170 protein-coding genes and 2 tRNA genes (2 of these 172 only partly in view) are annotated in these 230686 nt (G+C 29.9%); 55 read left to right on the top strand and 117 right to left on the bottom strand.

Features of this window, described 5'->3' with window-relative positions:
• The 5 genes in view from rfbB to rnpA are tightly spaced (at most 39 nt apart) and all read right to left on the bottom strand, a layout consistent with a single transcriptional unit that may run on beyond the window.
• Nucleotides 1–537, bottom strand: partial view of a dTDP-glucose 4,6-dehydratase gene (rfbB, locus tag BW723_RS03040; RefSeq protein ID WP_068362465.1) — the 5' portion only. The gene continues 471 nt to the left of window position 1, outside the view; only the first 537 of its 1008 coding nucleotides appear in the window; the start codon lies at nt 535–537; its stop codon lies off the left edge, out of view.
• A gap of 5 nt (nt 538–542) precedes the next feature.
• Nucleotides 543–1583, bottom strand: a complete 1041-nt coding sequence (locus tag BW723_RS03045; protein WP_068362462.1) for a hypothetical protein — start codon at nt 1581–1583, stop codon at nt 543–545.
• Nucleotides 1584–1622: 39 nt separating this feature from the next.
• Nucleotides 1623–3302: a DUF6909 family protein gene (locus BW723_RS03050; protein ID WP_068362458.1), complete on the bottom strand. Its 1680-nt coding sequence runs from the start codon at nt 3300–3302 to the stop codon at nt 1623–1625.
• A 24-nt stretch (nt 3303–3326) separates the two neighbouring features.
• On the bottom strand, nt 3327–4961 hold the full coding sequence (locus BW723_RS03055; RefSeq protein WP_068362456.1) for a S41 family peptidase: 1635 nt from the start codon (nt 4959–4961) through the stop codon (nt 3327–3329).
• The gene (rnpA, locus tag BW723_RS03060) at nt 4948–5340 is read right to left on the bottom strand and encodes a ribonuclease P protein component (protein WP_068362453.1); all 393 of its coding nucleotides are present in this window, start codon (nt 5338–5340) and stop codon (nt 4948–4950) included. The genes BW723_RS03055 and rnpA overlap by 14 nt, the downstream gene beginning before the upstream one ends.
• Before the next feature lie 186 nt (nt 5341–5526).
• On the opposite strand from rnpA, the gene BW723_RS03065 reads away from it, so the two are divergent.
• Nucleotides 5527–6705, top strand: coding sequence for an acyl-CoA dehydrogenase family protein (locus BW723_RS03065; RefSeq protein ID WP_068362451.1), 1179 nt, complete (start codon nt 5527–5529; stop codon nt 6703–6705).
• A gap of 117 nt (nt 6706–6822) precedes the next feature.
• On the top strand, nt 6823–10260 hold the full coding sequence (locus BW723_RS03070) for a PPi-type phosphoenolpyruvate carboxykinase family protein (RefSeq protein WP_068362444.1): 3438 nt from the start codon (nt 6823–6825) through the stop codon (nt 10258–10260).
• A gap of 66 nt (nt 10261–10326) precedes the next feature.
• Here the strand turns inward: BW723_RS03070 and BW723_RS03075 are convergent, their stop codons facing one another.
• Nucleotides 10327–11196 (bottom strand): DUF6252 domain-containing protein, encoded by an 870-nt coding sequence (locus tag BW723_RS03075; protein ID WP_068362442.1) that lies wholly within the window; start codon nt 11194–11196, stop codon nt 10327–10329.
• Between the two features lie 413 nt (nt 11197–11609).
• Here BW723_RS03075 and BW723_RS03080 point away from each other — a divergent pair, with 413 nt between their 5' ends.
• On the top strand, nt 11610–12512 hold the full coding sequence (locus BW723_RS03080) for a YihY/virulence factor BrkB family protein (protein WP_068362439.1): 903 nt from the start codon (nt 11610–11612) through the stop codon (nt 12510–12512).
• 47 nt (nt 12513–12559) lie between these two features.
• Here the strand turns inward: BW723_RS03080 and BW723_RS03085 are convergent, their stop codons facing one another.
• The 11 genes from BW723_RS03085 to BW723_RS03135 all read right to left on the bottom strand — a co-directional run bounded on the left by BW723_RS03085 (nt 12560) and on the right by BW723_RS03135 (nt 24712).
• Nucleotides 12560–12985 carry a VOC family protein gene (locus BW723_RS03085; protein ID WP_226789212.1) on the bottom strand — a complete coding sequence of 142 codons (426 nt, stop codon included), beginning with the start codon at nt 12983–12985 and terminating at the stop codon, nt 12560–12562.
• Between the two features lie 81 nt (nt 12986–13066).
• Entirely contained in the window at nt 13067–13252 is a 186-nt protein-coding gene (locus BW723_RS03090) for a YgaP family membrane protein (RefSeq protein ID WP_068362434.1), read from the bottom strand.
• Between the two features lie 19 nt (nt 13253–13271).
• Nucleotides 13272–13577: a hypothetical protein gene (locus BW723_RS03095; protein WP_068362433.1), complete on the bottom strand. Its 306-nt coding sequence runs from the start codon at nt 13575–13577 to the stop codon at nt 13272–13274.
• Between the two features lie 77 nt (nt 13578–13654).
• Nucleotides 13655–16849 carry an efflux RND transporter permease subunit gene (locus BW723_RS03100; protein ID WP_068362431.1) on the bottom strand — a complete coding sequence of 1065 codons (3195 nt, stop codon included), beginning with the start codon at nt 16847–16849 and terminating at the stop codon, nt 13655–13657.
• A gap of 165 nt (nt 16850–17014) precedes the next feature.
• Nucleotides 17015–18094 carry an efflux RND transporter periplasmic adaptor subunit gene (locus tag BW723_RS03105; protein ID WP_068362428.1) on the bottom strand — a complete coding sequence of 360 codons (1080 nt, stop codon included), beginning with the start codon at nt 18092–18094 and terminating at the stop codon, nt 17015–17017.
• A 79-nt stretch (nt 18095–18173) separates the two neighbouring features.
• On the bottom strand, nt 18174–19484 hold the full coding sequence (locus tag BW723_RS03110) for a TolC family protein (protein ID WP_068362425.1): 1311 nt from the start codon (nt 19482–19484) through the stop codon (nt 18174–18176).
• Between the two features lie 310 nt (nt 19485–19794).
• Nucleotides 19795–21252 carry an NAD(P)/FAD-dependent oxidoreductase gene (locus tag BW723_RS03115; protein WP_068362422.1) on the bottom strand — a complete coding sequence of 486 codons (1458 nt, stop codon included), beginning with the start codon at nt 21250–21252 and terminating at the stop codon, nt 19795–19797.
• 74 nt (nt 21253–21326) lie between these two features.
• Nucleotides 21327–21635, bottom strand: a complete 309-nt coding sequence (locus BW723_RS03120; RefSeq protein WP_068362419.1) for a hypothetical protein — start codon at nt 21633–21635, stop codon at nt 21327–21329.
• 13 nt (nt 21636–21648) lie between these two features.
• Nucleotides 21649–22725, bottom strand: a complete 1077-nt coding sequence (gene cydB, locus BW723_RS03125; protein WP_068362417.1) for a cytochrome d ubiquinol oxidase subunit II — start codon at nt 22723–22725, stop codon at nt 21649–21651.
• Nucleotides 22726–22730: 5 nt separating this feature from the next.
• Nucleotides 22731–24062 carry a cytochrome ubiquinol oxidase subunit I gene (locus BW723_RS03130; RefSeq protein WP_068362414.1) on the bottom strand — a complete coding sequence of 444 codons (1332 nt, stop codon included), beginning with the start codon at nt 24060–24062 and terminating at the stop codon, nt 22731–22733.
• Nucleotides 24063–24127: 65 nt separating this feature from the next.
• Nucleotides 24128–24712, bottom strand: coding sequence for a methyltransferase domain-containing protein (locus BW723_RS03135; protein ID WP_068363590.1), 585 nt, complete (start codon nt 24710–24712; stop codon nt 24128–24130).
• 103 nt (nt 24713–24815) lie between these two features.
• Between BW723_RS03135 and nadA the strand changes: the two genes are divergently transcribed.
• On the top strand, nt 24816–25811 hold the full coding sequence (gene nadA / locus BW723_RS03140) for a quinolinate synthase NadA (protein ID WP_068362412.1): 996 nt from the start codon (nt 24816–24818) through the stop codon (nt 25809–25811).
• 8 nt (nt 25812–25819) lie between these two features.
• Nucleotides 25820–27406 (top strand): L-aspartate oxidase, encoded by a 1587-nt coding sequence (nadB, locus tag BW723_RS03145; protein WP_068362409.1) that lies wholly within the window; start codon nt 25820–25822, stop codon nt 27404–27406.
• Between the two features lie 56 nt (nt 27407–27462).
• On the opposite strand, the gene trxA is transcribed toward nadB, so the two are convergent.
• From trxA to BW723_RS03180, 7 genes are all read right to left on the bottom strand, one after another.
• Nucleotides 27463–27759, bottom strand: coding sequence for a thioredoxin (gene trxA / locus BW723_RS03150; protein ID WP_068362406.1), 297 nt, complete (start codon nt 27757–27759; stop codon nt 27463–27465).
• Nucleotides 27760–27768: 9 nt separating this feature from the next.
• Nucleotides 27769–28764: a Tll0287-like domain-containing protein gene (locus tag BW723_RS03155; RefSeq protein ID WP_068362402.1), complete on the bottom strand. Its 996-nt coding sequence runs from the start codon at nt 28762–28764 to the stop codon at nt 27769–27771.
• Nucleotides 28765–28811: 47 nt separating this feature from the next.
• Nucleotides 28812–29468: a Crp/Fnr family transcriptional regulator gene (locus BW723_RS03160; RefSeq protein ID WP_394372176.1), complete on the bottom strand. Its 657-nt coding sequence runs from the start codon at nt 29466–29468 to the stop codon at nt 28812–28814.
• Between the two features lie 391 nt (nt 29469–29859).
• Entirely contained in the window at nt 29860–31179 is a 1320-nt protein-coding gene (locus tag BW723_RS03165) for a TolC family protein (protein WP_068363585.1), read from the bottom strand.
• Nucleotides 31166–34366 carry an efflux RND transporter permease subunit gene (locus tag BW723_RS03170; protein WP_068362397.1) on the bottom strand — a complete coding sequence of 1067 codons (3201 nt, stop codon included), beginning with the start codon at nt 34364–34366 and terminating at the stop codon, nt 31166–31168. The genes BW723_RS03165 and BW723_RS03170 overlap by 14 nt, the downstream gene beginning before the upstream one ends.
• Nucleotides 34367–34370: 4 nt before the next feature.
• A complete protein-coding gene (locus BW723_RS03175; RefSeq protein ID WP_068362394.1) occupies nt 34371–35483 on the bottom strand; it encodes an efflux RND transporter periplasmic adaptor subunit in 1113 nt (370 codons plus the stop codon).
• A 10-nt stretch (nt 35484–35493) separates the two neighbouring features.
• On the bottom strand, nt 35494–35958 hold the full coding sequence (locus BW723_RS03180) for a MarR family winged helix-turn-helix transcriptional regulator (RefSeq protein ID WP_068362391.1): 465 nt from the start codon (nt 35956–35958) through the stop codon (nt 35494–35496).
• Between the two features lie 197 nt (nt 35959–36155).
• On the opposite strand from BW723_RS03180, the gene BW723_RS03185 reads away from it, so the two are divergent.
• The 5 genes from BW723_RS03185 (at nt 36156) to BW723_RS03205 (ending at nt 42318) form a co-directional block, all read left to right on the top strand.
• The gene (locus BW723_RS03185) at nt 36156–38579 is read left to right on the top strand and encodes a TonB-dependent receptor (RefSeq protein WP_068362388.1); all 2424 of its coding nucleotides are present in this window, start codon (nt 36156–36158) and stop codon (nt 38577–38579) included.
• A gap of 64 nt (nt 38580–38643) precedes the next feature.
• On the top strand, nt 38644–39777 hold the full coding sequence (locus tag BW723_RS03190; RefSeq protein ID WP_068362385.1) for a PepSY-associated TM helix domain-containing protein: 1134 nt from the start codon (nt 38644–38646) through the stop codon (nt 39775–39777).
• Between the two features lie 96 nt (nt 39778–39873).
• Complete coding sequence (locus BW723_RS03195; protein ID WP_226789213.1) at nt 39874–41046, top strand: peptidogalycan biosysnthesis protein; 1173 nt, start codon at nt 39874–39876, stop codon at nt 41044–41046.
• Nucleotides 41046–41909 carry an acyl-CoA thioesterase gene (locus BW723_RS03200; RefSeq protein WP_068362377.1) on the top strand — a complete coding sequence of 288 codons (864 nt, stop codon included), beginning with the start codon at nt 41046–41048 and terminating at the stop codon, nt 41907–41909. The genes BW723_RS03195 and BW723_RS03200 overlap by 1 nt, the downstream gene beginning before the upstream one ends.
• A 61-nt stretch (nt 41910–41970) precedes the next feature.
• Nucleotides 41971–42318, top strand: a complete 348-nt coding sequence (locus BW723_RS03205; protein WP_068362375.1) for an SdpI family protein — start codon at nt 41971–41973, stop codon at nt 42316–42318.
• A 4-nt stretch (nt 42319–42322) separates the two neighbouring features.
• Here the strand turns inward: BW723_RS03205 and BW723_RS03210 are convergent, their stop codons facing one another.
• From BW723_RS03210 to porZ, 3 genes are read right to left on the bottom strand one after another with little or no spacing between them, the layout of a single operon-like run.
• Nucleotides 42323–44815 carry a TonB-dependent receptor gene (locus BW723_RS03210; protein ID WP_227431565.1) on the bottom strand — a complete coding sequence of 831 codons (2493 nt, stop codon included), beginning with the start codon at nt 44813–44815 and terminating at the stop codon, nt 42323–42325.
• Nucleotides 44815–45537 carry a DNA repair protein RecO gene (gene recO, locus BW723_RS03215; RefSeq protein ID WP_068362370.1) on the bottom strand — a complete coding sequence of 241 codons (723 nt, stop codon included), beginning with the start codon at nt 45535–45537 and terminating at the stop codon, nt 44815–44817. Before recO ends, BW723_RS03210 begins: the two co-directional genes overlap by 1 nt.
• A complete protein-coding gene (porZ, locus tag BW723_RS03220) occupies nt 45537–47870 on the bottom strand; it encodes a type IX secretion system anionic LPS delivery protein PorZ (protein ID WP_068362367.1) in 2334 nt (777 codons plus the stop codon). The genes recO and porZ overlap by 1 nt, the downstream gene beginning before the upstream one ends.
• Nucleotides 47871–48002: 132 nt before the next feature.
• Here porZ and BW723_RS03225 point away from each other — a divergent pair, with 132 nt between their 5' ends.
• Both BW723_RS03225 and BW723_RS03230 read left to right on the top strand, forming a co-directional pair.
• On the top strand, nt 48003–48983 hold the full coding sequence (locus tag BW723_RS03225; RefSeq protein ID WP_068362365.1) for a class I SAM-dependent methyltransferase: 981 nt from the start codon (nt 48003–48005) through the stop codon (nt 48981–48983).
• A gap of 8 nt (nt 48984–48991) precedes the next feature.
• On the top strand, nt 48992–49462 hold the full coding sequence (locus tag BW723_RS03230; RefSeq protein ID WP_068362361.1) for a CYTH domain-containing protein: 471 nt from the start codon (nt 48992–48994) through the stop codon (nt 49460–49462).
• Here the strand turns inward: BW723_RS03230 and trhA are convergent, their stop codons facing one another.
• A complete protein-coding gene (trhA, locus tag BW723_RS03235) occupies nt 49463–50101 on the bottom strand; it encodes a PAQR family membrane homeostasis protein TrhA (RefSeq protein ID WP_068362358.1) in 639 nt (212 codons plus the stop codon). It lies immediately after the preceding gene.
• Complete coding sequence (locus tag BW723_RS03240) at nt 50073–50864, bottom strand: lysophospholipid acyltransferase family protein (protein WP_068362355.1); 792 nt, start codon at nt 50862–50864, stop codon at nt 50073–50075. Before BW723_RS03240 ends, trhA begins: the two co-directional genes overlap by 29 nt.
• A gap of 123 nt (nt 50865–50987) precedes the next feature.
• On the opposite strand from BW723_RS03240, the gene trpS reads away from it, so the two are divergent.
• On the top strand, nt 50988–51956 hold the full coding sequence (trpS, locus tag BW723_RS03245; protein WP_068362353.1) for a tryptophan--tRNA ligase: 969 nt from the start codon (nt 50988–50990) through the stop codon (nt 51954–51956).
• A 68-nt stretch (nt 51957–52024) separates the two neighbouring features.
• Here trpS and BW723_RS03250 read toward each other — a convergent pair whose 3' ends face one another.
• The 11 genes from BW723_RS03250 to trhO form a co-directional block, all read right to left on the bottom strand.
• Nucleotides 52025–53005, bottom strand: a complete 981-nt coding sequence (locus BW723_RS03250) for a DUF4837 family protein (RefSeq protein ID WP_083139803.1) — start codon at nt 53003–53005, stop codon at nt 52025–52027.
• A gap of 109 nt (nt 53006–53114) precedes the next feature.
• Nucleotides 53115–54425: a lytic transglycosylase domain-containing protein gene (locus BW723_RS03255; RefSeq protein WP_068362348.1), complete on the bottom strand. Its 1311-nt coding sequence runs from the start codon at nt 54423–54425 to the stop codon at nt 53115–53117.
• 41 nt (nt 54426–54466) lie between these two features.
• Complete coding sequence (locus BW723_RS03260; protein WP_068362346.1) at nt 54467–55228, bottom strand: exodeoxyribonuclease III; 762 nt, start codon at nt 55226–55228, stop codon at nt 54467–54469.
• Nucleotides 55229–55268: 40 nt separating this feature from the next.
• On the bottom strand, nt 55269–56048 hold the full coding sequence (locus tag BW723_RS03265) for a hypothetical protein (protein ID WP_068362341.1): 780 nt from the start codon (nt 56046–56048) through the stop codon (nt 55269–55271).
• 2 nt (nt 56049–56050) lie between these two features.
• Nucleotides 56051–57850 (bottom strand): AMP-binding protein, encoded by a 1800-nt coding sequence (locus tag BW723_RS03270; protein WP_068362338.1) that lies wholly within the window; start codon nt 57848–57850, stop codon nt 56051–56053.
• Nucleotides 57851–57862: 12 nt separating this feature from the next.
• Nucleotides 57863–60145, bottom strand: coding sequence for a transglycosylase domain-containing protein (locus BW723_RS03275; protein WP_068362336.1), 2283 nt, complete (start codon nt 60143–60145; stop codon nt 57863–57865).
• A 1-nt stretch (nt 60146) separates the two neighbouring features.
• On the bottom strand, nt 60147–60647 hold the full coding sequence (locus BW723_RS03280) for a gliding motility lipoprotein GldH (RefSeq protein ID WP_076686328.1): 501 nt from the start codon (nt 60645–60647) through the stop codon (nt 60147–60149).
• Nucleotides 60622–61998 (bottom strand): PSP1 domain-containing protein, encoded by a 1377-nt coding sequence (locus BW723_RS03285; protein ID WP_068362331.1) that lies wholly within the window; start codon nt 61996–61998, stop codon nt 60622–60624. Before BW723_RS03285 ends, BW723_RS03280 begins: the two co-directional genes overlap by 26 nt.
• Before the next feature lie 304 nt (nt 61999–62302).
• A complete protein-coding gene (locus BW723_RS03290) occupies nt 62303–62533 on the bottom strand; it encodes a ferredoxin (protein WP_068362327.1) in 231 nt (76 codons plus the stop codon).
• The gene (locus tag BW723_RS03295) at nt 62533–63780 is read right to left on the bottom strand and encodes a peptidase U32 family protein (RefSeq protein WP_068362325.1); all 1248 of its coding nucleotides are present in this window, start codon (nt 63778–63780) and stop codon (nt 62533–62535) included. The genes BW723_RS03290 and BW723_RS03295 overlap by 1 nt, the downstream gene beginning before the upstream one ends.
• Before the next feature lie 4 nt (nt 63781–63784).
• Complete coding sequence (trhO, locus tag BW723_RS03300; protein WP_068362322.1) at nt 63785–64816, bottom strand: oxygen-dependent tRNA uridine(34) hydroxylase TrhO; 1032 nt, start codon at nt 64814–64816, stop codon at nt 63785–63787.
• A gap of 228 nt (nt 64817–65044) precedes the next feature.
• Between trhO and pflB the strand changes: the two genes are divergently transcribed.
• The 6 genes from pflB to BW723_RS03330 all read left to right on the top strand — a co-directional run bounded on the left by pflB (nt 65045) and on the right by BW723_RS03330 (nt 72764).
• On the top strand, nt 65045–67300 hold the full coding sequence (gene pflB, locus BW723_RS03305) for a formate C-acetyltransferase (RefSeq protein ID WP_068362320.1): 2256 nt from the start codon (nt 65045–65047) through the stop codon (nt 67298–67300).
• 198 nt (nt 67301–67498) lie between these two features.
• Nucleotides 67499–68173: a pyruvate formate-lyase-activating protein gene (gene pflA / locus BW723_RS03310; protein ID WP_237150087.1), complete on the top strand. Its 675-nt coding sequence runs from the start codon at nt 67499–67501 to the stop codon at nt 68171–68173.
• A 67-nt stretch (nt 68174–68240) separates the two neighbouring features.
• Nucleotides 68241–69743: a DUF3360 family protein gene (locus BW723_RS03315; protein WP_068362317.1), complete on the top strand. Its 1503-nt coding sequence runs from the start codon at nt 68241–68243 to the stop codon at nt 69741–69743.
• A 216-nt stretch (nt 69744–69959) separates the two neighbouring features.
• Nucleotides 69960–70949 (top strand): aspartate-semialdehyde dehydrogenase, encoded by a 990-nt coding sequence (locus tag BW723_RS03320; RefSeq protein WP_068362315.1) that lies wholly within the window; start codon nt 69960–69962, stop codon nt 70947–70949.
• Between the two features lie 11 nt (nt 70950–70960).
• Nucleotides 70961–72007, top strand: coding sequence for a ferredoxin--NADP reductase (locus tag BW723_RS03325; protein WP_068362312.1), 1047 nt, complete (start codon nt 70961–70963; stop codon nt 72005–72007).
• Nucleotides 72008–72095: 88 nt separating this feature from the next.
• Nucleotides 72096–72764: a LysE family translocator gene (locus BW723_RS03330; protein ID WP_068362309.1), complete on the top strand. Its 669-nt coding sequence runs from the start codon at nt 72096–72098 to the stop codon at nt 72762–72764.
• A gap of 57 nt (nt 72765–72821) precedes the next feature.
• Here BW723_RS03330 and BW723_RS03335 read toward each other — a convergent pair whose 3' ends face one another.
• The 5 genes from BW723_RS03335 to BW723_RS03355 form a co-directional block, all read right to left on the bottom strand.
• Nucleotides 72822–74672 carry a M1 family metallopeptidase gene (locus tag BW723_RS03335; protein ID WP_068362304.1) on the bottom strand — a complete coding sequence of 617 codons (1851 nt, stop codon included), beginning with the start codon at nt 74670–74672 and terminating at the stop codon, nt 72822–72824.
• Between the two features lie 66 nt (nt 74673–74738).
• On the bottom strand, nt 74739–76451 hold the full coding sequence (locus BW723_RS03340; RefSeq protein WP_068362301.1) for a S8 family serine peptidase: 1713 nt from the start codon (nt 76449–76451) through the stop codon (nt 74739–74741).
• 13 nt (nt 76452–76464) lie between these two features.
• Complete coding sequence (locus BW723_RS03345; protein WP_068362298.1) at nt 76465–77307, bottom strand: MBL fold metallo-hydrolase; 843 nt, start codon at nt 77305–77307, stop codon at nt 76465–76467.
• 72 nt (nt 77308–77379) lie between these two features.
• Nucleotides 77380–79728 (bottom strand): penicillin-binding protein 1C, encoded by a 2349-nt coding sequence (gene pbpC / locus BW723_RS03350; RefSeq protein ID WP_068362296.1) that lies wholly within the window; start codon nt 79726–79728, stop codon nt 77380–77382.
• Between the two features lie 273 nt (nt 79729–80001).
• Nucleotides 80002–85554, bottom strand: a complete 5553-nt coding sequence (locus BW723_RS03355) for an Ig-like domain-containing alpha-2-macroglobulin family protein (protein WP_068362293.1) — start codon at nt 85552–85554, stop codon at nt 80002–80004.
• Between the two features lie 301 nt (nt 85555–85855).
• On the opposite strand from BW723_RS03355, the gene BW723_RS03360 reads away from it, so the two are divergent.
• Both BW723_RS03360 and BW723_RS03365 read left to right on the top strand, forming a co-directional pair.
• Nucleotides 85856–87100 carry a glycosyltransferase family 4 protein gene (locus tag BW723_RS03360; RefSeq protein WP_068362290.1) on the top strand — a complete coding sequence of 415 codons (1245 nt, stop codon included), beginning with the start codon at nt 85856–85858 and terminating at the stop codon, nt 87098–87100.
• A gap of 9 nt (nt 87101–87109) precedes the next feature.
• On the top strand, nt 87110–91300 hold the full coding sequence (locus tag BW723_RS03365) for a phosphodiester glycosidase family protein (protein WP_068362287.1): 4191 nt from the start codon (nt 87110–87112) through the stop codon (nt 91298–91300).
• A gap of 294 nt (nt 91301–91594) precedes the next feature.
• Here BW723_RS03365 and BW723_RS03370 read toward each other — a convergent pair whose 3' ends face one another.
• The 15 genes from BW723_RS03370 to BW723_RS03440 form a co-directional block, all read right to left on the bottom strand.
• Complete coding sequence (locus BW723_RS03370) at nt 91595–92368, bottom strand: rhamnogalacturonan acetylesterase (protein WP_068362284.1); 774 nt, start codon at nt 92366–92368, stop codon at nt 91595–91597.
• Nucleotides 92355–94364 carry a pectate lyase gene (gene pelA / locus BW723_RS03375; RefSeq protein ID WP_068362281.1) on the bottom strand — a complete coding sequence of 670 codons (2010 nt, stop codon included), beginning with the start codon at nt 94362–94364 and terminating at the stop codon, nt 92355–92357. Before pelA ends, BW723_RS03370 begins: the two co-directional genes overlap by 14 nt.
• On the bottom strand, nt 94361–95050 hold the full coding sequence (locus BW723_RS03380) for a LamG domain-containing protein (protein WP_068362279.1): 690 nt from the start codon (nt 95048–95050) through the stop codon (nt 94361–94363). The genes pelA and BW723_RS03380 overlap by 4 nt, the downstream gene beginning before the upstream one ends.
• A 30-nt stretch (nt 95051–95080) precedes the next feature.
• Nucleotides 95081–96493 carry a DUF1593 domain-containing protein gene (locus BW723_RS03385; protein WP_068362276.1) on the bottom strand — a complete coding sequence of 471 codons (1413 nt, stop codon included), beginning with the start codon at nt 96491–96493 and terminating at the stop codon, nt 95081–95083.
• 13 nt (nt 96494–96506) lie between these two features.
• On the bottom strand, nt 96507–98207 hold the full coding sequence (locus tag BW723_RS03390; protein WP_068362272.1) for a glycoside hydrolase family 28 protein: 1701 nt from the start codon (nt 98205–98207) through the stop codon (nt 96507–96509).
• Nucleotides 98208–98210: 3 nt separating this feature from the next.
• Entirely contained in the window at nt 98211–99770 is a 1560-nt protein-coding gene (locus tag BW723_RS03395; protein ID WP_217491458.1) for a DUF5060 domain-containing protein, read from the bottom strand.
• Nucleotides 99771–99852: 82 nt separating this feature from the next.
• Nucleotides 99853–101463 carry a glycoside hydrolase family 43 protein gene (locus BW723_RS03400; protein ID WP_068362268.1) on the bottom strand — a complete coding sequence of 537 codons (1611 nt, stop codon included), beginning with the start codon at nt 101461–101463 and terminating at the stop codon, nt 99853–99855.
• The gene (locus tag BW723_RS03405; protein ID WP_068362266.1) at nt 101460–102503 is read right to left on the bottom strand and encodes a Gfo/Idh/MocA family oxidoreductase; all 1044 of its coding nucleotides are present in this window, start codon (nt 102501–102503) and stop codon (nt 101460–101462) included. Before BW723_RS03405 ends, BW723_RS03400 begins: the two co-directional genes overlap by 4 nt.
• A gap of 10 nt (nt 102504–102513) precedes the next feature.
• Nucleotides 102514–103728 carry a glycoside hydrolase family 88/105 protein gene (locus tag BW723_RS03410; RefSeq protein WP_068362264.1) on the bottom strand — a complete coding sequence of 405 codons (1215 nt, stop codon included), beginning with the start codon at nt 103726–103728 and terminating at the stop codon, nt 102514–102516.
• Between the two features lie 6 nt (nt 103729–103734).
• Complete coding sequence (locus BW723_RS03415) at nt 103735–104169, bottom strand: cupin domain-containing protein (RefSeq protein ID WP_068362263.1); 435 nt, start codon at nt 104167–104169, stop codon at nt 103735–103737.
• A 1-nt stretch (nt 104170) separates the two neighbouring features.
• Nucleotides 104171–105178 carry a DUF4861 family protein gene (locus BW723_RS03420; protein ID WP_068362261.1) on the bottom strand — a complete coding sequence of 336 codons (1008 nt, stop codon included), beginning with the start codon at nt 105176–105178 and terminating at the stop codon, nt 104171–104173.
• A 1-nt stretch (nt 105179) separates the two neighbouring features.
• Nucleotides 105180–106118, bottom strand: a complete 939-nt coding sequence (locus BW723_RS03425) for an alpha/beta hydrolase (protein WP_068362258.1) — start codon at nt 106116–106118, stop codon at nt 105180–105182.
• Between the two features lie 116 nt (nt 106119–106234).
• Nucleotides 106235–107845: a RagB/SusD family nutrient uptake outer membrane protein gene (locus BW723_RS03430; RefSeq protein ID WP_068362256.1), complete on the bottom strand. Its 1611-nt coding sequence runs from the start codon at nt 107843–107845 to the stop codon at nt 106235–106237.
• 10 nt (nt 107846–107855) lie between these two features.
• Nucleotides 107856–110987 (bottom strand): SusC/RagA family TonB-linked outer membrane protein, encoded by a 3132-nt coding sequence (locus tag BW723_RS03435; protein WP_068362254.1) that lies wholly within the window; start codon nt 110985–110987, stop codon nt 107856–107858.
• A 29-nt stretch (nt 110988–111016) separates the two neighbouring features.
• Complete coding sequence (locus BW723_RS03440) at nt 111017–112465, bottom strand: glycoside hydrolase family 28 protein (RefSeq protein WP_068362251.1); 1449 nt, start codon at nt 112463–112465, stop codon at nt 111017–111019.
• 306 nt (nt 112466–112771) lie between these two features.
• Here BW723_RS03440 and BW723_RS03445 point away from each other — a divergent pair, with 306 nt between their 5' ends.
• From BW723_RS03445 to BW723_RS03465, 5 genes are all read left to right on the top strand, one after another.
• Nucleotides 112772–113794: a LacI family DNA-binding transcriptional regulator gene (locus BW723_RS03445; RefSeq protein WP_068362248.1), complete on the top strand. Its 1023-nt coding sequence runs from the start codon at nt 112772–112774 to the stop codon at nt 113792–113794.
• 405 nt (nt 113795–114199) lie between these two features.
• Nucleotides 114200–117427 carry a SusC/RagA family TonB-linked outer membrane protein gene (locus BW723_RS03450; RefSeq protein ID WP_068362245.1) on the top strand — a complete coding sequence of 1076 codons (3228 nt, stop codon included), beginning with the start codon at nt 114200–114202 and terminating at the stop codon, nt 117425–117427.
• A gap of 18 nt (nt 117428–117445) precedes the next feature.
• The gene (locus BW723_RS03455; RefSeq protein ID WP_068362242.1) at nt 117446–119242 is read left to right on the top strand and encodes a RagB/SusD family nutrient uptake outer membrane protein; all 1797 of its coding nucleotides are present in this window, start codon (nt 117446–117448) and stop codon (nt 119240–119242) included.
• Nucleotides 119243–119264: 22 nt separating this feature from the next.
• Nucleotides 119265–120827: a DUF5123 domain-containing protein gene (locus BW723_RS03460; RefSeq protein WP_068362239.1), complete on the top strand. Its 1563-nt coding sequence runs from the start codon at nt 119265–119267 to the stop codon at nt 120825–120827.
• A gap of 83 nt (nt 120828–120910) precedes the next feature.
• Nucleotides 120911–122230 (top strand): pectate lyase family protein, encoded by a 1320-nt coding sequence (locus tag BW723_RS03465; protein WP_068363573.1) that lies wholly within the window; start codon nt 120911–120913, stop codon nt 122228–122230.
• Between the two features lie 79 nt (nt 122231–122309).
• Here BW723_RS03465 and BW723_RS03470 read toward each other — a convergent pair whose 3' ends face one another.
• Nucleotides 122310–124067, bottom strand: coding sequence for an Ig-like domain-containing protein (locus BW723_RS03470; RefSeq protein ID WP_068362237.1), 1758 nt, complete (start codon nt 124065–124067; stop codon nt 122310–122312).
• A gap of 81 nt (nt 124068–124148) precedes the next feature.
• Complete coding sequence (locus BW723_RS03475; protein WP_068362233.1) at nt 124149–124970, bottom strand: T9SS type A sorting domain-containing protein; 822 nt, start codon at nt 124968–124970, stop codon at nt 124149–124151.
• Between the two features lie 588 nt (nt 124971–125558).
• Here BW723_RS03475 and BW723_RS03480 point away from each other — a divergent pair.
• Nucleotides 125559–126596 carry a LacI family DNA-binding transcriptional regulator gene (locus tag BW723_RS03480; RefSeq protein WP_068362231.1) on the top strand — a complete coding sequence of 346 codons (1038 nt, stop codon included), beginning with the start codon at nt 125559–125561 and terminating at the stop codon, nt 126594–126596.
• Between the two features lie 63 nt (nt 126597–126659).
• Here the strand turns inward: BW723_RS03480 and BW723_RS03485 are convergent, their stop codons facing one another.
• The 8 genes from BW723_RS03485 to BW723_RS03520 form a co-directional block, all read right to left on the bottom strand.
• On the bottom strand, nt 126660–128270 hold the full coding sequence (locus BW723_RS03485) for a UxaA family hydrolase (RefSeq protein WP_068362229.1): 1611 nt from the start codon (nt 128268–128270) through the stop codon (nt 126660–126662).
• Nucleotides 128271–128302: 32 nt separating this feature from the next.
• Nucleotides 128303–129748, bottom strand: coding sequence for a tagaturonate reductase (locus BW723_RS03490; protein ID WP_068362226.1), 1446 nt, complete (start codon nt 129746–129748; stop codon nt 128303–128305).
• A gap of 903 nt (nt 129749–130651) precedes the next feature.
• A tRNA-Cys gene (locus BW723_RS03495) sits at nt 130652–130722 on the bottom strand.
• A gap of 54 nt (nt 130723–130776) precedes the next feature.
• Nucleotides 130777–131157, bottom strand: coding sequence for a VOC family protein (locus BW723_RS03500; protein ID WP_068362218.1), 381 nt, complete (start codon nt 131155–131157; stop codon nt 130777–130779).
• A gap of 7 nt (nt 131158–131164) precedes the next feature.
• Nucleotides 131165–131521: a dihydroneopterin aldolase gene (gene folB / locus BW723_RS03505; RefSeq protein WP_068362214.1), complete on the bottom strand. Its 357-nt coding sequence runs from the start codon at nt 131519–131521 to the stop codon at nt 131165–131167.
• 8 nt (nt 131522–131529) lie between these two features.
• Nucleotides 131530–131958 (bottom strand): DUF2452 domain-containing protein, encoded by a 429-nt coding sequence (locus BW723_RS03510; RefSeq protein WP_068362211.1) that lies wholly within the window; start codon nt 131956–131958, stop codon nt 131530–131532.
• Nucleotides 131959–131963: 5 nt separating this feature from the next.
• Nucleotides 131964–132350, bottom strand: coding sequence for a VOC family protein (locus BW723_RS03515; protein WP_068362208.1), 387 nt, complete (start codon nt 132348–132350; stop codon nt 131964–131966).
• Between the two features lie 59 nt (nt 132351–132409).
• On the bottom strand, nt 132410–132625 hold the full coding sequence (locus tag BW723_RS03520) for a zinc ribbon domain-containing protein (protein WP_068362205.1): 216 nt from the start codon (nt 132623–132625) through the stop codon (nt 132410–132412).
• Between the two features lie 111 nt (nt 132626–132736).
• Between BW723_RS03520 and BW723_RS03525 the strand changes: the two genes are divergently transcribed.
• Together BW723_RS03525 and BW723_RS03530 are read left to right on the top strand one after the other, a co-directional pair.
• Nucleotides 132737–134422, top strand: a complete 1686-nt coding sequence (locus BW723_RS03525) for a glutamine--tRNA ligase/YqeY domain fusion protein (RefSeq protein ID WP_068362202.1) — start codon at nt 132737–132739, stop codon at nt 134420–134422.
• 145 nt (nt 134423–134567) lie between these two features.
• A complete protein-coding gene (locus tag BW723_RS03530) occupies nt 134568–134873 on the top strand; it encodes a DUF6370 family protein (protein WP_262904283.1) in 306 nt (101 codons plus the stop codon).
• A 21-nt stretch (nt 134874–134894) separates the two neighbouring features.
• Here BW723_RS03530 and BW723_RS03535 read toward each other — a convergent pair whose 3' ends face one another.
• Nucleotides 134895–137525 carry a DUF5916 domain-containing protein gene (locus BW723_RS03535; protein ID WP_068362199.1) on the bottom strand — a complete coding sequence of 877 codons (2631 nt, stop codon included), beginning with the start codon at nt 137523–137525 and terminating at the stop codon, nt 134895–134897.
• 390 nt (nt 137526–137915) lie between these two features.
• Here BW723_RS03535 and rplM point away from each other — a divergent pair, with 390 nt between their 5' ends.
• The 4 genes from rplM (at nt 137916) to tsf (ending at nt 140688) form a co-directional block, all read left to right on the top strand.
• The gene (gene rplM, locus BW723_RS03540; RefSeq protein ID WP_068362196.1) at nt 137916–138371 is read left to right on the top strand and encodes a 50S ribosomal protein L13; all 456 of its coding nucleotides are present in this window, start codon (nt 137916–137918) and stop codon (nt 138369–138371) included.
• Nucleotides 138371–138757, top strand: a complete 387-nt coding sequence (gene rpsI / locus BW723_RS03545) for a 30S ribosomal protein S9 (RefSeq protein ID WP_068362193.1) — start codon at nt 138371–138373, stop codon at nt 138755–138757. The genes rplM and rpsI overlap by 1 nt, the downstream gene beginning before the upstream one ends.
• 151 nt (nt 138758–138908) lie before the next feature.
• Nucleotides 138909–139691 carry a 30S ribosomal protein S2 gene (gene rpsB / locus BW723_RS03550; RefSeq protein ID WP_068362191.1) on the top strand — a complete coding sequence of 261 codons (783 nt, stop codon included), beginning with the start codon at nt 138909–138911 and terminating at the stop codon, nt 139689–139691.
• 25 nt (nt 139692–139716) lie between these two features.
• Complete coding sequence (gene tsf, locus BW723_RS03555; protein ID WP_068363565.1) at nt 139717–140688, top strand: translation elongation factor Ts; 972 nt, start codon at nt 139717–139719, stop codon at nt 140686–140688.
• 61 nt (nt 140689–140749) lie between these two features.
• On the opposite strand, the gene BW723_RS03560 is transcribed toward tsf, so the two are convergent.
• The 17 genes from BW723_RS03560 to BW723_RS03640 form a co-directional block, all read right to left on the bottom strand.
• Complete coding sequence (locus BW723_RS03560; protein ID WP_068362188.1) at nt 140750–141286, bottom strand: hypothetical protein; 537 nt, start codon at nt 141284–141286, stop codon at nt 140750–140752.
• A 49-nt stretch (nt 141287–141335) separates the two neighbouring features.
• Nucleotides 141336–143300, bottom strand: coding sequence for a DUF3857 domain-containing protein (locus tag BW723_RS03565; RefSeq protein WP_068362185.1), 1965 nt, complete (start codon nt 143298–143300; stop codon nt 141336–141338).
• A 6-nt stretch (nt 143301–143306) separates the two neighbouring features.
• On the bottom strand, nt 143307–145232 hold the full coding sequence (locus BW723_RS03570; protein WP_226789215.1) for a DUF3857 domain-containing protein: 1926 nt from the start codon (nt 145230–145232) through the stop codon (nt 143307–143309).
• A complete protein-coding gene (locus BW723_RS03575) occupies nt 145216–148506 on the bottom strand; it encodes a toxin-antitoxin system YwqK family antitoxin (RefSeq protein ID WP_068362179.1) in 3291 nt (1096 codons plus the stop codon). The genes BW723_RS03570 and BW723_RS03575 overlap by 17 nt, the downstream gene beginning before the upstream one ends.
• A gap of 77 nt (nt 148507–148583) precedes the next feature.
• Complete coding sequence (locus tag BW723_RS03580) at nt 148584–148874, bottom strand: heavy-metal-associated domain-containing protein (RefSeq protein WP_226789254.1); 291 nt, start codon at nt 148872–148874, stop codon at nt 148584–148586.
• The gene (locus BW723_RS03585; protein WP_226789255.1) at nt 148856–149221 is read right to left on the bottom strand and encodes a rhodanese-like domain-containing protein; all 366 of its coding nucleotides are present in this window, start codon (nt 149219–149221) and stop codon (nt 148856–148858) included. Before BW723_RS03585 ends, BW723_RS03580 begins: the two co-directional genes overlap by 19 nt.
• Before the next feature lies 1 nt (nt 149222).
• On the bottom strand, nt 149223–150635 hold the full coding sequence (locus BW723_RS03590) for an MBL fold metallo-hydrolase (protein ID WP_068362176.1): 1413 nt from the start codon (nt 150633–150635) through the stop codon (nt 149223–149225).
• A 73-nt stretch (nt 150636–150708) separates the two neighbouring features.
• On the bottom strand, nt 150709–152436 hold the full coding sequence (locus BW723_RS03595; RefSeq protein WP_068362173.1) for a SulP family inorganic anion transporter: 1728 nt from the start codon (nt 152434–152436) through the stop codon (nt 150709–150711).
• A 114-nt stretch (nt 152437–152550) separates the two neighbouring features.
• Entirely contained in the window at nt 152551–153573 is a 1023-nt protein-coding gene (gene ruvB, locus BW723_RS03600) for a Holliday junction branch migration DNA helicase RuvB (protein ID WP_068362170.1), read from the bottom strand.
• 106 nt (nt 153574–153679) lie between these two features.
• Nucleotides 153680–155461 carry a cytochrome c oxidase subunit I gene (locus BW723_RS03605; RefSeq protein WP_068362167.1) on the bottom strand — a complete coding sequence of 594 codons (1782 nt, stop codon included), beginning with the start codon at nt 155459–155461 and terminating at the stop codon, nt 153680–153682.
• A gap of 33 nt (nt 155462–155494) precedes the next feature.
• On the bottom strand, nt 155495–156499 hold the full coding sequence (locus BW723_RS03610; protein WP_068362164.1) for a cytochrome c oxidase subunit II: 1005 nt from the start codon (nt 156497–156499) through the stop codon (nt 155495–155497).
• A 33-nt stretch (nt 156500–156532) separates the two neighbouring features.
• A complete protein-coding gene (locus BW723_RS03615) occupies nt 156533–157984 on the bottom strand; it encodes a quinol:cytochrome C oxidoreductase (protein WP_068362161.1) in 1452 nt (483 codons plus the stop codon).
• A 31-nt stretch (nt 157985–158015) separates the two neighbouring features.
• Nucleotides 158016–158558 carry a c-type cytochrome gene (locus tag BW723_RS03620; RefSeq protein ID WP_175335418.1) on the bottom strand — a complete coding sequence of 181 codons (543 nt, stop codon included), beginning with the start codon at nt 158556–158558 and terminating at the stop codon, nt 158016–158018.
• Between the two features lie 10 nt (nt 158559–158568).
• Nucleotides 158569–159096: a DUF3341 domain-containing protein gene (locus BW723_RS03625; protein WP_068362158.1), complete on the bottom strand. Its 528-nt coding sequence runs from the start codon at nt 159094–159096 to the stop codon at nt 158569–158571.
• A gap of 2 nt (nt 159097–159098) precedes the next feature.
• Entirely contained in the window at nt 159099–160553 is a 1455-nt protein-coding gene (gene nrfD / locus BW723_RS03630; protein WP_068362156.1) for an NrfD/PsrC family molybdoenzyme membrane anchor subunit, read from the bottom strand.
• Nucleotides 160554–160574: 21 nt separating this feature from the next.
• Nucleotides 160575–163637: a TAT-variant-translocated molybdopterin oxidoreductase gene (locus tag BW723_RS03635; protein WP_068362152.1), complete on the bottom strand. Its 3063-nt coding sequence runs from the start codon at nt 163635–163637 to the stop codon at nt 160575–160577.
• Nucleotides 163638–163710: 73 nt separating this feature from the next.
• Entirely contained in the window at nt 163711–165015 is a 1305-nt protein-coding gene (locus BW723_RS03640; RefSeq protein WP_068362149.1) for a c-type cytochrome, read from the bottom strand.
• Between the two features lie 192 nt (nt 165016–165207).
• On the opposite strand from BW723_RS03640, the gene BW723_RS03645 reads away from it, so the two are divergent.
• Nucleotides 165208–165576, top strand: coding sequence for an SPOR domain-containing protein (locus BW723_RS03645; RefSeq protein WP_068362146.1), 369 nt, complete (start codon nt 165208–165210; stop codon nt 165574–165576).
• A gap of 9 nt (nt 165577–165585) precedes the next feature.
• Here BW723_RS03645 and recJ read toward each other — a convergent pair whose 3' ends face one another.
• Entirely contained in the window at nt 165586–167271 is a 1686-nt protein-coding gene (gene recJ / locus BW723_RS03650) for a single-stranded-DNA-specific exonuclease RecJ (RefSeq protein WP_068362143.1), read from the bottom strand.
• 34 nt (nt 167272–167305) lie between these two features.
• The gene (locus tag BW723_RS03655) at nt 167306–167740 is read right to left on the bottom strand and encodes an OsmC family protein (protein ID WP_068362140.1); all 435 of its coding nucleotides are present in this window, start codon (nt 167738–167740) and stop codon (nt 167306–167308) included.
• Between the two features lie 82 nt (nt 167741–167822).
• On the opposite strand from BW723_RS03655, the gene BW723_RS03660 reads away from it, so the two are divergent.
• Complete coding sequence (locus BW723_RS03660; RefSeq protein WP_068362137.1) at nt 167823–170015, top strand: Ig-like domain-containing protein; 2193 nt, start codon at nt 167823–167825, stop codon at nt 170013–170015.
• A gap of 4 nt (nt 170016–170019) precedes the next feature.
• A complete protein-coding gene (locus BW723_RS03665; RefSeq protein WP_068362134.1) occupies nt 170020–170622 on the top strand; it encodes a carboxymuconolactone decarboxylase family protein in 603 nt (200 codons plus the stop codon).
• A gap of 10 nt (nt 170623–170632) precedes the next feature.
• Here the strand turns inward: BW723_RS03665 and BW723_RS18130 are convergent, their stop codons facing one another.
• From BW723_RS18130 to BW723_RS03685, 4 genes are all read right to left on the bottom strand, one after another.
• The gene (locus BW723_RS18130) at nt 170633–170890 is read right to left on the bottom strand and encodes a type II toxin-antitoxin system RelE/ParE family toxin (protein ID WP_083139797.1); all 258 of its coding nucleotides are present in this window, start codon (nt 170888–170890) and stop codon (nt 170633–170635) included.
• A gap of 38 nt (nt 170891–170928) precedes the next feature.
• Nucleotides 170929–171144 (bottom strand): hypothetical protein, encoded by a 216-nt coding sequence (locus BW723_RS03675; RefSeq protein ID WP_068362131.1) that lies wholly within the window; start codon nt 171142–171144, stop codon nt 170929–170931.
• 244 nt (nt 171145–171388) lie between these two features.
• Complete coding sequence (gene odhB, locus BW723_RS03680; protein WP_068362128.1) at nt 171389–172603, bottom strand: 2-oxoglutarate dehydrogenase complex dihydrolipoyllysine-residue succinyltransferase; 1215 nt, start codon at nt 172601–172603, stop codon at nt 171389–171391.
• A gap of 189 nt (nt 172604–172792) precedes the next feature.
• On the bottom strand, nt 172793–175525 hold the full coding sequence (locus tag BW723_RS03685) for a 2-oxoglutarate dehydrogenase E1 component (RefSeq protein ID WP_068362124.1): 2733 nt from the start codon (nt 175523–175525) through the stop codon (nt 172793–172795).
• A gap of 187 nt (nt 175526–175712) precedes the next feature.
• Here BW723_RS03685 and BW723_RS03690 point away from each other — a divergent pair.
• Nucleotides 175713–175786 (top strand) — tRNA-Asn (locus tag BW723_RS03690).
• A 293-nt stretch (nt 175787–176079) separates the two neighbouring features.
• On the opposite strand, the gene BW723_RS03695 is transcribed toward BW723_RS03690, so the two are convergent.
• From BW723_RS03695 to BW723_RS03735, 9 genes are all read right to left on the bottom strand, one after another.
• Nucleotides 176080–177045: a Gfo/Idh/MocA family protein gene (locus BW723_RS03695; RefSeq protein WP_068362121.1), complete on the bottom strand. Its 966-nt coding sequence runs from the start codon at nt 177043–177045 to the stop codon at nt 176080–176082.
• A gap of 37 nt (nt 177046–177082) precedes the next feature.
• Nucleotides 177083–178990 (bottom strand): acetate--CoA ligase, encoded by a 1908-nt coding sequence (gene acs / locus BW723_RS03700; RefSeq protein WP_068362118.1) that lies wholly within the window; start codon nt 178988–178990, stop codon nt 177083–177085.
• A 28-nt stretch (nt 178991–179018) separates the two neighbouring features.
• On the bottom strand, nt 179019–180704 hold the full coding sequence (locus tag BW723_RS03705) for a sodium:solute symporter family protein (protein ID WP_068362114.1): 1686 nt from the start codon (nt 180702–180704) through the stop codon (nt 179019–179021).
• Between the two features lie 12 nt (nt 180705–180716).
• Nucleotides 180717–180974, bottom strand: coding sequence for a DUF4212 domain-containing protein (locus BW723_RS03710; RefSeq protein WP_068362111.1), 258 nt, complete (start codon nt 180972–180974; stop codon nt 180717–180719).
• A gap of 475 nt (nt 180975–181449) precedes the next feature.
• Nucleotides 181450–182616: a DUF4861 family protein gene (locus BW723_RS03715; protein WP_068362108.1), complete on the bottom strand. Its 1167-nt coding sequence runs from the start codon at nt 182614–182616 to the stop codon at nt 181450–181452.
• Nucleotides 182617–182677: 61 nt separating this feature from the next.
• A complete protein-coding gene (locus BW723_RS03720) occupies nt 182678–183472 on the bottom strand; it encodes a gluconate 5-dehydrogenase (protein ID WP_068362105.1) in 795 nt (264 codons plus the stop codon).
• A 3-nt stretch (nt 183473–183475) separates the two neighbouring features.
• Nucleotides 183476–184318: a 5-dehydro-4-deoxy-D-glucuronate isomerase gene (gene kduI / locus BW723_RS03725; protein WP_068363553.1), complete on the bottom strand. Its 843-nt coding sequence runs from the start codon at nt 184316–184318 to the stop codon at nt 183476–183478.
• A gap of 26 nt (nt 184319–184344) precedes the next feature.
• Complete coding sequence (gene uxuA, locus BW723_RS03730; RefSeq protein WP_068362102.1) at nt 184345–185532, bottom strand: mannonate dehydratase; 1188 nt, start codon at nt 185530–185532, stop codon at nt 184345–184347.
• Nucleotides 185533–185543: 11 nt separating this feature from the next.
• Nucleotides 185544–186371 (bottom strand): SDR family oxidoreductase, encoded by an 828-nt coding sequence (locus BW723_RS03735; RefSeq protein ID WP_068363545.1) that lies wholly within the window; start codon nt 186369–186371, stop codon nt 185544–185546.
• A gap of 128 nt (nt 186372–186499) precedes the next feature.
• On the opposite strand from BW723_RS03735, the gene BW723_RS03740 reads away from it, so the two are divergent.
• Together BW723_RS03740 and BW723_RS03745 are read left to right on the top strand one after the other, a co-directional pair.
• Nucleotides 186500–187534 (top strand): substrate-binding domain-containing protein, encoded by a 1035-nt coding sequence (locus BW723_RS03740; RefSeq protein WP_068362099.1) that lies wholly within the window; start codon nt 186500–186502, stop codon nt 187532–187534.
• 159 nt (nt 187535–187693) lie between these two features.
• On the top strand, nt 187694–188530 hold the full coding sequence (locus BW723_RS03745; RefSeq protein WP_068362096.1) for a universal stress protein: 837 nt from the start codon (nt 187694–187696) through the stop codon (nt 188528–188530).
• 31 nt (nt 188531–188561) lie between these two features.
• On the opposite strand, the gene BW723_RS03750 is transcribed toward BW723_RS03745, so the two are convergent.
• The 4 genes from BW723_RS03750 to BW723_RS03765 form a co-directional block, all read right to left on the bottom strand.
• On the bottom strand, nt 188562–188906 hold the full coding sequence (locus tag BW723_RS03750; RefSeq protein ID WP_068362093.1) for a hypothetical protein: 345 nt from the start codon (nt 188904–188906) through the stop codon (nt 188562–188564).
• A 10-nt stretch (nt 188907–188916) separates the two neighbouring features.
• Nucleotides 188917–189369, bottom strand: coding sequence for a pyridoxamine 5'-phosphate oxidase family protein (locus tag BW723_RS03755; protein ID WP_068363539.1), 453 nt, complete (start codon nt 189367–189369; stop codon nt 188917–188919).
• Between the two features lie 98 nt (nt 189370–189467).
• Complete coding sequence (locus BW723_RS03760; RefSeq protein ID WP_068362090.1) at nt 189468–189761, bottom strand: chaperone modulator CbpM; 294 nt, start codon at nt 189759–189761, stop codon at nt 189468–189470.
• 1 nt (nt 189762) lies between these two features.
• Nucleotides 189763–190644, bottom strand: a complete 882-nt coding sequence (locus tag BW723_RS03765; protein ID WP_068362088.1) for a DnaJ C-terminal domain-containing protein — start codon at nt 190642–190644, stop codon at nt 189763–189765.
• A 125-nt stretch (nt 190645–190769) separates the two neighbouring features.
• On the opposite strand from BW723_RS03765, the gene BW723_RS03770 reads away from it, so the two are divergent.
• The 11 genes from BW723_RS03770 (at nt 190770) to BW723_RS03820 (ending at nt 204253) form a co-directional block, all read left to right on the top strand.
• Nucleotides 190770–192011, top strand: a complete 1242-nt coding sequence (locus BW723_RS03770; protein WP_068362085.1) for a PAS domain-containing sensor histidine kinase — start codon at nt 190770–190772, stop codon at nt 192009–192011.
• A complete protein-coding gene (locus BW723_RS03775) occupies nt 192011–193063 on the top strand; it encodes a response regulator (protein WP_068362082.1) in 1053 nt (350 codons plus the stop codon). The genes BW723_RS03770 and BW723_RS03775 overlap by 1 nt, the downstream gene beginning before the upstream one ends.
• Nucleotides 193064–193149: 86 nt before the next feature.
• Nucleotides 193150–193992 (top strand): universal stress protein, encoded by an 843-nt coding sequence (locus BW723_RS03780; protein ID WP_068362079.1) that lies wholly within the window; start codon nt 193150–193152, stop codon nt 193990–193992.
• 356 nt (nt 193993–194348) lie between these two features.
• Entirely contained in the window at nt 194349–195182 is an 834-nt protein-coding gene (locus BW723_RS03785) for a universal stress protein (RefSeq protein WP_068362076.1), read from the top strand.
• Nucleotides 195183–195246: 64 nt separating this feature from the next.
• Nucleotides 195247–196101: a universal stress protein gene (locus BW723_RS03790; RefSeq protein WP_068362074.1), complete on the top strand. Its 855-nt coding sequence runs from the start codon at nt 195247–195249 to the stop codon at nt 196099–196101.
• A 13-nt stretch (nt 196102–196114) separates the two neighbouring features.
• Entirely contained in the window at nt 196115–196522 is a 408-nt protein-coding gene (locus tag BW723_RS03795; protein ID WP_068362071.1) for a hypothetical protein, read from the top strand.
• Between the two features lie 6 nt (nt 196523–196528).
• Complete coding sequence (locus tag BW723_RS03800) at nt 196529–197380, top strand: restriction endonuclease (protein WP_068362068.1); 852 nt, start codon at nt 196529–196531, stop codon at nt 197378–197380.
• Between the two features lie 341 nt (nt 197381–197721).
• Nucleotides 197722–198174, top strand: coding sequence for a hypothetical protein (locus BW723_RS03805; protein ID WP_068362065.1), 453 nt, complete (start codon nt 197722–197724; stop codon nt 198172–198174).
• A gap of 19 nt (nt 198175–198193) precedes the next feature.
• A complete protein-coding gene (locus tag BW723_RS03810) occupies nt 198194–198850 on the top strand; it encodes a hypothetical protein (protein WP_068362062.1) in 657 nt (218 codons plus the stop codon).
• Nucleotides 198850–199572: a sulfite exporter TauE/SafE family protein gene (locus tag BW723_RS03815; protein ID WP_068362059.1), complete on the top strand. Its 723-nt coding sequence runs from the start codon at nt 198850–198852 to the stop codon at nt 199570–199572. The genes BW723_RS03810 and BW723_RS03815 overlap by 1 nt, the downstream gene beginning before the upstream one ends.
• A 427-nt stretch (nt 199573–199999) precedes the next feature.
• The gene (locus tag BW723_RS03820) at nt 200000–204253 is read left to right on the top strand and encodes a hybrid sensor histidine kinase/response regulator transcription factor (protein ID WP_068362056.1); all 4254 of its coding nucleotides are present in this window, start codon (nt 200000–200002) and stop codon (nt 204251–204253) included.
• Nucleotides 204254–204359: 106 nt separating this feature from the next.
• Here the strand turns inward: BW723_RS03820 and BW723_RS03825 are convergent, their stop codons facing one another.
• On the bottom strand, nt 204360–205883 hold the full coding sequence (locus BW723_RS03825) for an alpha-L-fucosidase (RefSeq protein ID WP_068362053.1): 1524 nt from the start codon (nt 205881–205883) through the stop codon (nt 204360–204362).
• A gap of 416 nt (nt 205884–206299) precedes the next feature.
• On the opposite strand from BW723_RS03825, the gene BW723_RS03830 reads away from it, so the two are divergent.
• Nucleotides 206300–208114, top strand: coding sequence for an arylsulfatase (locus tag BW723_RS03830; protein WP_068363537.1), 1815 nt, complete (start codon nt 206300–206302; stop codon nt 208112–208114).
• Nucleotides 208115–208194: 80 nt separating this feature from the next.
• Here the strand turns inward: BW723_RS03830 and BW723_RS03835 are convergent, their stop codons facing one another.
• Complete coding sequence (locus BW723_RS03835; protein WP_139059122.1) at nt 208195–209061, bottom strand: family 16 glycosylhydrolase; 867 nt, start codon at nt 209059–209061, stop codon at nt 208195–208197.
• 1 nt (nt 209062) lies between these two features.
• Nucleotides 209063–209845, bottom strand: coding sequence for a carbohydrate-binding protein (locus BW723_RS03840; RefSeq protein ID WP_068362047.1), 783 nt, complete (start codon nt 209843–209845; stop codon nt 209063–209065).
• 323 nt (nt 209846–210168) lie between these two features.
• Here BW723_RS03840 and galB point away from each other — a divergent pair, with 323 nt between their 5' ends.
• From galB to BW723_RS03860, 4 genes are read left to right on the top strand one after another with little or no spacing between them, the layout of a single operon-like run.
• Entirely contained in the window at nt 210169–212652 is a 2484-nt protein-coding gene (gene galB / locus BW723_RS03845; RefSeq protein WP_139059131.1) for a beta-galactosidase GalB, read from the top strand.
• Nucleotides 212652–215198: a glycoside hydrolase family 2 TIM barrel-domain containing protein gene (locus BW723_RS03850; protein WP_068362041.1), complete on the top strand. Its 2547-nt coding sequence runs from the start codon at nt 212652–212654 to the stop codon at nt 215196–215198. Before galB ends, BW723_RS03850 begins: the two co-directional genes overlap by 1 nt.
• 13 nt (nt 215199–215211) lie before the next feature.
• A complete protein-coding gene (locus tag BW723_RS03855) occupies nt 215212–216396 on the top strand; it encodes a DUF6786 family protein (protein ID WP_068362038.1) in 1185 nt (394 codons plus the stop codon).
• A gap of 10 nt (nt 216397–216406) precedes the next feature.
• Complete coding sequence (locus tag BW723_RS03860) at nt 216407–218932, top strand: glycoside hydrolase family 2 TIM barrel-domain containing protein (RefSeq protein WP_068362035.1); 2526 nt, start codon at nt 216407–216409, stop codon at nt 218930–218932.
• A 14-nt stretch (nt 218933–218946) separates the two neighbouring features.
• Here the strand turns inward: BW723_RS03860 and BW723_RS03865 are convergent, their stop codons facing one another.
• The 7 genes from BW723_RS03865 to BW723_RS03895 form a co-directional block, all read right to left on the bottom strand.
• Nucleotides 218947–219993: a lactonase family protein gene (locus BW723_RS03865; RefSeq protein ID WP_139059121.1), complete on the bottom strand. Its 1047-nt coding sequence runs from the start codon at nt 219991–219993 to the stop codon at nt 218947–218949.
• A complete protein-coding gene (locus tag BW723_RS03870) occupies nt 219986–221626 on the bottom strand; it encodes a glycoside hydrolase family 43 protein (protein WP_068362029.1) in 1641 nt (546 codons plus the stop codon). Before BW723_RS03870 ends, BW723_RS03865 begins: the two co-directional genes overlap by 8 nt.
• Before the next feature lie 15 nt (nt 221627–221641).
• Complete coding sequence (locus BW723_RS03875) at nt 221642–222940, bottom strand: family 43 glycosylhydrolase (protein ID WP_162274030.1); 1299 nt, start codon at nt 222938–222940, stop codon at nt 221642–221644.
• A 69-nt stretch (nt 222941–223009) separates the two neighbouring features.
• Entirely contained in the window at nt 223010–223708 is a 699-nt protein-coding gene (locus BW723_RS03880; RefSeq protein ID WP_068362027.1) for a hypothetical protein, read from the bottom strand.
• Complete coding sequence (locus BW723_RS03885) at nt 223705–226437, bottom strand: T9SS type A sorting domain-containing protein (protein ID WP_068362023.1); 2733 nt, start codon at nt 226435–226437, stop codon at nt 223705–223707. Before BW723_RS03885 ends, BW723_RS03880 begins: the two co-directional genes overlap by 4 nt.
• A 249-nt stretch (nt 226438–226686) precedes the next feature.
• Complete coding sequence (locus BW723_RS03890; protein WP_083139790.1) at nt 226687–227445, bottom strand: T9SS type A sorting domain-containing protein; 759 nt, start codon at nt 227443–227445, stop codon at nt 226687–226689.
• 97 nt (nt 227446–227542) lie between these two features.
• Nucleotides 227543–230686: the 3' portion of a VCBS repeat-containing protein gene (locus BW723_RS03895; RefSeq protein ID WP_226789256.1), read on the bottom strand. It continues 189 nt past the right edge of the window; 3144 of the gene's 3333 nt are visible here — the last part of the coding sequence; its start codon lies beyond the right edge, outside the window; its stop codon occupies nt 227543–227545.

Here is a 230686-nt window from a genome sequence, read left to right on the forward strand (position 1 = left end):
ATGATAATAACTTCTAACCAAAAAATCTGAAGATGCTTTTGAAGCACTATAAGGACTATTGGGAGCATAAGGAGTCTTTTCTGTAAAAAAACCTGTTTCACCTAAAGAACCGTAAACTTCATCTGTTGAAATATGATGAAATCTAGAATTTTTAAATTCTTTTTTATAGTTATTAGAATCATCCATCCAATGTTTTTTTGCAACATCTAAGACATTGAAAGTACCAAAAACATTAGTTCTTACAAATGCATCAGGTTTATGAATAGAATTGTCAACATGAGATTCTGCAGCAAAATGGATAACACTAGTAAAGTTGTATTGCTTAAACAAGCTTTCTACCAATTTTCTATCGCAAATATCCCCTTTTATAAAAGTGTAGTTTGTATTGCCTTCAACTTCTTTTAAGTTCTCTAAATCTCCTGCATAAGTCAACAAATCTAAATTAACTACACTTAAATTTTTATGTTTCTTTAAAATAAATGGAATAAAGTTTGAGCCAATAAAGCCTGCTCCTCCAGTAATTAAAACTGTTTGCATTTTTATCACTTATAGTTGTCTAAATATTTATTAAGCTTAGCTAAAAGAAGGAAACCAATCATTGTGCCTACCCCTAATAAAAATAATAAAAAGGCATAATTTTTTGTAACTCCTTTAATTTCATATCCAATTTCTTGAAAATTAGAGATTACATTGATCACTTCATATTTTTTAGATTTAGCCTCTGTAATACTTTTCAAATCCGAATTTATTCTTCTATTTGCATCAAATAATTCAAGCTCTTTTGTGGTTCTTTTTTCACCACCTAAATCTATACTAGTTCCTGTAGATTGTTTTTTTGCTTCCTCTATCATAACTCTCATATACACTCTTCTTAAAGAGTCTATTTGTTCTAGGTTTTGGCGATATAAAGAATCTGTTCTATTTAGGTTTTCGTTTGTTAATTTTTTTAATCTGTTAAAATATTTATTATTTACAACTGAAGAAATAATTACATCATCTAACTTATTAAAAACATCGTTTTTAGTAGCAACTACAGATATTTTATGTACTTTATAATCGTAATCTGTAAAAGATTTTTTAAAATCTTCGAACTCATAACTTTTAATAGTTAAAGTATCTACTGATAAAATTAAATCATTGTAAGCATTAATTTTATCAATATCCACTTTTAAAGGTTCTATTGAAAATTCCTTTAAGGATGCAGCATATTCTTTACTTAAGTTAAAGACTTTTGCTAAAGTTGCAGTATCCTTTTGTTTTACAAGATCATTATAAAAATTAACATTATTGTATAGTTGTAAAGCACTATTAAAATTAGGTTCTACCAACAATTCAGAACCATAAGCGTCATCGCTTTTTACTTCTATAAATATTCCTGCTATTAAACCAACTAAACCAGCAATTCCTATTTTAATTACATTATCTTTTATAAAGATTAAAACTTCAATAAAGAAATAAAATATACCTTTAAAAATATTACCAATAAAATTAAAAAGCCTAGAAAAACCTTTTCCTATAATTACAAATAAAGAACCTAAATCAATTTCATCTTCGTTCTTATTATTTTGTGTATTTGTTGACATTTTTTTTAAGTTTGGTTGTAAAATGTAGCTATATTTTATTTAAAAAATTTGTTCTAGTATTTTTTGCGTAATTGCATAAGTAGGCGTTACACCTGTCATCCCTAAACCTCCAGAAGCTAAAGTAGCTCCAGTTTCTAAAGGATTATCTGAAGCGTAATATGCATATCTAACTTTTACATTTTCTGATATATTTCCTCTAATTTTTGAAGCAGATTGTATTGCTTTTTGGTAATGTGCTCCTTCCATTTCTAATCCAATCACATTCCAAGTTGAGTCGTGGAAAAACTTTAAAAGATCTTTATTTTGAAGCGATGTTCCTAAAACCGAAATCATAGATCCATCAAAAACTTGCACACCAAAATCTTCTAAATCTTCTTTGGTTAATTCATTTTTAAATGGGTAATTATCTGCTGTTCCTTCAAAAATATGTGCAGAAGGAATCATAATATCTCCTTTACCTCCTTCTAAAATACCTGCTTTACCCATAATTGATACAGATTCTACATCTAAATGAATCTTCTCATTATTAGAATTATAAGGCTTCAATAATTCATCCATAGTTTCATAGGCTTGCTCTCCAAAAGCGTAATCCATTACAATAATTACAGGATTTTTATCTAAAGAGTTTTCTTTTTGAAACGATGAAACATCAAAGTTTATTTTATCAGTGTCAATTATTTGTACATTTATATTTGTACCAGAAGTATCTTTTACATAAATCAATCCATTTTCAGAAGCGTAGTCTTTTACTTTTTTCTGTAATGGCTTGCTATCTGCATTACTTAATAATTGAAATATTTCAAATCCTTTATGGTTTTCTGCTTCTTTTGGTAAAGCACCTTTGGCATAAATAGAATTTAAAACACTGTGCATATTTGCACTAATAATATGTATTGGTCTACTAAGAAGATTGTATTCTTTTAGTATATGTTTAATATCGTTTGCCCAAATTTCGCCATAAATATGATGACCAATTTCTTCAATTAAAAGAGAACTAAAAGTTACGGTTCTTTTATCGCCTTCAAAAACTTCTTTAATAGCCAATTTACCTAGCCAATAAATTAAATCGAAGAATTTATAAGGTCTTTTTTCTGTTGAAAAAATTCTATATATTTCTGAAACCTCATCAAAAGTTCTACCTAAAATATTACCTAAATGAACAATTAAAACTTCAATTTCTTTTTCTGATATTTTCTTTTGATGTAAAACAACATCTTCTAAATGAAGCCATTCTCTGGTAAAATTCTCGCCTTCATCTAAAGAAACTCGTTCTTGAATTTTATGAGACTCAATGAACAAAAAAGTAAGATGTGTAAGTATATCATAGATTTCAGATCTACCTCTAGTAATCTCAATATTCATTTGATCTTTGTCTATTCTATAACAATTTCTTCTTCTTTTTGGTGGAATAATAGCTTCAAAATGAGAATTTTTATATCCTTCATCTGCTGTTAAGTTGATAAACTGACATTGTTCTATACCTTCAGGCAGTCTTTCTATCACATAAACTAAACCATCTAACTCTATTTTTTCTTCTGCAATAGAGCCATAAATCTCTGGCCTTAATAAAAGTAAAGATTTACGTAAAGTTTCTCCTGAAACTCCCATTGGTTTATAAAACCCTCTACTAAACAGATGACGCATAGAAATATATAATTTTTCTATTGCATTTGTAGATTCTTGGGCTCTTGTTCTCTCTATGTTTTTTGGATCTAGCATTTTATTTATTGAGCAAATATATAATTAATTAATAGACAAAATTTGATTATATCTGTCTTGATTTTTCAGCAAGTTTAAAGCCTCAGAAATAGTATTATCTTGCTTTAAACTATGTTTGTAAACACCTTCTTTATAATAGTATCTTTTTAAAATTTCTTCTTCTATCAAAGCATTAATAACATCTTGATTTTTAGAAACTTCATTTATTTTATCTTCTAAAAGAATGTTTTTAATTTTATGATATTCTTTAGAAATATTATTTTTTTTAGATGATAAAAAAGCTTCTTTAAACAACTTCTCTTGTTCCACAACAAATGTAGTGTCCTTTTTTAAATATTCTGAGAATAGCTTAAAATCTGTATTTTTAAATTCGTAGTTTTCTGCATCTGCAATGCTTGTGTTTTTATAAAAATAATCCGTAGCAAAATTAAAAATAGCTTTAGATCTTAATAAGCTTTTTGTAGCTTCTGTTTTTTTAGATTCTTTTATTTCAATATCTGGCATTACTCCTCCTCCATCAAAAACTGTACGTCCATTTTCTGTTTTAAACTCATTAATTCCACGATCCGAAAATTTTGGAACTTTGCCAGTTTTATCATCTCTATTTGTATAATCTAATTCTTGAATACACCTACCACTTGGTGTATGGTATTTTGATATTGTTACCTTTAATTGCGTACCATAAGTCAATTCTTTTTGACGTTGAACTAATCCTTTACCAAAAGAACGTTGACCCATAATTACAGCTCTATCATAGTCTTGTAAAGAACCACTCACAATTTCTGAAGCAGATGCAGAACTACCGTTTACCAAAACTACAATTGGCATTTCTAAATCTAAAGGTTCATTTGTGCCTTTATAAGTCTGACTCAGTTTTTTAGTTTTCGCTTTAGTAGTTACAATAGTTTTTCCTTTCTCAACAAAAAAGTTTGAAATATTTATAGCCTCCATTAAAGAGCCTCCAGGATTTGATCTAAGGTCAAAAACCAGCTTTTTCATCCCTTCATTTTTTAAAGCACTAAACGCTTTTTTTACTTCGGATGAAGCTTTGTTATTAAAACGTGTTAAGGTAATATAACCAGTTTCGTCATCTATCATACTAAAAAAAGGAACCGGATTTATTTCTACTTTTTCTCTTTTTAATTCCTTTTTAATAATTTTTCCTTGTCGTTCAATTTCTAACAATAACTGTGTATCTGGTGCGCCTTTTAAAAACATAGATTGCTGATCTCTATCCATATTTTTAATCGATTCTCCATTTACAGAAATAACTACATCACCAGCTTTTAACGCTGCTTTATCCGCAGAAAAACCTTTGTAAATCTCTTTTAATTGAATACCATTTTGAGTATAAAATACAGAAACTCCAATACCTGCATATTCACCTTCTCTTCTAATTCTAGCATCTTCTACATCTTGCTCATTGTAAAAATTAGTATACGGATCTAAATCTTTTAAGGTGTTTTTTATAACTTTATCAGTTAAATCTGCAGGATTAATTTCATCTATATAATACATATTCAATTCCTTAAATAAAGAATTGTAAATTTCAATTTGCTTAGCTACTTCAAAAAAATTAGATTTAAAAGAAAACGATATAAAAACCGTTGCAACTAATAAAACTATAATTGTATTTTTTTTGATTTTAAGATTTCTCATTTTCTTTATTTTTCGCCTCTTCTATAAATAAATATAATAATTTATTCATTTTAGAAAAAAGTTCGTCATAAGATTTTTCTTCTTTACCAATATACGAAATCATAAAAACATAGGGTTTCTCTAAATTATCGTAAACAATTTCTTTCTGTAAACGATAGGTTTCTCGCATTAATCTTTTTAAACGATTTCTGTCGGGTGCTTTTTTAAAGTTTCTTTTGGCAACCGAAACTCCCACTTGTGCTGGAAAATCTGACGTATGTTCTGTTTGAAGATAAACCATTCTTAACGGAAAAGCTTTTACAGAATTACCTTCTTTATATAGCTTTTCAATTAATTTTCTACTTTTTAATCTCTCTTGTTTTCCTAGGGTAAACTTCATTACTACAAACTTAATTGAAAAGGATAACTTTTTAAGCCTTTACTACAAAGAAAATCAAAATTTCAGTATTTTTATAAAAGTAAATTAACAATTATTTTTTGAACATTTATTTACAAAATTAAACAATAATCAATATTTTTGTTAAAATTTACACATTTTACGATTTTTTAATATCAAATAATAAAGATGAAACCAGATTTATTCCAAGCTCCTGATTATTATAATTTAGATGATTTATTAACTGATGAACACAAATTAGTTAGAGAAACTGCGAGAAGCTGGGTAAAACGTGATGTATCTCCTATTATAGAAGAATATGCTCAAAAAGCAGAATTCCCAACTCAAATTCTAAATGGCTTAGCAGAAATTGGCGCTTTTGGTCCTTATATACCAGAAGAATATGGTGGAGCTGGATTAGACCAAATTTCTTATGGTTTAATTATGCAAGAAATAGAACGTGGAGATTCTGGTGTGCGTTCTACGGCTTCTGTGCAATCTTCTTTGGTAATGTATCCTATTTATAAGTATGGAAATGAAGCACAACGCAAAAAATATTTACCAAAATTAGCTTCTGGAGAATGGATGGGTTGCTTCGGATTAACAGAGCCTAACCACGGATCTAATCCTGCAGGAATGGAAACCAAATTTAAAGATATGGGCGATCATTATCTCTTAAATGGTGCCAAAATGTGGATTTCTAATGCGCCTTTTGCACAAATTGCTGTGGTTTGGGCAAAAAACGAAGAAGGTAGAATTCACGGTTTAATTGTAGAACGTGGTATGGACGGTTTTTCTACTCCAGAAACGCATAATAAATGGTCTCTACGTGCTTCATCTACAGGAGAATTAATTTTTGATAATGTTAAAGTGCCTAAAGAAAATCTATTACCAAACAAATCTGGTTTAGGTGCTCCTTTAGGTTGTTTAGATTCTGCAAGATTTGGTATTGCTTGGGGTGCAATTGGTGCTGCTATGGATTGTTATGATACTGCCTTACGCTATTGTAAAGAGCGTTTACAATTTGGCAAACCTATTGGGCAGTTTCAATTACAACAGAAAAAATTAGCAGAAATGATTACCGAAATTACCAAAGCTCAATTATTAGCTTGGAGGTTAGGTGTTCTTAGAAACGAAGACAAAGCTACTTCTGCTCAAATTTCTATGGCAAAGCGTAATAATGTAAAAATGGCGATAAATATTGCAAGAGAAGCAAGACAAATGTTAGGCGGAATGGGTATTTCTGGTGAATATTCTATTATGCGTCATTCAATGAATTTAGAAAGTGTTATTACTTACGAAGGTACTCACGATATTCATTTATTAATAACAGGATTAGATATAACAGGTTTAAATGCCTTTAAATAAAATTTCTATAACGTATTCGTTAATTTTTTGGATATATGACATTTGACAGGTTTTTTATCTAAATGATGCCATAGTTTTGCTGTAGAAATTATTCTAATCATTAAAAAGTGAAACACCATGCAAGAAACTAGAAAAGACATTGTGCAGTTTATTAACTTACAATTAGCTTCATTAGGTCAACCAACTTTTAAAGATACTAAAGGCGAGTTTTTAGATCCAAAGTTTGAAGAACTAACAAGTGGCCTAGTAAAAAGTTTACAAGAAAAATCAAGATTACTATCTAATTATCATTCACCAGTAGACACTAGAATTCAAAATTTTATAGATGATTATTTAAAAGATATCAAAATTGATAAACCAACTACTGTACCTAATAATACTTTAATCTTATCGAAAAAAGGACAAGCTAGAGAAGTTAGTTTACCTGTAGATGGTGATTCTTTTAAAAGTGATTTAGTAACATCTAGCAGAATAAAACAAGGTATTTTAAATAATCCTTTACACGATAAAAGAACCACAAAAGGTACATTTCATATTGTTGAAGGAGATTTACCTGTACCATTAGATAAATTCGAAGTACCTAAAATAGTTTTTGCTCACTTTTTAAACGCTGCATTTAATCCTTCTGATGATTTAAAAATATTACCATTTACTGCAGACCAAAAAGACAAAGCAAAAGTAATGGCTTCTATGTTGTTAAGACCAACTGTTTGCCCAGAAGTAAAAGGAGTAATTCCTGAAAAATCTTTAGAAGTTCGCTTTTTTGTGCCTGGTAATTTAGTGAGTAATTTAGATTTTGTAGAATCTATTTTTGGTAATGCTGGCGATCCTAATTTAGCACAAAACGATGCTGCTTTAGATACCGAACATTGGACAGGACATACAGGTTGTATTGTTTTAGCTCCTCAGTTATTAAAACTTAAAAAGAAAGAAGTTGGTTTACCTCATTTTGATGATGCTACAGAACGTCAGAAAAAAGACGGTATGTGCTGGAAAGATGAAAACGAATTGTATAATGATGGTGGTGCTTTTAAAATAACTTGTAGAGATGAAAGAGGTGTAGTAATTACTTTAATTGCAGACAATTATTATGGATACTCTAAAAAAGAAATAAAAACACAAATTAGCTACTCTGCCAATTTATTTGGTTTAGTAGAAGAAGAACATGCAGGTGGTGCAATTGCCTTTGCAAGAAGAGTTATGGGAGATACTTTAGATGGTAAAGACTACTCTGAATTCCATAATTTTAAACATACATTTGAAGGTGTTAAACAACTTTTAGGCGATAGCATAGAGGTTATGCCAGAAAATTATGCAGTAGATAAAAAATACCCTAACATTATTTATATCCCTGAGTTTTCTTATGTTAATATAAATACAAATAGTATAACTTGGATGCATAATAGCAAGAAGCAAAAACTTACATTATCTCCTTTTAAAACATATGTTCATCCAACAGGAAATAAATTTAAACTAGAAAAACATAAATCTGTAAACCTATGGAGAATTGTAGACACTTTTGCAGAAGGAGTTTTTTGTCATAAACCTTGTACAGTTTCTGGTGGTGGAAAATCTGAAATTTCTAAATCGATGCAAAATGCAATTACTTATAGTAATTTCAACATCCAAAATATAGAAGAAGATTTTAAAAAAGCAGATGAAATTATTGAATATGTATATTCTAATCGTTGGAAAATTAAAGATCCAAACAGACCTATTTCTAGATCATTTTTAAGTGAAAAAAGAACTTTAAGTTCTGCTGTAAGATTATTAACACCATCTGAACATAACTCTGATGAATATAATGAATTCTTAAAAAACATACCTGTTCATATTAGATCTTTAGTATTATTTGTAAAACGTTTGTACAGACAAGCCCATGGTTCTTTAAACTGGAAAGAATATATGTCTGTAGAAATAATCAACGGAAAAAAAGGAACAGGTTTATTACATAATAACACACCAGTTGTTGGTAGTTATGTAAGAATTGGTTTTAATCAACAAGGCAACTGGATGTTGAACAAATTGCGCTCTGATTTTTCTCCTTGCGAAAAAATTCAAACCGAAGATGATATTTCTGCCTCAATAACTTTACCTAGAGAATCGCTTAAAAACTTAAACCCTGAATTTACAAATAAAAGTTTAAAAGTAGTTACCAACTGTGAGGCTCACTTATTTCAAAGACCAGATGAGGCTGTAGTTAGAGGTTATGATAAAGGTGCTGAATTAGATTTAGTAACTCCAGGCCGTTTTTTAACTAATTATGAGTTATTAAAGAAAGCAGACGCAATTGTGTTATACGAAGACACTATCAACTTTGATAAATACACAAAACCTGTACAAGATTTTATAGAAAGTATTGCAAAAAGCGATAAAGATGAAGAATATTTTGCTGTACCATCTCATACAAGATTAGTAAATGGAGAGCCAACTAAAAACCCTCGTTATTTAGAACCTAATAAATTTATTAAAGAAACAGAAGCTAGTTATTTAGCTGATATTGGAGTTCGTTTGGTAAGAAGAATTAAATTAAATGAGCCTTTAAATCATGTAGTAAATGCGGTTTTACCTGGTAGAAGAAATAATCCTGTAGATAAAGCAGCTGGTATTAGACCTTTAGCGGTTTACAACCCTATTCATTACCAAGAAACTCCAGAATTATTCATGGACTTTATTTGTAGTTTAACAGGTAAATCGCCTTCTACAACAGGCGCTGGTTCTGAAGGAGCTTTAACAAAAGCACCATTTAATATGCTAACACCAACATCAGATTTAAATAATGCATTGTTATCTCATATCTTAACAGAATCTAATGGTTTTAGTACAGCTGCTGGTTATGTTGGCGCAGAAAATAAAATAGACCATGATGTAAGCTTATTAATTCCTGAAATTTGGGCAAGATTAGAACCAAAAGATAGAGATCCTGAATACTTAATTAAAAAAGGAGCTTTAGAAAAACTAGAAGATTTTGAATATAAAGGCGAACAAATTTTAGCGAGTAGACTAGGTTACAGAATTACCAAAAAATTCTCTTACAGATGTTTAAATAGAATTTTTGATGAGCCAACTGCTGTTTTCAATGAAAGAATGTTAAAACCAGAATTACAAGGTTTAGAAGATTTTGTAGACGGAATAAAAAACATTTGTGAAGCACAACAAAAAGTAGCCCTAAACTATTTTGAAGACGGAAGTGTTTCTGCTGCAATACCACCATTACAAATTTTATTACACATAATGGCTTATGGAAATTATGAAGGTAAAGACATCAGTGATCCTGAATTACGTAAATATTTAGATAGAGATTATGTAATTAACAGCGATTGGTATAAAGAAAGATTAAAATTAAAACAAGAAAAAGATATCGCGTTTTACAAAAGTCAAATCGATTATTTAGAAGCATTTATATCTAATTTAGATAATAAAGATTTAGTAGCTGAAATGGAAATTGACAAGCGTTTAGAAAAGGTTCAAGAACTACATAAACAGTCTAAATCTAAGTTTTATTTAGAAAGCTTAAATGGTACAATTGGGGCAGATCCATTGTATAAAAAATAAATAGTAACCTAAAATTATCTTACAATTTTATCCTGCAAGGTTTTTATAATCTTGTAGGATTTTTATTTAATAGGATAATTTAAACTGACCTTCAGTAATTGAAAAACTATTTGCTGATGTAGATGTAGTTGCACTAAACTCAAAGGTTCCAGATATAGTATTAGTCGTCGTATTATGACTTATAATTCTAATTTTACCATCTGCCTCATAAATTATCCCATTCACTATATATTGCGCTGTTGGGTAAGTTTGTGCTGCAAAAGTTCCAAAATCATACTCGCCAACAGCAACATTGTAAGGCACTGTTAAACTAATGCTTTCTGTAGCACTTTTATTTGCATCAATAGTAATTAGTTTATTATTTCCAATTGTAACTAAGTTGGCAAATAAACTAATATCCTCATATTCAAAACCATCAATTTTTGCAGAAAAATCTGTATTCCCAATTGGGAATTCTCCTTTTGGTATTTCACTAAATGTACCACTTAAAAAAGCTTTAGAACTACCAGAAATACTGTTTCTACCTATAAAATTAAAACTACCAGAAATAGTATTATACACATAATCTATATTCGTAATATCTATGGTACCTCTACTTGCAGTCTCACTAAAAGTGGTCCAAACATCAGAAGAGTTCGACGCATTTTCTGCGTAAGTTGCTACAGTATTTAAGCCTTCGAAACTAAAAACACCTAAATCGTAATTATCAACTCTTAATGTAAAAGACTCATTTGTTGTTACATCTATGGCATTTATAAAAAGATCATCGCCTTCTACTGTAAAATTTGCTTCACTTGTTAAAAAGGTTTCACCATCAAAAGTAGCTTGAAAAATAGCATTGTTTTCATAAACAGGAAAAAAAATCCCATTTTCTTCACAAGAATTGAAAATAAATAGAATTGATAAAAAAAGGAAACAAACCTTTATATGCTTCATTGCTTAAATGTTAAAAAACAAAAGTAAGGATATTAATTATTTAATTAAACCCGAATGCAAAAGTTTAAGAAGCAGTTTCTAATAAAACTTTAGGGCATCTTTTACAATTAACGCCCTTTTTCTTGTATTTATTGCAACATTTATTTTTTGGTTTAATACAATTAGAAGTACAAACACTGTTGCATATTGAAGTATTTTCTATAGAAATAACCGAATTCTTGGATGTATAAAAAACAATCATTAGTAATAATTAGATTGCAAATATAATTCTTTATTTAGAATAAATAAAAATAAAAAATCAATTTTAAATATGCATACATTTATCTTTATTAAAGATAAATTAATTTTGTTTTTACCAAAATACAAAGTGTTTTAAAAGTGTACTCCTTTTTTATTCATTAAATTAGCTTTATATGACAAAAAAAATAGAAAAAGACATAAAATTAAAATTTAAACTAAAACACTTACCCGAATTATTAGTTACAAGTGCTAAATCTTGGTTTAACGATGCTCCTTTTAACAAAGCTGCAATTATTGCTTATTATGCCATATTATCGTTGCCTGCACTTATTATAATTATTTTTAATTTAGTAGGATCTATTTGGGGGAAAGAGATTGTAGAAGGGCAAATTTTAGATGAAATCTCTAAAGCTATTGGTACAGAAACAGCAGAAACAATACAACAAATGATGATTAATGATGGTGATAAAAAAACTTCATTTTTTACTACAATCATTGGTATTTCAACTTTAATTTATGGTTCTTCTGGTGTGTTTTTTCAAATACAAAATATTTTAGATACTATTTGGGATGCAAAACCTAGATTTAAAAATGGTGTTTTAGAAACTGTTTTTGTAAGATTAAAAAGCTTTGGTTTTATTCTAATAATTGTATTTCTCTTATTAATAAGTTTAGTTTTAACATCCTTATTAAGCACTTTTGAAAAAAATTTAAAAAGCTTTCTGTCTAATGATGTCGTTAACTCAATTTTTACTTTAGATATTTTTATTTCTTTAGCTTCTATATATTTTATTTTTGCAGCTATGTTTAAGGTTTTACCTAACGCAAATATACCTTGGCGAGCTGTTAGAATTGGTGCTCTTTTAACTTCCATTCTTTTTGTTGTAGGTAAATATTTATTAGCAATATATTTTAGTGAGTTAGAACCAGGTTCTACTTATGGTGCTGCAGGTTCTATAATTTTAATAATGCTTTGGGTTTCTTATACTAGTTTAATCTTATTTTACGGAGCTCATTTTACAAGAGCTTACTCAAGAAAATACCTTAAAGAACAACCCAAAAAGATTGTAGAATAATAAAAAAAGCTATCTAAAAAAGTTATTTCTAGATAGCCTTATATTTTTTAAGCTTTAAAATTTAGCATCCAATGGATATTGTATTTATCAGTACATCTTCCATATATAGCATTCCAAGAGGTTTCTTGTAATGGTGTATGCACAATACCTGCGCTACTTAATTGATCAAAAACTTGGTTTAATTCTTTTTCTGAATCAAAATCTACTGCTAAATGCATATTACTTCCATTTGTAAGCGGTGTATCTGGAGAAGCATCATACATCATAATATGAAAACCTTTAGATTTTATTTCTAAATGTTGAATTTTTTCTAAATAATGGTCAGGAATATCAATTTTTGCTTCTTTGTAGGTTGTTTTTTCTATTATTTTTCCTCCAAAAATTGAAGTATAAAAGTTGGCTGCCTGTAGACAGTTTCCGTCAAATGATAAATAAGGTCTAATTTTCATAATTCTTTTGTTTATTGTTATCATAACCAAAATTAATATTGTAACCAGACCTAGTTTAGCTCTTATACTTTAAAAGTTAGCTTATTTGATGTTGTACATTTACACCTATTTTTTAATACCCAATTTCATTAAAATAGTTTCTAAAAGACACCATTTTGTAAATGCAGACTGTATCATATTTATACCAATAAATACACCAAACCACAACCAATTTATACTTACATAGTAAGTAAGAAAAACGGTTAACAACACCATAAACCCAACTATAACTCTAAAATATTTATTTAACATTTTCTATTCTTTTTTTTATTTATATAAATCTTTCTATTGGTAAAACAATCGCTTTTAAAGGATTATTTGTTTTTAAATTTTTATTGAATTCTTCTATGAATACAAACAAACCATCAATCTTTTCTTTTTCTGTAAAAGAGAAAAATAATATAGATTCGTTACCACTTTTTTCTGATGAAAACCAACTAGAAGCTTTTAAAATAGTAGGTACATTTTTATAACCATCTATATCTGAACTGCTAAAATTTTCGATATTAGCTTTTTTAAAGATGCTTAAAACATCTTTCTGATATTCTTCTACTGCTGTAACTAAGACTAATTTCATTTTAAATATTTTTATGTTCTCGCAGAATTTTATAAACCTTTTCTAGACCAATCTGCAAAATCTGCGGGAAAAGTTCTTTATTTATAATTCTTCTTTTCTATCATATAATACACCAATGGCACAACCAATAATGTTAAGACAGTAGAAACTATAGTTCCTCCCATTAATGAGATTGCTAATCCTTGAAAAATTGGATCAAACAAAATAACAAATGCTCCAATTACCACTGTCCCTGCAGTTAATAAAATTGGTGTAGTTCTTACAGCTCCAGCTTCAATTGCCGCTTGTTTTAAAGGCACTCCTTCTTCTAATCTTAAGTTGATAAAATCAATTAATAAAACAGAATTTCTTACCATAATTCCTGCTAAAGCAATCATTCCTATAAAAGATGTTGCTGTAAAAAATGCGCCCATAATCCAGTGTCCTAAAATAATCCCTATTAACGATAAAGGAATTGCAACCATCATAACAACTGGTGCTTTAAAATTTTGAAACCAACCTACAATTAAAATGTAAATTAAGATAATAGCGCCTAAAAACGCGATTCCTAAATCTCTAAAAACTTCTAAAGTAATTTGCCATTCTCCATCCCATTTCACGGTATAATTGTCTTCAAAATCTGGCTGACCTAAATACATTTCATTTAATTTGTATCCTTTTGGTAGTTCAATTTTATTTAATTTTTCTTCCATTCCTAAAATTGCGTATGCAGGACTTTCTAATTCTCCAGCCATATCTGCCATTACATAAACTACTCTTTTTTGATTTTTTCTGTAGATACTTTTTGCTGCAATTGTTTCTTTTATTTCAACCAAATCTGCAATCGGAATCATATTCCCCATTTTAGATTTTACTTTTAATTGGGAAATATCTGAAATGGTAGATTTCTCTTTTTCATCTAAACTCAACACCAAACCAACTTGATTTACAGCATTTTCATCATACAAAGTTGTAATTGCTCTGTTAGACAAAGCCATATTCATTGTATATGCAATTTGTTGTGGAGCAACACCATACAACATTGCTTTTTCTTTGTTAATTTCGAATTGATATTCTTTTTGATCTGCTTCAACCATCCAATCAATATCAACAACATCGTCTGTGTTTTTTAAAATTTCTTGAACACTATTCGCAATTTCAATTTGTTTATTATAATCTGGCCCGTAAACTTCAGCAACAATCGTCGATAAAACTGGTGGTCCAGGTGGAACTTCTACTAATTTTACGTTTGCATTGTATTTCTTTGCTATTTTTTGAATTTCTGGTCTTAATAATTTTGCAATTCCGTGACTTTGAATTTCACGTTCGCCTTTATCAACCAAATTCACTTGAATATCTGCCATATTAGAGCCACCACGTAAATCGTAATGACGAACTAATCCATTAAAAGTAATTGGTGCAGAAGTACCCACATAATTTTGATAATTTACTACTTCTGGTCTTGTAGATAAATACTGTGCAATTTCTTGTGTAACCACTCCTGTTCTTTCTAAAGTAGTTCCTTCTGGCATATCAATTACTACTTGAAACTCATTTTTATTATCAAAAGGCAACATTTTTACGGCAACAGAGTTGGTAACAAATAATACCATAGTTGCCATTAATAATAAAAATGTACCCCCTAAAAACAACCATCTTTTAGTTCCGTTTTCTAATAAAGGTCTTTCTAATTTATTATAAATTCTATAAATTAAAGTTTCTTCTAAAGGCTTTTCTTTTTTCTCCTCAGCACCTTTTTTATCTTTTTCTCTTAAGAAAATATATCCTAAATAAGGTGTAATTGTCAACGCCACAAATAATGATAAAATCATTGCAATTGATGCTCCAATTGGCATTGGCGCCATATAAGGACCCATTAAACCAGATACAAAAGCCATTGGTAAAACAGAAGCAATTACTGTAAATGTTGCCAATATTGTTGGGTTTCCAACTTCGTTAATTGCATACAAAGCAGCCTGTTTAAAAGGCAAGCGTTTCATCTTAAAATGCCTGTGCATATTTTCGGCAATAATAATGGAATCATCTACCACAATACCTGTTACAAAAACCAAAGCAAAAAGCGTAATTCTGTTTAAAGTATAATCTAACATGTAGTAACTTAACAGTGTTAAAGCAAACGTAATTGGCACAGATAAAAACACAACCAATCCTCCTCTCCAACCCATAGCTAACATAACTACAAGTGTTACTGCGAAAATTGATCCAATAAGGTGTAATAATAATTCTGATACTTTATGAGATGCAGTTTCACCATAATTTCTAGTAACTTCAACGTGCACATCATCAGGAATTAAAGTTGTGCGTAAATGATCTACTTTATCTAAAATAACTTCTGCAATTTTCATAGCATCTGCTCCTTTTCTCTTAGCAACAGAAATAGTAACTGCTGGATATTCTGATTTATATTCAGCAGATTTTTCACTTGCTTTTCCAAAACCTAAAGACACATAATTTTGTGGAATTTCTGGTCCATCAACAATTTTTGCAATTTGTTTTAAATATATAGGCTGATTTTGTTGTACACCAACTACCAAATTTTCTACATCTGTTACAGAAGCCAAAAACTTACCCGTATTTACTAAAAATTCAGTATCATTTTTATCAAAACTACCCGATGTTAATTGTGTATTATTGGCTTTTATCATTTCTGATACCGACAATAAATCCAATCCGCTTGCAGCTAATTTGTCCTTGTCTAAAACCACTCTTAATTGACGGTTTCTTCCACCAATTTTATGTGTGATTGAAACATCATTTACTTTCTTAATTTCGCTTTCTAATTCTTGCCCCATTTGGCTTAATTGATAATCACTGTAGTTTTCACTCCACAATGTTAATCCCAACATTGGCACATCATCAATAGCACGTGTTTTAACCAACGGAAACGTAACGCCAGCAGGCATTTGATCCATATGTTTGTTTATCTCATTGTATAATTTTACAAAAGAACGCTCTATATCTTCGCCCACATAAAACTGCACAATTACCATTGCTTTTTCATTCATAGCAGTAGCATACACATACTCTACACCTTTAATATTAGAAATTAATTTCTCTAAAGGTTTTACAACTCTATTCTCAACTTCTGTAGGGCTTGCTCCTGGATAACCTACAAAAATATCTGCCATTGGCACATCAATTTGTGGTTCTTCTTCTCTCGGAATTAAAAAAGAACTGTACACACCAATCACCATAAAAACGATCATTAGCAATACTGTCAATTTCGATCCGATAAAGACTTTTGCAATTTTTCCAGCTAAACCTTCTTTCATATCTTTTATATTTTTGGGCGTTTAAACAGGCTATTCATTTCAATCTTTTTTTGCCATAAACGGCAGCAAAAAAAGGATTTCCACTTCTATCCTTAACGCAATAATTCTAACTAATTCTGTAACTTTATTTACACTTATTTACAGTCAACTAAGACTAAAAACTGCTTACTGAATACTAACTTTAGCACCATTATATAATTTTCCTTCAGCAGAAAATATATAAGCTTCATCAGCATTTAAACCAGATAAAACCTCTACTTTATCACCATAAGTTCTTCCTAAACGCAACCAACGTAATAAAGCCGTATTACTTGTACTTACTGTATAAACACCAGATAATTGTCCGTTTTTAACAAGAGCTTCTGTAGGAATTAAAACCATAGAAGAAGCCGATTTTCTTTCCAAAGGAAACTGAACTGTAGCAAACATCCCTGATAAAATGGAATCATCTGTTTTAGCTAAAGTTATTTTCACTAAAAATTGTCCACCCGTATTTTTAGCAGAACTACTTACTTCACTTACTTTACCTTGAACAGTTTTCCCAATTGCTTTCACTAAAACATTTACATTTGTCCCTTTTTTAATTTGAGAAATTTCTGTTTCTGGCACCATTGCAATTACTTCAAAATTATTTGGTGTTTCTAAACTAATTAAAGGCATTCCAGGATTTGCCATATCACCTTCTTCAATATTTTTACTTGTAATTACACCACTAAAAGGAGCAGTAATATTACTATATGTAAATTGTGCATTGATTTCGTTTTTCATTTGTTTTGCAGATTCTAAACCAGCTTTTGCCATTTGGTAATTTGCTGTCATATCATCCATTTCTTTTTGAGAAATGCTATTACTTGCCATTAAATTTTTAAAACGATTGTAATTTTTTTCTGCATTTGTAAAAGCAGTTTGTGCTTGTGTAATTCCTGCATTTACTTGGGCTTTTTTTGCTTGCAAATCTGTATTATTAATTGAAACTAACAATTGACCTTTTCTTACTTTATCACCAACATTTACGTGAACTTTGGTTACAAAACCCATTATTCTTGTGCTTAAATCTGCACTATTTGTAGCTTGTATTTTTCCGCTTACAGACAAAAATGGGTTATTGCTATTTGCTTTAATTTTATTTACCACAACTTTAATTGCTGGCGAATTATCTGTACCCGCTTTTTTATCTTCACTACCACAACTCGTTATAAATATTGAAGCTGATAATAAAGTAATTATGTAGATGTATTTTTTCATTTGTATGGATTTTATTTTTTAGGTTTCGACTGCGCTCAACCAGACAAGATGCTGTCTCCTCGAGCGCAGTCGAGAGGTTTTATTGCTTTGTTAAAAATTCTAAATACGTTTGTGTAAAATTAAATTCGAATATTGTTTGATAATATTCTAATTGCTTTTGTGCAAATTGAGTTTCTGCGATTAATAAATCTGAAGTTTTTTCTAAACCTTCTTTAAATCTATTTTTTCTAATTCTTAAAGATTCCTCTGATTGTTCTACTGCCAATTTTGTTAGTTCTAAGCTATTTTTAGCATCTACTAATTGACGCTTTACTTTGTTCAATTCTAAATTACTTTTAGAAACATATTGATTGTACTCTAACTTAGATTTCTCTAATTCAGCTTTACTTTTTTTAGCTTTTCCAAAACGTTTAGAGCCTTGAAAAATATCCCAACTTAATTGTGCTCCAATAATGTAACCATTTGCATCACCTTGAAATATTTTATCATCATACATTTCGTAACTTCCAAAAGCATTTAACCTTGGTAAAAAAGCCATTTTATCAGCTTTATTCATTGCTTCATATCCTTTTAAAGCTAGTTCCATTGCTTTGATATCAGATCTGTTTTCAGAGATATTCTTGTCATCAACATTAAAACTAGCAACCGATAAATTTTCTGTTGGTTTGTATACAACATAGGTTTTATCATTCATCAAAAAAGACAAATAATTAGAAGCGTTTTGCACATTACTTTTGGCAGTTTGCAATTGATTTTTAACTTCTGTAACTCTCACCTCAACATTTAAAACATCAGCTCTTTGTAAAAAACCTTCGTTAAAACTATTATCAGCCATTTTTTTATTCGCATTTGCAGCTTCTAACGCTTTTCCTAAAACCTCTACAGCTTTGTATGCCAATTGCAATTGCATGTAAGCTTTATCAACTTCAAAAATCATATAATCTTGTGTTCTTTCGGTTTTTAAAGACATTGCTTCCATTTTAGATTTGGCTGCTTTTCTTTGATAAAAACCATCTAAATTGATAAGAGGTTGTTGTACTTCTATTTTTGTAGCAAAATTTCTTGTTGTTGTTGGGTCATTTAATAAAGCTGGATTAAAATCGTTTGCAGTTAATATTTCCTGATTTAATTTAGACCCAAAAGCCATTAACGGATTTGTTGTAGAAATACCTGTATGACTCGCAGTTATGTTTGGCAAAAACACAGCATTTGTTTGACTATAATCTGCTTTAGCTGCATTAAATTCTTCTTTAGAAATTTTAATACTTGTATTATGTTCTTTCACTTTAGCAAATACATCTGCCTTAGAAATCGGTATAATTTCTTGTGCTTGTATACTTAAAGTACTAACAAAAAGAAAAAGTATTAATATTGATTTTATATTTTTCATTGATCATTTAATTATCTAGCACAAAAGTAAGTTGAGAATAAAGAGTAGTCTGTAACCTTTGTAACACAACCCAATTTTTGACAAAAAAAAGAGGGTTAAAAACCCTCTTTTTCAAGGTATTATTAACAATACCTTAACCAACCAAAACTGACAACTACATCAGCTTACCTTTCTAGTTCCTCCATGTCCTCCAGCAACAACAATCATTATTTTTATACTTAAATAAATGAATTTGAAAAACTGGATGATAGGATTCATAATTTTAAATCTTTGATATTTTGATATTCTTTGTGTCATAATTTGATGTTTTTTATTCAGGAATTAACCACCAAAATGGTCGCATTTTAGCTTTGTAAATAAATGCATAATGCAATGCTAATTTTAACCAATGGCCAGCTAAACCTATTTCGCCAAAGGTTTTTCCTAATTTTCTCCCTTGTGTATTTGGATATTTTTCATAGTCTGGAACAATAGGAAACGTTGTTATACTTACTCCACTTCCAGAAGTTAAACCATAACCTGCAGATGCTATACAAGCAGCTCCCATATTTCCTAAAGAACCTTTATGATGCATAGAATCTTCTCCTTTTTTAATAGAATCTATAATATTATCTGCTACTAATTTTGCAGTAATTCCAGAAGGCATTCCTGTTCTTGGCGGAGAAGGTGAAATTGCTGTTCCGTTTTTACTAGTTCTAGGTTTAGAAATTGCGTGTGGAGGAGCAAAAGCAATTCCTGGTGCAAAAATGTTTTTATAATTTGGATTCTGATAAGTTTCTGGCCAATCTTTAACAGACCATTCCTCATAAGGTTTTGGTGTATAATCTGCATCAACAAGCATAAAACCTTTAAATAGTTTTTCTGTTATGTCTTTTTCATTCTTATCATAAGCTTTAAATCCGTGACCAGAAAAAGTCGGAATTAACATTGCAAAATCATAGGTTTCTGTTTTGTGTTCTCCTTCTAAGTTTTCATAATAAGCTAACCCGTCTTCAATTTTATTAACTCCTGCTCCTAATATCCATTTAATACCTCTGTCTTCAAAAATCATTTCGACCATTTCATTCGATTTCATAGTCATAGATCCATAACTCAAAAGCATTCCATCCATACCAAAATCACCTAATTGATATTCATTAGAAATCCATGTGATTTCTGCCATTTCTCGTACATTATGTTTGTGTAATTCTTGTTCTACATTTAAAATATACTCAAAAGCTGCACCTTGACAAGTAGATTTTGCGTGACCAGTACCAATTAAAATCTTAGCCTTTTTTCCTTTTTTCATCTCTTGGATTAAGGCTTCTAAACCCTGCCAAGCGTGATCTGCATGTGTGTATGTACAAACAGAATAGGTTTTATTTTCGCCAGGAATCAAACCTTCTGTAGCCTCAAAATTTAATTTTGGGCCAGTGGCATTTATCAAGTAATCGTATGTAACTTTTTCTTGAGTTCCTTTGTTTTCTCCAACAACATATTCTGCTAAAACATATGGTTTTTCTTCCTTAACATCACCCTCAGGAAAAAATGAAATTGCTTTTGCTTGTTTATAACCAATACCCTTTTTCTGATACAAAGGTGCTAAAGGAAATAAGATTTTTTCTGATTTCATTCTACCAATTCCTACCCAAATATTAGATGGAATCCATTGATAATTACTATTAGGAGAAACCACAACAACTTCATGTTCTTTTGGCAACTTTCTCCTTAAATGAGAAGCTGCTACATGACCAGAAATTCCTGCACCTAAAATGACAATTTTAGACATATTTTATGTTTTATCCAAAGATAGCATCAACATAAAATATACACAGCAACATTTGTTACATAACAAAAAAGCAGCTAGTTAGCTGCTTCTTTGTTCATTTTATTATATATCATTTTTATAGAAATAAGGCCTAAAACTCCGCCTAAAAAAGACACAATACAATTGATTATAAACAACCAAATATGAAAAGATTCATTTTGTATTATATACCAAGGATTAAAACCCAATCTACCAAACAATTTGATGAATAAAATACTACCAAATACTCCAATTAATGTATTTCCTGTAAAACCAAAAGAGTATTTTTTTTTAAAATATCCGAAGAAATTTGCTCCAATAATACCAATAAAAATACTAATTAAAGAGATTAAAGTACCTGTCATAACATTAAACTAATTAATGTTCTCCATAACCAACATTATCCATTTTTCCTTTAAAAACCTTGTACTGAATTACCATATAAACAGTTACTAAAACTGCTGCAATTGCAAACCAATACACACCTACAGACAAACCATATTCATCTGCAGCAACATTATACAAAGTTAAATCTGGGTTTATATTATTTGTTGATGGCAATACTTTTGGAAAAATAGATGCCACTGTTGATGTTAATCCGCCAAAAAGAAATAACGATGAAAACAAAAATCCAAGTCCGTGTTTTTTGAATGATTTTACTTTAAACAAACCGAATAAACCTGTAAAAGTGATGATTGGAAAAATAAATAACCAAGGTTTGTCTAAGAAGTTATGAAATGGTTTTGGTTCAATAATATGCCAAACTAAAAGCGAAATTATTACCAAACCTAGCAAGACAAAATTTAAATTAAAAACTACATTTTTCAATTTTTCGTTGATGTCTGAATTGGTTTTAAAAATTATCCAGTTTGCACCGTGAATTGTTAAAGAAACTACACCAATAATTCCTAACAACAAAGTAAACCAATCAATAATTCCTAATTGTTCTGTTTGCGGACTAAAAGTCGGATTCCAAAGTGGTAAAAAGAAATAATGTGCTTCTTGCGTAGAAACACCATTTACAACGTTTCCTAAATTTACACCTCTTACCACGTTTCCTAAAGCAACTCCAAAAAATAAAGCTAATAATAAACTTGAAATTCCGAATGCTTTATCCCAAATGGCTTCCCATATTCTGTTATGAACTTGCCCTCTTAATTCTAACCCAATAGCTCTAAAAATAAGCAACCATAAAATCATCATTAAAGGCAAATAAAAACCACTAAAAGAAGATGCGTATAAAGTAGGAAAAGCAAAAAACAATACACCTCCAGAAGCAATTAGCCAAACCTCGTTAGCATCCCAAAAAGGACCAATTGCATTTGTTATTGCTTTTTTATCTTTTTCTTTTTTAGCAAAAAATAAATGAATAATTCCTGCTCCAAAATCATAACCATCTAAAATTACATAAACAGCCAACATTGTCATTAAAACGATATACCAAAATAATTCCATAATTCTTAGTGTGTTTCTGGTTCTGGACCTTTATTAATAATTTTACCTGCTAACATTAAAAATAACATTCCTAAAAGGAGATATAAACCAATAAAACCTAATAAAGTAAATAGTGTATTTCCTGATGAAACTGTTGGTGAGGCTCCGTCTGCAGTTTTTAATAAATTGTAAACCAACCAAGGTTGTCTACCCAATTCTGCTGTGTACCAACCTGTAGTATTTGCAATGTATGGAAAAGGTAACATAAACATTAGCGACCATAAAATCCATTTTGTTTTGTATAATTTCCTTCGGAATAATTGCACTGTTGCCAATAACATTAAACCTATAAAAATGGTTCCTAAACCAACCATTATATGATAAGAATAATACAATCCAGGTACATTTGTTGGGTGTACACTTTTATCAAATTCATTTAAACCTTTAATTTCTGCATTCCAATCTTGATAGGTTAAAAAACTTAAAATATTTGGAACTGCAATTTTGTTATCCAACTTCTTTTCTAACATATTTGGTTGCCCAATTAAAACAATTTCAGAACCTCCTTCTTCAGTTTCAAAAATCCCTTCCATAGCAGCAAATGTTGCAGGTTGATATTTTACTACGTTTTTGGCAACTAAATCTCCTGTTGGAAAAGCCACTAACAAACTAGAAAATAATCCAAAAATAACGCCTGTTTTTACAAACATTTTTCCGAATTCGTGATGTTTATTATTCAACAAATAAAAGGCTCCAATTGCAGCAACTACAAAAGATGATGTTACAATAGATGCTGCTTGATTGTGTAAATAAGAAGGCAATAACCAAGGATTAGAAAATAAAGCGCCAAAATTATTTAAAACAAATTTTCCGTTTTCTATAATTTCATAACCTACAGGATGCTGCATCCAAGAATGTGTGGCAATAATTAAATAACCACTTGCCCAAGAACCTAAAAATACGAGAAAACCAGTGAGAAAATGGAGTTTATGACCTAACAACTTTTCACCAAAAAGAAAAAGCCCTAAAAAGGACGATTCTAAAAAGAAAGAAAACATCCCTTCCATGGCTAAAGTTTGACCAATAATTCCTCCTGTTAATTCAGAAAATTTCGCCCAGTTTGTACCAAATTGGAATTCCATAGGAATACCAGTTACAACTCCCATTGCAAAATTAAGTGCAAAAATTTTCATCCAAAATTTTGCAGCATCATTGTATTTTTCGACTTGAGTTCTTAAAAATTTCCATTTAAAATACACAATCATCAATGACAAACCCATTGTTAATTGCGGAAATAAATAGTGAAATGTGATAGTAAATGCAAACTGCATTCTATCATAGAATAGCATATCTTCCATACCCTTATTTTGAACTATAAAAATACAAAAACAAGATTGCTAATCTGTAACATTTGTTACAATTCTTAATGTTTTTTAATGAATTTCATAAACAGTTCCATTCCTTGTCTATTTGGATAAGAATTGTAGCATTCTTCTAAAATATCAACAGAAAAATAGGGTTTAAAATAAGTTAAATATTCTTCTTTATTCCCACCAAAAGGTGGATGATCTTCATTGAGTTTTGCATCAAACAATAAACCAACTAACTTTCCATTTTGATGCAATAAATCTCTCATTTTTGATGCATATTTTGCTCTTAAATCAGGATTGATTGCACAGAAAAAAGTTTGTTCTATAATCAAATCGAAATCACCTTCTAAATCAAAAAAATTGCCAAGAATTAATTGAACTTCTGGGAAATTAGGCGCTCTTTTTTTTAAATTTTCTAAAGGTTCTTTAGAAATATCTAAAACATAAACATTTTTAAATCCGTTGTTAAAAAGATATTCAGCTTCATAAGAGTTTCCAGCACCAGGAATTAATATTTTAAGCGTTTTGTTAGTTAATTGATCAAAATATGATTTTAAAGGGTTAGAAATATCACCTAAATCCCAACCAATTTTATTTGTTTTATACTTATTTCCCCAAAAATCCTTAGATAAATTCAACATTACTTATTTTATCGTTATAAATTCATAGAATAACATGAATAGTTTCACTAGCTCCAAAATAGAGTTTATATTTGTACTCTAGTTAAAAATATACATTTTTATGGAAACTTTAGCAACCGCAAAAAGAAATCTAAATGAGAAAGGATTTTTAGATATAGAAACACCTAATATTGATTATGTTGAGGAGATTTTAAAGCTAAAAAAAGAAAAAAATGCAGTGATTCTAGCACATTATTATCAAATTGATGAAATACAAGAAATTGCAGATTTTGTTGGTGATAGTTTAGCTTTAGCGCAACAAGCAGCCAAAACAGATGCAGATGTAATTGTTTTTGCAGGTGTGCATTTTATGGCAGAAACTGCAAAAATTTTAAATCCTACTAAAAAAGTTTTATTACCAGATTTATTAGCGGGTTGTTCTTTGGCAGACTCTTGTCCGCCAGAAAGTTTTGCTGCATTTAAAAAACAACATCCAGATCATTTAGTGGTAACTTACATTAACTGTTCTGCAGAAATAAAAGCGTTAAGCGATTATGTTTGTACATCATCTAACGCAAAAAAAATTATAGATTCTTTACCAAAAGAGCAACCTATAATATTTGCTCCAGACAGAAATTTAGGCGATTATCTTAACAAAGAGACTGGTAGAGAGATGTTACTTTGGGATGGGGCTTGTATGGTCCATGAAGCTTTTTCTATGGAAAAGTTAATCGACTTATACAAAGAACATCCAGATGCAGAAATAATTGCACACCCAGAATCTGAAGCACATTTACTTAAAGTTGCTAAATATATTGGCTCTACTTCAGGTTTATTAAACTATGTAAAAAACAGCGAAAAAAACAAGTTTATTGTGGCAACAGAAGCTGGTATTTTGTTTGAAATGATGCAAGAAAACCCAGATAAAATTATTATTCCTGCTCCTGCAAAAGAAGATAACACTTGTGCTTGCAGCGAATGTGCATATATGAAAATGAATACAATGAAAAAATTGTATTTATGTTTAAAACACGAATTGCCTAATATTGAAGTTGAAAGCGAATTGGCAAAAAAAGCAATTATTCCTATTAACAGAATGTTAGAATTATCAAAATAAAAAAACAAATGGTTAGTAACGAAAAGATAATTACCTCAGATTTTTTAGTAATTGGCTCTGGAGTTTCTGGTTTAACTTTTGCACTTAAAATTGCCACCAAACACAAAGAGTCTAAAGTTATAATTGTTACTAAAGATTCACAAAGTGAGTCAAATACCAAATACGCTCAAGGAGGAATTGCTACCGTTTTTGATAAAAATGTTGATAGTTTTGAACAACATGTACAAGACACTTTAGTTGCTGGTGATGGTTTGTGTGATGAAGATGTTGTTAGAATGGTTGTAGAAGATGCACCAAATAGATTACAAGAATTAATTGAATGGGGAACAAAATTCGACAAAAATGAAAATGGATATTACGATTTAGGTCGTGAAGGAGGACACTCTCAAAACCGAATTTTACACCATACAGATATTACTGGTGCAGAAATTGCACGTGCTTTATTAGCACAAGTAAATGCCTTACCAAATATCGATTTTCTAACTCATCATTATGCTATCGATTTAATTACTGAACATCAAGTTAAAAAGAAAAAAACAAAAAGAAATTCTAAAATTTCTTGTTATGGTGCTTATGTTTTAGATGAAAAAAAAGAACAAGTAAAAACAATCGTTAGTAAATTTACCTTACTTGCTTCTGGTGGAAATGGACAAGTTTATGAAACAACAACAAATCCAACAGTGGCTACTGGAGATGGAATTGGAATTGCTTATAGAGCAAAAGCAGAAATTTCTGAAATGGAATTTATTCAATTTCATCCAACAGCATTGTATAATCCTGGTGAATACCCAGCATTTTTAATTTCTGAAGCAGTTAGAGGTTTTGGCGCCAAATTAAGAGATTTTAAAGGCAACTTATTCATGCATAATTATGATGAAAGAGAAGAGTTAGCCTCTAGAGATATTGTAGCAAGAGCCATAGATAACGAATTGAAAAAAAGTGGTAAACCGCACGTTTATTTAGATTGCACCAATTTAGATATGGATAAATTTGCAGCACATTTTCCAAATATTACAGAAAAATGTGCTTCTTTAAATATTGATGTTTCTAAAGATTTTATACCTGTTGTACCAGCATCTCATTACATTTGTGGTGGTGTAAATGTCAACAAAAAGGCAAAAACTTCTATTAAAAAATTATATGCTTGTGGCGAAGTTACTAGAACTGGTTTACATGGAGGTAATAGATTAGCTTCTAACTCATTATTAGAAGGTTTAGTTTATGCACATAATGCTTTTACTACAATTTCTAAAAAGTACAAAAAAGCTAAATTACCTAAAAATGCACCTGCTTGGAATGATAGTGGTGTTATTAAAAATATGGAAAAGATATTAATAACACATGATAGAAATGAGGTAAAAACCATTATGACAAATTATGTAGGTATTGTGCGCTCTAATGAACGTTTAAAACGTGCAGAAAAAAGATTAAGAGTTTTGTATGAAGATAACAAACGCTTGTACGACCACTCTGAACTTTCTGTTGATTTATGTGAGTTAAGAAACTTAATTACTACTGCTTATTTAATTACTCAATTTTCTAAAAAAAGAACTAAAAATTGTGGTGGTTTTTATAGTTTAGATTGTATCCAATAAAAAGCACCTGAAATTAATCAGATGCTTAGCAATCAACCAATACTCTATTATAAACATCAACCAAAATTATTTATAATAGATACTAAATCGTTTTTTGGCACAACACCAGATTGTTTCCAAACTTGTTTACCAGATTTGTATAAGATTAATGTTGGTACTCCTCTAACCTGATACTTTGCTGCTAAGGCTTGGTTTTTATCAACATCAATTTTAATAATAGAAATTTTATCGCCTAAAGTATCTTTTACTTCTTTTAAAATTGGAGACATTGTTTTACATGGCCCACACCAAACAGCAAAAAAATCTACTAAAACTGGTTTATCTTGATTAATAATTTCTGTAAACTTGCTCATACCTAATTATTATTTATTAAAAGTGATACTCCAAATACCTCTTACTTCATTCTCATGATAACCAGTGGCTAAATCTTTTGGATATAATTTTTCTAATTCTTCTATTGTACTTAATTTAATATCAGAATTTTTAGTTCCATGACATTGCAAACACATTCTATTTGTTTTAATAGGATAATAAAAATGGACTTTTTTATCAGAAACCACCAAAACAGGATCTGATTCTTTATTCAATTTTACATCTTCTTTAAAAATATTTATATACCCTTTTTCGATTTCAGAAGCTGAATTTTTAGGATTTCTTGGTTTATCTGAAACTCTTTTTATAGTCGCATTATTTACAATAGCCATACTATCAGTTAATGGATATGCTTTTATATTACAAAATTTTAAAGCCCCTAAAGTTCCTTCTTTTTGTATTTTACCTATTAAATTTTTACCCAAAACAGCTTTGGTAGATAATGCATATTTTAATCCTCTTTCATTGTAAGGTACATTCATAGCATCGTTTTTTATACGATTACCTTGCATCCCTTTTCCATTTTTAATTCCATTTCCCATTCCGTTTCTATGTTGCTCCTTGTAATGTTTTTCGAACCATTCTGGTTTTTCAAGCTCATTATCAAACATATATTCTGCAATAAGTTGAATTGTTTCTTCTGGATATCCTAATTTTGGCATTAAACCAAATCGTTTTACTGCACCATACATTTTAGCCTTTTCGTTTGTTGGGTTTTTCATCCAACTTTGCATATCATTTATAAAATCTTGTTTAGAAGTATTTTTACTGATATATCTTCTTTTTATGGCAATCATTGGTGGTGCTAATCTACTTTCTTCTGGTGCATTAAGACTATGACAAGAGTAACAACTTGTTTCCATTAATCTTTTGCCTTTATGCTTTGTAGAACTTACATCCTTTTTAGCATAAGAAGATGTTTTCTGAGAATCTTTACAACTAAAGACCAGACTAAGTACGAGTAAAACTGCTATTGAATTTTTCATATAAATACAAAAATAAGATGTGTATCAATAGCATTCAGTAACTTATGTTACAATTGTAATACTTTGATACTGTTTCTAAAAAGTGCTATTTTTTGTTCGTTCTCTAATTTTTTTAATAAACGAGATATTACAACTCTAGAAGTATGTAAATCTTGCGAAATTTCTTGATGTGTAGTAAAAATCACATCATTATGTGTAACCATTGCTTTGTCTTTTAAATATCTGAATAAACGTTCGTCCATTTTTAAAAATGCAATAGTATCTACAGCCTCTAAAAGTTCATCCATTCTATTGTGATAACTCTGTAAAATAAAAGATTGCCAAGATTTATAAACACCTAACCACTCTCCCATTTTTTCTTTAGGAATCATAATTAGCTCTACATCTGTTTCTGTAACTGCCCTAATTTTGCTTTTAGTTTGCCCTAAACAACAAGATAAAGTCATAGCGCAAGTATCTCCTTTTTCTAGATAATACAGTACCAATTCATCTCCATTTTGGTCTTCTCTTAAAATTTTTATGGCACCATTTAATAATAATGGCATGAACTTAATATAATCGCCTATTTCTATAATAATTTCGTCTTTTTTAAAAGTCTTTGTTATGCCAATTTCATTGATTTCTGATATTAAAGCATCTTCTAAAAGATATCCAAAATTTGTTTGTAAATTACTGTTAGTTTCTAACATTAGATTGATTTTCATTAAACATTTAAATTTAATGAAAATGTAATAAAAAATCCGAGTTAAAAACTCGGATTTTTACAATCAACAAATACAAAACTTACTTTTGAGTTTTTTTATCGCTGTTCATTAAAAGATAAACAGCTATAATTAAGCCTACAACAACCAAGGCAAAAACTCCAATCATAATCGTTCCATTAACCCATGAAACTAAGGGTAGTTTACAAAAACTCATTATATACAAATTACTACCACAAAGTTATATGTTGTGGTAAATTTAAAATATGATAAAAGTCAGTTTATTAAAAATTTTAAATGGGTAATTTTGGGCTTCAATGGGATTTATTTTCTATGAAAAAAATAACCTTGAATTAATAGTTTGTTGGGGGACAACTATGATTCAGGGTTTCTTTTAAAAATCTACATTTAAAATATCTCCACTTAATTGTAATAGCTCTAATTCTATTAATTTAGCATCAAATTTTGCGTTATTTAGTGCTGTTTTTGCATTAATTAAATTAATTTGAGCTTGTCTAAATTCTATAGATGTTACTTGCCCAAGTTTATAACGTTCTTCTGTTCTTTCGAAGTTATTCTGTGTAGTTGCCACATTTTTTTCTTGAGCACCAATTATAAACAACTGATTATTATAATTTTCCCAAGTGTTTTTTAAATTATTTTCTATGGTAACTTTTTGTTGTTCTAATAAAATTTGCTGATTTTCTAAAGCTATTTTAGCATTTGCAACATTTGTCTTTGTTGTTCCACCATCAAACAAACTCCAAGATAAACTTAAACCCGCATTTAAACCAGTAGATGTAGAACCTGCTAAGAAAGATGTTGCTGGGTTTTCACTTTTGTTCCATCCATAAGATGTACTAAAATCTAAAGAAGGCATATAATTGGCTTTATTTATTTTGATGTTAAACTCACTAATCGCAATGTTTTGTTCATTTTGTTTTAAAAGTGAATTGTTCGTTAAGGTTTTAGCTTGTAGCTCATCAAAATTCATCATATTCGCAAAATTAACATCAGTTTCTACTGTATAATCTACTGCTTTTTCAACTCCTAAAATGATGTTTAAACCACGTTTAGCATTGTTTAACTGCTGTTTAGCAGTAATTAACGTAATGCTATCATTATTTACATCTACCTCTGCATTTAGCATTTCTAATTTTGTGGTTTGCCCATAATCGTATTGATATTGAGCACGCTGCAAACGTTTTTTAGAAATGGCTAAAGCTTCTGATAAATTTTCTTTGTTTTCTGATAATCTTGCAATTTGAAAATATGCTGTAAACAACTGTAAATAGGTATTTTCTATAGTTTCTCTGGCTTGATATTCTGTTAAATTATAGGTTTCTTTTAATTGTTGATAATTATACTTTCTACCTAAACCATCAAAAATGGTATAATTTAAACTCAAAGAAGCATTGTACGATTTTGTTACAGCACCATTTACAGTTGTAGACTCACCTGCTTGACTGGTAATCGTTTGGTTATTTTTACTATAATTTGCCCCAGATGATACTGCAGCTGTTGGTAAAAAACCAGTATTGTAAATACTTGTATTATTTTTAGCTACTTCTAAATTATTATTGGCAATTTTAACTCCGAAATTATTTTCTAGAGTAATTGCTAATGCTTCTTTTTTTGTTAATATTTCTTGAGAAAAAACTTGTAAAGTCGATAAAAAAACGACTAATAATATTGTGTTTTTAATGATCTTCATTTTCATCGAATTTAGATTCTATAATTGCTCTTTCTACTTCTTCTTTTGTAACCTTTTCACCTGTTTTTAACCATTTAATTCCTACTTTCATAGAGTTAGAAACCGATAATAATAAGGGCAACATTACCAAAGTTAAAACTGTAGCAATTGCAATACCATAAGAAATAGATATTGCCATTGGTATTAAAAATTGTGCTTGTCTACTTTTCTCTAACATTAAAGGCGCTAAACCAGCAATAGTAGTTAAAGAAGTTAAGAAAATTGCTCTAAAACGAGATTGACCTGCTGCAATAAGTGCATCATCAAACTTCATACCTTCTTTTAAATAAGCATTGAATTTACCAATTAAAACCAAACCGTCATTTACCATAATACCTACTAAAGCAATGATACCTAAGAATGATAAAATACCAATTGAAAAATCGTGAATAAAATGCCCCCAAATAACTCCAATCATACTAAAAGGAATCATTATTATTAATAATATTGGCTGGCTATATGAACGGAATGTAAACGCAATTACAATATAAATTAAGAGTAAAATTATTGGTCCAACTAAGTTTACAGAATCTGTTGTTTTTTTAGCTTCTCTATTTTGACCTTCGTAAAGAGGAGTTACAGTATGATATTTAGATAAAATCTCTGGCATAACCTTAGTTTTTATATCATCTAAGATCTCAGTTGCACTGGTTTCTAAATCTCTTAAATCTGCAGTAACTTGTATTTCTCTTTTACCATCTAAGTGATTAATAGCAATGTCTCCTCTTGCAATAGTATAATTGGCAATTTCAGAAAACGGAATTCTTGTTCCTGTTGGAGTTATTACTCGCATATCATCTAAATTTTTAATCGATGATCTGTCTTTTTTATCATAACGAACCCAAATTTTAATTTCGTCTTGCCCTCTTTGAAAACGCTGTGCTTGTAATCCGAAGAAACCATAACGCACTTGTGCCATTACAGATTGTAGGTTTAAACCTAACAAATAAGCGTTGTCTTTTAAAGTAATTTTTACTTCTTTAATCCCTGCAGGATCATTATCAGAAATATCTTTTAAAAGCGAATTATTTTCTAAAACTAATTTTAATTCTTCTTTGGCAGCTTTTAATTCTGTAATATTATTACCTAATAAAGAAACCGCAACTGGGCTACCACCAAAATTACCACCAGAACCAAAAACTAAACTTTCTACACCATAAACTTTACCTACTTTATCGCTAATAGCATTTGTTATTTCTGGTGATGAAAAATCTCTAGCTTCACCTGGTAAAAGGTTAACACTTAAAGTTGCATTTGCACTACCTGGCCCAACTCTTTTTATTACATTTTCTACAACATCAAAGTCTCCAGATTGTTTGGCAGAATATTCCTCATTAATTAGCCAAACTTTTTCTTCTATGGATGAAATAATCGAATCTGTAATTTTTTCGTTAGTACCTTGAGGCATAGTTAACGTAATCTTTACTTGATCACTTGCTACTCTTGGAAAAAATGATTGTTTTATAATTCCTGCATTCATAGCTAGAATACTAAAAATTAACAACCCAATAGGAATACCAAAAGCAAAAATTTTGTTCTGTAAACTGAACCTTAAAAAAGGCATATAGTAATTATCTCTAATTTTCATTAAAAATGCATCTGCACCACTATTTACTTTGTTAAAGAAATCGTCTAGTTTGTTGCTTTTTTTCTTTTCGCCATTTTCTAATCTTTTTCTGTCTAAAGCTTTAGAGTGGGCAATGTGAGCAGGCAAAATAATTAAGGCTTCTATTAAAGAAACTGTAAGCGTTAACAATACAATTGTAGATACTTCACCAAAAAAACTACCTATTCTACCATCTACAAAAAAGAAGGTAGAAAAAGCGATAATTGTAGTTAAAATTGCTGATACAATTGGTGGAATAACTTCCATTGTTCCATCTATTGCCGCTCGTATTTTAGTTTTCCCTAAATCGTAATAATGATGATAAATATTTTCTCCAATTACAATACCATCATCAACCAAAATACCAATTACAATAATCATCCCAAAAAGAGATAATACGTTTATAGTTACATCAAATTGAGCTGCGAAAATAAACATTCCAAAAAATGCGATTGGCAAACCAAATGCTACCCAAATTGCTAAACGTAAATTTAAAAAGAGTGCTAAGAAAAATAATACTAAAAGTATACCTACAACTCCGTTTTCTACTAATAATTTTGTTCTACCATTTAAGGTTAAACTTCTGTCGCTAGTAACGCTTAATTTTACATTTTGGTTTTCTTGATTGTATTTATGAATATACTCTTTAATTTTATCCGCAGAAGAAATTAAATCTTCGTTATTGGTATTGCTTACTGTAATATCTATGGCTAAATTGCCATTATAATACAATCTATCTGGTGTTTCTGACCAAGTATCTCTAACTTCTGCAATATCTTTTAAACGAATAATATTACCATTAGTTTCTGTTCTAACAATTAAATTTTGTAGTTCTAAACCATAATAAGATCGATTACTTGCTCTAATTAAATAATCTTCTTCTGAGGTTTTTATATTACCACCTGTTATTAAAATATTAGAATTTGTAACTGCACTAGAAACCTCTGCAAACGATAAATTGTAAGCACGTAAATCATTTTCTCTTACTGCAATTTCTATTTCTTCATCAGGAAAACCAGAAAGCGAAACTTGAGAGATACCTTCCATACCTCTAATATCATTTTCTACATTTCTTGCATATTGTTTTATCGATTTTAAAGAAAGGTTATCACCACTAACCGTAAAACTAATGGTTGGTCTAATACTCTCTACCTTAGCAATAACTGCAGGTTCCATACCAGAAGGAAAAGACGGAACTCTATCTACTGCATTTTTAACATCAGATAAAACAACATCTATATTTTTGCCTTTTTCTACTTCTATACTTACAGTTGCAGAATTTTCTCTAGATACAGAAGTTACTCTTTCTACACCTACAATTCCTTTTAAATTATCTTCGATTTTTAGCACAACACCTTCTTCCATTTCTGCAGGAGATGCACCAGGATAAGCTAAAGAAATATTTATTAGTTCTGAATCTACCAATGGAAAAAAGGAAGATTTCATACTAAATATACCTACTGCCCCAAAGATGATAAATGCAATAATTACTACATTTACGGCTACAGGGTATTTTATAAAATACGTAATTATTTTTTTCATATAATTACTTTTTATTAATTTTTACAATCATACCATCAAAAGCACCTGGTAAAGTTTGCGACAATAATTTGTCGTTATTTTTAAGGCCTTTTATTACCACAGTTTCTGCCCCAAAATAAACAGGATCTATTTTAGAAAGCGTTAAAACACTATCATTTTTTACAGTATAAACTGCTGAATTATCTACCAATAATTTTCTAGGGATTTCAATAGCTTCTGTTTCTGATTTAGCAACCAAATTAGCTTCTAAATACATCCCTTCTTTTAAATCTGTATGTTTAACATCAATAAACACCTTAATAGTTTGTGAAACTTGATCTACTTTACCATTTACACGCACCACTTTACCTGTATAATCTTTTGTTTTTTCTAAATTAGAAAGCGCAACAGAGTTACCTACCTTTAACAAGTCTGCAAATTCAGCATTTATAGAAACTTCCATTTCGTAAACACTTGGATCTATAAATTCTCCTAATTTTTGACCTACTCTTACCAAAGAACCTGGACTAACTAAAGCTTCTGTTAAAATACCAGAAAAAGGTGCTCTTATTTGATATTTGGTTAAACGAACTTCTAAGTTTTTTACGTTATAATAAGCCGTTAAAATACCTCTACCAGAAATAAAATATCTTTCTTTATCCGAAGAAAATTCAGGGATTTTAGGTGTGGTTTTATTCATATCAAAACCTTGTAAATATTTTTCCCATTTTGGGAATTCTGATGGGTAATCTAACCTTAAATCTGGTAAAACTGAGGTAATTAAATTATATAAATTACTTTTTTGTGATTGGATACTTGCGTAAAATTCATCGCTATTTAGGCTTAATAAAGTTTCGCCTCTATAGTAATTAGAACCCGCTTTAAATAACTTTTTAGAAGGTTTTAAAACACCAGAAACTTCAGAATAAATCTCAATTTTATTTTTAGCTGTTAAATTACCACTTGCAGATAAAACAATAGGAATTGATTTATTTTCTACATCTTCTACAAAAACAGTTTTTATTTGTTTCTTAAATTTTGGTTTAGGTTTCTGATTTTTATCAATTAAATAGTTACCTAAAAAAATTGCTCCTACAATGGCAGCAATTCCTAGTGCAGCAAGTATTATTTTTCTCATATATGATTAGTTAAATGTGCTCTAATTTAGAGTGAAAGTTAATTTGTATTTGTTTGAATATTTGAATTATTTGTTGCTTTTCTTCTTGTGAAATATTTTGTTCCATTGTGGTTATTAGATTCTGAATAACAGGTTTTGTTTTTTCATATACCTCTACACCATAATCGGTTAAGTATACATTTTTAATTCGCTTATCTTCTTTACTTTGCTTTCTAAAAATATAATTTTTCTTTTCCATTTTTTTTAACAAACGGGTTAAAGAAGACTTATTTCTTAGCGTTAAAAAAGCCAATTCATTTTGATTTAAACCATCTTGAAATGTTAATTTTTTTAAAACAATCATTTGTTCTTTGGTTAAATCTAAATCATTAGCATTGAAAGATTCCTGAAAAAAATAATCTACCAATTTGCCTGTTCTACCTAACCAAGGCCCAATAGAATTCTCAAAATCAATATGTAAATCTTTTGTTTTCACGCTGCAAAAATAAATAAACCAACCCCTTAGTTGCATATGCAACTATTTAATATTTTGTTAAAAAAAGACCAATTTTAACAACTATAAATTTCAGATTAAAATATTATTTAGAATTATTATAAATAACTTGCAAGATTCAATTCTCTAAAATACATTTGCCAAAACATATTATTTATATTAAGTCTAAATAAAAACAAATGAAAAATCAACTATTTACTTTTTTGGTATTTTTAACAACTTTTATAACATATTCTCAAAAAGCCACAATTAAAGGTATTATCACTAACAACTCTAAAGAACCAATTTCTGAAGTTAATGTTATTATAAAAAACACCACTAAGGGAGCACAAACTAATGAACAAGGAAGCTTTACCATAGAAAATTTAGAAAAAGGAAACTATACACTAACCATCTCTTATTTAGGATACAAAACAAAAGAAATCATTGTATCTGTTTTAAATAGCGAACAAAAAAATTTAGGAAACATCACTCTATTTGAAGGAAATGAAATTTTAAATGAAATCATTATCCAAGGAAATAGAACGAATAAGTTTTCTAGAAAAGAAACTGCTTATGTAGCTAAATTACCATTAAAAGATATAGAAAACACTCAGGTTTACAGCACAGTTACAAATGAATTATTAGAATCACAATTAGTTACAAATTTTGATGATGCTTTAAAAAACACTGCAGGAATTGAACAACTTTGGACATCTACAGGACGTGGTGGAGATGGTGCTGGTTATTACTCTTTACGTGGTTTTTCTGTACAACCTCAATTAGTTAATGGTTTACCAGGTTTAACAAACGGAACCATAAACCCTGCAAATATTGAAAGAATAGAGGTGTTAAAAGGACCATCTGCAACTTTATTTGGAAATGCTGTTAGTTCTTATGGTGGTTTAATAAATGTAGTTACCAAAAGACCTTTTGTTGGTACTGGTGGTCAGATTTCTTTTACTTCTGGTTCTTTTGGTTTAAACCAAATTATAGGAGATTTTAATACTGCTCTAAGCGAAGAAGATAATATTTATTTTAGATTAAACACCGCTTATACTTCTCAGCAGAGTTGGCAAGATGCTGGTTTTATGAAATCATTTTTTGTAGCTCCTTCTGTTTCTTATAAAGTAAATAACAAACTATCTTTCTCTTTTTATGCAGAAGTAACACAAGCAGAACAAACAAATCCTACGTTTTTGTTTTTAAACAGAGCTGCTCCACAAAACGCAACCAATCTAGAAGAATTAGGTTACAACAATAAATTTTCTTTTACAAGTAACGATTTAAGTTTAGAAAATCCTAATCAGAATTATAGAATAGAAATGGATTATAAATTGTCTGATAGCTGGAAATCTCAAACTTTATTATCTAAAAGTACAACATCAACAAAAGGATATTATTCTTATGTTTATGATTTTGGAACGTTTACAACTGATACATTTTCTAGATACATCAATAAACAAAATGCTAATACCCAAACCACAGATATTCAGCAAAATTTTATTGGTGATTTTAATTTAGGTTCTTTAAGAAACAGAATGGTAATTGGCTTAGATTATTATACAGCAACTCAAACAGACAATAGCTCAGGGTATGCTTTTTACGGAAATGTAAATCCTGATGGAACAACAAATGGAGATAATCCCTTTACTCCAAGCGTAGAAACAGACACTTATCCACTTTCTACCTCTGGTGTTGATGCTGTTTTAGCATCGCAAAGTGTAAATAACTCTAAATCTAAAAATGAAATTTATAGTTTATACGTTTCTGATGTAATTAATTTAACTCATAATTTTTCTGCAATGGTGGGTTTACGTTTAGATCGATTTGAAAATGAAGGTGATGTTACTAATCCAGATGATGATTATAATCAAACAACATTATCTCCAAAAGTTGGTTTGGTGTATCAACCAATACAGAACAAACTATCTTTATTTACCAATTATCAAAACGGATTTACAAATGTAGCTCCACAATTGGTTGGAGACCCAAGTGCTGGTGCTCAAACTTTAGAAACATTTACACCAGAACAAGCAAATCAATTTGAGTTTGGTGTAAAAACAAACCTTTTTAACAATAGATTTAATGCAACTTTAAGTTATTATAATATTAAAGTTACAGATAGAGTTATTACAGATCCATCTTCCCCATTTAACAAAATACAAGGAGGAGAAGTTGAAAGCAAAGGTTTTGAAATTGAAATAAATGCAAACCCTGTTCATGGTTTAAATATTAGAGCTGGTTTTAGCAATAATGATAGCGAAACCACAAAATCGGATAATACAGAAATTTTAAACAAAAGACCTTTAGAAGCAGGTCCAGAAACTTTATACAATTTATGGGCAAACTACGAGTTTCAAGAGGGTAGTTTAAAAGGTTTTGGTCTTGGCTTTGGTTTTAACGGAGCAAGCGATCGTTTTGCAATAAACTATGTTTCTACAGGCGATTTTATTTTACCAAGTTACACCATTGCAAATGCATCACTTTTTTATCAAGCAGAAAAATATAGAATTGGTTTAAAAGCAAACAACTTGTTTAATAAAGAGTATTATAAAGGTTGGACAACCATAAACCCGCAATCTCCAAGAGCAATTTTAGCCAATTTTACCTATAAATTTTAAATATAAACTACACCAATAAAGAGCATCATTTTATGATGCTCTTTTGCTGTTAATTAAAACAAAAATGAAAACAAAAAAACTCATATTTCAACTTCATAAAATTTTAGGTTTAACAACTGGTATTGTTGTTTTTATAGTTGCAATTACAGGTTGTTGTTGGGCATTTAGAGAAGAAATAGAAAGTTTATACGACGATTATAAGACAGTACCTCTTAGAAATGAAAAGGTTATTACAGTTACAAAAGCCAAGGAAATTGCACAAAAAGTTTTTCCAGAAAACACAGTACATGGCACAGTTTTTAAAAAAGAAAACAACGCTGTAGAAGTTATTTTTTATGATGCAGAACCCGAATTTTATCAAAGTATTTTTTTAAATCCATATTCTGGTAAAATTATTCAAGTAGATGATCATACAACTGGTTTTTTTGCCATTATTTTAAAAGGGCATATGCGAGTTTGGTTGCCCAAAGATATTGGCGAACAAGTTGTTGGTGCTTCTATTTTAATCTTTATTTTAATTATTATTTCTGGTTTTATACTTTGGATTCCTAAAAAGCGGAAAAACTTAAAACAACGTTTAAAGTTTGATTGGAAAAAAACCACAAAATGGAAACGAAAAAACTTCGATTTACATACTGTAACCGGTTTTTATATTTGTTCTTTGGCTTTAGTTATAGCCTTTACAGGTACTATGATCTCATACAATTGGCTTAAATACGTGGTATACAAATCTACAGGAGGTCAAAAAACTGTTTTCTTCGAAGTTCCTAAAAATATAGATTCAACGACCATAGCTAAAACAGCTAAACCTATAGATTTATTAATACCTAAACTGCAAAAAGAAAATCCGGATGCAGATGGCTTTGAACTGCATTACCCAGAAACAGAAACACAAAGTATATATGTAGAAGTTTCGAATAGTAGTGATGTATATTATGATTCTGATTTTCGGTTTTTTGACCAAAATACACTAAAAGAAATAGAAGTAGATGCTATTTATGGCAAATATAAAAACGCAACTGTGCCAGATAAAATATTAAGAATGTATTACGACATTCATATTGGTGCAATTGGCGGAATTACAGGAAAAATAATAGCCTTTATCATCAGTTTACTTACAGCAACTTTACCTGTAACAGGAATATTATTATGGTATGGAAGAAAGTATAAAAAGAAAAAAACGACAATAATAAGGTAACTTTTATTAAACCATATTTTTTTAGCACCTTTATCTTCTTTTAATAAAAGATAAAGGCTAATTTTATGGTTTAATAGTAAATATCTTCATAATTATTTGATCTGTTATACGAATACAAATACTGCATTATTTTTTTCTTCTATTGATGAAATTCCTACTGAAATTTGGCAGGATTTAAATTGTACACAAAACTTTTATTTTCATCCTAATTATTTAAAGTCTTTAGAAAAAAATCATCCAGAAATTACTTTTACCTATATTGTATTAATTGATGATGATAAAAAACCAACTGCAATTGCAAATCTTAAAATTGTTGATTTTCATTTAAATTTTATTAAAAATGATTTAGAATTTTTAAGAAACATTGGTAAAAAAATGCATATTATTCCAGATAATAAACCGTTAAAATTATTAATCTGTGGAAACATTTTTGTGAGCGGAGAACATGGCGTTTATATCAAACAAAATCAAGATAAAAATGCAATTCTAAAAGAATTAGCAGAAAGCATAAATCATTTTTTAAACTTAAATAAAGGTCTTAAGAAAAAAATTGACGCTTTTTTAATTAAAGACTTTGTAAAAGAATCTTTATTTATAACTGACGAATTAAAAGGTTTTAATTACCATCCTTTTTCTGTAGAACCGAATATGAAACTCAAACTACAAGAAAACTGGCAAACTTTTGATGATTATTTAGCTGTAATGAAAACAAAATTTAGGGTAAAAGCAAAAAAAGCGTTCTCCTTAAGTGAAAATCTTAAAATTGAAGATGTTACTTTAGATAATATTGATAAAATGCTTCCAAAAATGACTTCTTTGTACGAGAAAGTTACCTCTAAAGCAGATTTTAATTTGGCGAATTTTAATTTAGAAACCTATAAAGGTTTCAAATCAAAATTAGGCGATAATTACATTTTAAAAACCTATTGGTTTCATAATAAAATTGTTGGTTTTATGTCTGGTGTTATTAACCAAAAATCTTTAGACGCCCATTTTGTTGGTATTGATTATCAACTAAATAAAAAACACGCCATTTACCAAAGAATATTGTACGACTATGTAGAAATTGCCATCAGTAAAAAGCTAAAAATCATTAATTTTGGAAGAACTGCTAGCGAAATTAAGAGTTCTATTGGTGCAGAACCACAAGATCTAACAATGTATCTTCGTCATAAAAAAAGCATCACAAATAAAATTTTAAAGTTATTTTTGCAACGTGTACAACCTACACCTTTTCGTCAAAATTTTCCATTTAAATTGAAAAATTAATGAATAACAGTAAAGAATTAATATCACTTTTATCTTTAAAAGAATTAGAAGAAAATAAATTTTTAGGAGAAAGTGTAACCATAGGAAGCGCAATAGTATTTGGTGGGCAAGTATTAGCACAAGCTGTGCATTCTGCTTACAGAACCATACCAGAAAACCGCTTTTTACATTCTTTGCATTCGTACTTTTTAGAACCAGGAGATTTAACGATTCCGATTACATATGATGTTGCTGAAGTTAGAAATGGTGGTAGTTTTTCTACAAGAAGAGTTACAGCAAGCCAAAATAATAAAACCATATTTATTTTAGCAGCTTCTTTTCATAAAAAAGAAGAAGGTTTTGAGCACCAAGTAGCAATGAAAACAGACATTAAACAACCAGAAGAGTTATTAAGTTGGGATGATATGATTGTTCAGTTAGGTGATTTCTTACCTAAAAGTATGAAATCTTTTTTAAGTATAGAAAGACCTATTGCTTTTAAACCTGTAGTTGTTCCTAATCCTTTAGCCCCCAAAAATAGAGCTCCGAAAGAAGAAGTTTGGTTTAAGTTAAAAGGTGATATTCCAGAAATGGACATCCAAATGAAACATCAAATTTTAACCTATATTTCTGATTACAATGTTTTAAATGCTGCTTTTAATCCGAATGCAAAAGATTATAATTTTGGTAATACGATGACTGCTAGTTTAGATCATTCTATGTGGTTTTTTAGAGATTTTGATTTTAATGATTGGATGCTTTTTTCTGCAGAATCGCCAAATACCTATGGCGCAAGAGGTTTGTGTAAAGCAAATATTTTTACAAGAGATGGTAAATTGGTAGCATCTTTAACACAAGAAGGTTTATTGAGACCTAAAAAGTAAATGTTAGTTTAATATTCAGTTGCAGTTTGCAATAAGAAGCTAATTTAAAAAATAGACAAAAATGAGTCCTTATATATATGTGCTAACCACAAATGGTTTGTTGTTTTTATTGAGTGTTATTTTTTGGAAATTCCCACCAAAAAAAATCAATAATTTTTATGGTTATCGAACTTTTAAAGCAATGCAAAATCAAGATATTTGGGATTTTGCAAACACTAACTTTAATAAATCACTTCTTTTTTATTCAGGAATATCTTTTTTAGGTGGTTTGCTATTGGCTCAGTTTTCTGCTAAAGAAATTTCTTGGGAACCCATGGTTTTAGTAATGCTATCTATTTTAGTTTCTATTATAAAAACTGAACGTGCTTTAAGCGATAATTTTACTGATGAAGGGAAAAGGAAAAAATAATTCCCTAAAAATTAGCCATAAAAGAAACTGATAAATTTCTACCTGGTGATGAAACTCCAGAAGCAAATTCTATATAATGCTCATCAAAAATATTATCTAATCTGGCTTGTACAGAAATATTATTATTTACATCATAACTGCCATTTACACCAAAAATCATCCAGCTTGGTGCGCCATAATAAATATCTTCATCATTAGTTGCATTTACATCTACAACTGGTGTTAAATCGTGATTATCTATGCCTTCTGTAAAATTAAAATCTTCAATATCTTTTTTACTATTAAATCGAAACTCTGCACCCAAAGCTATTTTATCTTTTCTGTAATTCAACTCAAACTGACCAAATAAAGGCGGAATTGAAGACATTGGTTCTTCAGTATCGTAAGTTCTTCCTTTTGTATAAGTAATAAAACCAGATGTATTTATTACATCAGAAATCTTACCTAAATAATTAACAGTATATCCTAAAATATAGGCATTCCCTTTATTCTGATTGTTCACAGCATTACCAAACTCACCATCAAATTCAACTTGTTTTACACTACCATCATCATTCAAAACATAATCTCTCTGAATATAATTATCTAATAAAGTATAATAAATGTTTGCGCCTAATCTAAACTTTCTTTTATTAAAATATTTCTGAATACCAATTTCAGAACTGTAAGCATATTCTGGTTTAACATCAAAATTAGGTACAGTAACATTACCAGATTTTTCACGTACTCTTGCGACATCATCTATATTAGGTGAACGAAAACCTGATGATAAAACTCCATTTAGCTGCCAATTTCTATTCGGTTTATAAGCGTAACCCAAAGTAGCTGTTACTGCAGAATTATTAGTGCTAACAGTAGTTGTTGGCAAGTCTAAAAAAGTTTCATCTATCCATTTTGCTTTTAAATGTGTGTTTGTAAAACGTATACCCGAATTTAGGGTAGATTTACTATTTACATCTTGTCTGTAGTCTAAATAAACAGCAGAACTAAGGTAATTACTTCCACCATCTGCATAACGCGATTGCACTTTAAAATCATTAGAAAAACCGTTGATTTCACCTTTTTCGATATTTAAAGTTTTTCCATAAGAATTAGATTCTAAATCATTGTGTGCAACTTCAAAACCATAAGAAAGAATTCTAGTTTTATCAACATCAATTGGTACAGAAAAATCTCCATTAACACTAAAAACATTAACCCTTTCTTCTCTATAAGAACGATCTAAACTTCCAAATTTTCTTTGGATTCTACTTTCTTTAATATTTTGATAAGCAGTTGTAATTGAACCGCTTTCTAACCATTTTTTATTCGGATTTATTAAAAGTTGAGATGAAATTAACAACCTATTTTGAGGTCCATAATACCATTCTGCAAACTTTAAAGAAGATACATCTGTAGCATCTGTTATCTCCATTAATCTATCAAATCTTTGAATATCTGATGATGTAGAATATTGTAAATTTACTTTTAAATCGGTATTTTTAGACAAAGGAACAAAGAATTTCTGCAACACATCTGTTTGATTATAACCCGTATTTTTTAATCTACTGGAATCTGAATTTAATGTAGGGTTTTCTGCATAATTACCATTTACGTTTTCCGAATAATAAAAGACTTTTCCCCAATTTTCGAAACCATAATTTCTATTTGTACCTGCTTTTAAGTCACCAAAATCTGAATAAGAAACACTTGTAAACGATGCCCAATTACTAAAGCTAACCTCTGCAGAAACATTGGTAGTTACTTCTTGGTTTACAGAAGAATATCTAGAAAATAATTGACTATTCACTTTTGTTTCTTCGGATAATTTTGGCGTTTTTGTGTAATAATGAATAACACCACCCAAAGCATCAGAACCATACATTACTGAAGAGGGCCCAAAAACAACCTCAGTTTTATCTAATAAATTTGGTGATAATGTAATTGAGTTTTGTAAATGTCCTTTTCTGTAAATTGCGTTGTTCATTCTAACGCCATCTACTACCAATAAAACACGATTCGACTCCATACCACGAATTACAGGGCTACCACCACCAAATTGAGATTTTTGTATTTTGATACCTGGAATTGTCGCTAATAAATCTGCTGATGTTTGAGGCGATATTTTTTGAATATCTTTGGTAGAAAGCACAGCAATTTGTTCTGCTATTCTTTTTTGTTTTTCTTCTTTTTTAAAGGATGAAATTACAACTTCGTCTAACTCCTCTGATTCTTTAGTTAGATTTATAATAAAATTTTGCTGCCTTAATTTATACTTTTTAATTTTAAAAATAGCATAAGATATGTGAGAAAAATAGATAATTTCATTTTCTTTTATTGATGAAATATCTGTAAAACCATTATTATCTGTGGTTAAACTTACTGTATTTTTTGCATTAAAAACATTTACGTTTTTAACAACTTTACCTGTTTCTTTATCAAAAATCTTCACTTTTTGTGCAAAAGAAATACTACTAATACATAAAAAAATAACAAAAATATATAGTTGCTTCATCATTAACTAAAAACGGTTTCTAAAACTTGTAAAGATTTTGGTTCTCTAAAACTGCCCAAATGTAATTTAAAATACTTAATAATCATTTGTAATACCAATTGTCTTTCATCTTTGCTGTAAGACACGTTTTCTATACCATCAAAATTTATGCCTAACAGTTTTTTAAATTGATAAAAATCGTTTTTATGAATCACATTTTTATCTTGAATATTATTAGAAAAATTTCCTTCTAAAATATTAAAGCCAATCTTCTCTTTTTGAGACATATCTGGGTAAAATCCTAAAAAACCAGTTAAATTTAATAAAAATAACAAATGAAAATTTGCAACCTTATCATGCACATCAAACCAAATAAAAGCAGTTTCTAAATAACTATACAATGTTTTATTCTGTTCTTCTTCTTGTATAGAACTAGTTAAAATTTCAGATAAAAAAAACACAACAGATTGCTTTATAATATCTGTATGTATTGTTTTATAAGGATTTATTACTTGTACATCTTTAATAGAATTTAGAGTGTTTTTGTTATTATGATTAGCAACAATTTTTAATTGTGTAAGTGGCTGAAAGTAAGCGGCTTTTACACCTTTCTTTTTTGGCTTAAGAACACCTCTAATTAAATAGGTTTTTACACCATCTTCTTCTGTATAACATTTTACAATTAAGCTAGTATCACCATATTTCAATGAACTTAGCACAATTGCTTTAGTAGTTACAACAGCCATTAATTTACAATTGCAATTTTTGCAGTAGCTGTTTCTGTAGCATCATCATTAGATAATAAAACAATATAAATGCCAGATGCTACTTTTTTACCAGCTAAATTTTTCTTGTTCCACACTACTTTACCACCTTGTAATTCTTGACCTTCTACAACATTGGTTTCGTAAACTAAATAACCTGACACATCTAATATTTTTACATTTGTTCCTTTTGGTAAATGGGTTCCATTTCTACCATCTATTGTTATAGTTTCGTGAGTTTTTAAAGCAGGGTTTGGATACGCATAAACCTCAGCTAATTCATCACCAAAAGGGGCAACATTACTGTTGTAAGCTACTATACCTTTATCAGTAGCAAAATAGACTTTACCTGTACTATCATCTACTCTAATTTTTAAAATTCTGTTTGATGGCAAAGGTGAATTTTCTGTGCTAAAGTTTGCTAGCGTAGTTTGTCCAGAAGGATTTGTATATAAAACTCCTCCATTATCTGTACCAAACCATTTATTATCTGCACCATCTACAAAAATGCTATTTATCCTCTGGTCTCCTAATAAACGTTCTCCAACTCCATTTTCTTCAATAATTACAGGTTCTGCATTTAAAATATCTGCATCAAAAACATTAGATGCATTTCTAAAAACAACCATTCCAGATCTTGTGCCCAACCAAACTCTTCCGCTTTTATCAACTGCAACTGTTAACACATCTGTGTCTGGTAAATTCCCTAAATTTTCAGTGGCAATTAAAGCTCTTTTTCTATTTCCAGTTTCGTTGTACGCGTAAACTCCATTTCTTCTTGTTCCCATCCAAACAGTATTACTGTTATCTATTACAATTTCACTTAGACCTAATTGTTCTGGAATAGTTTTTAAAGAACTTAAATCGTAACTACTCCAAACACCAGAAGAAGATAGTTTTTTTAACTCTTCATTAAAACTAATACTAGCCACCCATAAATTTCCTTGATTATCGACATTAGTTCCTGTTATTCTTATTGAAATATTATTTGGGTTGTTAAATTCTACATCTTCTATTGTGCTATTTAAATGATTGTAAAAAGTTTTAATATTATCATTTTCTACAACTAACAACCCTCCCGTTGAAACACTATTAATATTTGTAGTAGTTCCAAGTGAACTTATAAAAACTTTATTATCTGAAAACGGATCTATAGTTACGTAGTTTAAATCTGTTACAGGAAAGTTTGGATCAAATTGGGTGTTAATCCATTTTTCTCCATCATAATGACTAAATCCTTTTTTCCTAAATAAAGAGCCATAATAAGAGTTATACCCTCCAAAAACTACCCAAAGATTATTGTTTTTTACATCGATTGAAAACACATCATTTGCTAATGGTCCTTCTGGGTGAATTTCTTCATAAGTTGTATTTTGACTTATACTTGACTTTAAAATTCCAAATTCTTTTGTAGCTAAATAAACATTATTATTATTATCAAAAAAAGTATTTGCGAGTGTGAAATCAAAATCTTGATTTATTGTGAATTCTACAATTTGATTTAACGAATTATTTAAAACAATAGCTTTTTTGTTTAAAGAAACAGCAAGGTTTATGTTTGACGATTTAAGGTTGATAATAGGTTCAAAAAAATCTCTTATTTCTACTAAAGAATTTGTGTCTACCTGAAATAATTTATTATTTTCAGAAGCATAAATTTGGTTATTAAATAAAGTAATATTTAAAAAATCTCTTCCTGCATATTCTTGTTGCCAATTATTAAAATCAATTAATAAATCACTATTTGCATCAGCTATAAAAATACCATCTTCTGTAGCTGCATATATTCTATCATCAACAATAATTGTTTCATTTACCCTAAGAGATGTTGAACTATTTCCAATAAAAAAAGTATCGCCAAACTCTAATTTTTCAATATTATACTCTACAATTGCAAATGGAGTTGACAAATATAAAGTGTTACCATATTCTGAAATATGATTGATACTTTTTTCTCCTGATTGATTAAAATTTATAATGTCTGATGAAATAGTAATTGTACCATCTTCATCAATAACTTCAACCAAACCATTTTGATAACCTATTACTAATCTCTTAAATGTTTCGTTAAAATAAATGGATGAAGTTGTTTCTCCAGACAAGCCTTGTATTGATGAAAATTTTTCAATTTCTGATGTGCTTTCATCAAAAGTAAAAACTGCATTATCTACTAAAGCATAAATAATATTATCAGCTTTTACAAAATCCTTTACATTATTGTAAGAGTAAAAATCCTCCCAAGAATTGCTATAATCAATCTGAGAAAAAGTTACAAAATTGATGCAAAAAAGAAATAGAAAAAATTTTTTCTTCATAAAAAAACATTAATATTATCAAAGATATTTAAACAAAGTTAACTAGTAACATTTTTTAAAAAAAATACATCTTAGTATTTACTTTATTTTTACATTTAAAACTTAGATTTACAATCTAATAAACTTAAAAATATGAGAATTATTACATTAGATGACTTTATAGATACTTATTTTAAAATAATTCAAAGAGGAAGTGGTTTTATCTTATCTAAATTTACTTTTAACAACGAAAAAAGAACAAAAAGTGCTTTTGATAACACCTCTTTCATTTCTTCTTATTTTTGGAATATTCCAAAAGTTTTAGAACGTTGGAATATTTTAATTACTGGAGATAAAAACAAAAATTATTTAGATTTTTTAGTTGAAGATTTCTTAAAAGAAAAATCGGATTTAAAACTTCTTTCTTTAGGTTCTGGGATTTGTAATAGAGAAATAGAATTAGCAGAAAACAAGACTATTTTTAAAGAAATTGTCTGTGTAGATATCGCTGAAAATTTGCTGCAAATTGCTGCTAAAAATGCAAAAGAAAAAAATATTACCAACATAAAATTTATTCAAAAAAATATTGATGATTTTGATTTTAAAGAAAATGATTTTGATATTATTTTCTTTAAATCTTCATTACATCATTTTGAAAATATTGACCTCTTTTTATCAAAAAAAATAAAACATACTTTAAAACCCAATGGTTTATTAATAATTAATGAGTTTGTTGGTGCAACTAGACATCAATTTTCACCTATACAAATAAATGCTATAAACAAAGCTATATCTTCAATACCCAAAAAATTTAGAGTTAGATTTAAAAGTAAGTTTTATAAAAACAAATATAGAGGAGTTGGTATACTTAGAATGATTATTGCAGACCCTTCAGAATGTATAGATTCTGAAAGTATAATGCCTTCAATACATAAACACTACAAAACCATTGTAGAAAAACCTTACGGAGGTAACTTACTAATGAGTGCTTTAAGAGATATTTCTCATCATTTTTTTGAACTTAACGAAGAAAAAGAAACTATATTAAATCAGCTTTTTTTACTTGAAGACAAATATTTAGAAACAAATGCTTCTGATTTTGTTTTTGGAATTTATGAAAATAAAAAAAACTAGAGATTTTTATGAGTTTAGAAATAGAAAGAAAATTTTTGGTGGTAAATGATGATTTTAAATCGGAAGCCTATCAAAAAAAAACAATAAAACAAGGGTATTTAAATTCTGATAAAAACAGAACTGTTAGGGTTAGAATTGCTGATAACAAAGCATTTTTAACCATAAAAGGCAAAACCAATCTATCTGGAACTACACGTTTTGAGTGGGAAAAGGAAATTGATAAAAAAGAAGCTGAAGAGTTACTATTGTTATGCGAACCTTCTATTATTGATAAAACTCGTTTTTTAGTAAAAAGTGATCATCATACTTATGAAATTGATGAGTTTTATGGTGATAATAATGGTTTAATTGTTGCCGAAATTGAATTAAATTCAGAAAATGAGTCTTTTAAAAAACCAAATTGGTTAGGCAAAGAAGTTACAGGTAATGTAAAATATTACAATTCTAGTATCAGTAAAAATCCTTTTAAAAATTGGTAACTATAAATTGTAAATACCTAAAAAATGACTAAAACTACCTAACAACACAAAAAAATGAAAAATTGCGTGGTTGTATGGTATTTTTTTAATGGAATACAAAATTGCACCTACTGAATAAAACACACCTCCTGTAACTAAATATTGAAAATTTTCTGCAGAAATACTACTCATTAATGGCTTAATAAAAAACATTACTTGCCATCCCATAAGCAAATACATTGCTGTAGAAATTTTATCGAATCTGCCTGTAAAGAATAGTTTTAAGATGATACCAGTTAATGCAAAAAGCCAAACAAACAGAAACATATACCAACCTAATTCAGAATCTAAACCCACCAAACAAAAAGGCGAATAACTACCAGCAATTAAAACATAAATAGCTGCGTGATCAAAAATATTTAATCGTCTTCTTTTCTTCGGATTTTTTGCTGCGTGATAAAAAGTAGAAGCCGCATACAAAATAATCATACTTAAACCATAAATAATAAAACTACTCGGTTTCCAAAAACCATCGAAACTCATTGATTTTATTACTAAAAAAGGAAAAGAAATTGCACTTAAAACCAAGCCAAAGCCATGAGAAATTACATTTAATTTCTCTTCTTTAGTACTATATTGGTGATTTAAACTCTCGCTCATTATTAGGTCTATTTGTATCTTTCATAAACTTTTTATCGTTTATCAAATCATTATACATTAAATTAAAAGTTTGCACTTTTAAACTTTCTATATCTTTTTTTTCTAAACCTTTCGTTTCAATAAATTTATGTTGATGAATTCTAAAAACGCCAGGACCTCCTTTAAAAAAATCCCAAGAAAAAAGACGCTTACAATCGAAATAAACTTGTGGTACTATTGGTATTTCAAATTCTATTGCCAAACTAAAAGCACCTTTTTTAAAAGGGGCTAGTACAATATTTTCTGTTGGCACTAATCCTTCAGGAAAAATTGCCATACTTACTCCGTTTTGCAATTTCTTTTTAGCTAATTCAAATACTTTTTTTCTACTTTTTACATCACTTCTATCTACCATAATAACGACTTTTTTATAAAAAAAACCAAAAATCGGTATCTTTACAAACTCTTTTTTTCCTACAAAAACAATAGGATTTTTACTCAAAACCACTAATACAAAAGGATCCATTAACGAAGTATGATTAGGGCAGAACATATAACTTTTATCGCTTTCAATAACTTGATCATTTTGTATTTTAAGACGAAAACCCATTCCGAAAATTAATACTTTAGACCAAATTCTAATCATTTTCCAAAAAGTAGGATAATAAAATTCTTTTGCAGTTAAAACCAACAAAAAAGGGAGCATCAATAAAATTGTAATTACCATTAAAATGTAAAACCAAGCTCGCCAAATTAACAGAAAAGGTATTTTTAAATACTTCATAAACATCAAAAATACTAATATTCTTTTGTTTATTGATTTTATAAATCAAAACCTTATTTTTGCGTGCTTAGAGTATTTTATTATAGTACTCTTTCTTAATTAGATTTTTAAATTTATAAGTAAATGTCAAGAATTTTAACAGGTGTACAAAGTACAGGTACACCACATTTAGGGAATTTATTAGGTGCTATTTTACCTGCCATAGAAATGGCAAATAACCCAGAAAATGAATCTTTTATATTTATAGCAGATATGCATTCTTTAACTCAAATTAAAGATGGAGATTTATTAAGAGAAAACACTTACAGTGTTGCTGCTACTTGGCTGGCTTGTGGTTTAGATATTAACAGAACTATATTTTACAGACAAAGCGATATACCACAAGTAACAGAATTAACTTGGTATTTAAGCTGTTTTTTTCCTTATCAAAGGTTAACATTAGCACACGGTTTTAAAGACAAAGCTGATAGATTAAGTGATGTAAATTCAGGTTTATTCACCTACCCAATGTTAATGGCTGCTGATATTTTATTGTATGATGCAGAAATTGTACCTGTAGGTAAAGACCAATTACAACATTTAGAAATGACACGAGATGTTGCTAATAGGTTTAACAATATTGTAGGCGAAACTTTAGTGGCTCCTGAAGCTAAAATACAAGAAAACACAAAATTAGTACCTGGTACTGATGGTGAAAAAATGAGTAAATCTAGAAACAATATTATCAATATTTTCTTAGCAGATAAAAAACTAAGAAAACAAATAATGGGTATTAAAACAGATAGTAAGGGCTTAGAAGAACCAAAAGACCCAGATACTGATAATGTTTTTGCTTTGTATAAATTATTAGCTTCTGATGAACAAATTGCTGAAATGAGAGCAAACTACGAAGGTGGAAATTATGGTTATGGACACGCAAAACAAGCTTTATATGAGTTAATTATTGATAAATTTGCAACCATAAGAGAACGTTACAATCATTTTATGGAAAACAAAAACGAAATTGATGACGCTTTAACTATTGGTGCTGAAAAAGCAACTTTAGTAGCTAACGATGTTTTAAAAAGAGTAAGAGAAAAAATAGGTTATTAAAACCTAAAAATATTTCCATAAAAAATGCCGCTGAAAGCGGCATTTTTTATGGATTATAACTATACAAATTATTGAATTTTCATAGATTTTGCAATCGCTTCTAACTCAAATAAGAAAGCTCTTTTGCCAACAGATGGCGCATATGTAAATCCTTCAAAAACTACCAATCTATTATTTTTTTCATCAATAATGGTGTAGTTTAAAAATGGACCTGCCATAAAATCGTCTTTTACTTCCCATTTACCACGAGTTTCGTAGGCTTTTTTACCATCAATAGTAGCATCAAAAGTAAAAGGTGTATACGCTTTTTCTGTTATCATATACATCCCTTCTTTAGAACCAGGAATGTATTTTTTACCAATTTTGTTTCTAATAGCAACAATACTATCAGCAACCGAAGTTTTATCAACCAAAGGAACAGCATACACTAAAATATTATTACTACCAGATTTTGCAATTCCGCTTGTTAAATGATTACGTAACCATAAAAATTCTCCTGTATCATCTACTTTATTAAATTTATCTGGTATTGTTAAAGAAAGCCCTAGATTTTTCAATGTTAAAAACTGAGAATCATCTAATTTACTTTTTCTAAAAATACTTTGTGTAAAATCGATATCTGCATCTAAATATATTCTTCTTATTTCCATTTTACGATCCTGAAGAATTTTTATGATACTAGCATCATCTTTTGCTTGAATGTAGACAATGGTTTGTGGTTTTGCATACACATTCTTTTTAACCGTAAAGTTTTCAGTATCACCTTCGTTAATTATTAAAATGTTTCTGCTGGCTTTCATCATAGAACTAAAACCATTTGGCGCTACTTGAGATACTGATAAAATTGGTTCTGGTTGTGGCAACCCAACTTGTAATTCACCAAAAGAGTTTCTTATTTCTGCCCCAACATCTCCTGTCCAATCGCTAATTTTTGCAACGACCATTACTTTGTTAATCTTACCTATAGATTCTCTTAAAATCATTTTATCATTCCCTACACAAGAGGCTAACAAAATCGTTAAGGTTAATATTGAAAGTATTTTTTTCATCAGATTCGTTTTTATGTATTTAAGGTTAGTTTTTTATTTTACTACCAAATATTGTTCCATTTTTAACTAAAACAACATAGAAAGCTATTTTTCTATAAAAATAAAGAATTTATCGAATTCTCTTCGGATAAATATAAAGTCTTTGACCAATTTTTAAATTACTGGTTTTTAAACCATTCCATTGTTTAATATTACTAACTCTTACTCCGAATTTATTAGCAATTTTCCCTAAATAATCTCCACTTTGTACTTTGTAACGAATTCGTTTATCCATTTCAAAATACTTAGGTAAAGGTTTTTCTCTTTTAGCATCATCTAAATCTGCTAAAGCATACAATTCTTGTTCTTTATCTAAAAAATCTATAATTTTATTTGATGGAAGCCTAACAGCATAATTACGATCTTTAATATGTGGAATAATATCTAATTTATAAGCGGGATTTAAAAATGATAAAACCTTTTCATCAACATTAATAGTTTCTGAAATTTGATCAAAAGAAATGGTTCTTTTTACCTGAATAGTATCTGTCTGAAAATTAAAAAATTGAGGTAATTCTGAATAAATATTATGCTCATTTGCATATTCAAAAATATACATAGTTGCATAAAAAGCGGGTACATAACCTGCTGTTTCTGTTGGTAAATAAGGCCTTATATTCCAATAATTTTTAAAACCACCAGAACGTTTTATGGCTTTAGTTACATTACCTGGCCCTGAGTTGTATGCAGCCAATGCCAAATCCCAATCACCAAAAATTCTGTACAACTGACTTAAATATTTACAAGCTGCAATGGTTGATTTTACAGGATCGTATCTTTCATCTACATAAGAACTTACTTTTAAATCGAACTGTTTTCCTGTACCGTACATAAATTGCCATATACCAGAAGCCCCAACTCTAGACCTTATTTTTGGTCTTAAAGCAGATTCTACAATAGCTAAATATTTCATTTCTAAAGGAATATCATATTGATCTAAATACTGTTCAAACATCGGAAAATAATACTTTGCCTTTGCCATTAAAGCAGGGTAATATTTTTTTCGATAACGTAAATAACCATTAATTACCTTTTCTAAAGCAGGATTAAATGCCAAATTAAATGGTGTTTTTTCGTTTAAACTAGCCAAACGAATTTTCATTAAATCTGTAGTTAAAACCGGATTATAATTGCCTTTTATATCTTTATCATCAATCACATACTCTAAAGTATCTATTAAAGGCGAGCTGAATTTTTCATCAACCAAAAGACTATCTATAAGTTTTAAATCGTTATCTGTAAAAAACTCTTTTACAACTGGTGTTTTTATTGAGTCTTTTGCTACAATTAAAGTATCTATTTTTATAATGGATATACTATCTGTTTCTTGTTGAGAAAAAATAGCGTTTGTAATTAAAAGGAATAAGAAAAATTTCTTCATTTATTTTGAGTTTCTTATTTGCGAAACCTAACATTTTTATATTATAAATCTAATTCTAAAGCTATAGGGCAATGATCTGAGTGTTTTGCTTCGGATAAAATATAAGCTCTAGAAATATTCTCTTTTAAAGGTTCTGAAACCATTGCATAATCTAAACGCCATCCTTTATTATTTGCTCTAGAATTTGCTCTGTAGCTCCACCAAGAATATTGTTGCACATCTTGATTTAAAAATCGGAAACTATCTATAAATCCGCTATTAATAAATTTTCCAATCCAAGTTCTTTCTTCTGGTAAAAAACCAGAAACGCCTTTCATTTTTGGGTTATGAATGTCTATTTCTTCGTGACAAATATTATAATCTCCACAAATTACCAAATTCGGAATTTCTTGTTTTAAATTGTTGATGTATTCCTGAAATTCATCCATATAAATAAACTTATAATCTAACCTTGCAGAATTTGTGCCAGAAGGCAAATATAAGCTCATTATAGAAACCTCATCAAAATCTACTCTAAGGTTTCTACCTTCAAAATCCATAGTTTCGATTCCTGTACCATATTCTATATGGTTTGGTTTTTCCTTACACAAAACTGCTACAGAAGAGTATCCTTTTTTTTGTGCTGAAAACCAATAATGATAAGGATAACCTGCATCTTCGAACAAAGATAAATCTAACTGTTCTTTGTGTGCTTTGGTTTCTTGTATGCAAATTACATCTGGACTCGCTGCTTGCAACCAATCTAAAAATCCTTTTTTTAATGCTGCTCTAATTCCGTTTACGTTGTATGATATTATTTTCATTTGCCCCTTTTAATTTCCCCAAAGGGGAAAAAATATTCTCTTAATTAATAATTATTTTTTCTAACTTATCTATTTCATTCTCTAGACTAGACATATTCAAGAATTTTGAAGATTCAATATCATAAATTGCAAATCTCTGTTTTTTATGTTCTTCTCTTATATTTTCTCTACTTGTAAATTTTATAAAAATTTGAGTGTTCGAATTTATAAACTCAAACCTTTCAATATTAATATTTTCTGATACTCTTCTTAGGTTTTTACCATCTAAGGTAGAAAGATATAAATCGTGATAATCTGCTGAGTTTATTTTTCTGTCCTTATTTGAATCTTCAAATGCAATTAAATATGCAATATATTTAACTGTCTTATCCAGTTTATCTTCTCTATAACTAAACCTTTTCCTTTGTGGTTCTATTTCTAAAATAGATGCTTTTTTATCTAATAAAGAAGTTATTACTTGATAATTTTCGTCTAAAAAAATGACATTTACATATTTTAAAAGAGCATCACCAATATCATTTGCTACTGAAGCAGTTTTATATATTTCTTTTTCTTCCTCATAAGTTAACAAAGAAATTGGTAAATATTTATTATTTGAATTATATAAATCTGTTGGACTATAATATTTTAACCCTTGTAATGCTAGGCTATCTTTCTTTGCAGTTTCTAATTCTTTTCCTAGAATTATACCATCTTGTTGTCTATTCTGTTTGGGGAAAATATTTTTTGTTACTTGGTAAATTCCAAACCCTAAAAGTATAGGAAGCATTACTCCATTTAAAATAACCAAAAATTTTATGAATTTATTAGTGATTTTCATATCTAATAACTGTCTCTTAATGTTCTTCTCATTACTTTGTTTGATGCAGTTCTTGGTAACACATCAATCTTTACTAAATCTGAAACTTTAAATAAAGGATTTAATTGTGTTTTTACAATTTTTTGAGCTGATTTTAAAAAATCTTCATCAACCTTAATATTATTATTTTCAACATAAAAAACTACTAGTTTTGCTGGTCCACCATCTTTTGGAGCTACAGCAATTGCTGCAGATTCTAAAACAAATTCTAACTGATTAATAGCTTCTTCTATTTGAGTTGCGCTGACTTTAATTCCGCCTAAATTCATAGCATCATCTACTCTACCTAAAATTTTAAAATAGCCATTTTCTAATTGATGCAATTCATCTCCATGTCTTCTTAAAACTTGATGATATTCTGGAGTATCATCATAATATATTTTCTGATGATCTTTGTTTAACAACTCAGTAGAAAGCCCCATAATTGGCGGAATTAAAAACACTTCTCCTTTTTTAGTTTCTTGATGATCATCACCTAACAAAGCAAAATCTGTACCTAATGCTTTTGCAGAAAAAGTACTTGGTATATTATCTTGTACTACTGTACTTGTAATATAACCACCACCAATTTCTGTACCTCCACAATACTCAATAACAGGTTTATTATTGGCAAGTTGCATTAAATATTCCATTTCTGTAGGGTTAGAAACTTCTCCTGTAGAACTGTAGTTTTTAATTGCATTCCAATCTAAAGTTTCCATACAAGCAGAATTTTTCCAATGTTTTACAATACTTGGTATTACACCCAACATTGTAACTTTTGCATTTTGTACAAAGGCTCCAAAATCTGCACTTAAAGGCGCATCATAATACAAACCAATAGCTGCTTTATTAATTAAGGTTGCAAAAATTAACCAAGGCCCCATCATCCAACCTAAATTTGTGGGCCAACAAACTACATCGTTTTTCTGTATATTTTGATGATAAAAGCCATCAGAAGCTGCTTTTATTGCTGTTGTATGATTCCAAGGAATTGCTTTGGGTTCACTTGTTGTTCCTGAAGAAAAAAGAATAGTGATACAATCTTGAGGTGATTGTTTTACACTGATAAAATTGGAATTATCAGACAAGAAATCATCCCAAAAAAGATCATTATCTCTTATTGAAAAATCTTTATTTTTTACTGTATTTAATACTACAACTTTCTGAGCTTCTGCCTCTACAACTTTCTCATAAAGTGGAAAACTTTTACCTGCTCTAACTAAATAATCTTGCGTAAAAACAACTTTAGGTTTTGTTAAATCTAGCCTTACTTTAATTTCATTTACAGTGAAGCTATCAACAATTGTTGCTACTTTAATTCCTGCTTTTATTGCTGCCAAATAAATTGCAACACATTCTAGCGTCATTGGTAAATCTATGGCAATAGTATCATCTTTATATACATCAATATCAGCAAAACTATTGGCGATTTTATTAACCAATAATTCTAATTCTTTTTGCGTGATTTTTTGAACAGATTCGTTTGGTTTTTGAAAAACGACTGCAGTTGCATTATCATCATTCTGAAAACAAGAATCTACAATATTTAATTCAGCACCAAACAACCATTTTGCTTGAGTTACACCATCATCAACATTTAAAATTTGATTGTATTTTTTTTCTTGAATGATGTTTAAAAACTTGACTGTTTCTTGCCAAAAATCTTCCTTATTTTCTACAGACCAACTCCATAACTCCTTATAACTAGTAAATTGATGCTTTAACATCAATTTACTAATATTAGACGAATTTATATTTTCTTTAGTTGGCTTCCAAATCATTAAAATAGGCTTTTAAAAATCGGTATCTTCTTCTACAGGTGTTTTAGCATTCTCTTTTCCTTCTTCTTTTACAGGCTCATCACAATCAATATTAATAGATAAATTTTCTGGTTTTTCAAAATCTTCTTTACTGATGTTTAATGTTTTATCTGCGTAACATTTTTTCATAAACAAAGCCCAAGTAGGTAAAGACATAGTTGCTCCTTGCCCTTTATTTATCCCAGCAAAATGCGTTGCTCTATCTTCACCACCTGTCCAAACTCCGGTTGCTAAATTGGGTACAATTCCCATAAACCAACCATCAGATTGATTTTGAGTTGTTCCAGTTTTACCTGCAATTTCATTATCAAATCCGTAAGGAAAACCAGTTACAGCTTTACCTCCAGACGTCCAATTAGAACGCAAACGAATTCCTGATCCAGAATCTGTAACTCCTTGTAATAAATTTAAGATTACATACGCAGATTCTTCGCTTAAAACCTCTTCTGTTTTTGGCACAAAATCTTTTAAAACAGTTCCGTTTTTATCTTCGATTCTGGTAATAATCATTGGTTTTACACGCAAGCCTTTGTTTGCAAACGTACTGTAAGCACTTACCATTTCATATAAAGATAAATCTACAGCACCTAAAGCAATAGACGGATTTGCATCAATCTTAGTTTCAATACCAGCAGAATTTGCCAATCTTACTACGTTTATTGGCGCAACTTGATCTATTAAATTTGCAGTAACAACATTAGTAGACGTTGCTAAAGCATCTTTTAAACTTAGCATTCCCCCATATTTATCGTTCGAATTTTTAGGGGTCCATTCTTCTGGAATTCCGTATTTACCAGCAGGAATTGTATATGGCGTATTTGGTAACAAATCGCATGGAGATTTTCTTAATTGATTAATTGCAGTTGCATATACAAAAGGTTTAAACGTAGAACCTACTTGTCTTTTTTGTTGTGCAACAGCATCATATTTAAAATGTTTATTATTAATACCACCAACCCAAGCTTTTATATGACCTGTTTGTGGTGCTATGGATAATAAGCCTGAACGTAAAAAGGTTTTATAATATCTAATAGAATCTAAAGGAGACATAATTGTATCTAAATTTCCTTTCCAAGAAAAAACTTTCATTTTGGTTTTCTTATTGAAAATTGCATCAATTTCTTTGGATGATTTTCCTGCAATTTTTAAACGCTTATATCTTTCTGAATTCTTTTTTGCTCTATTTAAAATACCTTGAATTTGATCTTTTTCTAAATCGTAAAAAGGTGCAGTTTTATTTCTTTTTTGTTCTTTAAAAAAGTAAGATTGCAAATTTGCCATATGCTCTGTAACTGCCTCTTCTGCATATTTTTGCATTCTAGAATCTATAGTTACGTATATTTTTAATCCATCACTAAAAATATCATATTGCTCTCCATTTGGTTTGGGGTTTTCTTTAACCCAAGTTCTCATTACTTTTTGTAAATGCGTTCTAAAATAAGTTGCATAACCTTCGTCATGACTTTCTGGAGTATAGTTTATATTTAAGGGTAATTGTTGTAAATCTAACTTTTCTCTTTCTGTAATTATTCCGTTTCTAGTCATTTGAAGCAAAACAACATTTCTTCTTTGTCTTACTTTTGCTTCTCTTCTTAAAGGATTAAAATAAGATGAGTTTTTTAGCATACCTACCAACATCGCAGATTCTTGAATTTCTAATTCTTTGGGCTCTTTACCAAAATAAATTCTTGCTGCAGAACGTATACCAACTGCCTGATTTAAAAAATCATATTTATTTAAATACATGGCAATAATTTCGTCTTTGGTATATTGACTTTCTAATTTAGTGGCTACTACCCACTCTTTCATTTTTTGACCTATTCTTTTAAAAATATTCCTTGATGGCTTTACTGTAAACAACATTTTTGCCAATTGCTGAGAAATAGTACTTGCTCCACCACTACCTGGTTTTAACACCGCTCTTGCTGTACCTCTAAAATCGATTCCAGAATGCTCATAAAAACGTTCATCTTCAGTAGCAACTAAAGCATCTACTAAATTTTGTGGTAATTCTTTAAACTTAACAGGAGTTCTATTTTCTTTAGCGTATTTACCAATAGTTACACCATCTGCAGAAATTACTTCTGTTGCTAAATTAGTTTGCGGATTTTCTAATTCTTCGAAAGTAGGTAAAGCCCCTAAACCACCTGAAGCTGCTGTATAAAACAACAATATAAAAATTAATAAAATCGAAAAAAGAATACCCCAAAACCAAAGTAGGTATTTTCTAAAACTTGTTTTTTGTGTCTTTGCCATTTTATTCTGTTTTTTCTATGCTAAAACCTACATCTTGTACACCTTGCAAAAAAGGAATTGTATTTACTTCTCCGTTTTTACGCATTGCGTGACGTATGTTAAAAACATATTTTCCTGATACAGGAAATACTTTTTCTTCTTTATAAAATAATTTATTTTCTTTAATATCTGTAAAACCTTTTCCTAAAAACTGACCAGAATTATCTGCCATTTCATATTGTAAGGTGTCTATTATTTTATCCCCATTGGGGAAATTAAGCTCTGTAATTACATACAAATTGCTATAAGGATAATCTTTATTATTTCTAAGATTTATGAATAAATTTTTAGGTGAAATGGTATCACTTATTTCAAATTCAAAAGAAATATTTTTATTGGCTTCCCAAGAAGCATTAGACAACGATTTGTATTTAGTGAACTCAATTTTATCACTACAAGAAAACAAGAAAAGAAGCGTAATTAAAAAAACAAAAAGTTTATTTTTCTTGAGAATTGTTTCCATTTTTTGGTCTATTCTTATTTCTGTTTCTATTATTTCTTCTTGGCTTGTTAGGCTTAACTCCTTCTGCTTTTGGTTGATTTGGTTTATTAGCAACCTTTGGCTTTTGATTAGGATTCTGCTTTGGTCGTCTATTTTGTTGCTGTTTTTGCGGTCTTTTCTGTGTATTTTCTTTCGGCTGATTTGCAGCAACAGCAGCAGGTTTTTTTCTTCTATTATTTCTGTTATTTCTTCTTCGTTTACTAACTTTTGGAGCATCGAAACGTGTTAAACTATCTTGCCCAACAGCGTCTTCAAAATCTACCTTTTCAGGAATTTCTACATCAGATTCGTAATCTTCTAACGAAATAGATTTCTCGTTATTTTTATTTAAATCGATGATTTCTTGAACCTGATCTAAAGTTAATCGAAACCATTTAAAACGTTCTTCTTTGTAAGTATACCATAGGTGTTTCTTAAAAATATCCATCTTTACAAAAACAGCATCGCCTTTTTCTGTTCTTAAAACAACATCTTGTTTTGGAAAAGACTTTAAAGCATCTAAATAAGTATCTAATTCAAAATTTAAACAGCATTTTAATTTACCACATTGCCCCGCTAATTTTAACGGATTTAAAGACAATTGCTGATAACGTGCTGCAGATGTTGTTACTTTTCTAAAATCTGTTAACCAAGTAGAGCAACATAATTCTCTACCACAAGAACCTACACCACCTAATCTTGCTGCTTCTTGCCTTGCACCAACTTGTTTCATTTCTACACGAATAGAAAATGCGCTTGCTAGATCTCTAATTAGCTGTCTAAAATCTACTCTGGCATCTGCTGTGTAATAGAATGTTGCTTTGTTTCCATCGCCTTGAAACTCTACATCAGAAAGTTTCATTTGCAAACCAAGTTTACCTAAAATTAACCTACCTTTTCTTTGGGTCTCTTCTTCTCTATCTCTGGCTTTTTGCCAAATATCTATGTCTTTTTGAGTAGCTTTTCTGTATATTTTCTTTACATCTTCATGATCTGCAGTAATTTTGCGCTTTTTCATTTGCACTTTTACCAATTCACCTGCCAAAGAAATAGTACCTATATCATGGCCAGGAGAACCTTCTACTGCAATAATATCTCCCATTGTTAAGGGTATATTATCTACATTTTTAAAAAAATGTTTTCTTCCGTTTTTAAAACGGACTTCAAAAATATTGAAACGCTCTTGACCACTTGGTAAAGTCATATTCGATAGCCAATCAAAAACAGCTAGTTTTTCGCTACCACTACCACAGGTTCCTGTGCCACAATTTCCATTACTTTTACAACCTCTAGGTACACCATTTTCTGTTGTACCACAACTTCCACATGCCATGTAAGTAAATATATTATATTGTTTTTATCTTCTTAATTCTCAAATTCTTAATAAAATATCAGAAAAAAAATAAAAAACATTTTGATTCATAAATTGATTATCAGATTAATACAAAAAGTATCTTCTAATTTTCACTAATTCGTAAATATACGCATTCTTAAAGAATGAAAAAATAGGTTTACGAAAGTTATCTGTACTATATGCTAATTAATAACACTGCAAATATATTCTGAAAATTGATTACAATTTTCTTCTCTTTAGAATTTGATGCAAATGAATTAGAATTCGTGTGAAATTGACTTTTTTAGACCTGTTTTACCTGAATTATCTTAACAGGACATGCTTTTTTGGCTTCCATAGTACTATCAAAAATAGATTCATCAAAAGATTTTATAGTATAAAAACCTTTCTTTTCTGTGGAATGCAACAACACAGATTTACCATCTTTTTTAGACATTTGAAACTGATTTGGAGCCACCTCTACACAGTAATTGCAACCAATACATTTGTTTCTTTGCAAAGTAATTACAACCATTAGTTTTTTGCAAATTCTGTTTTTACAATTTTGTACAACTTATCAGATCTTCTAATCCTAAAATCTAATTTCATGGTAACTTCATCTCCTTTTGTTGCTTTTTCTGATGGTTTATCATTTACAAACATTTGCTTTAATTCCATTTCTTGTGCACCTGTTGTTGGCCCAGTAATTAAAATGGTATCACCAATATTTACATCGTAAGCATCAATTTTAAATTGCCCTATCTTAGCTTTATCAAAATAATGTTCTCCTTTACCTAAATACACTTTCTTTTGTGTTGCGTTAGAACCAGGATCTTTACTCCATTCTCCTAATTTTTGTCCTAAATAATAGCCATTCCAAAAACCACGATTGTACACTTTTTCTAAATCTTGCATCCAAGAAATTACCTTTTCCTTTTCGTAAGTTCCTGCTGCTAAACTATCAATAGCATCTCTGTAACATTTAATCACTTTTGCCACATATTCTGGTGCTCTACCTCTACCTTCAATCTTTAAAACTTTGATTCCTGCATCTGCAACTTGATCTAAAAAATCAATTGTACACAAATCTTTTGGAGACATAATATACTCATTATCCAACTCCATTTCAAAACCAGTTTCTTGATCGATAACTGTATATTTTTTTCTACAATTTTGTTTGCAAGCACCTCTATTTGCTGATGAATTTGCAGAGTGTAAACTCATATAACATTTACCAGAAACTGCCATGCACAAAGCTCCATGACCAAAGATTTCTACTTCTATTAATCTTCCTGACGGCCCTTTTATTTGCTCTTTTTCTATAGCTTCTGTAATCTTTTTTACTTGACGCAAACTCAACTCTCTACTCAACACAATAGTATCTGCAAATAGTGCATAAAACTTAACAGTTTCAATATTTGTAATATTAATTTGAGTTGATATATGTACCTCCATTTGCTGTTCTCTAGCCATAGAAATTACAGCTTGATCCATAGCAATTACTGCAGTAATATTTGCTTCTTTGGCACGTTTTATCAATGTTTTTACGATTGATAAATCATGATCATAAATAATTGTATTTAAAGTTAAATAAGTACGAACATTTTTCTCTGAACATCTTTTTTGAATTTCTTCTAAATCATCTAAAGTAAAATTGATAGATGCTCTTGCACGCATATTTAGTTGCTCTACTCCAAAATAAATAGAATCACAACCGTTATCTAGCGCAGCTTGTAAACTGTCAAAGTTACCTGCTGGCGCCATTAATTCGATTTTTTGCATGATTTTATTTTTTGAATTTTAGAACTTCACTTCGTCCTTTTTTAAAAATCTTATTACTGTTCCCTTTGCCTTTTCTTAATTCCTTTTGTTCTTCGTAAGAAAGTTTAATAATCTCTTGGCAATCTGTAGAACAAGTATTTTCCATTTTTTCAGAACATTCATCACACTGAATAAATAATAAATGACAAGCTTCATTTGCACAATTTGTGTGTGTGTCACAAGCTTTTCCACATTGATGACAGTTAGAAACTACATCATCTGTAATACGTTCTGCCCTTCTATGGTCGAAAACAAAATTTTTACCAATAAACTTATTTTCTATTCCCTCTTCTTTTACTTGACGTGTGTATTCTATAATTCCGCCTTCTAATTGAAAAACATTTTTAAATCCTTTGTGTTTGTAATATGCTGATGCTTTTTCACAACGAATTCCACCAGTACAATACATCAACAAATTTTTGTCTTCTTTGTTGTCTTTTAGATCTTCTTCTATAATATCCAAAGAATCTCTAAAAGTATCTACATCAGGAGTTATAGCGCCGTCAAAATGACCAATTTCACTTTCGTAATGATTTCGCATATCTACACAAACTGTGTCTGGATTTGCCAACATTTCATTAAATTCTTTGGCATTTAAGTGTACACCTTTGTTAGTAACATCAAAAGTTTCATCATTTAAACCATCAGCAACAATTTTATTTCTAACTTTTACTTTTAGCTTTAAAAATGACTTATTATCTTGCTCTACAGCAACATTTAAACGAATATCCTTTAAAAAAGAAATACTATCTAATTGATCTTTTAAAGCGTAAAAATTTTCTGATGGCACGGAAAGTTGTGCGTTTATACCTTCGTAAGAAACGTAAATTCTACCAAGAACATCTAAAGCGTTCCATTCTAAGAATAATTTATCTCTTAATAATTGTGGGTTTTCTATCTTGTAATATTGATAAAAAGAAATTGTTAGGCGGTCTTTACCTGCCTCATCTATTAATGCAGCGCGTTCTATGGCGCTTAACTTATTGTACAGTTGCATGCTATACTAATTTAGTTAAACAAATATTTTTTGCAAATGTAGTTATTTCTTTAAAACGATAGAATCAATATTTATATCTTTTATATAACTGATTATCAAAGGCAAAAAAACTACAACGTTTTCTTAAAAAAAGTCAAAACCTAACTTTTATCATATTTTAAAACAAGTTCACAGTCTAAATTTGTTGTGTAATTATACGAATACATAAAAATTTAAATACATAAAGAGATGGAATTAGATGAATTAATTTTAGAAGAACCAAAAAATTTGGAATTTAAAGCAGGTGTCTGGAACACATCTATTAATGTTAGAGATTTTGTTATCCAAAACATTGTTTCTTACTATGGAGATGACCAGTTTTTAGTTGGTGCAAGTGAAAAAACTGAAAAACTTTGGGAAGTTTGCAAAGAAGGTATGCAACAAGAAAGACAGAATAATGGTGTACATTCTGTTGATACAGAAACTATTTCTGGTGTAGCTAGCTTTGGTGCAGGATATATTGATAAAGAAAATGAAGTAATTGTTGGTTTACAAACTGATGGATTATTAAAAAGAGCAATGAAACCTTTTGGAGGTTACAAAGTTGTTCAGAAAGCGTTAGAAGAACATGGTTTAAAACCAAGTGAAGATGTTAACGAATTATTTACAAAATATGTAAAAACACATAATGATGGAGTTTTTGATGCCTATACAGCAGAAATTAGAAAATTTCGTTCTTTAGGCTTCTTAACAGGTTTACCAGATAACTATGCTCGTGGTCGTGTAATTGGTGATTACAGACGTATTGCATTATATGGTATCGAAAAATTAATCGAAGTTAAAAAACAAGATTTAGACAAAATTGAAGGACCAATGACAGATGCTGTTATTCGTTTAAGAGAAGAAGTTTCTGAACAAATAAAAGCATTAAAAGATATGATTGTGATGGGTAATCATTACAACTTAGAATTAAACAGACCTGCACAAAATGCACAAGAAGCTGTACAGTGGACTTATATGGCATATTTAGCAGCTGTAAAAGAACAAGATGGAGCTGCAATGTCTTTAGGTAATGTATCTACTTTCTTAGATATTTTTATAGAAAGAGATTTACAAAACGGAGTTATTACAGAAGAAGAAGCACAAGAATATATAGATCAATTTGTAATGAAATTGAGAATGGTGCGTCACTTACGTATGGCTGCTTATGATGAAATCTTTGCTGGAGACCCAACTTGGGTAACAGAAGCAATTGGTGGTATGTTAAACGATGGTAGATCTAAAGTTACTAAAACTGCTTTCCGTTTCTTACATACTTTATACAACTTAGGGCCATCACCAGAACCAAATATTACTGTTTTATGGTCTCCTTTATTACCACAAAACTTTAAAAAATTCTGTGCAAAAGTTTCTATTGATACTTCATCTATTCAATTTGAAAATGATGATTTAATGAGAAACTTAAGAGGTTCTGATGATTACGGAATTGCTTGTTGTGTTTCTTACCAAGAAATTGGAAAACAAATTCAGTTTTTTGGCGCAAGAACTAACTTGGCTAAAACTTTATTATTAGCAATTAATGCTGGTAAATGTGAAATTACTGGAAAACAAATGGTAGATGGTATTGCACCTTTAACTGATGAGTTCTTAGATTTTGATAAAGTAATGGCAAACTTTAAAGTTGCAATGACTAGAGTTGCTAAAGTTTATAATGATGCAATGAACATTATACACTATATGCATGATAAATACTACTACGAAAAAGCACAAATGGCTTTAATTGATACAAACCCAGATATTAATATCGCTTACGGTATTGCTGGTTTATCGATTGTAGCAGATTCTTTATCAGCAATTAAATATGCAAAAGTAAAACCAATTAGAAACGAAGCTGGTTTAACTGTAGATTTTAAAATTGAAGGCGATTTCCCTAAATATGGAAATGATGATGATAGAGTAGATATTTTTGCTCATGATGCAGTAGAAGATTTTAATAACGAATTAAAACAGTTAAAAGTATATAAAGATGCAGAACCAACATTGTCTGTATTAACAATTACATCTAACGTTGTGTATGGTAAAAAAACAGGTGCAACGCCAGATGGTAGAGCTTCTGGTATACCTTTTGCTCCTGGAGCAAACCCAATGCATGGACGTGATACAAATGGTGCAATTGCTTCTTTAAATTCTGTTGCTAAAATAGATTATAAAGATTCTCAAGACGGAATCTCTAATACTTTCTCTATTGTTCCTAAATCTTTAGGATCTACTCAAGAAGATAGAATAGATAATTTAGTAGCAACTTTAACTGGTTATTTTGAACATGGAGCGCAACATTTAAATGTAAACGTGTTAGACAAAGAAACTTTATTAGACGCAATGGAGCACCCAGAAAATCACCCACAACTAACTATTAGGGTTTCTGGATATGCCGTTAATTTCATCAGATTAACAAAAGAACAACAGATGGAAGTAATTTCTCGTTCTTTCCACGAATCTATGTAGTACTTTTTATGTATTTTACAAGGGATTCAAAAAAATAGATTTGACTCTTATTGAGCCATCTTTCAAACAAAAGAGATATCTATTATTTGAATCCCTTTTTTTATTCACTTAAAACAAACAACAATCAAAACTTTAGAAAACATATTAAATGTTCATTCTATTGAGTCTTTTGGTACTCATGATGGACCTGGAATTAGAATGGTTATTTTTTTACAAGGCTGTAAATTAAAATGCCAATATTGCCACAATCCAGATACAATAGATACGCATGGAGGTAAAGAATATCACATAGAAGATTTGGTGCAAAGAGCCCTTAAAATGAAATCTTATTTTGGCGAAAAAGGTGGTGTTACAGTTTCTGGTGGCGAACCTTTATTACAAGCTCATAATCTTATTCCGTTCTTTAAAAGACTTAAAGAAGAAGGTATTCATACCAATATAGATACTAATGGTAGAATGCTAAATCATCCAACAATAGAATTACTAGACAATTATGCAGATTTAGTAATGTTAGATATTAAACACATGACTGAAGAAGGTTTTCAACGAATTACTGGTAAAAGAAACAAAGAAACTACCTTTAATTTTGCAAAACACAGAGAAGCTTCTGGTAAAAAAATGTGGTTACGATATGTTTTAATTCCAGAAATTACCAATACTCCAGAGTTATTACATCAATTAGGTCAATATTTTAAAGATTACCAAACTATAGAACAAATAGAGTTACAACCTTATCATAAATTAGGTATCCATAAATGGGATGCTTTAGGTTGGGAATACGAATTAAAAGATGCAAGAGAAAACACCACAGAAGAACTAGAAAACGCATCAAAAATATTAAGCAACTACTTTAAAAAAGTAAAAATTAATTAAAACGAAATTTCATTTTAATCTAATTTAAATATCAAACTTCTCTTTTTATTTAGAGAATTACATTTCTATGAAAACATATAAAGAAGAACACAAAGCTGCATCAGAATTTGATAGCAGAACAGAATATCTAGAAAACGAATTAAAAATAATGAAACCAAGAAGATTTAAATTAAATCTTCCTGGAAGAGATTTTAGATTTGAATGGGAAGATTTAGTACCAGCTTTAGCAGGTACTTTAGGTATTATTGCAATGTACTCTTCTGTTATGATGGCTTGGGCAGAAGGCTTAACAAATGCCTGGGATCATATAACACTAGGTAAAGAATTTGCCATTGAAGTATCTAGAGTAGAAATGATAATTCCCGCATTTTTATTTGTAATTCTTGCTTCTGGTTTTTTTAATCCGAGAGCAAATTTAGCAGGTAATCATGGTCCAATGATTCCTTTAATTGCCAGTATTGCTTTGGCAGGCGCACATCCTTTAGCTTTAGCAATTTTAATTGGTATTTTTGGTTTATTGCTTAGTTTTTTTAAAGGCGGATCTCGTTTAGTAAATTTAACAAGTAAAGGTGTTGCAGGTGGTTTATTGATATTTCTAGGGTTTTCTGGTGCACTCAGCCAAATTAGAACCATCCAAAATTGGAGTATGGGGCTTTCATCATCCACAGTAGAAATTGGAACTATGGGATATTTAGGTCTTATCATTTTAGCTTTTACAGTTATTTTATACAGTTATTTAGCCAGAATAGACAAACGTTGGCTGGCAATACCAGCTTGTGCAATATCAGCTTTAGCAATTGCTTTAATTGGTGGCGCAAGTTTCGATTTACAATTTACTACAGAAATGGGATTACCAAATCTTAATCCTGTGTATTGGTGGGGAAATACAGAAGAAGGTTGGATGCTTGGCTTACCAAAAGCACAACATTTTATTGCTTCTTTACCCTTTGCAATTTTAGCAGTGGCAATGTGGTCTCCAGATTTTTTAGGGCACCGAATTTTTCAAGAAATGAATTATCCAAAAAAATCTGAAAAAGTTTTAATGGATGTAGATGATACAATGACAATGTGCTCTATAAGACAAATGGTTGGTACTGCAGTTGGTGGTGGTAATATTACCTCTTCTTGGGGAACTTACTTAATACCTGCAGCCATTGCAAAAAGACCAATTCCTGCTGGTGCTATTCTTTTAGGAATAATGGTTATGGCTGTCGCAATTTTAGGTAGTCCAATGGATGTTGCTGTTTGGCCACCTGTAAGATCTATTGCATTATTAGTGGGGGTCTTTTTACCAATGATAGAAGCTGGTGTACAAATGATTAAACAAAGTGCTTGTGCACAAGCTGCTGGTGTTTGTATTTTTATGGCAATGGTTACAAACCCTGTTTTGGCTTGGGCGTTAGCAATGTTTTTAGATAATAATGGTTTAATTGGTGATAGAGACAGAGCAAAAAGGCTATCTAGGGTAGATAGGCTTGTAATACCTCTAAGTATACTAGCAATATGTGTAGCTGCTGTTCTTGCAGTAGGTATGTTTAAAGGTAGTTATGGTATTGATGCTTTTTTATGATAAAATATTTAAGATTAACTATTAGTTTTTAACTACTATTATTCGTAAAACCATTCAATTTTATATTGGATGGTTTTCTTGTTTTAGAAAATTTATATCAATCTGTTAAAAATTAAACATCCTGAATTATTTTGGTAAATATTTATTAAAATAATGGTCAGCATTATTTTTGTTAGCATCTTTGCAGTATAAAATACAATACTAAATTAAAAAGTAATGAAAATAGCTGTAGTTGGAGCAACTGGAATGGTTGGAACAGTAATGTTAAAAGTTTTAGAAGAACGTAATTTACCGATAACAGAATTAATACCTGTTGCATCAGAAAGATCTGCTGGTAAAAAATTATCTTATAAAGGCAAAGAATACACTATTGTAACCTTAGCTGATGCTGTAAACTTAAAACCAGATGTAGCATTATTTTCTGCTGGTGGAGATACTTCTTTAGAATGGGCTCCAAAATTTGCAGAAGTAGGTACAACTGTTATTGATAATTCTTCTGCTTGGAGAATGGATCCTACCAAGAAATTAGTAGTCCCAGAAATTAATGGTGATGTTTTAACTGCGGATGACAAAATTATTGCAAATCCAAATTGTTCTACTATTCAGTTGGTAATGGCTTTAGCCCCTTTACATTCTAAATACACTATGAAACGTGTAGTTATTTCTACATATCAATCTGTTTCTGGTACAGGTGTAAAAGCAGTACAACAATTAGATAACGAAGAAGCTGGTGTGGATGGAGAAATGGCTTATCCTCATAAAATTGGTAGAAATGCTTTACCTCATTGTGATATTTTCTTAGATAATGGTTACACCAAAGAAGAAATGAAATTGGTTAAAGAGCCAAAGAAAATTTTAAGAGACGATTCTTTTTCTGTAACAGCAACTGCAGTTCGTATTCCTACTGCTGGTGGGCATTCTGAAGCTGTAAATGTTCAGTTTGAAAATGATTTTGATTTAGCGGAAGTTCGTTCTATATTGAGCGAAACTCCAGGTGTTATTGTAGAAGATGATTTAGCAAACAACGTTTACCCAATGCCAATTAATGCACATAATAAAGATGAAGTGTTTGTTGGACGAATTAGAAGAGATGAATCTCAAGAAAATACCTTAAATTTGTGGATTGTTGCAGATAACCTACGCAAAGGTGCTGCTACCAATACAGTTCAAATTGCCGAATATTTAATTGCAAATAGTTTGGTATAAAACATATTTAAATGGCAACATTTCACAAAGTAAACATACAAGAAGTAAAACAAGAAACCGCATTTGCGGTTTCTGTTGTATTTAACATACCTCAACAATTAAAAGCTAATTTTTATTTTGAAGCAGGCCAATATATTACCTTACAAAAAGTAATTAATGGCGAAGAAATTAGAAGAGCATATTCTATTTGTTCATCACCAAAAAGTAATGAAATTAGAGTGGCTATAAAAGCTGTAGAAAATGGAACGTTTTCTAAATATGCAACTTCTGAATTAAAAGCGGGTGATGAAATTGAGATCTCTGAACCTGAAGGTAGATTTGAGTTAAAACCAGAAGCAAACAAAAACTATATTGCTTTTGCTGCAGGTTCTGGTATTACACCAATTTCATCAATGATAAAAACGGTTTTAGAAAATGAACCAACTTCTAAATTCACTTTAGTTTATGGTAATAAAACTGCTGCTGATACTATTTTTTATGATGAATTAAACACCTTAAAAGAATCAAATTCTAATCGTTTTAAATTACATTATATTTTTAGTAGAGAAGATGTTAAAAACCAATTAAGAGGTAGAATCGACAAAAGTGTAACCAACTACTTTGTAAAGAATATGTACAAAGAAACTTCTTTTGATGCTGCTTTTTTATGTGGACCAGAACAAATGATTAATGAGGTTACCAATACTTTAAAAGGCAATTACTTTACCAAAGAAAATATTCATTTTGAATTGTTTACAGCTTCTATTGATGAAGAAGCTGCATCCGAAGTAAAAGAAGGAACTACAGAAATTACAGTGTTGTTAGATGATGAAGAAACAACCTTTACAATGCCACAAACTGATGACATTTTAGCAGCCAGTTTACGTAATCATTTAGATGCGCCTTATTCTTGCCAGGGTGGAGTTTGTAGTTCTTGTATGTGTAAAGTTACAGAAGGAAAAGCTATAATGGTTAAAAACACCATTTTAACAGATAGCGAAGTTGAAGAAGGCTTAATTTTAGCCTGCCAAGCTTATCCAACTACACCAAAAATTAGCATCGATTTTGATGATGTTTAAGCATCAGAAAACTTATATTTAATCGTAAAGGATGGGTTTTCCATCCTTTCTTTTTTTGACTTCAATTAAAAAACAGTATTTTTAGACAATGGACATTTACGATTTTAAAAATGCCTTCCTCATAGGTTTTTTTATGGCTTTTATGATTGGCCCTATTTTTTTTATGTTAATACAAACTAGTATTTTAAAAGGTGCAAGAGCTGCTATAATTTTTGATTTAGGTGTAATTTTAGGTGATATTACCTTTATTTTAATTGCTTATTATGGTAGTAGATCTTTACTAGAAAAAATTAAAGACGACCCAAGATTGTTCTTTATTGGTGGCTTAGTTTTAATTGTTTATGGATTAATCACTTACTTTGATAAACAGAACAAAAAAGAAGTATTAGAAACTACATCAACTATAAAAGTACCTATTGTTAAAAATAATTACTTAAAATTATTTTTAAAAGGATATTTTTTAAACTTTATCAATATTGGTGTTTTAGCATTTTGGTTAGGTACAGTTTTAGTAATTGGCCCTACTTTAAATATGAACCAAAATGCTATTTTTAGCTATTTTGGGGTTATTATACTAGCTTATTTTGTAACTGATTTAGGTAAAATAGTATTAGCAAAACAGTTAAAAAATAAAATGACGCCATTGTTAATTTTTAAAGTTAAAAGAATAATGGGTATTATTTTAATTGTTTGTGGAGTCTTTTTAATTTTAAAAGGATTTATTCCTAATGACAAAATAAATGAATTTATACATTAAAAAGAAAGTGAGGTAAAAACCTCACTTTCTTTTTAATATGCTATGTAATAAAGTAGATTAATTTACTTTAAAAATATTGTTCTTATCATTAATATCTGCCATTAATTTTTCAGTATCAATTTCTACAGATTTTACTGTTTTAGATGTTTCAAAAGAATACGTTGGGTAAGCCCATCCCCAATCTGTAATAACTGTAGCTTTTGTTGGTTTAGCTCCTCTCATCATTCTTAAAGGAATATTAAAACTCTCTTTAGTACCATCTGTATAAGTAACTTCTAGATCTATTGGCATTGGCATTTGACCAATTCTTTCTAAAGTAATTTTTTTACCATCAACAGCTTTAACACCATAATCTATAGTATGTAAAGTTTGTGTCCATTCGTTTAAATACCAATCTAAATGAATACCTGAAACTTTCTCCATAGAACGTTTTATATCGTTTGGTGTTGGGTGTTTAAAACTAAAATCATCAAAATACTTTTTTAATCCTTTTGCAGTATTTTCTGGGCCAATAATATATTCTAACTGACTTAAAAACATACTACCTTTACCATAACTTGCAAAGCTATATCCTCTATTTGTATGAAACCTGTCTGCATGTGTTGTTAAAACTTCTTCTGTACCCAATTTTACCATATTATTATAACCTCTATATGGGCCTGCACTAGGATTTTTATTTCCTCTTTTTAGAATTTCATAAGATGCTTTTCCAGAAATATATGAGGTAAATCCTTCATCCATCCAAGGATGTAAACTTTCGTTAGAAGCTAATAAAAACTGAAACCAAGTATGTGCCATTTCGTGTGCTGTTACTCCAAAAAGGCTACCAAATTTACGTTGACCAGTAATTAAAGTAGACATTGCATACTCCATACCTCCATCTCCACCTTGTATCACAGAGTATTGTTTATAAGGATATTGACCTACGTTTTCAGAAAAATAAGTCATTAACTCTGCAGTTTTCGGTTGCAAATTTTTCCAGTTTTCTAAATACTCAGCTTTTAAATTTTTCTTATATAAAAAATGCAAATCAATTCCATTTTCCATAGTTAAAATATCGTGTTTGTATTCTGGATCTGCTGCCCACATAAAATCGTGTACATTTGGTGCTTTAAAATGCCAAGTTAATTTATCGCCCTTTGGCAAATTTAACGCTTTGGTTTTATCTTGGTAATTATGCCCTACTTCTTGCGGATTTTGTAAATACCCTGTACCACCAACAACATAGTTTTTATCTATATGTAATGTTACATCAAAATCTCCCCATACTCCATGAAATTCTCTTGCAATATATGGTGGTGTATGCCAACCTTGAAAATCGTATTCTGCCATTTTTGGGTACCATTGACTCATAGACAGTGCAACACCTTCTTTACCATTTCTTCCTGAACGTCTTATTTGAACAGGTACTTGAGCATCAAAAAGCATATCAAAAGTTACACTTTCTCCAGATTTAATTGGTGTATTTAATTGTACTTCTAAAATTGTACCAACAGTTTCGTGTTTTACTTCTGCTCCATTTTGTTTTAAAGAATTCACTTTAATAAAACCTATCTCATTTGGTTTTAATTTGCTAATTCTGTTTCCAACTCTTCTGTCAGGATCTTTGATATTTAACGAACGAACATCCATTTGAGAGCCTGGCTGAAATGCATTAAAATACAGATGATAAAATACGCGATCTAACGCTTCTGGAGAATTGTTTGTGTACACTAATTTCTGTGTGCCTTTGTATTGATAGTTGTTTACATCCATATCAATATCCATTGTATAATCTACTTTTTGCTGCCAATAAGTAGCATCAGAATTCATAGCAGAACTTCCTTTATTTACTTTAATAACCTCTTTGGTTTGCGTACAAGCCATAAATGCCAAAGTAAATAATGATAAATAGAGTAGTTTTTTCATTGTAAAAATTTTAGTTTGATTTGAAAATAAAAAACGCTTATTTAAAATAAACGTTTCGAAAAAATGTTATTTTTTGTTTGATATATATTCTGCTAATTTTAGTGCATTATAAGCATTTACAATTCTACCAGAAACACTTAAATCTGAAAAAGGAACCAATTTTCCTTTCTGATTTGTTTGAGTTTGAGAACCTGGTAAAATCACTTTAAAATTAATTTTTACTCCAGAATTCATTAAAATTGATTTTACTTCTTTTGCTGATAAACTTTGGTAATATGCACGAATTAATGCTGCAACTCCTGCTGTAGAAGGTGCTGCCATAGATGTTCCGCTTAAAGCTTCATATTTATTATTTGGTGTTGATGCATAAATATCTACTCCAGGCGCAAAAACATCAACATTTATTTTTCCGTAATTAGAAAAATTGGCTGGTAATTGCTCATCATAATGTAAGCTACTTGCACCAATTGTTATTACATTATCTGTAAATTCGGTTAACATATCTTTAGAGTCTGTTGGATAGGTTTCTCTAACATCTATATTTTTACCATCATTACCTGCTGCATTTACAATTAAAACATCGTTTTCTGCTGCATATTTAATTGCATCATAAACCCAATTTTTGTTTGGCGAAAAACGTTTACCAAAGCTTGTATTAATAATTTTTGCACCATTATCTACTGCATATCTTATACCTAAAGCTACATCTTTATCGTGTTCATCTGCTTCTGGCACAATCCTTACAGCCATAATTTTTACATTATTTGCTACACCAACAGCTCCTAAATTATTAGTTCTATTTGCAGCTACAATTCCTGCAACGTGAGTTCCGTGTAAAGCTGCATCAGCAGTACCTAAAACATTGTTATTACCATAATACTTATCAGAAATATCGTACAAATCATCGCCTAAAGATTGACGAAAATTCATATCCAAATCGTAACCAGTCATTGCTTTTTTAATCTCTTTGGTATATTCTTCTACTTGCCCTTTATACTCTAACAAAGTAGCCTCGTTAAAACCTTGTTTTAAAATATTCTCGACATTTTGTTTTTGCATTACACCTGTTAAACTTGGTGGATTCAAATTCTGAACCACTTCTAAAGTTAAACTATCTGTTTTTGCTAACTTTTTTACTGCCGCAAAATTTTCTTGAACTCGATTTAAGTTAACAAGAGTAGCTTCCATTTGCTGAATTTCTGATTCCTTTTCAACAATTGTTGCTTTAAACTCTTCGTTTAATTTTAAATATTCTTGATATGCTAACTTATCTTCTTCTGCAATTTCTGTCGCTTTTTTATCAGCAAATTTAGCGCTACCTCTTTTTACAATTCGTGTAATTTCTAGTTGATCTGTAGTTACAATATCACCTTTTGCATTTCCTAAAAAGTTCCATCCAAAGATATCATCTACGTAACCATTGTTATCATCATCTTTATTATTATTCGCAATTTCATCAGGATTCATCCAAAGAACATCTTTTAAATCTTCGTGATTAATATCTACTCCAGAATCTGCAATTGCTACAATAATAGGATTTGCTTTTTTACCTTGTAAAAACTGATAAGCTTTATCTAAACTCATACCAGCAATAGAATCTTTGGTTATATCTAAATGCGACCAAATTTTAAAATTTGCCTCAGATAATTCTGTTTTTTTGGCAGGTGTTGTTAAAATTTCATCTAAAACTGGTTTTGAAATTACCACTTGTGTGGATTTACAACCCGTAAAAATAAGTGCTGCAGCAGCACTAAAAATCAACGTTTTTATACTCTTCATAGATCTACTTCTCTTAATTAAAAATTTCTGAAAATTTATGTGTAGTGTTTAATCTTACTCCTTTTTCTGTATGCTTTACTGTGCAAATTTCGTTGTGAGTATCGTGCTCTAAAAACAAGTAAAAATCTTTATCTGCAGCCAAATCTAAAAAGGCTGCTTTTTCTTTTATGGTTAGTAAAGGTCTTGTATCATAACCCATTACATATGGCAAAGGAATATGACCAACTGTTGGTAACAAATCTGCCATAAATACTAGTGTTTTACCTTGATATTCTAATTTTGGTAACATCTGTTTTTCGGTATGACCATCAACAAATAAAACATCGAAACCAATTTGATCTTTATAATTTCTGTGGATAAATTCTAACTGACCACTTTCTTTTATTGGGCTGATATTTTCTGTTAAAAATGATGCTTTTTCTCTTGGATTTGGTTCAGTTGCCCATTTCCAATGTTTGTCATTAGACCAAACTTTTGCGTTTTTAAAAGCGGGAATTAGCAATCCATCTTTAGTTCTTTCAATAACACCTCCACAATGATCGAAATGTAAATGTGTTAAGAAAACATCTGTAATATCATCTCTGTGAAAACCGTGTTTTTTAAGTGAACTGTCTAAAGAAAAATCTCCAAAAAGATAATAATAACCAAAGAATTTGTCTGATTGCTTGTTTCCAATTCCTGTATCTACTAAAATTAAACGATTACCATCTTCAATTAGCATAGAACGCATACTCATATCAATCAAGTTATTAGCATCTGCAGGATTTGTTTTTTGCCAAATGGTTTTAGGAACAACACCAAACATTGCACCACCATCTAATTTAAAATTACCTGTTTCTATGGGATAAATCTTCATTTTTACAACTTTTCTGGTTGTTACAAAGATGTTAAAAAAATGATGATTTTACGTTAAGAAAACTCTAAAGGTTTAGTGTTTAACAGAAATATTTTGATGAATTTCATTCCCAAAATTATCCATAACTGTAAAATTATACTCACCCACTTTTGGCTGAATTGCAAAACTATGTAATTCTTTGGTAGTGCCTAAAAAAGTATTGTTGGCATACCAATACAAAATTGCATCGTTATTAGAGTGTGCCACTTTTAAAACAAGCTCATTTTGTTTGCCATTAAAGTTCTTAGGTAAAAAAATGGTGCTTTTTTCTGTAGGATATATAAATTTCATCGTGTTTTTAACATCACCCAAACAATCATTTCTAAATTTAGGCAATGGTTTATAAAATGGATTTTGTTTCTTATAATAATACTCTAGTAAAGGTGGCAACACAAACCAAGATTTCTGTTTGATGTTCTCTAAATTTTCGCAAGATGTATTTACTTGATAGGTTTCAGATTCATCCACATTTACAGAAATATGATAAGGACAAGGTTTTGTTTTTAAACCCGCATTTTGAACAAATTCTAAGGTTTTTTCTTCGCAAATATCTGTGGCTCTGTAACCACTTTTATTACAAATTTCAATTTTTGTCATTTCATCAAAAGGTTTTTCGAACCAAGTTGAATTTGGTAATTTATCAAAGACATCAAACAAAATTGGTCCAGCTGTTTGCACACCAACCAAACCTGGCCTACCTTCTCCATCTGCATTCCCCACCCAAACACCAACTACATAATCTTTGGTTGTACCAATTGCCCAAGCATCTCTAAAACCAAAACTAGTTCCTGTTTTCCAAGCAATTTGTTTAGAAGAATCAAAAAACTCCCAATTTTCTTCTGCATTTGGTCTGTTTACATCTTTTAAACTCTCTAAGGTTAGGTAAATTGATGCTGCATCAAAAATTATTTTTTCTGATGTTTTTGCTCCAAAATCAATACTTTTATCCGCATATAAAGTAGGTGAACTAAATTCGTTTGTAAAATACCTGCTTGAGTTTTCTGAGTAATGATTTACTGTACTTGCCATTGCTGCATAGCTTTTACATAAATCCCAGAGATTACTTTCTGCACCACCCAAGGCTAATGTTAAGCCATAATATTCTGCAGATTTCTTAATGTCTTTTAGTTGTAATTTCTGTAAATAATGATGGAATTTCTCTAAACCAAAACTTTGTAACATTCTTACAGTTGGCACATTCAAAGATCTTGATAAAGCTAGTTTTGCTGATATGGCTCCTGCATATTTTTTATCGAAATTTTCTGGTTGATAACTACCAAAATTTGTGGGAATATCTGCTACCAAAGTATTGGGTAAAAGTTCACCATTATCTAACATTGCAGCATATAAAAAGGGCTTTAAAATACTGCCTGTACTTCTGGGTTTATCAATAACATCAACATTTTTTTGATGTTTATTATCTGTTGGTGCATTACCTACATAACTTAAAACTTGCCTAGTTTTTACATCTAAAACCAAAACAGAAATATTGTAAATTCCGTTTTTAGATAGTTGATTATAATGATTTTTTACAATGGTATTTGTTTGGGTTTGCAGTTTTTTATTAATCGTAGTTTTTACAAATTCACCTTTTTTTTCTTTGTTTATTTTTTGCAATAAATGTGGTGCAATTTGTGGAATTGCATAGGCTTTTTGTGGTAAACCTTCTAAAATTGACAATTCGTAGGTTAAAGAATCAATCACTTTTTTGGTAAGTAACTTTTTTAATAATCGGTTTCTTTTGGCTAATAATTTATCTTGATTTTTACCTGGATAAATTAAGTTAGGTGCGTTTGGTAAAACAGCTAAAGTTGCAGTTTCTGACCAAGATAATTCTGATGGTTTACGATTAAAATAACGCCAAGAAGCAGCGTCTAAACCCACAACGTTACCTCCATAAGGCGCATTTGAAGCCCAAAAAGCAATAATTTTTTCTTTGGATGCTCTAAATTCTAAACGTGTTGCCAAAACCAATTCTTTCAGTTTTTCGAAATAAGTTCTGTCTCTATTATTTCTGCTTAATCTAATGACTTGTTGTGTAATCGTACTTCCTCCTCTTTTTACTTTTCCTGCTTTTAAATTCTGACGAAAAGCTTTAAAAATAGAAATCGGATTAAAGCCTGGATGTTTGTAAAAATACTCATCTTCAAATTGAATTAAACAGGTTTTAAACTTTTCTGGAACAGAATCATTGTGTGGAAAACGCCATTGTCCATCATCTGCAATTAAAGCGCCCAACAATTCACCTTTATAACTTGTAATTACTGTAGATGTTGGTTTGGTAAACAAATCTTTTGGCAAACAAAATGCATAGAAAATTAGTAAAACAACGAGAACAATTGTTTTCTTTTTATGACGTTTGATGTAGTCTGTTATTTTCACTTTTGATGTTTTTCCTGCAAGGTCTCAAAGACCTTGTAGGTATAATTGATGTTATTTTTGGACTTGTTTGTCATTTCGACTTTATGGAGAAATCTCACACATTTAGCTTTTGCTATGAGATTTCTCAATCGCTTAAAAAGGCTCATTTCGAAATGACATTCTGACTTTTATCTCTATTAATTAATCCTGCAAGGTTTCAAGAACCTTTTAGGTATAATTTAGAATTCGTTTAAAACCTACAAGGTTAGAAAAACCTTGCAGGTTGGTTTTTATTTACTTCACAACTTCAATCCAACTCCCTTTGGTTCTTACTAAATAATCATTATCATACATTGCTTCGACTTGAACTCCAGGCAAATAATAATTACCTAAATACGCTGCATTTAACAAAACTGTAAATGTTTTCACATCTGTTTTATTTCTGTTTTTGTTGATATCAAAATAAAAATTAACACGATCGTCTCTAATATCTGTATATCTAGCTTCGCTTTTTGTTGATGATCCAAAATCAGTGAAACGTGTGTTTACAATTTCCCATCCAGAAGGAAAAATCTGTGTTAAAGCAATGTCTTTTACAGTTTCATTTTTAGGATTACTCACTGTAATTTTAGCTATAAAATCTTGACCTTGTTTTAAGTTTTTAATATCAATTGTATTGCCTTTTAAATCTTTGTAGTTTACAGAAACACTTAAACCTCTACTTTCCGAAATTTCATCACCTAAAGGCAACTTACCAGAATTAACAATTCTAGCAAAAACAATATTATTCTCGTTATTTTTTAAGCTGATGGAATTCAGGCCTTTTTTAATATGTAAAGTTCTTTGAACCATAGAACTTGATGTTTGTATATGTTCAGTTTTACCATTTTTCGTAAATTGAATATCAATTGCTTTACCTCCATTTTTTACAACCATTTTACCAATAGACAACAAACTATAAGCTGTAGATTGTGTGCTCATCCATTTGTTACTAGACAATTCTTTTGCAATAGATTTCGCAACATCTTTGGTATTTTTATCGTTCGTTAACAACATTGTTTCTAAAGCCATTGCTCTGTTTCTAGTAACAGAACCATAATTGTAATAATTGTAGCCAGAGAAATTTAAATTGGCTTTTTGCATAATTTCTTTAGCAGCTTCTTTCTGGCCAACCACAGCATAAGTTGCAGCCAATCTCCATTTTGCATCATTAGAAATCTGTTTAAATTCGCGCAAACGATTCATAGCAGATAAATCTGGACTACCAGCCAAAGCCAACGTGTATAATCTGTATGCTTGCGATAAATCTCTTAAATAATTACCATAACTAGGTCTCCAATTTCTGGCTGCTTGCTTTTGATATCTTACAAAATTACTTTTAAAAGTCAGTGGTAAAACAAAGCCTTTTTTCTCAGCTTCTAACATAAAATGACCTGCGTAAGTTGTTCCCCAATCACTCACATAGCTTTCGCCCAACCAATAACTTAAACCTCCATTTGCTTTCTGAAAATTACCCAAACGTTTGATTCCTTTTTCTATATTATTCTGAATTTTTCTTTTCTTTTCTGATGTTAAATCAAACAAATCATTTAAAAATAATTGAGGAAAAACACTAGACGTAGTTTGCTCTACACAACCATGTGGATATTGGATTAAATATTCTAATCTTCCTGAAAAATTGATTGGCGGAATTGTAGATAATTCTAAAATTGCAGTGTTAGAACCTTCAACACCAAACGTATTAAAATCGATAGTTTTTGCTTGGTTACCTTCAATGTTCTGATCAATTACTTTTGATGTTATTGGATTCGGATTTACAACATCTAACTCCACTTTATAGGTAGATTTTTCTCCACCTCCAGTGGCAATTACCTCAACTGTGTTAATACCATTTGCTTTTAAAACATCCAGCTCAAAATACACCATTTTTTCATCTGGCTTTGTAAAATTAATATTCTGAGTTTGATTACCTTTAACTGATATTCCATCAGAAGTTTTTACTTGAATTTTCACATTTTTTACTTTTTTATCCATTGCAAAAACAGAAATAGGCAACGTAACTTTTTCTTTAGGTGATAATTTTCTTGGCAATGTAGCCAACACCATCAATGGTTTTTTAACAGGAGTTGCTTTTTCTGCATTACCAAAAGCTTCATTGCTTACATTACCTGCAACCACCATTGTTCTTACAGAACCTATGTAATTAGGTAAAATTATTTTATGTTCTTTTGTACTTCCTTTTTCTAAATTAAAAGGCCCTAAGAATTTTACAACTGGCTTAAATCGATTCGCTTTTTGGTTTTTACCTTTTGCTAAACTTCCATCTCCACCAATGGCAAAAACCTGATCTACACTTCCAGAATACGCACCAATTACATCATCAAAAACATCCCACGTTTTTACACCTAAAGCTTCTCTTTTGTAAAATTCTGAATAAGCATTTGGCGTTTTAAATCTTGTTAAATCTAACAAACCTTCTTCTACAACAGCCAAAGTATAGGTCATTGGTTTGTTGTTTTTTTCTGATACTTTAACCGTAAATTCTTTTTCTGGTTGTAGTTCATCTGCCATTTTAATTTCTGGCTGTAACTTGGTATTTTTATCCTCAACTAAAATCGGAATTACACCAAACAAACGAATTGGTAAATCGTTTTCTGAAACTAGATGTGGTTGTAATAAAGAAATATTTACAAACACATTTGGCGTCATATTTTTATTGATCGGAATTTCTAAAGAAGTCATTCCTTTTTCGGTTTTTACCCATTTTGTTTCTACTACTTTTGTGCCATTTTCTATACTGATTAAAGCACGACCTTTTGAACCTGATGGAAACGTAATTTTTGCAATTTCACCTACATTATAACTTTCTTTATCCGCAGAAAACACCAACATTTTTGCAGCATCTTTATCACCAGAACTAGAGTTTTGCCACCAATTTTTATAAAAATATGCTGTTCTACCAGTTGCGTGACCACTCTTTTTATCTATTACACGAATTAAAAAACGACCTCTATCTCTATCAGGAATATTTAGTTTAAAACTTCCTTTTCCTTTAGCATTTGTTGCAATTTTTAACGTTTTGTATTTACTATGGTAACTGCTAGAAGTGTATCTTGATAAATTATCTTCAGATGAACTCCACCACCAGCGCCATTTTATTTGATACACTTCGATTTCTATTTCATCTCTTTGAACTGGACTCCCATTTTCATCCACAGAAACTACAGAAAAGGTTTGATTTTCATCAGTAAAAAAAGATCCATATCTATTACCTTCTGGCGATTTTAAACCCACAAAAGAATTGAAAGGTGCATATTTTTTTGAAAAAGCATCAATAGAAAAATCGCCACCATTTTCGAAAGCTCTAACCAAAAACTGAACATTTAACATTCCTGGAGCATTTTTACCCACTTTTAAATTGCTGTTGATATTCGCAATTCCGGTTTCATTTAATTTGCCATCAAAAACATTAATTTCTTCTGAATAAAATGTTCTTGAAGGATCTGAAAACACATAATCATTATAATTTTTAAAACTATAATTGGTTGTAGAAACCTTTGCTTTAATTTCGGCTTTTAAGTTTTTTGCAGGTGTACCATGCAGCCATTTTACATCTAAAATACCTTTAATTGGTTTTTTACTTGATAGAATTTCATCATCAAAATCAACCTTAATTTTTAAGCGATTTGGTTTTACAGTTTCTACTTTTAAAGTCTTGTAAAACTTTGCACCACCTACAGAAATTTTAGCTGAATAATTACCGGTTTTTGCTTCTTGAGCTGTCTTTACATTAAAAGTGTAAAAATTATTTAAGTTTTCTGAGGTTACTTTTTTGTAAACTAATTTTCCACTTGGATCTGTAACTTCTAATTTTACTGGATGATTTTTGGGTAATTTATTATCGGCATCATTTAATAAAAAAGTTAAGAAGATATTATCTCCAGGTCTCCAAACTCCACGTTCTCCATAAATGTATCCTTTTAATCCTTTTTGAGTTTTACCACCAGAAACATCGAACTTACTTAAAGACAAAGAATTACCATCAAATAGTTTTACATAAGCTTTATTATTGTTTTTTGATGCAATTGCAAAAGCTGCATTTTTAGTTGAATTAATGGTTACAATTCCATCAGTATTCGTGGTTCCTGATGCAATTTCTTGCTGCTGATAATTGTACAATTTTATAGTTGTGCCAGCAACAGGATTTGTGTCTAAAATGTTAGTAACCGCAAAGAAATAATCGTCGTTTTCTCCTTTTTTAGCAATAATTCCGAGATTAGACGCTAATAAATTTTGGGAAATTTCTCGATTTCTAAAGTAAGAATCTGTACACGGATTTTCTCTATCTCTCCAATTATAATTGTAATTTTTGTAATCATATAACTTATTATCCCAATACAATTGCTCTCTTTCTTCTTCATCTTCAATGTCACTAAAATCGTCATATTCTTCATAATATTCTTCATCAAAATCATTTGAATCATTAGTAAAAACAACACTTTCTGAACAATGATAAAAAACTTGATTTTTATTAAAACTTAGCTCAATTCTATAAATAGCACCTGGCTCTACAGCAACCATTTTAGAAATATCAATGCTATAAGCTTTCCATTTTTGAGTGTTATTTTTTTCATCAGCAACTAAAGTTATGGTTTCTTTTGCTACTCTTCTACCCACTCTTTTTATATCATAATCAGTACTACTGTTGATGTTATTTTCTTGTAAAAATTGCAACACATTATCTTCAAAAATTTTGATGATTCTAACATCAACTTCTTTCACATTAATGGCTTCAAAATTATATTTTAAATCTTTTGAATTTGGCAAAATAGTTCCATTACTAATCGCTCTAATTTGAGGTTTTTTCTGCTCGAAAGTTATGGTTTCTTTGTAAGTATCTTTAAGTCTGTAATTGTCTGTATTTTGAATTCCTTGAAAAACAGAAACCAAAACATCTCCTTGAAATTTGTTTTCTGAATATACTTTTAGCTCGTTTCCGTTAACAATAAAACGCGGTTTTTTCACATTCTGAATCGTTACTAAACCATCAAAATTTTGCTGTTTTTTTAAGGCATCAGAAAAATTAATTGAAATGTATTGTTCGTTGAATTTTTGAATTTTAACACTTAAAACATTAAAATTATTTTTACCCGGAATTACAATTTCGTTTTCTCCTTTATTTTCTGATTGAATTGCTTCTCCATTCCAAGTAATCTCTAATCTACTATCATCTTCAAAACGTTGGATGCTATCAATTTTGAATTCGAACACCTTGCCTTTATCAAAAGATTCGTTCCAAACAATGTTTTTTTGAGTTCCGTTTTGAGAAGCCTTAATTAACTTTTTTGCATTATTAAGAGAAATAATATCCGCAGATTTAAGAACACCTTCTAAATATTGATAAGCTCCAGAATACGATTGCAAAGTATTTGTCTGTATATTAAAATTTGGAGCAATTGTCTTAAACTGAAAAGTGTATTTTTTATATTCTTGAGGAATATTTTTATAGATTTCACTTAAGTTAATGGTAACTGTGTATTCTGTATCAGCATCTAAATTTTCATCTGGCGTAAATACAAAAGCGTGTTTGTTTAAGGTTTTTACTTTACCTTCTACATAAGGTTTTATCGAAATAATATCCGAAGAAATTTCTTGATCTACATTCCAACCCTCAACATCTTTTGCAAAATTAACACCTATTGTGCCTGAAGTGGAAATAATACCTGAAGTTGTATAGCTTATGTAGTCTTTAAACTTGTAAATATTATCGGGTTTAATTTCTTCTTTTTTACAAGAAAAAATCATTAAAAAAATAAAAAGAATAGAAGATAAATATTTTGTTTTCATAGTTACAGCCTTTATAAGCACAACTCAAAAATACGCATTATAGTATGGCCATTTTTACCAAATGAGAATTCGTAACAATTTGTTTAGAATTTGATAAAAACAAAAAAATTAAAAGCAGGTTTCTCTGAAATACTAAAAATTGAAATTATTATCTCCTTAAAATAATTCTAATAAATTATAGAAATCATTTTTAAAGAATACTAAAATTTTTGAAGTCGTAAATTATAAAAACTAACCTATTAGAAACCGTGTAAAAATTTATAAAAAATGTATATTTAGAAACTAACTTTTATTTTTAAGTATGCGTATAGGAATTATTATTGGAAGAATTGGCGGTGTTGATGGTGTTGCTTTAGAGACTGAAAAATGGATTGACATTTTAAAAAAACTAGGCCATGAAGTATTTATTATGTCTGGCGAATTTGAATCTTGGACAATGGATTATGAGCACGATTATTTATATCCTGCTTTATCCTTTTTCTCTGTTGAAGCAGAATGGGGTCAACGAAAAGCATTTTTTGAACCAGATAATGATCCAGATCCATTATTAAATCACGTAGAAAATGCTTCTAATAAAATTTATAAAGCAATGCTTCAGTGGGTTAAAGATAAAAAAATAGAAGCTATATTATCTGAAAATGCTTCTGCATTGCCTTGCCACTTATCAATGGGAGTTGCCATAAAAAAATTAATTATAGATACAGGATTGCCAATTGTTACCCATGACCATGATTTTCATTGGGAACGTGGCCAACGTTATGTTTCTAAACATGATGAAATTAATAATTATGTAGATGATAATTTTCCGTTGTTATTACCCAATGTAAAACATGCTGTAATTAACACTTTTGGAGTAGAAACATTTAAAAACAGATTTAATATTGATGCTACTTTAGTACCCAATGTTATGGATTTTAATCGTGTTTACGGTGTGCCAACTCCAGAAAATCAGTTTTTTTTAAAGGATATTGGTATTACAGAAGATGAAATTGCTCTTTTACAAGTTACGCGTATTGTAAGACGAAAAGGTATTGAAACCGCTATTTCTTTAATTGATAAATTAGATGATAAAAAATTAAAACTAGTAATTACTGGTAATAATAATGATGATGAAAATAAAGAATATTACAATGAGCTTGTAGATCAAATTCATGAATTGAATTTATCTCGTCAAGTTATTTTTGCTGACCATAAAGTATTAGATCACAAAGATTTGTCTGATGTTTACGCACATGGACGAGCCTGTACGTATTTTAGCACTTATGAAGGTTTTGGTAATGCTTTTGTGGAAACAATATTGGCTAAAAAACCAATTTTTGTAAATAATTACAAACCTGTTTATATGCAAGATATTGGTAATAAGGGTTTTGAAACTGTTATGATAGAAGATAGTAACCTTACCAATGATAAAGTACAACAAATGTCTGATATTATTTACAATCCTAAACGATGTTTAGAAATTGGAGAAGCTAATTTTAAAATAGGTAAAAAGCACTTTTCTTACGAAGTATTGGAAGAAAAATTAAAAGGCTTATTTACATTTTAAAAACTAAAAATGAATCTCAATAAAAAATTAAAAATTAGTTCTGTTTTAGAAGAGCTAAAAACCGAAAAAATTAATACATGGTTTGATTTAGGTCTGTTTTTAGACAGGTTTAAAGAGAAAAATTCCAATTCAGGGTTTACCAAAGATTCAATATCTTTTGATAAACATTTACAAACAGGAGGTATTGCCTTTTTAACGTTTTATTTTACCATAGATGGCATTACTGTAGAAACAGAAAAATACGCCCAAACCTTCCAAAATATATATCCTAATTTACCAATTCATTTTGTAGCAGGAGATATAAAACAAGAAGCAGATGAACTTATTCCTAAAAATGCGCTAAAAAAAGTAATTCCAGAAATGGAAGCTTTTGATGCTTGGCCGTTATATGATGATTTCTTTAAGATTAAAATGGAACGTGGAAGCGAATCTTACAATAGTCTTATTGGTAAATATTGGAAAGAAGTGTTGGTTTTAGTTGAAAAACTAGGAACTTACATAGAAGAAAATGAAATTTCGTTATTGTATTTAATTAACGTTTGCTCTAATCCTGGTAATGTTTCTTTAGCATTAGCAACTGTTTTAATTTCAGAATATTTAGGTATCCCTGTTATCAATAACAATCATGATTTTTATTGGGAAGGTGGCAATAGAGAAGTAGAAATTAAAACCAAAGGTTTAAAAAAAGGCCCTAGAGATTTCTTTTTTCATAATGCGCACGTTGGTGAATTTTTTTCAATTATAGAAATGATTTATCCTTGGGAAAGTCGTTCTTGGATGAATGTTAACATCAACAAAATACAACAAAACCATCTTATAAATACCAATGGACATAACCCCGCAAATGTTGCGTTATTAGGCACAGCCGTCGACACAAAATTGCATCAAATGAGTAAACGTGACATTATAAAAGCGTTTATGCAAGTTTCAACAATTTTTGCCAATAAAAAAAAGACAATTACAGTACATACTGTAGCAAATCATACAGATAGTAAACGTTCTTTAAAACCGATATTATTGGGTTACAAAAAAATGAAAGAATTCGATTTTGTAAACAATAACATTGTCTTTTTACAACCTACAAGAGTAATTAGCAGAAAATCTATAGAGATTAATTTTAAGTTGATAAAACGTCTATTTTCATATGATGCTTTTGCAGAAAAATTTGCAACAAATCCACAATTAAAACTTTCATTAATAGTATCTGGGCCCATACCTCATGGTCAGCAAAATTATTACCAAGAATTAAAAGAAGATTTTCAACAATTTTTAAAAGAACTTTCTTCAAATCATAGATCAAAAATATTTCTTGGCTTTCTATTTAGTGAGTTTGATAAAAATGATTTCAAGAAAAAATATAAAAAACCATTAGATATTGAACAATTATATGATGTTGCATCGTTAATATTATTGCCAAGCCAAACAGAAGGTAGAGGTTTACCAATTATAGAAGCTGCAGCTTGTGGTACACCTATTTTTTGTAGACAATATGAACCTAGACAAGTATATGATGAAGTAATTGGAAGGCATTTAGATGAATCTTTACGTTTAAATGTGTTAGAATTTAAAGGCTCTAAAGTACCCAAAAAATTAGCAGAAAAAATATGCGACCACGTATTCTATCCACAAAATAGAATGGTAGATGTTACCCATAATAGAAGTGTAATTAACAAACGTTATAGTTTAGAAGCGCTTCAAAAAAATATGGAGTATATTCTTAATCGTTTGCATTTACAATTACAATCTATTTCTAATGATGTAAACGCACAAGTAGTAAGTTTGGTAGGCGAATATCAAAAAATGGTAAATTTTGAGAATGAAGATCTTCGTGCAATTTTAAATAAAAAAAAGAGGCATTATTTACCAGGTTATGGAAGATTATCTTTTATGATTTACTTAAAATCGTTAATAGACCCTAGCTTTTTTAGGGTTGAAGAACAACTTATAAAAGGTAAGGTTATGAGTTATGCTAGAATGATGGAGAATGACATACCAGATTTAGTGAATACAGATTTAAATTTAATTCATAAATATTACAATGCTATTGATGATATTTTTAAATATGTTGATGGAGAATTTTCTATTAGACACGATCATGCATTAGCTTACAGACATAGAAACAAAAAAAAATACGCTTATCAATCTTTTACTTATCATGAAGTAACAGGTTTAGTAAATATGATTTATAGTGATGTTTTTAAACCTAAAAACTTACCTGATTTAACCTTAGCTCCACAGTTTTTTGCAGATTGGGAATTGGCATTATTTCAACTCACAAACAGTAAATTTTTAGGCATCGATGACCGAAAAACTCTTACAGAAAAACTGAAACAAAACATACCAAAAGGATATTTTCCTGGACGTTTTATTAAACACGAATTAGAGTACTTTGTTCTGCAACCCATTAGAGCACAGCTTAAACTTAAAATTGAAGAAGAACTTACCAAAGAAGTATTATTAGAGAAAGCAAGCACTTTACAAAAGATTTATATTTTTATACACGAACCAAGAATTACAAAATGGTTTTCTAATGCAAATATTAAAGAGTATTTAGAAAGTGGCAAAGAACCTGAATTAGGATTATTATTTAAAACAGGAATTGTAGAAATTATAGAAACCAAACAATGGTCAGAAGGCGTTCATTTTCCACAAATGGGTCCAAAAGCCATTAAGATTTTAAGAGAAATTAAAGAAGCAGAAGGCTTTATAATTACCAATGGTGAGTATGCTGCAATGATGACAGATATTATTGAAATTGATCATTTTCATATTGGTAAAGTAGATCATAATATGACCGCTAAAATTATGGGAATTCCTAAAGATAGTGGCTTTATACAATTTGTACCAGCTGCTGTAAGAACTACATTGGCATACCCTACTCCAATACAAACTGCTAAAGATTTTGATACTATTTTAAAAGGTGATTTATTTAAAAAACTTAAAAATCAACTTGGCGAAAAAGAGTTATTAAATATGATATCTCAAGACGCGATTGAAAACGGAACGCCAATAGCCAAACTTTTAGAGCAAATACTTCAAAATTTAAATAGTGAAAAAACTGAAGAAAAAGTAAAATCATCATTTGCAGGAGGAGTTTATGAAGACGGAATGCCTTGGAGTGGTGTTTTAGCCGAAATTGATACTAAAAAACACAATTGGAAATTTGCAGCTCATATTGCGAATAAAGAGCCCAAAAACGTACCAGCATTAATTAAGGAACATCAAAAGAAAAGTGGCAATACAAAAAATATTGAACTCGCTTGGAATGGTGGCTATATCTTAAACCCAGAATTAGTAGGTAAACTTGGTTTGCCAGAAACCTATATTGGTTCTCCTTTAGGCTTATTAATTATGAATAATAAAGTATTTTGCCCACCACTTTTTAATAAACCTGCTTTTATTATTTACAAAAATGGAGATATCGATATTAGAAAAGTAAATTGTAAAGCTGGTTTTATCATAAAAGGAAAACAAGCAAAATTAACTTTCGATAAAAAAAATTATAATAAACATAATAGTAAAGAACCTTGTTTTTATGATTTATCTTATACAGAAAATACCATATCTGCTGATGGAAATATAATTGTGAGAATTGCAGGAAATAAAGTAAAAGAAATTATTGAAACTAAGGATAAAGAGCAAATTTCAATAATTCCAGTAGGTATAACTTTGTCTATACCAAAAAACGATTTTAAAGTTGATATGTTTAAAATTGGATCACCTTTAGATATCGAACTACTAGAACCTTTAACTAATCCATATAATTGGAAAGAAATTTCTTACGCCATTGAAGCTGGACCAATGCTAATTGATGATGGAAAACAAATTTTAAATATGGAAGAAGAAGGCTGGAAAACTACTAACTCTATTAAAACACAAGCTGCAAGATTAGATTTTACAGATATGCGTGGTCCTAAAATTGCAGTCGGAATTACAAAAACCGGAAAATTAATGGTACTAATGGTTAATGGTAGAATTAGAGAATCTGTTGGTGCTACACATTTAGATATGGTAGATATTCTTTTAAAGTACGGAATGCACAAAGCTATGGGCTTTGATCCTGGAGGAAGTAGCACGCTAGTTGTTAATAATGAAATAATGAATATTTCGCCTTATAATAAAAATTACGAAAAAAATATTTATGCCTTACCTCCTGAACCTCGTTTTGTTGCCAATGCAATTTTAGGTTGGATTGAATAATAAACTTTATTCATATAAAAACGCTTCAATTTCTTGAAGCGTTTTTTTGTAAGTGTCTAGCCAACCTCAAATGCATTTTATACATATATTAAGTATAACCAAAAAAATAACCTGACATAATTAAAGATCGTTTGCATCGAAAAAACCAGAAGAGACAAAAAAAATAAGACTTAAAAAATTTAAGTTCGATTTAGTAAACACCAATACTTTAACCTCTTTTTTTAATTCTGAGTTTTTAATTTCATTGCAAAATATAAATACAAAAAAAACACTTCTTTTAAATCTTTCATTTCTTTATTTTTTGATAAAAGCAGCTAAAGAACTTACTTTTTCTTTCAATGAATTTACCGCTAATTTTGATATTTCTGTTGCTCCTAAAACAGATAAATGTGTATTATCTTCTTTTCCTTTTGGATAATAAGGAATTTCATTTGGTAGATAATGTAAGTGTAACTTTTTAGAACCTTCAACTCCATAAGACTCTTCTAATTTTTCTGTTAAATATTGAAGATCGATAAAAGGAACATCGAATTCTTGAGCTACTAATCTTACTTCTAAAGGATACGCTCCATGTGTGTCTATTAACGTACCAAATTCATTAAATTTTCTTCTAACTATTGATGAAAACAAAATAGGTATTGCTCCTTTTTCTCTTGCTTCTTCTACAAATCGAATTAAATTATAACGATAACCAACATGTGGGTTTGTATAACGTGTTGGAGCTTTAAACTTTTGATCATTATGACCAAATTGAATAAAAACATAATCGCCTTTTTTTAATTGATTATAAACAGTATCCCAACGTTTTTCTAAAATAAAACTTCTAGAACTTCTGCCATTTACTGCATAATTTTTTAAAGTAGCATTTTCATTTAAAAATAAAGGAAATAATTGACACCAACCGCGTTCTGGATTTTCATTTGGATTGGGTTTATCTGCCATTGTAGAGTCTCCAATTGTGTAAATAGTTATTGCTTTTGGCTCAATTTTTTTTTCTTCTTGACTTGTATTTTTACAAGATTGAAATATTATTAAACATAAAATAAAGTACACTTTAAAGTTCTTCATACCATTCTTTTTTTGAGGTTTTATACTTACCTAATATATTTTTAAGTGTATATTTTTTGGCTTGACGTTTGTTTAATTGAAGGGACCACTGCACTCTTTCTTCAGGTCGAAAACCTTCACCTTTATTATTATACTCTGCATAAAATGTAGTTTTTTTAGCTTCGGATTTTTTCCAATTGTGCCAACCTTCTGGTAAAATATGACTTCCCAAATCGCAATTAATAAAAACCGTTTGAGCATAAATTCTCCATGGTCTTCCTAAGTATACTTTACTAACTTCCTTTTCTGCTGTAAGCTTACAATTTTTAAATACATAACCAAATAACGAGTCTTTGGGTGTTGAAGCTGCCGTAATATAAGAATCTTTTTTACTGTGGATTTGGCAGTTTTCAAAATACGCAGTTGCACTTCCAAAGATAAAATCTGTAGTACCTTCAATATAAGAATCTTTGTAATATTGCTTCCCTTTTCCTGAAGCATACAATGTGTCTTGATTACCTAAAAGCTTACAATTAACAACTGCTACTTCATCTGAAAATATAGACAAAGCTACTGCTTGACCAACTTCTCCTGAAGAGTTTTTAATAGTTAAGTTTTTAAGAATTACATTATTTGCTTCAACCAATAATGTGTAGGTATAAAATGTACTATTTCTACCTAAACCTAACTTGCTAAAATAATCATCATACGTAATTATAGTATTTTCTTTACTCTCACCTACTAAAGAAATATTAGAATTCCACTCGTGAATTTTTACTTTCTCATAATAGACTCCGTTTTTTATAAAAATTGTAATCTTATCATAAGGAAAAGACTTTGCTCCATTAATTGCTTCTTGAATACTACTATAATCACCACTTCCATCTTTTGCAACAACAATCTTAAATGGATTTTTTGGCTTTTTCACAACTTTAGAATCATTATCCTTTTTCCATTTTGGATATGCATCTAAAACCAATTGGGGATCATTTTTGTACCAAGCATAACCATTTCTACGCTCTTCACCAATTTCTGCTAAAGTTGCTTTTTTAATTCCATCTCTATCACAAAAAAAGGGTTTGTTGTCTTCTAAATTCATAAAACGCGCCCAAATTGCAGGAGCAGTTTCATCAGGAATCATTCTTTTATTAATTGTTTTGCCAACGCTATTATAAACTCTATCTTTTCTTAATCCAGTAATTTTTACTTTATCAAACCAAGTAACAGCGCTATTTATTGCGTTTATAATTTCTTTTGATGGGTTTTCTATAGACATTAATAGCAAAACAATATGGGCAGATTCTGCACCACTTAAAGAAGGTAATTCATAGGCTCTAGCTTTGGCGGGTTCTAAAGTATTTTCATTATGTTGGGCGCACCAAGAAGTTAAAACTCCGTTTTGTTTGTATTGTGTTTTTAAAATACAATCTATCCCTTTTTTAAAGGCAATTTCTATTTTTTTTAAAACATCATCAGAAGGTGTAATTGAATAATAATTGGTATTGTCTTTCAGTTCTTTTAAGAGATTTAAAATGTTTACCATAGAATCATCATTATATGTAATATGTGTATAATACCCTTTTCTTAACGGATAAAATTGTGGCCATCCTCCATTTTCATACTGTGCTTCTAATAAATAATTAACTCCTTTTAAAAATGCATTTTTAAATCTTTCATCTGGTTGTTGTCTATAAACTTTAGACAAAAAAAGCATTTCTTGATACGTTGCACCATTATCTGTAGTTACATTCTTCGTACTAGATTTTATTGCTTTTAATTTTTGTTTTTTAGATTCAGATAATGGCTGATGCATCTGTACATTTTTTGGCCAACCACCAATTTTACGTTGGTACAATAAAACGTTTTCTGCAATTTGTTTTGCTTCAGAACTAGCAAACCAGACTCCCTCTTTTTTATTAGTAATATCTCTCCAAGACTTGTTATGAACTTGAGCATTCATATGTATGCTAAATAGAATAATAGCGCTTAAAAAAAATAGTATTTTTTGTGTTTTCATTTTATGAGTTTTTCTAAAGAAATAAAATTATTTGGTTGAAGAGCTTTTGGGCTAATTCTCACTTTAAATATACTTCCTTTAAACCAAGATCTTTTGTTTAAACGAACGCCTAAAGAACTTTTTCCAGTGTTAATTGGCTTAAAAGAAAAAACATCTTCCAATTCTTTTTTTCCATTAACATAAGTAGTAATACTATTTGGTGTTATAACTAAAGCCACATGATACCATTGTCCTAAAGGATGAATTAACTTTTCATCTATGAGTGCTCTTTTATTATTTCCTGAAGCAACAAAACCATCAAAATACCAGTTATTTTCAACAGCTCTAATTTCTAGTAACATTCTGTCTTTAGAAACTTCACCTAAATGAAGTATTCTTTGCTCAAAAGGAGCTTCAATATCAGAAGGATTAAAAACCATTTCTATTGTAAATGATGTTGCTCCTTTAAGTGGCATTTGATCTAAAAATAGGGCATCATCAACTCCGTTAAAATTAACTGCTTTTCCATATGGGTAATCCACCAATTTAGGATTACCATTAATTACTACATTTTCTGATTTTTCTTCTAATAGATCAGCAACTATCCACTCTGTAAATTGATTCGATATTCCTTTCTTTTCTGAGCTATGTTTACAACCAAAAATTAGAAATAGAATAAAAAATAGTATAGAAAAATTAAATTTCATTAATAACTTATTTGTTAGGTTTTAACCTAATTATTCAACTTGAATAATTACACGTTGATATCTTGTTAATTGTGGTATTCCATTGTCTTTTACTTCACAAATAATATGAATTGTTTCTCCTTTGTTAACCCTATTAGGAATCTTAAAAACAGCTTTCTGATTGTTCCAATTCTTAATTTTAATACTTTCTTTATAGGATGATGCTTCTTTATATTGCCACCAATTATATGTCAATTCATCTCCATCAGGATCGTTAGTTCCTAATGCACTTAATCTTACTTTCCTTCCTTGTTTAATTTTTAAATTATTAGGATGATTTAATCTCACAATTGGAGCATGATTTGCTTCTTCAAATGATTTTACACACCAATCTGCTCTAGAAGCAAAATCGTTTTGTAAGGCTTCAGACCAACGCCACATTGGTTTAAAATATTCATTTCGTTGTTCTTTTGTACTCTTAGATTTTTTTTTCAAACTATTTCTTCCCCAACCAGAACTTCCATACCATCTTCCTTCTGGATATTTATATTCCGGAACTGGCACATAATCTAACCATGTATTTTCACGAACTTTAACGTAACGTCCACCCCAACCTCCAAAATTAGGCGATTCTAAGTTTCTTAATCCGGTATTTATAGTATGTAAAAAAGCAGGTGAATCTCCTTCTGATCTAAAATCACCATTTTCATGAGATTTATAAGAAGCACATAATGGTCCGTGATTTTCTAGTATGTTTTTTTTCATCCAAGCGCCTTCAAAATAAGGTTGCATTTCTTTTGGTTGTACTTTTTTCCAACGATACGCAATGGCTTCAAACTGATCTGAAATTATAGTAAGAATATTATATTTCCCCCAATGCTTTCTTATATAATTTTGATAAGTTTTGTCTTGTTCCCAGATAAAAAAGAATCTAATTTTTTTAGCTACATAATCCATTTCCTTCGAAAAATCTTCTTCAATTGTTTTTAAAGCGCGAGCAATGGTATTTGTTCCTCCCCAAGCTTGAATCCAAATTGGGCGATGATCACTTTTATCTAAAAGAACTTTTACGATATGCTCTGAACCTGCTGTTATGGCATCCATTTCACCTTCCGTTTCAACATTTCCTAAAAAAGTATGAGCTTTTAAATATGCAACTGTAGGATAATTTTTATCATGTTTTATAAGGTTTGAATATACTTTTGCATATGCATTTAAACTGGGATCAATCCAATCATCTCCAGCCCATTTATGACCACGCCAATGATATTGAGAACTAGATGTAATAATACCTTCTATATCCCATTCATTTGCATATAGTAAAAACCTTACCATTGAGCATTCGTCATCTATTTCTCCATCACTTGTTACAATAACACGAGTGTTATTAATAGCTAAAGCTTCTTGTGCTTTTAAAACAATAGGAACTATTAGTAATGTGATAAAAAAAATAAACCGTTTCATACTTTTATTTTTACTATTCCTTTTGGAATGTAACTACATTTTTACCAACAGTTTCTCCAATAAAAGTACTTTTAGTAAAGTCTGTTTTCTTAGAAGATTTTAATTTAATATTTTCAGAACCCTTACCATTAATAAAAACTGCATTTTTAGCTACTGAATTAAATTCAATATTACTTACATCTAAATTTTTAGAGTTAAAAATATTAAAGACAGTCTCTTCTTTTACTGTTATATTAACATTATTAATAGTTATACCATCTGCATCAATAATAGAAAAACCTTTATCAGCTTTAACAAGTAGATTGCTAATTTTAACGTTTTCTAAGTTCATTTCTGGTAAACCTTGTAAAAAAACTGCTTGATGTGCTCCATCTATAACAATATCTTTTATAACAATGTTTTTAAACTGAGGAGTTGTTTCAGATACAGGCACAACTTTGGCAACAGTTTTGTTATTTTTTGCTTTTTCTAACATTTCAGAAACCGACAAACCACCATAATATAAATTAAAAGAAATAGCATTTGTAGGAATATTCGTCATTCTTACATCTGAAATAAAAATGTTCTCTACAACACCTCCACGTCCTCTTTTACTTTTAAAACGAAGACCAACATCTGTTCCTATAAATGTACAATTAGAAACATGCATGTTTTTAACTCCGCTAGACATTTCGCTACCAACTGTTACACCACCATGTCCATGATAAACAATATTATTTCTTATGATAAGATTCTCACAAGGAAAATTACGATCTCTACCATCTTTATCTTTCCCAGATTTAATACAAATTGCATCATCACCAACATCAAAACTAGAATTTTCTACAATTACATTTTTACAAGACTCTATATCAATTCCGTCTCCATTTTGTGAATAATGAGGATTACGAACTGTAATATTTTTTACAGTTAAATCTTCTACCATTAAAGGGTGAATACACCAAGCAGGAGAGTTTTGAAAAACAGAACCGCTAAACATAACTCTTTTACTGTTTTGGATACTTACCATTACTGGTCTTAAAAAATCTTTAATTTGTTGAAACTCTTCTTTTGTTTTTAAATCTTTTCGAACATTTAATTCTGCATTTTTTGACGCATTTTTAAATTGTTCTGATGGATACCAAGAAGTATTACTCTCATTTACAAAACCACCAGAAGTTACAAGTTTTTTCCAATGCGACTCTGTTATTTTTGATCTTTTTACTTGACGCCAAGCATCGCCAGAACCATCCCAAACACCCGGACCAGTAAACGCAACATCTTCTAAGTTTTTACCATAAATTGGAGACAAACAACGCCATGTATTTAACCCTTCGAAATTTGTTTCTATAATTGGATATAAATCTTTATTTGTAGAAAACTTAATTAAGGCACCAGCTTCTGCATGTAATTCTAACTTACTTTTTAAAATAATGGGGCCTGTTAACCAAATACCAGCAGGAATTATAACTTTCCCACCTCCTTTTTCTAAAACAACTTCTATCGCTTTTTCAAAGGCTTTTGTATTTAGAACTTGTCCTCCATCAACAGCACCAAAATCTTTAATATTTACTGTATTATTAGGAATTTGAGGTTCTTGAATAGTTTTCATTTCAAACTCAATGTTGTTATAATTTTCATAAGTTTGAGTAACTTCTTTTTCTTTAGATTGTGAGCAACCTAATATGAAAATTAAGCAAATTACAACTAGTTTTATAATAGATTTTGTCTTCATCTTTTAATTAATTTCTGTAATTCTTAAAGCGATATAAGGTTTATAAGGCAGTCTTACTTCTTTTAATTCCTTATCGTATAAGCGATAATTATCTTTTACTTTTTGAGTTTCGAAAACTCCTGGAACTTTAGTAATCGTCATATCCCAAGTATCAATAATTTCTACTTTAAATTTTACGTTTTCTTTAAGTTTCTCTAAATCACCGTTTTTCTTTGGCAAATTAAATGCCCAAGATTCTGAGATTTCTTCTCCAAAATAGATGAAATAAAAACCTTTTCCTGAAGAAGCCGTTTTTAAATCTCTACTAATATCCGTCATAAATAATGGTTCTGGAGCGGCTTCTATAATGGACTTTAAAAACTTAATTCGTTTCCAACTTTCTCCTTTTAAAGAACCACCATCTGCCCAGAAAAAAGTGTCTTCTTTTGTATGAAACCGATAAACTTCGCCATGTGTAACGTACGCTCCCGCAATTACTCCGTTCCAAACCAAATGTGTCATTTTTTCTGGACTTAATCTTCCCCAACGTCTTTCTAAGTTACCTTCATAACCAACTTCATCTAAAACAATTGGCTTTTTAAAAATGTTTCTTAACGTCGCCGAAGAATATGAATTTAAAACAGGCGCTTCGTCTTGAATACTAACGTGTGTGTATTCTGGTTTGAAATAATCGTAATAACTCGATGTTGCTCCATGAATAGAACATAAATGTCTGTATGGATCATTTTTAACAACTACTTCTGTTAAAGCATCCCAATCTGAAACCGTTTTAGCATCCACATAATTCCATTCGTTTGCCAATGACCACCAAACGTTTTTAAATGATGATAAACGCGCAGTAATATATTCCAGATATTTTATATTTACTTCCAATGGCAATGAATCAAATCCCCAACGTCCACCATCGTAAGGGTGAAAAAGAATTAAATCTGCCTGAACATTTATTTTGTTTAAATCGTCTATTCGTTTTTCTAAATGTTGAAAAAATTCAGGATTCATTTCATCAAAATCCCAAGTAAAAAATTTATCACCTTTAGCATTTGTTTCTACTTTTTTTATTTTGAAAGGATATATTTTAGGTTCTTCTTTAACTAAATCATAATTTTTAGGAAATACACACATTCTTACTTTATTGAAGTCTGCTTTTTCTAATGTTTTTAAAGTTTCCTCTTGAAGTTCCTCTTTCATATGCGTCCATGCATATGCAGTTGTACCAAAAGGATAGTAGTTTTTACCATCAGCATATTTAAAATGATAGGTTTCACTAACTTTTACCATTCCATGATTGTCAACTGATGCTTTTACACAATTAAAACTCCCTGTTTTTGTATTAAATTTTTCAATATTTGAAGAAATAATATAATTCCATATACCAACTGTTTGTGGCATAAAACGAATTTTAAAAGCGTTATTTCCATCATAGAATCCTTTAACAACGTAAGCTGTATCAGAATTAAAAAATTTAGCAGAAAGTTTTACATCTTTAAACGGATTTCCTTTTGTTTTATGTTTTAAACTGATTTCAAAACGATTCCATTGCTCTACTTTTTCTTGAGCAGTCATAAAAAAACTGTTCAGAAGAACTACTATTATTAAAATAGATTTGTTGAAATGATATTTCATAATAAATGTTGTTTAAATTATATTATTTACTAATTCTAAACCAATCTATATCTACACTTCCAGAATCATTAATTACGCCTTCACGCAAAGCTAAAAACCCTATTTTAGCACCTATCCATTTTCCTTCTCTTGCAGTAAAGTTATTTCCTATGGATTTAAATTTCTTTCCGTTTTCACTATAAAATAAATTACAAATTCCGCCTTTACTTATTTTTGCTCTTAAGTAAAACGTATTTGATTTTATTTTTTTTGATTCAATTACAATTTCTTTTCCTTTTTTATCTGCTTTTTCACAAGTAATTTGTGATAAAACTAACTGACCGTTTTCTTGTTTTACCTGCAGATATGTATAATCTAACCCCATGATTACCAAGCCTGTTTTTTCACCATCAAAACGAGCATTAAAAGTCATTTTTGTAGTTGCTACAAATTCATCAGAAGGAAATTTTTGCAACAATAAATTTGGAACAGTATATAAATCATCAGCTATTTCTGGTTTTGGTCTACAATACATTGTAAAATGTCCCATAGAAGTAGGAAAACCATAATAGACTTCAGGATTTGCATGCCATTGCCATTGTAATCCTAATTTTGGTTGATTAAATTCATCCGAATCTGGTGGAGTAACAATTGGATACGATTTTCCAACATTTGGTTTTTTATAGGTTGAAACAGGCTCTCCAATTCCATCATTATTTTGATCAACTCCCATAACTGGCCAATCATTTTCCCATTTCATAGGCTGTAAATGAACAACACGACCATAAGCATCTTTATCTTGAAAATGAAAAAACCAATCTTCATCAGTTTGCGTCGTTACCCAAGCTCCTTGATGTGGTCCATTAATATTGGTATTACCTTGATGCAAAACTGTTTTCTTCTCATAAGGCCCATAAACAGATTTTGATCTTAAAATAGTTTGCCAACCTGTAGAAACACCTCCTGCAGGTGCAAAAATATAATAGTAACCTTTTCGTTTGTAAAATTTAGGTCCTTCAATAGTAGATTCATTTGTATGACCATCAATAATCATAACTTCATCATCATTAGTTTTGGTGCCTTCTGCATTCATTGTTGCAATAACTAATAAACTTTTAATACCTGCTCTACTACCTGCAAATGCATATGCCAAATAAACTTTTCCATCATCATCCCAGAGTGGTGTTGGATCAATTAATCCTTTTCCACCTTTTACTAAAACAGGATCAGACCAAGAACTTTTAGGGTCTTTGGTTTTAATCATATAAATTCCATAATCTGGATCTGGATAATAAATATAATATTCGCTATTATGAAATCTTATACATGGAGCCCAAACGCCATTTCCATGTTGAGGAATAGAAAATACGTCTAACGGAATTTGTTTTTGAAGTGCATAATTTACCAATTCCCAATTCACTAAATCTTTAGAATGCAAAATTGGCAAACTTGGAGAAGCGTTAAAAGACGATGCTGTCATATAATAATCGTTACCTACTCTTACAACATCTGGATCTGAATAATCTGCATGTAAAATGGGATTTGTATATGTACCATCTCCATTATCTGAAACCCAAACTTTAGAAACAGTTTTATCTTGTGCCGATAAACTAAAAATAGATAATAAACCTAATGCAATTAAAATAGTTCTCATAAATAAATTACTTTTTTTTCTTGATTACTTTTTATTGCGGCTTCTATAACTTGAATTACTTGCATCGCTTCAAAAGGAGAAACTGGTACTGGTTTATTATTCTGAATAGCGTCATACATACCATCATAATATTTCATATAATTTCCAGTTTCTGTGTTGACATATTCTTTAGTTGACTTACCGTTTTTTATAAAATGAAGCAAACCTTTTTCTGATTCTGGTTCTTTTCCCCAGTTACCTGTATTGGGTTTTATTTCTTTTTGAAGTGCTGCTTCTTGAATATCACCTTTCGTTTTTATAAACGACCCTTTTGTTCCGTGAATGCTATAAGCAGGTAAAGTTTCTAAAACAAAATAACTCGATTTTAAAGTTACATAATGTGATTTATAATAGAATTTTACATCAAAATAATCGCCAACTTTAGAATTATCCCTAAAACTATCTAAACATGCAAACACACTATTTGGTAACCCAAATAATTGCAATACTTGATCTATTAAATGAGAACCCAAATCGTATAAACTACCCACACCTTCAGTTGGTACCTCTTTATGTTTTTTGTAACTTAATTCTGGTTCAAAACGATCATAATGAAATTCAGCTTCAACAATATCACCCAAAACATCTTTATTTAAAACTTTTTGCACCGTTTTAAAATCACTATCCCATCTTCTATTATGATATACAGATAGTTTTACATTATGCTTTTCTGCTAAATCGATAAGTTCTTTAGCTTCCGAAGAAGTTACTGTAAAAGGTTTTTCTACCACAATATGTTTTCCTGCTTCTATAATTCTTTTAGTAAAATCGTAATGCGTAATATTTGGCGTATTTACAATGACCAAATCAATCGCTTTGTCTTCAAGTAAATCTTCAAGCGAACGAAAGGTTTTAATATTCGGATATTTTGCTTTTGCTAAATTCTTAGAACGTTCTACAACACCATATAAATTAAATTTTGGATTGACATCAATAAAAGGTGCGTGAAATAAATGACCACTCATACCAAAAGAACATAATGCTGTATTTATTGATTTCATATTTAATTTTTTATCTGTTTAATTCTAAAGCAGCCAAAATAAATGGCCCTGTACCATGTAAGTTATTTACTCTTTTTGCTTCGTTTATATAATATTCATATGATGCATCTCTGTATGGATTTCCGCCTAAACCAGCACCTTTACAAGTTTGTGTTAAATGCACTTCACCATCTTGATCTACTTTAACCAACTCTTTAACCAAACCATCAAAAGCTTTATTAGCAGCTTCATTAAACTCTGAAGGTAAATAGCCTTTTTTAACTCCTTTTGCAAAAGCATACGCAAACATTGCTGTACCAGAAGATTCTAAATAATTACCTTCTCTACCTGGAAAATTAGGAACTTGATACCAATTACCTGTTTTGTCTTGTACTTTCACTAAAGCAGAAGATAAATCATTTAGTTGTTGAATTAATATGTCTCTTTTTGGGTGGTTCTCTGGAAAATAATCTAACACATCTACCAAAGCCATAACATACCAACCTAAAGATCTAGACCAAAAATTTGGAGATTTACCAGTTGTTTTATCCGCCCAACCCATTTGTTTGCTTTCGTCCCAAGCGTGTAATAATAACCCAGTTTTTTTATCTAATGTTTTGTTATAAATAAGTTCAAACTGGTGTGCAACATCGTCAAAATTCTTTCCATCTTCATATTCAGAAATATACCTTGCCAAAAATGGTTGTCCCATATATAAACCATCTAACCACATTTGATTTGGATATATTTTTTTATGCCAAAGTCCACCAGAATTAGTTCTTGGATGTGTTTTTAATTGTTTTCTTAATGTTTTAATGGCTGTTAAATATCTTTCTTCTTTTGTTTTTTCATACAAAAAAAACAGAATTTTTCCTGCATTGATATTATCGATATTATATTTCTCTAAATCATAATTTAAAATAGTTCCTGTGCTATCTATTAATTCATCTGCATATCCTTTTTCATATTCAAAATATTTTTCATCTCCAGTTTTTTTATACAGTTTCTCAAAAGACAAAGCCAATAAACCATGTTTGTAATTCCAGTTTAGTTTCTTGTGATTATCTACATCACTTGCTTTTGGAAAACGTTTCATTATTGACAATGCCATACGTTCAGACCATTTTAAATCTTTAGAAATAGTAATTTCTTTTACGGTATCTGCTTTCTTAACTTCTTTTTTTTCCCCTTTACAACTTGTAAAAAAACCTGTAAGTAATATTAGTATTATTGCTGTTTTTTTCATCTTATTTTACTTTTTTTGGTACTTCTTAATTACTAAATATTTTAAATCTGTGTCTCCTGTATTACTAATTCCGTGCATGCTAAAAGACGGACAATAAAGGCTTGTATTTGCTCCTACAACAACCTCTTTTCCGTTTAGGTAAAATTTTGCCTTACCTTCTAAAACATAAAAAAATTCATCTTCTTTGTGTTTATGTGGCGGATGTGTTGCTTTTCCTGGTGCAACAACACTCATTTTTAATGTACGCCCGTCTAAAAAATCTTTATCTGCAAACCAATATTGGTAACCTACTTTTGTTGGTTTTACTTCATCTTTATTAAAAGTATTTACACAGTTTTCTATTGTATATTCTTTTTCTTGCTCTAAAATTTTATTGCTTTTTAATGTTAAAAGACCAATAAATAACAAAGACAAAACTTTTATTACTAGAACTTTTTTCATTTTATTGTAATGTATTATTAGTGTTTAATTCTGATAACTTTTCATTTAAATAAATAAGAAATTCGTTTTCTGTTTTAATTCCATTAGGTTCTTGCTCCCAAGCTGCTAAAAAATAAAATACTATAGATTCTGTAGTTGGTTTAAATTCAATTAAATAATCGTCTTCTCCTTTTTTAACTTCTGATGTTGTTGCTTTTTCATAAAAAATCGCCATTCCTAAATTATCTGGCACCAATGTTTGCTTACCATAAGTAGCAATGTATGCCCATTTTTTATTTTCGCTTTCTTTTTTTAAATAATTCACTTTGTGATCTACAATTCCGGTTACAATTCCGTTGATTGCTTTTGAAGATTGAATGGTATGTTTTGTAATTCTAGAATCTGAATTGATACTTAAAATAGATTTTAAATCTATTTTATCATTAGCTGTTTCCCATCCTTTGTAATTAATTGTAATTTTAGAATTATTTAATGAATTCTCTATGGAAGCAAATGTAGAATCTACTTGTTTAAAATGAAACATTTCTGTATCTACCAATCTTCCAATAGAACCTATTCCTAACCCTTTACCAACTTTTAAAATATCTTGTCCCCAAGATTGCGGCTCATGATAAGAATCGAAGCCATCTTGCCCAACTTTAGAGAGAATTAAAGAATCTGTTTTTTTTCCGAAAATATCTATAGCATTTCGCCAATCTAAATATAATCTATAACCTACTTTATTACTCTCCCAACCAGGACCTTCATATCTTAAATACCATGTATGATCTGTATGAATGTCTGGTACTCTTAACTCTGTAACATTTTTAAAAGATGTTCCTCCATCATATTCTTTATGTCCTCTCTCTCCATCAATCCATTTTCCACCTTCTGCTATAGAAATTTCTGCATATGTTTTTGGTGAAGAAACAACTTCTGTAGTATTAATTATTTTTTCTTTTTTTTCTGATTTACAAGCTATAATAGTAGCAACAGAAAACATCATTGCAATTAATTTTATTGTTTTCATTTTAGTTTGATTTAAAAATTTGTTTTAAAAATTGAGTTATAATTTTTAACGTATCATTAAAATATGGTTGAAATAACCAGAACGTATGAGGGCTATTGGGTATTGTTTCTATCTGACTGTATATAGCATAATTATCTAAAATTTTAATCATATCATCTCTTCCTGCATGAAATCTTTTAAATTGACTATTAATAAATAAAATTGGAGGTGTATTTTTATCTGTGTGAAATAATGGCGAAGCTTCTTTCCATATTTTTGGTTTATCTCTAAAAGAACCACCTAACCATAAACTTGCCATTTTACCCTCTTTAGATTCTGGATGCTTAAAAGCCAAAATACCATCTAAGTTTATAATTGCTTTAACCGTAGCAGAAACTATATTATTTACCTCTTCTTCAAATTTAATATTATTATTTGTAGTACCCACCAATGTTGCCATTTGTGCACCAGAAGAGGCCCCCAATATTACAACTTTAGAACTGTCTGTATGAAACCTTTTCGCATTTAATTTAATAAATTTAATTGCAGATTTAACATCAAAAATTCCTTTAGGATATTTCGCTTCATCAGCTAACCTATATTCTATAGCAAAACAAGAGTACCCTTTTGAGGCAATATTTTGAGCCAATGCATGCATATGAGATTTGTTGCCTGATTTCCAACCGCCACCGTGAACTAAAACTACCGCAGGATTATTTTTTCTTTTGTTTATAAAAGCATCTAATTTAAGATTTCTACTCTTTAAGCTTTTGTAAATAATATTATTTATTTCAGAAACATTTTTAAACCTACTTAGTGGTACAATTTTAATTTTAGGAAAGCTTTTTTTATACTTATTAAAAGCGCTATTTATTGTATAACTTGTATCTATATTCTGCTTTTGAAAAGCAAAAAAATTGGTTGTAAAAAGAAAAAAAATAAATACAGCTATGTGTTTCATAAATGCCCTTAAATAAATAAGCCTGATTTTCACAAAAAATCAGGCTTAAATAAAATCAACTCAAATTTAATAATAATTACTTTATTCTATCTTAAAACCTCTCTTAATGCTTTCTATTATTGATAAGCAGCATTCTGTGGAAAGTCTTTATTCTGATTTAAATCTAAAGCAGATTGTGGTATTGGTCTTAAAATTTTAAGTTCACCATTTGCTCCGTTAAAATTAGCTGCATCAACTAAATAATTATACATAGATGCACGTTCTACCAACTTCCCAGTACGTTTTAAATCGAACCATCTATGGTATTCTCCAAACAACTCTCTAGCTCTTTCGTCTAATACAATATCTATATCATAATCTGCTAAAGGTGTGGTTAAACCTGCTCTATTTCTAACTGCGTTTAATCTAGCCAAACCTGTTGCTTTATTGGTGTTTAAATAAGCCTCTGCTGCTATTAAATAAGTTTCACCTAATCTAGATAAAATAATATCTCTAGTACTAACTCTAGAATCATCTTGAAATGGTGCTTTTGGATCGTCGAATTTTTTTGCTGGTATTGTTTGGTAGTCGCTACTTACAACACCGGCTGCATAAGTACCCCATTCATGTATTTGTGCTTCAGGATGTTCTAAAGCATAAGCAGTAATATCTGCAGGAGTTGCCCATTGTGGTGCATAATAATGTCTTACTTCTAAGCCACTAGTATCATCTACATCAAATGCATCATAATATCTCATAAATGCTTCTGTCATAAATGTTGCCTTATATCTTTCATCTTCTTCAGTAAATAAACTCAAAGCAAAATCTGTAGCCAATAAAGTATAACTTCTCCAACCAGCATTACCAGCATTTTCAGAACCACCTAAATAAGGTCCGTACCAATTTGCTTGTTTATGACCTAAATTTTCTGGATCTGTACTAGCAGATGCTGTACTGTATTGTACAGAAAAAACAGTTTCGTTATTTAATTCGTTTCCAGGCTTCCATAACTCATCAAAAGGAATAGTTAAAGACTGACCCGCAATAGCTTCATCTGCATAAGACGCCGCAGTTGCAAAATCATTAGCATCTGCAAAACTTTCGTATGCTCTTGTTAAATGTACTTTAGCTAACAAGTGTTGTACGGCTTTTTTATTAACTCTACCAACATAAGAACCGCTAGTAACAGCGTTTAAAGACTCTTCTAAATCTGTAATTATTAATTTATAAACATCTTCTGCCGAATCTCTATTAAATGATAAAACTGGGCTATCTAAAAAATCTTTTAAAATACCGACGCCACCATAAGTTTGTACCAGTAAAAAATATGCATTGGCTCTTAAATACTTTATCTCTCCAACCAATTGATTTAAATTAATTGTTTTTTCTGTTAAATCTGAATAATACAAAGCAGTATTAGCAGAATTAATTGCTCTATAACAAGAAGTATACAGTTGGTCTACATCTACAGAAGAAGAATTTAATTGTGTATATTGAGAAAGACCATCTGGTTCTGAACCTCTACCAGAGCCTACAGCATATAAATCTGTTCCGGCACAAAACACATAAGCATCTCCACCATATATTTCCTTTAATTGCGCATAATTTGCGTTAACTAATGTTTCAAAACCAGAAGCAGTTGTATAGAAAGATTCTGCTGTTTCATTTGATCTATTATCCTCGTCAATAAAATCTGAACAAGCACTAAAAAGTATTGTTAAGATTCCTAAAACTAATATTTTTTTCATCTTTTTTTATTTAAAATTTTAAACTTAATCCTAATTGATATGTAGCAGAACTAACTCTACCTACGTTAAATGATGCTGTTGCCCATTCTGGGTCATAACCATCATAATCTGTTATTACAAAAGGATTTAACACATTTGCATAAATTCTAAGTCCTTTAATTTTTAATTTATCTAACAAATCTCTATTAAAAGTATAACCAACAGCAATGTTCTTAATTTTTATAAATGAAGCATCTCTATAATACCCTACTCTATCGTTTCTCCAATACGTACCAGCATTTCTAGGTTGTGGATAAGAGTTTGAAAATTGTGCAGGAATACCAGCAGCATTTTCAGGAATATACCAATCTGCAATATCTAATTTTTGTCTACCTCTATCTCTAACGTCTGTAAAGTTTTGATGAAATTCACTATAAGCAAACACACCTTGATTTGTGAATACAGAAATAGATAAGTCGAAATCTCCAACTCTTAAATTAGAAATAATACTTCCTGACCAAGAAGGATCTGAGTTACCCAAAATAGTTCTGTCGTTGTTTGCGTCTATTTTACCATCACCATTTAAATCTTTAACTTTTGCCTGCCCTGGAGTTTGACCAAAACTTGCAGCTTCTGCTGCTTCACTTGGTTGCCATATACCGTCAAAAACAAAGTTATAATAAGAGTTTAAAGATTCTCCAATAAACCAGTTATTACCAATATCATCAACTTCTGACTGCCCATTAATCTCCTCTAAACTATTTGTATTTTTAGTAAAGGTAAAAGTAGTTTCCCAAGAAAAATTTTCTTTTTGAATATTTTTAGTAGTTAATAGAATTTCTACCCCTTTGTTACTAATAGATCCAAAGTTTGCAAAAGTACTACCACTTGGTACACCTAACTCTAAAGGTAAACTTTGTCTACCAATTTGTCCTTCAGATAATCTATCATAAACATCTAAACTACCAGAAATTCTATTGTTTAAAAACCCAAAATCTACACCAAAATTAACTTCTCTAGTTTTTTCCCAAGTAAGAGTTTTATTTGCTAAAGAAGAAGCCAACCAACCATTTGCAGTTGCTCCATCAAAATCATAAAATAATTGTTGATCTAAAGTATTTAATGTAGAATATGAAGGTACATTATCATTACCTGTATACCCAAAACTAACTCTAGCTTTTAAGTTTGAAATAGTATTATTGTCGCTTAAAAAGTTTTCTTCGTTAATTTTCCACGCAAATGCTGCAGAAGGAAAAGATTCCCACTTGTTGCCTTCAGATAATACAGAAGAACCATCCCATCTATTAGATAATGTAAACAAGTATCTATCTTTAAACGCATAATTTAATCTTAAAGCATAAGAGCTTAAAGTATTTTTTATAAAAGCAGAACCTAAATTAAAAGTACTTGAATTACCAGAACCAACATTATTAAACCCTGTGTTAAAAGGTTGTTCTCTAGAACTTAGAAAAGAGCTTTCTGTAGTGTTAGAGTAAATACTTTGTAAACCTAATAAGTTAAATGAATGGTCTTCATTTAAATCGTGTTTTATATTAAATTGATTATCCCAAGTATAGTTAAAGTTTTCACTAGTAGATAATTCTGACGAAGGTAAGTTTTTATTACTAAGACCCGTATTAGTTAAGGCTCCCCAAGCTTTTCCTCTTGTTGAGTTTGTATAACCACCAGAATATGTTGTTTTTAAACTTAACCATTCTAAAGGTTTGTATTCAAAATATACATTTCCTAATATTTTCCATCTTCTTCTCTCATCATCTGTATTTGCAATTTCTAATAATGGGTTATATGTACTAGTTTTATTAATAGCAAAATTACCGTTTGTTGGGTATGTTAATTTACCTGGTTGTGGAAATAATTCTCCCACTAACTCGTTCCCATTGTCATCTATAGCCCAAGGCGATAAAAATGGATTTAATCTAAAAGCATCTCTCATTGCAACAGAACTTCCAAATTGCTCGTTAGTTTTAGCTATAGTTATGTTAGATCCTGCAGAAATTTTATCATTTATCTTATGATTTACACCTAATTTTAAGGTATACTTATCTATAGACTCATTAGCAATATTTCCTGTTTCTTTTTGCATTCCTAAACCTAAATTATAAGCTAAACCGTTTTCTGCTCTACCACTTATGTTTACATAGTTATTTTGCTGAATTCCAGAAGATAAAACAGCATCATACCAATCGAATACTTGATTTTTATTTGCTCTTTCTAATAATAATGCATTTGCAGAACCAACAACAGAACCTGCTAACATATCTGCTGTTGTAGTTGATGCATCTCCACCATTCGTTGTTGCAAAATAAGCAGATTGGTGATATTTCCACCATTTTTCTCCACCCATCATTTTTGGTAATCTTGTAGTAGCTTTTACACCATAAGAGGTTTCTAAAGAAACATTAAAACCAGATTTTGCATTTGAACCGTTTTTGGTTGTAACAATTACAACACCATTTGCTCCTCTAGAACCATAAATTGCAGATGATGATGCATCTTTTAGCACATCCATCCTAGAAATATCTTGTGGATTTAAAAAACTAATATCATCTACAAATACCCCATCTACAACAAATAACGGACTACCTCCACTTAACGAATTTGTTCCTCTAATTGTCATATTAAAACCATCACCAACTCTACCAGTTGCCGATGAAATTTGCACACCCGCAATATTACCCTGTATGGCTTCTAGAGGGTTTGTAGCATTCTTTTCTGTAATTGCAGCTGCACTAACCGTACTTACTGTACCTGTTAAGTCTTTTTTCTTTACTGTACCGTAACCCACCACAACTATTTCATCTAAAGACTGTTCGTCTGGAGATAAGCTAATATCTATTTTACTCTTTCCACTAACGACTACTTCTTTAGAACTATAGCCAAGATAAGATATAATTAAGGTAGAATTAGCATTTTTTAAAGTAATAGAATAATTTCCGTTGAAATCTGTATAAGTACCATTGTTGGTTCCTTTTTCTAAAATATTTACTCCTGGTAGTGGTGAATTTGTTTCAGAATCTGTAATAATACCTTTAACTGTTTTATCCTTCTGAGCCAAAATGGAGTTAACTCCAAAAACCCCAAAAAGTAATAGTAAGGTTGCAAAATGCTTAATGCATTTTTTGTGTAAGAATTTAATGTTCATAATTTAATTGTTGTTTTTTATAGTTAATGTTAATTTGGTTGTTTTGGACTTTGCATTAATGAACCGTTTATGTAAGTATCTATTAATTTTAAATTTGATAAATGTTCTATTGAAAAAGCATTATCTACTTTTTCTATAACTACATTTTTAAGTGTTACGTTGTTTATTTTAGACTGCTCATAACCTTTTGCTAAAATAGCATAGTAACCACCATTTTTAACTTTAATATTTTCTAACAAAATATTCTTAATTTCTGGAATAAATTCCCCTGTTTGATTTACATAAGTAGCATAATGCATATTTAATTTTAAAACAGCTTCTTTTACTTGACCAACTTCTAAATCTCTTACATATACACCATCTATTACTCCACCTCTTCTAGAATTTGTTTTTAATCTAATAGCTCTATCTAAATTAGGGCTATTCATTTTACAGTTTTCTACATATACATTTTTTACTCCTGCAGACATTTCACTTCCAATTACAACCCCTCCATGTCCATCTATCATATTACAATTTTGCACCACAATATTTTCGCTTTTAATACCCACTCTTCTACCTTCTGCATCTCTACCCGCTTTTATTGCAATACAATCATCACCAGTATTAAATATGCAATTTTTTATTAGTACGTTTTTAGAGTACTCAGGGTCACAACCATCATTATTAGGCCCGTGACTTTCAACAGTTACTCCATCTACAATAATGTTTTTAGATTTAAAGGGATGTATAATCCAAAAAGGTGCGTTAATTATTTTAACCCCTTCTAGCATTACACTTTCGCATTCATAAAATTCAATAAAATTTGGACGTAAATAGTGTCCATCTCCAAAGATTCTATCATTTAAAGGAACATTATTTTGCCCCATATCCATTAATCTTGGCAGATTTAAACTATCTCTTTGCATAGGATCTCCTTTCTTATAACCATAAGTATCTTTTCCGCACCATTTCCACCAATTATTATTACTTGCCTGACCATTTAAAACACCTTTACCAGTAATAGCGACATTTTTTTTATTTTTTACATAAATTAAAGGTGAGTAATTCATTAATTCTACCCCTTCATATGAGGTCGCAACTAATGGATAATAATCTTTCGGGTTTGTGCTAAATAATATTTCTGCTCCCTCTTCTAAATGAAGATTAACATTATTTTCTAAATGAATAGCACCTGTTAAATATTTCCCAGCTGGAATTACAATTTTTCCTCCACCATTATCTGTACACGTTTTAATAACTTGCTTAAAAGCAGCTGTATTAAAAGTAACTCCATCTGGTACACCTCCAAAATCTAAAAAATTATAAGTTTTATCTAAAAATTTAGGTTTGCTTATAGAGTTAATTACTTTATTCATATTCTCCCAAACGCTTAAAGGTTCTTGAACTTCTTTTTTTTCTTTACAAGAAGCCATTACTACCAAACAAAAAATTATTACTATTGAAAATGCGCTAAAAATTTTGGTTTCTCTTTTCATATTATTTTACAGCCTCTTTTTTTTTATTATCCTTGTTTATTAATTAAAAGTAAGATCACATAATGTAATCGATTACCAAACATAGAAAAACAGTTCCGATTATCCAAATATATTTAACTAAAAATTGATAAATATGTATTTTTAGCTGTATTTTTAAAAAAAAATCGCTTTTTTTGGGCTTTGAAATAATTTATTTGACATTTCTAAAAAAAATTAATTATAAAAATGTAATCGATAACAATTAAATAATAACTATTTTACTTGTCAAGTTTAAAAAAATACCTTTATTTTATTAAAACAGCTAAAATGTCTAAAAAAACAACAATATACGATATTGCTAAGGAGCTAAACATAACAGCTGCAACAGTATCTAGAGCATTAAATAACAACCCTAAAATTAGCGCAAAAACGAAAGAATTAGTTTTTGAAACCGCTAAAAAAATGCACTATGAACAAAATAAACTTGCACTAGCTCTTAAAAGCGGAAAAAGTTTTAATGTAGGTGTTATTGTACCAAGAATAGATAGTAACTTTTTTAGTTCTGTAATTCGTGGTATTGAAGAAGAATTATATCCAGAAGGTTATCATGTAATAATTTGTCAAACTCATGATCAACAAGAATTAGAGATAAAAAATATAAATTCTTTATTAAACGCTCAAGTAGATGGTGTTTTAATGTCTGTTTCTAATGCTAATATAGAAAAGTTAGATGGTTTTAAAAGTCTTTTAAAAAAGAACGTACCTCTTATATTTTTTGATAGAAAGAAAAACATTAAAAATGTAAGTACTATTACTATTGATGATTATAAAGGGGCTTATGATGCTACAAAACACTTAATAGATCAAGGTTGTAAACGCATTGCTCACCTATCTAACAATCGAAAATTAGAGATATTTAAAAACAGGTATTTAGGTTACAAACAAGCTATTATTGATTCAGGATTAACTTTTGATGAAAATTTAGTGGTAGAAAGTTTTAGTAAAGTTCTAGAAGGTAGAAAACAAACAAAGCTATTCTTAGAAATGGACAATAGACCAGATGCAATTTTTTCTTCTAGTGATTTTACTGCTTTAGGAGCAATACAAGAGATTACCAGTTATGGTTTAAGAATACCAGAAGATATAAGCGTGGTTGGGTTTAGTAACGAGCCTTTTACAAAATTTATGGAGTTGTCAATTACATCAGTAGATCAATCTCCTAGAGAAATGGGTAGAATAGCTGCTCAAATATTCTTAGAAGAGGTTAATAATGATGCGAAAGTTAAATCTGAAAAACATGTAGTTTTATCCCCAGAGTTAAAAATTAGAAAATCTTCTCAAAAGTTCTAGTTTTATTTTTATAAATCTTCTAAATTTTAAAACACAAGTAATAATAGCTTATGTTTTAGTACAGCCTTACTATAAGACTTAGGTAGTACCAAATTGTTTTCACTTTTTTTTTAAAACATAGAGTACCTTTTTAAACTTTTTATTTCCAATTAGTCGACATTTAAACAATACAATTCATTTTCTGCTCTAAAGTGGTTTTTTAATAAAAAAAGATCGATTATTTATTAATTTGATAAAATTTTACGTTAAAAATATCTTAAGAAGAAAAAAATATATATATATTTGTGCAATCGATTACACATTTGAATTATTTTGACATTCTATTTACATTCAGAAAAATAAAATGAAAACAAATTGATTTAAAGATTAATTTTTATTTATAACTAATAAACTAATTAAGTATTTATGGGAAATTACACAAAAAGTTATTTGCTCTTAAAAACAAGAAAAATTACAGAAACATTTTTAATTGTTTTCATTTCTCTTTTAGCAAATAATATGTTTTCACAAACTATTACAGTAACGGGGACAGTGATAGATGTTAAAGATGAAACACCTTTACCAGGGGTTTCAATTATTATTAAAGGAACTACAAAAGGAGTACAAACAGATTTTGACGGAAACTATAACATAAAAGTAGATGGTAGTACTGATGTTCTGGTTTTTTCTTATTTAGGATTTAAAACAAAAGAAGTTAAAGTAAATGGATTAAAAACTCTTAATGTTTCTTTAGAAGAAAGTTCACAGCAATTAGATGAAATTGTTGTTATTGGTTATGGTAGCGCTCGTAAATCTGATTTAACAGGTTCTGTAGTAAATATTTCTGGATCTGATTTAGCAAAACAACCTATAGCAAATGTAGGTGAAGCTTTAAGCGGTCGTTTAGCAGGTGTACAAGTTTTATCTACAGAAGGATCACCTGATTCTGATATAAACATTAGAATTCGTGGTGGTGGCTCTCTTACTCAAGACAGTTCTCCTTTAGTAATTGTAGATGGGTTTCCTGTAAATAGTATTAGTGATGTATCTTCTTCAGATATTGAAAATATTACAGTTTTAAAAGACGCTTCTTCAACAGCAATTTATGGTTCTAGAGGGGCTAATGGAGTTATAATTATCACTACAAAAAGTGGTAAAGATGGTAAAGTAACTGCAAACTTTAATATGTTTTATGGAGTTAGTAGTATTGCCAAAACAGTTGATGTTTTAGAAGCTGATGATTTTGTAAAGTGGCAATATGAATATGCTCTACTTAGAGATAGACTAGAGTCTTATGAACAGTATTTTGGTCAATGGCAAGATTATGATCAATATATTGGTCAACCAAGTACCGATTGGCAAAAACAAATATATGGTAGAATGGGTAATGTACAAAGTCGTGACTTATCTGTACGTGGAGGTTCTGAAAAATTTAAATATAGCCTAAACTATGCCTTATATGACGTAAAAGCAATTATGTTAGGCTCTAATTTTAGAAGAAATAACTTTTCTGCTTCTATAAAAAATAAAGCAAGTGAAAAAATAGATTTAACTTTTACACTTCGTTATTCAGATACAGAAGTAAATGGTGGTGGTGCTAATGAGCAAAACGAAGTTTCTTCTAGAGATTCTCGTTTAAAGCACGTAGTTGGTTATTCTCCTATTCCTTTACCTGGATTAACAACAGATAATACAGATGAAGCTCTTTCTAGTTATTTAGTAAATCCTTTTGTTGCCATAGCAGATTCTCAACGCCAAAAGACAAAGAAAAATTTTAATATGGTAGGTAGCTTTTCTTGGGAAATGATTAAAAATCTAAAATATAAAATGGATTTAGGTTTAGATAACAGAACAGATTTAGATTCTCGTTTCTATGGGCGTTCTTCATATTACGCTAACAACAGACCATCTGCAGAAAATCAAGGTTTGCCAGCTACATTAACAAGAGACAGAGATGAAGTACGTTTTAGAAATGCCAATACATTAAATTATGATTTTAAAAATTTAATTAAAAGTGATAATCATTCAATTAAATTATTAGTTGGTGAAGAAATGATTATAACTAAATCTAATAGATTAACTACAGAAATTCATGGTTATCCTAAACTTTTTGATTTTGAAACAGCACAATTACTTTCTTCTCAAGGTGTACCACAAACTGTAGATAACTTTTACAGTCCAGATAATAAATTATTATCATTTTTTGGTCGTGTAAATTACGATTACAAAAACAAATATTTATTAACAGCTACTTATAGAGCAGATGGTTCAAGTAAATTTTTAGGTGATAATTCTTGGGGGTATTTCCCTTCTGCTGCATTAGCTTGGAAAATTTCTGAAGAAGACTTTTTAAAAGATGTAGAATGGGTAGATTTATTAAAAGTAAGGCTTAGTTATGGTGAAGCCGGTAATAACAACATCCCTGTTGGGCAAACTGTTAGAGCTCTTCAAACTAATACTACAACCTATTTAAATGATGTTACAAATTATTGGGCAGCACCAACTACTTTAGTAAACCCAGATTTAAAATGGGAAACCACTGTAACACAAAATATAGGTTTAGATTTTAACCTATTTGGGGGTAAAGTAACAGGTAGTGTAGAAGCATATAAAAATCTTACTCAAGACTTATTATATTTAGCAGAGGTACCACAATCTACAGGTTATGCTAATCAATACAGAAACTTAGGAGAGATTGAGAATAAAGGTATAGAAGGATCTTTAAACTTATCTATTTTAGAAGAAAAAAATTATGGGTTAAGCCTTACTGTAAATGCAAGTGCTAACAAAAATAACATTAACTCTTTAGGTGGTAGCGATTTTGGAGAAAACACTAATTGGGCTTCTTCTCAAATTGGAGATGATTATGTAGTTAGGGTTGGAGAATCTATTGGTACTATGTATGGTTTTAGAAATGATGGTAGGTACGAAGTTTCAGATTTTGATTACGATGCAACTACAAGTAGTTATACTCTAAAATCTGGGGTAGTAGACAATCAATGGTTAGATAATGTAGGGCCAGGTTCTATGAAATTAAAAGATCTTACAGGAGATGGTATCGTTAATGTAGATGATCAAGAAATTATTGGAAATGCAAACCCAGATGTTACAGGAGGTATTATTCTAAATGCTAATGCTTACGGATTTGATTTTTCTGCAGCATTTAACTTTAGCATTGGAAACGATATTTATAATGCTGATAAAGTTGAATTTACAACCTCTAATGATAATGGGCAATTTAGAAATTTAAGTTCTGTAATGGTCGATGGTAATAGATGGACAAATTTAGATCCTACAAGTGGTCAATTAGTAACAGACCCAGCTCAATTAACAGCGCTAAATTCAAATACAACTATGTGGTCTCCATATATGTCTAGATATGTTTTTAGTGATTGGGCAGTAGAAGATGGATCCTTTTTAAGATTAAATACAGTTACTTTAGGATACACACTTCCTGAAGATGTAATAAAGCATATAGGTGTATCTAATCTTAGGTTTTATATGACAGCTAATAATTTATTTGTTCTTACGAATTATTCTGGATCAGACCCTGAAGTATCAACAAGAAGAAACACACCTTTAACACCTGGTGTAGATAACTCTGCTTATCCAAGAAGTAGACAGATTGTTTTTGGTCTAAACCTAAATTTTTAACAACGTAATCTTTAGAAAATGAAAAAAATAAAATCAATAATAATTTTAGCAGTGCTTATAATGAGTCTTTTCAATTCTTGTAAAGAATTTGATAGCGACTTTTTAGAAACACCAGCAAAATCAACTTTACAAGAATCACTAATTTTTTCACAAGTTGATTTGGCTAGAGGAGCAATAGATGGTATTCTAGAGCCAATAGGGCAAACAAACTCATATAGAGGTAGACATATACCTTTTTATGGATTTAATACAGATACTGAATGGAACTATAACTCATCGTCTGTTGGAAATGCTACAGGAGATCTTATGGTGTATGATGCAAAAGCAAATAATACACAAATGAACAGAACCAATAGTTCTTGGGCAATGATTTATAGAGCTATAGAAAGAGCTAATATTTGTATAAAAGGTATTAGATTGTATGGTAACCCAGAAGTAGGAAATGAAATGGGGCAGTTATTAGGTGAAGCATTAACTTTAAGAGCTATGTATTATAGTGATTTGGTTAAAACTTGGGGAGACGTACCAGCTTTATTTGAACCTACAACTTTCGAAAGTGCATACACTCCAAAATCTAGTAGAAATATTGTTTATAAACAAATAATTGCTGATTTAGCTGAAGCTTCAGAACTTGTTGCATGGCCAAATGAAAGTTCTGCTACAACGAGTGTAGAAAAAGTAAACAAAGCATTTGTTAAAGGTTTAAGAGCAAGAGTTGCGTTGGCAGCAAGTGGTTTTCAACAGTTTCCTAATGATGGTGTACGTAGATCTAATGATCCAGATTTATCTGTAGCTAAAATGTATAAAATAGCTCTAGATGAATGTCGTTCTATTATTAATAGTGGTACTGTAGGTTTAGAACCTAGTTTTGAAACTGTATGGAGAAAACTAAATGAAGAAAATATTTCTGCAGGAGGTGAATCTATTTGGGAAATGCCTTTTTCTGACGGTCGTGGTCGTGTAAATTTCTCTTTTGCAATACGCCATAGAAGTGTAGACCAACATACAGGTCAAGCAAGAGGTGGTATTTCTGGACCTTTACCAACAGTTTTTTATGATTATGATGAAGCAGATTCTAGAAGAGATATAACGTGTGTTCCTTATCAATGGGGAACAGCAATAGATGGTTTTTCTAAACAAGAACTTGTTAGTTTAGATATTTGGTACTTTGGTAAATATCGTTACGAATGGATGAATCGTTATGTAACTTCTTCTAATGATGATGGTATCAATAAAATGTATATGCGTTATGCAGAAATAATTTTAATGGCTGCAGAAGCTGCAAATGAATTAGAAGGACCTTCTGCTGCTGCACCTTACTTAAAACAAATTAGAAGAAGAGCATTTAACGCTGCAGATCATGCAACTAAAGTAGACGGGTATGTTAATGCGCTTACAACTAAAGAAGATATGTTTAATGCAATTGTAAAAGAACATAAATATGAATTTACTGGAGAAATGGAGCGTAAACAAGCTTTAATTCGTTGGAATAAACTTGGAACTAATTTAGCAACTGCCAAACAAAAAATGCTAGATTTAAAAAACAGAACAGGAGAATATGCTGATGTTCCTACGACTTTATATTATAAATATGAAGCAGACGAAGAAACTCTAAAAATATATGGTTTAAATAGAGGAGAAACAACTAACCCTGGACCTGATTATTTTTCAAAAGACTGGACAGTTATTGAAGACGATGTTATTAACTCTCTTTTTAAAGAAGGTGTAAATCCAGATGACAGACAATTTTGGCCAATTTGGCAAGTATTTATAGATAGTAGTAATGGTACGTTAGTTAACGATTACGGATATTAAGAACAATAAATAAGTATTTATTATGAAGATAAAAAATTTAATTAAGGTACTTTTCACAGTAATTGTAACAATTAGTATTACTAGTTGCGATATTACAAATTATGATGAAGATGTAATACAAGAACTTTCTGTGAGCAGAGAATTTGCTCCCATAGAATTAACTGCTCGAGTTAGAAATCAAACAACAGTAGAATTAAACTGGATACCAAGAGAAGAAATCAACACATATGCTGTTGAATTTAGTGCAGATGATCCTAATTTTACAACTATTTTTAAGTCTGTAGAAGTTTCTGTAGAAGAACTTCCTGTTCAAATAAAGCTAGAAGGTTTAACAGAATACTCAATTAGAGTAAAAGCAATAAGTGCTAATGGGTTAGAAGACTCTAAATGGGCTTTAGCTACAGTAACAACTTTAAGCGAACAATTAATGTTACCTTCTGTAAACGGAGATGTTGCGTATAATGATGCACTTTTTAGATGGGAAGCAGGTATAAATGTAACTAAACTTGTATTACAACCAGGTGATATTACACATACTATATCTGAAGCAGAAAAATCTGTTGGAATTGCTACTGTTACAGGTCTAAATAGTTTAACAGACTATGAAGTTACACTATTTAACAACGATAAACCAAGAGGCTTTTCATCAATTAAAACAGAAGTAGATCCTGCAACAGGTACAGTTGTTAAAACTTCAGATGATTTACTTACTATGATTTTAAATGCAAGTTTTGGAGAAACCTTAATTTTAGAGCCTGGAGATTATACAACCCAAATTGGTACAGCTAATTTAGATAAATCTATAATTGTAAGAGGATTATTAAGTTACGATAAGCCAAAAATAAATATTAACTTTCAGATAAATAATGGTGCTACAGATGTAAGTTTTATGAATATAGAATTTGATGGAAAAGCAACAGTACAAGATGTTGTAAGGTATACAGGTGCTGGAAATTACAATTCTTTATTAGTTAGCGATTGTATTGTACACGATTATGATAGATCTTTTATTGCAGGTAATACAACAGATGCAATTATACAAAATGTAACAGTAGAAAAATCTATTGTAACTGATGTTGTTACAAATGGAGGTGATTTTATAGATTTCAGAAATTCTGATGTATTAAACTTAAATGTAAATACAAGTACTTTTAACAATTGTGCACCTGCTCGTGATTTTATTAGAATGGATGATGCTGGTACCTTAGCTTCTCAAGACCCAGCTAACATAAGTAATGTTATAATAGAAAGCTGTACATTATACGCTTGTTCTAATAAAAACAGTAAAAGGTTACTTTATGTTAGATTCGAAGATAATGAAATTGAAGTACACAACACATTAATTACAGATACAGAAGTTGAAGGTTATTCTGATCAATCTAGAACAGACGAAGACATAATTTTTAGTAATAATAATTACTTTAATGCACCAACTTTAATTGATGATACAGTTGCTAGATATGATGCTTCTGGAACACATACTGAATTAGACCCAGGTTTTGTAAATCCTTTAATAGGTGATTTTACTGTAACAAACCAAACATTAAAAGATAATTTAGTTGGGGATCCTAGATGGTTAAAGTAATAATTGTTAATTGGTTTATTAATAAAAAAGAGGTATGCAAATTTATGTTTACCTCTTTTATGTTCATATTAAACATCGAAAAAATGATAAAAAAAATAATATTTACCCAATTATTACTTTTATTAACTTGTAATATTAGTTTTGGACAACATCAATTAGCTTTTCCATCTGCAGAAGGTTTTGGTAAATATACTACTGGTGGTAGAGGAGGTATTATTTATAAAGTAACCAATTTAAATGATGATGGAGAAGGAAGTTTTAGAAAAGGAATCAAAAAAAAGGGAGCAAGAATTATTGTTTTTGATGTTTCTGGTACTATAGAATTAAAATCTAAATTAGATGTAAATAAAGGCAAAGGTAACCTAACAATTTTAGGACAAACTGCCCCAGGAAAAGGAATTACAATTAAAGGTTATCCATTTACAATTAAGGCTAATAACGTAATTCTACGTTATTTAAGATTTAGAATGGGCGATATAAATAAGTTTCAAGGTGATGCTCTAGGTTGTGGAAATACAGAAAATGTTATTATAGACCATTGTTCTATAAGTTGGGGTACAGATGAAAATGCATCTTTTTACAATAACAAAAACTTTACTTTGCAATGGTGTATCATATCAGAAGCTTTAAACAAATCTGTACATAAAAAAGGGGCTCATGGTTATGGTGGAATTTGGGGCGGAATTAACGCTTCTTTTCATCATAATTTATTAGCGAATAATAATAGTAGAAACCCTAGGTTTAGTGGCTCTAAAACCACAAAAAATGCTGATAATGAATTTGTAGACTTTAGAAATAATGTAATTTATAATTGGGGAGCAAATAGTATTTATGGTGGTGAAAACGGAACATATAATATTGTAAATAATTATTTTAAATCTAGTGTTGCAACAACATCTTCTAAAGTAAATAGAATAGTTAGTCCGTCTAAACCTTATGGTAAATTTTTTGTTGATGGTAATTATGTAAATGGCTTTCCGATAATTTCTAAAAACAACTGGAATGGAGGGGTACAATGTGATAATTTAATTGACACAAAATTATCAAAAGAAATTAATATTGATAAAAACATTAAAACAACAAGTTCTTTGATTTCTTATAATGATGTTTTAAAAAATGCTGGTGCAAGTATTAAAAGAGATAAAGTTGATATAAGAATTGTAAAAAACACTAAAAAAGGAACTATTAGTTTTAAAAACGGAATTATTGATTCTCAAGATGATGTAAAGGGTTGGCCAATTATCAAACTAAAAAAAGCTAAAAAAGATACAGATAATGACGGAATTCCTGATTGTTGGGAGAAAAAAAACAATTTAAATTTTAAGGATAAAAAAGATGCTTCTTTAAAAACCTTAAATAAAAATTACAGTAATGTAGAAGTTTATGCGAATTCAATTATCTAAATAATACAACTTTTAATACTAGAAAAGCACTAAATAGAACATCTATCTAGTGCTTTTTTCATACTAAATATTTTAGTAGTTATTCTTTCTCAAAAGCACCTATATCAGGAGCCGATCCATTAAAAGATAGTCCTACATCTACACCAGCATCAATTAGATCACTGCCTGTAACTAATTTCAGAAAATCGATATTTGGCAAATTTCCATATACATCTCTGCTACTGCTTAATAAAGTAATATCTATACTTACAAAGTCATCAGTATTAGTTATTAAGCCATTTAGCCAGCCATTATTGGTAATATCTGTAGTTGTTGCTTTATAACTATCGCTATTATCACCATTAAAACTAAGTGTGTTTTTTATGGTTAAAGAACTTGCAATATTAGAACTTCCGAAATTAATGTTTCTACCATTTTTAAATGAAGAGCAATTGTAAATTTCTATAGCTCCTTTATTGCTATTATGGTCAAAACCATCATAAATATTACCAGCAGCAATACAATTTTTATAGATAGCATTATGTTTTAAAAGTTTATCATCGCTCCCACCTGTTTTAAAACCATTTCCATCACCTGCACCTTTAGATCCATCTTTTAAATATCCGTTATTAAACGCCCAGCAGTTTTCATAAATGGTTGTAATATTATCATTGCCTCTCATATAACCATCCCAACCATCATCTAAATTTTGCCAAGCTCTACAACCAATAAATTTATTACCATCACCTGCATCTAATTTACAGGCAAAACCATCTGCATTTTCTAAAGTAGAATCTGCATTGTAAAAAGAATCGCAATTTAAAACTGTATTGTTACTTGCTCCATTGCCTATTTGTAAACCTGTATCTTTATTTTCGCTAAATCTGCAATATTCAATCAAGTTATTATTACCTTTAATAAACATTCCATTATCACCAGCTCCAAAAACATCAATACCTTTCACATACCAATAATCACCTTCTATTGCAATACCTCTGTTTGATGAGTTTTCTGACATAGATGAAAAATCAAATTTTGGTCTTGTAGCATTATCCGGATGAGGTAAAAGGTTTATTAAGTTTGATGAAGAACCGTCTTTAATCAATTTTATAGTTGAAGAAAAAACATAATTTCCACTTTTAATATAAATATTTTCTCCAGCGTTTACGCTAGAAATAGCTGTTAAAAGTTCTTCGGATGTGTTTACAACAATTCCATTTACATTAGAATTAATACCAGAAATTGTGATTTCTATTTCTGCAGATGTATTGCTTCCATCTGTTGAAGATGCTGTAATTTTGATAGTTCCATTAGTTTTTGGTATTAATAATCCATCTGATGAAATTTCAGCAATATTAGTATCAGAAACAGACCAAGCAACAGATTGGTTTGTAGCATTATTTGGTATAATGTTAATAGACAATTGTTGTGAACTACCATCTATAATATTTGTTGCATTTATAGTAATACTTTCTACTAAAATAGTAGCAGCTATTACTCCAGAAATATCAAATATTTTTTCACTTTTAACTCCAGACCCGTCTTTTGCTCTTACGCCTACTTTAACCTCACCATTAGAAATCGCGGTTAACAAACCTGTTTGTGATATTGTTGCAATAGATGTTTTATCTATGCTCCAAGAAACAGTTTTATTACTTGCAGAAATTGGGTTTATGATAACAGATAATTGACTTGTTGTTCCGTCTGTAATGGTATTGCCTTCTATAGTTATTGATTCTATTAAAGTGTTTAAATCATCTTCTATAGCGCTACTACTACAAGAATTAATAAGTATTGTAATTAGCAATATATTAATACTTTTTGAAATAATTTTTAATTTATTTAAGTATGTAAACATTATATAATGGGTTAAGAATTTTCTTTGATTAAAAAAAGGATATGTAATTTACATATCCTTTTACAATGATTTATAATTCTTTTATTGAGTTAATAATTTTAAAGATTTAATACCTTTATCTGTTTTAATTTTAGCAATCCACACACCAGGTTTCATTAAAAAATCTGTGTCTTTATTAGTGTTTATTTTTTTAACTAAAGCACCTGTAATACTGTAAATCGTAATTTCTGTATTCTTTTCTACATTAGAAATATAAATTTTGTTTCCAATTGCTTTTGCAATAGCTTTTATGTTTGCATTAAATTTTTTGGTATTTGCAGTAGCTACAGATGTTACTTGTATTTTGTATAAGTTAAATGAGTTTCCTGTGCCAAAAATATAAATAGTACCTGCACCAGTTTTCGATGCAGTTAAAGTTAATGGATCAGTATTTCCATTTCCATCTACTTTTGCAAGTACATTTGTACCATCAGTTATATTTAATTCACGACCAGAACTATCGCCACTTGCTCTGTACCAGATTTTAATGTCTACATTTCCAGTTACTGGAAAAGATAAATAACTATACGTTGGTAGTACTGTGCCTATAGCTCCTGCAGAACCTTCAAATTTAAAACGATTTATTGTTTTATATTCATCATCAGTACCTTCATCCCAAGTTTTACCTCCGCTATTTTCAATTTTACCAAATTTGTCTCCAGAGCTATCTCCTACTAATGTTAAACCGTCTTTTATTACAGTTAAACCTTCGCCAGCACTAAAATCTACCACAGGCCACATTGCAATTTGCTCTGCACTTGTGTAAGGAGCTAATCCTCCAAAGTCCCAAATCTTATCTTGGCCATTTGTTGTAGCTGTAAAGGCTACCGTTAATAAAGTTAAAAAAAGTAATTTTGTTTTCATTTTAATCAGTTTTTAGTTAAAAAATAAATATATGTAATCGATTGCCTAATTTAATAAAAATAAATATGTAATCGATTGTTTTTTAATTAATTTTAGAAAAGAATGAGTAATTTTAACATTTTACCCATTCTTTCTTAGTTGATGTTAATGTGCAAAAAGCTTTAAATTTCTTTTACCATCTTTGTTTTCTAAACTAATTATCCAAAGAACTTGTAAAATTTTAAACCTACAGAACCTTCATCTTAACTTATATAACTTTTGTATACATTTTTTAAATAGAAAATCTCAGCTCCAGAGGTTTGGTTTTCATTTACAAGTTTCGCACTAGGCAAATTATAATCGTTTTATTTTAAAAATATGACTTATGGCTCATCCATTTTGAATTATTATAGTGCCAGAAACTAAAATTACTTGTGTTGTATTTAATTCTATTTTATACTTGAAAAAAGCTATTCAATTAAAATATTATACATAAAGTTAAATTCTATAAAAAAACACAATCTCTTTACTAAGCTCTTAAATAAGTTTAACTTATAACAATTGTTTAATAAATTATATATTTGAAAAAATTAAAATAAAGAGAAATAGATGCCAAAAAAACCAACGATTTATGATATAGCCGAAAGACTTAATATTACTGCAGCAACTGTATCTAGAGCTTTAAATAACAATCCTAAAATAAGTAAACCTACAAGAGAGCTAGTTATAAAAACAGCAGCAGAAATGGGATATGAGCAAAATAAACTTGCACAAGCACTTAAAAGTGGAAAGAGTCATAATGTTGGTGTAATCGTTCCACGAATTGATAATAATTTTTTTGCATCTGTAATTAGAGGTATAGAAGAAGAACTATATCCAAAAGGGTATCATGTAATCATTTGTCAGACTCATAATAAAGAAGATTTAGAAATACGAAATATTAACTCTTTATTAAATGCACAAGTAGATGGAATATTAATGTCTATTTCTAATGCTAAAATAGAAGAGAAAGAGGGTTTTAAAAATTTACTCAAAAAAAGTATTCCGCTTATATTTTTTGATAGAAAAAGAGATATTCAAGATGTTAGCACTGTAACCATAGATGATTTTAGAGGAGCCTACGAATCTACTCAACATCTTATTAATCAAGGATGTAAACGAATAGCGCATTTATCAAACGATAGGTTATTTTTAATTTATAAAAACAGGTATTTAGGATACAAACAAGCTATAATTGATAATGGTCTTGAATTTGATGAAAATTTAGTGATAGAAATTGAGAGTAAAATAAGTGAAGGAAAAAGAATTACTAAAGAGCTTTTAGCTTTAGAGAATCCTGCTGATGGTATATTTTCATCTAGTGATTTTACTGCTCTAGGTGCTATAGAAGAAATTAAATCTCAGGGGCTTAAAATTCCTGAAAACATTGCTGTTGTTGGGTTTAGTAATGAGCCATTTACAAAGTTTATGGAACTTTCTATAACAACCGTAGATCAATCACCTGTAGAGATGGGTAGAATTGCGGCCCAAGTTTTTTTAGAAGAAATAACAAATAGTAAAAAAGTTAAATCTAAAAAAGAAGTAATATTGAGTCCTGAACTTATTGTTAGAAAATCATCTATGAAATTAGAAAATAAATTTATTTAAAATAAAACCCAACATACATTAAATATCTTGGGTTTTCTTTTTAATTATTTTTGTTAGAATAATTTATAATGAAACACCCCTTCTCCAAGGAATGAAGTCGTTTTGATTTAAAATTTTAGCTTTAGATTGTATGTTTCCGCTTGCAATTTCAATAATAAAATCGAGCAATTCTTCTGCCATTTTTTCAATGGTTTTTTCACCACGAATAACAGCGCCTGTTTCAAAATCAATAATATCTGGCATTTTTAAGGCTAATTCTGTATTAGAAGAAACTTTTATTATTGGTGCTATAGGGTTACCTGTTGGTGTACCTAAACCTGTAGTAAACAAAACAACATTTGCTCCAGAACCAACTAAACCAGTGGTACTTTCTACATCATTACCTGGTGTACAAAGTAAATTTAAACCTGCTTTAGAAATATATTCTCCATAATCTAAAACACTTTCTACTGGTGATGTACCTCCTTTTTTAGCTGCACCAGCAGATTTCATTGCATCTGTAATTAAGCCATCTTTTATATTTCCTGGAGATGGATTCATATCAAAACCAGAACCAGCATCTATAACGGATTTTTCAAAAGCTTGCATTAATGCTAAAAACTTATCACCATCTTTTTCATTTACGCATCTGTTTACCAATTCTTGCTCTACACCACATAATTCTGGAAACTCTGCTAAAATTGCAGTTCCTTTTAAAGCTACTAATAAATCTGAAACAGCTCCTAAAGTTGGATTTGCAGAAATACCAGAAAAGCCATCAGACCCTCCACATTCTAAACCAACTCTTAATTTTGATAAAGGTGCAGGTTTACGTTCGGTATTATCTGCCTCTTTAATTGCTTTAAATGAATCTTTTACAATTGCGGTTAGCATTTCATCAACTGTACCCATTTGTTGTTGTTCGAATATTAAAACGGGTTTGTTTAAATTAGGATTGATAGCTTCTAATGCCTCTTTAAAAATATTGATTTGTAAATTCTGACAACCTAAACTCAAAACTGTTGCGCCTGCAACATTTGGGTTATTTACATAACCTGCCAATAATTTTGCTAAACTTTCAGAGTCTTGTCTAATTCCGCCACAACCTCCTGGATGTGTAATAAATTTCACATCTATATTCTCAAAAACATTTGTTGATGCTTCTGCTTCTACTGCTGAAGTTTCTTCGTCGTTTATAAGAGAACGCAATAATAATTGTTGTGCAGTTGGTTTTTGTCTTAAAAGTTCTTTCTCGAAGATTTCTTTTAAGGTTTCTATGTTTCTGTTTTCACAAAAAACTAATGGGAAAAATAGCCATACATTTTCTGTTCCTACTTGACCATCTTCTCTATGATAGCCCATAAAGGTTCTATCTTTCCATTTATCTACGTTAGGGGCAGTCCAACTAAACTTTTCTGTTTTTCCAAAAACTTTATCACTTTGGTGTTTTACATTTTCAGTTGTTAAAACATCACCTTTTTCAATAATCCCATTTGCTGTTCCTACAAGAACACCGTACATAATAATTCTTGCACCAGACTCAAATTTTTCTAATGCAATTTTATGTTTAGATTTTGTATCTGATAATACATTAATATCTTCTCCTTCAAAAGAAATAACTTCTCCAGCTTTTAGGTTTACTAAAGCTACAGCTACATTGTCTGATGAATTTACTTTTATTATTTTTTTTTGCATCCTAATAATTATTTATTAGTTATATAGTATAATTAATACTTTTTGCTAAAATTTTCGAAACCACTTTTTATTCCGTTAGAATCTATTTCTGCTAACGCAAATGCAATTGCATTGGATAAATTTTCAACTTTAGTTAAATCTTCGCCCCAATATTCATCATTACTTAAAACGGTATTTGCAATTTGATTGTAATCATTCGATTCCCATATTTTTGCAAAATTTGTAACAATTTCTTCGCTATCATTTATTGGTAAATCTTGTCCATTAAAGGTTCCTTTATAAAAACGAATTAAGGATGCAAAAGCAAAAGTTAAGTTTGTTGGTAATTTTTTATGAATATTTACATATTCTAATAAACTTGGTAAAACTCTTACTTTAAATTTTGATACTGTATTTAAGGCAATACTCGATAAATTATGAATAATAAATGGATTTCTAAAACGATCGAAAATCTCATCAGAAAAACTATTTAACTCGTCTTTATCCATATTTAAAGTATCAGAAATTTCTTCAAAAACGGCTTTCTGAATAAATGGCCCTGTAAAATCGTTATCTACAGATTCTTTTACTGTTGTGTTGCCATAAAGGATAGAAAAAGGAACCATTGCTGTATGTGCACCATTTAAAATACGAACTTTTCTTGTTCTAAATGGTTGCATATCATCAACAATCTTAACATCTAAACTTGTTTTATCAAAAGGTAATTTTGCTTTTAAATCGTCTCCACCTTCAATAACCCATAATAAAAAGGCTTCTGCTGCAACAATTAAGTTATCTGAATAATCTAATTGTGCATTGTATGCATCTATTTCTGCTCTTGGATAACCTGGTACAATTCTATCAACCAAAGTACTATGAAATGAATTGCTTTCTAATAACCAAGTTTTAAATTCATCACCTAAATTCCAATCTGAAACATACTTTAAAATAATTTCTTTTAATGTTTCTGAGTTATGATTAATCAATTCACAAGGAATAATCGTTAATCCTTTATTTTTATCACCTTTAAAATGCTTAAAACGTTCGTGTAAAAGCACTGTTAATTTTGCTGGAAATGAACTTGGTGGTTGCATTTCATAAGTGTCAGAGCTTACGTATGCAATTCCTGCTTCAGTAGTGTTTGAAATTATAAACTCTAAAGTATCTTCTTTTGCTAAACTTAAATAATCCTTAAAATTAGCATAAGGATCTATGCCTTTTACAATATTATCTATCAATTCAATTTCTTGAATTTCTTTGCCCTTTTTAACACCTTTCATAAACAAAGTGTACAGCCCATCTTGATCGTTTAGCATTTTTACTAAACCTCTATCAATTGGTTGTACAACTGCAATACCAGCATTAAAATTTGCTTTTTTATTTAATTCTTGAAATGCATAACCTATAAAGGCTCTTAAGAAGTTTCCTTCTCCAAATTGTATAATTTTAACAGGAAGCTTTTCCTCTAATCCTACAGTTTTTCTATTTAATTTTTTCATTATAATTGTATACTATTAAAATTGATATCATTATTATTTGTCCATTTACAAAATCACTTAATTTTGATGATAAAACACTGCTGCTCCAACTAAACCTTCTGGATCTATTCATCTTGCTACTGGTGTTCTACTAACTATAAAATCATAAAAAGAATGACTCCTTCTCTTATTGGTACTGTTTGAAATGTTGCAAAATATCCTAATCTAATATCATTTATTTGAATATTGTATTTTGCCCACTCAGTAACCTTATACCTATCTTAATGAGAATACATACAAAATAATTGGTCTTTTTTAAACAAATCGTTAATCAAAAATTCTTCTCTTAATTAGTTGTACTGTATTCTTTTATGTCTTTTAGACTAGAACTGCATCCTGTTTTGTAATTGTTCATAAAATCGAATTTATTGTAATCGATTACACAAATATAAAATAAAATTTCATATAACTAATATTTTAAATGGCTTTAAAATATTAATATCAAATTAACAGCTAAATGAAACTACAATTTCTGTATAGTAATGAAAAACTATTGTTCAATTCGCTGGAAATAAAAACTTCCAAACATTTTTTTACACAATTAGTACACGCCAAACTTTATTATTCTAGTACATCTATAATATCACATAAACTTTTCGGTAAATATTATATTTAGCTATATAATTTATTATAAACCGCTTTTGTATACTATATAACCAATTTAAGTCCGACCTTTTAAGGAAAAATCATAGGCTGGAGCGTATATACTTTTCTGGGGAAGAAGTAACGCATCTTACTGAACACAACCAACAGGTAAAAATTCAATTGCAACACATCCTGATTCTAAACAATATAAGCAAAGAAGTAGCAAAAACAAAAAAACCCTAACTCATAAAAAGATAGGGTTTAATTTTTAAAAAATTGAGGTGTCTAGCGGATTCGAACCGCTGTACATGGTTTTGCAAACCATTGCCTAGCCGCTCGGCCAAGACACCTTTTGTATTTAGGATTGCAAATTTACGTAAAAATACGTTTACTGCAAGTATTTTTTACTTTTTGATTCTCCAAGGTGGATTTATTCTGTTTTTGCCACCAAAAAAGAGAATTAATTGATTACCGTCTACATCTTTTAACCTTGCTTCTCTCCACAACCAACTTTTATCAGAAGGCATTTCATCAAAATGTATTCCTTTTTGTTTTAACTCTTTTACTTTGTTATCTAAATCTTCACATTCAAAATATACATAAACACCTTCTCCTTTTGGCAACTTTTCTACTTTATGAATAGAAAACGTTGAGTTACCATCAGGGCAAACAAATCTTGCATAATTAGGCAAAGCATCTACAACTAACTCTAATCCTAATTTTTGATAAAAATTAATAGCTTTATCAACATTTAAAGAAGGAATAGTAACTTGATTTAGATTCATGAAAATATTATCTTTTTTTCGTTAAAATGATAACAACCTCTTCTACATTACCACCAATTGGCGGATTTATTTTTGCAACAGCTACTTTCGCTTTTTTAATCATTTGTATTTCTCTAAAAAAACGATCTAAAATACGTTGTGCAACTTCTTCTAATAATTTAGAACGAATTGCCATTTCTTCTTTTACAATATGATTTAAATGCACATAATCTACTGTATCTGCTAAATTATCTGTCTTTGCAGATTTTTTTAAATCTGCTTTTACATCAACATCCACTCTATACCAAGAACCAATTTTTGCTTCTTCTTCTAAACAGCCGTGAAAAGCATAAAGTTTTATATTATTTACTTGAATTATTCCCATTTATTATTTTATTCTTCTTGATTAGAAGCTGATTCTATTTTTTCCCACATTTTATCTGTATTTAATCTAAAGGAGCCTAAATACTCAAAACTACATTGTTCTGGAGCTATGATTGATAAAAATGGTTCATTTTTTTTATTGTTATATAAATGATAATGCTCTCCAAAAATTGGCTCGAAACTAAATTTTGCATTGTATACTAAATCATTGTAATGAAATTTCTGCATCAACTCTTCATATTGCGCCTTAACTTCATCAAACTTAGATTTGAATTGTTTATTTACCCTTTGAATTCCGTCATTTTTCCAACTTGCAGTATGTAAAGGTTGAATTACTGGCGAACTTGCAGATGTTCCATAAGGTTTTAGCGCTGCATCATATTGCTGAGTTTCTTCATTAAAAACAACTAAATCTGGTTTTTTATTATCCTTTTTCATAACCTCTACTTTACATCATTATTAATTTCTATCCAATAACCATCTGGATCTTGAAAATAAAATTGTTGAATGCCATCTTTACGCACATAATCTTTATTTGGCGTACCTGTCCAATCAGAATAATCAATTTTTAAATCGATTAAATGATTTACAAACGATTCTATATTTGGTGTCGCCAAAGCAAAATGTACTGCTTTATTAGTTTTAACTTCTAAATTAGGTCTTGGAATTAAGTGTAACTGTTTTCCATTATCTAATGCCAACCAACGTGTTTTAGAGTTAGAAGCAGTATTTTCTATTTCTTTAAAGTTAAAGACTTTTTGATAAAATGCGATAGACTCATCAACATTTTTTACAGAAATAGCAATATGATTAAATGTAAACGTGTGCATATTTTATCCTAATTATAGAAAAACAAAATTACGATAAAAAAACACAAAACTTAAATGCTCTAGCTTGTGAAAAAATCAAAAACGTTGCTAATTGCACTTGTTTTGGTTTTATAAAATTCGGTGTAAGTACATCTTTCGCAAGTTACGCTGGTAAATTTCTGATTCTGAATATCAAAAATTTTAGATAAAGTTCCGCCCGTTGCTCGCATTTGTCCTAATTTATAGGTTTTAGAATTGCATTTTGGGCAGGTGTAATTTCTTATTTTATCGCTCATAATATTTGGTATTTATATATTAGAGGTTCAAACACTATTTTTGTTACAAGATAGTTAATTGCAATACAATATTTTGCTTAATTTTGTTGCTTAATTTATTTAGAAAAATAGATGTCTGAAGAAAATAAATCGCTCAATTTTTTAGAGCATATTATAGAGGAAGATTTGGCTAATGGAATGCCAAAAGAAGATTTACGTTTTCGTTTTCCACCAGAACCTAATGGATATTTACACATTGGGCACACTAAAGCAATAGGTATTAGTTTTGGGTTAGGTGAAAAATACAATGCGCCAGTTAACTTACGTTTCGACGATACAAACCCAGCAAAAGAAGAGCAGGAATACGTAGATGCTATTAAAGAAGATATTTCTTGGTTAGGCTACAATTGGGCAAACGAATGTTATTCTTCAGATTATTTTCAGCAATTGTATGACTGGGCAATTCTGTTAATAAAAGATGGTAAAGCCTATGTAGATTCGCAAACATCAGAAGAAATGCGAATTCAAAAAGGTACACCAACAGAAGTTGGAACTAATAGTCCTTTTAGAAATAGATCTGTAGAAGAAAACTTGGCATTGTTTCAAGGGATGAAAGAGGGTAAGTTTAAGGAAGGTGAACATACTTTACGTGCCAAAATTGATATGGCAGATGATAATATGCTGATGCGTGACCCGCTGATGTACAGAATTATGTATAAATCACATCATAGAACAGGTAATGATTGGTGTATTTACCCAATGTATGATTGGACACATGGTGAAAGCGATTATATTGAACAAATTTCTCATTCTTTATGTTCTTTAGAGTTTAAACCGCATAGAAAATTATACAATTGGTTTAGAGATAATATTTACGAATTTAGTAAGTCTAATTTTCCACTACCACCTAAACAACGTGAGTTTTCTCGTTTAAACTTAAGTTATACCATAATGAGTAAACGTAAGTTACTTAAATTGGTAGAAGAAAATATTGTTTCTGGTTGGGATGATCCAAGAATGCCAACCATTTCTGGTTTAAGAAGACGTGGTTATACACCTGCTGCTATTAGAAGTTTTGTAGAAACTGTTGGGGTTTCTAAACGAGAAAATGTGATAGATGTAGCGCTTTTAGAATTTAAAATTCGTGAAGATTTAAATAAAACAGCTCCTAGAGTTATGGCTGTTTTAGATCCTGTTAAAGTGGTAATTACCAATTATCCTGAAGGAGAAGAAGAACTTTTAGATGCCAACTATAATGATTATGAAGATGGTTTTGGAAGTAGAAAAGTTCCGTTTTCTAGAGAAATTTACATCGAAAAAGAAGATTTTAGAGAAGAAGCAAATAAAAAGTTTTTCCGATTAAAATTAGGAAAAGAAGTCCGATTAAAAAACGCCTATTTTATTACTGCCAATAGTTGCACAAAAGATGAAAATGGAAATGTAATTGAAATTCAATGTACTTACGATCCGTTAACAAAATCTGGAAGTGGTACAGAAGAAAGCAAACGAAAAGTAAAAGGTACTTTACATTGGGTTTCTGTAAAACACGCTATAAAAGCAGAAGTTAGAGCTTATGATCGTTTGTTTTTAGATGAAGCACCTGATTCTCATAAAGATAAAGATTACATGGAATTTATCAATCCGAATTCTTTAGAAGTTATTGAAGCCTATTTAGAACCAAGTTTACAAACTGCAGAAAAAGGAGAACGTTTCCAATTTCAACGTTTAGGCTATTTTAATGTAGATGATGATTCTACATCAGAAAAATTAGTTTTTAATAAAACTGTTGGATTAAGAGATTCTTGGGGAGGTAAATAGTTTTTACAAACTACCCAACTAAATATAACTTCAACTTTACAACAACAAATTAAAAGCACTCGAATTTACAAAAACCAAATAAAATTGTTTTTCAATTCGAGTGTTTTTTTTTGAATTACTAAATAATTAATAAAAAGAACTTTAGATGATTAAAAAAATATTTCTACTTTCAATTTTTATGATTGCATTTGCTTGTGATAATAAAAAAGAAATAAAACAAACCGCAGAGATTTCTTGTGGGCAATGTCAGTTCAATTTAGTAGGAGATGGCTGCGATTTAGCAGTTCGTTTTAATAACAAAGCTTACTTTGTTGATGGTTTTGGAATTGATGATTTTGGTGATGCCCATGACAAACAAACCGGTTTTTGCGAAGTAATTAGATTTGGAGAAGTTAAAGGTTACTTAAAAGATGATAAGTTTTTAGCTTCTGATATTAAACTATTAAAATAATTTTTAAAACATCATTTTACCTTACCTTCTAAATCGATAGGTAAATTTAACTAAAAAAGTGTCGTTTGCTGGTGCATGAAATACTTGTTCTGAAACAGCATCTACCAAGTCTTCAGAAATTGCAGCATTACCTGTAGAACCTCTAGACCATACTAAAAAAAGTTCTGAGCCTGATATGTATTCCCATCTTGCTACTAAATTGGTTTGCAATTGTACAAACGAAAAATTAGGATTATCAAAAGAATAATCTGTTGCTCCATCTCTGTTTTCATCAATCAAATACACATCATTATTAAAGGTAATTTGATTATTATCAAACACAGCAATTCTATCGTTTATACTCGATCCTAAAGGATTAATAACCTGATTTAAATCTGAAAATGTTCCTTTTGATATAAAAGGTTGCCCATAAAACTGTAAAGAAATATCTGGAGTAAAACTATAGTTAATGCGTAATGTTGTACTTAAGGTTTGATTCTGAATTTTACCTAAAATATATCTTGGATTATTGTTAAAATTCGTTTCTGAAACATACTGGGTTTTATCGTACAAATTGGCATATTCTATATTTAAAGACATACTTAATGCATCTGTAGCTTGGTAATTTGTTCGAATAACAAAACGATCTCTACTCACCACATTTTCTGAAGTATGTCTATTAGAATATCCTAAAGTAAAACTAAATAATTTACTTTGATTTGAGCCAAAGAAAAGGTACCAAAACCCAGTATTGGGTCTTTTAAAACGAGGGCCTCCTCTTAAGTAAAAATTGTCAAAATAATTTGTACTAATTCCATAACCAGCTTCTGTCCACCAATTGTTTATCCAACTAACTTCACCATTTAATTCAAAACGTACTCTGTTTAAATTTCCTGCAAAATCATAATAAGTACTTTGCTCAAATCTTGCTCTTATATTTCTGTAAGTTTCTGTAGGTACTTGCCATAAATGACTTAAATTACCAAACTGAATAATTTCGTCTGTTCTTCTTAAAAAACCAACATCATTGAGTTCTAATTCTGGAGAACGCCAGATTACACCTCCATTATACCTCCAATTTCCACCTCCATTTTTCCCCATTTCAATTCGTCCTCCAGAACCAGACAAAGAGGTTTTATTAAAATCTACAGCAACGTGACTTGCATCTGTTCTTTGAAAATTATGACGTAAAGTTTGTTGTGTTGCTGTAATTGCTTCTTTACTTCCTAAAACGCGACTAAAAATTACATTTCCATCTAAAAAATATTCTCTGTTTTTCCAGTTGTGCTGAAAATCAATCCCACCAGTATATGCAGCTTTATGCAGTTCATTAAAACTATTATTTAAATGCCTGTTTGTGGCAGTAAAAATTCCGCCAATAAACGAATTTCTATCATTAAAATCTTTTTGAACACGTGTTACAAAATAGTTGGTTAAAGGCTCTACAATTTCTTCTCTAGTGTTTCCATCTGTTTGTTTTATCTCTGCAAATTCATTACCAGTAACACTTTCTAAAACACCAATAGACCAACCCTCTCTTGTTTTTCCAGAAAATTTTGCAGCTCCTAAAATTCTAGAATTCTGAGGTTCGTTTGCATATTCTCCTGTTAATAGATTTGCAGACCTATGAGGGTTTCTACCGATTCTTCTGCTGTAAAATAAGTTATCACTTCCGTTTGCAAATTCGTAATCGAAAATATTACTATTCTCTACAAAAAATGGGCGCTGTTCTTCAAAGAAAATTTGGAAACCATCTAAAGCAATAGCTCCAGGGTCTGCTTCTACTTGTCCAAAATCTGGATTAACAGTTAAGTCTAAAGTTAAATCATTTGTAATTCCTATTTTAGCATCTAGGCCTGCATTAAATTTAAAGTCTTTACCTGTTCTATAAGGATTACCTACTTCTTCAGGATATTTGTCATATTTCAAAACGGTAAATGGCTGAATTTCTAATTGCTTTTGAGAAACTAGATTTTTTAATCCATGTAATTCTCCTGCTTCACTTATAAAGCCTGCCTGATCATTAGGTATTCTTTGCCAAAGCGATCTTTCTTGCAATCTAAAAATAGTTCTATTTACATTAAAACCCCAAATCTGTTCTTCTGCTTTTCCAAACCTTAACTGACTAAAAGGAATTTTCATTTCGGCTGTCCAGCCTTTACCATCTATTTTTGCATTTGTATACCAAATTGGGTTCCAGCTATCATCCCAATTATCTCCATTTTGAGAAGCAAACTCCTCTCCTTTTACACCTGCTGCAGTTGTTGTAAAAACGAATGCAGTTCTTTTATCATGATAACTATCTATAATTACATTTACCCTATCTCCTTGAAAGCCATCTCTTCTACTCAATCTTCTTTGTGTTAAATCTGGCTCAGCATCTAAAGCTCTAATCGCAACATATAAATACTTCTTATCATACATCACTTTAAATAATGTTTGATGTGTAGGCGGTTTCCCCTCATCTGGTTCTTTTTGGGTAAAATCTGAAGACCATTCTACAACATTCCAAGCATCATCAGATACATCACCATCAATTACAGGTACTTTTAGTAAAGGTTTGGTAGTGTAAATTCTTTTAGGAATTTTATTCTGAGAAGTTTCTTGCGATCTTGTTTTTAATGATAAAACAAAGAATAATACTAAAAAAATTATAAGGTAATTTTGTTTCATTAAGCTGATTGGTCTACAAAATCATTCACTAAAATGTAATTGATTTAATTTAGCAACAAAAGTAACTTTCTGTTTTCTTAAATTTTTGTTAATAAATTAACTAAGTAATTGAGAATTTAAAAAAAAAAATACAAAAACAGAATTATTATTTACTAATACAACATAAATATTAATTATGCTCATTAATACGATTATTTATATTTTAAAGATTGTTCTAGTTAAGATTTAATAATAATTTAAAAATTTACTTACACTATTTTTAATTTACTGTAAGGCAACTAAATTATTCTAACTCACTATTTGTCAAACCAATAAAAAGAAGTACATTTGCACTCCTTTTTTAAGGAAAATAAATATTATTAACATAGCACAAAGACTAAAAGTGTAATTATGAACACATTAAGTTACAAAACAGTATCAGCAAACGCAGCTACCGTAAACAAGGAGTGGGTTTTAGTTGATGCAGACGGGCAAACGTTGGGTCGTCTAGCTTCTAAAGTAGCAAAGCTAATTAGAGGTAAATACAAGCCAAACTATACTCCTCACGTAGATTGTGGAGATAACGTGGTTATTATCAACGCAGAAAAAATCAATTTAACTGGAAACAAGTGGAGAGACAAATCTTACATTCGTCACACAGGTTACCCAGGAGGACAGAGATCGTTAACTGCAACAGAAATGTTTGAGAAAGATCCTACAAGATTAATCGAAAAAGCAGTAAAAGGTATGTTACCAAAAAACACTTTAGGTAGCGCTTTATACAGAAACTTGTATGTATATGCAGGTGGTGAGCACAAACACGCAGGTCAAGAACCTAAAGCTATTAACCTTAACGATTACAAATAATGGATATAGTACACAAAATCGGTAGAAGAAAAACAGCTGTTGCTCGTATTTATCTTTCAGAAGGTAAAGGTAACATTACTGTAAACAAAAAAGATTACAAGAGTTACTTTACAACTGGTACTTTACAATATAAAGTACAACAACCTTTAATGTTAACAGAAAACTTAGAGTCTTACGACATTAAAGTTAACGTTTATGGTGGTGGAGTTACAGGACAAGCAGAAGCAATTCGTTTAGCAATTACTAGAGCTTTAGTTTCTATTAACGAAGAGCACAGAGCTATCTTAAAACCAGAAGGTTTATTAACAAGAGATCCAAGAATGGTTGAACGTAAGAAATTCGGTCAGAAGAAAGCACGTAAAAAATTCCAATTCTCGAAACGTTAATATTTTACAGAATTTATTCTGCAATATATTTTCTCAGAGAACTGTTATTATTACAAAATTTAATATTAAACAGTTTAGTATCTAAATAATTAAGACTCGAAAGACTACTTATTTATTGATTTAAGAAACAGAAAGTAAACACATTTTAAAAATGGCAAACGTAAACATTCAAGAATTATTAGAAAGTGGAGTACACTTTGGTCACTTAACAAGAAAGTGGAATCCAAATATGGCTCCTTATATTTATACAGAAAGAAATGGTGTACACATCATTGATTTGTATAAAACTGCAGCTAAAATAGAAGAAACTTCAGAAGCTTTAAAAAAGATTGCAAACTCTGGACGTAAAATTTTATTTGTAGCTACAAAAAAACAAGCAAAAGACATCGTTGCTGAAAAAGCAAAAGCTGTAAACATGCCTTACATCACAGAAAGATGGCCAGGTGGTATGTTAACTAACTTTGTTACTATTAGAAAAGCTGTTAAAAAAATGGCTCAGATTGATAGAATGAAGACTGATGGTTCTTTTGATGCATTATCTAAAAGAGAAAAATTACAAATTAATCGTCAAAGAGAAAAATTAGAAAAGAATTTAGGTTCTATTTCTGATATGACTCGTTTACCAGGTGCATTATTTGTAATCGACATTAAAAAAGAGCACATTGCTGTTGCTGAAGCTCAAAAATTAAACATTCCTATTTTTGCAATGGTAGATACAAACTCTGACCCAAGAGAGGTAGATTTTGTTATACCAGCAAATGATGATGCTTCTAAATCTATAGATAAAGTTTTATCTTTTGTAACTGATGCAGTTGCTGAAGGTTTATCTGATAGAAAAGCAGATAAAGAAAAAGTAAAAGAAGCTAAAGCTGCTCCTGTAAAAGAAGAAGCTAAAGCAGAAGTTGCTGAAACAAGTACAGAAGAAACAAAATAATTCTAACTTTAAAAATAAAAATAACATGGAAACAGTAAAAGTAAGTGCTGCTGATGTTAAAAAATTAAGAGAAGCTACTGGGGCTGGAATGATGGACTGTAAAAAGGCATTAGTTGAAGCTGGTGGTGATTTTGATCAAGCAATTGATGTTTTACGTAAAAAAGGTCAGAAAATTGCTGCAAAAAGAGCTGATAGAGAATCTACAGAAGGTGTTGCAGTAACAAGAATTAACGAAGCAAAAACAGAAGGTGTTGCTATTGTTTTAGCTTGTGAAACTGACTTTGTTGGTAAAAACGAAAAATTTGTTGCCTTAGGTGGTCAATTTGCTGATATCGCTTTAAATTATGATAGCAAAGAAGATTTCTTAGCTGCAGATTTTGGTGGTATGACAGTTGCTGATAAATTAGTTGAACAAACTGGTGTAATTGGTGAAAAGTTAGACATTACTGCTTTTGAAAAAGTAAAAGCTGCTTATGTTGGTGCTTACACTCACATTGGTAAAATTGCTGCTTTAGTTGGTTTATCTGCGGTTGTAGATAATGCTGATGTTTTAGCAAAAGATGTTGCTATGCAAGTTGCTTCTATGGGAGCTACAACTTTATCTTACAAAGATTTTGATCCTGCTTTTGTAGCTGCTGAAACAGAAGCTAGAATTGCAGTTATTGAAAAAGATAATATTGAATTAGGTAGATTAGGTAAAACATTAAAAAATGTACCTCAATTTATTTCTATGTCTCAGTTAACCGAAGAAGTTTTAGCACAAGCTGAAGCTGATGCTAAAGCACAATTAGCTGCTGAAGGTAAACCAGAAAAAATCTGGGATAGAATTTTACCAGGAAAAATGGAAAGATTTATTGCAGATAACACTACTTTAGATATGGAACAATGTCTTTTAGATCAATCTTTTATTAAAGATGAAAAGAAAAACGTTGCTCAATATGTATCTACTTATGGTGATGTTGAAGTATCTACTTTTAAAAGAGTAACTTTAGGATAAGCATATTCTTATTCCTATTATAATATCAAAAACCTCGCAATTTGCGAGGTTTTTTTGTATTTTAAAAAAAAGAAAAACCTAAACCAAAAGAAAGGCTATCTATTCTATTATTTTCAAAACCAAAGATTCCTTTTCTGTGAAAATCTAGTTTTAAAATTAGATTCCATCTATTTTCACCAGAAAACTGAGAACCTATACCAAAGCCATAATAATTACCATCTGGATATCTGCTAGATGGCCTCCACATTTTACCATAACTCATTTCTACAAAAAAAGCATCATCTTCTCTTTCTGTAATGTTGTATTTTAAACTACAATAAGTTGGTATTGCACTTACAGAATATCTACTATGATAATCGTAACCCGCATTTATACTCACAGCAAACTTTCTTTGAAATTCGTAACCAAAACCTGTTCTAAAAAAAAAACCAGTAAAATCTATTAAATATTCATCGTCATCAGGTTCAAATAAAACATAATTTTCATTTAAACCTAATGAAAAATTTAATGACCCTGTAAAAAAAGGCCTGTTTAAATTATCTTGTGCAAAAGATTGCCCTACATATAATAGCGCAAAGAACAGTAATTTTTTAACCATAAAGTTTGTTTTGATTTCATCAATTGAAACAAAAACTATTCCACTTTAACTATTTAGGCTCTAATAATAATACTATTTTATTAAAATCTGCAGCAGAATTTATTACAGTTCTATACTCTTCATATAAAGCTACTTTTATGATGTTTTCTCTATAATGTTCATCCGCAGTAATTTTTAAAACATCACCATTTAATTCGTAAAAAGATTTAAAAGAAAATAATTCTTCACCATCTTCTGAGTAAGAATTATCAATATTAATATCATCTAAATTGGTGATTTTATAACCATCAGGAATTTTAATATTTATAGTTCTGTAATAACTTCTATGAAACTCTTGTTCTAAAGGCAATACTCTCTCTTTCTCTTGATACATTTGCATTTGTGGACCAATGATATCACCCAACTTAAATAAGTACTTTCTACCCGCTTTTTCTACAAATGCTTCTGATGTAAAATCAACAATAAATTGCAAAGGCTTAACACCAAACAATTCTGATTCTCCGTTTACAATTTCTCTTTTTTCTATTGTTAATTCTGATGTAATACTTTCTATAATATTATCTACCAATTCGTCTCTATCATCACCAATAATAAAATGCATAAAGGGTTGAATGTTACCTGCATAATAACCCCCTAAAGATCTATCAAAATGAATGATGTTTTCTGTTAAATCATCTGGATTAAAAGCAATGTCTACAACCATTGTATCTTCTGTTTCACTTGCTTGTACTGGCTCAATATATTTAACTTTACCAACTGCAGATTTATAATCACCAATTTTAACTTCTTTAATAAACAAACCATAATTATCCATTAAAAAAGGTGTTGGAAAACCATATCTTTTTTCTTGAGCTGATGGTTCTAAATATTTTTTATGCTTTGGAAAATAGATTAAAAAATCGGTTAAAAAATTATTGGCTTCAAAAGTTTTATCAAACTTAATTTGATCTCTGCTACTTGTTAAAACCAATTCGTGCTTAATATTAAAAGTTCTCAATAACGAAATATACAATTTTAATGTACCTGTTTCATTAGCCACTTTTTTGGTTAAAACCAAATCTAAATCTTGTAATTCATCACTATAAGCTTCAGAAGAATATACGTTGCTTTTTATATAAGATTCTAGTCTTCTAATGATGGTTTCTTCATCAGTATTTTCTGGAATTTCTAATTCTTCGATAAATTTACTGATTAAACCAGTTGTTTTATTCTCATATTCTGGGTAATAAAAAGAGTATAAATTCTGTGAAACTTTGCTGTATGAAACAATATCTGAAGTATTATTCGCAATATTTTTATCAATCTTATAAACTACATAACCTTTGGCTGCATTGTAAGCAGAAAGGTATTCATTATCTAATTTTTTAAGATCTTTTAGGTATAATTTATAGTGAAATTTATCCTTATTTAAAGTATCTTGTTTTACTTCTGGTAAACCGTTAAAACTCTTAAAAGCAAAGGTTAAATTAGATGGCGAAAGTAAATCGAACTCAATTTTATTTTTAGGATAATCATCTTGAATATTAAGCTTTTTACCCATATAAGCTGGGTCTTTTTTAACCACATATAAATACTCAATAAAACTACCTTTTGTAATTCCTTCAAAAGCAAAATACTTGTATTGTCTGCCTGTTTCTTCATCTTGTGCAGTAAGTATTTTAGATTCATCTAAGTTAATAATTTTACCATCTGTATCTATAACTCTGGCTTTGTTTATTTGCAATTCTGAATCCGAAGAAAATGGTAAATAAATTTTATTAAACTCCTCAATAGCATCATCAGAATTTAACCATAATATTTTATGCTCTAAAAAATACTCTACTAAAGCTTGCTCTTCGAAATGAAACTCTGTTACTATTTTTTCTTTAAGTGCAATTAAATTCTCATTACTACTTTTATCTACATTATGTGCAGGGTTTTCTTCCCAATCATAACTTTTATAAAAAGGGATAGTTTGCGCAAAATTAACTAAGGTTGTAACGAATAAAATTAGGGTAAATATGTATTTTTTCATAGTGCTTTATTGTTTCTTTAAAACTATAATTTCTTTGTATTGTTTCTCTATTTTTTTAATCAGTTTATTCAATTCCGTTTGTTGTTCTTTGGTTAAAACCAAAAAATTTAATTCGATATCTTGTTTGTAAAAAACCACGTTTTCTTTTAACTCATAAGAAATAGTGCAGGTAATTAAATCATCAGAAAAACTTACATTTTCTGGGATATAATCTACTATATAACCTTCTGGGATATTAAATTGAGTAACATAACTTTGATACCTTTTAAAATCATATTCAATAGCATATTCTCTTTTTTTATCGGCTTTTAAATCAGAAATATCTTTGTTTAAATTTAGGTTGATGTAAATTTCGTCTCCTAATTTTTTAAAGTAATTTTTAATTTCAAAATCGTAATTGATGATAAAATCTTCATCATAATCATACTTATTGATTTCTTCTAAATTATTGATTAAAAACTTGTTATTACCTTTAATAAATCTGGCATTATAAAAACCTTTTAATTTAGATTCTGAGTTGATATTTTCTAATGAATTAAAATAATTAATTTTAGGATAACCAGTAATATGCGTAATTGAATTACCCACTAAAACATTATCTTTAATATAAATAGTTGTGCTGTCTATAATTGCATTTTCTTTAGCATCTACCACAGGCACTGTTTTAACTTTAAATTCATTACCAAAAGAAACCAACGCTTCTTTACCTTGTATAAATGATGATGGCAAACCAAACTTTATATATCTACCTGTAGCATCTAAATAATAAGTTTTTCCGTTTTCTTCGTAAGACAAAATCATATGATTATCTACTACTGGAGTTGGCACTTCTTGGTAGGTGTAAGGTATACTTCTTGTACCAATCCAAGTTAAATTTCCTTTTATACCAGCAATTTCTAACATTTTAAAAAGGATGCTAGAATTGTCTTTACAATCGCCATATTTTTTTCTAAAAACCTCATTCGATTCTCTTGGAATAAATCCTCCTAAAGCATATTCGAAAGCAATATATTTTATGTTTTTTTGCGCCCAATAATAAATGGCTTTTACTTTTTCTAAGTCCGTTTTTTTATCCTTAGTAATTGTATTTACAATATTTACTAAAGCAGGATCTGGAGCTTCTTTGTTTACATTTTCTACCAAAGAATAATACCAATTGTACAAATCAGAAACTTCGCCCAATAATTTTTTAGTTTCTTTTTTTACTTTATAAGAATTAATTATTGGCACAATATGTGGCAAAATAGTAGTATAACTTGGTGTATTTGGCTCATATTCAAATTCATCTTGATTTTCTAAAACCCAAGTATAAATGGTTTTTTTACGTTTTTCTTCTTTGGTAAACGCTATATTTACTTTTGATGTATTAAACTCCTTAAAACTTAATTCAATGCCTTTATCAGCAATAATAGTAACTTTAGTTTTAATGATTGGAAAATAATCTCCAAAGAAAAAAGGACTTAAAAAACGCGGGTTTTTTATATTCTGAGAATATTCTAAAACTGATTTTGATCCTTTTTTTAACTTCGGATAAATAAAGCTTAAGGTTTTAGAATCGTCGTAAAAAGAATCGTTCAATTCATCTTTTTCTGTGAATTTATCAACTTTAGATTCTACGTATTTTCCGTTTTCGAAAGTATAAGAAAATGCATTAATCTCGTTAAGCTCAAAAAAGAAAGACGAACTTACACTGCTTTTAGAATTGTAAGTTGCAGACTCATTTAAGTATAAATCTTCTTCTTTGTTTTGTTCTAGAATTATTAATTCATCATTTTCTTGAGTAATTGATATTACAGTTTCTTTTAATAATCTTACTCTAGAATTTTCTGGATATAATTTACTATAAGTATTAAATTCTTCTGAAAATTGAGCAGTAATTGTACTTACAGCAAATAAAAAAAGAATGAATTGTAGCTTATAAATTTTCGACATTTTGTACTGTACCATTAACGTATTTCTTTTTCATTATTAATTTCCCTGACTCGTTATAATACAAACTAGTACCATGTTGAATGTTATTAACGTAAGTGCTTTCTTCTTTTTTTGATCCGTTTTCGTAATAAAGTGTGTATTTTCCATTTCTGTCTCCATTCTTATACACAATAGTTTCTTTTAACTTACCATTCATAAAATATTCTTTTCTGATGCCTTCCATATCATCATACTTATAGGTAAGTTCGTCTTCTATTTTACCATTAAAAAAATAAGATTTATAAGTATTTACTAAATCTCCATTTTTGTATTCCATTATTTTAGAAGGTTTACCATTGCTGTAAAAAGCACTGATTTTACCAGTTTCATTTTTTAATGGAATCATTGGTAACTCTGTACCAGCTTTATCTTTGTAACTGTATCCAATTAATGTGCCATAATTGTAAAATCTTATTAATTGCAATTTACCTGCAGGATCGTAAAACTCTTTTCTACCATTTAATTCGTTCAACTCATATTCTGTTGATGTTTCTATAACTCCGTCTTTGTAATAATGAATTGTTGTGCCAACTTCATTTCCGTTATCAAAGGTGTAATCAGATTCTAACTGACCATTTTTATAAAAGTTTTGCGATTTACCATTTATTTTTCCATTTAAATAAGTGGTTTTACTTTCTACTTCTCCTGTTTCGTAAAACCAAGTCCAAAGTCCGTTTTGCTCGCCATTTACATAATTACCTTTTACTTTTAGGTTTCCGTTAAAATAATAACCAGTATAACTACCATGTTTTACTTCGTTGATATAAGAAATGGTAGTTTGTGGTTTACCATTTGTATAGAAATTAGTTAAAACATTTTCTTTATTTTCTGATGTGAATATTAATTTTTGGGTTGATGTACCTTCTTCATCAAAATACTCTTCATCAATTAATTTACCATATTCATAGCGTAAAATACTATTTAACTTTCCTTTAGGATCATAATACTTTTGCTCTCCATGAAATTGAGATCTATTATAAAAATTGATAGATTGAATTGTACCATCTTTGTAATAATATCTCCACTCACCATGTTGATTACCTTTCTTATACCAACCTTGTACATTTAACTGTTTGTTTTTATAATACGCTGCATAATAGCCATGTAAAACATCGTAATTATAAGGCGTAATACTTTCTAAATTTCCGTTTTTATAATAGGTAAAATAATCGCCAACAGTTACATCTTCATCATAAGTTCCTTTTGCATTTAAAACGCCATTATTAGAATAAAATTTCCATTCACCAAGTTTTCCACCTTCAATATCATATAAACCTCTAGAAACAACATTTCCATTTGGCGAGAATCCTTCGAAATTAAATTGATCATCTTTTTTAATTCCTTTACTTAATACTGAACCGTCTTTATTGTAATATGTATAGGCAATAATTTCTCCTCTATTGTATAAATAATCGTAAAACAATTTACCATCAGTATCATAAAAAACGTAAACATTATGTAGTTTTCCTTTTTTATAATCGAACTCACTTTGTACGTTACCATTTGCGTAATATGTTGTCCAAGCACCAGAATAAGCACCTTTTTCACTTTGCCCATCTTCAAAAATTTGCCCATTAGAATGATACGATTTATAACTACCATTTAAAGCTCCATTTACATAATCTGCCTCAGAAGAAACCTTTTGATTGTAATGATAAACTGTTCTTTTACCACTTAAAACACCATTTATATAATCTGATTTTGCATACAAAGTACCATCAGCATAATACTCTAAAGCTTCGCCTTCTATCAAGTCTTTTTCGTAAGGTATTTTAAACTCTAGTAAATCTTCGCCAACATTAAAATAAGATTGATACATACCATCTAACAACCCATCTTTAAAATATTTTTTTTGAATTAAAGCTCCACTACTATTATAAAACTCATATTTATCTGTTAAATCATTATTTTTAAAATTGGCATCTATGTGTATTTTACCATTATCATAATACATCGTATTTTGCCCTTCTAAAGCATCATCTTTATAAATGGCAGTTTCTTTCAGTTCTCCTAAATGATTATACCAAGTCCATTTACCAGTTTTATTACCATTATCATCATAAAAACCAGTCGTAGATAATTGCCCATAACCATCATAGAATGTCCACTCACCAACAGGTTTATTGTTTAATCTTTTACCTAATGCATTTACCGATCCATCGCCGTATTCATAAAAAACTTCTTGCTTTTCTCCATTTATAGTTAAAGTATTTTTCGCTATAATTTCTATCCATTTATTTTTAAAAAGTTTAAAAAAATCGAGAATATCTTGAGATTTTTTCTCTACAATTTCTTTAAACTCTTCGTTTTCTATTGAGTAAGAAATGGTGTAAGTAAAATCGTTAAAGTGATTTTCATTTAAAATCCAGTTGTAAAAAGGCACATATTTTTGTTCCCAAAAACCTCCATTCCCTTTAAAATCTTTTAACTGCTGAATCATTGCGTGATTCTGTTTGGTTAAGGAAATGTTTATTGGGTTACCTGTTTCGTAATCGGGATTTATAGCAACTTTGCTGTTTAAAATTAAGTCTATATCTTCGAAAGCATCATCTGCATCTGTAAGTTGCAAATTTTCGTTTTTTACATTCACATTTTTAGCAACTACTGTATTGTTTAAATTTTGTAATATAGAAAAGTTACCTTCTGCATCTGGCTCTAAAAGAATGTATAGATTATATGCCATTAAAGCTTGCGTTATTCTATGTTGTTTGTAAAATATATTACCAATTTGTAAATGCGTTTTTTTAAATAAAGGGTTTAAAATTATAGCTTCTTTATAAGCTTCTAAAGCCTCGTTAATTTTACCTTGTGTTTCTAAAACAACTCCTTTATTAAACCATAATAAATAGTTTTTAGGATAAATTTTAATTCCTTGTGCATAGGTTTCTAAAGCTTCATCATACTTTTTTAAATTAGTAAGCGCTACACCTTTATTGGTATAAAAAAACAATTTTGATGTGTTATGATCTGCTTTTATACCTTCATTTGCAACTTCAATTACTTCGTCATATTTATTTAGTTGTAATAAATAATAAGATTTTGATGTTAAAAGCGGATAATAAATAGAATCGTTCTTATTAATTTTATTAATTAGATCAACCGTTTTTTGATGATTGTTTTCTTTATTACTTTCTTCTATTTGAAGTTTAATTTCATCGTAATCTATAAATGGAATTTTTTCTTGGGCATTTATAAAACCTACAATAAAAAGGGCAAGGAACACTATTTTTTTCATAAAACTAAATTAATAAAAAAAGAGGATAAAAACTTTTGTTTACAACGTTTTTACCCTCTTTTTTATTTTTGATTCTTTTAAGAATCCATTCTACCTACTGCACAACTTACATAAGATTTTGCTTTGTGTAAAACTGAGTTTTTATCCCCAACTTCTGGATAACCTAATTTAGACAATTTTAATTTAATTTCTGCTAAATTGTCTTTTTCTGATGCAATAGAAACAATTGATTTTTCAATATCAATATCTATTTCATTTACACCATCTATACCTAAAATTCCTTTTTTAATAGTTGCAGCACAACCACCACATTTTAAATTTTCTATTTGAATATCTGCTTTCATAATTTCTAATTTTCTTTTTTCCATTGATTATATCCGCCTAAAACATTGTAAACTTCATAACCATTTTCTATTAATATTTTTGCAGATTTTACACTTCTATTACCAGATCTGCAATACAAATAAACTGGTTTTGTTTTGTCTAATTGCTTTGTTGCTTTTTCGTGAAAATCATCATCGAAATAATTAGCAAATTTTGCGGTTTCTATAAAACCATTTTTTATTTCTTTTGGTGTTCTAACATCCATTAATTGAATGCTATCTTTTTCTACTAAAACTTTTAATTCTGATGTAGTAATCGATTTAACTTCTACTTGCGAGCTGCAATTCAGAAAAAATAAGCTTATAAATATAATACAAAAAGTATGCCTCATTTTATGATTTTAAAGTTGACGGACAAACAGCTTTATCTGTTCTTTTAATGTTTGTATTTCTAATGGCTGCATAACCACCTGCAACATCTATTACATTATGAAAACCACGAGCTTTTAAAATAGAAGCTGCAATTACAGAACGATAACCTCCTGCACAATGCACGTAAAAAGCTCCTTTTTTAGGAAACTCAGTAATATGATTATTTAAAAAATCTAATGGTGTACTTGTTACATTTTCTATATGTTCACTATCATATTCTCCTGGTTTTCTAACATCAAAAACAATAGCGTTATTGTTTATTTTATCCTCTAAAACATCCGCAGAAACAGATGATAATGTATCTATTTCTTTATCTGCTTTTAGCCAAGAAGCAAAACTACCTTCTAAATATCCTAAAACATTATCAAACCCTACTCTAGACAAACGAGTTATTACTTCTTCTTCTCTACCTATTGGAGAAACTAATAAAATTGGCTGATTGATATCTCTAATTAAAGCGCCAACCCAAGGTGCAAAACCACCATCTACACCAATAAAAATAGACTGAGGAATAAATCCTTTTATAAATTCTGATTGATGACGCACATCTAAAATAATGGCATCTGTTGTATTGGCTACTAATTCGAAATCTTTTACTGATAAAGGTTTTGCTGATGTTTTAATTATATCATCTATATCTTTATACCCTTCTTTATTCAATTTTACATTTAAAGGGAAATACGCAGGTGGAGGCAATAAACCATCTGTTACTTCGTCTATAAACTCTTCTTTAGTCATATTTGCTCTTAATGCATAATTAGTTTCTTTTTGATTACCTATTGTACCTACAGTTTCTTTACTTAAGTTTTTACCACAAGCAGAACCAGCTCCATGAGCAGGATAAACGATTACATCATCTGCCAAAGTCATTACTTTTGTTCTTAAACTATCGTATAAAAAGCCGGCTAAATCTTTTTCTGTAAGATCTCCCTTTTGTGCTAAATCTGGTCTACCAACATCACCTAAAAACAAAGTGTCTCCACTAAAAAGTGCATAATCTTTTCCTGTTTCATCTTTCAATAAAAAACAAGTACTTTCCATAGTATGCCCAGGAGTGTGTAACACTGTAATTGTAATATTACCTAAATTAAAAACTTGATTGTCTTCTGCAATAAGCGCATCGAAACTAGTTTTAGCAGTAGGTCCATAAACAATTTTTGCTCCGGTTTTTTCTGCTAAAGTAACGTGTCCACTTACAAAATCTGCGTGAAAATGAGTTTCAAAAATATATTTGATTTTTGCTTTATTATTATCTGCTCTGTTTATATAATCTTGTACTTCTCTTAACGGATCTATAATAGCAACCTCTCCATTACTCTCTACATAATAAGCTCCTTGTGCTAAACAACCTGTGTAAATTTGTTCTATTATCATAATCTTAAATTGAACTTTTATTAACTATCAAAATTACTTTTGATATTCTATTTTTAAAATGATATTCATCAGTTTATTTATATGCATGATGAATATATTTTGCATATTTTTCTTGATGTTTTCTATCACCTGTTTTGTAAAATTTCACAGCTTGATTTACTCTCATAAAAAAATGATTGATATCTATAATTTCTAAAATTCCGCTTCTAAATAAATCGTCTCTAACTGGTCCTTTAACACCTGCTAAATAAAACTTTACTCCTTTTTTTTGATAAAATTTAATTCGCTCTTTTAGCATTTCTACTCCTGTACTATCTACCCTATTTATGCTTTCTGCATCTAATACTATCAATTTTAATGCCTTTCCTTTTTTTTCTGCTCTAATGTCTAAGTTGTCTCTAAAATAACTAGAATTGGCATAAAAGATTTGTGCATCGAATCTAAAAACTAAAATGTCATCTTCTATAATAACTTCTTCAAAACGGTTTCTATTTCTATAAAAATTAGAATCTGGTACTTTACCTAATTCTGTTGTATAAGGTCTAGAAGTTCTATAAATTAAAACGATTAAAGACAAACCTACACCTACCATAATTCCGAATTCAATTCCAAGTAAAAGTGTGGCTAAAAAAGTAGACATCATCAACCAAAAATCTAGGTTATTAGCTCTCCATAAAAATGCTGCTTCTTTAAAATTTATCAAATTAAAAACAGCAACTATAATAATGGCAGCTAAAACTGTTTTTGGCAAATGATAAAACAATGGTGTTAAAAAAAGCAAAGTTAAAACTACCATTATCACAGAAATTAAAGCAGCCATTCCTGTTTTTGCACCACTTTCTTGATTTATAGCAGATCTTGAAAAACTAGAAGTAGATGGATAAGCTTTAAACAAAGAACCTATCATATTTGCCAAACCTAGTGCAATTAATTCTTGATTGGGTCTTATTCTATATTCATCTTGTTTGGCTTCTAAAGATTTACCAATAGAAATAGTTTCTAAATAACCAACCATTACTAAAGTTATGGCAATTGGAAATAGTTCTCGAATTAAATCTAAATCGTATTCCGGAAAACCAAAATCGGGTAAACCTGAAGGAATGTCTTTTACAATTGAAACATCATTAAAAGATGTTCCAAAATATTTCATTATTAGAATTCCAACAATAACAACAATTAATGCATTCGGAATTTTCTTGTTGATTTTTCTAAAAATGATGATCATTAACACAGAGATAATTCCGATTACTGTTGTATGATGATTATAACTGGATATTTGTAACCAAATATCTTGTATTACATATTGAATTTGATCGCTTTGTAAAAAATCTACACCTAATAAGTTTCTAAATTGATTTAAACCAATAATTAATGCAACTGCGGATGTAAACCCTGTAATAACTGGTTTTGATAAAAAGTTGACAATGAAACCTAGGCTAAAAATACCCATTATAAATTGAAGAGCGCCTACCATTAATCCTAATAAAATAGCAATTGCAATATAACTTTCTGAACCTGCCAAAGCTAAAGTAGAAACACCTGTAGCAACTATTAAAGAATCCATAGCAACAGGACCAATAGCTACTTGCCTTGACGAGCCAAAAATAGCATACATAATTTGTGGTACTAACGCACAATACAAACCATAAATTGGTGGTAACCCTGCAATTAGAGCATATGCAATTCCCTGCGGAATTAAAATAATACCAACAGTAATCCCAGCTAATAAATCACCTTTAAAAAGTGATGTATTATAGTTGGGTAACCATTCTAAAACAGGTATTATCTTTTTTATGTTCATTGATTAATCCTAGTCTTTCTAAGAGAAACAACTCTTATTTATATATTTTATTTGAAAATGAAATTTACTTATTCTAACTTCTTGTCTCTTGTCTCTTGTCTCTTGTCTCTAAACTTAAAATAATTCTCCTTGATTTCTTCCTTTTGTTCTTCCTAAATGTTTATATGCTAATTCAGTAACTTCTCTCCCTCTTGGGGTTCTCATTATAAATCCTTGCTGAATTAAAAATGGCTCATAAACTTCTTCAATCGTTTCTGTATTTTCAGAAACTGCTGTTGCAATTGTACTAATTCCTACTGGACCTCCTTTAAATTTATCTATAATGGTTTCTAATATTTTATTATCCATTTCATCTAAACCGTGAGCATCTACATTTAAAGCTTTTAATGCATATTTTGCAATTTGAATAGTAATAGTTCCATCTCCTTTAATCTGAGCAAAATCTCTAACTCTTCTTAACAATGCATTAGCAATTCTTGGTGTTCCTCTACTTCTACCAGCAATTTCTATAGCAGCTTCCATAGAAATAGGTACCCCCAAAATATTTGAACTTCTTTGTATAATTGTAGTTAACAATTCTGTGGAATAATAATGTAACCTACTACTGATTCCAAAACGTGCTCTCATTGGTGCTGTTAGCAAACCAGAACGAGTTGTTGCACCAATTAAAGTAAAGGGTTCTAAATTGATTTGAACTGTTCTAGCATTTGGGCCAGATTCAATCATAATATCAATCTTGTAATCTTCCATTGCAGAATACAAATATTCTTCTACAATAGGGCTTAATCTGTGAATTTCATCAATAAAAAGAACATCTCTTTCATCTAAATTAGTAAGTAAACCAGCTAAATCTCCTGGTTTATCTAAAACAGGGCCAGAAGTTACTTTTATACCTACTTCTAATTCATTTGCTAAAATATGTGCTAATGTAGTTTTTCCTAAACCTGGAGGTCCGTGAAATAATGTGTGATCAAGTGCTTCTCCTCTTTGATTTGCTGCTTCTACAAATATTTTTAAATTTTCTAATGCTTGATCTTGTCCTGTAAAGTCATCAAAAGAAAGTGGTCGTAATTTTTTTTCTACGTCCAAATCTTCATTTGAATAATTTGTATTTTCAGGATTTAAGTTTTCATTCATAAATACAAAGATAAGAGAAATTGAAACAGAAAAAATGTACCAATTGTTACAAAACAAAAAACCTTTCCAAGTTTGGAAAGGTTTTTTATATCACTAATATATTTTTCTAAGAAGGCTCTTCACCATCTAATAAAGGCGTAGTTTGTAAAACAAAATCTTGCCCATGTAAATAATCACTATCATCATCATTAGGATCTACTCTTTTACTATAATCGTAAGCCCATCTGTGTACCTCAGGAATTTTACCTGGCCAGTTTCCATGTACATGTTCTACTGGTGTTGTCCATTCTATTGTGTTTGAATTCCAAGGGTTTTGTGTTGCTTTTTTACCTCTATAAATAGAGATAAAGAAGTTTGCTAAAAATATTATTTGTCCTGCACCACCAATTAAAGCAAATATTGTAATAACAACATTTACATCAGCTAAATCATCGAACATTGGAAAAGCTGTATTTGAATAATATCTTCTTGGTAAACCAGCTAATCCTATAAAATGCATTGGCCAAAATACTCCATAAGCACAGATAATTGAAATCCAGAAATGCCAATAACCCATAGTTTTATTCATCATTCTTCCATACATTTTAGGAAACCAATGATAAATACCTGCATACATACCAAATATTGCAGAAACACCCATTACTAAGTGGAAGTGAGCTACAACAAAGTAAGTATCATGAATGGCAATATCTAAAGCAGAATCTCCTAAAACTAATCCTGTTAAACCTCCAGTTACAAAAGTTGAAACTAAACCGATAGAAAATAACATAGCAGGATTTAGCTGCAAATTACCTTTCCAAAGTGTGGTTATATAGTTGAATGCTTTTACAGCAGATGGTATTGCAATTAACAAGGTTGTAAATGTAAATACAGACCCTAAGAAAGGATTCATACCAGAAATAAACATATGGTGCCCCCAAACAATTGTAGATAAAAATGCAATTGCCATAATTGACATAACCATTGCTCTATATCCAAAAATTGGTTTTCTTGAATGTGTAGATATAATTTCTGATGTTATACCCAATGCTGGTAATAATACAATATATACTTCTGGGTGACCTAAAAACCAAAATAAGTGTTCAAATAATACTGGCGATCCTCCTTGATAATGTAAAACCTCTCCTGATATAAATATATCTGATAAATAAAATGAAGTTCCAAAGCTTCTATCAAAAATTAATAATAAAGCTGCTGATAATAATACTGGGAAAGAAACTACACCAATAATTGCTGTAATAAAGAATGCCCACATTGTTAATGGCAATCTTGTCATTTTCATCCCTTTTGTTCTTAAATTGAATATTGTAACAATATAATTTAAAGAACCAATTAATGAAGATGCAATAAAAATAGCCATAGCAACTAACCATAGAGTCATACCTGCTCCAGAACCTGGAATTGCTTGTGGTAATGCACTTAATGGTGGATAAATTGTCCATCCTGCAGATGCTGGTCCTGCTTCTACAAATAATGAAATTACCATAATTACACTAGATAAGAAGAATAACCAATAAGAAACCATGTTTAAGAAACCAGATGCCATATCTCTAGCACCAATCTGCAATGGAATTAATAAGTTAGAAAAAGTACCACTTAAACCTGCTGTTAATACAAAGAATACCATAATTGTACCGTGTATAGTAACTAAGGCTAAGTACATATCTGGATTCATTACTCCATCTGTTTGATGAGGTCCTAAAAACGCTTCAATCAATGAAAACGATTCTTCTGGCCAAGCAATTTGCATACGGAATAGCATAGACATAAACACACCTATGATTCCCATAAACATACCAGTTACCAAGAACTGTTTCGAGATCATTTTATGATCTTGACTAAAAATATATTTTGTTACAAATGTTTCTTTATGATGATGTTCTGACATAATCTATTAATTTGTAGTATCTTAATTTAATAATTATTTAATAACTGAAGCTAAAGTTGGTTGTTCTGCAATCCATTTATCATACTCTTCTTGCTCAACAACTGTAATTTTCATTTGCATACTATAATGTGATGCTCCACAAATTTTATTACATAATAATAAGTAATCAAATTCGTATAAATCTTCTCCTTTAGCAGCTCTAATTTTATTAATTCCTTTTGTTTTAGCAACAACTTCAGACTGCTGTCTCATTTCTTCGGTTGTATATTTTGGTGTAAAACCAAATTCAGTAACCATACCAGGAACACAATTCATTTGTGCTCTAAAGTGAGGCATATAAGCTGAATGTAATACATCTTGAGAACGGAACTTAAAGTGTACTTTTTTACCTTTTGGCAAATACAATTCTGTAACTTGTTTATCGTCTAAAGAATTTTTATCATTCATATCAACACCCATTGTATTGATTCCTTTAATGTAGTTTACATTTCCTCTACCTAAAGAATTATCATCTCCTGCGTATCTTGCATCCCATCTAAATTGTTGTGCATACACTTCAATTTCTATTGCATCTTCATCAGATAAATCCATCACATTATTCCATTGCCATAAACCATAACCAATTAAACCAACTAAAACCACTGCAGGAGTAACTGTCCATATTAATTCTAATTGATGACTATCAGAATAAAATTTTGCTTTGTTATTCTTGTTTCCTCTATATTTAAAAGTAAAGAAGAAAATTAAAAATTGCATAATAAACTGAACAACACCTATTAACCAAAATGTAATATTGAATAATCTATCGTCATGTTCTCCTTCAATAGAAGCAGATTCAGGTAACATCAAAACATTTAAAGCAATTAAGCAATAAATCATTATAGCATATAAAAATACCATAAAATAAAGTGCATATTTACCTTGTTTCGCATTGTCTTCATCGTTTGCAATAACCGTTCTAAAATTTAAAATTCTAGTTATTTGCCAAACACTTACACCTATTGCAACACCTATAAAAATATAAAATAGAGCTAGCATATATATCTTTTCTTATTTGTTTAAATCTAATTATTAATGATGATCTGATCCTTCTCCTCTATGTTCTATATTGTAATAGTGGAAATGTTCACTTTCTTCTAAATATGGGTTTCCTTTTGGTATAGGGCTTGCTTTTGCAAATGCACTAAATACTGTAAATATAAATATACCTAAAAAGAAAAGTAAAGCACTAAATTCTGGAATTCCGAAAGACCATTGAGCACCTACAGTTGCTGGCATAACCATAACAAATATATCTACATAATGACCAGATAAAATTACAATTCCACCAATAATTACAAACCAAGGCATACTCTTAAAATCACTATTTAATAATAGTAAAATTGGGAATATAAAGTTCATAACTACCATACCTAAAAATGGCAATTTGTATTCATTGAATCTTGCTACAAAGTAAGTAGTTTCTTCAGGAATGTCTGCATACCAAATTAACATAAATTGAGCGAACCATAAGTATGTCCAGAATACAGAAAAACCGAACATAAATTTCGCTAAATCATGAATATGACTATCATTTACAGCTGGTAAAGCTCCTTTAGAACGTAAATAAATAGTTACAAAAGCAATAACTGTTAATGCACTTACTAGTAAACTTGCTAAAACATACCAACCAAATAATGTTGAGAACCAGTGAGGATCTAATCCCATAATCCAATCCCATGACATCATAGACTCTGTTAACATAAACAGAAAAATAAATCCTACAGATACATTATAATTTAACTTAAATGTTTTATAACCATCGTTTGCAGTATCTTCTTTGATTGAATTTCTACGGATAAACCATCTATAAGCATTCCATATTGCTAAATAAACGATACTTCTAATTGTCCATCCTGGCACATTCATCCACCAAGATTTACCATCAACAATAGGATCATAATTTGGACTTGTTGGATCGAAAACACCTTCTGCCATCCAAGGAAACAAATGATTCATATGCATTGCTGCAGCTATAACTACAACTACCATAATAATAGAAGTTGGTACAAGATTCGCAGTAATGGCTTCCATCACTCTAAATAAAACGATAGACCAACCTGATTGCGCAACTCTTTGTGCTGCGTAAAATGCTAAAACTAATAATGAAATTCCTAAAAAGAAAAACAAAGAAACATATAAAGCAGACCAAGGCTTATTTTGCAATTGATGCAAAACGTGTTCTGCATGGGCATCATCATGATTACTTCCATGAGCACTTTCTTCAGCATAAGCATCATTTTTGTGATCAGCTGAATGAGCTTTCTCTACACTATGATTATCTACTGAAGCTTCTGAATGAGCTTCTTCTTTAACATCATGAGAACTTCCGTGACTATCGCCATGAGAAGATTGATGTGCAATAATTTCTTTAGCCTCATCTATAGTAGATGGAGCAGAAGCAAAACTTATTACAATTCCTATTAAACCTAATGCAATTAGTGCTAATGAGAATGTTTTTAATTTACCTGAGAATTGATACATATCTTTCGTATTCTATCTTTTTGTAATTATATTATAATTCAGCGCGTAAATTTTCTACGTAATGAATTATCTGCCAACGTTCGTTATAAGTTAATTGAGATGAATGAGAACCCATTAAATTTTTTCCATGCATAATAACATGATAAATACTCCCTGCGTTTATGTCTCTATCTTTATAACTTGGTATTCCTTCGAATTTTTCTGCTTGAGATAAATATCCATTTCCATCACCTTTTTTACCATGACAAGAAATACAATATATTTCGTAAAGCGCTTTACCTTTTTCTAAATTCTCTTCAGAAGCTTCTAAAGGATTTTTTAATTCAGCTTTTGCTTTATCATAACCTTCTGCAGTATCTGGAATATCATAAGCAGGATGACCACCTCTTGGTATAGTACCAGCAACTGGCTCACTATTTACAGGCTTATTGTTTATTCCTTCAGCTCCATTAGCATCATATGGTACAGATACATACATATCTGGCATATATTCTAATTGTGGTTTTCTTTTGTTGTTACAAGATATAATACTTGCAAAAACTATTAAAGCGATAAATAATTTAAAATTCTTCATTATCTATTTATTAGTGCTTATCTACTACATTAATTTCTACAGCTCCTGTTTTTTCTAATAATGCTGTTAATTCTTCAACATTATTATGTACAGGGATTTCCATTAAAAAATGATCGTCTGTAGTTCTTGGATCTGGGTTTTCTGCTTTCTTAAAAGGCCATATTCTACTTCTCATATAAAAAGTAATTACCATTAAGTGAGCTGCAAAAAACACCGTTAATTCGAACATAATTGGCACAAAAGCAGGCATATTTTCTGCCCAAGAAAAACTTGGTTTACCACCAATATCTTGTGGCCAATCTTGAATCATCATATAGTTTGTCATCCAAATTGCCACAGACAAACCAGTAATTCCATAAAAGAATGCAGTAATGGCTAATTTAGTTGGTGCTAAACCCATTGCTTTGTCTAAACCGTGCACAGGAAATGGACAAAATACTTCTTCTATGTGATGACCATCTGCTTTAACAGACTTAACTGCATCTAATACAATTTCGTCATCATTATAAAATGCGTGAATAACTTTTGATGATTCCATAATTATTCTTTATCTTTTTTATCAGTACTACCCTCTTTTGCAGTTACAATAATAGCTGGCTTAGTTGGTATACCTTGTTCTCTTCTCTTCTTGTAAAATTCACCAGAAGATTTCAAAATTGTTTTAACCTCTGCTTGCGCGATAACTGGGAATGTTCTTGCATATAATAAGAATAATACAAAGAAAAATCCTATTGTTCCTATAAAGATACCAACATCTACAAAAGTTGGCTCAAAACGCCACCAAGTTGATGGTAAATGACCTTTACTTAATACAATTGCAATAATATCAAAACGCTCAAACCACATACCAATATTAATGAATATTGAAATGATAAAAGACCATATAAAACTTCTTCTAATTTTCTTAAACCATAATAACTGAGGCGTTAAAATGTTAAAGAATAATAATGAATAAAAAGCCCAAGCATAAGGTCCTGTTGCAGCACCTACAGATAAATAGGTATAGTTTTCATAAGGTGATCCTGTATACCAAGCAATAAAAAATTCAGTTGCATACGCTACAGCTACAATTCCACCAGTTAAGATAATTACAATGTTCATATATTCTACGTGTAAACGTGTAATATACTCTTCCATATTAGTAACCTTTCTCATAATCCCTAATAACGTTTGTACCATTGCAAATCCAGAAAAGATTGCTCCTGCTACGAAATAAGGTGGAAAGATTGTTGAGTGCCAACCTGGATTGATTGATGTAGCAAAATCCATAGATACAATAGTATGTACAGAAAGTACTAATGGAGTTGCTAAACCTGCAAGTACCAAAGATACTTCTTCGAAACGTTGCCAATCTTTAGCTCTACCAGACCAACCAAAACTTAATAATGCATATATTTTCTTTTGGAAAGGTTTTACAGCTCTATCACGAATCATTGCAAAATCTGGTAATAAACCTGTCCACCAGAAAACCAATGATACAGATAAATAAGTTGAGATTGCAAATACATCCCATAATAATGGTGAGTTAAAGTTAACCCATAATGATCCGAATTGATTTGGAATTGGTAATACCCAATATCCATTCCAAGGACGACCCATGTGAATTATTGGAAACAATCCTGCTTGAAAAACGGCAAAAATTGTCATTGCTTCTGCAGAACGGTTTATGGCCATTCTCCATTTTTGACGGAATAATAAAAGTACAGCAGAAATTAATGTTCCTGCATGACCAATACCTACCCACCATACAAAGTTTGTGATATCCCAAGCCCAACCAATGTTCTTGCTTAATCCCCAAACTCCAATACCTGTTCCAACTGTATAAAAGATACATCCAAATCCCCAAAGCATTGCAGCTAAAGAAATATAAAATGCGATATACCAATTCTTATTTGCTTTACCTTCTATTGGCTTAGCAATGTCTTCGGTAATATCATGGTAACTTTTATCACCTAATACTAAAGGTTCCCTTATGGGTGCTTCGTAATGAGACATATTCTATATCTTAATTTTAAATTACGCTTCGTTTGTATTCTTTATTTTTACTTGATAGATTACGTTAGGTTTTGTCTGTAAGTAATCTAATACATTGTAAGCTCTTTTATCTTCTGCTAAAGCAGCTACTTGATCTTCTTTATTGTTTACATCTCCAAAAACCATAGCTCCAGTAGTACAAGCAGATGAACAAGCCGTTTCGAACTCATCTGTATTTACTGGTCTTCCTTCTTTCTTAGCTTTTAGAATAGTTGCCTGTGTCATTTGAATACACATAGAACATTTTTCCATAACTCCTCTAGAACGAACTACTACATCTGGATTTAATACCATTTTACCATATTCATTGTTCATGTTAAAATCGAACTCGTTATTATTTGCATAATTAAACCAGTTAAATCTACGAACTCTATATGGACAGTTGTTTGCACAATATCTTGTACCAACACATCTGTTGTATGCCATTTGATTTTGACCTTGACGACCATGTGATGTTGCTGCAACTGGACAAACAGTCTCACAAGGAGCATGATTACAGTGCTGACACATCATTGGTTGAAAAGTAACCTCAGGATTTTCTGCTTCAGTTTCTAAAGCTCTATAAGTATCTCCTCTACTTAATCCTAATTCTTTTGCATCTTCTCTAGTTTCTACTTCAGAAGAATAATATCTATCAATACGCAACCAGTGCATATCTCTACCAACTCTAACTTCATTCTTACCAACAACTGGTACATTGTTTTCTGCATGACAAGCAACAACACAAGCACCACAACCAGTACAAGATGTTAAATCTATTGATAAATTAAAGTGATGCCCAACTTCTCTGTTATGCTCATCCCATAAATCAATAGTATTTGCTTCTACTTCTTGATGATCGTAAGATACCATTGATGGTTTATTCCATCCATGATGATGATCTTTAGGAGCAACAGTATTGTACTCTTTTAAAGATGCAACTTTTAAAATATCATGACGCCCAGCAATAGTTTTTTGCACCTGAGTACAAGCAAACTTATGAGTTCCAGATACTTTTTCAATCTTAACATTATATTGAATGTTATTGCCTCCATTATATAAAGGATAAGCATTAACACCAACTTGCATTTCTTCTTTTAAACCAAAAGTTTTACCATAACCTAATGCTAAACCTACAGAACCTTTTGCCTGCCCAGGTTGAATCATTACAGGAACTGTAACTTCTACACCATTTACAGTTACTTTAGCAAAATCTCCATCTATAGCTCCATTGTCTTTTACAGGATTTTCAAACTCTAATTCTTTTGCATCTGCAATAGAAATAGTTAAGTAGTTGTCCCAAGAAGCTCTTGTAATTGGATCAGGGAATTCTTGTAACCAAGGATTGTTTGCTTGCTTACCATCTCCTAAACCAGTTTTGGTATATAAATTTAATTCAAAACCTGTAGCCTTTTTTGCTGAGCTTGCTAATTGATTAGCAGCATCTGCAACTGAAACAGTAGTTTCAAAAGTAGATTCTTCTGCAACTAATTCAGTTGTAAAAAAACCATTATGTAAAGCAGTATTCCATGAAGAACCTCCTAAAACATTATCTGCAGCGTAAGTTTTTAAATAATCGTAATATTTTGTAGCGCTACCAGACCATTTTAATAAAGTGTCTTGAAATTGACGTGTATTAAATAAAGGCTGAATAGTTGGTTGCATTAATCCATAAGTAACAGCATTAAACTGAGTATCTCCCCAAGATTCTAAGAAATGTGGAGCAGGTAATGCAAAATTTGAAATATCTGCTGTTGCAGTATTTTCTGTTGATAATGCAACTGATAATTCTAATTTCTTTAAGCCATCAGCAAAAGCTGATGCATTTGGTAAAGTATAAACTGGATCTACATTGTAAGAAATTAATCCTGCAACTTTACCAGATTTCATATCTGAAACTAATTGAGCTACTTCTACATCATTTCCTTGACGGATATTTAATGTGTTTTTCGTATCAAAAATTTCACTATTTAAAGCTTCATTAATTGCAAAAGCAACTAATTGGGCATTTTTATCATTTAATCCTGTTAAAACAACAGCTTTAGAACCCGCTTTCTTTAACTCAGCAGCCATTCTTTTTACTTCAGCATCAACTGGTGTTGATTTAGAAGAAACTGCATTACCAGTAATTGCACTATATAAGTTTAACAAAGCAAATACTTGATCAGAAGGTTTTAAAACCACTCTTTTATCTGAATTTGCTCCAGTTAAAGACATATTACTCTCAAACTGCACATGGTAAGACATATGACCCGTTTTTGGATCTCTACCTTGCATAAATGATTTTTCAAATCCACCATGAAAATCTCCTAAGAAATCTGCACCAAAAGAAACAATTGTTTTTGCTTTGTCTAAATGATAATTTGGCAACACACGTTTACCATACATTGCCAACATCGCATCTGCAGCACCAGATTCTGAAACAGCATCATATACAACGTGTTTTACATTTGGATTTGCAGCAATAAATTCTGAAACAATTTTATCAGTAGAAGGACTAGCCATTGTTCCTGTTAATAACACAACAGGCTTACCAGCTTCTTTTAAACTATTTAATTTTTGTGCAATTTCTTTATCAGCATCTGCCCATGAAATAACTTCACCAGCTTTGGTTGGCTCTTTTAATCTAAGTTTTTCATCATATAAAGATAAAACAGAAGCTTGCACTCTTGCACTTGTAGTTCCGTTTGCATCTTTATTTGGCATGATCTGAATAGGACGACCTTCTCTTGTTTTTACTAAAACATTTGCAAAATCGTAACCATCTGCAATAGAAGTAGCATACCAATCTGCAACTCCTGCAATAATATCATTTGGTCTTACAACGTAAGGTATAGACTTTCTAACAGGACCTTCACAAGCCGCTAAAGAAGCTGCTGCAGTAGTAAAGCCAACATACTTTAAGAAATCTCTACGAGAAGTAGAAGAATTCTCTAATGTTTCTTTATCACCTAAAAACTGATCTGTAGGAATTTCTTCTACAAACTCATTTTTACTCAGCGTTTCAACAATAGAACTATCTTTTAGTTCCTCAACACTTTTCCAGTATTTTTTGTTTGAAGCCATTCTTTATTTATTATTTAATGATTAAAAAATTTAAAAACAATTTTTTGAATCTTTTAATATTTGAATCTTTTAATTAATAGTGACATTTACCACATTCCTTACCTCCTAATTGAGATATGGTAACTTGATCTACATTGTACTTTTTAGCTAACTCATCATGGATTTTGGCATAATACTCATTACCTTTTAAATCCACTTTAGTTTCTTTATGACAATCAATACACCAACCCATTGTTAGCGGAGAGAATTGACGCATTTCATCATATTCTTCTACAGGACCGTGACATTTTTGACATTCTAAACCAGCAACAGTTACGTGTTGAGAGTGATTAAAATATGCAAAATCAGGTAAATTATGTATTCTTATCCATTTTACTGGCTTCTCAACACCTGTATACTCTAAAGCATCAGCATCCCAACCAGCAGCATCATAAACTTTTGCAATTTCCTTATCAAGCTCTGCTTTACCATAAGTTACGCCATCCCAATCGACTTGAGTTCCTTCTGCAACTTCTGAGATATTTTTATGACAATTCATACAAACATTTACAGACGGTATACCTGAATGCTTACTATGTTTTGCTGATGAATGACAATATTGACACTCAATTTTATTATCTCCTGCGTGAATTTTGTGCGAAAATGCAATTGGCTGTAAAGGCATATAACCTTCATTTACACCAACCTTAAATATTGTTCCGAAAACGAAGTAAGCTCCCATCAGCAATATAAAAATTGTAGAAAGTACTTGTAAAAAAGTATTTCTTTTTAAACCACCCCAAAGCTCGTGTAAATCTCTTTTTAAATTAGAAGTTTCTTCTGGAGAATTATTTCCTTTTAACTCATTAACTTGTTTTAACAAACTAGCAATCATTAAAAAGGCTACAATAATTGCTCCTGCTAATAGATAAATAATCCATTTTGGAGCATCACCACCATTTGAAGCAGCACCAGTTGCAGCAACATCACCAACAACTTTTTTTACTGGATCTCCAACAGTTGTGTAGTATATAATATCATCTATTTGCTTATCCGTTAATTGTGGAAAAGCAGACATTACAGAACCATTATACTCTTCGAAAATAGCGATAGCATCTTTATCTCCTGAAGCTCTAAATTCTGCATTGTTTTTAATCCAACTTTTTAACCAATCGTGTTCTCTACGTAACTCAACACCTCCCAAAGCAGGTCCAATTAACTTCTTATCTAACTTATGACAAGATGCACATAAAGATTTAAAAATTTTTCTACCCTCTTTTTGGCGTGCTTCATCTATATCTTGTGAATAAGAAGACATGCTAAATGCAAAAAACAGAATGATTGTAAAACTCTTAAGAAGTACCTTGGTTAGATTACTGTGCAATGCTACACTTTTCATATTTACAAACTATTTTTAGTATCGTGTATAAAATAGCCCAAAAACCAATTTTCAGACTGTGGCAAAAGTAGTACATATTGCTAAAAATTAAAACTTGAAAAGAGTCTTAATATTAATTTATATCAATTCTAAATAACGAATTTCTCTAATATATTCTATTTGTAGTCGTTATTTTTGTAGAAATTTTTTTATATGAAAAACAAAGTTTTCTTTAGCGCGCTATTTCTTCTATTTTTAATAGGCAATCATACTATTTCTGCACAGAATAAAACCAATAGTAGTCCAGAAATACAACGTATTATTGCTAAAAAAAGATCTTTTAATAAAACTTATGGGTATGGGTATATTATTCAAATATATTATGGTAATGAAACGAAAGCCAGAAGTTTAAGAAACAAATTTAGAATCGAATTCCCTGAAGTCTATACTAAATTAGATTATGACAAACCAGACTGGAAAGTTCTTGTAGGAAAGTATAAAACGAAATTAGAAGCAGATAAAGCTGTTATTCAGTTTTCTGAAAAATTTAATGGTCTAATTGTTATCCCTTTAGGGAAATAATCGGTTATTTTATTTTAAATCTTTTAAAATCAACTGAATGGATTTATATCCATTCCATTCATTTTCATCTAAAGTATAAACGATATCAAAATCGTCTTCTACTAATTCCATTTTATCACCTAAATTAAAACCTATAGCATTCATTGTTTTTTTGTTATCACCTTGAAAAACACTAAGTTTTAAATGGGTTTGATCTGCTCCTACTTTTTTACCATAACCATTATCTCTAACACAATTGCTTCTAAAAACTGGTTTCATATTTTGTGGCCCAAAAGGTGCCATTTGCTGAATAATTCTAAAAAACTTCGGTGTTATTTCTGATAATTCTATTTCAGAATCTACTACTATTTCTGGCGTTAACAAGGTTTTGTCGATAGTTTTTGATACCACTTCTTCAAATTTATTTTTAAAATTATTATAATTTTCTGGTAATAAAGTTAAACCTGCAGCATATTTATGACCACCAAATTGTTCGATAAACTCATCGCATTTATGCAAAGCTTCATAAACATCAAAACCTTTTACAGATCTTGCAGAAGCAGCTAATTTATCGCCACTTTTAGTAAAAACTAAAGTTGGTCTATAGTATTTCTCTATCAATCTAGAAGCTACAATACCAATTACACCTTTATGCCAGTTTTCTTGAAAAACAACAGAAGAAAACTTATTTTCTTCTTCATTATCAATAATTTGAATTAATGCTTCATTAGTAATTTTCTTATCTAAGTCTTTTCTATCTGCATTAAAAATTTCAATTTCTGCAGCAAAATCTACTGCTGTATCAAAATCCATTTCTGTTAATAATTCAACCGCATAATTACCGTGTTTCATTCTACCAGCCGCATTAATTCTGGGTGCGATTACAAAAACAACATCAGTAATAGTAAGTTCTTTCTTTTTAATTTGATGAATTATAGCTTTAATTCCATTTCTAGGATTACTATTAATAACCTGTAAACCATGGTAAGCCAAAACTCTATTTTCGCCATTCATAGGTACAATATCTGCAGCAATTGCTGTTGCTACCAAATCTAAATAGGGTACAAAATCTTGAATTGTTTGATTTCTGTTTGATCCTAAAGCTTGTATCAACTTAAATCCTACTCCACAGCCACACAATTCATCAAAAGGATAATTACAATCTACTCTTTTGGCGTTTAAAACTGCAACTGCATTCGGAATTTCATCACCTGGTTTATGATGATCGCAAATGATAAAATCGATATTTTTCTCTTTTGCATATGCTACTTTTTCAATGGCTTTTATTCCACAATCTAAGGCTATGATTAAAGAAAAATCGTTGTCTTCTGCAAAATCGATACCTAAATAAGACACACCATAACCTTCTGCATATCTATCAGGAATATAAGTAGCAATATTACTATGAATCGTTTTTAAATAGGATGAAACTAGAGAAACTGCTGTAGTACCATCTACATCATAATCACCATAAATTAAAATGTTTTCATTTTCTGAAATGGCTTTTTCAATTCTTTGAACGGCCAAATCCATATCTTTCATCAAAAAAGGATCGTGAATATCATCTAAACTTGGTCGAAAATACTTTTTTGCACCCTCGAAAGTTTCAATATTTCTTTGACAAAGAATTGCTGCAATGGTTTTATCAACACCTAAAGCGTTTGCTAAATTATCTACTTTTTCTTTATCTGGCTTTGATTTTAACGTCCATCTCATAGCAATTTTATATTGAATCTATTTCAACAACTTTTTAGTTATTCTCTAAATTATGTAAATGAATTTCAATTTCTACTTCTGCAAATTGACGAAACATTTCCATAACTCCACAGTATTTTGTTACTGATAAGTTTACTGCTTTCTGTATTTTTTTTGGTTGTAATTCAGAATCAGTAAAATGATAATCTACCTTTACTTTATTGTAAAACTTAGGATGTTCTTCTGTAAGTTCTGCTGTTACTTCAATTTTAAAATCGGCAACTTCTGCGTGCATTTTTTTTAATAAAGAAACAACATCTAAACCAGAACAACCTGCCAAAGAAGAGAGCATTAATGCTTTAGGTCTAAAACCCTCTCCTTTACCACCACTTTCTTCGCCAGCATCCATAAATAAATTGTGTCCGCTTGGGTTATCAGATTCAAACTGCATATTTTCTTTCCAAACTGTAGTTACTACATTTTTAGCCATATTTTATATTTTTATTAATTTTGAAGTCTTAAATTGTGCTTTTATACAAAAATAAGAAAACACAAATTAGATATTCGTAAAAATGCACAAATCTGTAAAAATTAAACAACATTTATTGGCTTTTCTCTTTTTAACCATTGGTTCATTTTTTTATGCTCAAACAGATTTAGCACCAACTATTTCTGCAGATGGCAGACAAACTTTTTGCCCAGGTTCTCCAATAAATATTGTAACCAATTTTACAATTACAGACCCTGATGATACTACAATTGCTCGTTTCTATATTCAAATATCTACAGGATATCAATTCAACTTTGATTTATTAGAGCTAGAGGGCAATCATCCAAACATAACAACTTCTTGGAACTCCTTAGAAGGAAAATTAACTTTAACTTCTGCAAATCTTGGTTCTGAAATATTATTATCAGATTTAGAAAACGCAGTAAAAGATGTTGTTTTTACAACAAACTCGAATAATATTACACCAGAAAAATTCTTTTCTTTAAGTATTGGAGATGCAAATTATTTACCTTCTACAGATCATTTTTATGAATTTATTTCGCAATCTGGTATCACTTGGACAGATGCTAAAATTGCTGCCGAAAATAGAACTTACTATGGAAGACAGGGTTATTTAGCAACACTAACAAACCAAATAGAAGCCAATTTTGCAGGTGAGCAAGCTTCTGGAGCTGGTTGGATTGGTGGTTCTGATGAAGAAACTGAAGGTGTTTGGAAATGGGTAACTGGCCCTGAAGCTGGCACCGTTTTTTGGAACGGACAAGGAAATGGGAGTTCACCTGCAGGCGAATTTGCCAATTGGCATACCGCTGGTAATGAACCTAACGATTTTGGTGGCAATGAAGATTATGCACATATTACACACCCAAATCTTGGTGTTCCTGGTAAATGGAATGATTTACCAAACATTAGTGGTGTACCACCAGGAGATAATTATTACCCACAAGGTTATATTGTAGAATATGGTATTCCTTCAGATCCTACTCTTAATATTGTTGCTTCAACTAGTATTTATATTCCTCAAATTACATCAACCATAAATGCAACAGTTTGCGATTCTGGCTCTGCTACTATTTCGGCAATACCAAGCGAAGGTGTAATATTTTGGTTTATAAACTCAGATATAAACTCACAAACTGAATTAGCAATTGGTAATAGTATTACAGTAAATAACATTACACAAACAACCACACTTTTTGCTTCTATTGTAATTAATGGTTGCACAACATTACCAAGAATACCTGTAACAATTACAGTTATTGAAGAACCTACAATTACTAATAAAACTGATGATTTAATTTGTTCTGGAACAGCAACTTTAAGTGCATCTGCTTCTGATGGTGATGTGTATTGGTATGAATCTACAACAAGTACAACTCCAATTTATATTGGTGATAATTTTACAACTCCAAATTTAAATACAACTACAAGTTATTATGCAGAAGCAAATAATTCTGGCTGTAATTCTTCTGCAAGAACAGAAGTAATTGCGGTTGTAGATAATACAATACCTGAATTTGAAGTTTTACAAAACACTTATATTCTATGTGCAGACATTGGTTCTATTGATTTAGAAACTATAAATCCGCAGAGAAATTACAGCTATGTTTGGAAAAAAGAAGGTGAACTTTTATCTGGAAATTCTTCAACTTTAAACATAAATACTTCTGGTAATTATACTGTAAGCGCTATTTCTGATGCTGGTTGTGAATCTTTAGCACAAACTATCCTTGTAAAAGACTCTGAAAAAGCAACAATTACTATAGATGATGTACTTATTTCTGATGATTCTGATAACAATTCAATTCAAATAATTAATTCAGATTTAGGTAGTGGTGAATATGAATTTGCTATTGATGATGAATTTGGGACTTTTAAAAGTGATGGTTTTTTCGATAATCTATCCACTGGAATTCATACCCTATATATAAAAGATATTGGTGGCTGTGGAACTGAAACCTTTGTGTTTTCTGTTTTGGCTTATCCAAAGTTTTTTACACCTAATGAAGATGGCACTAATGATTACTGGAAAATATCGGGCTTTGACACTACATTCTACACTTCATCCGAAGTTTTAATTTACAACAGATATGGAAACCTAATTTATCAATTTAATGAAAATAGTCAAGGTTGGGATGGCTATTATCAGGGAAAAAAATTACCATCTAATAGTTATTGGTTTAAAGCAAGACTAACAGATGTAAATGGTTTATCTATAGAAAAAACAGGAAATTTTAGTTTAATAAGAAAATAATAAAATGGCATTAGTAACACCTTTATCAGCAGAACACGATTTAGAAACAAAAAAATTAGCAGAATTCTTTAATGAAACTTTGGGTTTTTGCCCAAATTCGGTTTTAACAATGCAAAGAAGACCAGCAATCTCTAAGGCATTTATCAACTTAAATATGGCTGTTATGGCTAATGAAGGACGTGTAACTTCTGCTTTAAAAAGAATGATTGCTTGGGTTTCTAGTAACGCAACTGGCTGTAGATATTGCCAAGCACACGCAATAAGAGCCGCAGAACGTTATGGAGCAGAACAAGAACAATTAGATAATATTTGGGAATACAAAACGCACTCAGCATTTTCTGATGCAGAAAGAGCTGCCTTAGATTTTTCTTTAGCTGCTTCTATGGTACCAAATGCTGTAAGTGCTGAAATAAAAACTGAACTTTACAAATATTGGGATGAAGGAGAAATTGTAGAAATGTTAGGTGTAATTTCTTTATTTGGCTATTTAAATAGATGGAATGACTCTATGGGAACAACTATGGAAGAAGGTGCCATTGATAGTGGTAATCAATATTTAGGAAAACATGGTTTTGAAGTTGGTAAACACGATGGTTCTAAGTATTAATTTAAAAGACCTATCTTTTAATCCAAAATTCGGGATTTCTGCTTGTATGTAAAACAGCTAAAATTTCAATAATTGTTTTATTTTTTATTCTGTAGTGTATACCAAAAGGAAAGCTCTTCAAGTATCGAACTCTTGAATCTCTATATTTAATTTGAAAAGAATTTGGTTTCATTTTAATGAAATCAAATTCTGCATATAGACTTTCTAAAAACTTATCAGTAACATAACTCGAAGCATTTTCATCGTAATAATCTACAATTCCTTGTATATCTTCTCTAGCAAGAAGCCTTACTTGAAATTAATACATTATTTTCTCTTAATTGAAAATTTTAATTCTGATAAAGAGATATAGTTTTCAGGATTCTCATTAACTTCAAGAATTCGAGTGTCTAAAACTTCTTTATGATTTTCACTCAATTCACTGTTTTGTAATTTCTGAACAATGTGTAATTGAAAATCTTCTAAAGTTTTAAAATGACTTTTTGAAATATTTATAGGCTCATCAAAAGAAATAGTTTTCATAACACACTGTTTTTAACAAATATAATTATTTTTTTTGAGTAAAAAGATTTCTAATTAATTAGCAATAACAGAAAAACTTAATTTTAAATAAAACTTACAAAAAAGTTTAGCCCTGATTAAGCAATTTGTTTGAGCTCTCCCAATTTTAATCGGGAAGCGAGTAGCGAAAGCAGGAAATAGCTTCAAACGAAAAAATCCCAAGTAACAACTTGGGATTTTAATATTTATCTAACAATAAAACTGTTTACATTTCTAATGCTCTTTCAGGATTACCATCCATTAACAATTCTACAGGGTTTTCTAAAGCTTCTTTTACAGCTACTAAGAAACCAACAGATTCTCTACCATCTACAATTCTGTGATCGTAAGATAAAGCAACATACATAATTGGCTGAATAACAATTCCGCCATTTACAGCCATTGGCCTGTTTACAATGTTGTGCATTCCTAAAATTCCACTTTGTGGAGGGTTGATAATTGGTGTTGATAACATAGAACCAAATACACCACCATTGGTAATTGTAAATGTACCTCCTGTCATTTCATCAATAGTAATTTGCCCATCTCTTGCTCTTAAAGCTAAACGTTTTACTTCAGATTCTACACCTCTAAAAGATAAGTTTTCTGCATTTCTAATTACAGGTACCATTAATCCTTTAGGACCAGAAACTGCTATAGAAATATCTTGAAAATCGTGTTTTATCTGGAAATCTCCATCAATCATAGAATTAACATCTGGAAACAATTTCAATGCTCTTACTACTGCTAAAGTAAAGAAAGACATAAACCCTAAACCAACTCCATGTTTTTCTTTAAAGGCAACTTTAAATTCATTACGTAAATCGAAAATTGGCTGCATATTAACCTCGTTAAACGTAGTTAACATTGCAGTTTCGCTTTTTACAGATACCAAACGTTGCGCAACTTTTCTACGTAACATAGACATTTTCTTACGCTCAGTTCCTCTAGAACCATTTGCTGGCTGAGTACCCATAGAAGGTACTGCTTTTACAGCATCTTCTTTAGTAATTCTACCATCTTTACCTGTTCCTTTTACTGCAGATGATGCAATACCTTTTTCTGCTAATACTTTTTTAGCAGCAGGAGAAGCTGTACCAGTAGCATAAGTTGCTACTTTAGGAGCTGCTACTTCTGGTTTTTCCTCTTCTTTAGGAGCTTCATCTTTTGGTGTAGATTCTTCACTACCTTCTGGTTTTGCAGCAGATGTATCAATTAAACAAACCACAGCACCAACAGCAACAGCATCACCTTCTTCTGCTTGTAAAGTGATAATACCACTTTCTTCTGCAGGCAATTCTAAAGTTGCTTTGTCAGAATCTACTTCTGCAATTGGTTGATCTTTTTCTACGTAGTCTCCATCTTCAACTAACCAAGTTGCAATTTCTACTTCTGTAATCGATTCTCCTGGAGAAGGAACTTTCATTTCTAAGACACTCATCAGTTCTGGTTTTACTTTATGCCGAATTTAATCAGCTATTTTAATTTAATTTTTCGTTTTATTATTTGGGCGTTTTTACAGGCTTTACTCTATATCTTTTTTACTTTGTTCTAGATACAAAATTTCTTAAAAAAGAAATTTTACTCGAACTGACAGTAAAAAAGGATGTCGTTTCAATCCTTAACGCATTTAGTCATTACTAAAAACACTATCTATTACTGCTCTATGACGCTTTTTAAAACGTGTACTAGAACCCGCAGCTGGTACTGCATAATATTTACGAGAGCGAACACTTAAATTCTTTAACTCAAAACGCTGTAACATATAACTCCAAGCCCCCATATTTCTAGGTTCTTCTTGTGCCCAAATATATTCTGTAACATTTGGATATCTGTCTATTATTTTCTGAATTTTTTCTTCGTGTAAAGGGAATAATTGCTCTATTCTAATTAAAGCTACATCTTCTCTTTGCAACTCTTCTCTTTCTGCTAATAAATCGTAATAAAATTTACCCATACAGAAAACCATTTTCTTAACTCCATCTGTATTTAAAGTATCATCTATAACCTCTTGGAATTCGCCATTTGCCAATTCTTGAATTGTATTTACAGCTTTTGGATGACGTAATAAACTTTTTGGTGTGAATACAATTAAAGGTTTTCTATAATTACGTTTCATTTGACGACGTAATAAGTGATAGAAGTTTGCAGGTGTTGTACAGTTTGCAACTGTCATGTTATCTTCTGCACATAATTGTAAATAACGTTCTATTCTTGCTGATGAATGCTCAGAACCTTGCCCTTCATAACCATGAGGTAATAAAACAACAATACCATTTTGAGCTTTCCATTTATCTTCTGCAGCAGAAATATATTGATCGAACATAATTTGAGCACCGTTAGAAAAATCTCCAAACTGTGCTTCCCAAATTGTTAATGTATTTGGGTTACCCATTGCATAGCCGTAATCGAAACCTAAAACCCCATACTCAGATAATAACGAGTTATAAATCGTCATTTTACCTTTATTATTAGGATTTGTATTTAATAAGTTTATTCTTTCTTCAGAAACCTCATCGCGTAAAATAGCATGTCTATGAGAAAAAGTACCTCTTTCTACATCTTGTCCAGAAATTCTAACATTATAACCTTCTTCCATTAAAGAACCATATGCTAAATTTTCTGCCATTCCCCAATCTAATTCATTGGTTTCGAAAGCCATTTTTGCTCTACCTTGCAAAATTCTTTCTGCTTTTCTAACAAAATTTGCTCCATCTGGTACTGTAGAAACTACTTTTGCAATTTTCTTTAAATTTTCTTCAGAATAAGTAGTATCTAAAGTAGTTAGCATGGCCTCTTTATCTTGTCGCTCAAAGCCTTCCCAAGTAGATTCCATAAATTCTTTAACCTTAGAAGTAGTATCTTCTTTAGATTTATCGAATTCTGTACTCAACATTTCTTTAAATTCCTTAGTAATTGATGTTAAGTAATTTTTATCAATACTACCTTCTGCAATTAATTGTGCTGCATAAATATCTTTCGGATTTTTATGTTTTGCAATTGCTTTGTATAACTTTGGCTGTGTAAAACGAGGCTCATCACCTTCATTATGACCATATTTACGATATCCTAATAAATCGATAAAAACATCTGCTTCAAATCGCATTCTAAATTGCAGCGCCATTTCCATAGCATGACAAACTGCTTCTGTATCGTCTGCATTAACGTGTAAAACTGGCGATAAAGTAACTTTACCAACATCTGTACAATACGTACTAGAACGTGCATCTAAATAATTCGTTGTAAAACCAATTTGATTATTTACAACAATATGTACAGTACCTCCTGTTTTATAACCATTTAATTTTGCCATCTGAACTACTTCATAAGCAATTCCTTGACCTGCAATTGCAGCATCTCCATGAATAATAATTGGTAATATCTTGCTAGAATCACCATCGTATTTTCTATCGATTTTTGCTCTAGTAATACCTTCTGCTACAGCTGCTACTGTTTCTAAATGCGATGGATTTGGCACTAAATTCATTTTAATTTCATTACCATCTCTATAAGTTTTACTTAAAGTTAAACCTAAATGATATTTTACATCTCCATCTATATCTTCATCTTCAAAATCTTTACCTTCAAACTCACTAAAAAGTTCTCTTACAGGTTTTTTAAAGATATTTACTAATGTGTTTAAACGACCTCTGTGTGCCATTCCTAAAACACATTCTTTAACTCCATAAACTTCTGCTGCATCTCTTAACATTACAGCAATACCTGGTATTAAAGTTTCTCCTCCTTCTAAAGAAAAACGTTTTTGACCCACATACTTAGTTTGTAAAAAACTCTCGAAAGTTACAGCTTGATTTAATTTACCTAAAATATATTTTTTAGCTTCTGCACTATAATTTGGATGATTATCGTTTTGACCCAAACGATCATTCCACCATTTTAATTTTTCTGGATTACGCATGTAGGTATATTCTACACCAATAGAATCGCAATAAATACGTTTTAAATTTTTTATAATATTGCTTAAAGATGTTTTACCTAAACCAAGTATATCCCCTGCAGAGAACTCCATGTCTAAATCGTTTTCGGATAAACCAAAATTTTCGATATCTAAAGTAGGTTGGTATTGTCTTCTATCTCTAACAGGATTTGTTTTTGTAAACAAATGCCCTCTTGTTCTATACCCATTAATTAAATCTACTACTAAAAATTCTTTACGAACTTCTTGCGGAATTTCTACGACTTCTTCTTCATCAGTTAATGAGTAATTTTCATTTGCTAAATCATATCCCTGAAAAAAACTTCTCCAACTTGGTTCTACTGAATCTGGATTAACTAAATATTTATCATATAAGTCAGCTATAAAACCGGTATGTACTGCGTTTAAAAACGAAAATTTATCCATATTATAATTTATGCTTTTTTATTAAGCTATCATGACTCACAAAAATACAACAAATGTTAAAAAAGGAAGATTTTTTTTGAGAATAAAAAAAGTTAATATTTTTTTCATTTTTTTTACAAAAGTATTTGGCAGTATTCTAAAAAGATATATATTTGCACTCGCTAATCACAAATTAAGTGAAGCAAACTCCTCCTTAGCTCAGTTGGTTAGAGCATCTGACTGTTAATCAGAGGGTCCTTGGTTCGAGCCCAAGAGGGGGAGCTTAAAAAAAGCCTTATCATTTTTGATAAGGCTTTTTTGTTTTTAACACACAAAATTTTGGTAAAGTCTGGAATCAAGTCTAAAAGGGATCAAGTCTAAAAGTTGTGTTTAGGCAAAAATTGTATTTACTCTACAGAATAGGAATTCTATATCCTTTATCAATAAAAATTTCACTCAAATACTTTAATTCTTACATTAAACAATTCTGTTTTTGTTTTTGCATCTCTCTTATCAGGCATAGTTTAGAATATTTTAGGATTGCTTACATCATTTTAGCAATTGTTTTAAAAATTTTATTTGATAAAACAATCTATAATCTTCATTACCTCTAGCCCCTCTTGTACACTATTAGGATTGTTCTTTTTTGTTAAAAAATAAGCTACAGTAGCAGCTATCATAGGTTCTTGAATATGTTTAGGGTTTATAAAATTAAAAACCTCTTGATGATGTTCTGTGTTTAAAATTACTTTTTCTCCATAAAAGGAAAAATGTATTGAGCCTTTTGTTCCGTAAATTTTACATTGATCTTTGGCTTCTTTTTTAGTTGCGTTAAAATTCCAAACACCTCTAAATTGAACTCCATTTTTGAACTTAATAATTCCGTTAACCAAATCATGAACATTATCTTTATTTGTAGTAGATGAAAAACCTTCAGCCTTTTCTATGTTACCAAAATAGTAATACATCAAATCTAACTGATGAGGAGCAATATCATTGAAATATCCACCTCCAGAAATAACTGGCTTTAACCGCCAATGCTCTTCTGTTTTAGTTATAATATTGTTTTCTTTAGATTGCAAAATTTGAATATCTGCAAGAGTAACATCTCCAATAATTTTTGAATCTAATAACTCTTTCACTTTTAAAAAAGGTGCCAATTTTCTTCTATAGTGTGCTACAACAATAGTATCATTTTCTGAGACAATAGCATTTAGTTCTTTAGCCTCTATAGCATTTAAAGTCATTGGTTTTTCTAAATAAATAAATTTTTTAGCTGCTAAACATTTTTTTGCAATCTCTAAATGTGTAGAAGGTGGTGTGGCAATATAAACTGCATTTATTGCTGTATTAGCCAACAACTCATCTACAGAGTTATACCAAAAAGGAACCTGATGCCTTGCTGCGAAATCTTTTGCTTTTTCCGTATTTCTTCGCATTACAGCAATTAATTTAGAATGTTTAACTTTATTAAATGCAGGACCACTTTTTATTTCTGCAACATCTCCACATCCAATAATTCCCCAATTAATTGTTGTCATATTTCACTAAATTTAGTTGGTATTTTTTAAAACTGATTTACAGCCTATTATCAATTATACTCTGAACTACTTCAGGGTTTAACAATGTACTTGTATCGCCTAAATTACTCATATCATTAGAAGCAATTTTACGTAAAATACGACGCATAATTTTTCCAGAACGAGTTTTTGGCAATCCGTCTGAAAACTGAATTTTATCTAGTTTTGCAATTGGCCCAATTCTATCTGTAATTAATTGATTGATCTCTTTTTTAAGGTTATTATGATCTCTATATTCACCAGCATCTTTTAAGGTTATATAACCATACAATGCACTTCCTTTTATATCATGAGGAAAACCAACAATGGCAGATTCTGCAATAGCAGGATGCTCGTTAATTGCATCTTCTATTGGTGCGGTTCCTAAATTATGCCCAGAAACTATAATAACATCATCTACTCTACCTGTAATTCTATAATAACCAACCTCATCTCTTAAAGCACCATCTCCTGTAAAATACATATTATCAAAAGCAGAAAAATAAGTTTCTTTGTATCTCTGATGATTTCCCCAAATGGTTCTTGCCATACTTGGCCAAGGATATTTTATACACAAACGTCCCTCTACCTGGTTTCCTTTTAATTCGGCTCCTTTTTCATCCATAATTGCAGGTTGAATTCCGATAAAAGGTAAAGTTGCATAGGTTGGTTTTGTAGGCGTTACATACGGAATTGGAGTAATCATCATTCCACCAGTTTCTGTTTGCCACCAAGTATCAATTATCGGGCTTTTACCTTTACCAACATTATCATTATACCAGTGCCAAGCTTCTTCATTTATGGGCTCTCCTACAGATCCTAAAACTTTTAAAGATGATAAATCGTATTTATCTATTAATTCTGCACCATGTTTTGCTAATGCTCTAATAGCAGTTGGTGCTGTATAAAATTGATTGACTTTGTGTTTTTCTACAATTTCCCAGAAGCGTCCAAAATCTGGATAACTTGGTACGCCTTCAAAAAGAACTGTGGTTGCTCCGTTTGCTAACGGACCATAAACAATGTAAGAATGCCCAGTTATCCAACCAATATCTGCTGTACACCAGTATACTTGATTATCTCTATACTGAAAAGCATTTTTAAATGTATATGCAGTATACACCATATAACCTGCAGTTGTATGCACCATACCTTTTGGCTTACCTGTAGAACCTGAGGTATAAAGGATAAATAAAGGATCTTCTGCATCCATAATTTCTGCTTTGCATTCTTTAGAAGCGGTATCTAATAAAGGCTGTAACCATTTATCTCTACCTTCTTTCATATAGATTTCTGAATTGATTCTTTTAACAACCAAAACGCTTTCTACACAATCGCAATTTTCTAAGGCTTCATCTACAATGCCTTTTAAATCTATTGATTTTTTACCTCTATAAGAACCATCAGAAGTAATTACAATTTTACAATCAGAATCATTAATTCTTGTTGCTAATGCTTTGGATGAAAAACCTGCAAAAACTACAGAATGAATAGCCCCTATTCTTGCACAAGCTAAGGTTGCTATTGCCAACTCAGGAATCATAGGAACATAAATACAAACTCTATCTCCTTTTTTAACTCCTTGATCTTTTAAAACGTTTGCAAATTGATTTACTCTTTCGTGCAATTGTTTATATGTAATATGTTCTGCTGCTTCTTTAGGATCATTAGGTTCAAATAAAATTGCTGTTTTATCTCCTTTTGTAGTTAAATGCCTATCAATACAATTTTCTGTAATATTTAACTTTGCTCCTTCAAACCATTTTACTGCTGGTTTAGAAAAATCCCAATCTAAAACTTTATCCCATTTCTTTCTCCAAACAAAATGTTCTTCTGCTATTTCTTCCCAAAAATTTTCTGGTTCTCTTATCGATTTTCGATAAACTTTAAAATATTCTTCTAAATGCTTAATGTGATAGTTACTCATTTCTAGTAGATGTTTTTAATAGGTGGTATTAGTGAGTAGCATCACCAGCACCACTTGGTATTCTTATATTTTCGACAATTTCTTGTACTTCTTCTGAAGGCTTAGTTGTAAATTTAGAAACAATTATTGAAATAATAAAATTAATTAGCATAGCTACTGTACCAAAACCTTCTGGTGATATTCCAAACCACCAATCTTCTTTTGCACCACCTCCAAACCAATCGAATTTGAATTTTAGCATATAAAAGAGCATTAATAAAATTCCTATAATCATTCCTAAAACAGCTCCTTCTTTGTTCATTCTTTTATCAAAAATACCTAGAATTATTGCTGGAAAAAATGATGCTGCAGCCAAACCAAATGCTAAAGCAACTGTGGCTGCTACAAAATCGGGAGGATTTATACCAAAATAACCTGCAACACAAACAGCTACAACTGCAGATAATCTTGCTGCTATTAACTCTCCTTTTTCTGTAATATTTGGATTGATCATTTTTTTGATTAAATCATGAGAAACTGATGCAGAAATAACTAATAATAAACCTGCTGCTGTAGACAAAGCTGCTGCTAAAGCTCCAGCAGCAACCAATGCTATTACCCAATTTGGTAATCCTGCAATTTCTGGATTTGCCAAAACCATAATATCTTTATCAACAATCAATTCATTTTTAGAAGTATCTGCAACATATTGTACTTTTCCATCATTATTTTTGTCATCAAAGACTATTAAACCTGTTTTTTCCCAATTACCAAACCATTCTGGCAATTCTTTATATTCTTTATTGCTCACAGTTTCTATTAAATTGGTCCTAGAAAATACAGCTATTGCTGGAGCTGTTGTATATAAAATTGCAATTAATAACAATGCCCAACCTGCAGATTTACGAGCATCAGACACTTTTTTTACTGTAAAAAAACGAACAATTACGTGAGGCAAACCAGCTGTACCAAACATTAAAGCTCCAGTTATTAGAAAAACATCTAAAGTTGATTTACTACCAGAGGTATATGCTGCAAAGCCTAATTCTTTATGTAAACCATCTAATTTATCTAACAAATAAACTCCATTTTCATCAACTCCTCCAAAACCTAATTGTGGAATTGGGTTTCCTGTCATTTGAATCGATATAAAAATTGCAGGGACCATAAAAGCAAAAATTAAGACACAATATTGTGCAACTTGTGTATAGGTTATACCTTTCATCCCTCCTAAAACTGCATAAAAAAGAACAATAATCATACCTATAATAACACCAGTGTTAATATCTACCTCTAAAAATCTAGAGAAAACTAAACCTACACCCCTCATTTGACCAGCTACATAGGTAAAAGAAACTAAAAGTGCACAAAAAACAGCTACACTTCTGGCTACTTTAGAATAATAACGATCTCCTATAAAATCTGGAACTGTAAATTTTCCAAATTTCCTTAAATAAGGAGCCAATAACAAAGCCAACAACACATAACCTCCTGTCCAACCCATTAAATACACAGAGCCATCATAACCATTAAAAGAAATAAGACCTGCCATAGAAATAAATGATGCTGCAGACATCCAATCTGCGGCAGTTGCTAAACCATTTGCTAGTGGAGAAACCCCACCACCTGCTACATAAAATTCTTTAGTAGATCCTGCTCTAGACCAAATTGCAATGCCAATATATAATGTAAAAGTAATTCCTATTAAAATCCAGGTCCAAACTTGAATGCTCATAATATTTATTTTTTATTCTTCGTTAAAACCAAATTCTTTATCTAACTTATTCATCAATTTTATATAAACAAAAATGAGAATTACAAATACATAAATTGATCCCTGTTGTGCAAACCAAAAACCTAGCTTAAAACCACCTAAACTTAGGCTGTTTAACTCTTTTACCCATAAAACACCAAAACCAAATGAAACCAAAAACCAAATACTTAAAAGTATTGTTAAATACTTTAAATTCTTCTTCCAATATTTCCTTTTGTTTTTTGACACCATAAATATAGATTTTTGTTTAACTTTAAAACTAAAAACCTAATTTAAGGTTTTTTAAAACAACTATTATTAAATATTGCTATTAAATTATACAACTAAACTGTTAAACTTTCTATTGTATATGCAAACCATTTAATAACACTCAGTTTATAAATCATCTCTTAAACAAACATCAAATTGAGGTAGGGGTATTAAAAAATATTTTTCACTCTAAAATTATAAGTAGTATAAACGTTTATTCTTGACAAACAGTTTCTCGAAATTCATATTGAATGAAGCTAGCAAAAACTTTGACTGTGGTTGTACTTCTTAATGTATTTATAAAATAGATGTATTTAGCTAATAAGTAAATAGCTCTATTTTCTTATTTAGTAAGGCTCAAAATTAATTACGATGTTGTAAAGTTGTAACAGAATTTTAAGATTTGTAATCTACAAGGTGATAAAATTTTATTAGCTAAAGCAAAAAACTATTGATACTAATTTTTTATTTCAGTAACAATTAGAGGAGTATTTATTTTTTTTGAGTAATCTGTCAAATAAATTTCCCATTCTTTTTGTGTACTAAATTGTTTGCTTTTTTTCCATCCAAAACCACTATAATAGACAACTTTTCCATCAACAACATTTAAATGTAAAAAGTTATTGCTTTCATCTTTTTTTGAAGTAACATATTTTTCTGAACCTAAAAAATAAGGTTTAGTGGTAACAATACCTGTTCCTATTTCAGAATCATCTATAGTTTCCCAATGACTAATCCAAAAATTAGCATCATTTTGATTTGTTAATCCTTTTTTATCGTGTAAAGTTAATCCTGTAGAAATAGTCTTTGTGCCTTTTACGTCAATTTCAAAACGAGTTAAGTTTTGTCCATAATCTAAAGAAATATGTTTGGTTTCATCAATTTGTTGTCCTGCAGCATCCCAAGTAGCATAGGTTAATACAAAACTAGTTCTTAGTGGACCTGTTGCTATTGTTTTATAGGAAGTAAAATTTTTAGAAAAATAATACGAAGTATCTACTTTTACTGCTGTACCACCAATTCCACGACTAACCCCTACATGAAAATTATCTAAACCTTCTCCATGATCTGTATGATAAGCCCCTAATTTCTCATCATTCCTTTTATACCATAAATTGATGATTGGATACTCTACACGTTTTAACCAAGCATCAATACCACTAGATAAAGTTCCTCCTTTTACCCCATCTTCTACCATTTTCTGTGCAACTGGACCAAAAGTTCTAAAGGCAACTCTGTTATTTTCCCAAGTATAATCATCTGTTCTTTCTGGCACAAAACGTGAATAACAATAATTAATTACTGAGTCTTTTTTATGATCTGCAAAAGTTAAATAATACTTTTTTGTAGCATTTGCTTTTATTTTTGGTTGAAATAATAATAAATCATTTTTACCATCTAAATCAACATCAACAAGTTGAGTTATTAATCTTTCTTTTGTTTCTAAATCTACCAAAGAAAAATCTTTAAGAGGTGTTTTAGAAATATCGATTTCTATAGTTTCAAATTCTCTATCTATATTCAAATCGTTTTGAATTTGATAAGTTTCACTCCAAACATCTTTTTCTTTATCACAAGAAATAAGAATAGAGAAAGTAAAAAAAAGAAAGATTATTTTTTTCATAAGAAATGCTTTTTAATAATACCTACAAGGTTTTAAAAACCTTGCAGGATATTAATTATACTTATTCTTCGTTAGACGGTTTTCCAATAGTTGCTAAAATTCCTCCATCAACATATAAAATATGTCCGTTTACAAAATCACTAGCTTTTGATGACAAGAATATTGCTGCTCCTGCTAAATCATCTGGATCTCCCCATTTCTTTGCAGGTGTTCTGTTTACTATAAAATCGTTAAAAGGATGCCCATCTACACGAATTGGAGCAGTTTGCGAGGTTGCAAAATAGCCAGGACCAATTCCATTTACTTGAACTCCAAAACGTGCCCACTCTGTTGCCATATTTTTAGTTAACATTACCAAACCACCTTTAGCAGCCGCATAAGCGCCTACTGTATTTCTACCTAACTCGCTCATCATAGAACAAATGTTAATGATTTTACCAGCTTTACGCTCCATCATTCCTTTAATAACATGCTTAGAAACAATAAACGGACTTACCAAATCAATATCAATGACTTGTTTAAAATCTTCTACTTCCATTTCTGCAAGTGGCGTTCTTTTAATAATTCCTGCATTATTTACTAAAATATCGATGTGACCAACTTCAGTTTCAATTTTACTGATTGCTGCAATAACTTGCGCTTCATCAGCAACATTAAATTTATATCCAACAGCATTAATCCCAGCTTCTTTATACAAAGCAACAGCTTTGTCTATTTTTTCTTGTGATGAATTTCCATTCACAACAATAGTTGCTCCTGCTTTTCCTAATCCCATAGCCATAGACATTCCTAAACCGTGTGTAGAACCTGTTACTAAAGCTACTTTTCCTGTAATATTAAATAATGTTTGAGACATATTTTATCTTAAATCTGTAATTTTTGCAACATCCATATCATTATAGTCTAGGTTTTCACCTGCCATTCCCCAAATAAATGTGTAATTAGATGTACCAGAACCTGAATGAATAGACCAAGGTGGGGAAATTACTGCCTCATGATTTTGCATCCAAATATGACGTGTTTCTTGTGGTTGTCCCATAAAATGACAAACTGCTTGATCTTGAGGAATATCTAAATAATAATAGATTTCCATTCTTCTATCGTGTACGTGAGCTGGCATTGTGTTCCAAACAGAACCTGTTTTTAATTCTGTCATTCCCATTTGTAGTTGGCAGGTTGTTACAATTCCACCAATTATCATTTGATTTACAGTTCTATGATTTGCAGTTTCTAAACTACCTAATTCAATTTTATTTGCTTCTGCTTTGGCTACTTGTTTTGTTGGATAGGCAGTATGTGCTGGTGCAGAATTCATATAAAATTTTGCAGGATTGTTTGCATCATCACTTTTAAAAACAACTTCTTTTACACCTTTTCCAAGATATAAAGCATCTTTATGCAACATTTTAAATTCTTCACCATCTGCGATGATAGTTCCTGTTCCTCCTGCATTAATAATACCTACTTCTCTTCTTTCTAAGAAAAAATCTGATTTTAAAGGATCAATTGTTTCTAAAGTTAAAGCACCTGTTGTTGGTACTGCACCTCCAGCCATATATCTATCATAATGCGTATACACCCATTTTATATTTCCTGGTTGCATTAAATCTGGAACTAAAAATTCATCTCTTAATTCTTGTGTGTCGTACTTTTTTACTGCTTGTGGACTTGAAGCATATCTTGTCTCGAAAGTTGTTTTCATTTTTATATTTTTTGTTGTATTTTTTTTTATAAAGAACATCTAATTCCTAATTCTAAACCTCGTAATTCTGCCAAACCACGTAAACGTCCAATTCCTGAATAACCTGGATTTGTTTTTTTCTTTAAATCATCCAGCATTTTATGACCATGATCTGGTCTAAAAGGCATTCTTACATCTTGTCTTCCTGTAGCTATTCTTTTTTGTTGTTCTAAAATTAATGCTTTCATTACTGCATACATATCTACATCACCATCTAAATGATCTGCTTCATGAAAGTTGCCTTCAGCATCACGTTTTGTAGCGCGTAAATGAATAAAGTGAATTCGATCTCCTAAACGCTCTACCATTCCTGCTAAATCATTGTCAGCTCTTACACCAAAAGAGCCTGTACAAAATGTCAATCCGTTATTTGGAGATTGTACTGCATTATAAATATCTTCGATATCTTTTTCTGTAGAAACCACTCTTGGCAAACCTAAAATAGGAAATGGAGGATCATCAGGATGAATACACATTAACACTCCTGCTTGTTCTGCAGCAGGAATAATCTCTGATAAAAACGAGAATAAATTCGCTTTCAACTCTTTTGGCCCTATATTTTTATAGGTAGCTAAAATTTGATTAAACTCTTCTAAAGTATATCCTTCTTCTGCTCCAGGTAAGCCTGCAATTATATTTCTGATTAATCTTTTTTGATCTTCTTCTGATGAATTTTTAAGATACTCTCCAGCTTTTTGTTTTTGATCATCAGAATACTCATTTTCTGCTCCTGGACGTTTTAACAAATACAGTTCAAAAGCAGCAAAAGCAGCAGCTTCAAAACGTAAAGCTGTAGAATTATCTGAAACTTCGTAATCTAAATTAGTACGTGTCCAATCTAAAACTGGCATAAAGTTATAACATACAATATCGATACCACATTCACCTAAGTTTATAATTGTTTGTTTGTAGTTTTCAATATATTTTTGATAATCTCCTGATTTTGTTTTTATGTTTTCGTGAATGGGCACAGATTCTACTACAGACCAAGTCAATCCAACATTTTCTATGATTTCTTTTCTTTTGTTAATTTCTTCAACTGTCCAGACCTCTCCATTTGGAATATGATGTAATGCAGAAACAATTCCTGTAGCTCCTGATTGTTTGATGTCTGATAAAGAAACTGGATCATTGGGGCCATACCAACGCCAAGTTTGTTCTAATTTTTTTGTCATTTTTATTTTTTTTATACTCCACTATAAGCTGCAAATCCACCATCAATAGGAATTACGATTCCTGTTACAAATGCAGAAGCATCATCACATAAAAACTTTGTAGCACTAATTAAATCCTCTGGAGTACCATAACGTTCCATAGGTGTTTGATCTATAATTTGCTGCCCTCTTTGTGTTAAACTACCATCTTCATTAGTTAATAAAGCTCTATTTTGATCGGTTAAGAAAAAACCTGGAGCTAATGCATTTACTCGAATACCAACTTTAGAAAAATGAACTGCTAACCACTGTGTAAAGTTAGAAATAGCCGCTTTTGCACCACTATATGCTGGTATTTTGGTTAAAGGTGTAAACGCATTCATAGAAGAAATGTTTAAGATAGAACATCCTTTTCTGCCAACCATATCTACTGCAAAAACCTGAGTAGGAATTAGACTACCTAAAAAATTAAGATTAAAAGTAAACTCAATTCCTTTAGCATCTAAATCGAAAAAAGTTTTAAAACCCTCTGCTTTGTTTTTTAAATCTTCCATTGCAAAAAAAGGGTTAGAAGTGGTTCCTAAAGGATGATTACCTCCTGCTCCATTTACTAAAATATCAACTTTTCCAAAAGCCTTATTTACTATTTTTTTTGCATTTTCTAAAGAATCTTTTTCTAAAACGTTACCTACAACACCTATTGCTTTTCCTCCTGAAGAATTAATTACATCTGCAACTTTATCTGCGGCTTCTTGTCTTAAATCTAAAACAGCGATTTTATTTCCCTGTTTTGCTAAAGCAATTGCCATTGTGCTACATAAAACTCCTCCCGCTCCTGTTAATACGATTGTTTTATTCATAAGATCCATTTTTCGTGTACGCACACAAAAGTAATAAAAAAATATGCGCGCTCACATTTTTAGTTCTTTTTTTGTTAAATTGCATTAGATTAATAAAAAACTATCGAGTTAAGATAGAGCTCATTAAAATGATTACAATAAAAGATATTGCTAGAGAAGCTAATGTTTCTGAAGGAACTGTAGATCGAGTTATACACAATAGAAGTGGCGTTTCTAAAAAAACTGAAGCTAAGATTAGAAAAATACTAGATCATTATAATTTTAAGGTTAACCCTGTTGCAAGAGCACTTGCAACTAAAAAAAAACATTCTATTGCGGTGTTAATCCCTAATTATAATAAGATTGATTATTTTTGGAAATCTCCTTATGATGGTATTTATAAAGCCAGGGATGAAGTTTATAATTTTGGAGTTGAAGTAAACTGTTTTTCTTATGACCAATACAACCAAGAATCATTTTATGCTGCATTAAAAAATATACTAGATATAAAACCCAGTGCTGTTGTTATAGTTCCAAATTTTTATGAAGAAACTAAAATTATAGTTACTGAATTAGAAAAAAGCAAGATCCCATATGTCTTTTTAAATATCGATATTAATGGTTTTAATAATTTAACTTATATAGGACAAAATTCTTATACTGCTGGATATGTGGCAGGAAAATTGATGCATTTAAAAAATTATAAAATCTCTAACTTTTTAATTATACAGTCTAAATACAATATAACTAAAAACAATACAGTTTCTGACAGAATTAAAGGTTTTAATGATTTTTTTATCAAAAATAATATTAACAGTAATATTAAAACTTTAAGAATTAAAGATATGATTAACTCTTCTGAGACAAAAGAGATTATAAATTCTTATTTAATGAGTTGCAATAATTTAAAAGGAATTTTTGTACCCTCTAGTAGAATTCATATAGCTGTTGATTGTATGGAAAAAAAATACCTAAAACAACTTGATTTAATAGGTTTTGATGATATACCAGAAAATAAAAGATGTTTGAATAATGATTCGGTTTCATTTATTATATCGCAAAGATCTTTTGATCAAGGATATAAATCTATACACATATTAACAGATTATCTTATTTATAATAAAAAGCCTAATAACAAAGTTTACCTTCCTATAGATATTTTAATCAAAGAAAACATAAACTAAATCTGCTTGTTAAAACATTCATTTTAATATACAAAAACAATAATCATCTTAAAACATAATTCCTAAAAACAAAGTTATTAATTATTAAAAATGCCAAAAATATTTTCGGCTATGACATATATCATACCTAAAATCTTATAATTTTTATAACTTTAACTTATGAGAAACATATTATTATTAACCGATTTTTCTGAAAATTCAATTAATGCAATTCGCTATGCACTGCATCTTTTTGAAGATGATATCTGTAATTTTAATATGCTTTATGTACAAAAGTCATCTTCTTATTTAGTAGATGATTTTATGCTAGCTGGAGAAAGAAGTGTTTACGATACTATTATAAAAAAACCGAAAACTCAATTAGCTAAATTGGTAGTTAAGATTGAAAATGAATTTAATAATAAGAACTTTAATTTCTCATATTTGGTTAGCTATAATTCATTAGTAGCATCTGTAAAAGAAATTATAAAGTCTAAAGAAATAGATTTAATTGTTATAGGTACCAATGGGGTTACTGGTGCAGACGAAGTAATATTTGGCAGCAATACAATTAATATTATTAGAGAAGTTGATTGCGCAACACTTATAATACCAGAAGATTATAAATATATACAAAGGCCTAAACAAATTTTATTACCTTTAGATATTGATGATTCTGTAAAGGGAAACGCATTTATAGACATCATAAAATTTACCAATCATTTTGGTAAAAAATTACATCTTGTTAGAATTAAGCCTAATAATGAAGATTCTAAAGAAGAAAAAAATGACATTAGAAACATCGATTTCTTTTTAAAAGACACTGACAATGAATATCATATTGTAAAAAATGTATCAATGCCAGATGTTGTAAATTGTTATTTACAAACACATAATATCGATTTAATTACATTAATTGTACAAAAAGAAAGTTTGTTCGAACGTTTTATAACAGGCTCACCAACTACAAAAATTGCACATAAGCTAAGCTTACCTTTATTGGTTTTTCATTCATAAAAACCGGCTTTATTTAACATATTATTGATAATTAAGTTCTAGGTTTGTAAGTACGTTTTCTATTAGAATCTAAGATAGCCATTGTTAAAATAATTATGTTTAATGCAGTTGCATACCTAGTATCTTGCCAGTCTTTGATAATTAAAAACTGAGAAAGACAAACAGCTACAATAGTAATAGTAAGCCATTTCTTTCTCTTTAATAAATCTCTAGAAACTTTTACAAATAACCCAAAAGCTAATAGCCATAATACACCTAATGGTTTAGAAATACTTAAAACACCTTTAAATAAATCAATATCGAAATAAGCTATTATAAAACCACCTAAATGTAGTATGGCGTGGAAAAATATGATTAAAACTAAAAAATATTTCATACTCAAAAAATTAGTTAATTCTCTTTTTTCCTGTTACTTCGTCAATTGCAATTTTAAATACAATTGGCAAACCTTCTTCATGAAGTTTACTTGAGAAATCACTAATAAAATGAAAATCTTTTTTTTCTTTTTTGGATGCTAAATTCTTAATTCCTTCTGCAAACTCATGCAAACTAGCTTTTGCATCTATACCAGAAAGTTCTTCATAAACTCCGTGTGCTAAAACAGATTTCCAATTGTTAAGGTTTTCTATTTCATCAATTTCTAATGATACAGAATTGTTTTTTCTCATTGTAACTGTTTTATGCCCTTCGTTTGTGTAGCCTAAAACTGTATCATCTACCGTAAAAAAATAAGTAATTGGTATTACAAATGGTCTATCTCTATAAATATAGGCCAAATGCCCAATATAATTGTTTGTTAAAAGGTTTTTACATTCCTTTTCGTTTAGATTAGTGATCATGACTTTTGCTTTTAAAATTACCCCGTTTCCAAAGCTATAAAAAATAAAAACAAAAAACAATGACATTGGTCATTATTGATAATCAATTATTTAAAAAATTAATCTTCATAAAACCTAAGTTTATTTTTTAGTTCGGTTTTTTCTATCTGTAGCTTTTCAATTTGTTTTAATAAATTATGAATAACATCTATACCTTCTAAGTTTATTTTTAAATCGTAGTGTAAGCGAATAATTTTTTCTACAGCATAAAGTTGATTCTTGTATAGGTAATTTTCATTCTCACTAACAAGAACATCAATTAACTCATATTCTTGCAACTCATTAATAAAAGCCTTAGAAACCTTATAATGAGTGCAAAATTGTTGTACCGAAATTAAATTTGATTTTTCCATCTTATCTTAGTTTTGATAATTCTGTAAAAAGTTCTTTTTCTTTAGTGGTAAGGTTTGTTGGGGTTTTTAATTGATAAGTAATATACAAATCACCAAATTGATTTTCTTGCTTGTATTTAGGAAAACCTTTACCTTTTAACTTAACTTTTGTACCATTTTGAGTTTCTGGTTTTATCGTTAATTTTACTTTACCATTAAAAGTATCTACCATTAGTTCTGATCCTAAAAGTGCTTTGTACAAATCTAATTCTACAGTTGTATACAAATTATCGCCTTTTCTTTTAAATGCTGTATTATTTATTACAGAAAACTGAATGTACAAATCGCCATTGGGTCCACCATTCATTCCTTTGCCTCCATAACCATTTATTTTTATTACCTGTTCGTTTTCTATGCCTGCAGGAATCGTAATTCGAATATTTTTATTGTTAATGGTTAAAGTGCGTTTATGAGTTGTATAAACATCCTTTAGGTTTAATTGCAATTGCGCATTAAAATCTTGACCTCTAAATTTTGCTTGATTTCTTTGTTGATGAGATGAATTACTTCTAAACATATTCTCGAAAAAATCAGAGAAATCTTCTTCAGAATATTGCCCAGTATCTCCTCTACTTTTTGAGTATTGTTCTTGTTGCTTGGCTTTTTCGTATTCTTCGGCGTGTTCCCAATGTTCTCCATATTCATCGTATTTTTTTCGATTAGCTGTATTGCTTAAAACCTCATTTGCTTCATTAACTTCCTTGAACTTTTTTTCAGCAGCAGGATCGTTTGGATTTAAATCTGGATGGTATTTGCGAGCCAATTTTCTGTATGCTTTTTTAATATCTTTCTCTGTCGCATTTTTAGAAAGCTCTAGTATTTTATAATAATCAATAAAAGCCATACTGTTTGTATTAGAGTAACAATTTACTATGATTGTAAAAAATAAAAAATGATAAATATCAGCGTTCGTAAATTTAGGAATTGCTTTTTTGTATATTTATATTTGTTTTCTAATTTAAAAAATTAATGTTTAAAAAAGACCAAGATATTTTCAATATTCTTTTAGGATCGGTTTCTGAAGGAGTTATTATAGTAGATGAACACCAAAACATTGTAGAAGCCAACGAATCTGCTATAAAAATGTTTGGTTATAATAATGATGAGCTTATAAAGAAACCTTTAAACATTCTAATACCTCAAAATTATCATGCAAATCATGGAAGCCATTTTAAAGGTTTTATGAAAGATAAAAAGAAGAGAAGAATGGGACAAGGTCGTGATATCTTTGGAGCAAAAAAAGATGGTAGTATTTTCCCTTTAGAAGCTGGTTTAAATCCTTTTAACATTTATGGGCAAAACTATGTAATGGCACTTATTATAGACATTACTTTTCGTAAAGAACAAGAGAAAAAAATTATAGCCCTAAACACAAAATTAGAAAACGAAGTTGAGCAGAGAACAGAAGAATTAAAAGCTGCAATAGAAGAATTAAAATCTTTAAATTTAGAGTTAGGTAATGAAAACCAAAAGCGTAAAAATGCTGAAGAAGAAATAAAATCTGCACTTAAAAAAGAGCAAGAATTAAATGAGTTGAAAACTAAATTTTTATCTTTAGTATCTCATGAATTTAAAACCCCTTTAAGCGGAATTTTAACCTCTACAATGTTGTTGGGTAAATACAAATTAAGTGAACAACAAAAAAATAGAGACAAACACCTAAAAACAATTACAGATAAAGTACATTATTTAAATAATATTTTAAATGATTTTTTATCCGTAGAAAAATTAGAAAGAGGTCAAATACATTACAACCCAACTACTTTTAAGTTAAGTAAAGTTTTAGATGAAGTAGTTTATAATGCGAATATTTTATTAAAAGATGGACAGAAAATTAACTATCCAGTAAATATTAATAATTACTTTTTACATCAAGATGAAAAAATTATTGAATTAGCATTATCTAATTTAGTAAACAATGCCATAAAATATTCATCAGAAAATACCATTATAGATCTTAATGTTTATCAAAATGAAACAGAAACTACTTTTACTGTAAATGATAACGGAATTGGGATTCCAAAAAACGATCAAAAAAATATTTTTAATAGATATTTTAGAGCAGAAAACGCGTTATTGTCTCAAGGAACTGGTATTGGACTTAATATCGTAAAAACACATATAGAGAACTTAAATGGAACTATTTCTTTTAAAAGTACAGAAAATATAGGTACTACTTTTACCATAATAATTCCTAACAAATCGAAATAATGAAAAAAATATTACTCATAGAAGATGATGCTGTTTTAAGAGAAAATACATCAGAATTATTAGAACTATCTAATTACACCGTTTTTACTGCTTCTGATGGTAAAAAAGGAGTTGCTTTGGCTTCAGAAAAAAATCCTGATATTATAGTTTGCGATATTATGATGCCAGAACTAGATGGTTATGGAGTTTTAGAAAATTTATCGAAAAATGTTAAAACAAAATACATTCCCTTTATCTTTTTATCTGCCAAAACAGAACGTAAAGATGTAAGAAAAGGTATGGATCTTGGCGCAGATGATTATATTACAAAACCTTTTAATGAAGAAGAGCTTATAAGTGCCATTGAAAGTAGAATAGCCAAAGCTGCTATTTTAAAAGATGAACGAGAAAAGCTAGCAAAATCTGATGTTGAAGACGAAAGTGAATTAAGAACTTTAAACGATTTAAAAAACTTTTTTGATGATAATGGACAAACTTTTGTTTACAAAAAAGATACTACAATTTATGAAATAGGAGACAATTCTAACTTTGTTTACTTAATTACAAAAGGGCTTATTAAGTGTTATAAATTCGATGAACAAGGTAAAGAATTAACCACTGCACTTTATAAAGAAGATGATTTATTTGGCTATACTTCTTTTACCCAAAATGTACCTTATCAAGAAACTGCAACTTCTATAGATGAGGTAGAACTAATGGGCTTACCAAAAAGTGAGATTCAGAATATTTTAAACACCAATCCAAAACTTACTTTAGATATTATTGAATTATTAACCGATAATATTTTTGGTATTAAAGAGCAATTGCTACAAATGGCTTATAGTTCTGTTCATAAAAAAACAGCATCTACTATTATAAAATTTGCGAAAAAAATGAATCGTAAACCAGAAGATCTTATCAAAATTTCGAGAAACGATTTGGCAAGTGTAGCTGGTATTGCAACAGAAACTTTAATTAGAACCTTATCTAGCTTTAAAAAACAAGGACTTATAGAAATAGAAGGTAGATCTATTAGAATCATAGATTTAGAAAAATTACAAAGTATTTCTTAAAAAAATAAAGTAATAAAATTGATATGACCAAAATCATTTCATAGAGGAATCGATCTTTTTAGTTTTGTTGTACTAAGAGAAAATCGATGAAAAACATTTTATTACCTACAGACTTTTCTGAAAATTCGTGGAATGCAATAGCTTACGCTATTAGTATGCATAAAGATGAAGTATGTAATTTTTATCTGTTGAATGTTAATAGAATAAACAACACAATTACAAGCGACATACCTTATACACCTAATAGCGAGGTTATAGATACCATAATTTTAAAACCTTCTAAACAAAAATTAAGAAAGGTTGTTGAGAGAATTAACAAAGTATTTACGAAAAATAAAAATCATAAATTTTACACACTTATAGATTATAATTACTTTATAGATTCTATAAGAAAACACGTAAGTGAAAAGAATATAGATTTAATTGTAATGGGTACCAAAGGTGCCTCTGGTTTAAAAGAGCTACTTATTGGTAGTAATGCTGGCGAGGTTATTACAAAAGTATCTTGTTCTACACTTATAGTACCAGAAAATGCAACTTATTCATCTATTAAAGAAATTGCTTTTCCTACGGATTTTATACTTTCTTATAATACTTCAGTTTTAAACTCTATTATCAATATTTTAAAAAAGGAAAAAGCTTCTTTACGAATACTACATATTGTGCAAAGAGGTTTAGAATTAAGTTTAGATCAACAAAACAATAAAGAGGTTTTAGAAGATTTATTTTCAAACTTTAAACATAGTTTTCATAGTTTATCGAACAGTAAAGTAGAAGATGCTATACAATGTTTTGTAGAAAGTAGAGACATAGATATGATGGCTATGGTTGCAAAAAATCTAAACTATTTTCAACAAATATTGTTTCATTCTAAAGTAGAAAAAATTAGCTACCATACTAATGTTCCTTTTTTAGTTTTACATGAATAATAATTAATTAAATATATTTTTTAAAACTGATATTTATCATTTTCAAAAACCCAAAACTGCTTTAAATTTGTAGTATCAAAAAAAGTTACTTTTAAGTAATTGTATTTCATAATTGAGTTTGAATCTATTTTTAGTATCGTGAAATTTAAAATAAAATCATTCTCACATAGAAATAGAAAGTCCCAGCTTTCTGTTTCTTAAAAAATGCCTTAAACTATCTATATGATAATTTAGGAGGTGATGAACAAGTTTAATTATTGTAGTTTTTTGATCTATAATAACAACTAAACTGTTCTGCAAAGGGGAGATAAAGCTCCCCTTTTTTTTTTATTTTTTCTACTTATAAAAATAGTATTATGGAACGTAAGATATTAATCCCAACAGATTTTTCTAAAAATGCTTGGAATGCGATTGTATACGCCTTAAAACTATATGCTAATGAGACTTGTAGTTTTTATCTACTAAATTCTATTAAAATAAAGGGATCTACAATGTCTGCTTTTTCTAATAAACTTCAAGAAAAAGTAACCGAAAATGCCAGCGAAGAATTAATAAAGTTAAAAAAAAGGTTAGATAAAGAGCATTTTAACAACAAACATAATTTTCATATTATTTTAAGTAGACAAGAACTTAAAAACTCCATAGAAACTGCTATTAAAAAACATAAAATAGATTTGGTTATTATGGGCACTAAAGGTGCCAGTGGTGTAAAAGAGTTGTTTTTTGGCAGTAATACTGTTCATATAATAAGTAAAATGAAGCTCTGCCCTATTTTAACAGTTCCAGAAGATTGCGGCTACAATACGCCAAAACAAATTGCTTTTCCTACAGATTTTAATCATTTTTACGAAGAAGAATTATCACCTATAAAAGAAATTGCTAATTTATATAATTCAAAAATTAGAGTTTTTCATATAAGCGAAGAAGAAAGCTTAAAATCTTGTCAAAATTATAATTTATCTATGCTAAAAGTTTACCTAGAAGATCATCCTCATAAGTTTGATTGGATACCCAATTACACCAAAAAAACGTATGAGATTAATGAGTTTCTAAAAGATCATAACATTAGCATCTTGGCTATGATTAACTACAAACATAGCTTTACAGAAGACATTATAAAAGAGCCTGTTATAAAAAACATTGGGTTTCATCCTATTGTTCCGTTTTTGGTAATTCCGTCTCAGAACTGATATATATCATTGTAATTTTAGTAATGTAATAGTATTTTTAGCTAACACATTTAAAACTAAAGTTATGAAACGTAAAATACTTTTACCTACAGATTTTTCTAAAAATGCTTGGTACGCTATACAATATGCTTTAGAACTTTATAAAAAAGATACTTGCCATTTTTATATACTAAATGTTTTTTCTGCAACAAGCGATATTATGAAAAACTTAATAAACTTAGAGCCAGGCAGTGAGTTGTACGAAGTAATTAAAGAAAAATCTGAAACCGGTTTACAAAAGGTTTTAGAAATGTTAAAGTTGCATAAATACAACAATCCTAAACATAATTTCGAAACCATTTCAGTGTTTAACAACCCATTAGAAGCTATTAAAAATATAGTTGAAAAGAAAGATATAGAAATGATTGTTATGGGTACAAAAGGGGCTACAAATACTTCTCTTATTGCCTATGGTAGCACTGCTATTTATGTAATGGAAAAAGTTAGGAATTGCCCTGTAATTGTGGTGCCAGAAAAAGCAAAACGAAACTTACCAAAAGAAATTGTTTTTCCTACAAGTTATAAAACACATTATAAAAGACGTCAGTTAAATAGTTTAATAGATGTTGCTAAGAAATGTAATTCAAGAATTGCAATATTACATATTGCTGAAGAAGAAAAATTAAGTGAAGAACAATTAGAGAACAAAGAATTACTCGAAGAAATATTTGAAGAAGTAAATTATGGTTTTCATACTTTATCTAAAAACGCAATAGAAACTGCTATCGATGTTTTTGTAGAAAGTAGAGAAAGTGATATGGTTGCTTTTATCAACAAAAAACACACATTTTTTGGCAGTATTTTATCACAACCATTAGTTAAAGATATCACCTACAACTCAAATACCCCAATATTAGTAATGCACGATTTAAGAAACTAAAAACAGATTTATTATGAAAAATATAGGTATTTGGTTAGATAAAGAAAAAGCATTTATCATAACTATAGAAAACGGAAATGAGACATTTACTACAATAGACTCTAATGTAGAGAATTTTAAAATATATGGAGGTTCTGGAACTCGCTTTAAAGGTGGTCCACAAGATGTAGTACAAGACAGTAGATATTTAGAACGCGAAAAACATCAATTAAAAGCATATTTTCTTGAAATTATTAATGCGATAAAAGATACCAGTGAATTGGTAATTTTTGGTCCTGCAGAAACTTATCTAAAATTTCAAAAAGAGTTAATTGAAAATCATAAAAGCTTAAATACAAAAGTTACAGTTGTTAAAAAAGCAGACAGTATGACAAAGAATCAAACTATTGCATTAATTAAAGATGCTTTTATGTCTAAATAAAACACAATGAAAGATGCTCACATACATATTGTAAAATATTCTGGCGAAAAAGTAATTTTTTCTTTACACAAACTAAAGAAATCTTTAAAAAGAACTGGTGCTGATGAAAATACGGTTAAATCAATTCTTGATAGAGTAAAAGAAGAACTTTATCAAGGAATTACAACCAAAGAAATTTACAATAGAGCATTTGCTTTGCTTAAAAAAAAGAAAAGCTATTTGGCTTCTAAATACAAACTTAAAAAAGCTATTTACGAATTAGGACCAACTGGTTTTCCTTTTGAGCGTTTTGTAAGTGCAGTTTTAAAATATTCTGGTTACAAAACCGAAGTTGGTAGCATTGTGCAAGGACATTGTATAAATCATGAAATAGATATTATTGCCACAAAAAATAATGAAACTACAATTATTGAATGTAAATTTCATAGCGAACAAGGACTTAAATGCAATGTGAAAATTCCTTTATATATAAACTCTCGTTATTTAGATGTAAAAAAACACTGGAACACCAATCTTGAAAATAAAGAATTACTTACAGAAGGCTGGGTAGTTACAAACACGCGCTTTACAAAAGATGCTAAACAATTTGGTAGCTGTGCTGGTTTACAACTTTTAAGTTGGGATTACCCAGAGAATAATGGCTTAAAAGATAGAATTGATAGGTTAGGTTTGTACCCAATTACAGCCTCTACATTACTAACAAAAAGAGAAAAACAATTTCTTTTAAGTAGAGAAATTGTTTTGTTTAGAGATCTTATTGGAGATTCTTTCTTTTTAGATCATTTGGGTATTTCCGAAATCAGAAAAAAAAGAATTTTAGAAGAAATAGAACAACTTTGTAATTTAAAAAACAATTAATTTTTTTATAGAAAAAGCACTACTTTAAAAACATTTAACAAACTGATATTTATCATTTTAATTATTATTTTTAGATTGTACTTTAGATCTATATTTAGTTTTACATAAAGAAGTAAAATCATCTTTTCAAAATTAAATTTTCTGCTCCTTATTTTTCAATAAAAGTTGAAGAATACACAGGTTTTATAACATCATACAACTGTATAAAATAAAATCTGAAGACTCCTAATAAATACCTTATAACGTTTTAAAAACATTTAAGGTAGTAGTATTTTTTTCAAATTACGGATTTTTATTTTGAGAGATTACTCTCTCTACTTTTTAACTTTTAAACCTAAATTATGAAAACTACAAACCCAAAAACAAATTTAAAGTATAAAGAATGGTTAAGTGCAGACGAAATGCACCACAACTCTAAAGAATGGCTTTCTGAATTAGAGTTTGTAAGAGATGAACATTTATTTTTTAAAAATTTAATATCATCATTTACGCTTCAGCTCATAGACAAAAAAAACTTTGCTGAATCTAAAAAACTTATTAAAAAATTAAACATATCAATACTAGAAAACGAAGAGTTATTTAATTTGATAAAAAATCACGAGAATAATCTAGAAATTATAATCGATGAAATAAATCAAATTGAAAAAGAAACAGCTTATAAAACCGAGCATTTAGAACTAAGATTTTCTATTAAAAAATTCTTAGAAAACTATAAAGAGTTAAAAGTAAGATTGTTTAATATTATTAAAGACATTAAAAAAACAGAAAAGCAAAAGTACCTTATTGAATCATAATTAACGTAAACTAAAATACATGAAAACCTACTTTCTATTCCTTTTAATATCGGTATTTTTTATAAGCTGCACTTCTACAGAAATGGTAGATAGCTGGAAAAGCGATGAGATCGATTCTTACGCGCCAAATAAAATTTTAATAGTTGCTGTGTCTCCTAATAAAACAGCAAGATTAAAATTTGAGCAACAAGTAAAAAATGAATTCGAGTTAAGAGGAATGGAAGCTGTTATAAGTTTTAATTATTTTGATGCTAGTGTTAGAACCGAAAAAATGACATCAGAAGAATTAAAAAATTTAGAAAACAAACTTTTAGAAGATGGTTTTGATAGTGTTCTGTTTACAAAAATAGTAGGTGAAGAAGATAGAATTTCTTACAAAAAACTGCATGATTTTGATAAAAATTTCAAGAAATTTAAAGACGATTATATTAAGTTTCAAGATATATATTACAACCCAGATTATTATAATGAGTACAAAGTTTATCACGCAGAAACAGCGTTTTATTGTATTTGCCCTACAAAAGAAAGAGAGCTAATCTGGAAAGGTTATGTAGATGTTATAGACCCAATTTCTATAGATGAAACTGTAAATGATTATGTAAATTTATTAATTGCAGTTTTAGAAAAAGAAAAGCTAATTCATAAAAAAGTATTAATGGAAGAAATTATAAATTAATGGTATCTAGATATTTACCAATATTTATAATTCTTTCTTTAATCGCAGAGATTTTAGGTACTGTTGGGGGTTTTGGCTCTTCTGTATTTTTTGTACCTGTTGCCAATTTCTTTTTCGATTTTCAATCTGTACTTGGTATTACAGCCTTATATCATTTATCTAGTAATATTAGTAAAATAGCAATTTTTAAAAAGGGTTTCGATAAAAAAATTGTGCTATTTTTAGGTATTCCTGCCATTATTTTTGTGTCTATAGGTGCTTATTTTAGCAAATATTTTAATCCTAAAATATTAACCTACATTTTAGGTTCATTTCTAGTTATACTTAGTTCACTCTTTTTAATTTTTAAAAAACTTAAGGTAAATCCAGATAAAAAAAACGCCATTATTGGTGGTGCATTATCTGGTTTAAGCGCTGGCCTTTTAGGAACAGGAGGTGCAATTAGAGGTATTACTTTATCAGCTTTTAAATTAAATAAAAACACTTTTATTGCTACTTCTGCAATTATAGATTTGGGTGTAGATTCTACAAGAGCTGTTATTTACTTTTTTAATGGTTATATGCATAAACATGATTTATATTTAGTACCCATACTACTTGTAATAAGCGTTTTAGGAACTTGGATTGGTAAAAAAATTCTAGACAAAGTATCTCAAGAACAATTTAGAAACTTTGTACTTATTTTAATTTTAGGAATAGGAATTATAAGTTTAGTTTTTTAGTAAACAAAAACCATTTAAAACGATACTAAAAACCAACGAATTACTGATCATTATTTTTAAAAACACTTCAGAAATTCATCTATAAAATTTTAAATATCAATATTTTAAATGATTGTTTTTGAGTATGAGTTAAAAATTAGATTCCAGTAATTTTTAAGCTTTAATACTAATAAAAACTACTGTTTTTAACCATATGTTATTCAATATAAATCATACGATAACGCATTTAATAGCATCATTAATTAAACTTGTGTAGATTTTTAATTTAATAATAGATTTTATAAGGATATCCAATTTTTATTTTGATATCCTTTTTTAAATTAAATCATTTTTTTACGTATTAAAATACTATCAAAATAAAAATCTTTACTTTTAAATTTCTATAAAAAAGAGAACTTAAAAACACTAATCTGAGTTTCTAAAATATATGAGTTACACATCGAATTATTTATTTATCAGAAAAACATTTGCTTTTAGAGTACTACTAACAATAATTTTTGCATTAAATTTTTCTAATTTTCTTGCACAAGAGCATATGCAGTTTCATCATATAACCACAGATAATGGTTTATCTCAAAGTGATATTAACAGCATTTATCAAGACAAACAAGGTTTTTTATGGTTTGCAACTCATGAAGGTTTAAATAAATACGATGGTTACAATTTTAAAATTTTTACACCAAACTCTAACAACAACCATAGCATAAACAGTAATTTAATTTATGCCCTTACAGGCGATAAAAAAGGAAATTTATGGATTGGTACCACTGGTAGAGGTTTAAATTATTTTGATAGAGCTACAGAAAAATTCTCTGAATTTATTGCTGATGACAAAAATGACGACAGCATAATTAGCAATCACATTACATCACTTTTAATAGACAATAACAACAGACTTTGGGTAGGTACAATTAATGGTATTGATGTTATAAATTTAGATACACCAAAAGACAAAGTAAAATTTCATCACTATAATTTAGAAAGAGATCCTTTTGTTGCTAAGTTTCAAGACAACTCTATAAACACAATTTTTCAAGATAGTAAAGGAGATATTTGGGTAGGTGGTTACCACGGAATTTTTAAATTAATGAGAGATTCTAATGGCGAAATATATTTTAAACTGGCCAATGAAATTATAGGTTTACCTAATGTTGCTGTTAAAAGTATAAACGAAGATGTTTATGGTAGATTGTTGGTTGGTACAACTTATGGCTTATATATTTTAAATAGAAATAATGCCTCAAAAATTGAATTAGTAACGCCACAAATTTTTGTTAATCGAATTTTGGTAGACAATAGAGATATTTGGGTAGGTACCAATAACGGACTATTATATTTTAATAATACCAATAAACAAAGCGCACCGAAATTAGTTAATACTTTTAAATACGACCCAAATAACCCAACAAGTTTAAGTAAAAACAATATAAAATCTCTACTAAAAGATAATGCAGGTGTAGTTTGGATAGGTACAATTGGCGGTTTAAATAAATTAGATTTAGAAAGAAAACAGTTTAAAAACATTAAAAAAACTTTAGATCCAACTAGTTTAAGTTACGATAAAATTAGGTCTATGTTCGAAGACAGTAATGGAACACTCTGGATTGGTACTGAAGGTGGTGGTTTAAACATGTTACTACAAGATAAAAAAGATAATTCTTACTTAGGTTTTAAAAGTTTTAAAGTTCGTAACGCATTTGTAACTATAGAAATAGAAAGAAAAGGTAAAAAACTACTAATTATTGGTTCTGAAGATTATCCTGGTTTATACGAAATTGATATTACTGAATCTAAAGAATATACAGACAATGATATTGTAGCTTTCGAACAAATTTTTGGCAGTGTATTTTCTTTATTAGAAGATAAAGATAAAAATTTATGGATTGGTACTTATAACAACGGAATTATAAGATGGGTTTATGACGAACAAAAAAACAATTACAAAAAGGACATTCTTTCTTTTAACAAGCTAGAAAAAAATGGAGTTTCTAGTAATATTATCAGAAATATTATCGAAGATCGATTTGGTAATATTTGGTTTGCCACTGGTAATGGATTATGCAAATTAACAAAAGAAGAAAAATTAAAAAAACATCCAAAATTTACGGTTTTTAAAAATAATTCAGAAGATAAAAAAAGTATAAGTCATAACTATATTTTAGAATTATTTGAAAGCTCAAATGGCGATTTTTGGGTAGGTACTTTAGGTGGTGGTTTATGTAAATATTTACCTTCGGATGAATCTTTTGTAACCTACAAAATAGAAGATGGTTTACCCAATAATGTAATAAAAGGTATTTTAGAAGATGACAACAACAACCTTTGGATATCTACAAACAAAGGGATTTCTAAATTTAATCCGCAAGAAATTACATTCAAAAATTTTGATACTAATGATGGTTTACAAAGCAACGAATTTCAAGAACTTGCAAGATTAAAAAGAAAAAATGGCGAACTACTTTTTGGTGGCATTAATGGCTTTAATTCCTTTTTTCCTGATAAAATAAAAAACAATTCTTACGAACCAGAAACAGTAATTACCCAATTATCAATCTTTAACAAAAACGTTACAATAGGAGAAGAAATTAATGGAAGAGTTATTCTAGAAAATTCAATAAGCACAACTAAAAGCATAGAACTAAAACACGATGAAAATAGTTTTTCTTTTGATTTTTCTTCACTTCATTTTGCTTCTCCTAAAAAAAATAAATATGCTTATAAATTAGAGGGTTTTGATAAAGATTGGATTTATACAACATCCGAAAGACGTTTTGCAACCTACACAAATTTACCGCCAAACAATTACACATTTAAGGTAAAAGCATCTAATAACGATGCCATTTGGGATTCTTCGCCATCTGAATTAAACATAGAAATTGTGCCTCCTTTTTGGGAAACAAAACTCGCCTATTTCTTATATTTATTACTAATTCTTGGTTTACTTTTCTTGTTTAGAAGATATACCATTATTGGCACCAACGAAAAACATAGATTAGAAATTGATCATTTAGAAAAAGAGAAAAATGAAGAATTACAAAAAATTAAATTCGAATTTTTTACCAATATTTCTCATGAATTGCGCACACCATTAACTTTACTAAAAGGACCTTTAAAATATCTACAAACTAAAGGACACAAATTAGACCAAAAAGTAATACAAGAGCAGTACAAATTAATGGAAAAAAATAGCGATTCTTTATTAAGAATTGTAAACCAACTGTTAGATTTCAGAAAAATTAATCAAGGAAAAACAAGACTTGTAATGCGTAAAAGCAATATTGTTACCTTTATCAAGGAGCTTTGCGAACCTTTCCAATTTTTATTGATTAAAAATCAAATCGATTTTAAAATTACTGCAAATCCAGAAAGTATAATTTCTTGGTTCGATCATGAAGCCATCGAAAAAATAATAAACAATCTATTATCGAATGCCTTTAAATTTACACCTTTAGGGGGTTCTATAAAAATTGATATTCAGATTGATGAAAAATATAATGGTAAAAATGTAATTATAAAAGTAGAAGATTCTGGTTGCGGAATAGAACAAGAAAAATTAGAAAATATTTTTGAAAGATTTTATATTGATAAAACAAAAGGAAAAGACAATCCGCAAGGTGTAGGTATTGGTTTATCTTTTGTACAACAACTTACAAAATTACATCAAGGTAATATAGAAGTTGAAAGCGAAATTGATGAAGGAACCACTTTTACAGTAACACTACCAATAGAAAGAAAAGCTTACGAAAACATACCAGAAATTACTTGTAAAAGCAGTAAAGATTCAGATTTTCTGGTAAGAACATCAGAAACAAACTCTTTAGCCATTAGTTTAAATGATGAAATTACTGATTTAAATATTGATAAATCTAGATCTGAAAAACCTCTTTTACTAGTAGTAGATGATAATTTAGATATTAGAGTATTCTTAAAACAAGCTTTAAGTGATGAATACATTATCTACGAATCACAGAATGGAAAAATTGGTTTAGAAATGGCCAACAAAATTTTACCAAACATTATTCTTACTGATGTTTTAATGCCAGAAATGGACGGAATTGAATTTTGTAAAACCTTAAAAACTCAGCAAGAAACTAGTCATATTCCTGTAATTATGTTAACCGCAAAACTATCTCAAGAAAGCGAAATTAAAGGTTTAAAAACAGGTGCAGATGATTATATTAGAAAACCATTTGATATTGAACTTTTAGGTGTAAAACTTAAAAACATTATAAAACGAAGAGACCAATTAAGAAATCGATTTAAGAAAGACATTTCTTTTAAACCCAAAGATGTTACAGTTACAACTTTAGACGAAAAGTTTTTACAACAAGCTATAGAAATTGTAGAAAAACATATGATGAATACCGATTTTAGTGTAGAAATGTTGGTAAAAGAAATGGGCTTAAGTAGAAGTACATTATATCTTAAATTTAAAGAAATTACAGGTTTATCTTCTAGTGCTTTTATTAGAAACATCCGTTTAAAAAGAGCGGTTCAATTGTTCGAAAAAAGCGATTATTCTGTAAAGGAAATTATGTACATGACAGGTTTTAACACAGCTTCTTATTTCTCTAAATGCTTTAAAAAACAATTCGGAATTATACCAAGTGAGTATGTAAGGCAAAATGTAAAAAAAGGATCTAAAGAAGATTCTTTTACAAGTATTTTAGAAGAAGAGTAATACCAATTATTCTTTAAACCTAATAAAGCAAAAGAGTACATTTTTAAAAATGTACTCTTTTTTAATAAACCAATTAATCAACTTTAAGAAAACTCTATATTAAATATTACAAAGTTATTTGTAATACATATGCAAAATCACAAGGTTTTTTAGAAGGCATTTTAACCTTTAATCCATTTTTAGCTTGTTTCCAATCAATTTTTTCGTTGCTACCTAATAGGGTAACATTAGTAACTTTATCTGTGTTTTTATTTATAGATTTTATAAGCACACTATTATTTTCTGGCCATTCCATCATAATTGCATAAAGCTTATCATCCTTTTGTGTAAATCGAATATCTTGCCCAGTAAAAGCTTTGTTTTTTCCTTCTGAATGATGCCCTTTTTCTACTTCAGTCGGACCTTCTCCAAAAGTTCTCCAGTATTTGGTATCGTAAATTGCATCACCATTAATAGACAACCAATTTCCCATTTCTAATAAAATCTCTTTTTGATCTTCTGGTATTGTACCATCTGCTTTTGGCCCTACATTCAATAATAAATTTCCATTTTTAGAAACAATATCCACTAAATCATCAATAAGTTGATTGGTATTTTTAGATTGCCAATCTGCAATATGGCACCAAGAATTTTTACCAATAGAAGTATCTGTTTGCCATGGTAATTTTCTTATCCCCGGCAACTTACCTCTTTCTAAATCATAAATTACTGTACCTTCTGGAAAAGCTTCATGACTAAAATTCTTGTCCTGTAAAACCACTTCTTTACCCCACTCAATACCTTTATTGTAATAATAAGCTGCCAATTGAGGTCTGTATTCTTTAAAATCTGGTGTATCTAACATAAAGTCGAACCATAAAATATCTGGTTGATAATTATCAATTAAATCTTTAGTTCTTGTCCACCATTGTTGTTTAAACTCTTCAGAAACTGGCTCATTAATATCTGTTCCTTTTTTTGAATATAAATCTGCATACGCAGGATTTGAAGTATCGAAATAAGTTTCTTTATTATAAAAAGACCAATTAAAAGCATAATGAGAAGAAGCGCCCATAATCATTCCTTTTTTTCTACCTTCTTTAAATAATTCTCCTAAAACATCTCTTTTTGGTCCCATATCATAAGAATTCCAGCGTGTTGTATTCGATTTGTACATTGCAAAACCATCATGATGATCTGCAACTGGCACTACATATCTTGCACCTGCTTTTTTAAATAAATCTATCCATTCTACAGCACTAAATTTTTCTGCTTTAAACATCGGTACAAAATCTTTATATCCAAATTTTTGCTGATCACCATATGTTTTTTTATGATGCAAAAACTCTCTTGTACTACCTTCATGTTCTACCTTTAAAGTTGCACTTAACCTATTTTTGTCCATATACATATTTCTAGGATACCACTCAGAACCATAAGCCGGCACTGCATAAACTCCCCAATGAATAAAAATTCCAAATTTTTGATTATTAAACCATTCTGGATCTTTGTAATTTTCTTTGATAGATTCCCAATTTGGCTGAAAAACATCTGTAGTTTTAATATCAGATGTCTTTGGTTGCTTGCTATTGCTTTTGCACGATATAAATACGATTAAAATTATAACAGCTAAAAATTTATACAATTTCATATTCTTTAAACTTTAAGAGGGTTAGTTAAGTGCGAATAATAAATTATCTGCTTTGCTAAATTCTAATTTTAATCATTTATTAAAAGTCTCTGATGTTGAATTCTTTACAACAAATGATTTTCTTTCTTTTAAATAATAAACTTGATATTAAATCCCTTTACTTTAATAAAAAAATACTTTAATCACCTAAATATCTGAAATTTAAACGAATTTCATCCAAAGAAAAAAAAGTTACCAATTAAACATTTGATGTATAATATTGACAATACAGAACAATACTTTCCCTATAAATTAGATAATTTAGTACTTCCATTATAGGGTCAACTTAAAACCATAGTTATTTTTTATTTTGATACTATAATGACAACTTTAAAAAACCTTTTTCCAAAATTTAAATGGATAATAAATATAGAAACATGAAATATTCAAAGCTTTTATTAATAGTAATTTTAATCAACTTTAGTTGTAAAACAGGTAAAGTATCACAAAAAGAAGTTGGTAAAAAACCAAATGTAATATTAGTAATTACAGACGATCAAGGTTATGGAGATTTAGGTGTTCATGGTAATAAAGTTATAAAAACACCAAATATCGACGACTTTTACAAAGAAAGTTATCACTTAACAGATTTTCATGTTGGGCCAACTTGTGCACCAACTCGTTCTGGGTTAATGACGGGTAGATATGCAAATAGTACAGGTGTTTGGCATACAGTTGGTGGTTGGTCTTTGTTAAGAGAAGAAGAAAAAACGTTGGCAAATATGTTTACAGAAGCTGGTTATAAAACTGGAGCTTTTGGTAAGTGGCATTTAGGAGACAATTATCCTTTTAGAGCACATGATAGAGGTTTTCAAGAAACTGTTATGCATTATGGAGGTGGTATACAACAAACTCCAGATTACTGGAATAATGATTATTTTGATGATACATATTTTAAAAATGGAGAACCTCAAAAATATGAAGGTTACTGTACAGATGTGTTTTTTAATGAAGCTACAAAATTTATAGAATCTGCAAACGGACAGCCTTTTTTCGCTTACATTGCCACGAATGCACCTCATGGACCTTATAATGTACCTCTAGAATATTATAATTTATACAAAGATTTAAGTAATGATGTTTTAGCTGATACTCAAAAACGTTTTTATGGAATGATTACTAATGTTGATGATAATTTTGGTAAGCTTCGTAAAAAGCTAAAAGATTTAAACATTGCAGACAATACCATTTTAATTTTTATGACAGATAATGGAACCTCTGCTGGATATTACAACAAAAAAGGAAAAGTTACAGGTTACAATGCAGAAATGCGAGGTACAAAAGGTAGCGAATATGAAGGAGGACATAGAGTTCCGTTTTTTATCCATTGGAAAAATGGAAATATAACTACAGCTAAAGACATTAATTTGTTAACAGCACAATTAGATATTATGCCAACTTTAGCAGAATTGTGTGGCATTGAATTACCTAAAGAACATAGAGCAATTAACGGTCAAAGTTTGGTTAAAGTACTTAAAGGAGAACAAAAAGAAAACAATAGAATGTTAATTACAGATTCGCAACGTTTAAATTATCCTAAAAAATGGAGAAAATCTTCTGTAATGCAAAATAAATGGAGATTGGTAAACGGAAAAGAATTATACAACATCGAAGAAGATAAGAGTCAAGAAAAAAATGTAGCTGTAAATTACCCAGAAAAAGTAGCAGAAATGAGAACTTTTTATGAAAATTGGTGGCAAGAAGTTTCTGTTCAATTTAACGAAGAAGTTAAAATTCCAGTTGGGTTAAAACAAGAAAATCCAGTTACATTAACTGCTCATGATGTACATACAGACAAAGGTGGTTATGCTTGGAATCAAATTTATATTAGAGATGGTAAAGTTGGTAATGGTTATTGGGCTTTAGATGTAAAAAGTGAAGGCGATTACGAAATTTCTTTAAGAAGATATCCTGTAGAAGCAGGTTTACCTATTAACACAACTGTACCAAAAGTAACACCAGAAGAAGTACCTGGATTACAGTTTACAATTCCAAAAGGAAAAAATCTAAATTTCACTAAAGCAACTATAGAAATAGCGGGTATTAACAAAGAAAATAGAATTACTAAAAACGATCAATCATCGACTTTTAAAGTAAACCTAAAAAAAGGAATTACAAATTTAAAGGCAAATTTTATCAACTCTAAATCCGAAGAAAACGTTGCTTATTACGTTTATGTGAATAAGTTATAAATAGATAAAATATATTATAAACTATTAAAAAAGCCTGTTTACAAAATACTAAACAGGCTTTTTTTATAGAAAATTTCACGCTATTTTTTCTGCTCCCAAACTCTAAAATATTTAACGTGGTATTCGCCATCCAATCTATTATCATCTGGCAAAGCACCAAACCATTTGTTAGATTCACAATTAAAATTGATTTCTAAAGGTTGATGCCAATGTGTGTTTTTTGCTTCTCTAAACAAAATTCCATCAATATAAAAACGGATGTATTCTGGCGTCCATTCTAAACCCCAAGTATGGTAATCTGCTTGTAATTCTTTAGGAAAATAGTATTTCTTTGTTCTCGAAAAGTGTTTTTTTACATCACCTTTATCTTTTGGTGCTCTAAACACGTGAATGTTAGAATTTAAATCATGTCTGTTATAAGATAAACCTGGTGCATTTTCGCAAATATCAATTTCTGTCCACCAATTTTTATCAACATTTGTCATCCAAAAACCAGAAACCCAAGGCGCATCCATCAACTTTACTTCGGCTTCAAAATATCCGTATAAAAATTTATTTTTACTTTTAATAAAACCTGTTGAATGTGTGTAACCTTCAGGCAATTTTTCATCTCCGTGTTTGTTTACTCTTATTACGAGTTCATCATTTTCTAAACTAACATTAGAACCGTGAAAAAAAGTTGGTTTTCTACCTTTCCAACCAGGATTGTTTGGGTACCAAATTTTCTCATTTATTTTATCAGCATTAAACTCATCAGAAAATTTCTTTAAAAGTTTCCATTTCTTTTTTTCTTTTTGATGAGATAAAGGCAGTTTATTATTTATTCTTTTAGGTGCTATACTTAAATCTACAGAATCTTTGTAGTTTTTTGGAGGTATTGTTAAGTCTTGAGAAACAACTTTACCCACAACTAAAAAGGCAATTAAAAAAAGGATTTTAAATTTCATATTATTGTTCATTTTGTTCTATTAATTTAAAGGAATCTATGGCGTGATAATTAGATCTTGCAGCAATTATAACTGTGTATTCTTTAGCCTCATTAAAAGTTGCATAAATTTGATGCGCATTATTGTCTGATGTGTTTGTGCTTCTAGACCATTCATCAACAGTATTCATATACACTTTAAAAAATCCGTTGCCATTTTCGCCAGCAGGATTTGGTGTTTTTCCAGAACCTTTTGGGTAAATTTTACTTGTACCTCTTATTGCAAAAAACTCATCTGCGTCTAATAATTTTAACCAACTATCATTATGTTCTGCCCAAGGATCTGTATCTGCTTTTTTTGCAATGTAAGACCTCCATTGAAAAAGGTAAGTTCCTGCTTTTGGTATATCAACTTTATAAGTAAGCTTACCAACTTCGCCAATAGTACCTTTCCAGGTTTGGCTAGCTCCTTCCCACACAATATAACCATCGCCTGTAAAACCAGTTATAGCAGTTTTCATTTTCCAATCTTCTGTAAGAGAAACATCAGTAGCATCAACTTCAATTACATTAGGTATAAATTGTTCACACTCACAATCTTCTTCGTTTAAAACTTCATCATCAGCACAAGTTAAAGTACAAGGAATTGGTTCGCAAGAGCAGGTTTCTTCATTTAAAGCAAATCCACTTTCACAAACTTCTGTGCAACCTTGCTCTTCATTTGAATTACTGCAGGCCAGTAAAAAAAATAACAAAACCACATAAAATAATGTTTTATGCTGTTTTCTGATCTTCAATTTTTTCATTCTAATTTGATGTTTTAAAAGTTTTTAGTATGCCATAAAATTAGATGGATTTCACGTTTTTAATAGCTCCATTTGTGCTTAAAAGAAAAACAAATGATTTTTAGTTGAATATTATCGTCCAATTATTATTGCTCTTTTTTAAGAAAATGATTGATTTTACTTAACAAAATCGACTTCCTTTAAACTTTAGAAATACACGTAATGGATAAATCTACATAACAAATGATTTTTAGCTTCATTTTAAAAAGCTAATATTTTTTACGACGCTTTAAAAAATTTACATTTATAATATGAATAAAAAACAGCAACAATTATTTTTTAAGATGAAGTTAAGAATACCATATTACAAAATTATTTTATTACTATTATTTATCTCATTTTCTTGCCATTCTCAAGAATCAAAAAATGATAAATCTATAGCAGATCTCAATTTTAATACAGACTGGTTATTTCAAAAAGGTGCTATAAAAGAAGGTGCTTCTATAGACTTAAACGACACAAAATGGAGACAATTGAATGTACCTCATGATTGGGCAATTGAAGGGCCTTTTGACAATAAACACAATGCAAGAACTGGTGGACTCCCTGTAGATGGTGAAGCTTGGTATAGAAAACATTTTACCATCTCTAAAAAAAATAAAAACAAGTGCATTTCTATTGAATTTGATGGCGCTATGAACGAAGCAAAAGTTTGGTTAAATGGGGTTTTTATAGGCGAAAGACCTAATGGTTATATTGGTTTTGAATTAGATTTAACAGAACATATTAAATTTGGTAAAGACAATGTTATTGCTGTTCAATTATCGCCAAAAGACTTGGCTGCAAGATGGTATCCAGGAGCTGGTATTTACAGAAATGTTCGTTTAAAAATCAATGAACCTATACACATTCCACAATATGGAACTTTTGTAACTACACCCAAAATTACTAAAGAAAATGCTGTTGTAAACATTGAAACTAAAATAGAAAATCACCATAAAAAAAGTGAAAATGTAGTTTTAAAAACGGTAATAAAAAATGCAAACGGTACAATTGTTTCTATGAATTCTTCTAAAATTAAAGTAGAAAAAGCAACCACAAAAAATATTGAATTGACTATTTCAAAGCCTGAATTGTGGGATATTACAAACCCTGTTTTATATACAGCTGTAAGTAGTATTTATAAAAATAATGTTTTAATTGATGAATATCTTACAGAATTTGGTATCAGAACCATAGCTTTTGATAAAAACAATGGCTTTTTATTAAATGGCAAAAAAGTTGAATTAAATGGAGTTTGTTTACATCACGATCAAGGCCCTTTAGGTACAGCAATTAATTACAGAGCCAAAGAAAGACAAATGCAAATTATGCAAAGTATGGGGGTAAATGCATTAAGAACAAGTCATAATCCTCCATCACCAGAAATTTTGAAAGTGTGCGATAAATTAGGAATCGTGGTAATTGTAGAAGCTTTTGACGAATGGAAATTAGGAAAAGTACCAAATGGCTACAATCGTTTTTTTGATGATTGGCACGAAAAAGATTTAAGAGATATGATTAAAAGAGATTGTAATCATCCTTCTGTAATTATGTGGAGTATTGGTAACGAAATCTTAGAACAAAGTAAAAAGGATGGTTGGCAAATCACCAAAAAACTAAATGATATTTGCCATGATGAAGATAATTCTAGACCAACAACTGTTGGCTTTAACTACTATCCTGCTCCTTTTAAAAATAATTTAGCTCAATATGTAGACATTGTAGGTATGAATTATTGGCCAGAAAATTACAATGAAATTCTTACCAAAAATCCAAATATGATTGTATATGGCTCAGAAACTTCGTCGCAAACTAGTAGTAGAGGCGTTTATCATTTACCAATTAAATTTAAAGAAAAACACGAAACAAACCACGTTTCTAGTTACGATGTAACTGTTGGGCCACCTTGGGCTTATGCACCAGATATTGAGTTTGATGCACAAGAAAAAGCACCTAAATCTTTAGGTGAATTTCTTTGGACAGGCTTCGACTATTTAGGAGAACCAACACCTTATGGAGGTAGAGATAATTCTACAAATGGTTATTGGAACGATGATTGGCCATCGCGTTCTTCTTATTTTGGCCCTGTAGATTTAGCTGGTTTTCCTAAAGACAGATACTATTTATATCAAAGTCAGTGGACAAAAAAACCAATGGTTCACGTTTTACCTCATTGGAATTGGGAAGGCAAAGAAGGTGAAGAAATTCCTGTTTTTGCATATACAAATGCAGAAGAAGTTGAGCTCTTTGTAAACGGAAAATCTTATGGTAAAAAGGTAAAAGGTAAAGATTTTACAATGATTCCTTCAGAATATCACTTCTTTAAAAAAGGGATGTACAAAACTAAATATCGCCTTTCTTGGCAAGTACCTTATCAACCAGGAAGCTTAAAAGTTGTCGCTTATAACAAAGGAAAAAAAGTAGCTGAAAAAGAAATAAAAACTGCGGATAAAGCTGCTAAAATTAAACTAACTGCAGATAGAAGTTTAATCAATGCAGATGGCAAAGATTTATCTTACATCACCGTAAAAATTGAAGATAAAAACGGCAATTTTGTTCCTTTAGCTAATAATCTTATCAAATTTAAAATTGAAGGAAAAGCTACTTTAGCTGCTGTTGGTAATGGAGATCCTACTTCTTTAAAATCTTTTCAAATTCCAGAAAGAAATGCTTTTAATGGCTTGTGTTTGCTAATTGTTAAAGCTACAGAAAAAAGTGGAGAAATTAAGATTACTGCAACATCAAAAGGATTAGAATCGAAAACGATTATCTTAAAAAGTAAATAATGAAAAAGCTAATAACTCTTATTGCAGTACTTACCTTATTTTCTTGTGCTAAAGAAGATACTGGTAGAATTGTAGAAAATTTTAATGATAATTGGAAATTTTCTCTAAACCAAAAAGGTGATTTTTCTAATGCAAAAACAAAAGACACTTCTTGGCAAACCTTAAATGTTCCTCACGATTGGAGCATTGAAAAAGGCTATCAAAAAGATGGAAAAACAGCTGCAAGTACTGGTTTTTCTGTTGGCGGAATTGGTTGGTACAGAAAACATTTCACATTAAAAAAAAGTGATAAAAATAAAGAAATAAGTATTTTATTTGATGGTGTTTACAACAATTCTAATGTTTGGATAAATGGACACTTTTTAGGTAAAAGACCAAATGGATACAATTCATTTTCTTACGATTTATCAAAACATTTAAATTATGATGGTTCAGACAATGTAATTGCTGTAAAAGTAGATAGAAAAGCCTATGCAGATTCGCGTTGGTACACAGGTTCTGGAATTTACAGAAAAGTAAGACTAATAAAAAAATCGCCTATAAACATTGCTCAATGGGGTGTACAAATTACAACTCCAGAGGTTTCTTCGAATACTGCTAAAATCAACATTAAAACAACTATTAAAAGTGATGGAAAAGCTGATAACAACTTATCATTAAACTATAGCATTCTAGACGAAAATGGTTCTGAAATTGCATCAGAAAAATCAATTTTAGGTGATAAATTTAAAATTATTTCTAAAGAAATTAAAATTCAAAACCCTAAATTATGGTCTACAGAAAAAGGAAATTTATACACGTTAACTGTTTCTTTATTTAAGAATGATAAATTAATAGACAATACATCAGAAAAATTCGGAATTAGAACTTTTAAATTTACTGCGGATAAAGGCTTCTTTTTAAATGGCAAAAAACTAAAAATAAAAGGGGTTAATTTACATCACGATGCAGGTGCAGTTGGTGCTGCAGTGCCAAAGGGAATTTGGGAATATCGTGTAAAGAAATTAAAATCGATTGGTGTAAATGCAGTTCGTTTTGCTCATAATCCACATTCTAAAGAACTCTTAGAAGTTTGTGATGAGCAAGGAATTTTAGTAATGAACGAAGCTTTTGATGAATGGAATGTTCCCAAACTAAAAAGTAAAAAATATTTGGGTGATAATGCAGCCACAAAAGAATCTTCAAAAGCCTATCCTGCTTCTTTTAATGAATGGGCAGAACGTGATTTAAAAGATTTAATTCGCAGAGATTTTAATCATCCTTCTGTATTTATGTGGAGTATTGGTAATGAAATAGAATGGACATTTCCTCACTATTCAAAAACTTATAATGATGTAAATGGATCAAGTGGTGCTCAAGGTTATGAACAAGTACCAAACTACGATTACAAAACTGTAAAAACTGCTTTTGATAAAAATATTGACGGCGAAGATCCTTTAGTAAAAATTGCAAAACAATTGGTTGCTTGGGTAAAAGAAGAAGACACTACAAGACCAGTAACTTGTGGTAGCGTGTTGCCTTCAGTTGGTATGGTAAGTGGTTATGGAACTGCTGTAGATGTATATGGCTACAATTACAGAGCTGCAGATTATGATGCTGCACATAAAGAATACCCAAATTTAAAAATCTTAGGATCAGAAAATTGGGGAAGCTATAATGAATGGAAAAGCATTAACGAACGCGATTTTGTTTCCGGAATTTTTGTGTGGACAGGGTTTGCATATTTAGGCGAAGCTGGTCCTTGGCCAAGAAAAGGTTTAAATATTTCTTTCTTCGATTTTGCTGGTTTTAAAACACCAAGAGGTCATTTTTACGAAACTCTTTGGATTGAAAAACCAAAAGTATATATGGTTACAACTCCTGCAAAAGAATCAGAATTTTCGTTTCATAAAAAAGAAGGTTGGAAGTTTGATATGCAATTAACTGCACCTCCTGTATGGAATATGTTACGAAAATGGGAATGGTACAAAGTAAACTCTAAATGGAAATACAAAACTGATGAAGAAATAGTTGTACAAGCATACACAAACTGTGAGGAAGCAGAGCTCTTTTTAAACAATGTATCTTTAGGAAAACAAAAATTAGCAGATGTTATAGAAACCGATCATATTTTAAAATGGTTAGTGCCTTATAAAAATGGTGAACTAAAAATTGTAGGCTATAATAAGGGTAAAAAAGTTGATGAATATTTCTTAAACACCCACAATGATAAAGTTGCTAAAATTGATATTTCATCTACAAAACAAACTTTAAAAGCAGATGGCACAGACGTATCTGTAATTACCATAAAATTGTTAGATAAAAACGGAAATCTAATTATTGATGCTGATAAAGAAGTTACTTTTAAATTATCTGGACCTGCAAAAAATATTGGTATAGACAATGGTTGGGAAATGAATACGCAATCTCATAAATCAAACTCAACTATAACTCACAATGGTAAAGCTATTTTAATTGTTCAGGCTACAAAAGAGCGAGGAGAAATTAAGGTTTCAGCAACATCATCAACTGTTAAATCAAAAGATTTAAAAATATCAGCTGAATAAACTTTTTTGTAATATGACCAATTCAAAATTTTTACTTTTTATAATTTGCTTTGTTTCAATTATTTCTTGTTCTAAAAAAACAGAAGAAAGTTATGGTTATAAAGTGAATAAAATTGCGGCTAAAACTAAAGTTTTTGAATTAATTTCTAAAAATGGCGATAGTAGAATAGCCATTGCTCCCAAAATACAAGGTAAAATTTTAACCAGTACATATAGTGGTTTTAATGGCGCAAGTAATGGTTGGTTAAATAGCAATATTTTTGATGAAGAAAACCCAGATTTAGCAGCAATTGGTGGTGAAGAACGTGTTTGGTTTGGTCCTTTAGGTGGCCAACATTCTTTTTATTATCAGCAAAAAAAACCATTATCTGAAGACAATTGGCAAGTTCCTAAAAGCCTTAGTACAGAAGCTTATAAACTCAAGCTTTTTACTAAAGAAAAAATAGTTATGTCTAAAAAAATGAAGCTTACTAATTTTATTGGCACTCAATTCGATTTTGAAGTATTTAGAAAAATTAAGTTGATAAATAAAGAGCAATTAAGAAAGAATTTAAGTTTAAAAATCAATAAAAACCTAATGTATGTTGGTTATGAAACCGAACACAGCATTCAAAATCTTGGTAAAGAAAAATGGACTAAAGAAACAGGTTTAGTTTCTATTTGGAGTGCTGGTATGTTTAAAGGTTCAGATAAATCTGTTGTTATTTTACCCTTAACAAAGGATGTAGAATTAGATTCAATTTATCAATATATGGGTAAACTAGATAAAAGCAGATTACAAATAAAAAACAAAACTGTATTGTTCAAAGCAGATGGAAAATACAGAAGTAAAATAGGCATTCCTAATAAAATTGCAACTCCTATTTATGGTTGCTATATCAAAGAAAAACAACAATTAATAATTGTTCAATATCATCAAACAACACATCAATTGTTTTCAAATTCTAAGGTTAGCATTCAAAACAATCCTTATCTAGGAGAAGTAATTCCTATTTACAATAATGGTCCAATGGATTATGCTAAAACAAACGAAACTAGTTTTTTTGAGTTAGAATCTACATCGCCTTTTTTAGAACTAGAACCTTATCAATATTCTTCTCATTACCATAGAGTTTATCATTTTTCTGGTGATGAAAATGAGTTGAATAAAATTTCAGAACAACTTTTAGGAATCGCTTTAAAAGATTGTTCGTTATAAAATAATACAAATGAAAAGATCAAATCAAAAGAACTTAATTTTATTGGCTATTCTCTGTTTTTTAGCTGCTTGTAATTCAACACAAAAAGAGGAAGCAAGAGTTACAAAAGATTTTAATTTTGATTGGGAGTTTTATTTAGAAGATGATGAAAATCAAAATAAAGATGCACTTTGGCAACCAGTAAGATTGCCTCACGATTGGAGTGTGGAACATTCTTTTACGCAAGAAAACACTTCTGGTGCAACTGCATTTTTACCTGGAGGAATTGGTTGGTATAAAAAAGAATTTACGCTCCCTAAAAATGCAAAAAACAAAACCACTTGGATTGAGTTTGATGGTGTATATTCTAACTCAGAAGTATGGATTAACAATAATTATTTAGGCAAAAGACCTTATGGTTACATTCCGTTTAAATACAATTTAACCCAGTATTTAAAATACGGAGAAACCAACGAAATTAAAGTAAAAGTAGATAGATCTGCCTATATAGATTGCAGATGGTATCCTGGTTCTGGAATTTATAGAAATGTAAAATTAGTAACCACCAACAAACTCCACATTCCACAATGGGGCACTTTTATCACATCAAATAAAGTTGATAAAAAAGAGGCTTTGATTGCTATAAATACTGCTATAAAAAACGAAGCCACTATACATAAAAAAGCCACTTTAAAAACCACTATTTTTTATGATGGTAATGAGGTATCTTCTACTGCATCAAAAATTTCTTCGGATAAAAATTCTTCAAAATATATACAACAAGAAATAAAAATAACAAACCCTAACATTTGGGATGTTGAGCACCCTAATTTATACACAGTAACATCAGAAATTATTCTAAATGATCAAATTATTGACAGAAAAGAAACAGTTTTCGGAATACGAAGTTTTTCTTTTGATAAAAACAAAGGCTTCTTTTTAAACGGAAAAAATTTAAAAATAAAAGGAGTTTGTTTGCATCACGATGCTGGTTTAGTAGGTGCTGCTGTGCCTATTGGTGTTTGGCAAAGAAGATTAGCAACTCTAAAAAAAGCTGGCATAAATGCAATTAGAACTGCTCATAATCCTCCATCAGAAGAATTTTTAGATTTATGTGATAAAATGGGCTTTTTAGTACAAGATGAAGCTTTTGATGAGTTTAACAATCCTAAAGACAAAAAACACAATTACAATCAGCAAAAAGCAGATCCTTTAACTGCGGGTTATACCAACCATTTTACAGAATGGTCAGAAAGAGATCTTAAAAACATGGTTTTGAGAGATCGAAATCATCCATCAATAATAATGTGGAGTATTGGAAATGAAATTGAATGGACGTATCCAAATTACGGGAAATCTACCGGTTATTGGGGTGCCAACAAAGTTGGTGATGTTAACTATTATTATGATGAACCACCTTTATCCGTAGAAAAAATTAAAGCCAATTTTACTAAGGAAAAACAAGGTGAATACAATTTGGCTGCTACTGCAAAAAAACTGTCTAAATGGGTAAAAGAAATAGATACAACAAGACCAGTAACTGCAAATTTGGTGATTCCTACAGTGAGTAATTTTTCTGGTTATGCAGATGTTTTAGATTTAGTTGGGTTAAGTTATAGACAAGCTGTTTATGATTATTCGCACAGAAATTATCCGAATAAAACATTTATAGGCACAGAAAATTGGGCAAAATATCACGAATGGAAAGCCATTGAAAATAAAGATTATATTTCTGGTATTTTCTTATGGACTGGTATTGATTATATGGGCGAATCTAGAAATTGGCCTAAAAAAGGAAGTGGAAGTGGTTTGTTAGATTTTGCAGGGTTTAAAAAACCAGCATACCATATGTTTAAAACACTTTGGAACGATGAATCTCATATTTATATAACTACGCAAACGCAAGAAAAATCTCCTTATAAATTTGATATTAAAAGCGGAAAAGTTGTAGAAAAAGAAAAAGGTTGGTCTAAAAAACAAAAATGGGGATGGCAAGATGTAAACGAACATTGGAACTATAAAAAAGGAGATAAAATTGCAGTTGAAGTTTATACCAACGAATCAGAAATAGAGTTGTTTTTAGATGATAAATCTTTAGGAATTCAAAAATTAAAGGATGTAGAAGATCATATTTTAAAATGGATTGTTCCTTATTCTGAAGGTAATTTAGTAGCTAAAGCTGTAAATTTTTCTAATAAAACTTCTATATCGACTGCAAAAGAGTTTAATATGTTAAGCTTAAAAGCGGATACTAAAGAGATAAATGCAAATGGTTATGATGTTATACATTTTACTGTTCAATTAAAGGATAAAAATGGAAATTTGATTAAACATCAAGACCAAGAAATTGAGTTTATAATTGATGGAAATGTAAAATTATTAGGAGTAGATAATGGTAGTTCTACAAACATTCAAGATTATCAATCGAATAAAATAATTACATCAAAAGGGAAAGCATTGCTTATTTTACAAGCAAATTTTGAAGCTTCATCTATAAAAGTAAAAGCAGTTTCTAAAAAGATAGAAAGCGAAACAATTGAAATAAATATAAAATAAAATTTAAAAAAATCTTATAAAAAGGCAATACAAACACCAGATTTCACCAAAGTTGTTCTGTTTTTTTCTATCAATGTTCCATCATTTTTAATTTGATAAACAACGGTTTCATCAGAATCTTGTAAACAGGCAATTAACCATTTTCCAGAAGGCAAAATATGAAACTCACGCAAGGTTTTTCCGTTTGTAAATTGATAGTCTAACAATACCAAATCATCTACCAGAATACTAAAAATAGTAATGGCATCTAAAGTTCTGTTGGCAGCATATAAAAATTGTTGATTCGGATGAATTCTTAAGGCAGAGGCACTTGGTGTTTCCGAAAAATGTTTAGGCAAAGATTGCACATATTTTATAGGAATGTACTTTTCTTTTTCTTCTTTTAAAATGGCAATTTCCCCAGTTAATTCGCCAATGCAATAACCTAATTTTCCATTTTCCGAAAATACAATATGCCTTGGTCCAAAACCTTTTTTAGTTATAATATCTTTTTCTTTTATTGATAAAAAACCATTGTCTATATTATAAGTTTTAATAGCATCAATACCTAAATCTGCTACGTAAAGTTCTTTTTTCTTCGGATGAAATAACACTTGATGTGCGTGTGCCATTTCTTGTCTTTCTTTATTTACACTAGAACCCTTATGTGTAAAATGGTGTGTTTCTTTTAGCAGCCTACCATTAACATCTACTAGAAAACGAGAAACACTTCCAGAGCCATAACAAGCTAAAAAAACGGCATTATTCTTATAACTAATATGGCAAGGTAAACTACCCTCAATTGCTAACTCATTTAAATAAGTTAAAGAAAAATTACTTTCAATTCTATATGCTTTTACAACCGGATTTTTCTCACGTACAACTTCTGTAAACGTATATAAAAACTGCTTGCAATCTGAAATTACCAAATAACCAGGGTTTCTAGTTTTGGTAATATGAAGAAGACTCAATGCACCTGTATTTTCATTAAAACTGAGTGTATAAATCCCTTCTGAATGTCCACCAAAAGTGGGCGTTAACATTTCTGTATAACCCCCAATAAAAAGTATCGTATTATTCATTTGTTTTAAAATAGCTAAACGAATCAAATTTAGCAATTTTTGAACTTTCTACACTAGAAGAAGTTGCATACATACCAATATAAACACCATTAAATCGTTGAGCAACCTCATCTGAAATAAGTGTATAATCTTGTGGTTCACCAATCTTTTTTAATTGATTTATATTTTCGCCATAAAAAAACTGAACTTCTAAACCTGTAACTTTAGCAGTTAAAATAACATCTTTATTTTTATAAGGAATTGTTGCTATCGTTTCTGGAGTAAACTTACCTTTATTATTTTCTTGATAAGCTTTAATTAAAGAAATTCCGTTTTTACCTTTTAATAATTGATAGTTATTTCCATGACGTCTGTAAATTACCAAACCAGCTTTTTCATTTTCCTTTTTAGTTTTAAAAGAGAGTTTTGTAGATGCTTCATAATTAAAATGACGGGTTCTTTGAGCCACATAAGACGGATTTACGAGTTCTGTAACCATTTCTGGGCGCAATTCAATTTCTAAATTACCATCTTTTAAATGATGCCATTTTTTGATAGGAGAACGTAAGAAATTCCATTCTAAACCTAACTCTTTTTCATCAAAATTATCTATACTATTTATTTCTGAAACTGGTGTAAAAGGTAAATTTGGTCTTTCTTGCTCTAATTGCAATAATCCTTTAGACGGATTAAAAACAGGAGTTATTCCACTTTCTTGCTTAGTCATTTTTACTTTAGCTAAAAACGTTTCTCGAGCTAAGGTTACAAATCCTTTGTGATTTCTTTTTGCCAACATTACACTCCACCATTCTCCATTTTGCGTTTGTACTAAATCTGCGTGGCCTGTTTGCCCAATAGGATGTGTTTTTTCTAAATGACGATGTGTTAAAACAGGATTTGCGTGATTTGGAACATAAGGTCCCCACAAATTTTTACTATTAAAAACTGTAATTGCGTGATATTCTCCTGTACCACCTTCGCCAATTAACAATAAATATTCACCATCAATTTTAAATAAATGAGGACCTTCTGCCCAACGTGCATTAGCTGCGTGACCATACGTAAGTTGTTTTTTATCACCTAATAAAACGCCTTTATCTGGATCTATTTCTTGCATCCAAATGCCATTTTTACCAGGCCATTCTTTTTGAGTGCCATCAATAATACCTGCACCTGTATAATAGCATCTGCGATCATCATCCCAAAAAAGAGAAGGATCAATACCATAAGCATCTTTAATATACATAGGATTACTCCAAGGACCTTCTGGTTTTTTAGCAGTAATAATAAAATTACCTTTCTGGCCAACCATTGTTGTGATAATATAGAATTTACCATTATTATAACGAATGGTAGGTGCAAAAATTCCGTTAGAATTTCTTAATCCTTTTTCATAGACAATTTGGGTTTCACGATGTAAACCATATCCTATTTTTTCCCAATTTACTAAATCTTTACTTTTATGAATTGGCAAACCTGGATACCATTCAAAACTAGAATTTACCATATAATAAGTATCGCCAACTCTACAAATTGATGGATCTGGATAAAACCCAGATAAAATAGGATTTTGGAAAGTTTCAGGAATAGTTTGCCCTAATAAATTACCACAAATTAGAAGTGAAAAAAGGAATTTTATGGCTTTAAAAGTCATCGTATAAAAAGTTATTTAGGGTTGTAATAACAACCAATTTAAGTTTACAATTTTAGTAGCACCCCAAACCGATTTAAAAACTACAGTAATATCTTTTATCCCTTTAGGAGATTCTAACAATTCAGTTTCTATAGTTTGCCACTTGTTCCAACCACCAGTATAATTTACAGGAAAAGTTGCAATTAATTTTCCATTAGCACCACCAACTCTTACTTCGAAAGCTCCATTTCTTTGACCACTTGCAACTCTAGCTTGTATTTTCTTTGCAGAACCATCACCAAAATCTACACCATTAAAACGAACATTACTCATCATTTTAGTTTCTGTAACCATCCATCCATTGGGTTCATTACCACCAACAAAACTGGTTTCTGCATTGTAAATATCATTATATCTATCTACTTGAATAGTATCACCAACCTGCGGATTACCAATTCCTCTTAATGTTGGTATAACTTTCTTAATGCTACCATCCTTTTTAAAATGCATATAATCTGCTCTCATAGAACGTAATTTACTGTAACCACTTACACTCCACCAATGATAAAAAAGCGTCCATTTTCCTTTGTATTTTACAACAGAATGATGATTGGTACCATTTTCGATATTATCCATAATTTTACCACTATACACATATGGGCCTAGAGGTTTTTTACTCATTGCATAACCAATAGTATACCCTTCATCAGCAAAAACGTGTGCAAAAGTTAGATAGTAATTACCATTATATTTAAAAGGAAAAGGACCTTCTACATAACCTGCAGGAATACCTTGAATTTGAATTGCTTCGCCCTCAATTTCTTTCATATTCTTGTTTAGTTTAGCTCCTTTAATGGTTTTACCACCTGCAAAGAAAATATAACCTTCTCCATCATCATCGATCATTAAACCTGGGTCTATACCATCAATACCCTTAATATAATCTTTTTCCCATTGAAAAGGTCCTGTAGGATTATTTGAAACACCAACACCAATTCTTCTAAATGAAGAACCATCTTTTGGTGGGGCAGGATAGTAATAATAATATTTACCATCTCTTTCTATACAATCTGGCGCCCACATTCCGTAAGAATTTTTCTTTCCCCAAGGCACATCATTTTGATCTAAAACAACACCATAATCTCTCCAAGTATTTCCTTTTTCTAAAGAAAAAATATGATAATCTGGCATACAAAAACGAGGTGCATCTATACCTTTTGGAGGCACAACATCGTGAGAAGGATAAATGTATAATTTATCATTAAAAACACGTGCAGTTGGGTCTGCTGTATGAATGTGAGTTACTAATGGGTTTTGAGCTTTTAACCCTATCATCAAAAAGAAAAAAATAAGGCTTAGAATTCTGTTTTTTACCATCATTTTAAATTTAAGAAATCTGTTTTATTAATTTGTTCTGAATTCAAAAACCGGAGATTCTGAATTGTTACCAAAACTGTCTTTTGTAACTACTTTCCAGTAATATACTTTTCCGCTTTCTAAAGACAGGTTATTCATTGTTGTGCTTGAGGTAGTTCCTTTTAATTCTGTTGGCGGATTTGTTGTTGATAAGTAAACATCATATTCATCTATATCTCCATCAATGTCGCTACCTGTCCATTCTATAGTTGTAGAAATATCTACAGAACTTCCCATTGCTGGACTTACCAAATCTGCTGGAAAAGGTGCATAATTTTGCACTCCATCTCCTGCATTAAAAAATTTCCAAGTATCGCTTGTTGTATCTGCAGCACCATTAGATTTTGCAGTTACAGACCAAGAATAAGGCACGCCTCTTAATAAAGCTGTTTCTATATTTGTGTTCGATGAAATAAGACTTTTCACAGAATTATCGTCTAAATTTGTAATTTTTATGGAATAACTATCTGCATTTTCGGCTGTATTCCATTCAAAATACACTTTACTTTCTTGTTCAGAAATAACATTACCTTGGTTACACTCAGCATTATTAATAGGTAAAACTAGAACTGCTTTTCCTAAGGTTACAACATCTGGTCCACCTTCACTATCTCCACCTCCACAACTTACTAAAGTGATTGCAAAAAGAGCTATAAAAATATTTTTGATAGATTTTATAGTTATCATTGTTTTATAATTTTAAAATTTGAATTCATATTATTACCAGTAACTTTTACAAAATATACACCAGCAGAAAGTTGATTAGTAGCCACTAAAATATTTCTATTTTGAAGTTGAAAGCTTTTTTGTAAAACAATTTTACCTGTTGATGACATTACTTGATACGACACATTTTTAGTTTGATTTTCTGGAAATGCAATCGTGAAATTTTCTTTTACAATTGATGGATACACCAAGATTTCATCTAACAAAATAACTTTTTCTTGAAAATTACCTTGACAATCTTTATCCGTAGAAACTTTAATATTATTCTCTCCTGTTTTTAAAGGAAGCGTAATATTTTCTTGATCTGTAACTGTAATAACTCCGTTTAAATTAATTCTATACAACTCACTACCAGTAAGATTTAAAGCGATACTTTTTTGATTTTCATTTACTTTAGCAGCAACAGACAAATCTTCTGGAGCTGTAATTATAATATTATAACACTGTTTGTAATTAGCATCTGCATCTGTTGTGATACAAAGTGTATAATTACCAGAGGTTAAATTCGTAAACTCAACATCAGAAGTAAAAGTTTGCGACATACTTGTACCTTCTATAGTTGCTGTAAATGTTAATGAATTTTCTTTGGATGTAATTGCTATACTTCCATTATCGCTAGAAGCACAAGTTTCTCCTTTTGTTAAGACTGTAAAATTATCTGCTGCAATTGTAAAAATTGCACAACCATCTGCGTTTACAGTTGTATTTCTTGGTGTATCAGGACATAAATCTAAGCTATCTACAACTCCGTCTAAATCTTTATCATCTGCAGGTAAATCTGAACATACTTCACCAGGCAAACCATAACAACCTAAATCTGCTGGTCCATAAGTAGGATCCCAATCTGTACCAGCAACCCAATTTTCGCCACCAAATTCGTAAGCGCCAACATCTGGATGATCACCTAAAAAACCATCAGTAATACCCGTAATTTCTCTCCCTTTATCTATAGGTTCTGAATCTGAATTTAAAGTAAAATCTCCTTGACTTACATTGGCAAAAACATCCGAAGAAACAACAAGGTTATTTTGTTTGTCAGATTCTGGTTCCCAGTTATTATCGCTTCCTAAATTATTCCATACTTTTACATTGGTAAAAGATGTACCCTCTTTATGCCAAGCACCCATTACTTCTGAGCCATTCCATAAAGTATTGTTGTAAATTTCTAAATCTTTACCATTCCAATTTATTTGAATGTTTGTCCATTCTGTGTTCCAGACTACATTATGATGCACTTTAAAACTTTCTGCATCGTTGTCTAAATAAATTCCTGCAGCTTTGTTAAGATCTCCTCTAGAATAATTATCGTGAAACCAATTGTGATGAATTTCTGTATTTTCCTGTTTACCAACTGTGTAAAAAAGTGCACAATCATCAGCAATTAAATTACTTCTAGAAATATCATTATATGCAATTTCGTTATTTGTACCACTATAATTTATACCATCTCTACCACCTTTGCTAACTTGGTTATTTATAAATTTAGAATTGTGCATACCTCTTAAAACAACAGGAGCATCATAAGAACCTAAAGTATTAAAATCGTGTATTAAATTATTTTTGATAGTATGATAATTCCCTCTAACATTAATACCAGTTGCAGAACCGTAAGCAATTTCGCATTTTTCTATGGTGTTGTTAGAACCTTCCATTTTTATGGCTGCAACACCAGTGTTAAAACCAGTTACTATACCTTGAGTGTAAGCACCATAAAAAGAAGAAATACCATATAAAACATTGTTAGTTGTGTTAGAATTTGTTGTCCATCTTGTATCATCTTCTAAAGTTATACCTCCACCAAAAACAGCTAAATTTCTTACTTCTATGTATTTTTTATGTTTTAGGTTAATGGTTTCGTTTCTCCTTCTCATTTTAACATCTCCATCTGCAGGAGCTGCACCACTTGGTAATTGCACAAAAAGTTCTTTTGTTGATGGATTAAAATACCATTCATTTTGATAATCTAAAGCGCCTTTTACACCTTCTAAATAAAAATCTCCAAAATCTGCAGGAGCGTGAAACGTACGAATCCAATCTGGGTTTTTATCTAAATTAAAATTTACTCTACCACTAGAACTGCTTGTAATTTTGGCTTTCCAAGCAATCCAACCAGAGCCAGGTTTATCACCATAAAACCATACAGCACCATCTGTCCAGTTTATATTTGGTATAGAACTTTCTGTTAAGTAAGCATTGTTGATAACATCTGAAGCACTACCTCCAGAATTTCTTAAAGAGTTTAATGCAAAAGCATCTTGATCTGTTTTATTAGGCCATCTTGCCAAATCTAATGCAGTTTCTTGATGCATTACAAAATTCTGTTGCCCTAAAGAAGTAAAAGGAATTGTTGTTTTATAAATAGCACCACTATCTTGAGACCAACCAGAAAGAGATTCCATTGCAGAAATTATGACTCTTTCTCCTGGATACGATTGAAATATAATTGGGTTACCTGCTGTACCAGAATTTGCTGGCGCTAATGTTTCTTCGTAAGTACCTTCTCTTATATAAACTACATCTCCTGCAACTGCAATACTTGCTGCTTTAGAAATGGTAAGCAATGGACTTTCTATTGTACCTGAGTTAGAATCATCTCCATTTTTAGCTACATAAATATCTGTTGCGTTTATATGCAAACAGAATTGTAGTAAAAGAATTAATATTAAATTTTTGTAGTTTTTTAAAATCATAATTTACTTTTTATTTTATAGGAAAACCTCTAATCACAAATTTAAAGTAGAATAAAATTGATGTTTAAAACAAATGGATTATAGAATAGAACGAATGTGTTTTACCTTGTTTTAAAGGGAATTTCTACGGATAAAATCACTAAAAATTCTATTTTAATTGATAGTAAAAAATCAATTTAATTACTGATCATAAAAAAAACTCGGAATCTAAATTCCGAGTTTCGATAATTAACAAATGATAAAATTTACTTATTGCTTAACAATCTTTCTTAAAAGACCATTATTACTTTTTAATATATAGATACCACTATTTAACTCAGAAATATCTATGGTAGAATTTACATTCTTAAATCTTTTTACTTCTTGACCAATTGCATTGTAAACTGAAAATGCTGTTGCTGTTTCTAAACCAGAAATATTAATTTTACCTGTTGTTGGGTTAGGAAAAAGTTTAACATCTTTTAAAAATTCTTCGTCTATACTAGCTGTTGTACTTGGATCTACGTGAATAAAACTAGCAGCAGGAATAGTTGGTGTAAAATTAACATCTACTGCAGGTTCTGTTATCCAAGATAAATCTGCCCAAGTTTGATTTCTTACTGTAAACCTTAATTCATAATAATAAGTTGTAAAACCTGTAGGAGCAGGATTTGGATCTGCTGCTAAAAGCTCTTCGTTTGTCATTAAATTTCCATCTCCATTTACAATAGCAGCTGGTAAAGATTCTATTGTTATGGTTGATGTTAAATCTGTACCTGCAGGTAATGGATCTTTATTAAAATCAGAATCTCTCCATTGTTGAGACCAAACTCCACCAGAAACTGTCCATAAAGTAACCTCTACTGCACCTGCAGCAATTTCTACATCTGAAGTGTAAGTAATAGATACATCTAATGCATTAGATGCATTATAAACTTCATCTTTAACAGTAAATGCTAAAGCATCTTGTGCATAATTAATTGTTGAGCTTGCTACTATTACAAGTAATAAAAGTAATTTTTTCATCATATAAGAATTTAGTTAAGTTAATACCTAGCCAAATTATCTAGAAAAGCAATATTCATTTTATTTTTATGGTTTTTAAGCTATTACATATGGTTAAAAACTATTTTTCTTCAAATATTTTTAATATATCGTTGTTAATAGCGGTTAAAATGCCTGTTTTACCTTTTGCTAATTTTATTTTTTGAATGTCTTTTACATTAAAAGGAACTTTAAAACCACTTTTTAAGTAGTTAATACTTTTAAATTCACCATTTGTTGTACCCAACATTAATAATCCTAAAGATGCATCTGCTCTTGTAGTTTCTACTTCTACCTCAAATTTATTCCCAGCAATTAAAATATCTTTAATTCCGTCTTTATTAAAATCTTCAACTACTATTCCATTAATTACAGATAACTGTGCTTGAGCTGATAATTTTATCAATCTTAATTTACCATTTTCATTTTTTAAAATAACACTTGCAAACTCTTTAACTTCGTAAGTAAGGCCTTCCTTTTCTTTATCACCTATAATTTCGTGAATGTCTGCACTTGCAAATTCTTGATAGGTTTTAAATTTTTTAGAAATATTAGGCATTTGCTGACTGGTACATTGTTTACCTCTAATTGGTACTTCTCTGTTTTTATAATGTTTTGCTAAGAAAATATCATTTGTACCATTTTTATCGAAATCGTTGGCATATACTTTAAATGGTTTTTCTTCGGATGCTGAAAATTTATAATTTAAACCTAAATTACCAATTACAAAATCAGTATCTCCATCATTATCTATATCTGTTGCGACTATTTTATTCCACCAACCACTGGTATTTTCTAATCCATATTTAGAAGTAACATTTTTAAACGTATTGTTCTCTAGTTTAAAAACGGTTATTGGCATCCACTCACCCACTACAATTAACTCGTTATTTTTGTTACCATCAATATCTGCCCAAACAGCAGAAGTTACCATACCAATATTTAAAAGTTCTGGGGCAATAGTTTTTGTAACATCTATAAATTTACCTTTTTGATTTTCTAATAAAAAACTTTTTGGTGCATAAGGATAAGTTTTAGGAATTAGTCTACCACCTACAAAAAGATCTAAATCTCCATCAGCATCAAAATCTAAAGGTATTACTACAGAACCACTTTCGTTTAAAGTTGGTAAATTATTCGATTTTGTAAAACCTCCTTTTCCGTTATTGATATACAATCTATCTTGTAAAATTGGTGAATGCACATCAAACTCATTGCCTCCACTTACTACAAATAAATCTAAATCATTATCTCCATCAGCATCAAAAAAAGTTGCACCAACATCTTCGTGTTTGGCATCAGAATTAAAAACAGATTGCTTTTTTTCTATGAATTTTCCTCTTGTGTTTTGCAAATAAATTTGTCCACTTTGATTGCTGGCACCACCAACAAAGAAATCTTCTAAACCATCATTATTTACATCAGCAACTGTTAAACAAGGTCCGTTTTGAGATAATTTATGCGGAATTAAAATTTGATCTTTAAAATCGTCATAAATATTTTCTTTATGAACAAATGGCTTTTTAAATGTGGATGCAGTTACCTCTTTAAAAATTGTTTTTGATTCTATTTTATTTTTATTGATGATTTTAGCATCAGCATATTCAATTTTTAACAATTGATTTACCGCTACATTTTCTAAAATATTTTCTTTTCCATCTGGCCAAAGCACAGTAATTTTATCAATAGTATTTATTTTCCCTAAACCAAAATGCACCAAAGGTTCTACTGATGATAAATAACCCCTAACTGTTTTAAATTGATGAAATTGCTGCTGATTATTATAGTTAATCGTAATTTTTGCTCCTAAACCCGTATTGTTTTTTTCAGGACCATTTAGCTTAATTTTTATGTAATTGTTCTTTAATTTTTCTGACGTGTTTTTATAAATAAAAGCTTCGTCGTTTATATTATTTACAACCAAATCTAAATCGCCATCATTATCAAAATCGGCAACAGCAGCTCCGTTAGAAAAACTATTATGTGCAACTCCCCATTCTTCAATTTTCTTTGTAAAAGTTAAATCGCCATTATTTTTATAAATGTAATTGGGGATTTTGTTTTCTTTAAAAAGATTGGTAATATATTTTGCATTTTGTTCATTTGTATTTTTACGCGCTTGCGGACTTTGCATAAAAGCTCTGAATTTAGCATTTGCATCTTTGTCCCAAATATCACGTCTAAAGCCATTGGTAATGTACAAATCTCTATAACCATCATTATCAAAATCACTACCTAAACAAGCCCAACTCCAATCTGTTTTAGAGATTCCTGCATATTGACTAACATCACTAAAAACTCCATTTCCTCTATTAAGTTGCAATTGATTGTGCATATATTGATAATGAAATCCGTTTGAAGTCATATCCTTAAACAACTTTGTGTTCATAGATGCCATTGTAGTTTTAGAACGTTCATAATCTTCTGGTAACATTTCTAATTGCATAATATCTTCGAAACCATCATTATTAAAATCTACAATATCTACACCCATTGCATAAAATGGAATGTGATTAAAACGCTTTGTTAGTTCATCTTTAAACGTTTTATTACCTTGATTTATGTACAAATAATCTCGCTCTAAATAATCGTTAGCCACAAAAACATCTGTTTTATTATCGTTGTTAATGTCTGTAGTTACAATGCCTAAACCATAACCAAAATTATTTTTGATACCTGCTTTTAAACCTATTTCTTTAAATTTACCATTTACATTTTCGTAGATTTTATCTCTAAATAAATCGTCTTGTTTTTTCTTGCCTGCTAAAACTTGTTGATAGCCCATAAAAAAACGATTTGGTCTGTTTGTGAGGTACATATCTAAATCGTTATCATTATCCATATCAAAAAAAGATGCCATTAAAGAATAACCTTTATCAGCTAAACCATAAGCTTTGGCTTGTTCTTTAAAAGTTAAATCGCCTTGATTTATAAAAAGCAAGTTGGTTCTATCTTCATCTTTATCACTATTACCACCTCTACACACATAAATATCTTGATAACCATCTCCATTTACATCTGCCATAACTACTCCATTATGCCAACCTTTACCACCTGTAATTTTTGCTGATATTGTAATATCTTCGAATTTAAAATCGCCTTTATTTAAGTACAATTTGTTAGATACTTCATTACCTATAAAATAAATATCTGATAAACCATCATTATTAATATCGCCAACACCAACACCTGCACCATTATAAACATAATTAAAAACTGCGAAGAA

It is taken from the genome of Polaribacter reichenbachii, from assembly GCF_001975665.1.
Taxonomy (GTDB): Bacteria; Bacteroidota; Bacteroidia; order Flavobacteriales; family Flavobacteriaceae; genus Polaribacter; species Polaribacter reichenbachii.

Excerpts from the sequence above, each read along its gene's own strand:
- BW723_RS03755 (WP_068363539.1), bottom strand. The coding sequence starts at position 189,369 with ATGATCACTAATCTAAACGAAAAGGAATGTAAAAACCTTTTAACAAAC.
- recJ (WP_068362143.1), bottom strand. The coding sequence starts at position 167,271 with ATGAGATGGACGTTAAAATCAAAGCCAGATAAAGAAAAAGTAGATAAT.
- BW723_RS03240 (WP_068362355.1), bottom strand. The coding sequence starts at position 50,864 with ATGAAGTATTTAAAAATACCTTTTCTGTTAATTTGGCGAGCTTGGTTT.
- BW723_RS03685 (WP_068362124.1), bottom strand. The coding sequence starts at position 175,525 with ATGGATAAATTTTCGTTTTTAAACGCAGTACATACCGGTTTTATAGCT.
- BW723_RS03735 (WP_068363545.1), bottom strand. The coding sequence starts at position 186,371 with ATGAATAAAACAATCGTATTAACAGGAGCGGGAGGAGTTTTATGTAGC.
- BW723_RS03790 (WP_068362074.1), top strand. The coding sequence starts at position 195,247 with ATGAAACGTAAAATACTTTTACCTACAGATTTTTCTAAAAATGCTTGG.
- kduI (WP_068363553.1), bottom strand. The coding sequence starts at position 184,318 with ATGAAAACAACTTTCGAGACAAGATATGCTTCAAGTCCACAAGCAGTA.
- BW723_RS03415 (WP_068362263.1), bottom strand. The coding sequence starts at position 104,169 with ATGAAAAAAGTTCTAGTAATAAAAGTTTTGTCTTTGTTATTTATTGGT.
- BW723_RS03355 (WP_068362293.1), bottom strand. The coding sequence starts at position 85,554 with ATGAAAACAAAATATTTATCTTCTATTCTTTTTATTTTTTTAATGATT.
- BW723_RS03365 (WP_068362287.1), top strand. The coding sequence starts at position 87,110 with ATGAATCTCAATAAAAAATTAAAAATTAGTTCTGTTTTAGAAGAGCTA.
- BW723_RS03815 (WP_068362059.1), top strand. The coding sequence starts at position 198,850 with ATGGTATCTAGATATTTACCAATATTTATAATTCTTTCTTTAATCGCA.
- BW723_RS03405 (WP_068362266.1), bottom strand. The coding sequence starts at position 102,503 with ATGAAATCAATAAATACAGCATTATGTTCTTTTGGTATGAGTGGTCAT.
- BW723_RS03825 (WP_068362053.1), bottom strand. The coding sequence starts at position 205,883 with ATGAAATTGTATAAATTTTTAGCTGTTATAATTTTAATCGTATTTATA.
- BW723_RS03325 (WP_068362312.1), top strand. The coding sequence starts at position 70,961 with ATGGCAACATTTCACAAAGTAAACATACAAGAAGTAAAACAAGAAACC.
- BW723_RS03655 (WP_068362140.1), bottom strand. The coding sequence starts at position 167,740 with ATGGCTAAAAATGTAGTAACTACAGTTTGGAAAGAAAATATGCAGTTT.
- BW723_RS03370 (WP_068362284.1), bottom strand. The coding sequence starts at position 92,368 with ATGAAGAACTTTAAAGTGTACTTTATTTTATGTTTAATAATATTTCAA.
- BW723_RS03085 (WP_226789212.1), bottom strand. The coding sequence starts at position 12,985 with ATGATAACAATAAACAAAAGAATTATGAAAATTAGACCTTATTTATCA.
- BW723_RS03330 (WP_068362309.1), top strand. The coding sequence starts at position 72,096 with ATGGACATTTACGATTTTAAAAATGCCTTCCTCATAGGTTTTTTTATG.
- BW723_RS03200 (WP_068362377.1), top strand. The coding sequence starts at position 41,046 with ATGAATAACAGTAAAGAATTAATATCACTTTTATCTTTAAAAGAATTA.
- trhA (WP_068362358.1), bottom strand. The coding sequence starts at position 50,101 with ATGAGCGAGAGTTTAAATCACCAATATAGTACTAAAGAAGAGAAATTA.
- BW723_RS03080 (WP_068362439.1), top strand. The coding sequence starts at position 11,610 with ATGACAAAAAAAATAGAAAAAGACATAAAATTAAAATTTAAACTAAAA.
- rnpA (WP_068362453.1), bottom strand. The coding sequence starts at position 5,340 with ATGAAGTTTACCCTAGGAAAACAAGAGAGATTAAAAAGTAGAAAATTA.
- BW723_RS03640 (WP_068362149.1), bottom strand. The coding sequence starts at position 165,015 with ATGAAAAGTGTAGCATTGCACAGTAATCTAACCAAGGTACTTCTTAAG.
- BW723_RS03290 (WP_068362327.1), bottom strand. The coding sequence starts at position 62,533 with ATGGTTGTAATTACTTTGCAAAGAAACAAATGTATTGGTTGCAATTAC.
- BW723_RS03510 (WP_068362211.1), bottom strand. The coding sequence starts at position 131,958 with ATGAAAAAGGATAATAAAAAACCAGATTTAGTTGTTTTTAATGAAGAA.
- BW723_RS03780 (WP_068362079.1), top strand. The coding sequence starts at position 193,150 with ATGAAAAACATTTTATTACCTACAGACTTTTCTGAAAATTCGTGGAAT.
- BW723_RS03665 (WP_068362134.1), top strand. The coding sequence starts at position 170,020 with ATGGCATTAGTAACACCTTTATCAGCAGAACACGATTTAGAAACAAAA.
- BW723_RS03275 (WP_068362336.1), bottom strand. The coding sequence starts at position 60,145 with ATGGCAAAGACACAAAAAACAAGTTTTAGAAAATACCTACTTTGGTTT.
- BW723_RS03265 (WP_068362341.1), bottom strand. The coding sequence starts at position 56,048 with ATGAAAATCACTAATAAATTCATAAAATTTTTGGTTATTTTAAATGGA.
- BW723_RS03465 (WP_068363573.1), top strand. The coding sequence starts at position 120,911 with ATGATAAAAAAAATAATATTTACCCAATTATTACTTTTATTAACTTGT.
- BW723_RS03390 (WP_068362272.1), bottom strand. The coding sequence starts at position 98,207 with ATGAAGACAAAATCTATTATAAAACTAGTTGTAATTTGCTTAATTTTC.
- BW723_RS03765 (WP_068362088.1), bottom strand. The coding sequence starts at position 190,644 with ATGGCTTTTATTGATTATTATAAAATACTAGAGCTTTCTAAAAATGCG.
- galB (WP_139059131.1), top strand. The coding sequence starts at position 210,169 with ATGAAGTTAAGAATACCATATTACAAAATTATTTTATTACTATTATTT.
- BW723_RS03805 (WP_068362065.1), top strand. The coding sequence starts at position 197,722 with ATGAAAACTACAAACCCAAAAACAAATTTAAAGTATAAAGAATGGTTA.
- BW723_RS03770 (WP_068362085.1), top strand. The coding sequence starts at position 190,770 with ATGTTTAAAAAAGACCAAGATATTTTCAATATTCTTTTAGGATCGGTT.
- BW723_RS03800 (WP_068362068.1), top strand. The coding sequence starts at position 196,529 with ATGAAAGATGCTCACATACATATTGTAAAATATTCTGGCGAAAAAGTA.
- BW723_RS03710 (WP_068362111.1), bottom strand. The coding sequence starts at position 180,974 with ATGGTGTCAAAAAACAAAAGGAAATATTGGAAGAAGAATTTAAAGTAT.
- BW723_RS03440 (WP_068362251.1), bottom strand. The coding sequence starts at position 112,465 with ATGAAAAGAGAAACCAAAATTTTTAGCGCATTTTCAATAGTAATAATT.
- BW723_RS03455 (WP_068362242.1), top strand. The coding sequence starts at position 117,446 with ATGAAAAAAATAAAATCAATAATAATTTTAGCAGTGCTTATAATGAGT.
- BW723_RS03830 (WP_068363537.1), top strand. The coding sequence starts at position 206,300 with ATGAAATATTCAAAGCTTTTATTAATAGTAATTTTAATCAACTTTAGT.
- BW723_RS03155 (WP_068362402.1), bottom strand. The coding sequence starts at position 28,764 with ATGAAAAATTCAATAGCAGTTTTACTCGTACTTAGTCTGGTCTTTAGT.
- BW723_RS03875 (WP_162274030.1), bottom strand. The coding sequence starts at position 222,940 with ATGATAGGGTTAAAAGCTCAAAACCCATTAGTAACTCACATTCATACA.
- BW723_RS03175 (WP_068362394.1), bottom strand. The coding sequence starts at position 35,483 with ATGAGAAAAATAATACTTGCTGCACTAGGAATTGCTGCCATTGTAGGA.
- BW723_RS03565 (WP_068362185.1), bottom strand. The coding sequence starts at position 143,300 with ATGAAAAAATACATATTTACCCTAATTTTATTCGTTACAACCTTAGTT.
- BW723_RS03170 (WP_068362397.1), bottom strand. The coding sequence starts at position 34,366 with ATGAAAAAAATAATTACGTATTTTATAAAATACCCTGTAGCCGTAAAT.
- BW723_RS03270 (WP_068362338.1), bottom strand. The coding sequence starts at position 57,850 with ATGATTTGGAAGCCAACTAAAGAAAATATAAATTCGTCTAATATTAGT.
- rplM (WP_068362196.1), top strand. The coding sequence starts at position 137,916 with ATGAACACATTAAGTTACAAAACAGTATCAGCAAACGCAGCTACCGTA.
- BW723_RS03225 (WP_068362365.1), top strand. The coding sequence starts at position 48,003 with ATGAGAATTATTACATTAGATGACTTTATAGATACTTATTTTAAAATA.
- BW723_RS03525 (WP_068362202.1), top strand. The coding sequence starts at position 132,737 with ATGTCTGAAGAAAATAAATCGCTCAATTTTTTAGAGCATATTATAGAG.
- BW723_RS03340 (WP_068362301.1), bottom strand. The coding sequence starts at position 76,451 with ATGAAGAGTATAAAAACGTTGATTTTTAGTGCTGCTGCAGCACTTATT.
- BW723_RS03110 (WP_068362425.1), bottom strand. The coding sequence starts at position 19,484 with ATGAAAAATATAAAATCAATATTAATACTTTTTCTTTTTGTTAGTACT.
- BW723_RS03870 (WP_068362029.1), bottom strand. The coding sequence starts at position 221,626 with ATGACTTTTAAAGCCATAAAATTCCTTTTTTCACTTCTAATTTGTGGT.
- BW723_RS03705 (WP_068362114.1), bottom strand. The coding sequence starts at position 180,704 with ATGAGCATTCAAGTTTGGACCTGGATTTTAATAGGAATTACTTTTACA.
- trhO (WP_068362322.1), bottom strand. The coding sequence starts at position 64,816 with ATGCAACTGTACAATAAGTTAAGCGCCATAGAACGCGCTGCATTAATA.
- BW723_RS03395 (WP_217491458.1), bottom strand. The coding sequence starts at position 99,770 with ATGACTGCTCAAGAAAAAGTAGAGCAATGGAATCGTTTTGAAATCAGT.
- BW723_RS03400 (WP_068362268.1), bottom strand. The coding sequence starts at position 101,463 with ATGAGAACTATTTTAATTGCATTAGGTTTATTATCTATTTTTAGTTTA.
- BW723_RS03580 (WP_226789254.1), bottom strand. The coding sequence starts at position 148,874 with ATGGAAAAAAGAAAATTAGAAATTATGAAAGCAGATATTCAAATAGAA.
- BW723_RS03840 (WP_068362047.1), bottom strand. The coding sequence starts at position 209,845 with ATGAAAAAATTGAAGATCAGAAAACAGCATAAAACATTATTTTATGTG.
- BW723_RS03585 (WP_226789255.1), bottom strand. The coding sequence starts at position 149,221 with ATGAGGCATACTTTTTGTATTATATTTATAAGCTTATTTTTTCTGAAT.
- BW723_RS03485 (WP_068362229.1), bottom strand. The coding sequence starts at position 128,270 with ATGCAAAAAAAAATAATAAAAGTAAATTCATCAGACAATGTAGCTGTA.
- BW723_RS03480 (WP_068362231.1), top strand. The coding sequence starts at position 125,559 with ATGCCAAAAAAACCAACGATTTATGATATAGCCGAAAGACTTAATATT.
- BW723_RS03645 (WP_068362146.1), top strand. The coding sequence starts at position 165,208 with ATGAAAAACAAAGTTTTCTTTAGCGCGCTATTTCTTCTATTTTTAATA.
- BW723_RS03280 (WP_076686328.1), bottom strand. The coding sequence starts at position 60,647 with ATGGAAACAATTCTCAAGAAAAATAAACTTTTTGTTTTTTTAATTACG.
- BW723_RS03625 (WP_068362158.1), bottom strand. The coding sequence starts at position 159,096 with ATGGAATCATCAAAAGTTATTCACGCATTTTATAATGATGACGAAATT.
- BW723_RS03785 (WP_068362076.1), top strand. The coding sequence starts at position 194,349 with ATGGAACGTAAGATATTAATCCCAACAGATTTTTCTAAAAATGCTTGG.
- acs (WP_068362118.1), bottom strand. The coding sequence starts at position 178,990 with ATGAGTAACTATCACATTAAGCATTTAGAAGAATATTTTAAAGTTTAT.
- BW723_RS03520 (WP_068362205.1), bottom strand. The coding sequence starts at position 132,625 with ATGAGCGATAAAATAAGAAATTACACCTGCCCAAAATGCAATTCTAAA.
- BW723_RS03635 (WP_068362152.1), bottom strand. The coding sequence starts at position 163,637 with ATGGCTTCAAACAAAAAATACTGGAAAAGTGTTGAGGAACTAAAAGAT.
- BW723_RS03675 (WP_068362131.1), bottom strand. The coding sequence starts at position 171,144 with ATGAAAACTATTTCTTTTGATGAGCCTATAAATATTTCAAAAAGTCAT.
- BW723_RS03720 (WP_068362105.1), bottom strand. The coding sequence starts at position 183,472 with ATGTCTCAAACATTATTTAATATTACAGGAAAAGTAGCTTTAGTAACA.
- BW723_RS03760 (WP_068362090.1), bottom strand. The coding sequence starts at position 189,761 with ATGGAAAAATCAAATTTAATTTCGGTACAACAATTTTGCACTCATTAT.
- BW723_RS03190 (WP_068362385.1), top strand. The coding sequence starts at position 38,644 with ATGAAAACAAAAAAACTCATATTTCAACTTCATAAAATTTTAGGTTTA.
- tsf (WP_068363565.1), top strand. The coding sequence starts at position 139,717 with ATGGAAACAGTAAAAGTAAGTGCTGCTGATGTTAAAAAATTAAGAGAA.
- BW723_RS03490 (WP_068362226.1), bottom strand. The coding sequence starts at position 129,748 with ATGAAAAAATTAAATAGAAAAACTGTAGGATTAGAGGAAAAGCTTCCT.
- pflB (WP_068362320.1), top strand. The coding sequence starts at position 65,045 with ATGGAATTAGATGAATTAATTTTAGAAGAACCAAAAAATTTGGAATTT.
- BW723_RS03250 (WP_083139803.1), bottom strand. The coding sequence starts at position 53,005 with ATGAAAAAAATACTTTCAATATTAACCTTAACGATTTTGTTAGCCTCT.
- BW723_RS03460 (WP_068362239.1), top strand. The coding sequence starts at position 119,265 with ATGAAGATAAAAAATTTAATTAAGGTACTTTTCACAGTAATTGTAACA.
- recO (WP_068362370.1), bottom strand. The coding sequence starts at position 45,537 with ATGGCTGTTGTAACTACTAAAGCAATTGTGCTAAGTTCATTGAAATAT.
- BW723_RS03100 (WP_068362431.1), bottom strand. The coding sequence starts at position 16,849 with ATGAAAGAAGGTTTAGCTGGAAAAATTGCAAAAGTCTTTATCGGATCG.
- BW723_RS03570 (WP_226789215.1), bottom strand. The coding sequence starts at position 145,232 with ATGTCGAAAATTTATAAGCTACAATTCATTCTTTTTTTATTTGCTGTA.
- BW723_RS03430 (WP_068362256.1), bottom strand. The coding sequence starts at position 107,845 with ATGAAAAAAATATTAGTTTTAGGAATCTTAACAATACTTTTTAGTGCT.
- BW723_RS03865 (WP_139059121.1), bottom strand. The coding sequence starts at position 219,993 with ATGAATAATACGATACTTTTTATTGGGGGTTATACAGAAATGTTAACG.
- folB (WP_068362214.1), bottom strand. The coding sequence starts at position 131,521 with ATGGGAATAATTCAAGTAAATAATATAAAACTTTATGCTTTTCACGGC.
- BW723_RS03590 (WP_068362176.1), bottom strand. The coding sequence starts at position 150,635 with ATGATAATAGAACAAATTTACACAGGTTGTTTAGCACAAGGAGCTTAT.
- BW723_RS03090 (WP_068362434.1), bottom strand. The coding sequence starts at position 13,252 with ATGTTAAATAAATATTTTAGAGTTATAGTTGGGTTTATGGTGTTGTTA.
- pflA (WP_237150087.1), top strand. The coding sequence starts at position 67,499 with ATGGTTATTTTTTTACAAGGCTGTAAATTAAAATGCCAATATTGCCAC.
- BW723_RS03045 (WP_068362462.1), bottom strand. The coding sequence starts at position 1,583 with ATGTCAACAAATACACAAAATAATAAGAACGAAGATGAAATTGATTTA.
- BW723_RS03795 (WP_068362071.1), top strand. The coding sequence starts at position 196,115 with ATGAAAAATATAGGTATTTGGTTAGATAAAGAAAAAGCATTTATCATA.
- uxuA (WP_068362102.1), bottom strand. The coding sequence starts at position 185,532 with ATGACAAAAAAATTAGAACAAACTTGGCGTTGGTATGGCCCCAATGAT.
- trpS (WP_068362353.1), top strand. The coding sequence starts at position 50,988 with ATGTCAAGAATTTTAACAGGTGTACAAAGTACAGGTACACCACATTTA.
- BW723_RS03860 (WP_068362035.1), top strand. The coding sequence starts at position 216,407 with ATGAAAAGATCAAATCAAAAGAACTTAATTTTATTGGCTATTCTCTGT.
- BW723_RS03880 (WP_068362027.1), bottom strand. The coding sequence starts at position 223,708 with ATGATAACTATAAAATCTATCAAAAATATTTTTATAGCTCTTTTTGCA.
- nrfD (WP_068362156.1), bottom strand. The coding sequence starts at position 160,553 with ATGTCTCATTACGAAGCACCCATAAGGGAACCTTTAGTATTAGGTGAT.
- BW723_RS03165 (WP_068363585.1), bottom strand. The coding sequence starts at position 31,179 with ATGAAGATCATTAAAAACACAATATTATTAGTCGTTTTTTTATCGACT.
- rpsB (WP_068362191.1), top strand. The coding sequence starts at position 138,909 with ATGGCAAACGTAAACATTCAAGAATTATTAGAAAGTGGAGTACACTTT.
- BW723_RS03745 (WP_068362096.1), top strand. The coding sequence starts at position 187,694 with ATGAGAAACATATTATTATTAACCGATTTTTCTGAAAATTCAATTAAT.
- BW723_RS03660 (WP_068362137.1), top strand. The coding sequence starts at position 167,823 with ATGCACAAATCTGTAAAAATTAAACAACATTTATTGGCTTTTCTCTTT.
- BW723_RS03105 (WP_068362428.1), bottom strand. The coding sequence starts at position 18,094 with ATGAAAAAATACATCTACATAATTACTTTATTATCAGCTTCAATATTT.
- BW723_RS03750 (WP_068362093.1), bottom strand. The coding sequence starts at position 188,906 with ATGAAATATTTTTTAGTTTTAATCATATTTTTCCACGCCATACTACAT.
- BW723_RS03530 (WP_262904283.1), top strand. The coding sequence starts at position 134,568 with ATGATTAAAAAAATATTTCTACTTTCAATTTTTATGATTGCATTTGCT.
- rpsI (WP_068362193.1), top strand. The coding sequence starts at position 138,371 with ATGGATATAGTACACAAAATCGGTAGAAGAAAAACAGCTGTTGCTCGT.
- nadA (WP_068362412.1), top strand. The coding sequence starts at position 24,816 with ATGGAAACTTTAGCAACCGCAAAAAGAAATCTAAATGAGAAAGGATTT.
- BW723_RS03420 (WP_068362261.1), bottom strand. The coding sequence starts at position 105,178 with ATGAAAACAATAAAATTAATTGCAATGATGTTTTCTGTTGCTACTATT.
- BW723_RS03445 (WP_068362248.1), top strand. The coding sequence starts at position 112,772 with ATGTCTAAAAAAACAACAATATACGATATTGCTAAGGAGCTAAACATA.
- BW723_RS03425 (WP_068362258.1), bottom strand. The coding sequence starts at position 106,118 with ATGAAACACATAGCTGTATTTATTTTTTTTCTTTTTACAACCAATTTT.
- BW723_RS03535 (WP_068362199.1), bottom strand. The coding sequence starts at position 137,525 with ATGAAACAAAATTACCTTATAATTTTTTTAGTATTATTCTTTGTTTTA.
- trxA (WP_068362406.1), bottom strand. The coding sequence starts at position 27,759 with ATGAGCAAGTTTACAGAAATTATTAATCAAGATAAACCAGTTTTAGTA.
- BW723_RS03850 (WP_068362041.1), top strand. The coding sequence starts at position 212,652 with ATGAAAAAGCTAATAACTCTTATTGCAGTACTTACCTTATTTTCTTGT.
- ruvB (WP_068362170.1), bottom strand. The coding sequence starts at position 153,573 with ATGAATGAAAACTTAAATCCTGAAAATACAAATTATTCAAATGAAGAT.
- pelA (WP_068362281.1), bottom strand. The coding sequence starts at position 94,364 with ATGAAAACACAAAAAATACTATTTTTTTTAAGCGCTATTATTCTATTT.
- BW723_RS03610 (WP_068362164.1), bottom strand. The coding sequence starts at position 156,499 with ATGCTAGCTCTATTTTATATTTTTATAGGTGTTGCAATAGGTGTAAGT.
- BW723_RS03855 (WP_068362038.1), top strand. The coding sequence starts at position 215,212 with ATGACCAATTCAAAATTTTTACTTTTTATAATTTGCTTTGTTTCAATT.
- BW723_RS03185 (WP_068362388.1), top strand. The coding sequence starts at position 36,156 with ATGAAAAATCAACTATTTACTTTTTTGGTATTTTTAACAACTTTTATA.
- BW723_RS03285 (WP_068362331.1), bottom strand. The coding sequence starts at position 61,998 with ATGGCATGTGGAAGTTGTGGTACAACAGAAAATGGTGTACCTAGAGGT.
- BW723_RS03820 (WP_068362056.1), top strand. The coding sequence starts at position 200,000 with ATGAGTTACACATCGAATTATTTATTTATCAGAAAAACATTTGCTTTT.
- BW723_RS03695 (WP_068362121.1), bottom strand. The coding sequence starts at position 177,045 with ATGACAACAATTAATTGGGGAATTATTGGATGTGGAGATGTTGCAGAA.
- BW723_RS03470 (WP_068362237.1), bottom strand. The coding sequence starts at position 124,067 with ATGTTTACATACTTAAATAAATTAAAAATTATTTCAAAAAGTATTAAT.
- BW723_RS03050 (WP_068362458.1), bottom strand. The coding sequence starts at position 3,302 with ATGCTAGATCCAAAAAACATAGAGAGAACAAGAGCCCAAGAATCTACA.
- BW723_RS03500 (WP_068362218.1), bottom strand. The coding sequence starts at position 131,157 with ATGAATCTAAATCAAGTTACTATTCCTTCTTTAAATGTTGATAAAGCT.
- BW723_RS03205 (WP_068362375.1), top strand. The coding sequence starts at position 41,971 with ATGAGTCCTTATATATATGTGCTAACCACAAATGGTTTGTTGTTTTTA.
- BW723_RS03885 (WP_068362023.1), bottom strand. The coding sequence starts at position 226,437 with ATGATTTTAAAAAACTACAAAAATTTAATATTAATTCTTTTACTACAA.
- BW723_RS03320 (WP_068362315.1), top strand. The coding sequence starts at position 69,960 with ATGAAAATAGCTGTAGTTGGAGCAACTGGAATGGTTGGAACAGTAATG.
- BW723_RS03715 (WP_068362108.1), bottom strand. The coding sequence starts at position 182,616 with ATGAAAAAAATAATCTTTCTTTTTTTTACTTTCTCTATTCTTATTTCT.
- BW723_RS03595 (WP_068362173.1), bottom strand. The coding sequence starts at position 152,436 with ATGAACATAAAAAAGATAATACCTGTTTTAGAATGGTTACCCAACTAT.
- BW723_RS03615 (WP_068362161.1), bottom strand. The coding sequence starts at position 157,984 with ATGTATCAATTCTCAGGTAAATTAAAAACATTCTCATTAGCACTAATT.
- BW723_RS03345 (WP_068362298.1), bottom strand. The coding sequence starts at position 77,307 with ATGAAGATTTATCCCATAGAAACAGGTAATTTTAAATTAGATGGTGGT.
- BW723_RS03385 (WP_068362276.1), bottom strand. The coding sequence starts at position 96,493 with ATGAAACGGTTTATTTTTTTTATCACATTACTAATAGTTCCTATTGTT.
- BW723_RS03410 (WP_068362264.1), bottom strand. The coding sequence starts at position 103,728 with ATGAAAAAAACAGCAATAATACTAATATTACTTACAGGTTTTTTTACA.
- BW723_RS03295 (WP_068362325.1), bottom strand. The coding sequence starts at position 63,780 with ATGCAAAAAATCGAATTAATGGCGCCAGCAGGTAACTTTGACAGTTTA.
- BW723_RS03890 (WP_083139790.1), bottom strand. The coding sequence starts at position 227,445 with ATGATGAAAAAATTACTTTTATTACTTGTAATAGTAGCAAGCTCAACA.
- BW723_RS03810 (WP_068362062.1), top strand. The coding sequence starts at position 198,194 with ATGAAAACCTACTTTCTATTCCTTTTAATATCGGTATTTTTTATAAGC.
- BW723_RS03740 (WP_068362099.1), top strand. The coding sequence starts at position 186,500 with ATGATTACAATAAAAGATATTGCTAGAGAAGCTAATGTTTCTGAAGGA.
- BW723_RS03360 (WP_068362290.1), top strand. The coding sequence starts at position 85,856 with ATGCGTATAGGAATTATTATTGGAAGAATTGGCGGTGTTGATGGTGTT.
- BW723_RS03120 (WP_068362419.1), bottom strand. The coding sequence starts at position 21,635 with ATGACAGGTACTTTAATCTCTTTAATTAGTATTTTTATTGGTATTATT.
- BW723_RS03560 (WP_068362188.1), bottom strand. The coding sequence starts at position 141,286 with ATGGTTAAAAAATTACTGTTCTTTGCGCTATTATATGTAGGGCAATCT.
- BW723_RS03260 (WP_068362346.1), bottom strand. The coding sequence starts at position 55,228 with ATGAAAATAATATCATACAACGTAAACGGAATTAGAGCAGCATTAAAA.
- BW723_RS03620 (WP_175335418.1), bottom strand. The coding sequence starts at position 158,558 with ATGAAGAATTTTAAATTATTTATCGCTTTAATAGTTTTTGCAAGTATT.
- BW723_RS03160 (WP_394372176.1), bottom strand. The coding sequence starts at position 29,468 with ATGAAAATCAATCTAATGTTAGAAACTAACAGTAATTTACAAACAAAT.
- BW723_RS03315 (WP_068362317.1), top strand. The coding sequence starts at position 68,241 with ATGAAAACATATAAAGAAGAACACAAAGCTGCATCAGAATTTGATAGC.
- BW723_RS03835 (WP_139059122.1), bottom strand. The coding sequence starts at position 209,061 with ATGAAATTTAAAATCCTTTTTTTAATTGCCTTTTTAGTTGTGGGTAAA.
- BW723_RS03055 (WP_068362456.1), bottom strand. The coding sequence starts at position 4,961 with ATGAGAAATCTTAAAATCAAAAAAAATACAATTATAGTTTTATTAGTT.
- BW723_RS03605 (WP_068362167.1), bottom strand. The coding sequence starts at position 155,461 with ATGTCAGAACATCATCATAAAGAAACATTTGTAACAAAATATATTTTT.
- BW723_RS03065 (WP_068362451.1), top strand. The coding sequence starts at position 5,527 with ATGAAACCAGATTTATTCCAAGCTCCTGATTATTATAATTTAGATGAT.
- BW723_RS03435 (WP_068362254.1), bottom strand. The coding sequence starts at position 110,987 with ATGAACATTAAATTCTTACACAAAAAATGCATTAAGCATTTTGCAACC.
- BW723_RS03380 (WP_068362279.1), bottom strand. The coding sequence starts at position 95,050 with ATGAAATTTAATTTTTCTATACTATTTTTTATTCTATTTCTAATTTTT.
- BW723_RS03255 (WP_068362348.1), bottom strand. The coding sequence starts at position 54,425 with ATGAAGAAATTTTTCTTATTCCTTTTAATTACAAACGCTATTTTTTCT.
- BW723_RS03475 (WP_068362233.1), bottom strand. The coding sequence starts at position 124,970 with ATGAAAACAAAATTACTTTTTTTAACTTTATTAACGGTAGCCTTTACA.
- BW723_RS03070 (WP_068362444.1), top strand. The coding sequence starts at position 6,823 with ATGCAAGAAACTAGAAAAGACATTGTGCAGTTTATTAACTTACAATTA.
- BW723_RS03115 (WP_068362422.1), bottom strand. The coding sequence starts at position 21,252 with ATGTCTAAAATTGTCATTTTAGGTGCAGGAATTTCTGGTCATGTAGCA.
- BW723_RS03575 (WP_068362179.1), bottom strand. The coding sequence starts at position 148,506 with ATGAAAAAAATAGTGTTCCTTGCCCTTTTTATTGTAGGTTTTATAAAT.
- BW723_RS03210 (WP_227431565.1), bottom strand. The coding sequence starts at position 44,815 with ATGATGAAGCAACTATATATTTTTGTTATTTTTTTATGTATTAGTAGT.
- BW723_RS03515 (WP_068362208.1), bottom strand. The coding sequence starts at position 132,350 with ATGCACACGTTTACATTTAATCATATTGCTATTTCTGTAAAAAATGTT.
- BW723_RS03075 (WP_068362442.1), bottom strand. The coding sequence starts at position 11,196 with ATGAAGCATATAAAGGTTTGTTTCCTTTTTTTATCAATTCTATTTATT.
- BW723_RS03230 (WP_068362361.1), top strand. The coding sequence starts at position 48,992 with ATGAGTTTAGAAATAGAAAGAAAATTTTTGGTGGTAAATGATGATTTT.
- porZ (WP_068362367.1), bottom strand. The coding sequence starts at position 47,870 with ATGAAGAAAAAATTTTTTCTATTTCTTTTTTGCATCAATTTTGTAACT.
- nadB (WP_068362409.1), top strand. The coding sequence starts at position 25,820 with ATGGTTAGTAACGAAAAGATAATTACCTCAGATTTTTTAGTAATTGGC.
- odhB (WP_068362128.1), bottom strand. The coding sequence starts at position 172,603 with ATGAGTGTCTTAGAAATGAAAGTTCCTTCTCCAGGAGAATCGATTACA.
- BW723_RS03450 (WP_068362245.1), top strand. The coding sequence starts at position 114,200 with ATGGGAAATTACACAAAAAGTTATTTGCTCTTAAAAACAAGAAAAATT.
- BW723_RS03095 (WP_068362433.1), bottom strand. The coding sequence starts at position 13,577 with ATGAAATTAGTCTTAGTTACAGCAGTAGAAGAATATCAGAAAGATGTT.
- cydB (WP_068362417.1), bottom strand. The coding sequence starts at position 22,725 with ATGGAATTATTTTGGTATATCGTTTTAATGACAATGTTGGCTGTTTAT.
- BW723_RS03335 (WP_068362304.1), bottom strand. The coding sequence starts at position 74,672 with ATGAAAAAACTACTCTATTTATCATTATTTACTTTGGCATTTATGGCT.
- BW723_RS03130 (WP_068362414.1), bottom strand. The coding sequence starts at position 24,062 with ATGGAAGATATGCTATTCTATGATAGAATGCAGTTTGCATTTACTATC.
- BW723_RS03775 (WP_068362082.1), top strand. The coding sequence starts at position 192,011 with ATGAAAAAAATATTACTCATAGAAGATGATGCTGTTTTAAGAGAAAAT.